This is a genomic window from Candidatus Pelagibacter sp. RS40 (assembly GCF_002101295.1).
Lineage (GTDB): Bacteria > Pseudomonadota > Alphaproteobacteria > Pelagibacterales > Pelagibacteraceae > Pelagibacter.
In genome coordinates this window covers 285,653-516,338 of sequence record NZ_CP020778.1, presented here as the reverse complement: position 1 = coordinate 516,338, position 230,686 = coordinate 285,653, and the positions used below count along the sequence as shown (strand labels likewise).

The window sequence follows — 230,686 nt, the reverse complement described above, 5'->3', positions numbered from 1 at the left end:
GGTTCCAATGTGGATGTTCCCAATGGCAATAGCGTGTGGAAATACTTTTATTTTAAAACCATCTGAAAAAGACCCATCTTGCTCACTCAAGCTTGCTGAACTATTTTCAGAAGCTGGTCTACCAGATGGAGTTTTAAACGTTGTTAATGGAGATAAAGAAGTTGTAGACGCAATATTAGAAAATAAAGATATAGCTGCAGTTAGTTTTGTAGGCTCAACACCTATAGCAAAATATATTTACGAAACAGCTGCAAAAAATGAAAAACGCGTTCAAGCTTTAGGTGGAGCTAAAAATCATTGTGTAGTAATGCCAGATTGTGACCTAGATCAAGCGGTAAATGGTTTAATGGGAGCAGCCTATGGTTCTGCTGGAGAAAGATGTATGGCACAATCAGTTGCTGTTGCAGTTGGAAATGTTGGAGATAAATTAGTTGAACAATTAGCAAAAAAAGTTGAAGCATTAAAAGTGGGACCAGGAATGGATAAATCTTCAGAAATGGGTCCATTAGTAACCAAAGAACATCTCGAAAAAGTTAAAGGATATGTTGATTTGGGAGTACAAGAAGGTGCAAAATTAGTTGTTGATGGAAGGGATATAAAATTACAAGGATATGAGGAAGGTTATTACATTGGTGGCTGTCTGTTTGATAATGTAAAAAAGGAAATGAGAATTTACAAAGAAGAAATTTTTGGACCTGTATTGTCAGTAGTAAGAGCAAAAGATTTTAATGAGGCTATAAATCTAATAAACGATCATGAGTTTGGAAACGGGACCAGTATTTATACAAGAGATGGAGATACAGGTAGGACTTTTGCAAATAAAATTAAAGTTGGAATGGTGGGAATTAATATTCCAATACCAGTTCCAGTAGCTTTTCATAGTTTTGGAGGGTGGAAACGTTCATTATTTGGAGATCAGCATATGCATGGTCCAGAGGGTGTTAGATTTTATACAAAATTAAAAACAATAACATCTAGATGGCCTTCAGGAATAAGAATGAATCCTGAATTTGTTATGCCAACAATGAAATAATATGACCAAAATATCATTAATAGGAGCAGGGCAAATTGGTGGAACTTTAGCTCATTTAATTGGTCTCAAAGAATTAGCCAATGAGGTTGTACTATTTGATGTGGCTAGTGGAATTGCAAAAGGAAAAGCACTTGATATCGCACAATCTTCATCAGTAGATGGATTTAATGTAAAATTTTCAGGAACAGATAATTATGAAGATATTAAAGATTCAGATGTAATTATTATTACTGCAGGCGTTCCTCGAAAACCAGGGATGAGTAGAGACGATCTTCTGGGAATTAATCTAAAAATAATAAAACAAGTTGCAGAAGGAATTAAAAAATATTCACCCAATGCTTTTGTAATATGCATTACTAATCCTTTGGATGTAATGGTTATGGCATTTCAAAAATACTCGGGATTACCAACAAACAAAGTTGTTGGTATGGCTGGTATTTTGGATAGTTCAAGATTTAAATTATTTTTGTCTTTAGATCTGAATGTTCCAGTTAAAGAAATTCATGCAATGGTAATGGGAGGTCATGGAGATACGATGGTCCCTTTACCAAGATTTACAAAAATCTCAGGAAAACCGCTTAATGAATTAGTTAAACAGGGAAAAATATCAGAGGAGAGACTAGAAAGTATTAATCAAAGGACTAGAGACGGTGGAGCTGAAATTGTAAAGTACCTAGAAAAGGGTTCTGCCTTTTATGCACCAGCTGCTTCTGGTGTTGAGATGGCAAAAGCATACATGAATAATGAGAATAAAGTTTTACCATGTGCTGCATATCTTGATGGAGAATATGGAGTGAACGGTATCTATGCAGGTGTACCAGTTGTAATTAATAATAAAGGAATAGACAAAATTGAAGTTATTGAGTTAGATCAAAAAGAAAAAGAACAATTTGATCACTCAATTGAGGCTGTAAAAAAACTATGGGATGCTGCATCTGCAATTGATCCAGATTTAAAGAAGTAGGTCATGAATATACATGAGCATCAGGCTAAAGAAGTTCTAAAGAAATACGGCGCAAATGTCCCAAACGGTTATTTTGCTCTCAACGTAAAAGATCTAGTTGAAAAAGCAAAAAATTTAAATACTGAAAAATATGTTTTAAAAGCACAAATCCATGCTGGGGGAAGAGGAAAAGGTGGAGGTGTAAAAATTATAGATAATTTAAAAGATTTAGAAAAAGAAGCATCAAAACTTTTAGGTAAAAATCTAGTCACTCATCAAACTGGACCTAGTGGAAGAGAAGTAAAGAGGTTATATGTTGAAGAGTCTTCTAATATTGAAAGAGAATTTTATTTATCATGTTTAGTTGATAGAGCAAGCTCAAAGATAGCATTTATATCCAGTGATCAAGGCGGAATGGATATAGAAAAAGTTGCTGCAGAAACACCCGAAAAAATTATTACTACTAAAATTGATTTAACAAATGAAATTTTAGCTGATGACTGTAAAAAAATTATAAATATTTTTGGTCTTAAAAATGAAGCTAAGATAGAAGCAATTCACCTAATTAAATCGATATATAAAATGTTTATAGATACGGATGCAAATTTAGTTGAAATCAATCCATTAATACTTACTAAAACTAATTCTGTTGTTTGTTTAGATGCAAAAATGAACTTTGATAGTAATGCACTATTTAGACAATCAGAAATTTTAAAGTTCAGAGACCTCAGTGAAGAAAATGAAACAGAAATAGAGGCAAGTAAACATGATCTTGCTTATATCAAACTAGATGGAAGTATAGGCTGCATGGTCAACGGAGCTGGTCTTGCTATGGCTACTATGGACATAATAAAACTCTATGGCGAAGAACCAGCGAATTTCTTAGACGTTGGAGGAGGGGCATCTAAAGAAAAAGTCTCAGCTGCATTTAAGTTAATTCTATCTGATGCTAATGTTAAAGGAATATTGATTAATATATTTGGAGGCATAATGAGATGTGATATTCTTGCTCAAGGGGTAGTTGATGCTGCTAAAGAAATAAATATTTCAGTTCCATTAGTAGTAAGATTAGCAGGTACAAATTTCAAAGAGGGAAAAGAAATTTTAAAAAAGTCAGGTTTAAAAATAATTCCAGCTGAAAATTTAGATGATGCTGCAAAAAAAATAGTAGAGGCGATAAGATAATTTGTGTCTATTTTAGTTAATAAAAATACAAAAGTTATTTGCCAAGGTTTTACTGGTGCTAATGGTACCTTTCACTCTGAACAAGCAATGAAATATGGAACAAATATAGTTGGAGGTGTTACTCCAAACAAAGGAGGTCAAACTCATCTTGAAAGACCTGTTTTCAATACTGTTAAAGAGGCAAAAGATAAAACAGGCGCTAATGCATCAATGATTTATGTGCCAGCAAAATTTGCTTCATCAGCAATTATAGAGGCAATTGATGCATCTATAGAATTAATTGTTTGTGTGACAGAGGGTATACCTGTCCTTGATATGTTAAGAGTAAAACAGCATTTAAATAAATCTAAATCAAGATTAATTGGACCTAACTGCCCAGGCATTATCACGCCAGATGAATGCAAAATAGGAATTATGCCGGGAAATATTCATAAAAAAGGATCAGTTGGTATAGTTTCGCGATCAGGAACATTAACTTATGAAGCTGTTGCTCAAACAACTGAAAATGGGTTAGGGCAAACTACCTGTATAGGTATTGGTGGGGATCCTATTAATGGAACAAATTTTATTGATTGCTTAGATCTTTTTTTGAATGATGAGGATACAAAATCAATCTTAATGATAGGTGAAATAGGAGGAACAGCAGAAGAAGAGGCCGCTGAGTTTGTAAAAAATCATAATATAAAAAAACCAATTGTTGGATTTGTAGCAGGATTAACAGCACCTCCTGGTAGAAGAATGGGGCATGCTGGTGCAATAATTTCAGGAGGCAAAGGTGGCGCAGAAGATAAAATAAAAAAAATGGAAGAATGTGGTATTACAATTGCAAAATCCCCTTCTGAGATAGGGAAAACTCTTTTTAATAAATTGTCTAGTTGATAATATTTTTTTAGTAATATAGCTTAACGATATAGACAAATGTCATCTTCAAAAAACTTAGAGTATAAAAAAACATCATTTCTGAATAAGACAAATAGTGCATTTATAGAGGAGATGTATGTAAGATTTTTAAACCAAGATCCAAATCTTGCAGATAGTTGGAAAGATTATTTTGAAGGTATTCAGGACGAAGCAGAAGTTATTTTAAATGATATTAATGGACCATCATGGAAACCTGAAGGGGTAAGAATAAATTCCAATAATATAGAAAAAATAATTGAAAAAAATGGCAATGCATCCAAAGATGTATCTGATAAATTTAATTTTCAAGTAGTTGCAAATTCCAACAAAGAATCCATAAGTGCTGTAGCACTTATAAGAGCTTATAGGCTAAGAGGACATCTACTTGCAAAGTTAGATCCTCTAGAAATGATGACGACAGAATATTTAGATGAGTTACATCCTGAATATTATGGTTTTGATAAGAAAAACTACGATAAAAAAATTGAACTTAATGGTGTAATAAACAGGGAGAAAGCAAGCATACGAGAGATACTTCAATTCTTAAAAAAAACTTATTGTGGCCCAGTTGGTTATGAGTACATGCATATCTCCAATCCAACTGAAAGAAAATGGTTTAGAGATAGAGTTGAAAAAGACGAGAATGCATTAAAATTTACTAACAATGGAAAAGATGCAATTTTAAATAAGCTTATTCAAGCTGAAGGTTTTGAAAAGTTTTTACATACAAAATACGTTGGAACCAAAAGATTTGGCTTAGATGGTGGGGAAAGTTTGATACCTGCGTTAGAGCAGATCATAAAAATTGGAGGACAGTTTAAAATTAAAGAAGTTAAAATAGGCATGTCTCATAGAGGACGATTAAACGTATTAGCAAACGTTTTACAAAAATCTTACAAAAGAATTTTTAATGAGTTTGCTGGAGAAATGAGTGGTAACACTAAAGATAGTGCTGGAGATGTGAAGTATCATTTGGGGGCTTCCTCAAATAGAGAATTTGATGGAAATTCGGTACATGTCAGTCTTACAGATAATCCATCTCATCTAGAGGCTGTAAATCCAGTTGTTTTAGGACAAACACGAGCAAAGCAATTTTTTCATGGCGATAAAGAAAGAAATAAAGTTATACCTATTCTTATCCATGGTGATGCTGCGTTTGCTGGCCAAGGAGTTGTATCTGAGTGTTTTGCAATGTCAGGGCTACCCGGTCACAACACTGGAGGAACAATTCATATAATTGTAAATAACCAAATAGGATTTACTACAAGCCCAAGATTTGCACGTTCATCACCATATCCATCTGATATTGGGAAAATGGTAGATGCACCAATAATTCATGTCAATGGAGATAATCCTGAAGCTGTAGTTTACGCGACAAGAGTAGCAACAGAGTTTAGATTAAAATTTAACAGAGATGTGGTTATTGATCTAATTTGTTATAGAAGATTTGGTCATAACGAAGGAGATGAGCCATCTTTTACCCAGCCTTTAATGTATAAGAAAATAAGATCACACCCGTCTACGGTAAATATTTATGGAGAAAAACTAGTAAATGAAAATCTTTTCTCTAAAGATCAACTTAATTTAAAAATTCAAGAGTTTAAGAATTTATTAGACGATCAATTTAAAACTGCGAAAGACTATAAACCGAAAATAGAATGGTTTGAGGGAACATGGTCTAGATACAAACCAGAAAAAGGAAAAGATAGACGAGGTGTTACAGGAGCTGACATTAAAATTTTAAAAGAAATTTCAAATAAAATTAATATTGTTCCACAAGAAAAAAATATTCATAAAACAATTATTAAAATTCTTGACTCCAGAAGACAAACAGTTGAGCAAGGTGTTGGAATTGACTGGGCTACAGCAGAGGCTTTAGCTTTTGGTTCTTTATTGGAGGAGGGATATCCAGTTAGATTGGTTGGCCAAGATTCAGGAAGAGGGACTTTTAGTCAAAGACATTCTGTTCTAAGAAATCAAATTGATAATTCCAGATATATTCCTTTGAACAATATATCAAAATATCAAAAAAATTTTGAAGTTGTTGATAGTTTTTTATCAGAACTCGCAGTCCTAGGATTTGAGTATGGATATAGTTTAGTTGAACCAAATACTCTTACTTTGTGGGAAGCACAGTTTGGAGATTTTGCTAATGGTGCCCAAGTAATTATTGACCAATTTATTGCATCTGGAGAAAGGAAATGGAATAGAGCCTCAGGATTAGTAATGCTGCTACCCCATGGATATGAAGGTCAAGGTCCAGAGCATTCTTCCGCAAGATTGGAGAGATATCTACAATTATGTGCAAATGATAATCTTCAAATTATGAATTGCACTACTCCAGCTAACTATTTTCATGCATTGAGAAGACAAATGCACAGAGACTTTAGAAAGCCTTTAATTATGATGACACCAAAGTCCTTACTAAGAAATAAATTATGTGTATCAAATATAGAGGATTTTAGTAAAGAAAATACATTTCACAGAGTACTCTGGGATCACGCTTTAGATCCTAAAGCTGAGGGTTTTTTAAAATTAAAAGATAAATCAAAGATAAGAAAAGTTATTATGTGTTCTGGTAAAGTATACTTTGATTTATTGGCAGCAAGAGAGAAACTAAAAGTTGATGACGTTGCATTGTATAGAATTGAACAATTATACCCATTTCCTGCAAAAGCTCTTGTAAAAGAACTTAGACCATTTGCAAATAATTCAAATTTTTTTTGGTGCCAAGAGGAACCAAAAAATATGGGTGCATGGTTCTCAGTAAGAGATTATATACAATGGACATTAGAAACTATTAAGGCTAAAAATAGTAAAATTTCTTATATAGGAAGAAATCCTGATGCTTCACCTGCAACAGGTTACGCAAAAAGACATCTTTCAGAACAACAAGAAATTATTAATAAAGTATTTGAATAAATGAGTGAAAAAATTCTAGTCCCTGTGCTTGGAGAGAGTATTACTGAGGCAACAGTATCCAAGTGGTTAAAGAAACAAGGCGACAGTGTCATTGCAGATGAAGCTGTAGTTGAACTTGAAACTGATAAAGTAAATTTAGAAGTACCAGCATCAACACATGGTGTTATTGCAGAGATTAATGCCAACGAAGGAGATACAGTTGAAGTAGGAGCAGTTTTAGGAGTGATTTCAGAGACTGCAAATAAAACAGAAAATAAACCTTCTAATCAAGTTATAGAAGATCAAAAAGACCAAGTAGAGGAGAACCCTAAAATATTTGAGACTAAAGTCGAACCAACATTAGAAACTGAAGAAAAAGACAATGTTATAAGCTTGGATGTAGAAAAAAAACAAAAAGTATTAGAAACTTCAGATGAAGAACAGCCATTTGTTTTAACAGATGAAGTATTAGAGCCAAATGCAGAAGAAACAAAAATAAATCCGATATTATCCCCCGCTGTAAGAAAAATGGTTGCAGAAAAAAAAATTGATTTAGAACAAGTAAAACCTACAGGAAAAGATGGCAGAATATTAAAAGGCGACTTAATTAGTATGATGGGTGCCAATCCTCAACCAAACCAAAGAAAAATTCAATTTGGTGAAGAGGAAAGAATTAAGATGTCTAGGTTAAGACAGACTATTGCAAAAAGACTAAAGGAAGCCCAGGAAAATGCAGCAATGTTAACCACTTTTAATGAGGTTGACATGTCAGGTATAATGTCGATGCGAAAAGAAAATCAAGAAGATTTTCAGGCAAGATATGGAATTAAACTTGGATTTATGTCCTTTTTTGTAAAAGCTTGCGTGGTTGGTTTAAAATTATTTCCAGCAATAAATGCAGAAATAGAGGGACAGGAAATAATATATAAAAATTACTATAATATTAGCTTTGCTGTTGGAACTGAAAAAGGTTTAGTAGTACCAGTTTTAAAAAATGCTGACGAAATGTCTTTTGCTGACATAGAGAAAGAAATTAAAAATCTGTCAGAAAAAGCAAAAAATAATTCTTTAGTTATTGAGGATTTACAAGGTGGTACATTTACAATCAGCAATGGGGGAGTGTATGGTTCAATGTTGTCTACCCCGATTTTAAATCCTCCTCAGTCAGGTGTATTAGGAATGCACAATATTGTTGAAAGACCTGTTGTTCAAGATAATGAAATTAAAGTAAAACCAATAATGTATCTTGCACTTTCATATGACCATAGGATTATAGATGGAAAAGACTCAGTTTCTTTTTTAAAAACAGTTAAAGAAAACCTTGAAGATCCAAGGAGATTATTTTTAAATATTTAAATGTCAGAAAAATTTGATGTAACAGTAATTGGTGGTGGCCCTGGTGGGTATGTCTGTGCAATAAGATTATCACAACTAGGTCTAAAAACTGCATGCATTGAATCCAGAGGATCGCTTGGTGGAACCTGCTTAAATGTAGGGTGTATTCCATCAAAAAGCTTATTGAACTTATCTGAAAATTTTCACAAGGCAAAAAATTTTGAAAAGATTGGTATCGAAATTGGTGAAATTAAATTGAACCTTGGAAAGATGATGAAAAATAAAGAAAAGGCTGTAACTGTTTTAACAAAGGGAATAGAATTTTTGTTCAAAAAAAATAAGGTTTCTTATTTCAAAGGCAAAGGATCATTTAAGAGCTCAAATGAAATAGTAGTTTCTGAGGATGGAGAAGAAACAGTTATTGAGACTGAAAAAGCAATAATTAGTACTGGTTCAGAGCCTGTATCAATACCTGGAATGGAATTTGATGAGGAAAAAATAATCTCGTCTACTGGAGCATTATCCTTGGAAAAATTACCAAAAAAAATGGTTGTAGTTGGTGGAGGATATATTGGTTTGGAAATGGGTTCAGTTTGGTCAAGACTTGGAACAGAAGTAGAAGTTGTTGAATTTCTAGATCATATTACACCTGGTATGGACCGTGAGATATCAACTGAATTCATGAAGATACTTAAAAAACAAGGAATAAAATTTAAATTAAATACCAAGGTTGAAAAAATTACAAAAAATGAAAATGGAGTTATCCTTGAAGTAATTGATAAAGAAAATAAGAAAAAAAATATAGAAGCTGATGTTGTCCTTATTTCAGTTGGAAGACGACCATACACGACCGGTTTAAAATTAGAAAATGTGGGAGTTAAAACTGACGAAAAAGGAAAGGTAAAAGTAGATAAAAATTTTGAAACAAATATTAAAAACATATTTGCTATTGGTGATGTTATTGATGGTCCTATGTTAGCTCACAAAGCAGAAGAGGAAGGAATTGCAGTTGCAGAATTTATTGCTGGTCAATCAGGACATGTAAATTACGAGATTATACCTGGTGTAATTTATACCTCTCCAGAAGTTGCTTCAGTAGGAAAAACTGAGGAACAATTAAATGAAAAAAAAATTAATTTTAAAGTTGGAAAATTTCCTTTTATGGCAAATTCAAGAGCAAAAGCAATAGATGAGCCTGAAGGTTTTGTTAAAATTCTTGCTGATGCAACTTCTGATAAAGTTTTAGGAGTACATATTATAGGCCCACACGCTGGAGAAATGATTGCTGAAATGGCTATTGCAATGGAGTTTGGTGCAAGTTCAGAGGACATAGCGAGAACTTGCCATGCGCACCCAACATTTTCAGAGGCAATAAAAGAAGCGGCTTTATCTGTAGAAAAAAGACAGATTCACTCTTAATATATTTCATAATATCAATTATGAAATATCCGATTTTATTACCTAATATTTTTGATTATCCATTTACTTATGAAAGTGAAAGCAAATTAAATATTGGTGACTATGTAAATGTACCTTTTGGCTCAAAAACGATAACAGGTGTTGTATGGGATAAATTTGAGGAAAATAATAATAAAAACTTTAAAATTAAATCAATTAAAGAAAAATTAAATATTCTATCCTTAAAAAAACAAACCATAAATTTTTTAAATTGGTTTTCATATTATAACCTTATTCCACTTGGTATGACGCTCAGGCTTCACTTTCTCAGTGGAAAAGCTATAGAAATGCAAAAAAAAGAAGAGTATCAAAAATATTCTAAAAAGTTCGGCAAACACCAATTTAATTTATCTAATGAGCAAATAAAAGCCTACAAAGAAATAATAAAAAAAGATGACAAATTTAGAGTACACTTACTACAAGGCACAACTGGCTCAGGGAAGACAATTGTTTACTTTAATTCAATAAAAAAAATTCTTGATCAGGGAAAACAATCTTTAATTTTATTACCAGAAATTGGTCTCACGGGAGAATTTGAAAAGAAATTTAAGAATTTTTTTGGTTTTGAGGCAGCTATTTGGCACTCAAAAATAACTCCAAAAATGAAAAAAATTATTTGGAGTGGATTAGCGTCGGGTGAAATTAAAGTGGTTATTGGTGCAAGATCATCCTTATTTTTACCTTTTAAAAACTTGGGATTAATTACCGTGGATGAAGAACATGATCAATCTTATAAACAAGATGAGGGTGTAATTTATAATGCAAGAGATATGGCGATTGCTCGTGCCAGTAATGAAAATATACCTATTAATTTAGTAACAGCTGTTCCATCTATAGAAACTTATGCAAATGTTAAAAATGAAAAATATTATCATTCAAGGTTGAAAAGAAGATATAAGGATGCAAAATTACCCAATCATCATATTATAGATCTCAACCAATACAAACTTGCAAAAAAGTCATTTATTTCATCGAAAACTTTAGAAAAAGTAAATGAACATCTTCTAAAAGGTGATCAAATACTTTTCTTTATTAATAGAAGAGGTTTTGCTCCGTATGTTTTATGTAAAAAATGTTTGAATGTATTTTCATGTCCAAATTGTTCAATCAATCTTGTTTATCATAAAAATAATAAAAAACTTCTCTGTCATTATTGTGGTTACAGTTCTAACTTGAATAGAAAATGTAAAAAACAAGATAACTGTGAATTTATTTTTAGTGGACCAGGTGTTGAAAAAATTGCCGAGGAGGTAGAAATATTATTTCCAAACAAAAAAATAAATATTTTTTCAAGTGATACAATGAATAAAGCTTCAGGAAAAAAAATTTTAGATAAAATTATTTCTGGAGAAATTAACATACTTATAGGGACCCAATTAATTTCAAAAGGTTTCCACTTTCCTAATCTAAATTGTATTATTGTATTAGATATTGATTTGACTTCACAAGGACACGATCTAAGAAGTGCAGAGAAAAATTTACAATTATATCATCAACTTTCTGGTCGAGCAGGTCGAGCAGGCAAGCCTGCAAATATTTATTTTCAAACCTTAAATATAAAAACTGAAGTAATTGATCAAATAACTCATCAAGATCCATTTAAGTTTTTAGATCATGAATTAGAACTTCGTAAACAAAACAACCTCCCACCTTTTGAAAGATTTGTCTCATTAATTTTAACCTCAGAAGATGAAAAATTATTATATGATGAAGCTTTAAAATTTAAGAATAAACTTGTCAGTAAAATTAGTGAAAAAATTCTTGGTCCTGTTAATGCGCCTGTGTTTAGAATTAAGAGAAAGTTTAGAAGCAGGCTCTTAATAAGAGCGAAGAAAAACAGCAACATTCAAAAAAAACTCAAAATGATCTTAAAAGAAATTAAATTTTCCAAAGGAATGAAACTAATAGTTGATGTTGACCCGGTAAGCTTCAATTAGTCCACTAAATACAGACATTTTTTAAAATCTGAGTCTTGAAGACTGATTATTGGTGTGTTAATTAAGCGAAATTTTTATAAAACATCTTCATATTTGAGAACTAAATTGACTAAAATTAATACTTCAGTGACATCAAATAATAGCTACTCTCAAGCTTTGTTTGAGTTAGCATCTGAAAACTATGTTCTTTTAGAAGTAGAAGAGCAAACATCAGCTTTATTGAAATTAATCAAAACAAGTTCGGATTTTAGAGATTTGATTAAAAATCCAACTACAAAAAGTGATGATCTAATTAAGATAATGGATGAGATTGCAAACCAAAATAATTTTAATGGATTGTTAAAAAGATTTATTAGTTTTTTAATAAAAAAGAGAAGATTCTTTTACGTTGAAAAAATATTTAACGATTATCTAGACGTATGTTCTAGATCAAGAGGAGAAATTAAAGCAGAACTTTTAGCTGCTAAAGAGTTAAATAAAAATGATATAGACAAAGTTAAAAACGAATTAGCTGAAAATTTTGGCTCAAATATAAAATTAAACTATAAACATGATCCAAGTTTAATTGGTGGATTGGTTATTAAAGTAGGTAGCACTATGGTTGATACCTCCATTAAAAATAAATTACATCAAATACAAAAGCAAATGATAGAGGCATAAATGGAAATAAATCCTTCAGAAGTAACTAAGATTTTAAAAGAACAAATTAAACAATTTGGAGACAAAGCCGAAGTTTCTGAAGTTGGACAAGTATTATCTGTAGGCGATGGTATTGCAAGAATTTACGGTCTAGATAATGTTCAAGCTGGAGAAATGGTTGAGTTTTCAGATGGATCAAAAGGTATGGCACTAAACCTTGAAAGCGAAAATGTGGGTGTTGTAATTTTTGGTGATGATAGAGCCGTTAAAGAAGGCGATACAGTTAAAAGAACAGGAGCTATTGTTGATACTCCAGTTGGAAAAGAACTTCTGGGAAGAGTCGTTGACGGTTTAGGAAATCCGATAGATGGCAAAGGTGCTCTAGATAAAGGTATTAAGAAAAGCAGGGTTGAGGTAAAAGCGCCTGGAATTATTCCAAGAAAATCTGTTAGTGAACCTATGCAAACAGGTTTAAAATCAATTGACAGTTTGGTTCCAATTGGAAGAGGTCAAAGAGAATTAATAATTGGGGACAGACAAACTGGAAAAACAGCGGTCGCAATTGATGCAATTATCAACCAAAAAAAAATTAATGAGTCTGGCGATGAAAAACAAAAACTTTATTGTATTTACGTTGCCATTGGTCAAAAAAGATCAACTGTAAGACAAATTGAAAAGACTTTAGAGGAAGCTGGAGCAATGGAGTATACAACTATTGTTGCTGCAACCGCTTCTGATGCTGCCCCTCTTCAATTTCTGGCACCATATACAGGATGTGCAATGGGAGAATACTTTAGAGATAATGGAATGCACGCATTAATTATTTATGATGACTTATCAAAACAAGCAGTTGCATATAGACAAATGTCTCTGTTGTTAAGAAGACCTCCAGGAAGAGAAGCTTACCCAGGTGATGTATTTTATTTACATAGTAGATTATTAGAGAGAGCCGCAAAACTAGGAGATGATCATGGTGGCGGATCATTGACAGCACTGCCAATAATTGAAACTCAGGGTGGAGACGTATCTGCTTTTATTCCAACAAATGTAATTTCAATTACAGATGGGCAAATTTTTCTTGAAACAGAACTATTCAATCAAGGAATTAGACCCGCAATAAACGTTGGTCTGTCAGTTTCAAGAGTAGGGTCTTCTGCTCAAACTAAAGCAATGAAAAAGGTTTCTGGATCAATGAAACTAGAGCTGGCTCAATACAGAGAGATGGCAGCTTTTGCACAGTTTGGTTCTGATTTAGATGCCGCTACTCAAAAACTTTTGAATAGAGGTTCAAAACTAACCGAACTTTTAAAACAGAAGCAGTATTCACCCATGACAGTTGCTGAGCAGGTTATATCAGTATTTTGTGGTGTAAAAGGACATTTAGATGAAATTGAACAAAAAGATATTGCAACATTTGAGACTAAAATTATTGAAAAATGTAGATCTGAAAAACCTGAAATAATTGATTCTATTAATTCTTCAGGAAAACTTGATGAAGATAATGAAAAAGTATTAACAGAATTAATCTCGGATTTAAAAAAAACTTTTAACTCATAAAAAATGGCAAGTTTAGACGATTTAAAGAAAAGAATATCTAGCGTTAAATCTACACAAAAGATAACTAAAGCAATGAAAATGGTTGCTGCAGCTAAGTTGAGAAGAGCGCAAGAAAGCGCTGAAAGAGGAAGACCTTACTCTGAGAAAATGAATAACATCATATTAAATCTGTCTAGCGGTGTTTCAGACAAGGAAAATGCACCAAAGTTATTATCTGGTACAGGCGATGATAAGGTTCATCTTTGTGTTGTATTAACAGCAGATAGAGGTCTTTGTGGTGGTTTTAATTCAAATATTATTAAAAAAGCAAAATCTTATTTTCAAAAAATTTCTGATTCAGGAAAAACATTAAAAATTATTACTGTTGGTTCTAAAGGATATGATCAATTAAAAAGACTATACCAGGATAAAATAATTGAAAATATTTCATTTAAAGAATCAAAAAATGCAAATTATTTTGATGCTGACAAAGTTGGAAAAATAATAATAGAAAAATTTGAGAATAACGAGTTTGATGTATGTACAATATTTTATAATCAATTTAAAAATGTAATTACTCAAATTCCTCAAGAGCAGCAAATAATTCCTTTAAAAACTGAAGAAAAAGACAACAAATCCTCGGAGGAGAACTATGAGTTTGAACCAGATGAAGATGAAATTTTAGGAAATTTACTTCCAAAAAATATTTCAACTCAAATTTTTAAAGCGATGTTAGAAAATTCAGCTAGCGAACAGGGTTCGAGAATGAGTGCAATGGACAATGCAACCCGAAACGCAGGTGAAATGGTTGATAAACTTACTATTGAATATAATAGAAGTCGTCAAGCAGCAATTACTAAAGAACTAATTGAAATCATATCAGGAGCAGAAAGTTTATAATTATGAGAAAAGGAAAAATTACACAAATTATCGGTGCGGTAGTCGACGTAAAATTTGAGGGAGAATTACCAGAAATATTAACAGCATTAGAATGTAATAATGGAGGAAACAGACTTGTATTAGAAGTTGCTCAGCACTTAGGCGAGTCTAGCGTAAGAACAATCGCAATGGATGCAACAGAGGGTTTAAAGAGAGGTGATGAAGTAACAGATACAGCTGCTCCAATTAAGGTTCCAGTTGGACCAGAAACTTTAGGCAGAATCATAAATGTAATTGGTGAGCCTATTGATGAAAGGGGCGAAATTAAACCAACAGATAATTGGCCTATTCATAGATCTGCACCTGAATTTAACGATCAATCAACTGAAACAGAAGTTTTAGTAACGGGAATTAAGGTTATCGATCTTTTAGCACCATATGCAAAGGGTGGAAAAATTGGTTTATTCGGTGGAGCTGGTGTTGGAAAAACAGTTCTTATTATGGAATTGATCAATAACGTTGCAAAAGCTCACGGAGGATTTTCTGTTTTTGCTGGCGTTGGTGAAAGAACTAGAGAGGGAAATGACCTTTATCATGAAATGATAGAGTCAGGCGTTATTAAAACAAACGAAGCAGGTTCAAAAGCAGCATTAGTTTACGGTCAAATGAATGAACCTCCTGGAGCAAGGGCAAGAGTAGCTCTGACAGGTTTAACTGTTGCTGAATATTTTAGAGATCAAGAGGGACAAGATGTTCTTTTTTTCGTTGATAATATTTTTAGATTTACTCAAGCAGGTTCAGAGGTATCAGCTTTGCTTGGTAGAATTCCATCAGCTGTTGGATATCAACCAACTCTAGCTACTGACATGGGTAACTTACAAGAAAGAATTACAACGACTAACAAAGGTTCAATTACCTCTGTACAAGCAATTTATGTTCCTGCAGATGATTTAACAGATCCAGCTCCAGCAACATCATTTGCTCACCTAGATGCAACGACTGTATTATCTAGACAAATTGCTGAAATAGGTATTTATCCAGCTGTGGATCCACTAGACTCAACGTCTAGAATTCTAGACCCTAGAATTGTTGGTGATGAACATTATAGAGTAGCGAGAGAAGTTCAAAAAGTATTACAAACTTACAAATCACTGCAAGATATTATTGCAATTTTAGGAATGGATGAACTATCTGAAGAGGATAAGTTAATTGTTGCTAGAGCAAGAAAAATTCAAAGATTTTTATCACAGCCCTTTTTTGTTGCAGAAGTATTTACAGGTTCTCCAGGTAAATTAGTAGACTTAGAGTCAACAATAAAAGGTTTTGATGCTATTTGTAAGGGAGAGTATGATCACTTGCCTGAAGCAGCATTTTATATGGTTGGGACAATAGAGGAAGCTATAGAAAAAGCTGAAAAAATGGCTAAGGATGCAGCAGCTTAATGAGTGAAGGTTTTAAGATTGATATTGTTAATCCTGAAAAATCTTTTCTTTCAAAAGAAAATGTTTCAGAAGTAGTTGTTCCTGCTTATGAGGGTGAAATGGGAATTTTAAAGGACCATATACCAATTATCTCATTTTTAAAGCCTGGTATCATAAAAGTTATTTCTAGCTCTGAGGAACATAATTTTTATGTTGAAGACGGTATTGTTGAATTTAAAGATAATACTTTATCTATTTTAACAAGCTCAATTTTTGACATTAAAAATGCGAATAAAAAACATGTTTCAGATGAAATCCAAGAAGCCGAAAAAGAGTTAAATAAAGATGATTTAAATGATCAAAAAAGATTTTTGTTAAATCATAAAGTCGAAATTTTAAAATCTATAAGTATTAATTAATAACCTTTTCAACTTCTTTCTGTATTTCTTGATAAACATGAAGTTTAAAATCTACAACTGTATCAGTAATCTTACTTAATTCTTCCCATTTCCAATCTAAAAATTCAGGATATTTTGTTTTAATATTTATTTCTTCATCATTTCCAATAAATTTTACAATAAACCATTTTTGTCTTTGACCTTTATATTTGCCCTTCCAAATTATTCCGAGCAAATTCTCAGGTAAATAATAGGTTGTAAAACCATCTATTTCTTTAATTAATTTCACAGATTTAATACTTGTCTCTTCTTCTAGTTCTCTTAAAGCTGCTTTTAGATTATCTTCACCTTTGTCGATACCACCCTGAGGCATTTGCCAAAAATTTTTTGGATTATCAATTCTTTTTGCTAAAAAAACTTTATTCTCTTTATTTAATACTACTATTCCCACTCCACTTCTAAGTGGCAACTTTTTAAATTTTTCTTGCATTTTAACCGTTAAGTAATTTTAACGCGTAATCGAGTTGGTTGTCGGTGTCAGTATTTATTCTAAAATCATCTGACCCTTCTGCAATTTCAATATCAGGTGTAACACCTACTTGAGAAATTGATTTTCCAGATGGTAAATAATATTTTGAAACAGTAAGCCTTATTGCTCCATCATTTTTCAAAGGAATAATAGATTGAACAGATCCCTTGCCATATGTGCTTTCACCCACTAATACTGCTCTTTTATGATCTTGAAGTGCGCCTGCAACTATTTCAGATGCGGATGCAGAGCCGTAGTTGATAAGCACAATCATAGTTTCTCCATTTAAAACGTCCCCTCTCTTTGCAAACCATTTTCTATTTTCGAATTTTCTTTTACTTTTGGTTGAAACTATTTCCCCATTTTCAAGAAAGAAATCGGAGATTTTTATAGCTTGAGAAAGTAATCCACCCGGATTATTTCTTAGATCTAAAATATAATTTTTAACTTTTCCATTTTTTTTAAACTCTTTTATTTTATCCTCTATCTGATCACTGCTATTTTCATTGAAAGATGTAAGCCTAATATATCCCGTTTTATCATCAATGATTTCAGATTTAACAGAAGCTACTTTTATAATGTCTCTTGTAATAACAAATGTTAGTGCCTTTTTCTCACCAACTCGTCTAACAGTTATTTCTATATCAGTTCCAACAGGACCTCTCATTAAATCTACAGCCTCCGTTAAAGATTTGCCTTGAACTTGTATATCATTGATTTTTACAATGTAATCGCCTGCTTTAATCCCAACTTTAGAAGCTGGGGAATTGTCTATTGGTGAAATCACTTTTACTACACCTGCCTCCATACCTACTTCGATACCCAAACCTCCAAATTCTCCACTTGTTTCGGTTTGCATATTTTCAAATGAGTCTGGAGACATATATGCCGAATAAGGATCTAGAGATTGTAATACACCATTTATAGCTGCATCCATTGCATCACCTTGATTTACATCCTCTACATATTCTTTATTAATTTTATCTAGTACTTCACTGAATAGATCTATTTTTTTATAAATATCATCTTCATTTGCAGATTTTGAAATTGTTGAAAAACTACAAATTAAAATAATTATTAGTAAATTTTTAATTTTAAATCTCATATAATTAATTTCTCTTTGGGTATTAATTCAGACCACATTTTTTCTAATTCATAAAATTTTCTTTTTTCAGGATTAAAAATATGAACAATTAAATCAATTCCATCAACTAACTTCCAATCATTACTTTCTTTACCTTCAATTTTACAATTTTGAATTCCACTTTTCTTAAATTTTTCAAAAACCTGCTCTGATAAAGCTTGAATATGTCTCGATGAAGTTCCACTAGCTATAATCATATAATCAGCCATTGATGATTTACCCTCAAGGTCAATGGAAACTATATCTGTTGCTTTATTAAAATCTAGTGTATCAATTATTTCTTTTTTTAGACTGGAGATTTTATCCATTAATTAAATTTAGAGTATCAAATTTTTCTTAATTGAGAAGATGAAATTTTGACTTTATTAAATTTAATAAATTCAACGCTTTTCCTGTTATATTTTTTATAAACGGGGGATTTAATGGCTTTGGTTTTATAACCATCTCTATCAAAAACTATTATTTTACATATCTTTAAAATTTCTTTGTAACTTTTCCACTTATGAAGATTAATCAAGTTATCTGCACCAATAATAAAATATAATTCATTGGATTTTTTTTTTAAAAATTTAATTAAATGAATAGTTTTATTAGATTTTATTTTTTTTTCAAAAAACTTAACTTCTATAAATTTATTCTTTAAATTTATTTTTCTAGCAAATGCTATTCTTTTATTTATATTAATTGAACTTTCATTTTTGAAAGGATTCTTGCTTGTTATTGCCCATATAATTTTGTCAAGTTTTAAAATTTTTTTTGCAACTTTACTAATTTTAATATGTCCGATGTGCGCGGGATCAAATGTTCCACCAAGAATGCCAATTCTTTTTTTACTTTCTAATTTGGCCTGAACCATATATTTCGTATTTGTAACTTACAAGTTGGTTTAGACCAACAGGCCCTCTTGGAGGCAATTTATTTGTTGAAATTCCAACTTCTCCACCAAATCCAAATTCACCCCCGTCTGCAAATTGTGTAGAAGTATTTTGAATTGCTATAGAGCTATTTACACTTTTAATAAAATATTTTGCTGTCCTGTTATTATTCGTAATAATAGCATCTGTATGCATAGTCCCATATTTGTTTATATGTCCAATAGCTTCTAAAATATTTTGAACAACTTTGACTGATATTTTTGATGATAAATGTTCAGTAGACCAAGTTTTATTATTTGCTATTAACGTTTTTCCAGAAAAATTTTTTTTTATAGTTTTATCACCATAAATCTTACAACCACTTTTTGTTAAGTCTTCTAATATTTCGTTGATATTTTTTAGTTTATTTTTGTGTATCAAGAGGGTTTCTGTGGCGCCACAAATACTTGTGTTTCTCATTTTTGCATTTTTAACAATTTTTTTTGCCATACTTAAATTTGCATCTTTATCTATGTAAGTATGACAAATACCTTCCAAATGACCTATTACTGCAACATTTGATAATTCTTGAACTTTCTTGACTAAATTTTTACCTCCCCTGGGTATTACTACATCGATATATTGACTCATTTTTGAGAGCATAAAATCCACAAGTTTCCTATCTTTCTTTTCGATAAATTGAACAAAATTTTTATCTATTTTGTGTTTAGTTAGACAAGTTCGAAAATAGTTAGCTAAAATTTTATTGGTAAAATAAGCTTCTGATCCCCCTCTTAAAATGACACAATTTCCAGATTTGAAACATAAAGTCGATACATCTGCAGTAACATTTGGTCTGCTCTCATAAATCACCCCAATAACTCCAATTGGTATGCTTACTTTTTTAATTTTTAACCCATTAGGTCTTGTCCACTTGCTCAATTCGTAATTGACTGGATCTTTTAGTTTTATAACAGTTTTAATTGCCTCTATTATTGAATTAAGTTTCTCATTGTTAAGCTCTAATCTATTAACTAAATTTTTTTTAAGACCTTTTTTCTTTGCGTATCTTATATCTTTTAAATTTTCTAGTAGAATTTTATTTTTATTTTTAAAAATTAGTTTTACAAAACTTTTAAGGACATTATTTTTAATTTTAGTATCTATAATTTTATGTGCTTTTTTTGAATTTTGTCCTAATTTTATTAAATATTTACTCATTATATTCTAACCATATCATCTTTATGAATAACTTCTGATTTTGAAACATATCCCAATAAACTTGAAATTGTGTTTGAATGTTGCCCCTTAATTTTACTTATTTCAGCCGATGTGAAGCTACTCAAGCCACGAGCAAATTCATTCATGTTTTTATCTAAAATTTTAATATGATCTCCTTTATTAAAATTTCCTCTAACGGTTTTAATACCAGCAGCCAACAAACTCTTGCCTTTTCTTAGGGCGTTTAAAGCACCATCATCAATTATTACATCTCCTTTTGGAGAAATAGAACTTATAATCCATTTTTTTCTAGCGTCTAATTTTGATATATTTGGCAAAAACCAAGTACAATTATTATCTGATAAAATTTTTTGAATAGGTCTATGAACTAAACCATTTGCAATTGCCATATGACATCCTGAAAGCTGGCAAACCTTTGCTGCATCAATCTTAGTCTTCATGCCGCCAGTTCCGTGCTCACTTATACTTTTCGTTGCAATTTTTTCAATCTTATCATCAATAGTGCTTATTTCTTTTATTAATATTGCTTCTTTATTTATTTTTGGATTTTTTGTGTATAATCCTTCAACATCAGATAATAAGATTAAACAATCAGCACCTGAAATTTGTGCAACTCTTGAAGCTAATCTGTCATTGTCACCATATTTAATCTCAGATGTTGCGATGCTATCATTCTCATTAACTATTGGGACAAAACCTAAATTAAATAGATTCTCAAATGTTCTTTTAGCATTAATTGCTCTTCTTCTTTTCTCAGTATCCTCAAGAGTTAACAATATTTGTGAAAGATTAATTTTTTTTGGACTGAAAAATTCTTTAAACAAATTCATTAATTCGATTTGTCCAATTGATGCCACAGCCTGACTTTTATCTAATTTTAGATTTTTTTTACTTAATTTAAGTTTTTTACAGCCAAGCGCTATAGCGCCTGAGCTAACAATAATTATGTTTTTTTTTAAATTTTTTAAATTTTTGATATCTTTTGCAAATTCACTTAACCATTTTACCCTTATTTTTTGATCTTTATCAATAAGAAGAGAAGAGCCAATTTTTACAACAACAGTCTTTGAGTCTTTAAGATACATAATTTATTAATTTAGCTTTGACTTTCATTAATGCGTCTTTTCTAAGTGTAGATAATAGTAATACATTTTTTTTTGTTTTTTTTTTAAAATTTTTTACTTTTTCATTTATTTCTATTTCATCCAATAAATCTATCTTGTTTAAAACTATTAATTCATCTTTTTTCAAGAGATCACTACTATACTCGCCCAATTCATTTCTTACTTGATTATATGATTCCTCAAGATTGTTTTCTGTAATGTCTATTAAATGTAATAGAGATTTACATCTTTCTATATGTTTTAAAAACTTAATACCTAAGCCAGTTCCTGTATGTGCTCCTTCTATTAGACCAGGTATATCTGCCAGTGTTATTTCTTTATCATCATAAATTGTGACACCTAAGTTTGGATTTAATGTGGTAAATTTGTAATTTGCTATTTTTGGGTTGGCACTTGTTATGGAGGCAAGTAGACTAGATTTACCAGCATTAGGAAGTCCTATAATTCCTATATCAGCAATAGTTTTGAGTTGAAGCCATATCCAAAATTCCTCTCCTTTAGATCCCTTAGTAAATTTTTTTGGAGCACGATTAGTTGAAGATTTGAATCTTGTATTCCCAAATCCTCCCTTTCCTCCTATAGCAACAACAAATTCTTCATTTTCATTTTTAAAATCATAGATTAAAGTTTTGTTATCTTCCTCAAATACTTGTGTACCGACAGGAACTTTTAGAAAAAGAACTTCACCACCTTTCCCTGTTTTGTTTTTTCCACTACCATCGCCACCTCTTTGTGCTTTAAAGTGTTGTTGATAACGAAAGTCTATAAGCGTGTTTAAGTTTCTTTCAGATGTAAGTACTACAGAACCGCCTTTACCACCGTCTCCACCATCAGGACCTCCAAACTCAACAAATTTTTCTCTTCTGAAACTAGGTGATCCCGATCCGCCATCGCCAGCTTTTACATATATCTTTACTTGATCTAAAAATTTCATGATACAACTATGTTAGGAGTTGTGAGATTTAATTGGGTTTTACAGATACGTAAGTTCTATCTGACTTACTTTTTTTAAATTCTACTTTACCTTTAACTACAGAAAAAATTGAGTGATCTTTTCCCATCCCTACATTTTCTCCAGGGAAAATTTTTGTTCCTCTTTGTCTTACTATTATATTTCCAGGAACAACAAACTGGCCACCATATTTTTTTACTCCGAGCCTACGTCCAGCACTATCTCTACCATTCCTTGACGATCCACCAGCTTTTTTTGTTGCCATAGTTTACCTATTTATTTGAAACTTCCTTAGTTTGAGTTTTTATTTCTTTTGAAGCTTCCTTTTTTATTTCCGCCTCTGAAATTATCTTTCCATCCTTAGCAAAAATTTTATTTATTCTAATTAAAGAAAACTGCTGTCTATGTCCATTTTTTCTTCTAGAGTTTTTTCTTCTTCTTTTTTTAAAAATTAATACCGTTCTATTTTTTCCATTTTTAATTAAGTCAGCTTCAACTTTAGCTCCTGAAATAGTTGGTTCTCCTAATTCAAGGTTTTTATCGTCTCCGTAAGCTAAAACTTCGTTAAATTCTAATTTAGTTTCAGGTTTCGAATCTTCTAATCTTTCAATCTTAATTATTTCGCCAGCTTGCACCTTATACTGTTTTCCACCTGTTTTTATTACTGCGAATGACATAGTTAGTCCTAATTTTTATAAACAGCAATATAGTCAGGGTCAAATCATAGTCAAGCTGAATAACTTAGAAATTATCCTTTAAATCTCTCAATTTTGAAAATGTTTCCAAATCTTCAGATTTTAAAAAAATGTTGCAATCTAGCTCGTCCTCAATTGTGGTTGGAATAGTTGGTAATCCTTTGTCTAATAAATTTTTTATTTTTTCAAATTTTTTGTTTAACTTCTCATTTTGTTGATCTTGAATTTTACAAAACTCTGCATTTTTCATTGTGTATTCATGTCCACAGAATATTTTTGTATCTTTAGGGAAATTTTTAAATATTTGAAGCGAGGAAAACATTTGTTCATATGTACCTTCAAATATTCTACCACATCCTAAAGAGAATAATGTATCTCCAGTGAATAATAATTTTTCTTTTTTAAAATAGAAACATATGTGCCCAGAAGTATGTCCTGGTATATGGAATACTTGAAAACTAAATTCATCTTTGCTCCAAATCTCTTTGTCCTTCAACTCTATATCCATTCCTGGTATTCTATGTTTATCTTCTACATATCCTATTACTTTGGCATTATATTTCTTTTTTAAATTTAAATTTCCTCCAATATGATCAAAATGATGATGCGTGTTTAATATAAACTTTAAATTAGCTTGATTACTTTCTATAGAAGCAATTACTGGTCCTTCTTCACTTGGGTCTACAACACATGCATTTTTTTTACTGTCTATAATTAAATAAGAATAATTATCTTCTAGACATTTTATAATCTCAACATTCATTTATTTCTCTATTAAAAAAATACCTAATTGCGATTCTAAATTTCTCCATGCTAAATTTTTAGAACTTAAATTTAGAGTTTTATCATTTTTTAATGCTAAAGATTTAAAAATTTTTATTTCTCTTTTTGAACAAAAATTGAAAAAATCCCTTAAAGTACACATATGCAAATTAGGTGTATTATACCATTCATTAGGAAGGTTTTCTGTAACTGGCATTGTGCCCTTGATTAATAAATTAAGACGAACTTTCCAGTAACCAAAGTTTGGTATAGTAACAATTGCTTTTTTACCAACTCTCAAAAGCTCGGAGATAACTTTTTCAGGATCTAAGAAAGCTTGAAGCGTCTGACTTAAAATAACAAAATCGAATGAATTATTTGGGAATTGTTGTAAGTCATTTTCTGCATTTCCTTCTATTACAGTCAAACCTTTTGATAGGCAATTTTGAACCCTATTTTTTGAAATTTCTAAACCACGTATTTTTGAAGTTTTATTATCCTTAAGAAACTTCATTAATTCTCCATCGCCGCATCCAACATCTAAAACTTTGGAATTTTGTAATATTAGCTCCGAAATAACTTTAAATTCTTTTTTCATTCACAGTTTTATAGTTTGTTTTTAAATAGTTCCCTAAAGTATCTAAAAAATCTGGTACATCTAAAAGAAAAGAGTCGTGTCCTTTGTCAGACTCTATTTCTACAAAACCAACATCTGCACCAATTGCGTTTAGCGCTATAACTATCTCTCTATTTTCAGCAGTTGGATATAGCCAATCTGAAGTGAATGAAATTACAAAAAATTTAGAAGTCGTATTACTGAAAGCAGCTGATAGATTGCCATTAAATTGTTTTGATAAATCGAAGTAATCCATTGCTCTAGTTATATATAAGTAACTATTTGCATCAAACCTATCTACAAAAACTGATCCTTGGTATCTAAGATAACTCTCAATTTGAAAATCTGCATCAAAACTAAATTTCAAATCATCTCTCTCTTGTAACTTTCTACCAAATTTTTCCTGGAGACCTTTTTTCGACAAATAAGTAATATGTGCTGCCATTCTAGCAACAGCCAAACCTTTATCAGGACTTGTTTTATTTTGTTCATACAAACCATTTTTCCAATTAGTATCAGCAAGTATTGCTTGTCTTCCAAGTTCGTTGAATGCAATATTTTGTGCAGAATGACTAGATGTACAGGCAATCGGTATTGCAATATGTGCTTTATCCGGAAAATTTGAAACAAATTGTAATACCTGCATACCACCCATGGACCCACCGATAACTGCAAATAATTTATCTATTTTAAAATGCTCTAGTAGATTGTATTGAGCATTAACCATATCATTAATTGTTATAACAGGAAAATTTGTCCCTATGGGTTTGCCTGTTTCTTCATCTATTGTGCTTGGACCATATGAACCCATACATCCTCCAATTACGTTGGCGCATATGACAAAAAATTTCTCTGTATCTATAGCTTTTCCTGATCCAAGTGCGTAACTCCACCAGCCATCTTTATTTGTAATAGGATTTTTTTCAGAAGCAAATTGATCACCTGTCAATGCATGAAATACTAAAATTGCATTATCTTTTTTTTCGTTAAGAGTCCCATATGTCTCATATGAAATTGGAAAATTTGAAATCTCTTTTCCACAATCTAATTTTTGTGGTTTTGTTATTACAATATTTTTTAACTGTTTTAACTTATTCATAATAAATTTAAGATTTAATGAATTGAGAGGTAAAAAAACTTGTTTAGCAGGTTTTTTATAGCGCTCGCAATTCAGTTTAAATCAGCGCAGAAAGCTTTTACAAGATAGGTATTTACATGTCAATTTTTTTGGAATTGATTGCTTCTTTTGTTTAAATATATAAATATTCACTTTAATAATTATCGATATGAATGCATCAAATTTTAGGAAAATAGATCTCGTCACCTACAAGCCAGGGAGGTCATTATTAAGCTCTAAAAAAAAAGTAATTAAACTGTCAGCAAATGAGTCAGCTTTCGGTGCAGGGGAAAGAGTTAAAAATATCTTAAAGAATAGAAAGAGCAATATTTCAAAATATCCTGATAGTAAGTTTAAAAAATTAATAGAAACTATTTCAAAGAAATTTAATTTAAATAAAGAAAAAATTATATGTGGAGCAGGATCAGATGAAATAATACAAATGATATGTACACTATTTCTTAATAAGGGTGATGAAGTAGTTGTCCCGCAGTACAGTTTTTTAATGTACAGAATTTATGCAAAAATTGTTGGTGCTAAAGTTAATTTTTCAAAAGAAGTAAATTTTAAAGTTTCTGTGGTCGAAATCTTGAAAAAAGTAGGTAAAAATACAAAAATAGTTTTTATAGCAAATCCAAATAATCCTACAGGTACCTATTTAACAAAAAAAGAATTATTAAAATTAAGAAAAAAATTAAATAAGAAAATATTACTGGTTGTCGATGATGCATACTTTGAATATATGATGAACAAAGATTACTCACCAGGCTTAAATATTTTTAAAAATTCTAGCAATGTTTTTATTTTAAGGACATTCTCAAAAATTCATGGCCTTGCAGCACTAAGAGTTGGTTGGGGGTATGGTGACAAAAAAATAATTAAAGAACTTTATAAAATTAAACCACCATTTAATGTTAATAAATTTGCTCAAGATTGTGCTGTTGAGGCTTTATATGACAACAAACATATAAAAAATTCTATAAAACATAATACTTATTGGTGTAAAAAAATTAAGAGTGAGTTACAAAAATATGACATCACCACGAATGAGGTTACAGCAAATTTCTTTTTACTAAACTTTAAAAACTGTAAATTCTCATCAGACTTTGTCTCAAGAAAACTTGAGAATAGAGGAATCATATTAAGAGAGATGTATGCATATGGAATAAAAAATTGTTTAAGATTAACAATAGGCAATGTTAAAGAGAATAAATTTTTCTTAAAACAGATGTCACTGATATTTAAAAATGTTTAAAAAATTATTGATTATAGGATGTGGATTAATTGGATCCTCTCTTTTGAGAGCATCTATAAATAAAAAAATTTCAAGGCAAATACTAGTTTTTGAAAAATCAAAAAGATATAAGAAGCAAATCAAGAGTATTAATTCAAAAATAATCATTCTTGATAGGCTTGATAAAAATATATCTGATGTTGATTTCGTAATATTAAGCACTCCCATGAGTGAATATAAAAAAATAATTCCTATGCTTAATAAATATATTAAATCTGACTGTATAATTACTGATATAGGATCAACTAAATTAAATGTTTTAAAAATCAAAAATAAAGAATTAAATAAATCATTAACATGGATTATGAGTCATCCTATTGCAGGTTCAGAAGTTAGTGGACCAACTCATGGTACAAAAAATTTATTTCTTAATAAATGGTGTATTGTTTTTGAAGATAAAAATAAAACAAAGCAAAAAAAATTATTAAAATTTTGGAAAAAAATTGGCTCAAAAACAATTATAATGAACGCGGATGAGCATGATAAAATTTTTTCTATTACCAGTCATTTGCCACACTTAATTTCCTATAATTTAATCAAAACAGCATTAGATTTTCAAAAGAAATACAAAAAAAATATTATTAAATTTAGCGCTGGAGGATTAAGAGATTTCTCAAGAACAGCAGCATCCAATGAAATTATGTGGAGAGATATATTCTTTAGTAATAAAAAGAATATGTTAAATGCAATTAATTTATTTATAAAAAATTTAAATCAATTTAAGAAAAATATAATTAATTCTGAAAATACAAAAATATTAAAAAAATTAAAAAACTCTAAAAAAGTCAGAAGTCAAATTATTGAACTTAAACAAGATGTTTCTAAGCCAAATTTTGGAAGAGAAGATAATTAAATTGAAAAAATTTTTTTAACTTTTAAACCAGCAGTTTTTTCAATAAGCTTAATTGTTTTATTTATTGGCATTATCAAAACTTTTTTTCTTGGTCCATAAGCGTGTATAAATTTTTTTGAATTTATACAAATTCCAACATGTCCCTTCCAAAAAACAATGTCACCTTTTTTAAATTTTTTTTTGGATTTAAATCCCTTTTTAAATTTAATCTGGTCAACAGTATCTCTTGGGAAAAATTTATTATTATAATTGTAAATTATTTGCACTAAACCAGAACAATCAATGCCTTTAAAAGTTTTACCTCCCCATTTATATTTTACATTTCTAAATAGGTTTACAATATATATAAAATTTTTAATCTTATGATTTATTGGTTTAACATCATCCTTTTTAATCCAAAAATTTTTCTTAAACATTAAATAGGATTTGTATTTGTTTAAAATTTGAACTTTACTTGCAAATGGTAAATCTTTACCTGTGTAAGTAAATTTATTTCCCTTAGACAATTTATATATTTTTGATTTTAGTACATAAATTTTATGTGAGGTTCGGTATTTATTAAAAAGTTTTAACTTTTTGATAAATCCAACATAATTATCAGTATCAATTTTAATTTTATAAAAGTTTCTAGATTTTTTTAAAATACTAAAGTTTTCGCCAAATAATATCTGTGTACTCACATTTGAATTAATATTTGGTCTTTCATAAATATTAGAAAATTCGGAATTGTAGATAAAATTATTTTTCACTGAGTTTTAATTTTTTTCTTATAAACCATAAGCAAACTAGTGACGGGATAACCATTAATGCCGTAATAATGAAAAAAATTCCCCAATCACCGTTTAACCAATCCACCAAAGATCCTGATGATGATGCTAGCAAAGTTCTACCTGCTGTTCCTATAGATGCAAGAAGCGCATATTGTGTAGCTGTATAGGTTCTATCTACAAGTAAAGATATGAATGCAACAAATGCTACAGTTGCGAATGCAGCTGCTATATCATCTAATATCACAGCTGCAGCGAATAATAATTCAGATTTTCCACTCCAAGCAAGTAGTGTAAACATTAAATTTGTTATAGCCATCAAACCTCCTGCTATAAACATTGTTTTGACTGTTCCAGATCTTATTGCAAACAGTCCACCCAACAATGTAAATACAACTGTTGTAATCCATCCAAGTGTTTTTGAATATATTGCAATATCTGATTTTGAAAAACCAAGCTCTTTATAAAAAACGATAGACATTCTACCTAAAAAAGCCTCCCCAATTTTAAACAAGAAAACAAATCCTAAAATTCCTATTGCTATTGAAAATCCGTTTTTCTTAAAAAAACTTATTACTGGACCTCCTATAGTGCCTGATAACCAAGATAAAATCTTTGTTAAAAAATTATTATTTCCAAGTTTATTTTTAATTATTTCATCTGTTTTTTTTTGAGATAAAATTCTTTCTGTATAACTATTTTCATGAACAAACATTAGGGCAATATTCATTAAAATTACTACCACACCCATAACTATAAAAGTTGCTTGCCAGTAATTATTAACTCCTATGTTTTCAAAATATTCTGCAGTGAACAAAGCTATAACTCCACCAAGCTTATAACCAGTCCACCAACCAACAACAGCCATAGCTGCCCCCGCTGCCATAGACTTAGTTTCATTTTCTCCTACTTGCTCAATTCTTAAGGCATCAACAGTTATATCTTGTGTGGATGAGGCAATAGCTATCACCAGACCAATAGATATTAGTAAAGCTAAGTTTTCAGATGGATTTATTAAACTCCATAGTATTAAAGAAATTAAAATTACCAATTGCATTAAAACTATCCAGCCACGTCTGTGACCAATTTTTTTTGTTAGAAAAGGAATTTGTATCCTGTCAATTAAAGGCGCCCATAAATAGTTGAATGCATACACTCCAAATATCAGACCTGCCCATCCTATTGTTGATCTACTTAACCCCTCTTCTTTTAGCCATAAAGATAAACTGCTTCCTATCAAAACCCATGGAAAACCACTGATTGCACCAAGGAGTAATATTCTTAACATTCGAATATCAAAATAATATTTAAATAAATTTGAAATTTTTTCCTCTTTTTTAATCATCAGTATTTTCTCCAAAAGGAGGGAATAAATAATACAAGCACCGCAAATAGTTCCAACCTTCCTAGTATCATTCCTATACTCAAGATCCATTTTGAAAAATTAGACAGGTAAGAAAAATTTCCATTTGGACCTATTATATCGCCTAATCCAGGTCCAACATTTGAGATAGATGTAGCAGCAGCAGATATAGCTGTAATGAAATCTAAACCATCTACAGATAGCAAAGCAGTAATAACAAAGAAAATTAATATATATAAGAATATGAAAGAAATAATTGATGCCATAAATTTTTCATCAACATTATTTTTATCGTATTTAATATTAAATATTCCTCTTGGATAAATAATTCTCTTTAATTGATTTGATATAAATTGATAAAGTATTTGAACCCTAAATATTTTAATACCGCAAGCAGTAGATCCAGCGCAACCACCTATAAACATTAATATTAAGAAATAAATAAGTGGAAACTGACCCCATTTACTAAAATCATTTGTTACATATCCAGTTCCAGTTAAAATTGAAACAACATTGAAAGACACTTCTCTGAAGTTTATTTCAAATATGCTCTGGTTTTTCACAGATAGGTAAAGAAAAATTATAAAAATAGAAAAAATTAAGATTTTTATGAAAGTTTTTATTTGGGTATCGCTAATAAATATTTTTTTATCACCTCCCAAATATTTAATATAAGCAATAAATGGTACACTTCCGAGAATTATAAAGATAATAGCTGTTAGTTCAATAAATCCACTGTCAAAATAACCGATAGATTCGTTGTAATTGGAAAATCCTCCAGTTGCTATCGTTGTCATTGAATGGACAATACTATCAAAAAAACTCATTCCAAAAATTTTATAGAAGAAAGCGCAGACTAAAGTTAATGATGAGTATATAGCAATTAATCTGATAGAAATTTCTTTAGACTTAGGTAATATTTTTTCTGGTGTATGGGTATTTGAAATAACAAATAATTGCATGCCTCCAATATTCATTATTGGCATTAAAGTAATTGCCATTACAATAATTCCAATTCCTCCCAACCATTGAAGCATTGCTCTCCATAATAAGATTGCTTTTGGTGTTTCATTGAGATTTGTCAGTATAGTTGAGCCAGTAGTTGTGATTCCTGACATACTTTCAAAAAATGCATTTGTGAATGAAAGACTTAAATCTGAGAAAACAAATGGTAAAGAGCCAAATATTGCAATACTTAACCATGATAGTGCCGTTAAAAGAAATGCTTGAGGTAAAGTTAATTTTTTTTCGTAATCTAAGTTAGATAAAAAAAATAGAACTCCAAAAATTATCGAAACTAAGCCAGATCCAATAAAACCAGAGTCTACTTGATTATAATAAAACTGCGCTATAATAGGCACAATCATAGATAATCCTAAAATAATTTGTAAAACACCGAGTATAAAAAAAACGGTTTTATAATTGGACATTTTGATTGGACATTATTTTATGGTAAATAAATTTCAACTCTATAAGAGTTATTAAATACGTTATTTTTGAGTATTTTGCATTTATATGATTGATAAAATAAATATTGATAAAACAAATGCATGGCCATTTGTAGAAGCAAAAAAAATCATAAGAGAGAGAAAGAAAAATATAGAGAGTAAAGGAAAAATAACTCTGCAAACGGGTTATGGCCCAAGCGGTTTACCTCATATTGGAACATTCGGTGAAGTTGCAAGAACATCAATGATAGTCAACGCCCTTAATCATTTAACTGACCTTCCTAAAGAGATAATTACTTTTTCAGATGACATGGATGGTTTGAGAAAAGTCCCAGAGAATGTACCAAACCAAGAAATTTTAAATGCTAACCTACATAAACCCTTAACAGTTGTTCCAGATCCCTTCGGTAAATTTAATAGTTTTGGAGAACATAATAATGAAATGTTAAAAGATTTTTTAAATAAGTTTGGGTTTAAATATTCTTTTAAAAGTTCAACTGAGCTTTATAAATCTGGAAACTTTAATGAAACCCTCAAATTAATATTAAGTAATTATAAAGGTATAATGAATATTATTTTACCAACTTTAGGTAAAGAGAGGCAGCAAACTTATTCACCTTTTTTGCCTATCTGCCCAAAATCAGGAGCTGTCTTAGAAATACCAATAAAAGAAATCGACGAGAGCAATTCTAAGGTTTTGTTTGATAACAATGGAACAGATTTAGAAAAGAGTATTTTAAATGGTGATTGTAAATTACAATGGAAGGTAGACTGGGCTATGAGATGGTATGCACTTGATGTTGATTTTGAGATGTATGGAAAAGATTTAATTGAGAGTGCAATCTTATCAACAAAAATTATAAGATTACTTGGTAAACCTAATCCTTCAGGTTTTGCATATGAATTATTTTTAGATGAAAAAGGAGAGAAAATCTCAAAATCAAAAGGAAATGGAGTAACTATAGATCAATGGTTAGAGTATGCTTCTCCTCAAAGTTTATCACTTTATATGTATCAAAACCCTAAAAGAGCGAAAAAACTTTATAGAGAAGTTGTTCCTAAAGCTATGGATGAATATTTAGAGTTTATAGAAAAAGGTAAAAATCAAAGTGATCTTGAAAAATTAATGAATCCAGTTTGGCATGTTCATAATGGAACAATTCCAAATGAAAAAATTATAATGTCATTTTCTATGTTGCTAAATTTGGTTGAAACAAGCAATGCAGATAATAAAAAACTACTTTGGAAATTTGTGAAAAAATACAAACAAGATATCAAAGAGGCTGAGCATCCAATTTTTGATAATTTAATCAATTATGCAATTAAATATTTTAATGATGTTATAAAAACTAAAAAAGTTTACAAAACACCAAATGAAAATGAAAAAGGTGCATTAAATGCATTAATAAAATCACTTGATAATTGTAATGATGATATGGCTCCTGAAGAACTTCAGACAAATATATTTACAGTTGGAAAAGAAAATGGTTACAAAGAAAACCTGAGAGATTGGTTTAAACTTATTTATGAAGTTGTTTTCGGTGATGAGAATGGACCTAGAATGGGTTTCTTTATTAGTTTTTTTGGAGTGCAAGAAACTAAACAACTTATCAAAAATAAATTAAATAATGTTTAATAAAATAAGACCTTTAATTTTCAAATTTAGTCCTGAAGTAGCACACTCTTTAGCAATTAAAACTCTTAAGCTAAACGCTTTGCCAAAAAAGAAAATTAAAAATAAAACTGTTTTAGAAACATCAATATTTAATAAAATTCTTGAAAACCCAATAGGAGTTGCAGCAGGTTTTGATAAAAATGCGGAGGTATATAATCCACTATTTAACCTAGGCTTTGGTTTTGTTGAGGTTGGCACTATTACACCTGAGCCACAGTATGGAAATCCAAAACCGAGAGTATTTAGACTGGAAGAGGATGAGGCTCTAATCAATAGACTAGGATTTAATAATTCAGGTTCAGAGGAAATTTATAAAAGAATTGAAAGCAATAAACCATACGGTTTGTTGGGAGTTAATATAGGCCCAAATAAAACAAGTGATAATAGAATTCAGGATTATGTAAAATGTTTTAGAAAATTTATTTCGGTTGCAGATTATATCACAATAAATATTTCTTCTCCTAATACAGAAAATTTAAGAAATTTTCATAATCAAGAGGAAATGAACAATTTATTATCTGAAATTCAAAAAGAAAAAAAGAAATTACAATCCAATTTACCTATAGCTGTAAAAATTTCACCAGATATAAATCTTAATTCAATTGATGAAATTTGTGAGTCATTGGTTAAACATTCTATAGAAAGTTTAATCATATCGAATACCTCTGAGAAAAATAGGGACAATCTTAAAAATATAAATAAACTAGAAAAGGGCGGGCTTTCTGGTGCCCCAATAGAAAATAAATCGAATGAACTAATTAATTTATTTTTTAACAACCTAAAAAATAAAATTAAAATTATAGGTGTTGGAGGAGTAAGTACTGGTAAGGGAGCTTACGAAAAAATAATTCGTGGAGCATCTTTAATTCAACTTTATACAGGCATGGTATATAGAGGACCAGATATAGCTAATAAAATAAGTCAAGAATTAATCGAAATACTCACAAAAGATGGCATTAAAAATATTTCAGAGATAGTGGGATCAAAAAATTGATATTGACGGATTAACTCATTAATCTTATACAAGCATAATTTTTATGACAAAAAAATGTGAACTCACAGGAAAAATGCCTCTTAAAGGTCACAACGTTAGCCATGCTAACAACAAGACTAAAAGAAGGTTTTTACCTAATTTAAAAAAGGTAAAATTTAAAAGTGAATTATTAAAAAAGTCTATGAAGCTCACTGTTTCTAATGCAGGTGTGAGATCAGTTGATAAGAAAGGTAGCTTTGATAACTTCTTAAAATCAGCAAAAGCAAGAGATTTATCTCTAAGGCTAAAAAAACTTAAAAAATCCTTACTCTCTAAAACTGCTTAATGAACAAGGTATTTTTAATACTCTCATTATTAATGGGAGTTGTAGTATTAGCATCCAATTATTTAGTTCAGTTTCCAATTAATTATTATGGACTTCAGGAAATCTTAACATACGGTGCTTTTAGTTATCCGATTGCATTTTTAATTACTGATTTAGCAAATAGATCTTTTGGAAAAATAATTGCTAGAAAAATTGTTTATATTGGATTTGTAATTGGAATTTTCTTTACACTTATATTCTCAACAAATTTTGAAGATTTAATATCAATTAGGATAGCAATAGGATCTGGTACTGCTTTTATGGTTGCTCAATTATTAGATGTGCAAATTTTTGATAAATTAAGACAAAAAAAATGGTTTATAGCACCTTTAGCCTCATCCTTCGTAGGCTCAATAGTAGACACATTCCTATTCTTTTCTATATCTTTTTATGGAACAGGTGTTCCATGGGTAACTCTCTCCCTAGGAGATTTAGCAGTTAAAATTCTAGTTGCTTTAATAATGTTAGTACCTTTTAGGATGATGTTAGGTATTTTAAAGCCAGCTTAATTAGAAATGAAATTTATAAGCTAAAATTTTATAAGCCAACTTTGCAACTAAAAAATTATAAGAATTAAATCCTTTTATTGGGGAAAGTTCATTAATATCTGCACCCACTATGTTAGAATTTTTAGCCGCAATCTTAATAATTTCTAAAGATTCATTCCAGAATAGTCCACCTGGTTCTGGAGTACCAGTAGCTGGCATAATACTACTATCAAAGCCATCTACATCAAAAGTTAGATAAACCGTTTTATTTTTAATCATTTTTTTAAAAGTATTCAAATTCCATTTTTTTTTATCTTTTGCCCAAAAAATATTAATTCTTTTTGAATTCTTTTTTAAGAAGGGTATTTCACCCTCTGATATATTTCTAATACCAAAAGATATTAAGGAAACATTTTTGTAATCTAAGCATCTCCTTATTGCAGAGGCGTGAGAATATCTTTCACCAAGGTAACTTTCTCTTAAGTCTGCATGTGCATCAAAATGTAAAAGACAAATATTCTTGAACTTTTTTGTAAATGGAATAATGCAACCTGGAGTTATTGAGTGTTCACCTCCAAGGACAAGAGGAAATTTTTTCTTATTTAAAATATTTTCATTTATAAAAGAAATTTTTTTTAAAGCCTTATTAATATTTTTATCAATTTTAAATGGTTTTAAAGTTTTGATACCAATTTTCTTATGAGGCTCATAATTTAGCTCTTCATCGTATAACTCAACTTGATGAGAAGCTTTTATAATTTCTTTTGGTCCATTTTTTGTTCCACCACCATAACTAACTGTTTTTTCAAGACCAAAAGGTACAACAACTACCTTCTCTTTAAATTTTGTTATATTATCAATGCCAAGGAAACCGTCCTTATTTTTCAAAAATTCTAATTCTTTAATCATTCTCATCTAATTAAATCTCTATTTTTCCTCTTAAAAAAGTAATCGCATCTCCTCCAATTGTAACCCTATCACCATTATAAGTACAATAAAGTTTACCACCCCTTTCTGAGATTTGATGGGCGGTCATTTCTTTTTTTTTTAAGCTTTTAAACCAGTAAGGAATGAGTTCGCAATGGGCCGAACCAGTCACTGGATCTTCTGGAATACCTAACTTAGGTGCAAAAACTCTTGATACGAAATCTACTTCATTTCCTGGTGCTGTTACTATTGTTATTGGATATTCTAGTTTGTTCAACTTATCAAAGCTTGGAGAAATATTTATTATATCCTCTTCACAATCATAGACAGCAATCGCATCTCTATGTTTATAAAGTTCTTTGGGTTTTTTACCAAGAGCTTTAGAAATTTCATCCATATTCTTTTCAATACTAGGATCTCTAGAGGGAAAGTCCATAAAGTATAAATTATCTTTATACGTCACAGTCAATGTATCTTTAATTTTTGTTTTAAATACTATTTTTTCTAAATTTATATCTAACTCTTTTAAAATTACGTGTGCAGTCGCAAGTGTTGGATGACCAGCTAGGTCTAATTCAGTTAAAGGCGTAAACCAACGTATATTAAATTCGTTTTTATTTTTTACAAAAAAAGCTGTTTCAGAGAGATTATTTTCTTGAGCAATTTTTTGCATTAAATTATCACTTATCCATTCTTGCAAAGGACATACTGCTGCCGGATTGCCCCCGAATACTTTAGATGTAAAAGCATCAACTTGATAGATTGGTATAATCATCCTTTAATTATATGATATTAAATTAAAATATTTTTGAGAAATTTTTTCTCTCTCTATTTTTCCACTCACCTTTATGGAAAGCATCACTTGCAATTAACGGCAAAACAGTTGTTGCTTCAGCAAAAACCATTTGTTCTTTTGTTACGTCAACTTTACCCCATGAACTTGCTTCTTTTAAAGTTGAACTGCTGCAAGCACCATCTCTAGAATCTGCAACTGTAATTTGCACAGCATATTTATGCATAGCCACATTTTTACCAAGCAGTTCAGCACATATGACCGTATCTTGAATAAAATTTTTTGGAACACCTCCACCAATCATAAATAAACCAGAACCTTCAGATCTAATTTTTATTTCTGTTAATTCTCTAAACTCTCTTATTGCATCAATAGTTATGTGATTCTTTGGATTTCTTTCTTGATGCATTACTAATCCAAAACCAGCGCTGGAGTCTGTAAAAGCAGGGCAAAAAATTGGTACATTATTGTCGTAAGCCATTTCTATTAACGACCCTTTTTTTTTAGAATTTGTTTTTAGATATTTTCCTATTTCCTGAATAAATTCTCTTGAAGTGTAACTACGAGGCTCTAAAGTATCTGCAATTTCTCCGATAATTTTATCACACATTTGAAGTTGATCTTCATCTATGTAGGTATCGTATATTCTATCAATATAATTTTCTCTAAGCTCCGTATCATCCTGAAATTGAGAACCTTGATAATGTTTAAAGCCCAAAGCCTCAAAAAAATCCATATCAATTATAGAAGCTCCAGTTGCAACTATTGCGTCCACCATATTGTATTTAACCAAATCTCTATACACATGCATACATCCTGCTGCAGAGGTAGATCCAGCTAAGGTTAAAAAAATTGTACAATCTTTATCTTTCAGCATTTCATTATAAATATCTGCTGCATTGGCAGTTTCTCTTGATACAAATGACATTTTTGACATCGAGGATATAATTTCTCTTGCATCGAACTTTGTGATGTCAATGTGCTCAACCTCCTTGCTCAAGAGGTCTTTTTTTCTATTATGTGATAAGTTTTTGTTTTCTGACATTATGCAACAAGAAACTCTTTCATAGTTTCTTTGTTATACATTGTCATAATTGGATCATCTTCTACTTCAAATATCTGATCAGAATAAAAACCATTAAATTGAGTTCTAAATGTTAAACCATATGCTCCGAGTTGACCTAACTCGATATAATCGTTTTCCTTAATATTGTTTGGCAATATGAAAGGACCTTTCATATAATCCATACTATCACATGTTGGACCATAAAAATCAAAAGAAGTTAACTTTTTTGATATTACTCTTCCATTTTTAATTACTCTTGATGGATAAACAATATTAGGTGTTCCTGCATCAAATAAAGTTCCATACGTTCCATCATTGATATACAATTTTTGTTTTTTTCTTAAGTTTACTCTTACAATTGTAGATCCACTTTCCGCAACAAGCGATCTACCAGGTTCACAAATTATTTCTGGCAGTTTTTGAAGTTTTAAATTTTTTAAACCTTTCTTTATTTCATCAAAATAAGATTGCATTGGCTGCGGTACAAGATCTGGATAAATTGTTGGAAATCCACCGCCGACGTTTATTATGTCAGGAACAATCTTTGTTCTTTTAATTATATTTCCTATTTCTGAAATTCCTTTTGCATACGAAATTGGATGCATGCATTGAGAGCCTACATGAAAACTTAAACCAAGTTTGTAAGCATATTGTTTACCAAGCCTTAAAAGACCTGCTGCTTCTGATGTTATAGCTCCAAATTTTTTGGATAAATCAATTTCAGCATGTTCATTTGAAACAGAAACTCTTACAAATAATCTTAAGTCTTTCGCGTGATTTGTGCTTTCAATAATTTTTATTAATTCATCTTTTGTATCTAATGCAAAAGTTTTTATATTGTACTTAAAATATGCTTCCTTTATATCCTCTCTACTTTTTACGGTATGCATGTAAGAACATTCAACTTCAGGATTTAAATTTTTTATTGTTTCGATCTCTTTAATTGATGCAACATCGTAGTGCTTTATTCCGCTATCTAATAATGTTTGCAAAACTACTGGATGTGGATTTGTTTTGACAGCGTAAAGGATTTTACCTGGAAATTTATTTTGAAAGAATTTAGAAGCTAATCTTATAGAATTTCTTCTTATACAATATACCGGTTCTGTTGGTTTCAGTTGGTTTACAAGCTCGTCAACTGACTTAAATTTTTGCATTTAAAGCTCCAAAAAAAAATTTAACAAAAAAAACTCGCATAACTGCTATGCAAGTTTATATAAAACGAGCATTTATGCTGAAAATGAGCCAATGTAAAGTAAAAATATATACTTGAAATAATTTAGAATGTTTCCATATAAGGCCCATGGCTGAAGCTGAGATAGTAAAAAAAATAGCAGAATTTGAGGATAAATCTCTATTAATTGTAGACGATGATAACCCATTCAGAGAAAGACTTGCAAGAGCAATGGAGAAGAAAGGTTTCTCCGTTTCACAAGCTGAAGGTGTAAAAATTGGAATAGAATCTGTAAAATCCAAAAAGCCAGCCTTTGCAGTTGTTGATTTAAGATTAAATGATGGGAATGGACTTGAAGTTGTAAAAGAAATTCAAAAAAATAATTCTGAGAGCAGAATAGTAATGCTAACTGGATACGGCAATATTCCAACTGCAGTTGCAGCTATTAAAGAAGGTGCAATTGATTATCTTGCAAAACCAGCTGATGCAGATGACGTTGAAAAGGCATTGCTTGCAGACCCTAACAAAAAAGCTGCTCCACCAGAAAATCCAATGTCAGCAGATAGAGTAAAATGGGAACATATCCACAGAGTTTTTGAGCTTTGTAATAGAAATGTTTCTGAAACTGCAAGAAGATTGAAAATGCACAGAAGAACTCTGCAAAGAATTCTCTCTAAAAGATCACCTAGATAAACCTTCTAAAATTTTTCAACTTATTAACAATCAAAGTAAGCAGAAGTATTTTAAGTGTTTCCGCATAAACAAATGGCAACAAGCCTAATTTAAATATTGGTTTATCCCATCCAATTAGGGTACCAAGCCACAATAAACCAAATAGATAAATAATTGAAATTGAAAATAAAATTTTAAAAAAATTAAAAATATAGTTTTTTGTATATTTCAAATATCCAGCAATGACTGCAGCAAAAATAAATCCAATTAGATAGCCCATTGTTGGACCCATAAAATATGATATACCAACTCCCTTCTCAGGAGAATTAGAGAATACAGGCAATCCAGAAATTCCCTCAATTAAATATAAACAAACTGCAACAGCACCAGCTTTATATCCAAATGTTATTCCTAACAATATTACGACAAAAGTCTGCATTGTCATTGGAACAGGATAAAATGGGATTTTAATTTTTGCCGATATAGTTAATAATATTGATCCAGCAAAAGCAATTATGATGTATTTAAGTACTTTGTTACTGTAAATATTTTTAGCTATTTCCATGCTTAATTGATACAATTATAATAACAATAAATCTACACTTTTGTTAACAAGTTATTTTAAAATTATTAACTTATATTAATTTAAGCTAAAATATTAAATGTCAAAAATTAAAAAAGACGATAACTTTTATTTAATTGATGGATCTGGATATATTTTCAGAGCTTATTATGCACTTCCACCGTTAACAAGAAAAAGTGATGGCTTGCCTGTTGGAGCTGTTAGTGGATTTTGCAACATGCTTTTTAAACTTTTAGAAGATGCTAAATCAAAAGATAATAAGGATAAGCCTAGCCATTTTGCAGTGATTTTTGACTCAGCAAGAAAAAATTTCAGAAATGAAATTTACTCTGAATATAAGGGAAACAGATCTGATGCTCCTGATGATTTAATCCCACAATTTGATTATATAAGAAAATCAGTGCTTGCTTTCAATCTCCCTTCTATTGAATTAATAAATTATGAAGCAGACGATTTGATCGCTACCTATGTAGAGCAAATTTTAGAAAAAGGTGCAAAAGCAACAATAGTTTCCTCTGATAAAGATTTAATGCAGCTTTATAGGAAAAATGTGAGAATTTATGACCCTATGAAGAATAAATTTATAAATGAGGAGGATGTTCAAAATAAATTTGGAGTTGAAGCTAGAAAGGTAATAGATGTTCAAGCTTTAGCTGGAGACAGTACTGATAATGTCCCAGGTGTACCAGGCATTGGAGTTAAAACCGCAGCTGAATTAATCAAAGAATATGGAAATTTAGAAAATTTACTAAAAAATGCAACCAAAATTAAACAGAATAAGAGAAGAGAAACATTAATTGAAAATAAAGATAAAGCAATAATTAGTAAGAAACTTGTAACATTAAAAAAGGATGTTCCAGTTAAAAATAAAATCGAGGAATTTAAATTAAAGGAAATTGATAAACAAAAACTTTATAATTTCTTAAGAGAAATGGAATTTAATAGACTATTAAGTTCTGCAATTTCAACTTACGGAGAAACTGATTTTTTAAAGAGCAAAAATAAAAATACTGATGAAAAAAATAATGCGAAAATTACAAAAGAAAACTATCATTTAATTAAAAATGAGGTGGAGCTACAAAAATGGTTAAAAGCTGCAGAGGATAAAGGGGAATTTGCTATTGATACAGAAACTAACTCATTAGATGCCCATCAAGCAAAACTTGTTGGAATTTCTATATCCCACACGATTGGTAAAGGCTGTTATATTCCGACAGGACATAAAAATTTCAAAAATTTGGATGAAAAAAAAATTTTAAAAATATTAAAACCTTATTTAGAGGACAAAAGTATTAAAAAGATCGGTCAAAATATTAAGTTTGATTATATTATTTTTAATAAAAGAGGAATAGATATTAATTCTTTAGAAGATACGATGTTGATGTCTTATGTTTTAGATGCAGGAAAAAATAGACACAACATGGATACACTGGCTGAAATTCATTTAGGACATAAAACAATTCAATTTAAAGATTTAGTAGGTACTGGAAAAAAACAAATAAATTTTTCAGAAGTAGATGTGAATATAGCCAAGGATTATGCAGCTGAGGATGCTGATATTACATATCGATTGTACAAAAACTTTTTAAAGTCTTTGAAAGAGGAAAATCTTTTAAATATTTATGAAATTTTTGAAAAACCATTAGTTAAAATTTTAGCTAAAATGGAAATAGAAGGTATTAAATTAGATGAAAAATCACTTAAAAACTTATCTTCGAAATTTGAAAAAAAAATAAAAAGCCTAGAACAGAAAATATTTAAGCTCTCTAAAAAAGAATTTAATATTGGTTCTACCAAGCAGCTTGGTGAAATAATGTATAATGACTTAAAAATTGCCTCATTAAAAAAAACAAAAAAAGGAAGTTTTGCAACTAGTGCTTCTGTTTTAGAAGATTTAGCTTTCAAGGGTTATGATTTTCCAAAATTAGTTCTTGAGTGGAGACAAACTAGCAAACTTAAAAATACTTATTCAGATACTCTTCCTGAACACATAAATAAAAATACAAAAAGAATTCATACATCTTTCCTTTTAGCTGCTACAACAACTGGAAGACTGGCATCAAGTGATCCAAATTTGCAAAACATCCCAATTAAAACTGAAGAAGGCAAAGATATAAGAAGAGCATTTATTGCTGAAAAAAACAAAAAACTTATTTCTGCAGATTATAATCAAATAGAAATGAGAATCTTAGCAGATCTAGCAGATGTGAAAGAGTTAAAAAAAGCATTTAATAATAATGATGATATTCACTCTCTTACAGCAAGCCAAGTATTTGGAACTGAAATTAACAAAGTTGACCCAGATATGAGAAGAAAAGCTAAAGCTATTAATTTTGGAATAATTTATGGAATATCGCAATATGGTCTTGCAAAACAAATTAACGTTTCAAACGTCGAGGCTGAGGAATTTCTTAACTCTTATTTTTTAAAATTCCCTGAGATAAAAGAATATATGTCTGAAACAATAAAGTTTTGTAGAAAAAGCGGATTTGTAAACAATATTTTTGGAAGAAAAACACACATTACCGGTATTAATGATAAAAACTTTAACGTAAGAAATTTTCAAGAAAGAGCAGCAATAAATGCGCCAATTCAGGGGTCAGCATCAGAAATAATGAGGATGGCAATGATTAGATTAGATGACGAGATTAGCGATAAAAAAAATAATAATCTAAAAATGCTTTTACAAATTCATGATGAGTTAATATTTGAAGTAGAGGAAAAAAATATTATTAATAGTTCAAAAATTATAAAAAAAATAATGACAAGTGTAAAAGATAGTAACCTGCACTCATTCTCAATACCTTTATTAGTAGACATAAATTCTGGTGATAATTGGGGACAATTACATTAGAAACATTTAATTGCCCAAATTTAAACATTTTAGTATTTTTATAAGTGAATAATGAAACAAACAATTGCACTAGTCGATGATGATAGAAATATCTTAACTACTTTAAGTATTGCACTTGAGAAAGAAGGATTTCAAATTCAAACATATTTAGATGGAGAAAGTGCTCTAATAGGTTTGTCAAGAACGCCACCTGATCTTGCAGTTATAGACATTAAAATGCCAAGAATGGATGGAGAAGAATTGTTAAAAAAATTAAGAAAAAAAACTTCAATGCCTGTAATTTTTTTAACTTCAAAGGATGAAGAAGTTGATGAATTGCTTGGATTAAAACTTGGGGCCGATGATTTCGTAAAAAAATCTGGTGGATTTTCTACGAAAATTCTTATTGAGAGAATTAGAGTACAACTTAGAAAAAAAGATAATAAAATTGAAGAAAATAAAAATATCATTTCTCACGGTAAATTAAAATTAGACCCCTCACAATTAGAGTGTGAGTGGGATGGAAAAGAACTACCAGATAAATTAACAACGACAGAATTTTTAATAGTTAAAGAACTGTCAAAAAGACCTGGTATAATCAAAGAAAGATCTCAATTAATGGATGTTGCATATAGAGAAGATACTGACATTGAAGATAGAACAATAGACAGCCATGTAAAAAGAATAAGAAAAAAATTTAAGAGGATAGATCCTGACTTTTCAGCGATTGAAACTAGATACGGAAGTGGATATCGTTGGAATGTTAAATAATGTTGAGTCGTTTTCTTAAAAATTTATCAATACTAAAAAAATTTCTATTTATTAATTTTTTGGTATTTTTGATTATTGGTTTACTAACATTAATTTACCTTAATAGAATTCAACCTACATTAATAAAAACTAAGACAGTAAATCATATTAATACACTAGACAATACAATTGAAAATTTGAATAGATTACAAGTTCAATTTAATGAGGAAGAGGTAAAAAGTTTTCTTTTTTCTACTAGGTTTTTGTTTCAAAGTTTAGATAGAGTTCAGTTTTTTGATCTCAATTTTAATCTAATTGGAGATACGGACACTCTTGATCTGGACCCGCGAGCTTTTTCCCAAAGATTAGATATAGTTGAAATGAATAACCTCAACGAAAACGAACAAAATAATAAACCAGAAAAAAAAGAGGAAAATTTAAAAAAAAAAGTTAAAATTTTGGAAAATTTAAACATTTATAAAAGTTCAAAAAATTATGGACAACCCTTTACATTTACTTCTGATAGTTACGATCAATTTTTGTTAACAACTTTGAAAAATGTCATAATAGATAATAGAGAAGTTGGTTTTATTGCAGTTACAGAAAACGCAAATGATGTAAAAGCTGTAATTAACGAACGTAAAGTGTTTATAGTTAGAACAGCAATTTTAGTTGGTATAGTAATTATAATTTTTTCATTTGTTATGAATAGATATTTTTTAAAGCCAATAAAAAATTTGGTTATTTATACAAATTTAATAAAAGAGAAAAGTAGTCAAGAAACAAACATAAAATCAATTCAGAATAGAAATGATGAAATTGGAACTTTATCAAAATCATTGGGAGAAATGACTGATGAATTACATCAAAGAATTACAACAGCAGAAAATTATTCAACAGACTTGTTGCATGAAATAAGAAATCCGCTAGCATCTTTAAAGAGTGCATCAGAAATTATATCTGAGACTGAGGATAAATCACAAAGACATAAGTTAGTAAAAATTGTTTCTCATGATGTTGAAAGAATTGAGAGATTAATTACAGATTATTCACAAATGTTGAGAGATGAGGCTGCAATTTCCTCCGAAAAGATGAAAAAAATCAACTTAGCTGAGGTAGTAAAATCAGTCGTTGATGATTTTAATAGCGTTTATGACACTAAAAAATCTATAGCAATTAATTTTAAGACAAATGGCCAAAATAATTATGAAATTCTTGCTATAGAAAATCGAATTGAACAAATTATAGCAAACTTATTAGAAAATTCGATTTCATTTAGTGAGAAAAATCAAGCAATAGATGTTGAGCTAGCAAAAAAAGAAGAGGATAAAATTACATTAATAGTTTCAGACGAAGGGGTTGGTTTTAATGAAAATGATACAAATAAAATTTTCAATAGATTTTATAGCAATAGACCTGAGAAATTTGGTGAGCATTCAGGTTTAGGACTAAATATAGTAAAAAATTTAGTAGAGATACATGGTGGCGAAATCACCGCATCTAATAATGAGGATAAAGGTGCCAGAATTGAAATAAATTTCCCAAAAGCTTAAATCTTTGTTGATTAATTTTGTTAAGTTGTTAAAAGCCTCTTCTTATGGAAGATTATAAAGTAAAAGATATATCTGAAGCAGAATTTGGTAGAAAAGAAATTTCATTAGCAGAAACAGAAATGCCAGGCTTAATGGCATTAAGAGCAGAGTATAAAGGTAAAGAACCTTTAAAAGGTGCAAAAATTGTTGGCTGTTTACATATGACAATCCAAACAGCAGTATTAATTGAAACACTAGTTGAGCTTGGAGCTGAAGTAAGATGGTCTTCGTGTAATATTTTTTCTACCCAAGATCACGCAGCTGCTGCAATTGCAAAAGCTGGAATACCTGTTTTTGCATGGAAAGGTGAAACAGAGGAAGAATATTGGTGGTGTGTAAAACAAACTATTGAAGGAAAAGAAGGTTGGAAACCAAATATGATACTTGATGATGGTGGAGATTTAACAGCCTTGATGCACAAAGATTACAAAGATTTATTAAAAGATATAAAAGGTTTGTCAGAAGAAACTACAACTGGAGTTTTAGCTTTGAAAAAAATGGAAAGCGAGGGAACTTTACTTGTACCTGCGATAAATGTAAACGACTCTGTTACAAAATCAAAATTTGATAACCTTTATGGTTGTAGAGAAAGTTTAGTTGATGGAATAAAAAGAGCAACTGACGTAATGATGTCAGGAAAAGTTGCTATCGTAGCAGGTTTTGGTGACGTTGGAAAAGGAAGTGCTGCATCGCTTCGTCAAAGTGGTGCAAGAGTTATGGTTACCGAAACTGATCCTATATGCGCACTTCAAGCTGCAATGGAAGGTTATGAAGTAGTATTAATGGATGATATGATCAAAGAAGCAGACATTGTTGTAACAGCTACTGGAAACAAAGATGTAGTTACAGCTGATCACATGAGAGATATGAAAGATAGAGCTATACTTTGCAATATTGGACACTTTGATAATGAAATTCAAGTTGAAGCACTAAAAAATTATAAGTGGGATGAAATCAAACCGCAAGTTCATGAAATTACTTTGCCTAGCAATAAAAGAATAATTTTACTTGCTGAAGGTAGACTGGTAAATCTTGGATGTGCAACAGGGCACCCTAGTTTTGTAATGAGTGCATCATTTACAAATCAAGTAACTGCTCAAATTGAACTTTGGAATAATTCAGATAAGTATGAAAAGAAAGTATATGTTTTACCAAAACATTTAGATGAAAAAGTTGCAAGACTTCACTTAGAAAAAGTTGGGGCTAAATTAACTAAGTTATCTGAAGATCAAGCTCAATATATTAGCGTAACTACAGAAGGACCATACAAGCCTGATGCGTATCGCTACTAAAAGTAGCAAGTTAAATATTTCTAAATTAGAAAATACCAAAAAAATCGCAGATATTTTTGCAAAAAATATTTTCAAGGGTAATGTTATTTTATTTTATGGAGAGGTTGGGGTAGGCAAAACAACCTTTATTAAATTCTTGGTAAATAGTCTTGAGAAAATAGACAAAAAAAATATTTCAGAAATAACAAGCCCCACTTTTAGTTTGATGAATCAATACAAATTAAACAAATTTGATATACATCATTACGACCTTTATAGACTTAAGAGTGAAAAGGATATTTTGAGTTTGAATATTTTTGAAGATATTTCTGATAAAATTGTATTAATTGAATGGCCAGAAATATTAGGTGAACATAAACCAAAAAACACAATTGATATAAATTTTGAGTATGGAGAAAATTTTAACTCAAGGTATTTAACAATATCAGCTTATGAAAAATTAAAAATATTTGATGAATTTAAATCATTATAAAAAATTATCAGGAGACGCATCCTTTAGATCCTTTTATCGCTCAAACAAATCAGTCATTGTTTATAGTAAAAAGGATCCAAAAATAAATCTATTAATATATGATGCAATCAATAAACTTCTTTTAAAAAATAAAATTAACGCTCCTAAATTACTAAAAGAAAATTATGATAAAAATTATATAGAGATAGAGGATTTAGGAGACGAAACAATTTTAAGTATATTAAAAAGAAAAAAAGCTAAAATTAAAATATATAAAAAAATTTTTTTATTACTTATTAGAATTCAAAAAATTAACAAAGAAAAAACTTTAACTTTTAAAAAAAGTTATTACCACTTACCAAAATATTCTGAGAAAAAATTAATTGATGAAGCAAACTTATTTACTCAGTGGTATCTACCAACAAAACTAACAAAAAACGAGATAAAAAAAGTAAAAAATAAACTAAATAAAATTTTTAAAAAATTGTTATCAAAGTTAAAAATTAAAAAAAAAGTTTTAGTGCACAGAGATTTTCATATTTCAAATATTATGTTTCATAAAAATAAGCTATTTTTAATTGATAGTCAGGATGCGGTATATGGAAATCCTGCTTATGATTTAGCATCTTTAATAGATGATGTAAGGTTTAAAACAACTCGAAATTTTAAAAATCACTTACTTCAAACATATTTTAAACTTGAAAAAAAAATTAAAATTGAAAAATTAAAAAATGATTTTGAAATATTATCTGTTTTAAGAAACTTGAAAATAATTGGTATTTTTACGAGACTATCATTAAGAGACAAAAAACATAAATACTTAAAATTGATACCCTATGCATGGAAATTAATTCAAGATAGATCAGAAGATATAAAATTTGAAGAGCTTAATATTTTATTAAATAATTACATCCCAGAAAAGAAAAGACTAAAATGAGGATATCAACAGGGTTAATTTTGTGTGCAGGTTTTGGTAAAAGAGTTGCTCCTTTAACAAATACTACTCCGAAACCCCTTCTCCAAATTAAAAATGGTACATTATTAGAAAACTCTATAAATTTTTTAAAGAAATGTGGAATAAAAAAAATTAAAATTAATACACATTATCTATCAGATGAAATCGAAAATTTTATTAAAAAAAAAAACTATAAAAATGAAGTAGAATTATTTTTTGAAAAAGAAATTTTAGATACAGGAGGAGGTATTAAAAATTTGGCAAATAATGATACTGATGAAAATTTTTTAATTATAAACCCAGATACAATCTGGAAGGATAATTATTTAATTGAAGTAGAAAAAATGAAAAAATTTTATTTTGATAAAAATTTAAGTAACATTTTGATGCTTGTTAATAAATCTAGAAGTTTTGATAAAAGGTTTAAAGGCGATTTTACTTTAAAAGATAATTTAGTATCTAAAGAGAATATAAACAACTATATTTTTACTGGGTGTCAAATTTTAAATAAAAATATTTTTACAAGTATTAATAAGGATAAGTTTTCAATTTCTGAAGTTTGGGACAAAGAAATTAATAATAAGCAGCTTTACGGCATCGAAAGTGTTAACGAATTTTTGCATGTTACAGATCTTGATATTTATAAAAAATTAAGTTCTTAAAATTTGATCAGGTTTTTCGCTCTACTTTTGTCTAGATAAATTGCATTAGTTAATTTTTTTTCATTATTAAATGTTATTTTCAAAGGATTGCCAGTTGGTATTTCTAGTTTAGTTACTTCATCATTATCTAGTTCAAATAAAAATTTGCACATTGATCTTATTGAATTTCCGTGGGCAGAAACAACAATATTATTATCCAATTTATTTTCGATTTGTGACTTATAATAAGGAATTACTCTTTCATAGGTATCCTTTAAAGACTCAGTATCAGGCACTTTTTCCCTTGGAATGTCTTTATAAGTTTCAATATTTAAAGGATGATAAGGGCTATTTTTACTCAAAGGTTGAGGTGGAGTATCCCAAGATCGTCTAAAAATGTGAACTTGCTCTTCTCCTAATTTTTTTTTCATTTCATCTTTATTTAAACCAGTTAAGGCTCCATAATGTCTTTCATTTAACTCCCAAGCTTTTATAATTTGATCGTCTTTTTCTCTGATTGTGTTTAAGATAAGCTTAAGAGTATCTATAGATCTCCTTTGATAGGAGCTAAAAAAGTAATCAATTTTAAAATTTAATTCTTTTATAAGTTCACCTGCTTTACATGCCTCAAGTTTGCCTTGTGGAGAGAGTTCGACATCAACCCATCCTGTAAACTTATTTTGTAAATTCCATTCACTTTGGCCGTGCCTAATTAATATTAGATGACTCATTTAAATATATTTAATATAGATTATTTCTAAATGTTAAAGACTTCTTTTCATGTAATAAATATTCTTTTAATAATATTTTATTTATATCCTGGCTCTATTTTAGGTTGCTATTTTTATAATGATTGTAACATCCAACCTGGTTTGACAAAAGATTTTATAATTTCATCTAATCATTTTTTTGTTTTCTTAATTTTTGGATTAATTGCATTTATTGCATTTTCAAAAGAAAAAAAAATTATAATGGTATACGTATTTTTTATTTCTATTTTTTTAGAAATAATGCATTTTTTTATTCCAATCAGAGCATTCGAAATAAAAGATTTATTCGGAAATCTTATTGGTGTAATAATATCTCTAATAATATTTAATTCATTTAATTTTTGGAGAAAAAAATATGGACTCTTTTGATGATAGAAAAAAAGGTTTTGAAAAAAAGTTTGCTCATGACGAAGAAAAAGAATTTAAAATAAGTGCGAGACGAAATAAGTATCTAGGAGAATGGGGATCAAAGATTATGGGATATAGCGAGGAGCAAACTAAAGAGTATATTCAATCAGTTATAAAAGCAGATTTTGCAGAAGCTGGTGACGAAGATGTATTTAGAAAAATTAAAAGCGATTTAGAAAGTTTTAATGTTTCAGACGACGAAATTCGTAGTAAAATGAATGAGATGAATGAAAAGGCTAAAGAAGACTTTAATTAAATTATTCATTACTTTTTTATTTTGTAGTAATTCTTTCTCAGATACAGAACAAATATCCTCAAAAAATGTTTTAGTAATAGATGGTGACACAATTATTTTAAATAAAAAAACAATCAGATTTTCAGGAATTGATGCTCCAGAAAGTTTTTTTAGAGGTAAGAAACAAACTTGTAAGCTTGAAACTCAAAAAATTTTTTGTGGTGAAATTTCAAAAAAAAAACTAACTCAAAAAATCGATAATCAAATTGTAAAATGTTTGATTGAGAAAAATAATGACAGATATAATAGAATTCTTGCAGAATGTTTTGTTAATAATGAAAGTTTATCGGCTTATATGGTGAAAAGTGGTTACGCATTTGATTATGTTAAATATTCCAAAAAAAAATACCAAGAATATGAAAATTTTGCAAAAAAAAATAAACTTGGATTATGGAAAACTAAATTTGAATATCCATGGGTATGGAGAAAAAAAAACAGATAATTTATAAACTAGTTAGTGATTCGATCAAAAAAATTAATAGTTTTAATTTCGTTTTTACTTATATCCGCATGCTCATCAGTACCAAAAAATACATCTGATGGTTGTTCAATTTTTTCTGAAAAATATTTTTGGTATAAACATGCAAAAAAAACAGAGAAGAAATGGGGTACCCCAGTTTATTTACAACTAGCAATCATTAAAATGGAATCTGATTTTGATTGGTTGGCAAAGCCACAAAGACAAAAAATTTTTAAGGTTATACCTTACAAACGTCCTTCAAGTTCTTTTGGATACTCACAAGCTGTCAAAGGAACGTGGAAACAATATAAAGAGGAGACTGGAAATAAATTTGCATCAAGGGCAAGATTTAAAGATAGTGTTGATTTTATTGGGTGGTATACAAACAAAACAAAATCTATACTTAAAATACCTTTAGATGATAGTTTCAGACAATATCTTGCTTATCACGAGGGATGGGGTGGATACAAAAATTACAAAAAAAATCAAAAGGTTATCATTTTAGCAAAAAAAGTAGAGAACAATTCAAATAGATATAAAAAACAACTTAATGAATGTAAAAATTCCTTATCAACTAAAAGATATATTATTTTTTAGTTTAATTGTTTTTTAAGCTCCAAATCTACAGCATCTATTCTTTTAGTATTTTTCGCAAGAGCCAAATACATTGTTGGAGTTATATACAATGTAAAAAATGTTGAAATTATCATTCCACCTAAAATTGTTGATCCGACAGCTAATCTTGATCCTTCACCTGCTCCAGGTCCAATGTTTCCAATAACCAAAGGTAACATTGCAATCATAGTACTTAAAGAAGTCATAATGATAGGTCTTATTCTAAGTTTACAAGCATCTTTAATTGCTGTTTCTATTTTTGCACCTGTTCTTCTTATTTGGTTAGCATAGTCAACAATTAAAATACTGTTTTTTGTAGATATACCAATTAAAATTACTAGAGCGATTTGTGAAAAAATATTTATTGAACTATTTAAAAATAAAATAAATATTAATCCTCCAAACACAGCAAGTGGAACTGTTAAAATTATGATGAATGGATGAATAAATGAATTGAATGTAGCAGCCATAACTAAATATGCAGTAATTAATGCTAAAGCAAAAATAATAAATATTTCATTGCTAGTTTCCTTCAATTCCTCTGATTTACCTTTCCAAGTAATTTGATTTTGTGGCGCTAAATTATTCATTGTATTTTCTAAGTAATTCATTGCCTCAGCTAGACTATAATTTTCGTCAATTGCTGCAGATATGGTAACAGCTCTTTGTCGATTATACCTTGGTAAAGTCTCTGCTGTACCTTTCTCCTCAAACTCAACTAAACTTGCTAAAGATACGAGTTTACCACTTGTTTCTGATCTAACATGTATTTTTGAAATTCCATCTTTATTTCTTCTATCTGCAAGATATTGTTGTAAAATAATAGGATATTCTCTTCCCATTCTATTAAATGATGTAACTCTTTTTCCACCGTAAAAAGTCTCCAAAGTTCTCCCTATTGTCTCCGTAGAAACACCTAAATCTTTTGCTCTATTTTTATTTGTAATTAACTTAACTTCAGGTTTATTTTTTGTGTAATCACTCTCAATTCTCGAAAGATTTCTATTTTTTCTAAGAGTTTGAATTACTTCATTTTGAATTTTCTCTAGCTCCTCATAACTAGTACCATAAATAACCATTTGAACTGGTTTGTTGTAATTAGATACTCTTATAGATTGCGGAGAAATTGGAAAAGCAAAAGCTTGTGGAACTGTAACTATCTTTCCAATAGCTTCTCTTAAAACTGTCTGACTTCCTTTTTTCCTATTTTTCCATTCATCTAGTAATGCTATTATAATGAAACTGTTGTATGTGGTTGCTGATTTACCAAATCCTGGAACACGCATAATTAATCTTTCATAAGGACTATCTTCAGCTTCAAGAAGTTTTAATAATCTACTTTCAATAATTTGTGCCTTATCTTGAGTGTATTCAAAAGAACTTCCCTCATCTGTTGAACCAATTATTAAATATGCACCTCGATCTTCAATAGGGATTAATTCCTTTTTGGTAAAATTGAAAAGGAAAATAGACCCTAAGACTACAAATATTATAAATCCTGATATTATCTTTTTTTTATTTAACCAATATCCCAAGGTTTCGATGTAACCTTCAGAGAAAGATTTAAATAAATTATTAAACTTTTTAACAAATAAACCTTTTTTTTCTTTTTTACTTAAAAATTTGCTACCTAACATCGGAGACAGGGTAAGAGCAACAAATGAGGAAACAACAATTGAAAAAGATAAAGCTATAGCAGTTTCTCTAAATAATGTACCTGAGATACCCTTTATAAAAATTAGAGGTAAAAATACCGCCACTAAAATTAATGTTGTTGCAATAATTGCAAAGGTAATTTGTTTTGATCCCTTATAAGCAGCAACTAAAGACGTTTCTCCTTTTTCAATACGAGTATAAATTGCATCAGTCATTATAACAGAGTCATCTGTTATAATTCCAATTGCTAGTATAAAACTTAGCAGCACGAAAATATTTATTGATAAATCAAAAATATATAAACCCAAAAAAGATCCAATTAAACTTACTGGAAGTGCAATTGCAGGCACAATGACAGCTTTTAAATTTCCTAAAAATAAATAAATGATTAATACAACTAATACAAAAGCAATTATTAAACTTTTATAAACTTCTTGAATAGCAGTTCCAACATAAGTTGCTCTATTAAATGCAATCTCAAGATTTAAACCATCTGGCAATAAGGGTTTTATTTCATTAATTTTTTTTTTAATTTGATTAGATAGTTCAACTGTAGAAGCACCGCTTCTAGCATAAATACCAATTCCTACAGTTTTTAAATTTTTTGCATTTTTTCTCTGAGCTTTAAACAGAGTTTTTTCTGAGACAGGTCCAAATTCTATATTTGCGACATCAGATAATAATATTGCTTTATCTTTAACTTTTTTAATTGGTAGTGATTTTATTGTTTCTATATTTGTATAAGATTTATCAATGTTTAAAGTTAAGTCTCTATTATCTGCTTCTAAAGTACCAGCAGGAAGATCAACATTCTCATTTCTTAAAGCTCTTTCAACTTCTTGAATAGTTAAATCGTTTGCAGCTAATTTAATTGGATCAATCCATACTCTAACACTTAATTCTCTTAGACCACCGACTAAAATTCTACCAACATTTGGTACACTTGAAAATGCATCCACAAGGTATCTTTCAGCGTAATCCCCAAGATCTAAATCGTTCCATGTAGGAGATGAAAGACTTAGCCACATAGTTGTAGTAAATCCTGCTGCTCTTTTTAAAATTTGAGGCGGACTAGACTCACTTGGTAAATTATCAACTACCCTTGATACTCTCTCTCTAATGTCGTTAGCGGCATTGTCTAAGTCTATATCGGTATTAAACTCAATATTAATTCTACTTCTGCCATTTAAGGAAGTGGAATCTATGTTCTTAATCCCTTCAGCACCCCCTATTACATCCTCAATTTTTTGTGTAATTTCCTCATCAATAATTTCAGTAGAAGCTGATTTATAATCTGTTTGAACTTGGACTACAGGTGGTTGAATTCCCTCAGGCAGTTCTCTTACTGGAAGTTCTGAGAAAACAAACATCCCAAAAATAACCAATACTAAGGACATCACCCATGCTACTACCGGTCTTTTAATACTTATTTCTGTAAGATTCATTATAAATGTTTATCTTAGCTTTTTTTCTCAGCTTCAGATTTTTTAAAAATATTTAACTTTTTAAGCCAATCAAATTTTCCTTTTGTCGCTTCACTTTTAGTAGCTTTCTCTTTTTTCCCCCATGTCGATGCTTTCTGTTTTTCACCTTTTTCAATTGGCTTTATTTCTAAATTTGGTCTGACTTTTTTTAATCCCTCAGCTACAATCTTGTCTCCAGAATTTATGCCGTCTTTAATTTCAATAAATCCTTTATAACGGTCACCTACATTAACTTTAGTTTTAATTGCTTTGTTTTCATTGTTTACTTTGTAAATAAATACATTGTCTCCCTCTACAATTGTGCTTGTATCAGGCGCACCCAAATTATTTCTTACATTGTATCTAATTGAGACTTCAAGAAAAGATCCAGGTAAAATTTCACCTTTTTGATTGTCTATTTTAATTCTAATTGGTAATGATCTTGTGTCCTCTGTAATTCTACTTGATATGGAATCTACTACTCCATCAAAATATTTTTTTGCAGAGCCGGAGTATTCAATTTTAACTGGCAATCCAACTTCAATAAAAGGAAAATAAATCTCTGGGATTTGAACGTCACAATATATTGTTGATGAGTCATCTAAATTAATTAAAAGTGATGATTTTGAAACTTCAACGTCCTCGGAGAACTCTTTTTTACCAATAATCCCATCAAATGGAGCAAAAATTTTCCTATTTTTTAATTCGACTATTACATCATCTTTTTTAACTTTTCGGTTAAATTCTATTGGTTTAATTATTTCAAATTTTTCTATTTTATATGCTTGAGTTTGAATAGGTACTGCTGTACCAAAAGTACTTATATTATTTTCAAAAATCCTTTCTTTAGCGTATGTTACTATTACTCCGGGAGGAGGCATTTTACTAAATTTTTTTTTGAAATGATTTCCAATCATTGTTCTTGCAATGATTACTCCTGCAATAATAAAAAAAAATATAAATATAACTGTTGTAATTTTAGATGATCTTTTCATTTATTTTTTATTCTATTTTTCCGTACTCTGCCCATGAACCATCGTAAATGGTAGGCACATATTTATTATCAACCAAAGAATATGCAAGTGCTAATATACAAGCTGAAACTCCTGAGCCACAAGAAAAAACTAACAATTTATTATTATCAGGATTTATTTGATTAAATATTTGTTTAATTTCTTCAATATTTTTAAATGTTTTGTCTGATCGTATAATATTGCTGAATGGCAAACAGTATGAGTTCGGTATCGATCCACTTCTAACATTTTTTCTAGGATCAGATACTTTTCCAAAAAATCTTTCTTCACTTCTCGCATCTAAAACTAAAAATTCATTTGTTCTAATATTTAAATCAATCTCAGATTTATTTTTTACCATATTTCTATTTTCAACAGCTTCATATTTCGTTTCTTTAAAGTTAACTTTTTCTTTTGATGTAGGTTTTTTCTCTTTTTTCCACTTACCTAGTCCTCCATCGAGAACACTTACATATTTGGGGTTATGACCGTAATAAATAAAATTGTACCAACATCTGCATGCACTTAACACATCAGAGTTATCGTAGATTATTATTTTATCTTCGTTTTCTATGCCAAGCTTTGAGATATTTTTTGCCCAAGCTTTAGCATCTGATAGCATATGAGGAAGATCAGTATTTTTTTCTGAAAACTTATCTAAATCAATAAAAATTGAATTCTCAATGTGTTCAATTTTATATTCTTCAAATCCGTCTCTATTTGTCGAGGGCAGATGCCATGAGGCATCTATTACTTTTACATGACTTAAATTTCCTATTAACCAGTCTGTGGAAACTAAATACATTAGAATTTTTTATCTAAATATTTCTGATGATATTCTTCTGCTGTACAGTAATTTTTTAAAAGTGATAGTTGTGTCACAACTTTTCCATTTAACTTTTTATTTTCAGCTTCAATCATTTTTTCAGCAGACATTTTTTGTTTTTCATTTAAATAAAAAATTTCACTTCTATATTGTGTACCAAAATCATAACCTTGAGAGTTAAGTGTAGTAGGATCATGAAATTTAAAAAAATATTTTAATATATCCTCGTAAGTTACAGTTTTTTCATCGTATTCAAGTTTAACAACTTCAGCATGGTTAGTTGTTCCGGTACAAACATCCTTATAAGTTGTGTTTTCAGTATTACCTCCACAATAACCAACTTCAGTTCTAATTATTCCATCTATCTTACTAAATTTTTGTTCAGGACCCCAAAAACATCCAAGTGCTAAAATTGCTATTTCCATTGATAATTAATGTATTTAATTTAAAGATAATAACATGCTCTCTAAAAATCAATTGGGATTTTTGTACATGTTTCTATCTGTGTGTGCATTTTCAGTAATGGATATAATTGTAAAATGGTCTCAACATTACCCTTTGGGTGAAGTTTTATTTTTTAGGGGATTTTTTGGCGTCATTTTTTATTTATTTATTATACCATCAGATAGACGAAAAAATTTTTATTACACTAAGAGAGCAGGGTTACATTTTTTAAGATGTGCTTTTGGATTAATTGCTTTGGTTGCAATATTTATAGCTTTAAGAAATTTGCCATTAGCGACAGTAGTAAGTATTTCATTTGCTGCACCTATATTCACAACTATATTTTCAATTTTTTTGTTGAGAGAAAAAGTTGGCATATTTAGATGGTTAGCTGTCATTATAGGTTTTGTCGGAATAATTATTATTACTGAGCCGGGTTTAAGTTCAGTGAACATATATTACATATACCCAATCATTTTTTGTTTGGGATTATCGTATGTAGCAATTGCTATTAGACAGTTGTCAAAAACAGAGCCAGTTTGGTTAATTTCTCTTTATTTTTCAGTTGCGATCACTTTATTAAGCTTATTTACAATTCCTTATGGGTGGATTATGCCAAGTCTATATGACCTTGCATTTTTATCTTTTATAGGTTTTTTTGGAGGTGTTGCAAATTTATGGTTAAGTCAGTCATATAAATATTCTGAGGTATCATTAGTTACTCCTCTTAAGTATTTAGCTTTAGTTTTTGCTATATTTTTTGGATATCTAATTTGGGGAGAGATACCAACAATAAAAACTTTGATGGGGGCAGGTTTGGTAATAATTTCATCATTAATTATTTTTAGAAGAGAGATATATCTCAAAAAACAGTTAACAGTTGCAAGACATGAGTAAACCACCATCATATTGGAATAAAGCGAGGAGATATTTATCATCAAAGGATAGGGTAATGAAAACTTTAATTGAAAAATATTCCGATGCCTCACTTACAACTAGAAAAAATATATTTCTTTCACTTTGTAAAAGTATTATTGGTCAACAGATTAGTGTAGCGGCTGCTAATTCCGTATTTTTAAAGTTTAAAAAAAAATGCAAGAATAAAATTTCTCCTAAAATAATTCAAAAATTAACCTTCACACAATTAAAAAGCTGTGGATTAAGTAGGCAAAAAGTAAAAGGAATTAAGTCGTTAGCTGAAAAAATGCTTAACAAAGAATTTAAACCTAATTTAATAAAAAATATGTCAGACGAGCAGGCCATTGAATATTTATCAGAATTGAGACAGATAGGCAGATGGTCTGCTGAGATGATACTTTTATTTACTTATAACAGGTCAAATATTTGGCCTGTTCAAGATATTGGTTTATTGAGAGCTATATCAAATAATTATAAAAAAAAATATTTGCCACCAAATAATTTTGTAGAAAAATTAAAAATTAGATTTTCCCCATATTGTTCAGTAGCAACATGGTATTTATGGAGATCTATAGATGATGAACCTATTCAGTACTAAATCCTTCTACAACTTGCATGTGTCGAACAGTTGTATCTTTAGCTAACGCCCAACCTTTTTGATATTCTTTTGAGTCATGACATTCAATTGCCTTTTGATAATTTGGGAATTCCCAAACAACTGTTCTTAAAAAATTATCTCCCTCAAAAGATTGACTCTTACCTCCTCTTACAAGAGGCACACCTCCATAACTTTTAATAATTGGTGTTGCTGCTTCGGCATATTTTTTCAAATTTTCTTGGTTTTCAATTTTCGTATATAAACTTATCCAATATCCTTTCATTATTTCTCCTTTTTAAATTTTTAAATTTATGATACCAGATTTTATGTCAGAAAAATTAATAATCAGTTTTGAAGAATACCTGGACACAGTAGAAAAACTTGCATTAGAAATAAATAATAATTTTAAACCAACTGTATTAGTTGGAATTATGAGGGGTGCTGCGCCTATAATTGATATTTTATCGAGGATTTTAAAGTTACCTACAGCTTATATAGTAATCCAAAGTTACTCTGGTGAAGGCATGGAAGATAAGCAAGGAGAATTAGTTTTTGCTAGAGATATAAGCTCTATAGCTAAAGAGGAAGACTTTAAAAAAGTTTTATTGGTTGATGACCTGTCTGACACGGGTCTTACATTAAATAAAAGCATAGAATGGTTGAAAAATTACCAACCAATTAAAAATCAAATTCAAGAAATTAAAACTGCTTGTTTATGGAAGAAAAAATCATCTAAATTTACACCAGATTTTTGTCCAATTAAGCTCGATAACGATCCATGGATAGTACAACCTACAGAGCATTACGAGGAAATGTCTATTAACGAAGTAATTGAAAAACAAAGTAGGGCTAGAGATTAACTCTAGCCCATTTAGATAATTATTTAAGCTACGACGAAACTAATTAAACTTAAAACCGCAATAACCCATATTGCAGGAGAAGTATCAGAAGCTTTTCCTGTAAATAATCTTATTAATGCATAAGATACAAATGCCAAGGCAATACCATTGCTGATGCTGTAAGTTAATGGCATCGTTATCATTGCAAGTATTGCTGGGGCTGATTCACCTATATCATTCCACTCAATATCTGTAATGTTTCTTACAAAAAGAACTGAAACAAATAATAGAGCAGCACCATCAATTTGTTTTGGTAAACTAGTTGCTAATGGTGCAAAAAATATGCAAGAAAGAAATAGAAGCCCAATTACTAAAGAAGTCATTCCTGTTTTCCCACCTGCTTTAACACCAGCACCAGACTCCACATAACTTGTTACAGTAGTGGTTCCCATCATTGCACCTGCAACAGTACTAATACTATCTGATAGCATAGCTTTATTTATATCTTGAACTTTACCTTTTTTATCAACTTTGCCAGCAACATTAGCAACCGAAGTTAATGTTCCTGCAGTATCGAAAAAATCGATAAAAAGTAACGTAAAGATTACCGTCGACATTCCTGCTGTCATAGCCGCAGATAAGTCAAATTCAAAAAGGTATGTCATAGGAGGTGGAGCACTTGCAATACCATTAAATTTTGCAAGACCAGTTGCCCATGAAATTATACTGAACGCTAAAATACCAATAATAATATTTCCTTTTACATTCATTTTTTCAAGCACCACAATTACAATAAAAGTTGCACAACCTAATAAAACTAATGGATTACTTAAATCTCCAAGTTTTACTAAAGTTACTGGATCGTCAACAACAACTTCCATAATTTGTAATCCAATGATCGCTAAAAATAATCCTATACCTGCTCCAATGCCTAACTTTAAGCTTCTTGGAATTGAGTTAATTAACCAAGCTCGAATTGGTGTAAGAGATATAATTAAAAACAATACACCTGCAACAAGTACAGCACCTAAAGCCTCTTGTGGCGTGTATCCCATTCCTGCACAAACTCCAAATGCAACAAAAGCATTAATTCCCATCCCTGGAGCTAATCCGATAGGCCATGTCTTTCCATAAAATGCCATTATAAAACATGCAAGAGCGGTTGCTAAAATTGTTGCCGTGTAAACTGCCCCAAAATCAAAAAATCCTTTTTCAGGTCCAGCAAACTCACCTGAAAGTATAAATGGATTTAAAAACATAATGTAAGCCATAGTTAAAAATGTTGTTACACCGGCTATGACTTCAGTACGAAAGTCTGTTTTATGTTTTTTATAATTAAAATAATTATCTAACATTCGTTCCTCCTAAAGAACTATCTTTATTATATTCTTAATTGAAATTCGCGATTTTAGATTGAATTATTAACATTTTTCAACTGTGGGGTTTAAATTTGCCTTATTTTGGTGGTTATAATTTATCATAACTTGTTTATGAAAATAAAATTTATTTTAATCTCTATGTTCTCTTTAATTCTCTTATCTGGTTGTCAAACAATCAAAAATAAATCTGATGAAGTTGCAGAAAAAGAGAATGAGAAATATGGACAATTCGTAGGCAAACAAGTTAGTGAATTAAAAATGGAACTTGGAGCACCTACAGAGGATTTTGTTAATGAACTTGGGAATGAAACTTTAGTTTATAAAACTAAAAAATATGGCTTACCTTGTGACAGAAAGTTCGAGATTAATTCTTCAGGTACAATTATAGGATTTAATTCAAGCGGTTGTTTTTAAACCTGTGGGGCTTAACCCCACAAGCAAGGTTTTACTTATTTGATTTCAATAAGTTTTCTTTTTTTATGCTCTGGTATTATTCTTTCACAAGCAATAGTTAAAAGACCGTCTTTTAGTTGAGCGCCATTTACTTTTACATCATCAGCAATTGTAAATGATCTCGCAAAATGTCTTTGAGATATGCCTTTGTGAATTATTTCACCATCATCGTTTTTATTTTCTGACTTATCAACTTGTTTTGTTCTAACAGTTAATAAATTATCTTCAAATTCAACTTCAACATCATTTTTACTGAAGCCAGCAAGCGCAACCTCTATAGAATATTTGTCTTGTCCAGTTCTTCTGATGTTGTATGGCGGATAGTTTGATTGCATGCTCAAACCTCCATTTCCAAGCATATTTTCGAATTGGTCAAACATATCGTCAAAACCAATTGAAAATGGCCTTAATGAATTGAAGATAGATAGATCCTTACTTGTCATAATTTCCTCCTTTGTTAAGCAAGTATATTTTTGCAAGCCCCATTAGGCGACCTACTTATTACATATAGGAATGAAGTTTATTTTTTCAAGATTGATTAAATTTTATCAGTAATTTTTAATATAAAAGAATAATCTAGTGCAATTTCTTCAATAGCACCATCTCTTCCAGACTTACCACCGTGTCCAGCATTCATTTCAGTTTTTAATAGCAGTAGATTATTATCTGTTTTGAGTTCTCTAAGCTTAGCAGTAAATTTTGCAGGTTCATCGAAGAGAACTCTGTTATCACTTAAACTTGTAGTAATTAATATATCCGGATAATCCATTTTTTTTATATTGTTATAAGGTGCATAAGAATAAATATAATCGAAATGTTCCTTGTTTTCTTTAGCATTTCCGAATTCATCAAATTCTCCTACAGTAAGAGGAAGTGAATGATCTAAATTAGTTGTTAATGAGTCAACAAATGGAACAGCCATAACAATGCCTTTAAATAATTCCGGATTTTTATTAACAACTGCCCCCATTAATAAACCACCTGCAGAACCACCCATTCCAATTATTTTTCCTTTAGATGTATATTTTTTTTCAATAAGAAATTTTGCAACTGCAATATAATCCTCAAAAGTATTTTTTTTATTAAGAAGTTTTCCCTCCTTCCACCATTTCATTCCTTTTTCCATTCCCCCTCTTATATGTGCAGTGACCCATATTATATCTCGATTAATTAAGCTTAATCTCGTTGAAGAAAAGTTTGGTGTCATTGAACTTCCATAGGACCCATAGCCATACAATAGTAAATTAGCTGAGCCATCGACTGGTGTACTTTTATGCCTAGTTATTGTTAATGGAATTAATCTATTGTCATGTGAAGAACACTCAAGCCGTTCCACTATGTAATCATCTGAATTGTGACCAGAGGGAATTTCCTGTTCTTTTAATAATTTTCTCTCTTTAGTCTTAAGATTATACAGATAAGTTCTTCCAGGTGTTTTTGGTGACGAATATGACAAGTGAACCTCATCAGTATTCTTATCTTTTTGAGCTAAAGAAATACCAGGAACAACAACTTTTTCATCAGAAAAAATAATCTCCTCCTCTTTGTTGGTTTTTGGGTCTCTAAGAATAAGTTTGCTCAATGCGTTTGAGGTTTCAGATCGTATTATCCAATTTTTTAAAAATACTAAACCACCTATCAAAACTTCGTTTCTTGCTGGTATAAAAACTTCCCAATTTTGATCTTCCAAACTTCTTGCTCTCTCAATTTTAAAATCTTCAGCATCTTTATTGGTATGTTTATAAAAATTCTCATCCCAAGAATTTACGGAATAGATTATTCCTCTTTCCCTTTTTTGAATAAGTTTTGGTTTTGGTTCCTGCTCGTCCACTGAAAAATAATATTGTTCTGATGTATTATGATCTGAAGAAGTAATAAAAAAAAATTTTTCATCTGAACTAATACCTAACCCTACTGTGAATGCTTCACTTTTTTCCTCAAAAATAAGCTCATCATCTAAAACACTGCTACCCAATTTATGTCTGAATATTTTTCTTGGTCTATGATGTTCATCAAGTTTTGAATAAAAAATGTACTTATCATCTAAACTGAAAGTGATGCTTCCACTTGTTTCCTGTATTTTTTCGGTGATTAATTTATTTGTTTCTATATCTCGTACATGAATTGTGTAATATTCAGATCCCTTCAAATCTAGAGAGTAAGCAAGGTATTTATCATTAAAACTAACTTCCAAATCTCCTAAACCAAAATATTCAGTATTTAATTTTTCTTTTTCCTTATCGCCATTCCAAATTTCCTCTACTTCATTGGTACTAATTTTTTTTCTTAATTTAATTGAATAATTCCCTTTTTCTGTTGTTTTGGTCCAATACTCATATCGAACATCTTTAAAAGGCAATGATTGATCCTCTAATTTTATTCTTCCTTTGATTTCATCAAATATTTTTTTTTGACTATCTTTAGTATTTTTCATTTGATATTCAAAATATGCATTTTCTTCCTCTAGATATTTTCTAACTTCAGGTAAAAGCTTTGAACTATCCTTGAGGACTTCTAAAATATTTTTTTGATGTATCCAGCTATAATTATCTTCCCAAGAGACATCGTGACAAGATTTTACTTCTAGTTTTTTTCGTAATTGTGGTATTTTCATTATGAAATTTATTACATGAATTATTTTATTTTAATACTTATTATTTTTATTGTTGTATATCTGTTCCTAAACTGGTTTGCCAAAACATCTTCAAAAAAAATTTCAAAGTATATAAGATTATTTATAATTTTTTTTTCAGTTCTTTTAGCATTTCTTATGTTTTATGCAGGAAGGTATATTTTCTCATTACCGTTTTTGTTGGCAATACTTCCATTAATCAAAACAAAAGCTGGTATTACTTTGCTTCAATTAATTAGGATCTGGGGACTTTTGCGTGTTTTAAAAAGCTCTGGAAGATTTAATTTTAATAATTTTAATCGAGCCAACAATACTCAAAATATGAAAATTGATGAGGCATTTAAAATTTTAAATCTTGATATGAATAAAAAATATTCAAAAGAAGAAGTAATGAAATCTTACAAGAGTATTATGAAAAAAATTCATCCAGATGTAAGTCCTGAACTTTCAAGATTGGCATCTATTGTAAACGAAGCTAAGGATGTTGTGATAAAAAGTATAGATATTTAATCTTTACTAAAAAAATATTATCTATTAATTTATTATAATGAGTAAGGTAAATGGTATATACGCTGCAACACTATCAGTATTAAATGATGACTTGTCCCTAAACATTAAAAAAACCATTAATCATGCAGAGAATGTAATGGAATTAGGGTGTCATGGTGTAGTTTTTTTTGGCAGCACAGGTCAGTCACAGCTAATTTCCTTATCAGATAAGATACAAATGATTAATAATTTACCTGGCAGTCAACATAAAGAAAAATTTATAATTGGCACTGGCTTAAATTCTCTAGGTGACACAATTAATTTGATGAGTATTTCGCTATCGAATAAATTAAACAAATTTTTAATAATGCCACCTGCTTATTACAAGTATCAGGACGATGATGTTATAAATTTTTACTCAAAGATTATTGAAGCTTTACCTGAAAGTGAAATCATACTTTATAATTTTGAAAAATTATCTGGTTATGTTTTTAGTTTAGAATGTATTGAAAAATTAGTCTCTAAATTTCCAAAACAAATTATTGGTGTAAAAGATAGTTCATATAACCTATATAAAAAACTAAAAATAGACAATTTTTCCATCATGCCTGGCTCCGAAATAAAACTGCTGGAGGGACTGTCTATTGGTTGTTCTGGAATTATTACAGCAACCGCAAATGTTACAGCTTCACTTGCAAGAAATGTTTATGATGATTTTATAAACAAAAGAGATCAGACACAAAATCAAAAATTATGTGAAGTAAGAAGTACGTTTGATAAATTTAATTTAATTTCAGGATTACATACCTTTTTAAAGAGCAAAGATAATAATTTTAAAAATTTATTACCACCCCTTCACTTACTACCTAAAGATCAAGAGAATGAATTAAAAACTTTATTAAAAAATTTAAATTTTGATATTGAAATACCAAGAGCTGCATAATGAATTTAGCTAATTTTTTAAATAAAATATTTACTCAGGATGGATTTATACTAATTGATTATAATTCAAAAAAATATCAAATAGGCAAACCTATTAAAGAAATACCTATAAACTTAAGAATATTAGATAAATCTTTACATTACAAATTAATGTTTTATCCAGATTTATATTTAGGAGAGGCTTATACAGACGGATCTTTGATAATAGAGAATGGAACACTAACAGAGTTTTTAGAAATAGCATTTAAAAATATAGGGAGAAGTGAAATAAGCACATATAGCAAGATACTTAAAAAAATTAGAGGAACCTATAGATACATTACTAATTATAATCAAATCACAAAATCAAAAAAAAATGTCAGTCACCATTATGATATATCTGAAAAACTTTATGATCTTTTTTTAGATGAAAAAAGACAATATTCATGTGCTTACTTCAAAGATGACAATAATACCTTAGATGAAGCTCAAAATAATAAAATTGATCATATAATAAAAAAATTAAACATAAAACCAAATCAAAAAGTATTGGATATAGGATCAGGCTGGGGCTCTCTTGCAATTGATATTGCAAAGAAAACAAGTGCTCATGTGGTTGGAATAACACTTTCAGAAAATCAGTTAGAATACAGTAAAAAAAAAGTTAACGAATTAAATTTAGGCAATCAAGTAGATTTTAAACTTATTGATTATAGAGAAATAAATGAAAAGTTTGATCGAATTGTAAGTGTTGGAATGTTTGAGCACGTAGGAAGGAAATATTATCAAAAGTTCTTTAATCAAGTTGCAAAATTACTTAATGAAGATGGAGCAGCTTTAATCCACACAATTGGTTCTGTAAACAGCCCAAGAGACCCACAGCCGTGGATAAATAAGTATATATTCCCAGGGGGTTATACTCCAAGTTTGAGTGAGGTTGCCAGCCCGATTGAAAATTCTGGTTTAATTATAACAGATTTAGAGGTTCTAAGAATGCATTACGCCCACACTCTCAGACATTGGAAAGAGAGATTTTTATTAAAAAAAGATCAAGTTTTAGAAATGTTTGATGAAAGGTTCATGAGGATGTGGGAATTTTATCTTGCAAGTTGTGAAATGGCTTTCAAATGGGGAGATCAGGTTGTATTTCAGTTACAATTAACAAAAAAATTAACTTCGGTTCCTAATACTAGAGACTATATTTATTAAATTATTACTGATAGATCTTAAAATTCACTTTGATGAAGAAAAAAAAAATTAAAAAAAAAAAATCAAAAAAAAATAAAGTCATTAAATCAAAAAAAAGAATTAAATCATTTAAAAATAATAAAAAAATAAAAAAAAAATCAAACAAAACTAAAACTAAAAAAACTAAAAAAACTAAAAAAATTAAAAAAAGAAAAATTAAATACGCAAAAAATATAATTTCTACACCAAAAAAAAGTGAGAGTTTAATTCTTAAAACCATAAGAGTCCAAGAAACCTTAAAATCAAAATTTACATTTAAGTTTAATATAAATCTTTTAGCTATTGACAAAGCAATTGCTAAATTTTTTCAAAAAATTGATCAAAAAATAGTTGAGTACAGGGAAATAAAAGCAGAGGAGAAAAGAAGAATTAAATTAGAAAAATTAGAAATAGCTCAAAAACAAAAGCTACTTTTACAAAAACAAAAAAAGGAAGACGAGGAAAATAAATTAAAGCTGAAACAAAAAGAACTAAGAGAGGAAGAAAGATTAGAAAAAGAGAGAGCAAAAGATATAAAAATCTTTTTAAGAAAAGAGCAAGCATTAATAAGAAAAGAACAAGCAGAAAGACAGAAAAAATTCTTACAAGAAATTAAATTAGAACGACAAATAGAAAAGTTCAGAATTAGAGAAATTAAAGAACTTGAAAAATTAGAAAAAATCGCGCTTAAGGAAAAGAGAGATGATTATTCAGGTTTACAAGAAAGAATAGAAAAACTTAAAAACAAATACCAACAACTAAGGGATCAAAAAATTAGAGAAAGAGTTGAGGCTCTAGGCGTTGAAATCCAAGAAGGAGATGATAGAGAAACACTTTTAAAAAAGGAAAGAGAATACAATATTGCCAGACAAAAAATTGAACTGGCCCTTGAAAGTTTTTATAGAAGTGCAAATAGTTTAGTTTTTCAACTTAACAAAAGATATATTACTAAACATATGTCCATACTTAGATGTATAGATAGAAGATTTGAAACAGGAGAAATATTTATTAAATGGGATGAAACAATTGATGATGAATGGTTAATTCTAATTTATATTAAAGATAATTCTCCAGATAAAGGAATTATAATTGAGGATAAATCGAATGAAGAAAAAAATCTTTCTTATGAATACAAACCTAGTGAAATTTTTAAAGCATCAGACATGATGGTAGACTCTTTAACACAACTAATTGCAAGAAAAAGATCTAAGAAAAACTAAACTTGTAATTCTTTTATCAATTTTTTAATTAATTCAATGCTTTCACCACTTTTAATCAGTGGGTAAATTGATCTTGCTTTTTCTAAGTCAGTAATAGCTTTTTCATACTCTTTTAATGATAAATAAATCTGAGCTCTACCTGATAGTGCTCCAAAATGTCTTGGCTCTAGACTTAAAACCTGTTCAATATCTTTTAAAGAAGCATCATAATTTCCCATTAAAAATAGCAAAGTCGCTCTTTTATTCCAAGCTTCAGCCCAGTTGGGATCGTCATTTATCACATCACTAAATAACTTTAGTGCTAGACGGTATTGATTGTTATTCATTGAAAATGTGCCATTTTCAAGCTTGTCAGTTAAATATTTACTTTTTGGGTGAGTAACCCAACTCCTCCAAATATTTTTTTCAATATACTCTGCAGCATAAATATTTTCAGCCTTCCGCAACTCATCGAAAAGATTATTTAAATCTTTCGCATTTAATTTAAAAAAAGATATGCAAAGAATTAAAATAATAAAAGAAATTTTTTTAATCACCAACATAAACTGAAATACCTCTCGAATTAATATCAACATCAAATTTTTTGTGTAGTGGTGGGAAAGCTCTCTGAGAGCAATCTAAACGATCGCAAGTTCTACATGATACACCAACTGGAATTTCGGATTTTTTATCATTTAAATCTAAATTTTCTGTATAAATAAAATCTTTAGCATATTTAGCTTCACACCCTAAACCAATAGAAAGCATACTTTTCTTCTGGCCATATCTTCCAATTCCTTTTTCTACGGTACGTGCAATACAAACATATTTTTCTCCATTAGTCATTTTACTCACAGCAGCTTGAATTACCCCAGGCCTTGAAAAAGCTGAATAAACATTCCAACGAGGACAAGCGCCACCATATCTTGGTATTTCAATACCAGATAATGAAAATCTTTTTGAAATATTACCAGCAACATCCACTCTTAAAAAATGAAACGGTACCCCAGGTTTTTTTGGATCATTTAAACAAGTAACTCTATGTGTAACTTGCTCAAATGAGGTTGCAAATGTATTTTGTAAAAGTTCTAAATCGTATTTTAGTTTTTTACACTCTGAGTGAAATAAATTGTAAGGCATTAAAATTGCTGCACCACAATAATTTAATAGAGCAACTTTTGATAATTTTTTCGATTCTTCAGATGGAAAATTAAATGTTTCTAAATACGAGTTAATTAAATCTTCTGCTCCCTCTTGTGCAATTTGTGCAGCTGCATGAAGCTTTTTTGTTTCTAAAGATAAGTAATCTGACAAATAAAGCTCTTTATTTTTTTTATTATAGATTTTAGAAAATGGTTTACCTTCATCTGGAATAATATCCTTTACTGTGATACCGTACTCTGTTTTCAAAAATTCACATAAAGCAATATATCTTGTTCTATTATTTTGTTTTATTTTTTCGAATATTTCATTTGCAAAATTTTCAAGCTTAGAAAAATAGTTTTTGTTTTCTTGAAGAAAATCAGAGATTACCTCACCAGGAAAAGAATTTTTTCTGTTATCAACTATTTTACCTGAAAGCTTTTCTATTTTGTTTACAAGTTCGTGATCCTTTTTTTTTAAAATATCACCAAGTCTAATCAAAGCTTTTCCAATTTTCGGATTACTACTAGCTAGATCTTTAACTTCTGGACCTAATATATCTAAGTCTTCAAAAAGTTGATCATCCAAAAGTTCAGATATTGTATTGATCATATTAACATCTGATTTAGAGGTCAGATCAGAGATATTAATTTTTAATTCATCACATATTTTAATTAATAGATCGCCATCAATTTTTCTTTTTCCACCTTCAATTAACGCTAAATAGCTAGGTGAGATATTTAATTGGTTGGCAAGTTTATTAGCTTGTAAACCAATTTGTCTTCTAAAAGCTTTGATTTTTGGCCCTAATTTAAAATCTAATTGACTCATTTACTATTTGTAAATTTTGTAAATTTATTTTTACAAAAAATTTCCTTTATTTACCTTATTATATAACGTTTTTTATGGAATTTGTAAATATTGTAAATTATAAGATTTACATGGATAAAGACAAAATTAAAAACAACGAAATTGAAGCACAAATTATCAGTAAAGAAGATTTAGACCAACACAACAGCCGGGGAGTTTATATGAGAGACGACCATTGTGATTGGGGTTCAAGTGGATTAGATCAGTTAATAAAGCCTCTTAACGAAAACAATTAGATCTTTTTACTTTTATTCAATTTCAAAAATAAAAAACCTTTACAGAACAGGAAAAAATGAGCGCAGAAAATGTTTCTTACGATTTAAAAAGATTTGCAGGCATTAAAAGAGATTATACTCCAGAAGAAGTAGAAAGATTAAAAGGATCGCTCAAAATTGAATACTCTCTCTGTAAAAACCAGTCACAAAAACTCTGGAAATTACTTAATACTGAAAAATATGTAAATACATTAGGCTCGCTATCAGGAAATCAGGCCGTTCAGCATGCAAAGGCAGGATTAAAAGCAATTTACTTAAGTGGATGGCAGGTTGCAGCAGACGCAAATAGCGCTGGAGAGATGTATCCAGACCAATCTCTTTATCCCTATGATAGTGCACCAAAACTTGTTGAAGCAATGAATAACTCATTGATCAGAGCTGATCAAATTCAGCATATGGAGTTGTCAGACGGAGATATGAAAAAAGAAAATTCTATTGATTATATGTTGCCAATAATTGCTGATGGAGAAGCAGGATTTGGCGGTCCATTAAACGTATTTGAATTAACAAAAAAATTCATTAAGGCAGGTGCGGCTGGTGTTCATTTTGAAGATCAGCTAGCTAGTGAAAAAAAATGTGGTCATATGGGTGGTAAAGTTTTAGTTCCAACTGGCACAATGGTTAGAAACCTGAAAGCAGCGAGGTTGGCAGCTGATATTGCTGATGTTCCTCTCATTATACTTGCAAGAACAGATGCCAATGCTGCTAAATTAATTACAAATGATTTTGATGAAAATGATAAACCATTTTTAACAGGCGAGAGATCACCTGAAGGTTTTTATTACGTAAAGGATGGAATTGAGCAAGCTATTTCTAGAGGTCTAGCTTATGCGCCATATGCAGATCTTATTTGGTGTGAAACAGCAACGCCAAATTTAAAAGAAGCAAAAAAATTTGCTGACGCTATTCACGAAAAATTTCCAGGTAAATTATTAGCCTACAACTGTTCACCATCATTTAATTGGAAAAAACATTTGTCAGATGATGAAATTGCATCTTTCCAACAAGAAATTGGAAAAATGGGTTATAAATTTCAATTCATAACTTTAGCAGGTTTTCATACTCAGAATATTGCAATATTTGAGCTTGCAGAAAAATATAAATCAAAAGGGATGAGCGCTTATTCCGAAATTCAAGAGCATGAGTTTGCTAGAGAAAAAGATGGTTATACTAGCGTTAAACATCAAAGAGAAGTAGGAACATCATATTTTGATGCAGTATCTAACACAATAAGTTCTGGAAAAAGCTCAACAACAGCAATGGAAGGCTCAACAGAATCTGAGCAGTTTTAGAAATTAGTTTTTTAATTTTTGAACTTGGTCCCAAGCAGAATTTATAGATCTCATTTTCTTTTTACTTTCTTCTATAACTTCAGGAGGAACACCTTTGCTTAAAAGCAAATCAGGATGGTGTTCTTTACTTAGTTTAATATATCTTTTTCTTATTTCCGTTAGGCTATCATCAGGATTACTTTCAAGCACTATATAAGGGTTTAGCTTATCAGATGACTTTCTGCTTTCCTTCAAACTATTAAATTGACTTTCACTGAGGCCAAATATTCTTGCAATATCTTCTATCATAACCAACTCGGCTTGACTTATGTTACCGTCAGCTTCAGCTATGTAGAATAAAATATTTATAACCTCTTCAAGTACGTTTAAATTTCCTCTATAAATTTGAGCAATTTGTTCTGCATATGGCTTATACCCAGTAGATTCATTTTTTGCTTTATTAAAAATTTTTCCAACGTGATCTATTTCATTTTCAGGAATTTTAAGTTTATCTTTAACTGCAATTAACTCTTCTTTACTAACTTGTCCATCTGCCTTACTTAATTTTGCAGAGAGAACAATCAAAGACAGTGCAAAGATTTGTTGTGGTTGTGCAAAAGAATTATTTACTGAGCCTTTTGCTCTAGATATCTTTCCACCGATCAAGGAACCTAACAGCATACCAAAAGGTCCTCCTAGTGAAAAACCAATCATTCCACCTATTAAACTTCCCCAAATAGACATAAATATTTTAAAATTATATAATAAATTTTAAAATGTTAACAACTTCTTTGATCTTATTTATACTTTTTTTACTATTCAGTTGGGTAGCTTCATGGATTAGATACTTTAACAAATTAGATAAAAGATTTGGCGAGTCCATTTGGAGATATAGTTATGACCATCATGTGTTAGGCGAGAGGGATATTTCAATTTTAGATGATAGGGAGTTTGTTCTATTGAGACGGAAAAGAAACAGTGTAATTACAACTATGTACTTTATTGTTTTTTTAGCATTTATCTTTTTTATGTCATTAATGGGCGACATACTTATAAAAATAACTGGTTAGTTTTTTAGTTGTTTTCTATTTTTTAAATATAAGAAAAAAGCAACAATTTCATAACCTATATAAAAAAAATGGTAAACAATTGGTAATTTAAAAAATTTGTATAAAATTTTGTATTTTGGGATTTCTTTCCAGACTAATAAGAAAGCATCAACGCCAACATAAATTCTTCCTTCTTTTTCTACATGTAACCTTCTTAAAAGCTCTTTATCAGATTTATTTGTTTCATCTTCTGCTTCTTTATTTTTAGTTATATCTATCCAGTTTAACTCACTAATATTTTCTTTTTTATAAAGGTTAATTTCTGCTCTACAAATACTACAAGAATTATTAAAATAAACTTTCATCAATTAAATTTATAATGATTTTTTTAATTTTTCTTAATGTGATAAAACGACTGTTGAAATATTAATTATGGCAACTACATTAACTCAATGTCAAATTTCTTCAAAAATAGCGATTTAGATAACACTAAAGCAGAGAGTATAGTATCAGATACACTAAATAATTGTGATGACGGGGAGTTATACCTAGAAAATTCGAAATCAGAATCAATCTTATTAGACGATAACAAAATTAAAAATTCAAGCTATAGCTCTGACTTAGGCTATGGTTTTAGGGCAATTACAGGAGAAGTTGTAGCTTATTCTCATTCTAATGATATTTCAAAAGACTCTATTTTAAAATCAAGTGAAAATCTTAAAGATACACTTAAATCGAAAAAGGGTACCTACAATCATGAAATTCTCAAATCAAATAAAAAATATTATGAAGATCTAAATCCAATTGAGGAAAAATCACAAAATTCAAAAATAAAAATTTTAAATGAGGTAAATAATTACATTAGATCCAAAGGCGATATTGTTAGCCAAGTAACAGCCAGCTTTTTAGGCGAACACAAGGAAATCGAAATTATACGATCAAATTCTGAGGTTTTAAAAGATGTAAGACCGTTGGTTAGATTTAATGTTTCAGTCGTATTAGAAAAAAATGGAAAAAAAGAAACTGGTGTTTATGGCATAGGTGGAAGACAGTCCTATGATGAATATTTAAAAAATGAAAATTGGAAACATGTTTGTGACGAAGCTTTTAGAATTGCTGATGTAAATCTTAAAAGCAAACCAGCTCCTGCTGGAGAAATGAAAGTCGTTTTAGGACCAGGTTGGCCAGCGATACTAATTCATGAAGCAATTGGACATGGTTTAGAGGGAGATTTTAACAGAAAGAAAACTTCAGCATTTCATAATTTGATGGGCCAAAGAGTTGCTAGTGAGGGAGTAACAATAGTAGATGATGGTACTTTAAATCTTCGAAGAGGAAGTCTAACCATTGATGATGAAGGCACACCAACAGAGAATACTGTGTTAATTGAAAACGGAATACTTAAAAACTTTATGCAAGATAGGCTTAATGCAAGACTTATGAATACGAAATCTACAGGTAGTGGTCGAAGAGAAAGTTATAAACATGTCGTATTACCAAGAATGAGAAATACAATGATGTTAAGTGGAAAATATTCACAAGATGAAATGATAAGATCAGTTGATAAAGGTATATTTGCAGTGAGTTTTGGAGGAGGACAAGTCGATATTACCTCAGGAAAATTTGTTTTTAATTGCACTGAAGCTTATGAAATTAATAATGGAAAAATAGGCTCTCCAATCAAAGGCGCTACATTAATTGGTGACGGTCCATCAATTTTAAAAGAAGTTTCAATGGTTGGGAACGATATGAAACTAGATCCTGGAATTGGCACATGTGGAAAAGCTGGACAAGGTGTTCCTGTAGGAGTCGCTCAACCATCTATTTTAATAAATAAAATGACAGTCGGTGGAACACAACTTTAACAAATGGTCAAAGATCAAGAGTATTTAAATAATATTGCAAGTCAAACAATTGAGTATTCAAAAAAGCTCGGTGCCACAGATGTAAATGTTGAAGTTGTTCATTCCATCTCAGAAACAGTAAATTTAAGAAATAAACAATTAGATGAATCAAACAGATCTGATAGTTTTGCTATAGGCATTACGACTTATATAGACAAAAAAAAATCAACTATCTCATCCTCAAATTTATCAAAAGATAATATTAAAATACTTACAGAAAGATGCATTGAGACAGCAAAAATAACTCCTGATGACGAATTTAATTCATTACCTGACAAGGAATTAATGGCAAAAAATTTTGAAAGTTTGGATCTTTATGATGAATTTCATGTTCCAAATAATAAAAAAATAGACATTTTAAAAGAAGCCGAGGAAGCTGCATCTAAAGAAACTAAAATTATTAACACTGAAACAGACTTTACTGAAAATAAGTCAAATTTTGTTTTAGCCAATAGCAATGGTTTTATAAATGGATATAAAACTTCAAACTTTAATATTAGTTGTGTAGCGGTTGCTAAAAAAGATAGCCAAATGGAGAGAGATTATGACTTTACTACTAAAAGACATTTTTCTGATTTAATTAACCCTAAAAATATAGGTGAATGTGCTGCAGCAAATACGATAAAAAAATTAGATCCTAAGAAAATAAAAAGTGAGAAAATAGGTATTGTATTTGATAAAAAAATTTCGAAAGGTATTTTGAATGTTTTATCAAGCGCAATATCTGCAGGGGCTATTTCAAGAGGAACCTCATTTTTAAAGAATAAAATTGGTGAAGAAATTTTTCCTAAATCTCTAAATGTTATAGATGATCCAAAAATAAAAAAAGGACTTGGCTCTAAAAATTTCGATAGCGAAGGAGTAGAAACTAACAATCTTAAATTAATCGAAAACGGTGTATTAAAAAGTTATTTAGTAGATACTTATTACGGAAAAAAATTAAATTTGAAATCAAATGGTAGATGCGGTGGTACAAGTAACTTATATTTTGAAAATGGGAGTATGCCTCTTGAAACACTACTTAAATCTAGTAAAAAAAATTTATACATTACAGAAACAATTGGACATGGCACAAACCTTGTAACTGGAGATTATTCTGTTGGAGCAAATGGTTTTATGGTTGAAAATGGTGAATTTATATATCCTGTAAGTGAAATTACAATTGCAGGAAATTTTAAGGACATATTTAAAAATATTACTTTGGCTAATGATCTAGAATTTAAATACTCTACTAATGCACCAACTCTTTTAGTTGAGGGTATGATTGTAGCTGGAAGGTGAAAAGTATTTGCGTAATTGGTAGTGGGATTTCTGGTTCAACAATTGCTAATTTGTTATCTAAAAAATATAAAGTCGATGTTTATGAAAAAGCAAAAGGAATTGGCGGCAGAAGCTCTCATAGAAGGTATCTAAACAAATTAGGTTTTGATCACGGGCTACAATATATCTCTCCAAAAACGAGCAAATTTAAAAAATTTTGTTCTGGATTACAAAAAAAAAGAGTTTTAAAAAAATGGCAGGGTCCACATAATTTTGATCACAGTAAAGTTTTAGAGAATAAAAAACATACCAAACTTATTGGAGTAAAAGGAAATAATGCAATATCAAAATATTTATTAAAAAATATAAATTGTATTTTTGGATATGAGCTATCTAAAATTGAGAGGATAAGAAAAAATTGGAAATTAAGTTTTTTAAATGGTGATGTTAAATATTATGAAATATTAATAATATCAATTCCTTTTGCACAATCAAAAAAACTATTAAAAAAATTTCTTCCTAATTTTTTCAAGAATAAAAAAGTAAAAATGGAGGCAAATATCACAGTTATGACTGTAACAAATAAAATTAAAAATAATTTTTCAAGTTTCTTATTTAATGATGAAGTAATAGGGTGGGCAGCTAAAGAAAATAGCAAAAAAAGGTTTAAGTACAAATACGATCTTTGGACAATTCAAAGCACATTTAAATGGGCTAATAGAAATATTTTAAATTATAGAAATAATAAAAAAAATTTTACGAATTTTTTGATCAATAGATTTAAAAAACTATCCAAGATAAATATCAATAAAATATATTTCTCAAATATCCATGGTTGGAAATATTCTGCAAACAAAAAAAACTTAAATATTCAATCTTTATGGAGTAAATCATTAAAAGTTGGGATTTGTGGTGATTGGTTCGGTGGCCCTCGTTATGAAAATGGATGGATAAGCGCCAGTGATTTATATAAAAAAATTACTAATTAACTTTTTTTAGTCTGTACTCCCAAGTACCTAATCTTTTATATCGAATTTTAACTATCATTGCTCTTTTTTTATCGTACCAAATTTCAAAATCTAGTCTCTTATCTTTTGGAAGACTTTCATCAGTAGATTTAAGTCTAAATTTTTCAACATTAATTTCATTTTCATAAAGTCTAATTTTTTCCTTTTTTAGAAATTCTACTGATTGTTTTTTGATACTCCCAGAAAGTGGACTAATTTGAGTGTCTGATTGTAACAATCTATGATTCCACCAATTACCAATTATATTCTCTAAATTTCCAGTTCCTTTATACGAAGATCCATTAATTTTAAAATTTCTATTTTCTTCATCGAAGAACACTTCCACAAATTTTTTTTTATCATTTTGTACTGTATCTGATTTAAAATAAATTAGTTGATCATTTTCGTAAATTTCCAAACCTTCACTAATAACTGAGAAAACTGTTATACCCATGAGTTTAACTTCAAAGTTTGTGGTATTTGTTACTTCAAATTTTTTTTGAGTTTTATTAAAAAAAAATTTACTAAACCCTATATATTTATTGTCTTTAAATATTTCCATTTCAATCGATTTAATATTTTTATAATGATCAGTGTGAGCATACGCATTTATTTTAAATAAGATTCCTAAAGCAATGAAAAAAGTTAAAATGATTTTATTCATAAAATTTATTAAATTATTTTAATAGAAATTAATATTTAACTAAAGTGAGAAGATATTAGAAGAGAATATAGATAAACTTATTTTCTGTTGTTTATACATAAATTCTGTTATGCAATAAGATCTTTGATTGATAATGTTTTTAACTATTAAAAAAATTCCAATAAAAACCTGGAGCTCAGAAAAACCTTTAAATTTTAAACCCAAATTTTCAACATTTTTTTTTCTTTGTTTGGGATTAGTTTTGTTTGGTTTAGGAGAAGGTCTTTTAGTTTTATCAACAACTGGTAATTCACCGTGGTCAGTATTTGCTGAAGGAATATCCAAAAAAACGGACATATCGATTGGTGTAGCTACATTTATTGTTAGTGTGAGTGTCTTATTTTTGTGGATTTTTCTAAAACAAAAGCCAGGAATAGGAACAGTTATGAATATTATCATTATTGCTGGAATGATTGATGTAACTTTATATTTGTTTGATCCACCAACAAATTTTTTTTCTAAATATTTATTATCAATTGTTTCTGTATTGTTAGTTGGATTAGGTAGTGGAATATATTTGGTTGCTAACTTAGGACCAGGACCTAGAGACGGTTTGATGACTGGATTGACAAAAATTACAAATTTACCAATTGCCTTTGTGAGAGCTTGTCTAGAAATTTCAGTTGTCTTAATTGGATGGTATTTAGGTGGAACTGTTGGTGTTGGAACATTAATATTTGCATTTGGGATAGGCCCTGCAGTTGCCTTTGGTTTATTCTTTGTTAATAAAATTAGTTAGCTAAAGAGGCTGCTTTTTCAATTCTTTTTCTCTCGTGAGGATCTAGGATTGATTTTCTCAATCTACATGATTTAGGAGTTATCTCTAAAGCCTCATCAGTGTTCAACATGCTTAACTGCTCAGCAATTGACATTTTTCTCACTGGAGTAAGGACAACATTTTCATCTGTTCCTTGTGTTCTCATATTTGTTAATTTTTTTCCCTTCATGACATTAATTATCATATCTCCAGGTTTTGGAGCTAAACCAACTATCATACCTGAATAAACAGGATCATTATGAGTTACGAACATCTCACCTCTTGCCTGTAGATTAAATATTGCAAAGGCAACAGCTTTACCTTGTTCCATAGAGATTAAAGCACCATTTCTTCTACCTTCCATCTCTCCTTCAAATTTACTATATGAGTGAAAAATTCTATTTATTACGCCTGTGCCTTTTGTAAGAGTTAAAAATCTACTTGTATAACCCATCAGACCTCGAGTAGGTGCATGGAAAATAAGTCTCTTTTTATTTTTGCCTGTATCCTTAAGATCTATCAACTTTCCTTTTCTTCTATTCATAGAGTCAATGATTTTTGATGAATATTCCTCGTCTAAATCTACGGTTATTTCTTCAAAAGGTTCTAATTTATTTCCATCATCATCTTTTTTGAATAAAACTCTTGGTGGGCTAACGGTTAGTTCAAATCCTTCTCTTCGCATTTGTGTAAGAAGAATTTCTAACATTAATTCACCACGTCCACTAATTTCAAATGCATCTTTGTTTTCATTTTCGGAAAATGTAATTCCAACATTATTTTGAGCCTCAACCATCAATCTTTCTCTGATCTGAGTGCTTGTTAATTTTTTACCTTCGGTACCTGCGAGTGGCGAACTATTTACAGTAATCTTTATTGACATTGTTGGTGGATCTATTGGAGTAGCTTGAATTGGATTATCTACATCTAGATCACAAATAGTATCCGCAACATTTGCTTTTTCTAGACCAGCTACAACGACTATATCTCCAGCTTCACCTATATCTATCGGAACTTTTTTTGTACCTTCATATCTAAATATTTTAGTTAATCTTCCCTCATCAACTTTTTCACCATCTAAATTTATTGCTTTAATTTGTTGATTTGCTTTTGCTGTACCTTGAGATATTCTTCCAACTAAACTTCTACCTAAGAAACTATCAGCATAAAGTAAGGTAGACAGCATCGCGAAAGGTTTTGTCTTATCAAATTTTGCTGGTTGCACATGTTCAATTACTAAATCTAATAATGGATGCAAGTTTTCCCTAGGACCATCAATTTCTTTACTAGCCCAACCCGATCTACCACTAGCATATATAACTGGAAAATCTAATTGTTCTTCATTTGCATCTAAACTTACAAATAAGTCAAAAGTTTCATCTAATACTTCATTTGCTCTTTGATCTGGCTTATCTAATTTATTTATTACCACTATTGGTTTTAGCCCTTGCTTAAGTGCTTTTGCTAAAACAAATTTAGTTTGAGGCATCACACCCTCAGCCGAGTCAATTAATAGCAAAGCTCCATCCGCCATACTTAAAACTCTCTCTACTTCTGCTGCAAAATCTCTGTGTCCAGGAGTGTCAATTATGTTTATTCTTGAATTATTCCAATTAATGGATGCTGGTTTGGCTAAAATTGTAATTCCTCTCTCTTTTTCAAGTTCACCGGAATCCATTAATCTTTCATCTACAACTTCATTTTCTCTAAAAGATCCGCTTTGTTTCATCAGATTGTCGATTAAGGTTGTTTTACCGTGATCGACGTGAGCGATAATGGTTATGTTTCTAATTTCAGTTGTCATTTGAGCGCCGTTATATATAAAAAATATTTTTTTAAAACATCTAAAAACACAATATTACAAAGCATTTTTTCTCAATTACTAAGTGATGGATACAACTTGAGTATAAATATAGATTCGTAGCATGTGGTTAATTAGAAAAAGACTACATAAATTTGTTAGATTAAGTTTTCATCCACCATGAAGTGGATAAAAAAAAGGCCATCACAAGGACGGCCTTTTTAAATTTTGTTTTAAGCAAATAGGATAATTACATACCCATTCCACCCATACCGCCCATACCGCCCATTCCTCCAGGAGGCATACCAGCAGCAGAAGCATCTTTCTCTTCTGGTTTATCAGCAACCATTGCTTCAGTTGTAACCAATAATCCAGATATAGAAGCTGCGTCTTGTAAAGCTGTTCTTACTACTTTAACAGGATCAATTATTCCCTCTTTAAACATATCCACGTATGATTCAGATTGAGCATCATAACCATTTGAAGATTTGTTAGTCTCAAGCAGTTTTCCAACTACTACAGAACCATCAACACCTGCATTTTTAGTGATTTGTCTGATTGGAGCTTGTAAAGCACTTTTTACAATTTCAACACCAGCTTTCTGGTCATCACCCTTAACTTTAACTTTATCAAGGTCTTGAGATGCATAAAGTAATGCACATCCACCACCAACTACTATACCTTCTTCTACAGCAGCTCTTGTTGCATTAAGTGCATCTTCCACTCTGTCTTTTCTTTCTTTAACTTCAACTTCAGTTGCACCACCAACTTTGATCACTGCAACTCCACCTGCTAACTTAGCTAATCTTTCTTGAAGTTTTTCTCTATCATAATCAGAAGTTGTTTCCTCAACTTGTTGTTTGATTTGAGCACATCTTGCCTCGATATCGGATTTTTTACCTGCTCCACTTACAATAGTACTATTCTCTTTATCCACTTTTACTCTTTTAGCAGATCCAAGATCATTTAATTTTACGTTTTCAAGTTTAATTCCAAGATCCTCAGAAATAACTTGTCCACCTGTTAGAATAGCAATATCTTCAAGCATTGCTTTTCTTCTATCTCCAAAACCTGGAGCTTTAACAGCCACAACTTTTAAACCACCTCTCAATTTGTTAACTACTAAAGTTGCCAAGGCTTCACCCTCAACATCTTCAGAAATTATCATTAGCGGTCTTCCAGCTTGAACTACAGCTTCTAAAAGCGGAACCATTGGTTGTAAGTTGGTTAATTTTTTTTCATGCAAAAGAATTAAAGGGTTTTCCAATTCTGTTGTCATTTTATCACCATTTGTAATAAAATAAGGTGATAGATATCCTCTGTCAAACTGCATACCTTCAACAACATCTAATTCAGTGTCTATACCTTTTGCTTCCTCGACGGTGATTACACCTTCATTACCAACTTTCTGCATTGCTTTTGAAATCATGTTTCCGATTTCTTTGTCGCCATTTGCAGAAATTGTTCCTACCTGTGCAATCTCATCACTATCTTTAACTTTTTTTGCTGATGATATTAATTTTTCTTTAACAGAATCTACAGCAGCATCGATACCTCTTTTTACGTCCATTGGGTTCATGCCCGCAGTTACGTATTTACAACCTTCTTTAACAATCGCCTGTGCTAGAATTGTTGCAGTCGTTGTACCATCTCCCGCTTCATCATTTGTTTTGCTCGCAACCTCTTTAACCATTTGAGCACCCATGTTCTCAAACTTGTCCTCAAGCTCAATTTCTTTTGCAACTGATACACCATCTTTAGTAGTTCTTGGAGCACCATAAGATTTGTCTATAACAACATTTCTTCCTTTTGGTCCAAGAGTAACTTTCACAGTATTTGCAAGTATATCAACTCCTCTAAGCATTGCTGTTCTTGCTTCTGAGTCGAATTTAACTATTTTTGCCATTATAAACTCTCCTTAATTAATTATTATTTTCCTGATGAAATACCCATAATGTCAGATTCTTTCATTATGCTGTATTCTTTACCATCTATTTTGACTTCAGTTCCAGACCACTTTCCAAAAAGAACTTTGTCGCCAACTTTAACATCCATAGGGATTATTTTTCCATCCTCTGTTTTAGCACCACCACCAACTGCAACTACTTTACCCTCTTGCGGTTTTTCTTGGGCTGTGTCAGGGATAATTATTCCACCAGCAGTTTTTTCGCTGCTATCTAATACTTCGATTAACACTCTATCGTGTAACGGTTTGAACTTCATATAAACTCCTTTAAATTAGCATTCATATAGAGGTCAATAATGAGTATTTCAAGATCCCTGGAGAAATTTATGGAACCAAAAAAGCAAAGAATTAATTAGATTTTTAGGCTATATCTCAATCATGATAACAAACCTTGATACAGAAGGGCTTAGTAAAATCGCATTTGATTACGATCTTTTTTATATCGATATATGGGGAGTGATACATAATGGTTTGAAGCTTAATTTTTCAGCCGTAGAAACCTTGAGACATCTAAAAGAAAATAAAAAAGAATATGTGCTTTTAACAAACGCACCAAGACCTAATGAACCTGTAATAAAATTTTTAAAAAAAATGGGTCTAAAAGAAAATTTTGAAAATGTTTTCACTTCAGGTGAAGCCGCTTTAAAATATTTAAAAAGCGATCTTAAAAACAAAAAATTTTTCCACATAGGACCCCCAAGAGATTATGATTTATTTTCATCTTTTAAAAATTTAAAAGAAACAAATATAGATTTAGCAGATTATATTCTTTGCACAGGTTTATTTGATAATTATAACAAAGATTTAGATTATTATAAAATACTTCTCAAAGAACATTTAAAAAAAAAGATGATATGTACAAACCCAGATTTAATAGTCGATAAGGGAAATGTAAGAGAATATTGTGCAGGATCGGTAGCAAAAGTTTTTGAAAATTTAAAAGGAGAAGTTATATATTTTGGCAAACCATACCCCCCTGTTTATGAGTTATCTGCCGAAACTGGAGATAAAAAAGTTCTATGTATAGGTGATAATCTTAACACAGATATTAAAGGTGCCAATGTTCAAAATTTTGATGCTTTGCTAATTACAGGGGGCATTCATAGAAATGAAATTTCTGATAACAAAATAGAAAATTTAGCTAAATCTTACAATGTTAAAATTAATTATATTCAAACAGAACTAAAATGGTGAGAGTAAAAATATATAAAAATTTTAATGTTAGAAAACAACATCAAAACGCAATTATATTAATTGGTAACTTTGATGGACTGCACTTAGGTCATCAAAAATTATTTAATGAAGCTCTGAGGTATAAAAAAAAATTTAAACTAAATCTTGGAGTAGTTACTTTTGATCCTATTCCAAAGATGTTTTTTAATAAAGAAATAAAAAATTATAGGATTTCAAATTTTAACCAAAAGATAACATACTTTGATAAATATAAAGTTGATTTTATAATTAACAAAAAATTTGATAAAACATTTTCAAAAATAGAATGTAATTCTTTCATAGAAAAATATTTATACAAAAAGTTAAAATCAAAGTTTCTCTTTGTAAGCAATAATTTTAAATTTGGATATAAACGTAAGGGTGATGTTATTCTTTTAAAAAAATTTCAAAAAAAGTTTAAATATAATCTTATTAAACCAAAACCTTTAATTAAAAAAAATAAAATTGTTTCATCAACATTGATTAGAAATTATTTAGAAAGTGGAAAAATAGAAATAGCAAACAAATTTTTATCAAGAAAATGGTCTGTAGAAGGAAAAGTTGAAAAAGGCAGAATGCTTGGAAGAAAAATAGGTTTTCCGACGTGTAACATTGATATTAAAAATTACGTGATTGCTAAACCTGGAGTTTACTCTGTAAATGTGAAAATAGACAAAATCAAAAAAATTTTTAAAGGGATCGCAAATCTTGGTTTTCGACCAACTTTTAATCAAAAAAAAATATTGTTAGAGGTAAATTTATTTAATTTTTCTGGAAATCTTTATAATAAAAAACTATCAGTAGATTTTAAAAAATTTATAAGAGGTGAAAAAAAATTTAAAAATATAGACCAACTAAAGAAACAGATTAATAAAGATATTTTATCTGCAAAAAAATAATATCCTATGAGCAAAGAACATATAAATCTACCAAAAACGGCTTTTTCAATGAAAGCCAACTTACCAGTAAGAGAACCCGGTATTTTAGATTACTGGCAAAAGATTGGCTTGTACAAGAAATTAAGACAAAAAAGCAAAGGTAAAGAAAAATTTGTTCTTCATGATGGACCTCCTTACGCAAACGGAAATATTCATATGGGAACAGCTTTGAATAAAATTCTAAAAGATATAATCACAAAGTTTCATCAGATGGATGGCAAAGACTCTGTATATGTTCCAGGTTGGGATTGTCATGGATTGCCAATAGAATGGAAAATTGAGGAACAATATAAAAAAAATAAAAAAAACAAAAACGATGTTCCAATTATTGAATTTAGGAAAGAGTGTAGAGATTTTGCAACCAAATGGATAGGAATTCATAAAGATCAATTTCAAAGGCTTGGTGTAATTGGCGATTGGGAAAACTATTATTCTACTATGAGCTTTGATGCCGAAGCTCAAATAGTAAGAGAACTTGGAAAATTTTTAAAAGAAGGGAGCTTATATAGGGGATACAAACCAGTTCTTTGGTCTACAGTAGAAAAAACTGCTCTTGCAGATGCTGAAGTTGAATATATGGACCATGTGTCCGATACAATTTACGTAGAATTTCCAGTTGTTAAAACAAATTTTAAAGAGATAGAAAAATCAAATGTTGTTATATGGACAACCACACCTTGGACCATACCTGCAAACAAAGCTTTAGCTTACAATCAAAGTTTAATTTATCTATTATTGGAGATTGATAACGAAAAAAAAATTATAATTGCAAAAGATCTTTTAGAGTCCTTCAAAAAAGACACTAATATTGAAAACACAAAAATTATTAAAGAATTTTCTGGAAAGGAATTCAAAGGTACAATTTGTAGTCATCCATTTTATTCGATTGGGTATGATTATGAAATTCCCATGTTAGAGGCGAGATTTGTAACGACTGAACAAGGAACTGGAATTGTACATTGTGCACCAAGTCATGGTCCAGATGATTTTAATTTATGCCTAAATAATAATATTAAAGCTGTTGAAACAGTTGATGATGATGGGAGATATACAAAAAATATTTTGCATTTTGAAGGGCTACATATTTTTAAAGCTAATAGTGTCATTATAGAAAAATTAAAAGAACATAAAAAACTTATTGCAAATGGTAAATTAAATCACTCGTATCCACATTCATGGAGATCAAAAGCTCCATTAGTTCACCGTGCTACCCCACAATGGTTTATATCGATGGAAAGTCATGAATTAAGATCAAAAGCATTGAAAGCATTGGATGAAACAACTTTTTATCCAAGTAAAGGAAAAGAAAGAATTAAGTCAATGATAGAAACCAGACCTGATTGGTGTGTTTCAAGACAAAGAGTTTGGGGAGTGCCTTTACCAATTTTTATATCAAAGAAAGATGGCAAGGTCTTAATTGATGATGATGTTTTTGAAAATATTGCACAGATTTACGAAAAGGAAGGTTCGGATTGTTGGTTTTCAGATGATTATCAAAAATTATTGGGAAACAAGTATAAAGCTGAAGATTTTAATAAACTAAGTGACATTGTTGAAGTATGGTTTGACAGTGGGTCTACTCACTCTTTTGTTCTTGAGAAAAGAGCCGACCTTAAATGGCCAGCATCTATGTATCTAGAAGGATCTGATCAACATCGAGGATGGTTTCATTCATCACTATTAGAATCTTGTGGCACGAGAGGCAAAGCTCCTTTTGAAAGCATTTTATCCCATGGATTTGTAGTAGACGGAAAAGGTCTAAAAATGTCTAAATCGCAAGGAAATGTTATAGCTCCTGAAGATATTTTAAAAAAATATGGGGCAGATATTTTAAGAATTTGGGTTGCTTCATCTAATTACGCAGAAGATCTAAGAATAGATTATTCAATTTTAGATCAACATGCAGAGTCATACCGTAAAATAAGAAATACTTTTAGATTTTTACTTGGAAATATAAATGATGAATATGAAGAATACGATTTTAGTAATTTAGAAATTGTTAATTTACCAGATCTAGAAAAGTATATGCTTCATCGTTTAGCTAAAGTGAACCAAAGTTTTCATAAAAATTTTCAGTCATACAACTTTCATCAACTTTACAAAGAATTATTAAATTTTTGTACAGTTGAGTTATCAGCATTTTATTTCGATATCAGGAAGGATTTATTGTACTGTGACCCAATTAACTCTGATAAAAGATCTGACTGTATCAAAGTTCTGAATATTATTCTGCAGTGCTTGTTAAAGTGGTTTGCTCCTATATTATCTTTTACAACAGAGGAAATTTTCAAACTTTTAAATCAAAATAGCGACAAGCAAAGTATACACTTAGAAAATTTTATCAAAATTCCATCAAATTGGTTTAATGAAAATATCGAACATAAATGGGATAATATTAAAAAAATTAGAGATGAAGCTAATATTAGTATCGAAACAAAAAGAGCTAGCAAGGAAATAGGCTCCAGTCTAGAGGCAAAAATTTTAATAAAATTAAATAAAGATTTATACAATATAACGAAAAATGAGAATTTTTCCGAAATTTGTATTACTTCAGAAAGTAAAATAGTTGAAGATCAGAATACTGACAGGGAAGTTGAAGTGGTTACAGAAAAAGCCGAAGGAAGTAAATGTTCTTTATGCTGGAAAATAAAATCAAAAAAATGTGAGAGAATTAATTGTCAAATCTCCTAAATGAATAATTCATTAGTAAAAAAATTATTAATATATGTTTTAATAGTTTTAGTAATTTTTGCTTTAGATAGGTTTAGTAAACTTTTTATACTAAATATCTTGGAGGACAAAGATAAAGTAGACATTTATATTAACTCCTTTCTAAGCTTATATTTAGTTTGGAATAAAGGAATTGGATTTGGTTTATTTTCATTTGATGATGCTACAGCATATAATTTAATAACCTTAATAATATTATTCATTAACGTAATTATAGTTTATCTGATTTTTGTAGAAGAAGGTTTGAAGATTTATTTTTTACTTACTATATTAGGTGGATCATTAGGCAATTTTTTTGATAGATTATATTATAAAGCAGTGCCCGATTTTATTGATATAAACTACAACGGTTATCATTGGTTCATTTTTAATGTTGCAGATATCTTTATTACGCTAGGAATCATTTGTCTTATTTTGGCTGAATTGTTAAATTATAAATCATCAAATGAAAAAAAATAAAAATCTATCAGTTATATTGATTTTATTTAGTCTATTTTTATATTCATGCCAAACTGCAACGGAAGCATTACAAGGAAAAAAAAGATCGGATCAAAGTGATGAATTTTTAGTTGAAAAAAAGAATCCATTAGCAATGCCACCTGATTTTGACAAACTTCCAACACCAGGTAATCAAGAGGTGTCCACTGAGATGTTTAGTGATAACAATGAGGTTAAAGATTTATTAAATATAGATGAGAGTAAAAACCAAAATGTTCAAAATGATGGGAATTCTACAGATATTGAAAGCTCTATTTTAGAGAAAATTCAATAATAATGTTTACAAAAAATATAAATTTTTCAAATTTTAAATTTAAGTCAAACCTCAGTAAGAAAAAAAATTTACTTAAAAAGATAAATAATAAAAATATTTTTATAGAATTCCCTTTATTGAAATCTCTAACTAAAGAATATCAAATGGGATACGATAGGAGTTTAATAAAATCACTAAAAAATTATAAAAAAATTAATTTAATTGGTATGGGAGGTTCAATTTTAGGTACCCAGGCAATTTACGATTTTTTTAAACAAAGAATAAAAAAAAATTTTAATTTTTTCGATAATCTTCAGGCAAAAAAATTTGTTTCTTCAAATGAAAAAAAAATTAATATTTTAGTCTCTAAATCGGGCAATACGCTGGAGACAATCTCAAATTTTAATATTTTGAAGCAAAAGGAGAAAAAAAATAAAAATATTTTTATCACTGAAAAAAAAATAAGTTTTTTAACAACTCTCGCAAAGAAATTAAAAATCGAAGTTATTGAGCATAAAAATTTTATTGGAGGAAGATATTCTGTGCTTTCCGAGGTTGGAATGTTACCAGCAGAATTGATGGGGTTAAATGAAAAAAAATTTAAAAACTTTAATCAATTAATTAAAAATAAAAATTTTGTTAATTCATTAATAGAAAATGTTTTAGCAATAAACCATTTTGTTTTTAACAAAAAAACTAACTCTATCATTTTAAATTATGATGAAAAATCAGATAGTTTTTTTAGATGGTATCAACAATTGACAGCAGAAAGCTTAGGAAAGAAGGGAAAAGGTATTTTACCATTAATTTCAACAATGCCAAAAGATAATCATAGTCTTCTTCAACTTTATTTAGATGGACCAAAAAATAATTTTTTTACTTTTTTTAGCGTAAGTGAAAAAAATTCTCCTAAAATAAACAATTCAAATTTGAACAGTAACTTTAGTCATCTTAAAAACAAAAACTTATACAAAATTTTGGTATCGCAAAAAAAAGCAACCGAAAATGTTTTCAATAAAAAAAAAATTCCTTTCAGGTCATTTAATGTTCATAATAGAAATGAAGAAACAATGGGTGAGCTTTTTAGTTTTTTTATTTTAGAAACTATTCTTTTAGGCCAGTTAATGAAAGTAAATCCTTTTGATCAACCCTCTGTTGAATTAATTAAAAAAGAAACTGTAAAAATATTAAGATAATTTTCCAAAAATTATTTTAGAAATACCATAATTCTTTTCTCTTTGAATTAAAAAGTTTTCAGAAAATCTATCAATGGTTTTTTTATTTCTGTGCAATATTAATAGTGTACTTTTATTAGCTAATTTTTTCTTTTTGATTTTATCAATTATAGTTTCAATATTTTTATCCTTGAATGGTGGGTCTAAAAAAATTATGTCAAATTTATTATCAAATATATTTTCCTCATTGAATTTATAAGAGTCACTTTGATAGACACTCGCTTTTTTTAATAGTTTAAATTTTTCTAAGTTCTTTTTTAAAAGCATATTTGACTGATGATAGTTTTCAAAAAATACAACTTTTTCAGCACCTCTTGACAAACATTCAATACCAAAGGATCCAGTGCCAGCAAATAAATCTAAAATTTTGGCTCCTTTTAAATTTATAGTTTCATTATTTGAGTGTTCAATTATGTTAAAAATAGACTCTCTAACTCTATCTTTTAATGGTCTAGTAGATTTATCGGTAGGCGCTAAAATTTTCTGTCCCTTAAGATAGCCTCCAATTACACGCATCTAATCTATAGCCTTGAAACCAATGTCTTTTCTAAAAAATCCACCACCCCAATTTAAATCCTTAATTTTATCAATTGCTGATTTTCTAGCCTCTAAATAACTCTCTGAAATACTTACAAAATTTAATACCCTTCCACCATTAGCGAATATTTTGTCATTTTTAGAAATTGTTCCTGCGTGGAAAATGAAATTATTTTTGTTATTTTTAATTTTATTAAGATTTTTTATTTCAACGTTTTTTTCGTAACTTTCTGGATAACCCTTTGAACATAAAACAATAGATAAACTTTTTTTATCTGACCAATCTACGTTGGATTGATTTAATTTTTGTTCACAACAAGCATTAATTATATCTAAAAAATCTGATTTTAGTAATGGAAGAATAGTTTGACACTCTGGATCACCCATACGCACATTGTACTCAATTAAAAATGGCTCATTATTTTTAATCATTAAACCTGCATAAAGAAATCCAATATACTCCTCTCCAAAATCTCTTATAGCTTTAAAAGTAGGCTCAATAATTTTATCAATAATTTTTTTTTCTAAATCTTTATTTATTAAAGCTGATGGAGAATAAGCACCCATGCCTCCAGTATTTTTTCCTGTATCATCTTCACCAACTCTTTTATGATCTTGCGCGGTGTTAAATTGTTTGAAACTTTTTCCATCTGAAATGACAAAAAAACTCATTTCTTCACCTTCAAGAAATTCCTCAATTACAATTTGATCAGCTTTTCCAAATTTTCCATCAAATATTTCTTTCACTGCTTCATTAGATTTTTCAAGATTTTCACAAATATAAACTCCTTTTCCTGCTGCAAGCCCATCTGCTTTAATGACTATTGGAAATTTAACTTGGTTTAAATATTTAATAGATTCCTTCAAATTTTTTAAAATATTAAATTTTGCTGTAGGTATATTATATTTTTTACAAACATTTTTAGTAAACGTTTTTGATCCTTCAAATTGAGATAGTACTTTATTTGGTCCAAAAACTTTTATTTTTTTTTCTTGCAAAAAATCAGCTATACCATCTACCAAAGGTTTTTCTGGACCAACAACTACTAATTCAATTTTATTTTTCAAAATAAAATCATAAATGCTTTCAAAGTTGTCTAGATTTAAATTAACATTTTCAGCCAAATGACATGTGCCAGCATTTCCTGGAATACAATAAATTTTAGTGGTTTTTTTTGACAATGACATTTGATTTACCAACGCGTGCTCTCTTCCACCACTTCCGAGAATTGCAATTTTCATATAGATATTTATATATCTCAATAATGCAAAATAAGTTAGCTAAATTAAAATACCTTCCTAATAATTTTGAGATTATTGAGGAAGGCGACCATGTAATATGTTCTATATCTGGAAAGAAAATTCTTTTAGAAAATTTGACTTATTGGAATGTTGAAGAACAAGAGGCATATTTTTCTTATAAAGAGGCCGCAGTTAAAAGAGATAGGTTAAAAAAATCTTAATTTACTTTTTCCATCTGTCGTGGGTCCAAATCCATTGAAGAGGATTCTTTACTATCATTTGCTCGAGCACAGTATTTAAAAACTGTGTAATTTCCTCAATAGTTTTACTTTCACCTACTTTAATAGGTTTGGAAACGTACATTTTAAAATGAAATTTGCTTCTTCTCTCTATGTAGATTGGAACTAGATCACATTTATATTTTTTAACCAATTGCGCTGGTATAGTAGTTGTGGTCGCTAAGCTACCAAAAAAATTAACTTTAGATCCTTCTCGAACCCTTTGGTCAATCATTAATGCAATAGACGACCCTTTCTTTAGATTTTCAATTATTTCCCTTGTTCCTGAACGCCCTTTTTTAATTTGTTTTTTACAAATATATTTAATTCGAATTTTTTCCATAGTTTTATTAAGGAAAATATTATTTAACGGTCGATAAATAGCAGATACATCAATCCCATATTTTTCAATCATCATAGCCATCAATTCAAAATTATTAAAATGTCCAGATATGAAAACTACTTTTTTGTTTTTTGATTTAATTTCATCGAGGTACTGTTTTCCTTCTACTTGAATATACTTTTCAAGTTTACCATTTCTAAAGTTTTTAATAAAAGGATATTCGGCAAAAATTCTTCCATAATTTCCAAATATTTCATCCGTAGATTGTTCATGAGTTTTTTTTAATGAGATATTGGATTTTTTTAAATTATCTATAACTATACTTTTAGATCTAAATAATGGTCCAAATGTTTTTCCAATAAAAAATCCAAAGTTTGAAGCCAATTTGTATCCTAAGATTTTAAATATGATCAACAATAAAGAAACTAAAACAAATTCAAAAAAATAAATAACGGTTTTCATAAGTTTTTGTTTAAAAAACTCTCAAATTTTTCCTGATTTGAGATTTTTAGATCAACTTTAATAAATTTTATATTTTTTTTTTTAGAATTATCTAGTCTTAAATAATCTTTTTCAGAAGTAACTATTTCCAATCTTTTTTCTTTTGCAAGACTTTTAATTTCATTAATGTCTTTATTAGAAAAATTATAATGATCAGGAAAAAATTTTTTTTCTTTAATTTTAAATTTGTATTTGATTAAAGTTTTTTCAAATTCTTCAGGATTACCTAGACCACAAAAAATTAGATAATTTTTTTTTAAATTAAATGATTTTAAATTGGTTGGTTTATAGTTTGCATAGAAAATTTTAATATTTTTATTAATTTTTTTAATTTTATTTTGAAATTTAATATTTTTTTTCTCTCCATTCAAAAATACAGCATCATAATTTCGTATTTCAAATAAGCTCTCTCGCAAAGGTCCTGCAGGTATTAAAAAACCATTTCCAATGGTATGAGTACTATTAAAACAAGCAATTGATAAATCGTAATTAATCTTCTTTTCTTGCAATCCATCATCACAAATTGCTATGTCAAAATTTTTATTTTCGGCAGTTTTAATAGCTATATCTCTATTTTTAAAACATAATAAATTTCCATTTTTTTTTAAAATTTTTTGTTCGTCTTTTTGATCGACGTAGTTTTTTTTTATAATTGTGGTTTTATATTTTTTTTTTAAAATACTATTTATTTTAATAACCAACGGAGTTTTGCCTGTCCCACCTAAATATATATTACCAACACATATAGTTTTAACTTTAAATTTCACCTTTGGTGATAATTTTTTCAAATAATTAAATAAAAACGTAAAGAAAGTTAATGGAAGAAGAATAATTGAAATTAAATTAACAGTATCAAGATAAATTGGTCTCTTAATTTTCATTATATAAATTTATCTATTTCATAAATATTATTTTTAAGAACTCTTTTACCCATTTCGTCTATTTTTTTTAATATTTTTCTTGAATGATTGTAATTAATTTTTTTTTTAATTAATTCACAAACATTATTTAAACTTTTTACTTTGCTTGCAATTTTAAGATTTAATAATAAGTCATATACCTCTTTAAAATTATGAACAAATGGCCCAAAAATAATATAATTTTTTCCCCTTACAGGCTCTAAAGGATTTTGGCCTCCATGATTAATTAATGATCCTCCAACAAAACATAAATTAGATATTTCATAAAATTTACGAGCTTCTCCATATGTATCAGCAATATATACATCTGTGGATTTACTTATTTTATTTCTAGACGATCTTGTAATTACATTTAATTGTTTGCTTTCTAACAGTCTAACTATTCTATCAGTTCTATAGACATGTCTTGGAATTATAACTGTAAGCAAATTATTAATACTTTTTTTCACTTTTTTATGAGCCTCAGAAATTAAATCTTCTTCATTGTCATGAGTACTTGCGCAACAAAAAATTTTTCTATCTCTAATTATCTTTTTTACATCAGAATTTACCTTCGTTTTTTTTTCTCCAAAGTATTTTAGGTTTCCTGCAATTTTTATATTTTTTACTCCAAGTTTACTCAAATAAAGTTTTGACTCTTTATTTTGTGGAAGTGCCAAAGTAATACTACTAAAGATTTTTTTTGCGAAATTTGGAAATCTTAACCATCTTTTATAACTTTTTGATGTGATTCTTCCATTAATTAAAACTATGGGTATATCTTTTCTTTTTAGATTTTTAATCATGTTTGGCCATATTTCTGAGTCTATAAAAATTGCCACTTTTGGTTTCCAAAATTCTAAAAATTTATTTGTCAAATAATTTTCATCTATTGGAAAATATACATGTTCGGTTTTTCTAAATTTTATTTTTTTAACAACTGATGCAGAACTTGTAGTGGTAGATGTGAGTAAAATTTTTTGAACTTTATTATTTTTTTCTAAAATTTTAATTATAGGAAGAATACTCATAATTTCCCCAACACTTGCTCCATGAAACCAAATCGTTTGGTTTTTATTATATTTTTTATAGATACAAAATTTTTCTAGAAATCTGTTAAAATCCTCTTTTCCGATTATAATTCTTACAGCAAATATTATTGGTGAAAATAATAAAAAAGTTATTGCTAAAATTTCGTAAAAAAAAAACATTAGTTTTCTTTAATTTGTCGATTATAAAAATTTTGATAAATCTCAGAATGTTTCAGTAAATCATTATGTTTACCTTGATCTATAACTTTTCCTTTATCAAGAACATAAATAATATTTGAATTTAGAATTGTTGAAAGCCTATGGGCAATTACAATAGTTGTCTTATTTGAAATTAATTTTTCCACAGCCTTTTGAATTTTTTCTTCAGTTTCAGAGTCTAATGAAGATGTTGCTTCATCTAAAAGAATAATTTTGCTATTTTTTAAAAAAGCTCTTGCAATTGAAAGTCTTTGTTTTTCACCACCGGATAATTTAATTCCATTTTCACCAATTTTGGTCTCAAATTTATTTTCGAGTTTGTTTATAAAGTCAGTGCACATTGCCATATCTGCTGCTTTAAATATTTCATCATTTGAAGCATCAGGTTTTGCGTATTTGATATTATTTAAAACTGTATCGTCAAATAAAGTGGTGTTTTGATCGACAATTGAAATTTCTTTTCTAAGAGAAGAAAGTTTTACCTCTTTTATGTTTTGACCATCTACCTCGACTTTTCCAGATGTAGGATCGTATATTCTTGGTATTAGGCTTAATAAAGTAGACTTTCCAGAACCACTATGACCAACAAGTGCTGTCATTTTGTTTCCAGCAATATTTATATTTATATCTTTCAGTACACGGTTATCTAAATTGCTTTCATAATTAAAATTTACATTACTAAAATTAATTGAGCCCTCATTTAATTTCAGCTCTCCTAAACTTTCATTAAATGAAATATTATTTTTAGTATCTATTATTGGTATAATTCTTTTACCAGCAGATAAACCTTGAAAAATTCCTACATTAATAGTCGCTAAAGATTTTACAGGTTGATAAGCTAACATCATTGCCGCGAGAAAAGAAAAAAAATTATTAATATTAAGTTGTCCATTCATAATAAGTTTTCCGGAGTAGAAGATTAAAATTGCTATCATTATACCAGTTAGTATTTCCATTATTGGAGTAGCTCTTATAAATACAGTTGCTATTTTGATAGATTTCTTCTTAAGATCATCAACAAATTTTTCAGACCTCTTATTTTCAAAATTTTCTCTTTGAAAAATTTTTATAACTTTATGATTTTTAAATAAGTCAATTAAGTATTTATTTAAGTCACCTGATTTTTCTTGTGCTTCTGTTGCAACTTTTCCCATTCGTCTCCCAAGTTTTTTTGCTGTAATCGAAGCAATTGGAATCATTATTATAGCTATTAGTGACAATCTCCAGTTCTGTAGAAACATTACTGTTAATAGACCAATAAGAGTTAAACCATCTTTAAAAAAACTCAAAAATGAATTGCTCAACATTCCAGTAATTTGATTTACATCAAAATTTAAATTTGAAATATATTTTCCAGAATGTTTATTCTCTATTTGTTGAGTATCTGCTTTAATAAAGGATGAAAGCATATCAATTTGAATTTTTTTCTTAACTTCTTCAGCAACATTTATCATTATTACTTTTGCCATATACAATGAAATTCCTTTAGTAGAAAAAGCTAAAACAATTAAAATAGGAATTACAAATATTAAAGTTTGATCCTGATTAATAAAAATTTTCTCTATTGCAGGATCTAAAAGCCAAGCAGTTGCAGATGTACTTCCTGCAACCAAGATAGAGAAAAATACAGCTAACAAAATTTTAATAATAAAAATTTTCGTATAGTCGTTATATAATCTTTTTAAGATCTCTAAATTAGTCATGAATTAGAAAAGTTTACCAATTAAAATATTTATAAATATTAACAAACCTAAAAAATTATTACTTTTAAATTTAAGCAAACAGTCTAATGGTTCTTTTACATTAAGTTTGTATATTTGAAAAAAAATCAAATGCCCAATAGGTAAAAATAAAAATAAAAAATAAAAATAATTAAAATTCATTAAAGTGCCAACTAAGATTAGAGCTCCAATAAAGATCAAATAACAAAAAGAAATAAATTTCTTTGGATCATTTTTAAATTTAATTGAAGTAGATTTAACTCCTATAATTTCATCATCTTTTATATCTTGGTATCCATAAATAGTGTCGTATCCCAGTGTCCAAAATATGGCTCCAAAATAGAAAATAATTGGAAGTATTGAGATTTCGTTAGTGACCGAGATCCATGCCAATACAAGACCATAATTGAAAGTAATTCCAAGAAACAATTGTGGCCAATATGTAAATCTTTTCATTAGAGGATAAGAGAATGCAAGTGGCATCGATAATAGTGCCATCCAAATTGTAAAAAAATTAAAATTAATTAAAACTAAAAAAGCAATCCCACACAGTATAAATGAATAAAAACTTGCTAGTTTTATAGATACTTTTCCTGAAGCAACGGGTCTATTTTTTGTTCTTTCAACAAGTTTATCAAAATTTTTATCCGTTATATCATTTACTATACAGCCAGCCGATCTCATTAACACAGCACCAAGAAAGAAAAGTAGGATATAAAAAAAATATGTTTCAAGCTCACTAGTAAATTCATAGGCAATTGTAAGACCCCAAATACAAGGCCAAAAAAGAAGCATGTAACCTATGGGTTTATTCAATCTTGTAAGTTCAATAAATAATTTAACGTTTAACATTAATTTACTTGTAAATAACAAAGGCTAGTTTCATAATCAATTCGATTCGAATGAATATAGATTATACAGTTACGGCTTTAATGTTTCCTGCAATTCCTCTTTTAATGGGGGTTTACAGTAACAGATTTCATACTTTAAGCAGATTAATTAGAGAACTTCATGACGAACATGTATATGAAAAACATATTCCCGCAGAATGGAAAAAACAATTTATTAACTTGAGTAGAAGAATTTCAATTTTAAGGTGGACTATAATGTTTGCTGCCTTTGGATTTTTATTTAATATGCTTACAGTTTTTGCTCTTTATTTAAATGAATTATTCTTAGCGAGAGTAATTTTTGGTTCGTGCTGTTTATCAATGATCATATCAATTATTTTCTTTATAAGAGAAATTCAAATATCCACAAATGCACTCAATTTACACATGTCCGACATGGATGTAAAAATAGATTAATTTGGTAAAATTATTGCAGGACCAAGTAATTTTCTTCCCTCAAGATCTTCATGAGCTTTTCTAACTTCATCTAAAGAATACTTTTTTGAAATTTCAACTTTAAATTTACCTTCAGATATTGCTTCAAAAACTTTTTCAGCCGCTTCTTCAAGCTCTTTTCTTATGATCGTGTAATGAGCGATTGAAGGTCTAGTAAAAAAAAGACCTTTTGCATTTATATGTTTTTTTATATCTAATTTATGAACGTAACCAGATGCATTTCCAAAAGCAACCATCATCCCTCTTACTTTTAAAACTTCTATTGAACCTTCAAATGTTTTTGCTCCCACTCCATCATAAACTACATCAAGTCCATTTTTTCCTACAATTTTTTCAACTTCCTCAACAAAGTTTTTTTCATTATAATTTATAACATGGTGGCATCCATTCTTTTTCGCTATTTCTATTTTTTCATCTGAACCGACCGTCCCTATTATTTCAGCACCAAGTGCATTGGCCCACGGGCAGAAAATTTGACCAAGCGCTCCTGCAGCTGCATGATATAAAATTTTATCTCCTTTTTTAACTTGATAAGTTCTGTGCAATAAATACTCGGCTGTTATACCTTTTAAAGTAATACACGATGCAACTTCATCAGATATATTATTTGGAACCTTTACTAACTTATCCTCAGGTATTATTTGTTTTTCAGAATAAGTTCCAATTGGCATGGAAGCACGAGTTACTCTATCTCCAACTTTAAATAATTTGACTTCAGAACCTACTTCTTCGATAATACTACAAGCTTCAAGTCCAATACCACTTGGCAGTGGGATGGGATAAAGACCTGAACGGTGGTATGTATCAATATAATTTATACCTATAGATAAATTTTTAACTAGCACTTCATTCTGGCCAGGTTTTCCAATATCAACGTTCTTTATTTCCAATACCTCAGGTCCACCAAATTCTTTTATTTCAATTTTTTTCATTGTTTTACAAAATTTCCATTATGGTAATCGTCAATAGCTTGAAGTATTTCCTGTTTTGTATTCATTACAAATGGTCCACCTCTTGCAATTTGTTCACCAATTGGTTTTCCAGATATTAATAAAAATTTAGCCTTAGTCAAAGCAGTTACTTTTAATATTTCACCATTAGTTAAAAGTATCAAAGTAGAGTCTTTGACTTTATCATGTTTTTTTTCTCCGATTTTTATTTCACCCTCAATTAAATAAATAAAGCTATTGTGAGAGGAGGGTATCTCAAAATTAAATTCCTTATCTTCTTTAAGTTCAACATCAAAATAAACAGGTTCTACATTATGCTTTTTAATTGGTCCTTCTGCTTTTTGAAATTTTCCAGCAATAACTTTTATTTGCTTATCGCTATCTTTATGTACACTCATTTTGTCAGCATCAATATAATGATATTCAGGTTTATCCATTTTCATACTCGCTGGCATGTTTATCCATAATTGAAAACCATGAAGTTTGCCCTCTTTCATTGCTGGCATTTCTGAATGAATAATACCACTTCCTGTTTTCATCCACTGAACATCTCCTGCTGTCATTCTACCTTGTCCACCAGTACTATCTTTATGTTCAAAGTCTCCCGCTAACATATAAGTTACTGTTTCTATCCCTCTATGAGGATGGGGTGGAAAGCCTGCAATATAATCTTCACTATTTTCTGATCCAAACTCATCCAACATTAAAAATGGATCAAAATAATTTGGCTCAACTCCAATACTTCTTTTTAATTTTACACCAGCACCATCTGATGCTGATATGGGTTCAATAACTTTTTCAACTTCTATTGATTTCATTCGATCGATATATACTTTAACTATATAATTTCAAGTAACTCACTTAAATCGTGAATTTCATCTAATGGTTGATAGTCAAGATTATCAAATATATTTTTATTCCTGTTTACCCAAATAGAATTATATCCATAATTTCCACCCCCAGAAACATCCCATGTATTTGCACTTAAAAATAAAATTTCGTCCTTTTTAATGTTGTATTTATTTACAGGTAATTCATAAACTTTTGAGTCCGGTTTAAAAATTCCCACTTCTTCAATTGAAAAAATATCATCAAATATATTTTCTAAGTTATTATTTTTGACCAGATTTCCTAACAAGCTAGGAGTACCGTTGGAAAGAATTGCTAACTTAAAATCTTTCTTTTTTAACTTATTTAAAGTTTCTTTAACTTCAGAAAAAGGTGAGAGCACTTTGTACAAATCTAATAAATCATTTCTCATGGAGTTATCAATTTTAAAAAATTTCATCGATTTGTCTAAACTGTCTTCAGTAATTTTCCAAAAATCTTTATGTCTATTCATTAAACTCCTTAGCCAAGTATATTCTAATTGTGTGGTTCTCCAATAATTTGCGAAATCTTCCCACTTATCACCTATTTTTCCTTTACATTTTTCTGCAGCAGAATTGACGTCAAATAAAGTTCCATAAGCATCAAATATTATTGCTTTAATATTTTTCATAATTTAATTTAAATATAATGAGCAATATTAGGTTATTTTATCCAGAAAGTTTATCAATTAATTTAGAAGGAAAATTGAATAAAGAACAATCTCATTATTTAACTAAAGTGATGAGAATTCCTATTGGTGGTAATTTTTCTTTATTTAATAAGTTTGGTGAATGGCAAACAATAATTAAAAAAGTTTCAAAAAATGATTTAAATTTTAAAGTTACTAAGCAACTTAGACATGAAGAAAATGAAACTGATCTTTGGTTAGCTTTTTCTCCTATTAGATCAAATTTTTTTAATTTCATGATTCAAAAAGCAACAGAATTAGGTGTAACAAAATTCATTCCATTAATTACAGAAAGGACTGTTGTAAGAAACATAAATTATGAAAGACTAATAAAAATTGTTACAGAAGCCTCAGAACAATGTAATAGATTAAGTATTCCTGAAATAGATAAAATACAAAAATTAGATGAGTTTTTTAAAAATAATAAAGATTTGAATCTTATATTTGGAGATTTAAATTCAGATAATAAAAAATTAAAAATAAATAACAAAAAACTTTTATGTATTTTAATTGGCCCCGAAGGCGATTACACTGAGGTCGAGAGAGAAAAGATTCTTAAATATTGTGGAACACAATCAATAAAATTGGGTAATAACATTCTTCGAACTGAAACTGCAGTTATATCCGCTTTATCTGTGATCAATTTTCTAAAAAATTGATAAATTGTCGCGAAATCTCTAGTGTTTTTTTGTATTTTTGGCTTTATAAACTTTTGAAAATGAAAAAATTCATAATAACCTTATTAACCACATTAATTTCATTGCCTGCTTTTGCCAATCAACCGGAGAAGTGGCAATTGAGTTTTCAAGAGCCTGCATCTCAGACAATGAGAGATATTGTGTGGTTCCACGACTATATGTTGCTTCCAATTATTGTTGCAATAAGTGCGTTTGTGTTGTTTTTGATGTTATATGTGATGGTGAGATTTAGAGAGTCTAGAAATCCTAATCCGTCAAAAAGAACTCATAATGTTGCAGTGGAAATAATTTGGACATTGGTTCCATGTTTAATTCTAATAGTAATGGCTGTTCCATCATTTAAGGTTTTGTATTCTCAAGATACAATTCCAAAAGCGGATGTAACTATTAAAGCAATTGGATATCAGTGGTACTGGGGGTATGAATATCCGGATGAAAATATAATTTTTGATTCATACATGATTGAAGAAGAGGATTTAAAAGAGGGTCAACCAAGACTACTAGCAGTTGATAACGTTGTAGTGGTGCCAGTAAATAAAGTTGTAAAAGTATTAATTACAGCAAATGATGTACTACATGCATGGGCATTACCTTCATTTGGAGTTAAAAGAGATGCAATGCCAGGAAGAATTAATGAAACATGGTTTAAAGCAGAAAAAGTTGGAACATACTATGGTCAATGTTCAGAATTATGTGGAATAAAGCATGCATTTATGCCAATTGAAGTAAGAGTAGTTTCTGATGAGGACTATCAAGCATGGTTGTCAGATGCAAAAATAAAGTTTGCAAAAGACGAAAGTTTAATTAATAAAAATTTAATAGCGAGTAATTAAATAATGAGTACAGCAACATTACACGGTCACGACCACCATACACCAACTGGATGGAAAAGATGGGCATATTCTACAAACCATAAAGATATAGGAACAATGTATTTAATCTTTGCAATTATTGCAGGGGTAATCGGAACTGCATTTTCAGTTTTAATGAGAATAGAGTTAATGCATCCAGGTGATGGAATTTTAGGTGGTAACTATCACTTATATAATGTCCTAGTTACAGGACATGGTTTGATAATGATTTTCTTCATGGTGATGCCAGCAATGATCGGTGGTTTTGGTAATTGGTTTGTACCAATAATGATTGGTGCACCTGATATGGCATTCCCTAGAATGAATAATATTTCTTTTTGGTTGCTACCTGTGGCTTTTATTTTACTTCTAGCTTCAATATTTGTTGATGGACCTCCAGGGGCACAAGGTGTTGGAGGAGGTTGGACTATATATCCACCGTTATCTTCAAAAGCAGGTCAACCAGGTCCAGCAATGGATTTGGCAATTTTAAGTTTACATGTTGCGGGCGCGTCATCTATTTTAGGTGCAGTAAATTTCATAACTACAATTTTAAACATGAGAACGCCAGGTATGACATTGCATAAAATGCCATTATTTGCTTGGTCTATTCTTGTTACTGCTTTTTTACTTTTGTTATCTTTACCAGTTTTAGCTGGAGCAATAACAATGTTATTAACAGACAGAAATTTTGGAACAGCATTCTTTGAGGCTCAATCAGGTGGTGACCCAACTTTGTTTCAACACTTATTTTGGTTTTTTGGACATCCTGAAGTCTATATTTTAATTCTACCAGGTTTTGGAATGATAAGTCATATCGTTTCTACTTTTTCCAAAAAACCTGTGTTTGGATATTTAGGTATGGCATATGCGATGGTTGCAATAGGAATTGTTGGATTTGTGGTATGGGCACATCATATGTACACAGTGGGTCTTGATACTGATACCAAAGCATACTTTTTAGCTGCGACCATGATAATAGCCGTCCCAACCGGAATTAAAATTTTTTCTTGGATCGCAACTATGTGGGGTGGATCAATATCATTTAAAACCCCAATGGTTTGGGCACTTGGTTTCATATTTTTATTTACAGTCGGTGGAGTAACAGGAGTTGTTTTAGCAAACGCTGGAGTTGATACAGCATTACATGACACATATTATGTTGTTGCTCACTTCCACTATGTTCTATCGCTTGGAGCTGTTTTTGCAATCTTTGCAGGTTTTTATTATTGGTTTGGAAAAATGTCAGGTTATGAGTATTCAGAGTGGATGGGACAACTTCATTTTTGGCTTACATTTATTGGTGTAAATATAGTATTTTTCCCACAACACTTTTTAGGTTTAGCGGGTATGCCGAGAAGATATGCAGATTATCCGGATGCATTTGCTGACTGGAATTATATTTCATCCATAGGGTCATATATATCGATTGTAGGATTGGCAGTATTTTTTGCAAATTTAATTTACGCATTTGCTAAAAAGAAAAAAGCAGCTCAGAATCCATGGGGCGAAGGGGCAACTACCTTAGAATGGACAGTTCCATCACCGCCTAATTTTCATACTTTTGATGAGCTTCCTAAATTCGAAAACGTCGAGGGTGCAGAAAAATCTAGTAGTTAGATTCTAGTAAAAATATATAATATTAAAATGCAGTCTACTATCTTAAGAGAAAAAAGATCTAATACAGATCTTGGAATTATCTCAGAGCTAATAAAGCTCATGAAGCCAAGAGTAATGTCTTTAGTAATATTTACTTGCGCAGTTGGTTTGCTCACGGCTCCAAATTCCATACCTTTCACTCAGGCAGCTATTGGTATACTCATAGTGGCCATTGGGGCAGGCGCAGCAGGTGCATTGAACATGTGGTACGAGGCTGATCTTGATAAATTGATGACTAGGACATGTTTAAGACCAATTCCACGAGGTAAACTTAATAGAGCTCAGGCTTTATACTTTGGAACAATATTATCTATTATTTCTGTCTTTAGCTTATATTATTTTGCTAATGCTATTTCAGCTTTCTTATTGTTTTTTACTATTTTCTTTTATTTGTTTATTTACACAATTTGGTTAAAAAGAAGAACTCCCCAAAATATAGTAATTGGAGGAGCTGCAGGTGCGTTACCACCTGTTATTGGCTGGACCATAGCAACAAACTCTTTATCAATTGAACCTTTAGTTTTTTTTCTAATAATTTTTGTTTGGACACCATCTCATTTTTGGGCCCTAAGCCTTTATAAGGCTAAAGACTACAAAAAGGCGAAAATTCCAATGTTGCCAATTACTAATGGGATTGAAAACACAAAAAAGAATATATTTATATATTCATTGCTAATGTTACCAACATTGGTTTTCCCATATGCGATTGGATTTACATCAGAATTATTTCTTACACTTGGATTGACCTTGACTATTTATTATAATTATCTTTGTTTTAAACTTTATAATTATAAAAAAAATAAATTTGAGATCAAAATTGCAAAACAAATTTTTGCTTACTCAATATTTTACTTATTCTTAATTTTTGTGTTATTTTTAATTGATAAACTTATTTAATGATAAGAGACGAAAAAACAAAAAAGAAAAATTTATGGACCGCGCTAGGTCTTGTAATTTTTATAGTGATTTTGTTTGTTTTTACTTTGTATAATGTCGGTGTCTTTGAGAGGTCAATATGATTAAAAAAAATACATTAACACCTCTTTTGTTAGCTGGAATATTCGTTTTTATGTTAGGATTATCATTTGCTGCAGTACCACTTTATGATTTGTTTTGTAGGGTAACAGGATTTGGAGGCACTACCCAAATCTCTAAAGAGGCACCAAATATAGTATTAGATAAAATAGTAAATGTAAGGCTTGATACAAACGTGAATTCTCAGTTAGATTGGGATTTTGCAGTTAATGAAAAAACTTTGGATGTAAAACCAGGCAAAGTTTATAAAATCAAATTTAATGTTGAAAATTTGGGTGATCAACCTTCATCTGCAGTTGCAAGTTACAATGTTTCCCCTTCGTCTTTTGGCCAGTATTTTAACAAATTAGGCTGCTTTTGTTTTGAAAAACAGACACTTAAACCAGGAGAAAAAGCATCTTATGATTTAGTATTTTATCTAGACCCTGAATTAGTAAACGACCCAAAAACTAAAAATATAGAGGATGTTACTATGTCCTATACTTTTTTCTCCTCTGACTACTATAAAGTTGAGAAAAACGAGAGTTAAAAATGTCCTCAGCTCAAAAGCATGATTACCATTTAGTTGATCCTAGTCCGTGGCCGATTGCTACTTCTTTCGCTACATTAATTACTGCACTAGGAACAGTTTATTATTTGCATGCTCAAGCAATGTGGGCAATGTTGCTTGGATTTGCTCTGCTAATTTATTGTGCATTTATGTGGTTCCGAGATGTTGTTATTGAGGCCGAGCACCAAGGCCATCACACCCCAGTTGTACAACTCCATCATAGATATGGAATGACTTTATTCATTGCCTCTGAGGTAATGTTTTTTGTTGCCTGGTTCTGGGCTTACTTTGATGCAAGTTTATTTCCAAATGAATTTACTGGTAATGTTTGGCCACCAAAAGATATCGAAACATTTGATCCATGGGATATTCCTCTTATAAATACTCTAGTTCTTCTTTTATCAGGTACAACAGTTACATGGGCTCATCACTCTTTACTAGAAGGTGATAGAAAAGGATTTATTAATGGTCTGATTTGTACAGTTGCTCTAGGAGCATTCTTCACTCTTTTACAAATATATGAATATCAACATGCTTCATTTAGTTTTTCAGGTCATATTTATGGAGCAACTTTTTACATGGCTACAGGCTTTCATGGTTTTCATGTGGTTGTTGGAACAATCTTCCTAGCAGTGTGTCTATGGAGGGGAAAACTGGGTCATTTTACAAAAGAACATCACTTTGGTTTTGAGGCAGCAGCGTGGTATTGGCACTTTGTCGATGTGGTATGGTTATTTTTATTTGCAGCCATATACATTTGGGGAAGTTAAAATAATTTGAAAAACAAGTTATCGTTTTCATTATTTGTATATTTTTTTATTTTAGTTTTTTTAGCCCTAGGTACTTGGCAAATTATAAGGTTAAACTGGAAACTTGAATTAATAAACTCAATTGAACAATCTTTAAAAAGTGAACCAATAGAATTTAACGGTAGTAATCCAACTAATTTTAAAAAAATTAAATTTGAAGGAATATTAGATAATTCAAAAATCATTTACTTGTATAGTTTAAGTGAAAAAGGAGAGCCAGGTTTTGATATTGTCAATCCAATAAGTATCAATAATAAAAGTTATTTGATTAATCGTGGATGGATTCCTAGAGACTTTAAATCAAAAAAATACTTTTCAGATGAAAGCAAGTTCGAGGGGATTTTGAAACTGAAAAGTAAATTTAATTATTTTAAGCCAGATAATGATATAAATAAGAACTATTGGTTTACATTAAAAGATGAGGATTTATTAAATTATACTGGTAAACAATTTTCTCCATTCATTATAAACAATATCAGTAAGCAAGAAGGAATTTATCCAAAGCCAAAACAAGTGGGAGCCAATATTTCCAACAACCATTTAAAATACGCGTTAACTTGGTTTTCATTAGCTGTTTCTATATTTTTAATATATTTATATTTCAGAAAAAAAAATTACTGATGGAATATATTAGTACCAGAAATAATTCAGACCATTTCTCATTTAAAAACGTTTTTCTTAAAGGTCTAGCAGATGATGGCGGTCTATTTGTGCCAAAATCAATTAAACCATTTAGCAAGGAAGATTTAATCAAACTTAGCAGCCTTAAATACAATGAATTAGCAGCTGAAATTATTTTCCCATTTATTGGAAATTTTATGACGAAAAAAGAATTATCTTCCTTGATATCCAAATCTTACTCACATTTTAGATGTGAAGATGTTGTAAAAATCTCTGATTTAGGAAAATTTAAAATTTTGGAATTGTTTCATGGTCCAACACTCGCTTTCAAGGATATTGCGATGCAATTGATAGGTAATTTCTACCAATATCACTTAGAAAGTGCAGAGAAAAAAATTAATATTATTGTAGCAACTTCAGGAGATACAGGGGCTGCAGCTATTGATGCATTGAAAGGCAAAAGTAATCTAAATGTTTTTGTATTACATCCTCATAATAAAATTTCACCAGTTCAGAGACGATTGATGACAATTCATGAAGAGAAAAATGTTTTTAATATCGCAATTGAGGGTAACTTTGATGATTGTCAAAATTTAGTAAAATCCATGTTCAATGATCAAAATTTTTCAAATAAGATCAACATGTCAGGAGTAAACTCAATTAATTGGTCAAGAATAATTGCTCAAGCCGTTTATTACTTTTATGCATATTTTAAAATAGGTAATGGACAACCTTTATCATTTTCTGTTCCAACAGGTAATTTTGGAGATATTTATGCTGGTTACTTAGCAAAAAAACTTGGCCTACCTATCGACAAACTTATAGTAGCAACAAATAAAAACGACATTCTTCATAGAGCAATTTCTGGAGGTGATTATACTCAAAAGAAAGTTGAAGAAACAAATACTCCTAGTATGGATATCCAGATAGCAAGTAACTTTGAAAGACTCTTATATGATGTGAAAGATTGTAATTCAGAATTTACAAAAGATGTTATGAGTAAAATAAAAAATAATGAATATAAAATTGATAATAATGACTTAGAGAAGATTAAAAGAAATTTTATTTCTGAAATGTTAGATGAAAATGAGACTGTTGAAATGATAAAAGATATCCATGAAAAATATCAAATAGTAGTTGATCCTCACACTGCAATTGGAATTGGAGCTGCAAAAAAACTAGAATTAGAAAAAAACTGTGTTGTATTGTCAACAGCTCACCCATGTAAATTTCCAAAAGCAATAGAGGATGCAATCTCAAAAACTGAAAAACTGCCAGAAAGCCTAAGATATGTTTATGATAGAGAGGAAAAATTTGATGTCTTATCAAATGATTTAGAAAAAGTTAAAAATTATGTAATAAATTCAATATGAAAATTAAAATAAAAGATCATATTCCTGACACTGAAATTTTCCATCTAGTAGAGGGTGAGCCAAGAATAAGCAAAATTAAAGAAATTCTTGGCACAGGCAAAATTATTCTATTTGGGCTGCCTGGTGCTTTTACTTCAACCTGTTCCAAATTTCACCTTCCAGGTTATGTGGCGAATGCAGATAAATTAAAACAGAAAGGAATACAAAATATATTTTGTATATCTGTTAATGATCCATACGTTATGGATGCTTGGGGAAAAGCACATAACATTGAAAATAAAATAATAATGCTATCCGATCCTTATTTATCATTTACAAAGGCAATCGGTGCAGAGGTTGATAGAAATTCTAGAGGTATGGGAATAAGATCAAATCGATATTCTATGGTAATTGAGAAGTTGGAAGTATCAAATATTCAAGTTGAAAAAGAGACTAAAGAATGTGGTTTATCTTCAGCAGAGGGTATACTAGATATTTTATAATCTTAAATTTTTTTAAAAATTTCAATTAATACTTGATACTAACTTGCTAAAATAATTGCTATTATGTTACATTTAAAATACTTAATTTTCTATGAAATTAATAAAAATCTTGCTTCTTTCTCTTCTATTTAATTTAAAATTGTTATCAGCTCAATCATCTGATCTTGGAACTATTCACTCTTATGGACTAAGCTTTACCGGAAGCTATGAATATGAGGAGCCAGATTTAATGCATCTACGATCTGGTTTAGCTGCTAAGGGGGATAAACTTCAGAATTTAGGTTTTTTGTATAATTTCAAAAAATCAAGACTAAACAATGAGTATTTAAATGAATTTGAGTTTGATATTAGCTATCAGCTCATGAATCAATCATATTGGAGTAATGGCACCGGAACATTAGATGACAACAAAGTAAGAATATTCAACTCTAGAATTTTATATGGATCACAATATTCAAAAAAGTTAATGCTTAAAAGTGGTATAGGTTTCAGAAGGTTATATCATTATTGGCAAAACAGAAATACTACAACTGGACATTACGGCTATGATAGAGAGCAAGATTATGTATTTATACCATTTATAGCTGAATTAGATGCACCAATTCCTGAGCTAAAACTAAAAGGAAAACTTAAATTAGAATTTGATCACATTTTTTCAGGAAAAAATACTTCTTATCTGGCTTATTTAGGAGGTTCAAATAAAGATTTAGTTTTTACAAACAATGATGGATACATATGGAAAGTATCTTATGAAACAAAATATAAAGATTTTATACTAGAACCGTATTATGAATTCATGAGTGTTGAAGATAGTACTTTAGATTCAGGATCTTATGAGCCGTCAAATACTACAAAAGAATTTGGTCTAAAACTAAGTAAACTATTTTCAGGAAAAAGAGAAATAGTGGATAACTTTAAAACTTCATTTGAAAACGATGAATACTATTTTGGAATAAAAACATTACATTCGAAAGTAGAAAGTGGATTTTATAATCCAACAGGCAATGCATCTATAGATGAAAAAGACTTTGGATATGCAATTGTAAGCGGAACAAGTTTAATCAAAGATTATAATAATAAACCAATAGACCTAAATTTAGAATTTTCTTTCAATCAATTTGGGGAGTCCGCAACAGTATGTGATAATGGAGATACTTTAACAACTGATGGTCGATATTTAAGTGGAAACTATTCCAGCGGGACGGTACTAACATGTAATTCAGATAATAATCTTTTGGTTATAGATAGTTACTCAACATCTGTTGGATTAAATAGTAAATATTTTATACAAAAAAATGGTATTTTTTTATCTGCAACGCTTGGAATTCATAAGTGGGATCAAAGTGAAACGGATTTTATCCCAGGTAATAATTTTAATACGACAGATTATTCAGGAATTGATAATTTTTATTCAATAGGTTTTGGGATGGATCAAAATAATTTATCTTTTGGTATTGAACGCTCAAAACATGATATGTACTATGATGCAACATCAAAATCTTTTTACGCAAGATATAACTTTTAAAAAATTAATTTTTATATAAAAATCTAGTCTTCACTTAATTTATTTCATTTATAAACTGAAGTTCGTGCCAACAAATCTACCTCGTTATTTAGTAAATCCGTAGAATGTGCCTTAACCCAATTCCATTTAATTTCAAAGGAGTTCGATAGATTATCTAATTCAGTCCAAAGTTCTTTGTTTTTTACATCTTTTTTATTAGCTGTTTTCCAACCATTTTTTTTCCAATTATGTATCCATTCAGTAATTCCTGATTTTACATATTTAGAGTCTGTAAATATTTGAACTTTGCTACCTTTTGCAATTTTTTTTAAAGCTTTAATTGGAGCAAGTAATTCCATTTGGTTGTTTGTTGTATCTTTTTTACTACCTTTAATTCTAGTTTTATTTCCATTTTCAATTATTATCGCAGCCCAACCACCATTCCCTGGGTTTCCAATACAAGAACCATCTGTATAGATTTTTATCATTAGCAATAATCTTTAAATGAATTTAAATTTTTATGAAAATCAAGTTTTTGAATATATTCTTTTGGATCTTTGATTTTAATAATTGCTGTTTTGGGTGTGTTTAGATAATCATAAGATCTTGTTAGTAAGTACCTTAGAGCCGAGCCCTTACAAAGGGTATTAAAACTATTTTTCTCTAATTTTGTTAATTTTCTGACCGATTGATATCCTTTCAATAAATTTGAAGATTTATTCTTAATCATAATAAATTTATTATTTTTTTTATTGAAGCATAAAGCATTCACACATATCGCAAGATCATATGCATAATAATCATTAGAAGAAAAATAAAAATCAATAAAACCATGAAAGCGACCTTTATAAAAAAATATATTATCTATAAATAAGTCTCCATGAATAATTCCTGTTGGAAGTTTTTTTGGCCAAAGTTTTTTAATTTGAATATAATCTATTTTCATATTTTCAGTTAAATCCTTAAATTTTTTATTTATTTTTCTACTGATTTTTTTCAAAAGAGGTCCCCATGAATTAACCGAAAGTGAATTTTTTCGAAATATTCTTAATTTTTTAGATGAGTTGTGTAATCTTGCAATATTTTTTCCTATGACAAAGCATTCTTTAGAATTTAAATTGTTCTTATCTTTTCCTTCTAAGAAAGTTACCAAACATGCATTTTTACCTTTTAACTTAAATAAATATTTACCCTTTTTATTTTCAACTGGTTTTGGACACTTTATTTTAGATTGTGCAAGACCCGACATAAGTTTCATAAAAAAAGGTAGATCTGTTGAGTCAACTCTCTTCTCAAAAATAGTTAATATAAACTTTCTTTTTTTTGATTTGATAAGATAATTTGTATTCTCAATACCTTTTTTAATACCACTATAATTTAATATTTTTCCAATACTAAAATTTTTTTCAATTAGATTTATTTCATCTAAACCTATTTTTGTGAAGACTGCCATTAGTTTAATTTTCCGGGAACTTTAAATGTAATATTTTCTCTTGTGATTTCTACTTCTTCTATATCAATAGTAAATTGTTTTTTTAGCTCCTCAATAAATTCGGTAACCAGAATTTCAGGTGCTGATGCGCCCGATGAAATTCCTATTGTTTTACAATTTTTTATTTGACTGAAAGGAATTTCGCTTTCAGAATGTATTAATTCTGCTGATTTTGAACCATTTTTTTTTGCAACTTCAACTAATCTGACTGAATTGGATGAGTTACGGCTACCAATTACAAAAAACATCTCACATTTTGAGGCAATTTTTTTTACTGCTTCTTGTCGATTTGTTGTTGCATAACAAATGTCCTCCTTTTTAGGCTCATAAATATCTGGAAATTTAGATTTTAGGACCTCAATTATCTCTTTAGTATCATCTACAGAAAGAGTTGTTTGAGTAATATAAGCCAGTTTTTTGTTAGAAATATTAATATAATTATGAGCATCTTCAGCGCTCTCAATTAAGTCTATTGATCCTTTAGGTAATTGACCCATAGTACCAATGACTTCAGGATGATTTTTATGGCCAATAAGGAGAATGTGCATTCCTTGTTTCTTAATATTTTCAGCTTCTCGGTGAACTTTTGAAACTAGAGGACATGTAGCATCTACATAAGTCATTTTTAAATTTGATGCATTTTCTGATACTGATTTTGGAACTCCATGAGCAGAGAAAATAACTGGTCTAGTTTTATCTTCAATCTCATCAAGCTCCTCCACAAAAATTGCGCCTATTTTCTTTAAACTTTCTACAACATGTTTGTTATGAACTATCTCATGCCTGACATAAACTGGAGAACCATATTTATTTAAACTTTTCTTAACAATTTCAATTGCTCTATCTACACCAGCGCAAAAACCTCTAGGTGCTGCTAAAAAAACTTTAATTTTATCATTTTTCATTTTTCTCAATTAAGTATTCAAGCAATATATGTGGAAATGTTAATGAGGCCAATCCAATAAATATTACCATATTCACACTTTCATTTAGTTTAAACTCATGATTTAAAAAATTTAAAGCAACTATAAAAATAATTCCAGTTATAAAAGTAAGCGGAAGCGCTTTTTTAATAAATAGAAAAATTCCTTTTTTAAAATTCTTATTTAGTTCAAATATCAATTTAATGGAATGTCTAAATGAATGTAGAAAGCAGAAATAAATTGTAAATGCCAGCAAAGGGTTTAAAAAAATATTTAACGTAATTATTGAAAAAAAATCCATTAATAAAACAGACTTTTCATCATAATTTTTATTAAAAGATAATATTAAATTTGATATAAATGATAGAAGAAGTAAAATTACTAAAAACTCAGTTTTAACTAGCAAAGTATTAGATAAATCAAAATTTATAGAATTAAATATTTCTAAAGTTTTATTTTGATTAAAGAGTAATGGTGAAACTATTATAATTGATCCTTTAAAAGTTTTTAATAAAAAACTTTGTTTTTGATTTTTACTTATAAATTCTGAGTCTTCCTTACCAAAATGGTAAGATGCAATTATCAAAAATAATAGCAATAAACTTTGTGGAAATAGTATCCACAACAAAATAATGCCTAAACCAATCAAAATATATACCAAATAAAAGTAAGAAATATTTTTAATTTTTAGAATTTTAATTAATTTTCTTCCTTTAATATTATCCAAAGCGCCATGTGAAACACCCAAGATTAAAATTAAAAAAAAACATATTAAAATAAATGAATTTGATCTCAAGTAGTCAAAAGAGGATAAAAAAATGCACGATATAAAAAAAATCAAAGAGTGATTATAATTAATTTTTTTAATCATTTTTGTTGGAATATAGCTTTTAAAAAAACTATTTTGGGCATTTTTAATATAATTGATAAATCTTCACCCAAATGACTTTTGTTGGATAAAAAATTTATAATTGCCTCTGATTTTGAGTTGAACATTTTATAAAATACATTAGGCATTATTTTTGGACTTTTTTTTAAAACTCTTAAGAAAATTTTATCTAAAAACTCATATTTTGTGCCTATTTTGAAAGCTTTATTAGATCTAAATTTTTCTATGTTTTTTGCTAAATATTTTGATTGTTCCTGAATGTTTAAAAATGTATATCCCGTACTTAGCCTAGTCATGCCACCTGCAGTCCCAATATTTACTAAATTTTGGTTATTTATATTAGAAGTTCTAAATAAAGGGATTTTACCAACTTCTTTGTACTTAATCCTATAATTTTTAAGATTAAGATGATTTTTGATATAATCTAAAAGTTGTTGGTCGTATTCTTCTTCCTCTTGATTGTTCATTGTTGATAACCATGTGGTTTCAACTAGAGCTTTATTTTTTGAAAATGGAAGAGTATAAAAAAAATGAACACTGTCCTTTTGATCACAATCAAAATCCATAAGATTCATAATTTCTTCATCAAAAAATTCTTTATCGGTTTCAATTTCATATCCACAAAAGTGTTGCCAAAGCTTATCATCAGTTTTACTAATCTCTGGAACGCTATTAAAAACTATAGAAGAATTTATGTTAATCTCGTTTTTGCTTTTAAAAAAATAAATATTTTTGTTTTGTTTAAGTTTATTTAAAATTTTATCATAGAACAAACCACTATCTATTGATTGATATGGATATTTATTACAATCCTTATATAAAGTTCCATCTTTAGAATTAATTGAAAACTGTTTCCAACTTTTTATCACACAATCTTCAAAATCATGTTGATTTACTCTCCAAAAAGACCAAGTTTTGTCTCTAAAATATCTATCTCTATTATCAATTATAGCTAAAGATCTACCTTTTAATTTTGAATTAATTTCTAATTGATAGGCTAAAGATAATCCACTACACCCCCCTCCAATAATTACAATATCAAAATCTTTCATTTAAATTAATCTCTTCCATGATAATTTTGTGCTTATTTTGAGTATAACCTGTTTCTTGATTAGTCATTAAGCTCAGCTTAATCATATCCAATAAAGATATTAAAGTTTGTATAATTTTACCAAAATTATTTACAAATATTTTCCCAGAATTTTTATACTCTTCAAAATTACTTTTTTTTTTAATTTGAAATCCTATTTCTCTATACACTCTTCTTGCGACACAAATTGAAAATCTTAAACGAAAAGGAATATCTTTTATGTAATAAAAACAACTTCTGTAAAAAGTTTCAGCAAGTTCTAAAGTATCTTTGATCTCTTTGATATCAGACTTTATATAATATCTATTAAGATTTTTATCTTCAATCACATCTCTAGATATATTTGTTAATTGCATAGCTATCCCTAAATCGATTGCGGCTTTAAAGGCACTCTCTTTTTTAACATTAAGAATTTTTGCCATCATTAATCCAACAGTTCCAGCAACTCTATATGAATATATCAATAATTCTTTTTCAGACTTCAATTCTACTTTTTCCTCTAAATCACTTTCAACACCATCAAATAAATCAAAAATAATATTTGTAGAAATATTTGTATCAGCAACTAATTTCCACATTTTTTCAATTATTGGATTTGAGAAATTTTTTGATTTAAAGTCATTTTTAAATTCTTTGAATTTTAATTTCTTAGTTTCTAATTCTCCAGTTTCATCTGCAATATTATCTAAATATCTACAAAAAGTGTATAAATCAGAGCACTTTTGATAAGTCTCTTTATTTAGAAAAAACCCTGCCCAACTAAATGATTTTGCATAAATCGATAAATAGTTTTGTTTATTCATTAGAGTATCTTGTCTAGTACCTTCGCTGAAGACAAAACTCCTGGTACACCTGCGCCAGGATGCGTCCCTGCACCAACAAAGTATAGACCATCAAATATCTCAGATTTATTATGAAATCTGAAATATGCTGACTGTGTAAATTTTGGTTGTATTGAGAAGCCAGAGCCAAATTTTGTATTTAATTCTTTTTCAAAATAATCAGGAGTTAAATAGAAGTCCTCTACAATGTTTTTTCTAAGATCTGGCATTAAATTTTGCATTTTATCGATGACCAGATTTTTCATTTCCTCACCTTTCTCACTCCAATTAATGCCAGACTGATTATTAGGCACAGGGACCAAAACATAAAAACAATCATGACCTTTTGGTGCCATCGCCTCGTCGGTAGCAGTAGGTCTATGTAGGTAATAGCTTATATCTTTATTCAATATTTTATTATTAAATATGTCATTTAAATGTTCCTCGTATTTTTCTCCAAATTTTATAGTGTGATGCTCAATATTTTCATATTTCTTTTTTGTACCAAAGTAATACACGAATAAACCCATAGAGTATTGCATACGTTTCATCTTATACTTAAAAAATTTACTTAATTTTTCATTCATTAGACTTGAATAAACTGCTGGAGGATCTGCATTACAAATAACATTATTTGCATCTAATTCACTTCCATCATCAAGCTTTACAGACTTAATTTTTTTATTTTTTGTAATTACTTCTACAACTTCTTTTCCTTTTATAATTTTAATTTTTTCTTCGATCATAAGCTTTTCTAAACCACTTACTATTTGACCTGTGCCACCCATGGAGTAGTGAATTCCCCATTTTTTTTCTAAATATAATATCAATCCATAAATTGACGTCGTGGTGAAAGGATTTCCTCCTACCAATAAAGGATGCATGCTCAATAATCTTCTCAACTTATCATTTTTAACATAAGAAGATACCAAGCTATAAACTGATTTATAGCTTTTTAGTTTAAGCAATGATGGTATTTGTTTAAACATAAATAAAGGTTTATCAAATGGGACATCTGATAATTCAGTAAATCCTTTATCAAATATTTTTTTTGTAAAATTTACTAAGTTTTTATATCCAATAAAATCTTCTTTACTTATTTTCTCAATTTGAACTTTCATTTTCTCATCATCACCTGAGTAATCAAATTCACTACCATCTTCAAAAACAAATCTGTACCAAACATTTAAAGGCTTTAATTCAATGTAGCTTTTTGAAGTCTTATTAAATAATTCAAAAAGTTCCTCAATTAAATAAGGGGCTGTAATAACTGTTGGACCAGCATCAAACGTAAATCCATTTTTTTTAAATACTCGCGCTCTTCCACCCAAATCATTATGCTTTTCAATTAAAGTTACATTATGATTTTTTGCTCTCAATCTTAGCGCTGAAGCTATACCCCCAAAACCAGATCCAATTACTATTGAATTCATCTCTTAAATTTATCTTATTTTTGAAAAAAAACGAACTTTACAATATCGGTTACGAATTAACCTTTTTTAATTCAATTTTGGTTTCCTCAAGATTTTTTTCAAATAGTATATCTAACTTTGATTTATCTACCGAGGTTGATATTGTTTTTTTAACTGCTTCGATTGCAATCTTTATGGATGTATCTTTGACATCTTTAATTGCAGCATCTTTCATTTGAGATATTTTTATATTAGCTAAATTTTTCTTTATTTCCGCTGATTTTGAGAATTTTTCACTCATATCTTTTATAAGCTTTTCTGCTTCAATGTTTGCTTGGTTAATAATTTTTTTCTTTTCCTGTTCTGCAGAATTTAATTTGCTTTGTGCATCATCTAATAATTTTTTTGACTCAGATCTTAATTTTTCACTCTCATCAATTTCGTTTTTAATGTCAACGATCATCTTCGTTAGCAAACTATTCACATTTTGAGGAACTTTTAAATAAATTAAGCCTACAAAAAATATTACAAATGAAACAGCTACCCAAAAAGTTGCATCAAACATTTTTTCTATTCTCCTTAGAATTATTTGTTAGATCATTTACAATTGATGAAATGTTTTCTTTGTTGATCTCTTCTCCAATGAGTTGTTTTATCAAACCCGAAGAAGTTTCTGTGGCTATTTTTTTTATATTCTCTGCCGAACTTTTATTTAAATTTTGAATTTCTTTTTCGGCAATTTCTATTTCTTCCTCTAAATTCGTCTCTAATTCAGATCTTTTTTTATCTATATCATCCAGTATTTTTTGACGAGCCTCATTAAACAAATTTTTTGCCTCTAGTTTGCTATTTAAAATAATTTTATCAAATTCTTTTATTTTATCTTCACTTTCCTCTCTTTGTTTTTCAGCAATCTCTATATTCTCCAAAATTTGTGACCTTCTACTTTCTAAATTATCACTTATTTTTGGCAGTATTATCTTCGACAAAATAATATACAAAGCACCAAATGTTATAACTAACCAAACAATTTGAGATATCCAAAACTCTGGATTTAATTGTGGCATACCTCCGCTTTCAGCACTCTGTACTTTTGTAATTAGTACAAAGCTAAAAAGAAATTTAATAATTATTTTTTTTAGCATTAATTAAAATGCGAATAAAATAATCAGTGCAACTACTAGACCAAATAATCCAGTTGCTTCGGCTAATGCGAAACCTAAAAGCAAATTTGGAAATTGCTTTTGAGCCGCAGATGGATTTCTCATCGCACCTGATAGGTAGTTTCCAAAAATTATTCCTATACCTACTCCAGCGCCCGCAAGAGCTATTGCCGCAAGTCCTGCTCCAATCATTTTTGCTGCTTCTAATTCCATTATATCCTCCTTATAAGTTGTTAATGGTGTAAATTTAATGCATCATTTAAATAGATGCACGTTAATATTGCAAAAACATAAGCTTGAAGAAAAGCAACTAGTATCTCCAAACCTGTTAGCGCAACTGAAAAACTTAATGGTAGCCATCCTCCTACTATTCCAAGACTAACAACAAATCCTCCAAATACTTTCATCATGGTATGACCAGCCATCATATTTGCAAATAATCTCACTGACAAACTAATCGGCCTACTTAGATAAGAAATAATTTCTATTATAACAATCAATGGTAAGAGAACCATTGGAACTCCACTTGGCACAAATAATTTTAAGTAACCAAGGCCGTGTTTAATAAATCCAATAATTGTAACTCCAATAAATATAAAAGCTGCAAGCACAAAAGTAACAATTATGTGACTTGTAACCGTAAATGAATAAGGGATCATCCCAAACATATTGCAAAAGAGGACAAACATAAAAAGTGAAAATATAAATGAGAAATATGGTTTTGCTTTTGTTCCAGCTGTGTCACTGATCATTTTTGATACAAATGAATAACTTAATTCGGCAAGCAATTGCAATTTATCTGGTATTAGTGATTTTTTTTTAGCTCCTAAGTTTAAAACAATCAAAATAGCTATAGTACTAATAACCATAAATAAACTTGCGTTAGTAAATGAAATATCAACGTTACCTAATTTTATTTCTGGACCAATCCGATAAACATTGAATTGGTTCATTGGGTTTGCTGCCATCTGTAATCTATTTTTGCATTTTTTTTGCGGTTTTAACCACGTTCATAATTCCTGCAGCCACCCCTACAAAAAAAAATATTAAAATTAACCATGGCTTAGTACCAAACCAATTGTCTAAAATAAACCCAATAATTGTCCCAACAGCTACTGCAGACACCAATTCTGTGCTCATTTTGAACGCTGTTCCCATGTTAGAGCTAGATTTTGGATTTTTTTGATCCTTGTGAACTTCTGCTTTATTTTTTGCAATTTTTAAGCGAGATTTGAATTCATCTTCTGACATTTGTCTTAAGCAACCATGCTCTCAGCTTTTTGAAGATCAACAGCAACAAGTTGGCTTATTCCTTTTTCTGGCATTGTAACTCCGTAAAGTCTGTCCATCTTTGACATTGTTAAAGCATGGTGGGTAACAATTATAAATCTTGTAGATGTTATTTTAGTTAATTCAGTTAACAAATTACAAAATCTTGTAACGTTAGCATCGTCAAGAGGCGCATCAACTTCATCCAATACACATATTGGTGAGGGGTTCGTTAAGAATACTGCAAAAATTAAAGACAGGGCTGTTAAAGCCTGTTCTCCTCCTGACAACAAAGTAATTGATTGAAGTCTTTTGCCAGGTGGACTAACTAACATTTCTAGTCCAGCATCTAATGGATCATCAGAGTCAACAAGTTCAAGTTTTGCATTTCCACCATTAAATAATTTAGTATATACTTCATTAAACTTTCTATTAACTTTCTCAAAAGCCTCAAGCAATCTTTCTCTTCCTTTTTGATTAAGCTCAGAAATACTTTCTTTTAGTTTAATAATAGCGGTTACAAGATCTTGTCTGTCTTTTTCCATTTTTTTAATTTCTACTTCATATTTTGAAGTTTCTTCGTCAGCTCTTAAATTTACCGATCCTAATTTTTCCCTTTGTCTTTTTTTCTCATCAAGCAACTCTTCTTGTGTAACCACATCAGGAAATTCAACTTCTTTTTCTAAATTTGAAAATTCTAACAATTTTTCTTCACTTAGATTTAATTCTGCACTTACTCTTTCTAGCAAATCACTTCTTCTCTTACTCAAACCATCTATAGTAGCACCTGAACTAGCTTTTCTCTCTCTGATCTCAATAGAATTTTCTTTTGTATCTTTTAATTCATTACTTAATTTTAATATTTTATCATCTATCTCTACAATGATAGTCTCATTTTCATTTTGTTCCTTTTCTGAAATTCTTAAACTCTCAGAAATCTGTCCTTTTTTCTCTGCTTGCAGTTGGGGCTGTTTTTCAAGATCATTCAATTTTAATGTTTGTTTATTTTTTCTATCGTTTAACTCCCTCACCATTTTTTCAGAATTAGTTAATAGATTTTTCCAACTTTCAATTTCTAAATCTATCTTTTGAATTCTTTCATTTCTTTTAACAGACTCTTTTTTAATATTTTGGTTATTGCTATAAATATCAGCGTATTTTTCTTGAAGTTTTTTAATTATTTCATTTGTCTCGTTCAATACAGTGATTTTATCACCTTCCTCTGCATCTTTAATTTTTATATTTAAATAAGATAAGTTCTCCTTACATTCATCCAAAACTTTCAAGGCAGCTGAATTATTTTGTTCATTTATTAAATTTTTTGCAGCTGTTATCTGATCAATAATTTTATTTATTTGTTCAATATTCTTCTTTAAATTTTCTGAACTAAATGTATCTAAAATTCTATCTACTTTATCTTGTTCTCTTTTCAAATTTTCTTTTGCAACATCTAGATCTTGATTAGATAATTTTTCAGTTTCATAATATTTAGAATCTATTTCTATTAACTCGCCTTTTTCCTCTTTAAGTCTTTTTTCATTTGAGTTTGCATCAATTACAATACTTTTTTCCCTATCAATATCTTCATCAATCATTCTTAGTGAATTTTTTATAGACTTAATCTCCTCTTCAATTCTCTCATTTTCTTCATCAAGACTTTTTAATTCTAGATTAAGTCTCTGAATTTTAGATAGATTTTCAATGTTTCTCTCTCTAATTGGTGTTACCTTGTTAGTTTCATCTGTAATTCTTTTTTCCAAATTCTCTAATTGTGAATTAAACTCTTTAACTTGATCTTCCGCCTCAGTATTTATCTCATTTTCTAGTTTTATTTCATGATCAATATCTTTAAGTTTTAAATAATATAGACCTGCCTCAACTTTTTTAATTTCCTCAGATACTGATTTATATTTTGCAGCCTCTTCTGCTTGCTTTTGCAAATTTGCAAGTTGTCTTTCTTGTTGTCTTCTCAATTCGTCTGCTCTTTTTAAGTTATTCTCTGCTGCACTTAATCTAAGTTCTGCCTCGTGCCTTCTAACGTGTAAACCTGCAATTCCTGCTGCTTCCTCTAGTATTGCTCTTCTGTCAGCAGGTTTTGCTGTTACCAAAGCTCCAATTCTACCTTGGCTAATCAAAGATGGTGAATGTGCTCCAGTAGATAAATCTGCAAAAAACATTTGCGCATCTTTTGCTCTAACTTCCTTATTGTTTATGTAAAATTTCGATCCTTTATCTTTTTCAATTTTTCTTTTGATTTCTATTTCGTCAAGATCGTTGTACTGTATTGGTCCGTCTTTATTTTCATTACTTAAAGCAATAGATACTTCGGCAATATTTTTTGACGGTTTATTTGATGTTCCAGAGAATATTACATCTTCCATCCCAGAGCCTCTCATACTTTTTGCTGATGTTTCTCCCATACACCATCTTAAAGACTCAACAATATTTGATTTCCCGCAACCATTTGGACCAACAATACCTGTCAAACCTTCTTCAATAAGAAAGTTGGTTTTTTCTGCGAATGATTTAAATCCAGTAAGCTGGATTTTTTTAAATTCCATTCGCTAACTTATATCAGTTTTTCTATGTATTTTTTTAATTTTTTATAGTCTGTTGGATTATCAAACTTTTTGCCATTAATTATTAGAGTAGGGGTTGCTTTAACTTTATATTTTTTTACACCATTGATTCGGTCTTCGAGTATATGATCTTCTACAGATTTATCAGCTAAACAACTCTCAATATCTATTTTGAAACTAGAATTTTCTATAAGCTCTTTTATGTTTTTGTTTGCATCATCAATTGAACCACCTCTTACCCATTCACTTTGCTTCTCATAGAGATAGTGTAAGACTTCAGAATTGCCGTCGTTTTTACAATGAGCAATTTTTGCTGCATTAAATGCTGCGATATCTAAAGGAAAATTTTTATATTCAATTGAAACAAAACCTTTATCAATAAACTCTTTCTTTAATTCTGGATAAATTTTCTTATGGAAGTTTGCACAAAAACCGCAGGTTAAAGATTCAAATACTACTAACTTGACTTTTGCATCAATATTTCCATCAATTATTGGTCTTACATCAGAACTTGAGATATTAGGGAATAAAAAGAAGGATAATAAAAAGGTTAATAAAATTTTTTTCATTTTTTTTTGTATAAATTGCTTAACTCTATTAAAGAATTTCTAACTTTTTCATTTCTAATATTACTTATGTCTTTTATGTGTTTGTTTTTTGTCGCATAATCAGGGCTTTTTTTGAGCTTTTTTTCCAAAAATCCATCAAATGTATTTAGTTTTATAGTTTGAACAACTTCATATCCGAAGAATGCATTCATTTTTTTTATAATTTCATTTTTAGAATATTCTAAATTCACTTCAGACCCTCTTTTAACCATTATAGTCAAACAACTATTTTTTACCTTATTAGATCCCTTAAATGATTTTGGATAACATTCTTTGAATAATTCTTTACCAACTATATATTTCCAATTATCAAGAGTTTTATTATAAACATCCCCTTTTTTATTAAGTATTCTTTTTGCCTCTTTGGGCAAAGTATCCTTAAAAGATCTTAAACCTTGAATGGATTTATATCTCTGCTTAGTATTGTATTTAATATTCATATGACAAATCAAAACATACCAAAAAAAATTCTATATTGGTACGATAATAATAAAAGAACCCTACCTTGGAGAAAAAAAGTTTCGAAAAAAAAACAAGACTACTTTACTCTTGTAAGTGAATTTATGCTTCAACAAACACAGGTTAAAACTGTTATTCCTTATTTTGAAAAGTTTATAAAAGAATTTCCAAATTTAAAATTATTGGCTAAATCAAGTGACCACAAAATTTTAAAAAACTGGGAAGGACTTGGGTATTATTCTAGAGCGAGAAATTTAAAAAAAACTGCAATAAAACTATTAAAGGACTATAAAGGTGAATTACCAGAAGATATTGAAACACTTAAATCTCTCCCAGGAATTGGTGAGTATACTTCGAGATCAATTTTAGCAATTGCACATAATAAGCCTTATATTCCAATGGATGGAAACGTTGAAAGAATACTAAAAAGAGTTTTTTTACTTAAAACTGATTATGAAATATCCAAAGAAAACTTAAATAAAAAAAAATCCTTTTTTGGATTTTCAAAAAGATCAAGTGATTATGCACAAGCAATCATGGAGATAGGAGCATTAATTTGTAAGCCTTCATTGCCATATTGCTTTCGCTGTCCACTTACACAAAATTGTAAATCTTATAAGAAAAAAGATTTTTTAATCAAATCAAAAAATAAGTTTAACAAAATAAAATACTTTGAAGCAAATGTGAATAAATATAAAAATAATTATTTATTAATAAAAAATAAAAAATTCAATTTTTTAAAAAATTTGATTATTTTTCCAATGATAGAAATAGATGAGAATAAATTTGAAAATTCAACTCAAAAAAAAATAAATGTAAAAATGTCAAATATGGATATGAAAATAATTATTAATAAAAATATTAAAGTTAAAAAAACAAATAACAGTATAATGTTGAACAAAGAAAATATTAAAAATTATATTTTACCTTCATTTACAAAAAAAATATTAAATTCAGTATCATGATAAAATGAAAAGTATTGCAATAGTTGGATCTGGAATTTCTGGTCTTTTTCTCGCAAACCTTTTAGAAAAAAATACCTCTTTTTCTTATAAAATTTTTGAAAAAAAACCCTCATTAGATTTAAGCGATGGTTATGGGATACAGTTATCAGTAAACAGCATTAATCTTCTAAATAAAATTGGATTTCAAACAATGAATGCGAGCGAAGTATTTTTTCCAAAAAAAGTAAATTTTTTTGATGCAAAAGTGTTGGAAAAGATATGTGATATTGACTTATCTCAATTTAACTTTGAGAATAACAGATATACAACATTAAAAAGATCAAAATTAATAGAATTTTTGTTAAGTAATATCCCAAAAGATAAAATAATTTTTAACTCTGATCTCATTAATATTGAGGAATATGAGAAATTAAAATTATCTTTCAGCGATAATACCAAAGAGGAATTTGATTACATAGTTGCAGCTGATGGAGTTTATTCAAGAACAAAAGAAATTTTATTTAAAAAGGAGGGTACACCAAAGTATTTTAATTCAATTGCACTTAGAGGGAATATTCAGAACTTCGAAAATTCAGATATTTCACTATATTTAGGGTCAAATTTTCACTTTGTAATCTATCCTATCAATCAAAATAACGAATTTAATTTTATATCTATAGTAAGAAAAAAATTAGTAGGATCTGAGATTACAAATAGAAGTCTATTTAAAGATAAAATTTTTATAAATAACTTAATGAGCCAGATTTCCTCAAAATCAGATTTAAATTTATCTGAGTTGGTAAATGAAATTAAATGCTTTCCAATTTTTGTGAGTAAAAAAATTAAAATACCCAATAATAAAAATATATTTTTAATGGGTGATGCGTTCTTTTCATTTCCACCCTCTTTTGCGCAAGGAGCATCACAATCAATTGAATCTGCAAATGATCTTTTCAATGATCTAAATAATAATTTATCAAATTATTATAAAAAAAGAGTTTTAAAGACGAAACAGATAAATTCTAGATCTTCCATAAATCACCATGCATTCCATATTGCAAATCCTATAAATGTTTTTTTTAGAAATATTTTTCTTAAATATCTTTCTAAAAATAAAAGTTTTTTAGAAAATTATTTGGGTAAAATTTATAAGAATTAAGCTCTTGGCCGTAGACGTTGTCTAAGTTCATCAATAGGCTTTAAACTATTTCCTACTTGATAATGCCAATAGGTCCAACCATTGCAGCTTTCTGCGCCTAATATCTGAGCAGCTACTTTGTGAATAGATCCCTCGTTCTCTTTATGTTTAATACTTCCATCAACCATAACTTTTGCAAATACTTTCTTTTTTTGGTCGTAAATTTCTGTACCAGGCTTTATAACACCTAATTCAATTAATGAACCAAAAGGCACTCTCGGCTTTGATTTATTATTCCGGAGTGTATCCAAATATTCATCCATAATAATTTTAGTATTTTTTATCCGTTTGTTCGCAGCTTCAAAATATTTTTTTTCTTTTTCTATTCCAAAATAAGATCGTCCTAATTTTTTTGAAACCACAGCAGTTGTACCTGATCCTAAAAAAGGATCTAAAATAAAATCATTTTTATTTGTAGAGGCTAATACTACCCTATGTAGTAAAGCTTCTGGTTTTTGGGTTGAATGTACTTTCGTTCCATTATCTTTTAATCTTTCTTTACCGTTACATATTGGTAAATTCCATGTGGATCGCATTTGTAGATCATCGTTAAATGACTTCATTGATTGATAATTAAAAGTATATTTTGACTTTTTACTTTTTGATGCCCAAATCAATGTTTCGTGAGCATTAGTAAACCTGGTACCTCGAAAATTTGGCATAGGGTTATTTTTACTCCAGATTACATCGTTTAAAATCCAGAAACCAAGATCCTGAATTATTTTTCCTACTCTAAAAATATTATGATAACTGCCTATGACCCAAATAGACCCATCTTTTTTTAATACTCTATTTGATTGTTTTAGCCATTCGTATGTAAACTCATCATAGGATTTAAAACTTTCAAATTGATCCCATTTATCATCCACTGCATTCACTCTAGATCTGTCTGGTCTAATTAAACTGTTTTGTAATTGTAAATTATAAGGTGGATCTGCAAAAATTAGATCAAATGTTTCATCAGGAATTTTTTTTAATTCTTTTAGACTGTCCCCATTTATAATTTTGTTCTGTAAATTTTTAACTATCATTTTTAAAAAAGTAATTAGACTCCAGGGTAGATTCCGCGTCAACCAGAGATTGAAAAAAATAGACTCTACTTGTTGTAAGTTTTACTTATGACTCAATATGTTGTGTATAGGCCTAAAGTTTTTTCGATGATGCTTCGTTATACCAAATTTCTTAATGGCTTTTAGATGTTCTTTAGTTCCATATCCTGCATTTTTATCCCAAGCATATTCTTTAAATTTTTTGGACATATTTGTAATTAGCCGATCTCTTGCAACCTTAGCAATTATAGATGCTGCCGATATTTCGGATATTTTTTGATCTCCCCTAATTACAGACTTAAGTTTGTAACCCTTCATTTCTGGCGATTTATTTCCATCAATTAATGTTGATGTAGGTTTTATTTTAAGTTTTTTAATCGATCTTTTCATGGCCAATAAAGATGCATTTAGAATATTTAATTTTTCAATCTCTTTTAAAGAGGCAAATCCAACGCTCCAGATAGAGTTTTTTTTAATATATTTTTCTAAAATATTTCTTTTTTCTTTTGAAAGTTTTTTAGAATCTTTAATCTTACTTTTATCTATATTTTTTTTAAATATTACTGCAGCAGCACATACTGGACCAACTAAACTTCCTCTTCCAACTTCATCAACTCCAGCTACCTTTTTCATTATTTAAAAAAAAAATGATAAATAATTAATCCAATAAATAAACCCTTGAAGAAAGATATCAAAACCAAACTATAATCTGAAAGATTAAATTTTTTTTTATAAAAATTTAAGTACTTTTTGTGTAGTCCTATCATAAATTTATAAGTTTATTTCTAATTCATCAATTTTTTTTCTTATTTCTTTAAGATCTGCCCAAGAGTATTTTTTTTGCTCTGGTTGCCTTAAAAGATACGCTGGATGAAATGTTATCATTGTTAAGTAGCTTTTATTGTTTATAATCACATCTTTCCAATTTCCTCTTTCTTTTGAAATTTTAATTTTTGATCCAAATAACGACTCCATTGCAGTGCTACCCATTAAAATTAAAATCTTTGGATTTATTATTGATATATGTTTTCTTAAATATTCTGAGTATCGTGTTATTTCAGCAGGCTCCGGTTTTCTATTATTAGGAGGTCTATAATTTACAACATTAGTAATATAAATATCTTGTCTATTTATATTTATTGCTTTTAACATTTTATTTAATAATAAGCCTGCATCTCCCACAAAAGGTTTGCCGACCTCATCCTCTTTTTGACCTGGTCCTTCTCCAACAATCATTATTTTGCTATTGGAATTTCCATCACTGAATACAAGTTTTTTAGCACTTTCCTTTAGCTCACAATTTTTGATATTTTGTAAATCATTTTTTAGTTTTGCTAAAAGAGAAATCTTATCTTCTACTTCTGGTTTAGTTTTAAATCTATTTATCGGTTTATCGCTAAAGATGAATTCTATTTCGTTGGGATCATTGAATTCATTTAAAATGTCATTTTGATTTTTTTCCTCTAAAGTCATAAATTAAATAATGTTCTTAAAAATTTTTTATATTATTTTTGCTCTTTTATACCAAACTGTAGGTTATACTAAAACAAGTGATAAAAATGATTTTAATTATAAGTACCTTTCAAGCTATTTTTCTGCGCTAATTTCATTTGATAATCAAAAAAATAATAAAGCCTTAGAATTTTTTGAATCTTCAAAATATCTCAAAAAAAAACATAACAACTATTTAAAAGAATACGTATATTCTCTTGTTCTAGATGGCCAAATTAAAAAGGCTGTAAATCAAATAAAATCATCGCGTAACACGAAGAATTCAAATTTTTTTGAAGGTAAGCTTTTAATAGTCTTAGATTTGATGAATAAGAAAAAATATGTACAAGCTTCAAAAGTTATTAAGACTTTTAATTTATCTAACGAAAATACCTACGAGTTTATAATTATTAAAACTTTAGAAAGCTTCAATAATTTATTTAAAAATAAAAAATTACAGTATTCAACAAGTGATTTTGGAAAGTTAAGTTTGATTGTGAATGCTTTTCAAAATTGCTATCTGAATTCTAACAAAACAGATAGTCATTTCTTAAACTTAATTAATTCTGCTGAAGGAGATTACTCAAGATATTTATTTTTTTACTTATCAAATGTAATTGTAAATAAAGACTATAAAACTGCAAAACAAATATCAAAAACAATTGAACCTTTTTCGAGTACCTTATTAATATCCCAATCAAAAAAATGGATAGATAATGAAAATTATAAAAAATTTAAAAAACATTTTTCATGTCAAAATGAAAATGATCTTTTATCTGAATTTTTTTTCCTGATATCTAACTTATATTCATCACAAAATATTATTGAAACATCGAATTTTTATTTAAGTGTATCTAATTACCTAAACCCGAAATTTTATTTTAATTTATCTCTATTGGCAGAAAATTATTATGATAACAACAATTTTGATATTTCGAGGGAAATATTAGAAAAATTCAGTTCAGAGGATGAAATTTATTTTTGGTACAAAATAAAAAAAATTGCTCAGATTATTTCTGAAGAGGAAAATGATGATAAATCTTTAAAGTATATTGAAGATAATATTTCTGATTTAAAACAAAAATCACCAAAAATTCTTTTTGACTTAGCAAACATATATAAAAATTTTGAAAATTATAAAATAGCTATAGATTACTATACGCAAGTTTTAAATCAGATTGATAAAAATTCAAATATGTATGCGGATGTTTTATATAGAAGAGGAGGAACTTATGAGAGATTAAAAAATTATTCAAAAGCAGACAAAGATTTGTTGATGTCTTTAAATATTCGACCTGATCATGCTTACACGCTTAATTACCTTTCGTATAGTTGGCTTGAAAGAAATATTAAAATAGAAAAAGCTATGAAAATGCTAATGAGAGCCTACGAGTTAAGAGAGAACGACCCATATATAACAGATTCAGTTGGATGGGGATATTATTTGATTGGTGATTTTATAAACGCAGAAAAATACTTAAGAAAAGCTGTTGAATTAATGCCAGATGACCCAATTGTTAATGATCACTATGGAGATGTTTTATGGCAACTAGATAGAAAATTACAAGCAAAGTATTTTTGGGAACACGTATTAGAACTTGAAGATACAGAAGAAGAAATGAAAAAAGATATTGAGAATAAACTTATTGATGGTCCCCGTAAAATATAATCGATGAGATTTGACAAAATCCGATCCTACGCAAAAATAAATATTTCTTTAGGTGTATTAAAAAAATTAAAAACCAAACATCATAAAATTGAGAGCTTAGTGAGCTTAATTGATTTATATGATCAAATTCACATAAAAAAAATTAAAGGCAATGGTCACAAAATATTATTTGATGGAGAATTTTCTAATGGAATAAATAAAAAAAATACTGTTTCAAACCTTATTCAAATATTAGATCAAAAAAAACTTTTAAATAATGAAAAGTATTTAATTAAAATTAGAAAAAATATACCTCTTAAATCTGGTTTAGGGGGTGGCTCAATGAATGCAGCAAGTATCTTAAAATATTTGATTAAAAAAAATAATATAAAACTTAAGCGTAATGATATTTTTAAAATCAGCTCAAAGATAGGTTCAGATACTATTTTAGGCTTAAACAAGAGTTCAATTATTTCAAAAGAATTGAGAATAAAATACGCTAAACTTAAATCGCCACTTCATTTAATAATAATTAAACCAGATTTTGGTTGTTCTACAAAAGATATATATTCAAAGGTTAAAAATTTTTCCAGAACTAAGTTAAAATTAAAAAGTAAAAAATTTTTGTCACTCAAATTCTTATCAAAACTAACAAATGATCTAGAAAATCCAGCATTTCAAAAATATCCAAAACTAAAAAATATAAAATTATTTGTTGAAAAATTAGATAATGTTTTATTTACCAGAATGTCTGGGTCAGGATCTTCAATTGTCTTATACTTAGCTACAAAAAATAATGCAAAAAAAGCTCAAAAAATATTAAAAAAAAAATATAAAAACTATTGGTGTATTTTATCTAAAACTATATAAAGCTTTTTTTTTGTGTTATACGAAAAGAATTTTGGGGTGTAGCCAAGTGGTAAGGCAGCGGTTTTTGGTACCGCCATTCCTAGGTTCGAATCCTAGCACCCCAGCCAAATATGAACAATATATTTACTAAATTTTTTAATTTTAAAAAAAAATTAAATCAAAAAGAAATCTTATTTCAAAATATTAAAAATACATCAGATGTAAAATCTATTTTTAATGCAATTTCTAGTCACAATGAATGGAGCGATATAAGATATGTTGGTGGATGCGTAAGAAAAATTTTAAATAACGAAAATTACGATGACATAGATTTAGCAACAAATCTTAATCCAGATCAAGTAAAAGAATGTTTGACAATAAATAAAATCGAGTTTTTTGAAACTGGGATAAAACATGGAACAATAACTGCAAGAATAGGTAATCAAAATTTTGAGATAACCTCTTTAAGGAATGATATTAAAACAGATGGAAGACATGCTGAAGTAATTTTTACAAAAGACTGGAAAGAGGATTCGATCAGAAGGGACTTCACTATAAACTCAATATATGCCGATATTGATGGAAATTTATTTGATCCAAATAATGGAGTAGAAGATCTGCAAAATGGAACAGTAAGATTTATTGGAAATTCTTATGAAAGAATTCAAGAGGATTATCTAAGAATCTTGAGGTATATAAGATTTTTTCTTTTGTATAGTAAGAAAGATCACAGCAGTGAAATCAAAAAGACCATAAAACAAAATATTAGCGGTGTTTCCAATCTATCTAAGGAAAGATTATTAGATGAATTAAATAAAATATTTAAATCAAGGGCTTTATTTAAATTAGTTAAGGATAATTTTTCATATGAGATTATTTCACTTATTTTTCCTCAATTGGTTAATCTAAAAATATTAAAAAAATTAGAAAAGAAAAAAGAGGAAATACTAATAAATAAAAGTTTCGATTTTTTATTAGCTCTATTAATTATAGACGAGACAGATAATGCAGATTATTTTCTTTACAAATTCAATCTATCTAATGACGCTAAAAATAGAATAAAATTCCTTAAATCTAATTTTGAGTATTATAAAGAAAAAGATTTTTTTTCAAAAAAAAAACTTGAGAAAATCTTTTATTATAACAATAAATCAAGTGTAATTGATTTAATTGACTTTGAGTTAATTAAAACAAATACAATGAAAAAAAAATTAATTGAGCTTAAAAATTATTTTCAGAAAAAAGAAAAACCAGTTTTTCCAATAAAAGCAAAAAGTATAATGGAAAAATTTGATATAAAAGAGGGTCGTGAATTAGGGCAAAAACTCAAAAATTTGGAAAATATTTGGGTAAACAATTCATTTAGTATTACAGATAAAGAAATTGAAAAAACTTTTTCTAATTAAATATATTTTACATCAATAATTTCAAAGTTTTTTACTCCTGCTGGCGTATTTACTTCCACAAGATCTCCTTTGTTTTTACCAATTAAACCTTTTCCTATGGGAGATTTAAAATAAAGTAACTTTTGTTTTAAATCGGCCTCGTCTTTACCAACAATTTTGTAATTTATTTTTTCATTTGTATCTAAATTTTGTAGAAAAACAGATGAACCAAAAATTACTTTCCCATCATTAGAAATCTTTGTTACATCAATTACGTTAGCTCTTGCTATAATATCCTCAACTTCTTGAATTCTTCCCTCATTATGAGACTGCTGTTCTTTTGCAGCATGATATTCTGCATTTTCTTTTAAATCTCCATGAGACCTTGCCTCTGCAATTGCCGCAACTATTTCTGGTCTCTTTTTTTCTTTAAGAAATATTAATTCCTGTTTTAGTTTTTCTAAACCATTAACAGTGATAGGTTCTTTTTCCATTTTTTATTTCCATTTAGCAATTGGTGGTAGAGACATTAATATACCCTCAACATTTCCACCTGTTTGTAGTCCAAATTTTGTTCCTCTATCATATAATAAATTGAACTCAACATATCTACCTCTCTTCAAATATTGAATTTCCTTTTCTTTGTTAGTCCATTTTTTTTTTGATTTTTTTAATATTATCTCTCTAAAAATATTCTTAAAACATAATCCTACTTCTCTTACAAAAGCAAAATCTTTCTCCCAATTTTCCTTTTTATAATCAAAAAATATTCCACCAATGCCTCTTGGTTCATTTCTGTGTGGTAGATAAAAATATCTATCACACCATTTTTTATATTTTGAATAATAATTTTTATTATGTTTATTACATGCTTTTTTTAATTCAGAGTGAAACCACTTTTCTAAATTTTTATCTTTTAAACATGGTGTTACATCCATACCACCACCAAACCAACCATGAGAAGTAAATATGTATCTTGTATTAAAATGCATTGCAGGAACATTTGGATTTTTCATGTGCATTACAACAGAAATACCAGATGCCCAAAAATTTGGTTTTTTATCTGTTCCAGGAACTTTATTTCTAAATTCTTTTGAGAATTTTCCATAAACTTCTGAGAAGTTTACACCAACTTTTTCAAAAATTTTGCCATTTTCAAATATTCTAAATTGACCTCCTCCTTCGTTCGATTTTTTTCCTCTTTCCCAGTTTGTTATTTTAAATATATTTTTTTTACCCTCTAATTCTTCAATATCTTTACACAAAACCTCTTGAATAGTTTTAAACCAGTTTCGGGCTAATTTTTTTTTTATTTCATTATCCATTTTGTTTGCCTTAAATTTTCAGAAAGGGTTATAGCAACCGATACAGCTAGGTTTAAAGACCTTTTTTCCTTTATCATTGGTATTTTAATTTTATTTTTGATTTTTTTGTGAATTGAATCTGGCACTCCAGCACTTTCTCTACCAAAAAGCACTGTATCATTTTTTTTAAATTTGAAAACATCAAGACCTGTCTTAGCTTTGGTTGTCATGAGAATAATTCTTTCACCTTTCTTTTTTGCAAAAAAATCCTCAGAGTCTTTATAAAAAGTAATCATTTTTTCATCTAAATAATCCATAACTACTCTCTTAAATCGTTTATCATTAAAGAGAAAACCACAAGGTTCAATTATTTCAAGATGCGCCCCAAGACATGAGCATGTTCTAATAATCGAAGCAGTATTTTGAGGTATATCAGGCTCGTAAAGAGCAATTTTAGGTCCAGAAAATAACCGTTTATGTGTCATTGTTACCATAGAAAAATATCTTTTTTCTTATAAGAAATCATATATTACCAAAGTATTAAATTAATAAAGATGTCGGACAAAAACGATAAAAAAAAGACAGAACGAAGAGATTTCCTTTTTACAGCAACAGCAGCAGCAGGAGCTGTGGGAGTTGGAGCAGCAATTTGGCCAGTAGTAGACCAAATGAACCCGGATGCATCAGTAAAAGCTCTTGCAAGTACAGAGGTTGACATTAGCTCTGTTCAACCGGGACAATCTCTTACAGTGCTTTGGAGAGGAAAACCAGTTTTTATTAAAAGAAGAACAGATCAAGAAATTCAGAAAGCTAGAGAAGTAAGTTTAGGAGATTTAAAACATCCAGAAAAAGATGAAGATAGAGTTAAAAAGCCAGAGTGGCTTGTAATGCTTGGAGTGTGTACCCATTTAGGTTGTGTACCTCTTACAGATAAAGGAGACTATGACGGATGGTTTTGCCCATGTCATGGATCTCATTATGATACTTCTGGAAGAATTAGAAAGGGACCTGCACCAACTAACATGGAAGTTCCAAAATATGAATTTGTAAATAATAACACTATTAAGATTGGATAATAAAATATATGAGTGATCACGAATACACGCCTAGTTCAAAATTTGGAAAATGGTTTAATGATAGACTGCCTTTATTATCGCTTGTAAATCATTTAACTGATTATCCAACACCAAAAAACTTAAATTATTGGTGGACATTTGGTGGAATATTAACATTTTGTTTAATAACTCAAATAGTAACTGGATTAGTTTTAGCTATGCACTACATCGCACATGTAGATCATGCATTTAGTAGTGTTGAACATATTATGAGAGATGTGAACTATGGATGGTTGTTAAGATATGTGCATGCAAACGGTGCATCAATGTTTTTCTTAGCAGTTTACATCCACATATTTAGAGCTTTATTTTATGGATCGTATAAAGCTCCAAGAGAAATTATTTGGATTATTGGAATAATTATTTATCTATTAATGATGGCTGCAGCTTTCATGGGTTATGTACTACCTTGGGGACAGATGAGTTTTTGGGGAGCAACTGTAATTACAAACTTATTTAGTGCAATTCCACTTGTCGGTGAAAGTATAACAACATGGTTGTGGGGAGGATATTCTGTTGATAATCCTACTTTAACAAGATTTTTCACTCTTCACTATTTACTACCTTTTTTAATTTTAGGGTTAGTAGTTTTACACATTTGGGCGCTGCATGTACCAGGTAATAATAATCCTGTTGGAATTGATATTAAAAAACCATCAAAAGATACAGTTCCATTTCATCCATACATAGTTATTAAAGATGCATTTGCTCTATTAATGTTTTTAATATTATTTGCTATGTTTGTTTTCTATTCACCCAATGTTTTAGGACACGCAGATAATTACATTGAGGCAAATCCTTTAGTTACCCCTGCACACATTGTTCCAGAGTGGTATCTTTTACCTTTCTATGCAATTTTACGTTCTGTTCCTGACAAGTTGATGGGAGTTATAGCAATGTTATCAGCTATTTTAATTTTAGCAGCTTTACCTTGGTTAGATACATCAAAAATAAGATCTGCTGTTTTTAGACCACTATATAAACAATTTTACTGGATACTAGTTGCCGATGTTTTAATTCTTGGCTATGTGGGAGCAATGCCTGCAGAAGGCCTATATTTATTAATTGCTAGAATAGGAACAATTTATTATTTTGCTCATTTTTTAATTATTCTCCCAGTATTAGGCCTTAAGGAAAAAACACTACCTTTGCCATTAAGTATTACAGAGCCAGTTTTGGGAGGCTCACCAAATCTTGCGGCCGCCAGAGATAAAGTAGAGAAAATCAGTTAAGTGAGAAATATAATTAAATTTTTAATAATATTATTTTTTGTCTTAAATTCGAAATCCTTTGCTGCAGAAAATACAGCAAAATTTTTGGAGACAGACTGGACATTCAAAGGTCTTTTTGGAAAATTTGATAGAGCATCATTACAAAGAGGATATCAAGTATACACAGAGGTTTGCGCTTCATGTCATTCAATGAAATATTTAAGCTATAGAAATCTATCTGAGAAGGGTGGACCAGAATTTTCTGAGGCTGAAGCAAAAGCTATAGCAGCGAGTTTTGAGGTAACAGACGGTCCAGATAGCACTGGAGAAATGTTCACAAGACCAGCAAAATTGTCGGATAAATTTGTAATGCCATATGCAAATGATGAGGAAGCAAAATCTGCAAATGGTGGAGCTTATCCACCTGATATGTCTGTTCTTGTTAAAGCAAGAAAGGGTGGAGCAGATTATGTGTATTCTTTATTACTTGGATATGAGGACCCACCTTCTGGCATAAAATTAGATGATGGTGTTTATTATAATAAATACATGTATGGAAACAAAATAAAAATGCCTAATCCATTGTCGGATGATCTAGTAGAGTATTCTGACGGTACAAAAGCAACGCAAGAGCAAATGGCTAAAGATGTAGTAAATTTTTTAATGTGGTCAGCTGAGCCTCACCTAGAAACAAGACATAAAACTGGATTTAGGGTTATTTCCTATTTAATTATTCTTACTGTTTTAGTTTATTTTAGTATGAAAAAAATATGGTCACGTGTTGAATCTAAAGTTTAGTACATCGCCATCTTTTACAATATAATCTTTACCCTCTAATCGCATTTTTCCATTTTCCTTAGATTTTACCCAACCTTCATTTTTGATGAAATCATCGTACGATATAGTTTCAGCTCTTATGAATCCTTTTTCAAAATCAGTGTGAATTTCTCCTGCCGCCTTAGGTGCTGTACAATTTTTTGTTATAGTCCATGCTCGAGATTCTTCTGGACCAGATGTAAAAAAGGTCTCTAAAGATAGCAAATTGTAACCTTTCTTAACCAAATTATTTAGACCAGTTTCTTTAATATTAAGCATTTCCATAAAATTTTTCTTTTCATTTTTATCAACTAAATCATTAATTTGATTTTCTATATCAGCAGATATTATTAACGTATTATCTTCACCAAAAGTTTCTATGAATTCCTTTGTGTAATTATTTCCTTTTTCGATACTATCTTCATCAACATTGCACACATAAAGCTTTGGTTTAGTCGATAATAAACCACATATTTTTATATCTTTTTTTTCAAATTCATTATCAAGTTGTTCCAATTTCTCATCGTTATTTATTAATAACATTGCTCTTTCTAAGATTTTAATGTGATTCTCTTCAATGTTTTTTCTATTTTTTTTATCCAATCTCTTTTGAATAGATTCTAAATCTGCAAGTTTCATTTCGGTTTCTATAATTTCCAAATCTCTTACTGGGTTTACATCAGGGTTGACATTTTGAATATCATCTGAATCAAAACATCTAATCATGTGGATTATTGCATCTACTTCTCTTATATGGGATAGAAATTTATTACCCAAACCTTCTCCTTTCGACGCACCTTTGACTAAACCTGCAATATCAACAAATGATATGGTTGTGTAAATTTTTTTTTTGGATTTTGAAATATTTACTAAATTATCTAATCTCTCGTCAGGAACTGGAACTAAACCGATGTTAGGGTCGATTGTACAAAAAGGAAAGTTAGCCGCCTGTGCTTTGCTAGAGTTGGTTAGTGCATTAAATAGAGTAGACTTACCCACGTTAGGTAATCCAACTATACCACATTTAAAACCCATTAAATTAATTATTGTTTACAGTACTAGAAAATAAATCCAATTTTTTATCAATTAAAATAGATAAAGACTCAATTATATTTGATGTAATTTTCTCTAAGTGTTCTTGTTCATCATCTGTAAAATCATTTAAAACAAAGTCAGATACCGAAATCTTTTTATCTGGTTTTCCAATTCCAATTCTCACTCTAGAGTAATCTTTACCTATGAATTTATCGATTGATGCTATTCCATTGTGACCTGCGCTTGACCCACCAAACTTTGCTTTTATTTTTCCAAATTCAACATCCAAATCATCATGAAAAACAATAACGTCCTCTGCATCCATTTTGAAGTATTCCAATAATTCTCGTATGCAAATTCCAGAATTATTCATAAAAGTTAAAGGTTTTATGGCATAAACTTTTTGTTCACCAATGTTACCAGTAGTAAGCAAGCCTTTAAATTTTGGTTTTTGTTTTGAAAGGCCAAATTTTTGATTTATTGCATCTACGACTTTAAATCCAATATTGTGTCTATTATTATTTGAATTTGGGGTAGGGTTACCTAGGCCGACTAGTAACAGCATAATTTTTTAGATATATTTCACTATTAAGATTATTTTTTCTCAGCAGCTGGTTTAGCTTCTTCTTTTGTTTTATCTTCTCCTTCAGCTGGTTTATCACCCTCAGTTTTAGTTTCACCTTCCGCACTAGCTTCCTCTGTAGCTTCGACAGGTTTTTCAGGTTCTTTAACCACCGTTGGAGCAGCAACAGTTGCAATTACAAAATCTCTTCCTTGTATAGTTGGGGTTACATTTTCTGGTAATTTGATAAACGAAATTTTAATACTAGCCCCAATTTCTAATCCTTCAAGATCTACTACTAATTCGGTTGGAATGTTTTCAGTTGGACATCTTAGTTCTACTTTACGTCTCACAATATTTAAAACCCCACCTCTTTTTAATCCTGGAGAAAGTTCATGGTTAATAAATCTTACTGGTATTTCTAAAATAATTTTTGCGCCCTTTACAATTCTTAAAAAGTCAACATGAATAGGTTCATCTGTAACAGTATCAAAAGTAATCTCTCTTGGTAAAACTTTTTGCTCATTACCATCTATATTCATTGAAATTACATTTGATAAAAAGTTTTCTTTATTAATTAAACTAGTCACTTCTTTTTTAGAGAGAGAAATTTTTTCATTTGGATTTTCTCCACCATAAATGATACCAGGGACTTGTCCATTCTGTCTTAGAAGATTAACTTGACCTTTAGACTTTGTGTTTCTTATTGTTGCTTGAATTGTACTCATAAAACCTTGGCGTTTTAACTTATGAAATATAGATTTACAAGTAAATTATTTGAATAAATCTGATACAGAAGTTGAGTTAGATATTCTTTTGATTGCCTCACCAACTAAATTTGAGATAGTTAATACTTCAATATTCTTGATATTTTTTACTTTTGCTGCGTTATCAATGGTATCTGTTATAACTAAATTTTTAATATTTGATTTTTTTATTTTATTTTCAGCTCCTCCACTTAAAACGCCATGGGTCACATAAACATGAACATCTTTTGCTCCTCTTTTTTTTAAAGCAGCAGCTGCATTTACTATTGTGCCACCTGAATCGATGATGTCATCTACAATTATGCAAGTTTTTCCTCTTACATCTCCTATAATGTTCATCACTTGTGATTGACCTGCTTTTGGTCTTCTCTTATCAACAATTGCAAGTCCCACATTAAGAAGTTTTCCTAGTGCTCTAGCTCTTTCTGTACCACCAACATCTGGAGCTATACAAATCAAATTTTTAGTTTTTATTTTTTTTCTTACATGTCTTCCAAAAATAGGCGTTGCAAATAAGTTATCAACTGGAATATCAAAGAAACCTTGAATTTGACCTGCATGTAAGTCTACAGTCACAACTCTATCGGCACCCGCTTTGGCAATTAAATTGGAGACTAACTTTGCAGAAATAGATGTACGTGGCACTACTTTTCTATCTTGTCTGGCATATCCAAAATATGGAATTACAGCAGTTATATTTTTAGCTGATGATCTTTTTAATGCATCTATGCATAGCAATAACTCCATTAGGTTATCATTAGCAGGCGATGATACTGACTGAATTACAAAGATACTATTTCCTCTAATGTTTTCATTTATTTCAATATAAATTTCACCATCTGAAAATTTTCTTATACTTGAATTAACTAATCTGTTTTTCAAAAATTTGGATATTTTTTGACTAAGATTTTTATTACTGTTACCTGTGAGAAGTTTCATCTTGGAGATTTAGCTATTTAATCATAATTACTGATATATTTCTACCATAATCATTTAATTTTTCATTAATTGATCTTCTAGAACTGAAAAACTTATTTTTTTTGGGGTAAGTATCTTTATTAATTATTTCAATTTTTTTGACGTTATATTTTTTTAATTGTGATTTTAAGTATGAGTTAAGACTAAAAAAAATTTTATCATTATAAAATTTAAAGTGCTTTTTATTTTGAATAGATTCTTTAACAAATTTATTTAAGAAATCGTCTCTCACCTCATAATTTTCTATCGATATGCAGGGACCAACAACAGCTATTAAATCTCTCATTTTTGATCCTTTTTCTCTCAATTTTTTTAAAGTATTTTTGATAATATTTTTATAAGCACCTTTCCAACCTGCGTGTAATGCAGCTATATTTTGCATTTTAGGATCAAAAATTAAAACTGGTGCACAATCTGCTGTTAAAATTCCTAATGCTAAATTTTTCTTATTTGTAACTAAACTATCACCAACAAATCTATTTGTTGTGTTCTTATTTACAAACTTTACTCTATTACTGTGAATTTGGTTTAACAAAACTAGATTATTGTTAGCTACTTTTATTCTTTTTGAAACTTTCTTTAAGTTTAGTAAAACTCTTCTTTTTTTATCTTTTGACCCAATACCGCAATTTAAACTTTTATAAATACCATTTGAATAACCTCCCTCAGAATTAAAAAATCCATGAGATATATTTTTAAAATTTGATAGCAATCTTGATTTAATCATTTAAATCCCATACTAAACTTATTCTTTTTGTTAGTAGCAAACATAACCTTAAACAATTTTCCCATTTGTTTATCATCGACTAATCTTTGTATCCTATAATATAAATCTGATTTTTTACTAAAACTTAAACTTTTACTAATCATCTCGGCTCTCTCAAATATTCCCATATTAGTCAAGAATTCACCTTGGGTTGTAATTTTTACTTTATCTAAATTTTTTTTTAATTTTTTTACATAAAAGCTAAAGTTTAATAAATGCGTAATATCAGAATCGTAAATATTGTTTAAAAAATCTACTTTTTTATGATTTTTAACGCATTGAATAGTGTCTGACATTTTTTTTTCAAGGTATCCATAATCTATTATTAATATACCTCCATTATTTTTTTTAATTATTGATGAAATTTTGCTTATTTTTTTAATTGATTTTGGTGAAACCTCGATAAAATTTTGATTTTTTTTTATTTTCTCACCTAATATCTTTTCAATTTGAGCTAATTTCTTTTTTTTATTTTTAAAAAAATATTTATTTTTTTTTTTTGTAATATATTTTTCAAACCATTCATTATTTTCCTTTATAAAATGTTTTACTGGAAGAGAGTCAAAAAATTCATTAGCTAAAAAAATTGATGGATTTTTTTTAATATCATTAAGATTATCAATCCATTTAATTTTATTTAAACTATTTCTTTTTTTTTGTATTTTTATTAATTCTGGACTAATTTCCAAAATGTAAAAAATGCAGCATTGTTTGAACAGCTTAAAGCTGCTAATTGATTTATTTATTTGATACATCATTTCACCTGTTCCTGCGCCTAGTTCAATTATATTTAAGTTTTTTGGTTTCCCCAACTTTTCCCAAAATCCAACTAGCCAAATTGCAATCATTTCAGAAAAATGAACGGATATTTGTGGTGAAGTAATGAAATCACCATTTTCACCTATAGGATTCTTATTTATGTAGTATCCTTTTTTTTTGTCGTATAAAGAATGTTCAATAAATTTATCTAGAGGAATTGCTTTTTCCATAAGTAAGATAATATAAATATATTCCGGCCAATAAAGTGAATACACTTATTAATTGACCCATAGTGAAGCTCATTATTACAAAACCTAATTGGGCATCAGGTTCTCTCGAAAATTCAATAACAAATCTAAATATTGAGTATAGTATTAAAAATAAGGCTGAAATTAAACCAGTTTGCGGAGATAGCCTTTTGTATAAATAATTTAATACAATAAATAAAACCAAACCTTCAAATATTGCCTCATAGATTTGAGATGGATGTCGGTTTAAGTCATCTACTTTGATAAACTTTACTGACCAAGACAACTCGGTTTCTCTTCCATAAAGTTCTGAATTTATAAAATTTGCAACTCTACCCAAAAAAATACCTACTGGCGCTGTCACAGCTACCAAATCTAAAAAATAAAATGGGTTGATATTTTTATTTTTGGAAAAAAATATTGTTGCAAATATAATTCCAATTAATGCTCCATGGAAAGACATTCCACCACTCCATATCATGATTATTTCAACAGGATTATTAAAATAATAATTAAAATTATAAAAAAATACGTATCCCAATCTACCACCAACTAGAATTCCAATAATTAAGTAACTAATATAGTCACTAAATAAATCTTTAATCTTAGGGTCTTGAATTAAAATTTTGTTACAATAAATCCAACCAAAAATAATCCCAAATACATATGACAATGAGTACCATCTAATCTCAAAAGAAAATACTTGAAAAGCAACTGGATCAAAATTATTGATAAACATTATTAACTATAAATAATATAAATTTAGTATTTAATTATTATGTCAAAATCAAGATTTGTATTTGATAAATTTGCAAAGGTATTAGAACAAGGGCTAGTAAGTTACAAAGACCTAAGTGATGAGGTGATAAATGTTTTAAAATCTAAAAGAGATGAAATAATATTTAGGATGAAGCTTGCAAGTAAAGAGGAAATTGAAATCTTAAATAAGAGAATTGCAATACTTGAAAAAAAAATTGAACAAACAAAAAAAGTTAAAAAATCAAAAAGTCCTAAAAAGGTAAAGAAATAGAAACTTCTAAACCTCCAAATTTAGATTTACTAAATTTAATATCTCCACCATGAGATCTACAAATATCGGATGCTATTGACAAACCTAGTCCTACACTAGATTTACTTTCAGATCTGCTTTTATCAACTTTATAAAATGGTTTAATTATATTTTCATGCTCTTTTTCTGGCACACCTGGACCGTCATCTGACACTATTATTTTTAGATTTTCTTTTTGTTTATTCATATTTATTTCAACTTTTTTTGCATACTTAAGAGAATTTTCTATTAAATTATTTATACATCTTGCAATAAGATTTTTTCTTCCATTAAAGTAGATTTCTTCCTTAAAATTTTGAATTATGTTTGGGTTGTTATAATTATTTATTAATTTTAAAATAAGTTCTGAAATATCAAAAGTCTCAGTTTTATCCTTTGCACCAGTGCTTGCAAATTGTAAATACTCATTAAGCATTTTTTCCATATCATCTACATCAGATGATAATTTCTTAGATAAATTTTTATCTTTTATCATTGCAAGTTGAAGCTTAATTCTTGTTAAAGGAGTTCTTAAATCGTGACTTATGCCTGAAAGCATTTCAGATCTTTGATTTAAATGACGAATAATCCTTTTTCTCATTTTATCAAATTCTTGGCCAGCTTTTCTGATTTCTAAAGCACCAGATGGTCTAAATTCGTCTAGATCTTCCCCTCTACCAAATTTCTCTGAGGCTTCTGCTAATTTGATTATTGGTCTAGTTTGATTTTTTAAAAATATAATAGCAATAGCAATCATTAAAAACGCAGGAAGAGTTATCCATAACCCAAATAATCTTGCTGAACTTGTAGTCAATCTACTTCTTGGAACATAAAACTGAAAATATCCGTCTATGTGTTGAATTTTTATATCAACTAAATCTTTGTAGTTGGTAGTGTCGAACCAGTAAACAAAATGTTTACTTTTTAACTCTCTTCTTAGTGATCTATCAAGAGGACTGAACCATCGCTCAGGTATATCGCCAGGTATTACCTTTCCTTCTTTATGTTGTATTTCAATTTCAAGATTACTTTTAAATAAATTAATTATGTAATCTTTATCTTGCTGGTCATTATCATAAGCATCTATAAACGTTTTTATTTCTGCAATAAGACCTCTTGTCATTCCTACGTTCGTTTTTATCCATAAGCTGTCAAAAAAAACTAAAGATATTGTAATTTGTAATACTACTATGGGTACAGCTACAATTAATAAACCTCTATAAAATAATCTTTTTGGAAGTAAATTTTTTATGTAATTACTCAATCCATAAAACATATCCTTCTCCTCTGATTGTTTGAAGATATTTAGGACTTTTTGGGTTTTCCTCGACCTTTTTTCTCAATCTTGTAATAATAACATCAATTGATCTTTCTTTATCTAAATCTATCAGTTTTCCTATTTCTTCTCTTTTAAATATTTTACCAGGTGAGTTGATCATTTTTTCTAATATAATTTTTTCAGTGCTATTAATTTTTAGATTTTGACTTCCTCTATAGATGAACAACTTATTAAGATCTATTTTAATACTTCCAAATTCTATCACTCTTTTGTGATTGTCTTTTTTAGTCTTGCTTAAGATATTATTAATTCTTAAGACTAGTTCTTTTGGCTCAAATGGTTTTGGTAAATAATCGTCAGCACCAACTTCAAGACCCTCAACTCTTTCAGATGCTTCTCCTTTAGCAGTTAAAAGTATTATAGGTGTATTTAATTTTGCCTTATTTTCATTAGTAAACTCTAAGCCACTTTTACCTGGCATCATTATGTCTAACACTATTAAATCAAATTTTATTATTTTGACTTTTTCTAAAGCATCCTCAGCACTCTTAGCTGTTGAAACTAAAAAATTATTTTGATCTAAATATTGTTTGACCAGATCTCTGATACCATCATCATCATCTACAACTAATATATGTGCATTAAAATTTTTCATTAATAATTTTCTTTAAAACGTTATCGAAACTTACCACTTCATTTGAAGCAGAATTGAGAAAAGCTTTGTATAACCTTCTTTTTTGTATGCTAAAAATCTCATCAAATAATTTCATTCCATTTTCAGTTAAATACACGTGTTTTATTCTAGTATCTTTCTCGTCCTTTTTGTAATTAATAGCCTTTAGTTTAATTAGATCTTTTAAAACTCTATTTAAACTTTGTTTTGTTACTTTTAATTTTTTTAAAAGTTCTGAAATAGTTATACCTTCGTATAAAGAAATTAGATGAATAACTTTATTATGTGCAACTCCAATAGAGTATTTATCCAGTACTTTTTTGGCGTCTGATACAGTCTCTCTATATCCCATAAATATTTTTTCAATGTATTGTTTGAGCTCATGATCTTTAAGATATAAAAGTTTTTTCATATTGGTAAGTTATATTGACATATCATATATACAAATATATTTTTAAAAAATATTTTTTTAATGATACCTTACGATAAACGCTCTGGAAAAATCTGGTATAATAATGAACTTGTAGATTGGCAAGATGTAAAGGTTCATGTTTTAAGTCATGGATTGCATTATGGTAGTTGTGTATTCGAGGGAGAGAGAGTTTATGATGGAAGTATTTTTAAGTTAGAGGAACATACCGATAGATTTTTTTACTCAGCTGAGAGATTGGGTTTTAAAATTCCATATTCAAAAGAAGAAATTAATTTAGCAAGCAATAAAATAATTTCAGCTCAAAATGTTCAAAATGGTTACGTAAGACCTGTTGCTTGGAGAGGTAGTGAAATGATGGCTATCTCGGCGCAACAAACTAAAATTCATGTTGCTATAGCTACATGGGAGTGGGGTTCCTATTTTGATCCAAATTTAAAAATAAAGGGAATTAAATTAAACATATCTAATTGGAGAAGACCTGCCCCTAACACAATACCATGGGATACAAAAGCATCAGGTCTATATATGATTTGCACATTGTCAAAGCACGAGGCAGAAGCACAAGGTTACACAGATTCTCTTATGTTAGATCATGAGGGAAACATTGCAGAGGCCACAGGAGCAAACGTTTTTTTTAAAGATAAAAATAATGATTTGCATACTCCAATTCCAGACTCATTTTTGGATGGAATTACAAGAAGGACTGTAATTGAGATCGCAAAATCTAAAAATTTAAAAGTAAATGAGAGAAAAATTAAACCCGATGAGATGTCAAATTTCGTAGGTTGTTTTCTAACGGGAACTGCCGCAGAAGTTACACCTGTGTCTCAAATAGCACAGCATAACTTTAAAGTTTGTGACACAATTTTAGATCTTTCTGATAGCTATCAAAAAGTAGTAAGAAATAAGAAAGCTGCTTAATCTTTGCTATCCTCAGAGATAGCATGATCTATACCTTTTCTTAGATAATCGTAACCAGTATATAAAGTAAGAAAAGCTGAAAGCCATAAAAGAATAATCCCAATTGTTTGCGCGTTATAATCCTGAAAGTTTAAAATTTTATTTCCAGTATCACCTAGTAAAAGTAAAGATATTGAAAACATTTGTAAAAAAGTTTTTAGTTTAGCTAAATTTGAAACTGGCAATTTAATTTTGCCTTTAGCTAGAAATTCTCTTAATCCAGATATTAGCACTTCTCTTGTTAATATTATAATTGCTGCGATTACTTCATAATTTTTTATAGTCTGATCCATGACTAAAAGTAATAAGGCAGTAGCTACTATGATTTTATCTGCAATAGGATCAAGAAGTTCTCCAAGCTTAGACTCTTCCTTATACATTCTTGCTAATAAACCATCTAAAAAATCTGTGAATGAAGCAATTACAAAAAGTGCAAATGGCAAAATATCTCCATAAAGTCCTGGCAAATAGAAAGTAAAAACAAATATAGGAACAATTATTATTCGTCCAATTGTTAGATAATTAGGAAATTTAAATCTCATTCGTGAAAGAAGTTATATATTTTTTTTGCTACCTTTTCCTCAACTCCTTCAACAGATTTTATTTCATCTAAACTGGCGGATTCAACAGCCCTTGCAGATCCAAAATGATTTAAAAGTGACCTTTTTCTTACAGCACCAATCCCCTCTATTTGATCAAGCAAGGATTTGCTTATTCCTTTTTTCCTTTTTGCTCTGTGAGCACTTATGGCAAATCTATGACTTTCATCTCTTATTCTCTGAAGAAAAAACAAAGTTGGGTCATTCTTTTCAAATTTAAATTCTTTTCCGTTGTGAAAAAAAGTTTCATCACCACTATTTCTCTGTTTACCTTTAGCAATAGCTACAATTGGAATTTCATGTAGACCTAGTTCATTCATGGTTTCTCTTGCCACAGAATATTGACCTTTACCCCCATCAATTAAAACTAAATCGGGGAAAGTTAGGTAGTTATCTTTCTCTTGAACAGCCCTCTTAAATCTTCTGTTAAGGACTTCTTTCATCATTCCATAATCATCTTGAGAATTTTTTTGTATCTTTATATTAAATTTTCTGTACCTTTTTTTAATAAAGCCTTCATCACCGTATGTAATTAAGGCACCAACACTATTTGTTCCTTGAATGTGACTATTATCATATACCTCCACTAAATTTATATTAGTCTCAAGATTGAATTTTTTCGATACTGCATCAAAAAGATCTCTATTGTTTTGACTTTCATAAAGTTTTCTATTCAAACTTTCTTTAGCATTACTTATTGCCTGATTTATTACTTTTAATTTAATGCCTTTTTTTGCAACAGTAATTGTAATTTGCTTACCCTCTTTTTGAGTAAGTGTTTTTTCAATGAGTTCTTTTTCTTTAATTTCATTTGATAAAATTATTGATGATGGCACACTTTTATTTTCATAAAATTGAGAAATAAAAGAATTAATTATATCATTTAAATTTTCGTCTGGATCATGCTTTGGAAAAAATGCTTGATTACCCCAATTTTGTTTTGACCTGTAGAAAAAAACTTGAATACAGGTTTTTCCAGATTCTTTGTATCCAGCGATTACATCCGCTTCGACTAAATTTGCTTCATTAATTCTTTGAGACGATTGGATTATATTTAATGATTTAATTCGATCTCTTAATATTGCTGCTTTCTCAAAATCTAGGTCCTCACTAGCTCTTTCCATTTGATTAGACAAACTTTTTTGTATTTTTCTTGATTTACCTGATACGAACTCAATTGCATCGTCTACGGTCTGCTTATAATCTCCTTCTTCTACGTAACCAACACACGGGCCGGAGCATCTTTTAATTTGATAAAGTATGCAAGGTCTCTCTCTTTTTTTGAAAACAGTATCATCACAAATTCTTAGATGAAATATTTTTTGAATCATTTTTATAGTCCAATTTGCAGATCCAGCAGATGCAAATGGTCCAAAGTAAAATCCATCTTTACTTTTTTTTCCTCGGTGTCTTTTAATTTGTGGCCATTTATCCTTGTTACCTATAAAAATAAAAGGAAACGATTTATCATCTCTTAATAAAATATTAAATTTTGGTTTGAATTTTTTAATTAAATTTGCCTCTAAAAGCAAAGCTTCACTCTCATTTGAAGTAGTTGTGATTTCTAGCCTTTTTGTTTGAGAGAGCATCCTCTCTGTTCTAATGATATGATTTTTTTCTGAAACATAACTTTTCAATCTGTTGGGAAGGTTTTTTGCTTTACCAACATAAAGGATGTCACCTTTAGAATTTAACATTCGATAAACACCTGGCAGCTTAGGAACTAAGGGTAATTCTTTTTTTATTACTTCTTTGCCTATATCAGAGCTGATCATGGCTTCTTTTTTTAGAAATTTGGATCCCAACTGAGCTGCAATCCTTCATTATTTCTAACTTTTCAATTTGAAGAGCAATTTTATCTATTCTCTTATCTTTGAATAGCTCATCAAAAACATCTTCTGCCAATGTTTCAAGAAAATTGTAATGTTTATTTTTTACTAATTTTTTTATTAATCTGACTATCTTGGCATAATTAACTATAGATTTAATATCTTTGTCGTTCGAGGGTTGTTTATCTTGATAATTTACCTCTAAATTAAATTTTACTTTTTGGGGTTTTTCCTTTTCAAAATCAAAATATCCAAGTTTTAATCCTAGCACTAATTCCTTAATTAAAACTTTTTTTTCGTAATTAAATAAGCTTTTAGTTTTATTTATCTTAATGACCTTTAGATTATTTTTTTTCATTAATTTAAATTTTTTATTCCTTTCCACCCATTATGTCAGGTGTCTGCCAGTTTAAACTTTGACCACTGTCAATAGAAATTACTTGTCCTGTAATAGATCTATTTTTAATAAAAAAGTCAACAGCACTACATATTTGCTCAACATCTACTTTCCTTTTAAGAGGTGTCGCCATGTATTGCTTTTTAAAATGTTTTTCAGATTGTCTTTTATTTTTTAAAGTTGGACCTGGTGCAATACCATTTACTCTAATATTTGGTGCAAGACTCATAGCACTTGTTTTGGTAAGGGTATAAAGTCCTGTCTTACTTATAGTATAAGAGAAAAAAAATGGAGTTAGCTTAAAAACTCTTTGATCAATAATGTTAATTATGTTGTTATTTTTACCTTTTATATTTCTTGCAAACGCTTTTGATAAAAGTGCGGGCGTTCTTAAATTAGTTCTTAGATGTTTTCCCCAACTATCAGTTGTAAAATTTTCAATTTTATCATTTTCGAATAGTGAAGCATTGTTAATAAGGCAGTCAAAGAATTTTAATTTAGATTTAGCAAATTTTATTATTTTATTTACGTCATTTTCTTTACTTAGATCACCTCTTACCAAAAAAACTTTTGAACCCTTTATTTGTAATTCTTTTTTTAGGTTTTCCGCCTTTGATTTTGATTTGTTGTAATGAATTAAAATTTCTATTCCTTTACCAGATAATTTTTTTGCAATGGCTGCCCCAATTCTTGTGGCTCCACCAGTGATTATGATCTTACGTGCTTCCATTTTTTATCTCTTTTTTTAGTAACTTTTGTACCTGGCATTCCCATAGTGGATCTACCTTTTGGATATAGCTTATTTTTAACATCGTACTGTCTAATCTTAGGATTTAAAGTTATTTCAAGTTCAGTGCTCTCAAGTTTCCTTATTTCATCCCTAATTTTAGCCGCTTCCTCAAATTCTAAATTCGATGCTGCATCCTTCATTTTTTTATCTAAAGCTTTAAGATGTTTTTTAAGATTTCCCCCAATATTTGATCCTTCACTTATTTTTACGTAATCTTTTTCATAGACACTTTCTAAAATATCACTGATTTCTTTTTTAACTGATTTCGCATCAATTTTATTTTTCTTATTATAATCAATTTGAATTTGCCTTCTTCTTTCTGTTTCTTTGATTGCTTTTTTTATACTTTTTGTCTCCTTATCTGCATATAAAATTACTTTACCTTCTACATTCCTTGCGGCTCTTCCTATAGTTTGAATTAGAGAGGTCTCTGATCTTAAAAAACCTTCCTTGTCAGCATCTAAAATACCTACTAATGCACATTCAGGAATATCTAAACCTTCTCTCAATAAATTTATACCGACCAAAACATCAAATACACCCATTCTAAGATCTCGCATAATTTCTATTCTTTCCAGTGTGTCTATATCGGAATGCAGATATCTTACTTTTACTCCATTTTCGTGTAAATATTCTGTTAAGTCTTCTGCCATTTTTTTTGTAAGAGTTGTGACCAAAACTCTAAAATTATTTTCAATAACCTTTTTGCATTCATGCATTAAGTCATCGACCTGATTTTTAGCAGGCCTTATTTCTACTTCAGGATCTATTAATCCCGTAGGTCTTATCACTTGATCTATGAATTGACCTTTAGTTTGCTCTAGTTCCCATGGTCCTGGAGTTGCAGATACAAATACTGTTTGGGTTCTCATTAAATCCCATTCTTCAAATTTAAGTGGTCTATTATCCATGCATGATGGAAGTCTAAAACCATATTCAGCCAAAGTGCTTTTCCTTGATCTATCCCCCTTAAACATCCCATTTAGTTGAGGAACAGTAACATGAGACTCGTCAACAAAAACTAAAGTGTTATCTGGAAAATACTCAAAAAGTGTTGGTGGGGGTTCCCCAGGCCTTCTTCCAGATAAAAATCTTGAGTAGTTTTCAATTCCTGCGCAAGATCCGGTAGCCTCAATCATTTCAAGATCAAATTTTGTTCTTTCCTCCAACCTTTGTGCCTCAAGCAATTTATTTTCTGCTTTGTGTTTTTTTAGAGTAATTTCTAATTCTTTCCTGATATTTATAACCGCTTGTTCTATAGTTGGTTTTGGAGTTATGTAATGACTGTTTGCGTAAACTTTTACTAGATTTAGTTCTCTTACAGTATCCCCAGTTAAAGGATCAAATTCTTCTATTTGCTCTAGTTTATCTCCAAATAAACTTAATCTCCAAGCTCTATCCTCTAAATGTGAGGGAAAAATCTCTAAATTCTCACCTCTAGCTCTAAAAGTTCCTCTAAAAAAATTCTGATCATTTCTTTTATATTGTAAAGCAACTAAAGATTTTATGATTTGCTCTCTATTGTATTCATAATTTTTTTGAAGTGTTAAAGTCATTTTACTATATGCCTCAACAGAACCAAGTCCGTATATACATGACACACTTGCAACAATTAAAACATCGTCTCTTTCTAACAACGATCTTGTTGCAGAGTGCCTCATTCTATCTATTTGTTCATTGATGGATGCTTCTTTTTCAATGTATGTGTCTGATCTTGGAACATAAGCTTCTGGTGTGTAGTAATCATAATATGAAACAAAATATTCAACGGCATTGTTAGGAAAAAAAGTTTTCATCTCTCCATAAAGTTGAGCTGCTAATGTTTTGTTTGGTGCGAGGATTAATGCAGGTCTATTTGTTTCTTCGATAACTTTTGCCATAGTAAAAGTTTTTCCTGAGCCAGTAACACCAAGCAATACTTGGTTAAATTCGTTTTTTTTTGCACCTTTAACTAATCTTTTAATCGCCTCAGGCTGATCTCCTGCAGGTTTAAATTCAGACTTAATTTTGAATTTTTTTCCACCTTCAAGTTTTCCACTTATTTCAGGATTTTTGCTCTGAATATCTGTAATTAAATCTTGATAAGTATTTTGCATATATTAAACAGCGTATTAAAATAATATAATATTTCAATGAGCATTATATCAGACAGTCTTAAAAGAATTAAACCATCACCCACGCTTGCAGTAACTCAAAAAGCTAGAGAATTGAAAGCAGCTGGCAAAGATGTAATTGCTCTTGGAGCGGGAGAACCCGATTTTGATACTCCAGATAACGTAAAGGATGCTGCTATTAAAGCAATAAAAGATGGTGACACAAAATATACTGCTGTTGATGGAACACCAGCATTAAAAAAAGCTATTTCAGAAAAGTTTAAGAGAGAAAATAATATAAACTATAATACTGATGAAATTACAGTAGGTGCTGGTGGCAAGCATGTAATTTATAATTTAATGATGGCAACATTAAATAAGGATGATGAGGTTATAATTCCAGCGCCCTATTGGGTGTCCTATCCTGATATAGTATTATTGGCTGGAGCAAATCCTGTTGTAATTGAATGCTCAGAGGATCAAGGATTTAAACTTACAGCTAAAGATTTAGAAAGCGCAATAACCAATAACACTAAGTGGTTAATTTTAAATTCACCTTCAAATCCAACAGGCGCTTGCTATTCAGAACAAGAGATAAAAAATTTAGCAATGGTTTTAAAAAGAAATCCTCACGTAAATATTTTAAGTGATGATATCTATGAACATGTAGTCTATGAAGATTTCAAATTTTTTACAATGGCACAGATACCCGAATTAAAAAATAAAGTTGTTACAATGAATGGCGTTAGTAAATCTTATGCGATGACAGGGTGGAGAATTGGATATGCTGGAGGTTCAAAAGAATTGATAAAAGCTATTGCAAAAATTCAATCTCAATCTACAACAAATCCATCTTCTATAAGTCAAGCGGCGGCAGTAGAAGCTTTGAATGGTAATCAAGATTTTATATCAATTAGATCTAAGGCTTTTCAAGAAAGAAGAGATTTTGTAGTGAATTCATTAAACGAAATTAATGGAATTAGCTGCATTAAACCTGATGGAGCATTTTATGTTTTCCCAAATTGCAAGGCACTTTTAGGAAAAAAGGATAAATTAGGGAAAAAATTAGAAAATGATACTGATTTTGTTCAGTCTTTGTTGGAAAATAATAATGTAGCTGTTGTTCAAGGATCGGCATTTGGTCTAGATGGTTTTTTTAGAATTTCTTATGCTACATCAATGAAGAATTTAGAAACTGCAATGAAAAGACTTAAAGAATTTTGTGAGAGTTTAAGTTAAATTTTTTCTAATTAACTATGAGATAAATGTTTTTCAGCCTCTAAAGCAGCCATACATCCCATTCCAGCCGCTGTTACCGCTTGTCTAAATGTTTTATCTTTAACATCTCCAGCCGCATAAACTCCAGGAATATTTGTTGAAGTTGAGTCGGCTTTTGTTATCAAATAACCCTCTTTATCCATTTCTAGTTGATCTTTGAATAATTCTGTAGCAGGATCATGACCGATAGCAATAAATAGACCATCAATCTTTAATTCTTTAATATCATTCGATTTTACATTTTTTATTTTAAGACCGGTTACATTTTTTGGCTCTTTATCACCTAACACTTCCTCTACAACAGAATCCCAAATAATTTCAATTTTTTTGTTTTCCATTAATTTTTTCTGAAGCATTTTTTCTGCTCTTAAAGAGTCTCGTCTATGAATTAATTTAACCTTAGATGCAAATTTCGTTAAAAACATTGCCTCTTCTACTGCTGCATTGCCCCCACCAACAACTGCCACTGTTTTATCTTTGAAAAAAAATCCATCACATGTCGCACAAGCTGAAACACCAAAACCTCTGAAATTTTGCTCGGAGTCTAATTGTAACCATCTTGCTTGAGCGCCTGTTGATATAATTATAGAGTCAGCAGTATAAGTTTGTCCACTATCTCCAATTGCTACAAATGGTGTTTTTTTGAGATCAACAGATTTTATATGATCTTGAATCATCTCTGTCCCAACAGCTTCAGCTTGTCCACGCATTTGGTCCATCAACCAAGGGCCTTGAATTACATCTTTAAAACCTGGATAATTTTCAACATCAGTTGTAGTTGTTAATTGTCCACCTGGCTGAATTCCATGAACTAATATTGGGTTAAGCATTGCTCTTGCAGCATAAACTGCTGCAGTATATCCGGCAGGGCCAGATCCAATTATTAACACTTTTGTGTGTTTAGTTGGATTTTCACTCATATGGAAGCTATATAATAATAAATGTCGAAATTAAAAGGTTTATTGTTGACAGAAGGTATGCATGGAATGATAAGCCAGGTTGAAGGTTTGGCCAAAGCCCTAAATATTAATTTTACTCACCGAAAAGTTGAACTTAAAAGTTTTTGGAAATTTATTCCACCAAGTCTTACTCCAAAGTCAAATATTTCTTTTAGAGAATTTGAAATACCTGACTTTGATTTAATTATTTCCTGTGGAAGAAAAAGTGTAATTCCGTCAATTTATTTGAAGCAAAAATCAAGAAAACAAATTTATAACATTCACATCCAGGACCCTAAAATAAACTTTAAATTATTTGATTTTATTATTGCACCTGAGCATGATGAAATTAGTGGTTCAAACGTCATCTCTACAAAAGGAGCAATACACTATTTAAATAAATCCGAAATTGTATCTAATTCTGAATATCTTAAATCATTAATCAAAACAGACAAAAGAAAAATCTTTTCATTAATTTTAGGTGGTCCTACAAAATATTATGAATATTCAAAAGAAAATATTGAAAAAATATTTAATAAGTTGAGTAATTTGATTCAAAAAGAGGACTTCCAATTAGTGGTGATACCCTCTATGAGAACACCAAAAAACACAATACAGTCTGCTAAAGAATTTTTTGGTGAAAATCATACTGTAATAGAGCAAGTAGATAAAAAAGCATATTTGTCAGCCTTAGCATTATCTGAATTTATTGTTGTTACATGCGATTCTAGCTCAATGATTTCCGAGGCAGCTCTTACTGGTAAACCAATATATGTGGCCAATATTTTACCAAAAAGAAAAGATAAAAGATTTCAAAAATTCAGAAAATTATTTAAAGATTTAAACATTATTAAAAATTTAGATGATAATCATGAAAATTGGAGTTATGAAACATTAGATGAAACAAACAGAGTTGCTAAAATAATAAAAGAAAGATTAAATATTTAATGTCATTTTTAAATTCTGTAATAAATAATTCAAAAAAATTTGATGATCCTTTTCAACATTGGGAATTAGATAAACCTTTAACAGAGGAACAAATTAAAGAGATAATTACAGCTGATATAGACGACCCCACAAAACACAGTTTAAATTATGATGGTACAAGAGCCATCGATGGTGGAGAAGGAATATTTAGAGAGGGAATTTCAAATGGGGGCAAGGCACTCAAATTCAGATGTTTTGTAACTAAAGAAAATTCACAACAATTTCCATTTTTAACAAAGTTGATAGAAGAGCTTAGATCAAAAGATACACATAAAATGATTTCAGATTTGATAAACAAAGATTTATCTAATTCTTACGTTAGAGTAGAAGTGATTTGTGATAGAAAAGGTTTTTGGCTAAAGCCTCATTGCGATATTAAAGAGAAACAAATGTCATGTTTATTATTTGTGAACAAATTTAATGAAAGCGAAGATTTGGGCACAGATTTTTATGATGAAAAATTAAACAAAATAAAAACACTTCCATACAAAGATAATTATGGATATTTTTTTTCAAGTGGACCAAATACTTGGCATGGAATGGAAAAGAAAGAGATAGTAAAAGAGAGAAGGTGTTTACAAGTTAATTATGTAAGTTTCAAGACAGATTGGAAAGTCTTTTAGTTTGCTGACATCAATAATCTATATAACGAAGCAAAAATACCATGACCTGATAGCTCTATCAGTAATATAATTGCTCCAAAAAAAATTATTCTTTTGTTCACTTTAATAAAAGTACCATTATTAATAAAAACCAAAAAAAAGCGTAATAATAATATATATATTTTTTTGCAAACATTTTCGGCACACTTAATTGTTCATCTTTAATTTTTTTTTTTTTATTTTTTGGCATCTTGGAGAGATTTAACAGTTAATTTCTTTGTTTTAAGTGACCTAATCGCCTCAATAAAAGCATATGCTGTTGACATATTAGTACAGTAAGGAATTTTGTTTGCCAAAGTCCCTCTTCTTAATGCTCTTGCATCACTAATTCTATGTTCACTATTTCCACCACCGGTATTAATGACTAACGATATTTTATTTGAATTTAAAATGTCAACAATATGAGGTTTGCCACTGCTAACTTTGTTTATTTTTTTACACTTCATTCCATTTTGCTCCAGAACTTTTGCAGTTCCTTTTGTTGCAGAAAGCGTAAATCCAAGTTTTGTTAATCTTTGAGCTAAACCAACCACTTCCTGTTTGTGCGAATCTTTTACTGATAAAAAAGCCAAACCTTTGATTGGCAAAGAGTTAGATGCAGCAATTTGACTTTTTGCAATTGCAATACCAAAATCATCATCAAACCCCATTACTTCACCAGTCGATTTCATTTCAGGTCCAAGTAAAAGATCACTATCAGGAAATTTATTGAATGGAAAAACCGCTTCTTTAACTGCAAATCTTTTATTTGTTTTATATTTTAATTTATACTTAGAAAGTTTCTCTCCAGCCATAACTCTTGAAGCAATTTTTGCTAAAGGAATTCTGTTTGCTTTAGATACAAACGGTACCGTTCTGCTGGCTCTAGGATTTACCTCAATTACAAAAATCTCATCCTTTTTGATTGCGAATTGAATATTTAATAAACCCTTCACTTTCAAGGCCAATGCTAGCTTTCTAGTTTGAATTTTTATTTCTTTTAAAATATTTTCTTTAATTGAAACAGGCGGTAGACAACACGCAGAGTCCCCCGAATGTATACCTGCTTCCTCAATATGTTGCATAATACCAGCCACATAAACATCTTTGCCGTCTGAAATTGCATCCACATCAACTTCCATCGCATTATTGATAAATTTATCAATTAATATTGGATTTTGCTCTGAAGCTTTAAATGCATCATTTATAAACTTTGTTAATTGGCTCTTATCATGAATAATTTCCATAGCTCTACCTCCCAACACATAGGAAGGTCTTACCACTACTGGCAGCCCAATTTTTTCTGACAATTTAATTGCTTGATTAAAGTTGTATGCAATTCCACTTTCTGCTTGTTTTAGTTTAAGTCTTATTAGCAAATCTCTAAATCTGTCTCTATCTTCTGCAAGATCAATCGAGGAATATTGTGTTCCTAAAATAGGTAATTTGTTATCGTGCAAAAATTTAGCAAGTTTTATTGGGGTTTGTCCACCAAATTGAGCAATTACTCCCAGCAAAGAACCATTTGATTTCTCTTTTAAAATTATATTTTGTACATACTCCTCAACTAATGGTTCAAAATATAATCTATCACTAGTATCATAATCTGTAGATACTGTCTCTGGATTACAATTTACCATTATTGTTTCAAATCCTGCTTCTTTAAGAGAAAAACTTGCCTGACAGCAGCAATAGTCAAATTCAATTCCTTGTCCTATTCTATTAGGACCACCACCTAAAATTATAATTTTCTTTTTACTCGATGGATCAGATTCACATTCTGTTTTAATTGAAAAATTCCTTTGATATGTAGAATACATATATGGTGTAAAAGATTTAAATTCAGCTGCGCAAGTATCTACTTTTTTATAAACTGGAAATACTTTTAAAGCTGTTCTTTTAGATCTGATTATATTTTCTTTTATTTTTGTAAGGTTTGATAATTTTTTGTCAGAAAAACCAATTGATTTTATTCTATTAAACTCATGGTAAGATTTTGGAATACCCTTTTTTATTATATTATTTTCTTCATCTATAATTTCTTTAATTTGATTTAGGAACCAAGGATCAACCTTTGATAGTCTGTAAATTTTATCTAAAGATATTTTCTTTCTAAATGCGTCTGCTATTAAAAGTAATTTGTTTGGAATATTAATTTTTAATTGTTTTAAAATCTCACTCTTTGAATACCCAAATATATCATCTAGACCAGATAAGCCCGTTTCAAGAGAAACCAATGCTTTTTGAAAGGACTCTTTAAAATTTCTTCCAATCGCCATTGCTTCACCCACCGATCTCATTGAGGTGCCTAATAGTGCTTTAGTGTCTGCAAATTTTTCAAATGTAAATCTTGGTATTTTTGTCACCACATAATCAATTGTTGGCTCAAAAGAAGCTGGTGTTACTTTTGTTATCTCATTTTGAAGTTCATCTAACGTATATCCAACAGCCAATTTTGCAGCTACTTTTGCAATCGGGAACCCAGTTGCTTTTGAGGCAAGAGCAGATGACCTTGAGACTCTTGGATTCATTTCAATGATAACCATTCTTCCATCTTTAGGATTGATCGCAAACTGAACGTTCGATCCACCGGTTTCAACACCAATTTTTCTCAAACATGCTATAGAAGCATTTCTCATTACTTGATATTCTTTATCAGTAAGTGTCAATGCTGGTGCGATTGTAACAGAGTCACCTGTATGAATTCCCATTGGATCAACATTTTCAATAGAGCAAATGATTATGCAGTTATCATTTTTGTCTCTTACGACCTCCATCTCAAATTCTTTCCAACCATCTAAACACTCCTCAACTAGAACTTGGTTCTGTGGAGATTCGTGCATTCCTTCTTTTACAATTTTGAAAAAATCTTTTTTAGTTCTTGCTATACCCCCACCTAAACCTCCTAGTGTGAATGATGGTCTTATTATTGCAGGGAGACCGATTTTAGATAAACACTTTTTTGCATTACCAAAATTATTTAAAACTTCGGATTTAGGTAAATCGATACCTATGTCAGACATATTCTTTCTGAACTTCTTTCTATCCTCTGCATTTTCAATTGCCATTGAGTTTGCACCTATAAGTTCAATTTTATATTTTTTTAATAGACCACTCTTTTCTGCTTTAATCGCAAGGTTAAGGGCAGTCTGACCACCCATGGTTGGCAATATTGCTTGGGGCTTTTCTTTCTTAATAACTTCTTCTAGTATTTCTATAGAAATTGGCTCAATATAAGTTTTGTCAGCCACTTCTGGATCAGTCATTATTGTGGCTGGATTTGAATTTATTAAAACTACTTTAAAACCTTCATCTTTGAGAGCTTTACATGCTTGTGTACCTGAGTAATCAAATTCGCAGGCTTGACCTATTATAATTGGACCAGCTCCTATAACTAAAATTTTTTTAATGTCTTTTCTTTTTGGCATATTTTTTTACTTCTTTAATAAAATCACTAAAAAGGTAATGACTATCTTGTGGTCCAGGATTAGATTCTGGATGATATTGAACAGAAAAAACTGGTTTATTTTTTAATTTTATACCCTCTATACTATTGTCAAATAAGGATGTGTGAGTAACAATTATATTTTTATTTAAACTTTCTCTAACAACTTCAAAGCCATGGTTTTGACTTGTTATTTCCACTTTTTGTGAAAATTGATTTTTAACGGGATGATTTGCTCCTCTATGACCCAGTTTCATTTTTTTTGTCTTACCATTCAAAGATAAAGCTAATATTTGATGACCTAAACAAATACCAAATATTGGGATGTTTGATTTAATTAATTTTTTAATAATAGGAATTGCATATTTTCCTGTTGCCGCAGGATCCCCAGGACCGTTTGAAAGAAAAATTCCATGAGGCTTTAATCTTAATATTTTGTTTGCTGCTGTTTTACAATTAACTACTTTTACTTCACAATTATAATTAGAAAAATATCTTAAAATATTTTTTTTTATTCCATAATCAATTGCAATTATTTTAAAAAGTTTTTTTTTATTTTTTAAGTATCCATATTTTTTATTCCATGTTTTTAAACCTTTCCAAATATACGATTTTTGAGTTGTAACAACTTCGGCAAGATCCATTCCATTCAAACCAGGCCATTTTATAGAGGTTCTAATTAATTTATTTATATTAAATTTACCTGTTTTATTATTTGAAATTGTTCCTTTGGGAGCGCCTTTATCTCTAATATAATTAGTCAAACTTCTAGTATCTAAACCAGTAATTCCAACAATTTTATTTTTTTTTAGCCAATTATTTAAATCGAGCAGAGATCTATAATTTGATGGATTACTTATCTCTGAGTTAAAAATAACTCCTCTAGTCCAAATTTTTTCAGACTCTAGATCCTCATTATTAGTCCCAACATTGCCGATATGTGGAAAAGTAAAGTTTATAATTTGACCCGCATAAGATGGATCGGAAATAATTTCCTGGTAACCAGTTAACGATGTATTAAAACAAACTTCTCCAGTTACCTCACCTTGATAACCCAATCCTATTCCTCTAAAAATTGTCTTATTTTCAAGAACTAAAATAGCTGGAGTAAATTGAGATTTAATTGATAAATTTTTTTTACGTTTTAGATACAATTACAACTCTTAAGTTAAAGGTTAATATTATAAAACCTCTTTTTCCTCAACCTCTCTAATATATTTACGTAAAAAAACAATTTATCTTTTGAAGAAATTCATCTATCGAGTAAATTACTTATATGAGCTTAAGAGAAAAAATTGAATCAGATTATAAAAATGCTTTAAAATCTAAAGATAAAAATAAAATATCAACTTATAGGTTAATTTTATCCGGTATAAAAGACCTGGATATAAATAATAGGTCAGGACCAAATAAAAAAGATACAGACGACGAAGATATTAAAAAACTTTTAAAAAAAATGATTAAGCAAAGATCCGAATCTATAGAGGTTTATAAAAAAAATAATAGAAATGATCTCTTAGAAATTGAAGAGAATGAAGTGAATGTTTTATCCGAATATTTACCCAAACAAATGTCTGAGGAGGAGACAATAAGTATTTGCAAAAAAATTATTGAAAAAACAGGGGCTAACTCAATTAAAGAAATGGGTAAAGTTATGGGGAAATTAAAACAAAATTATTCTGATACCATAGATTTTTCAAAAGCTGGGGCTTTAATTAAAGATCTTCTTACCAATAAATGAAATATCCAAAAGAATACTTAGATGAAATAAAGACAAGGCTTAAAGTTTCAACTGTAGTCTCAAAATCAGTTAATTTAAAAAAAAGAGGAAAAGAATATGTAGGGCTTTCACCATTCAAAAATGAAAAAACTCCATCTTTCACAGTTAATGATGAGAAAGGATTTTATCATTGCTTCAGCACAAGTGAGCATGGCAATATATTTGATTTTATAATGAAAACTCAAAATCTTAAATTTGGTGAAGCCGTGAAAACCCTTGCTAACTTTGCAGGCATGCAACCATATACCTTTTCTAAACAAGATGAAGAGAGAGAAAAAAATTGGAAAGAATATAAAAGTATTTTTGCAAGATATGTTGAAAAATATCACGATGAACTTTTTAAAAATCCAAGCGCCGAATCAGCAAAGAATTATATGAAAAGCAGAAATTTAACAGCTGAGGAAGTTAAAAAATTTAAAATTGGTTTTGTCACAAATAATCAAAACACTTTTGAGGAATATTCAAAAAATTTTGACAAAAAAATTTTAAAAGAAACTGGATTATTTTATTTTGACGATAAAAAAAATAAATTTAAAGAGAGATTTAATGATCGGGTTATTTTTCCAATAAATAATATATCGGGAGATCCAATTGGATTAGGTGGCAGAACTATCAAATCCTCATCTTATCTTGCAAAATATATCAATTCACCAGAAACACCTTTTTTCAAAAAAGGCTCAAATTTATATAATTTAGATAGAGCTAGAAAACTTTCTAATAAAGAAGATTTTATTTATTTAGTTGAGGGATATATGGATGTTATTGGCTTAAGCAAAGCAGGAATTGAAAATTCAGTAGCAAATCTCGGGACAGCTTTAACGACAAAACAAATTTTAATTCTCAATCAATTTTTTGATCATATTATTATTTGTTTCGATGGAGATGAGAGCGGATATAAAGCAGCCTTAAGAGCAGCAGAAAGTTCTATAGTTGAACTTAAACCTGAAAAAAAAATATCATTTCTATTTCTACCTGAAAATGAAGATCCAGACAGTTATGCCAATAAATATGGTAAAGAACATTTTATAAATTACTCCAAAAATAACACTTTATTGATACATGATTTTATTTTTGAACATTATTTTAAACAGGTAGATGGAAACCCTTCATCTTATGCTATTTTTGAAAAAAAACTGAGATTAATTTCATCAAATATAAAAGATGAATTCATAAGAAAATATGTTTTAGAATTTTTTTTAGACAAAGTAAGTCAGCTTACACCCAATATTAACAATACTTACAAAAAAAGTTTTGTAAAAAAAGCAAAATCTCTTCAGTCAACACAAAATTATTATAATGAGACTAAAACTTTAAAGCCGGTCGAGTTGAAAGAGTTTTCTTTACTTTATATAATTTTAAAAAAACCAAACTTGATTAAAAAAAATTCTTATTTAATTAATGATGTAAAAATATTTACAAATGAGAATAATTTAATTTTTAAAGAATTAATCAATCAAACAAATAACTTTGAATCTTCTGACATCTCAAACTTAAAAATTGATGAAACGTTAATAAATAGAATTTATAAGTATGCATCTGTTAAGCATATTCTTGATAAAAATTTTGATGACGATCAAAAAATAATCGAAATTTTCAATGAAATAATTCGAGACCTGAAAAATTATGAATTAGAGTTAAGGATCGCAGACCTAGAATCGAAATTTTCAAAGGATCTAAGTGAAACAACTTTCAACGAGCTAAAAGAGTTGAAAAAACAGCAAAAAACTAACTAAATACTGAAAAAATCGCATAGATTTTTTCTAAATCTGCATTATATAGGTCTTCCTAACTATAAATTGTGGAACGGATAATTACTAAATCATTTGCTAGACTAATGGGTCGAGGGATCCATAGAGGCTTCATTACTCACGAAGAATTAAATAAATCTTTAGGAAAAAGAAATCTTTCCAATGAAAATTTAGAACAGGCTTTTATTCATATTTTAAATGAAAGCATCGTTTTAGTTGAAAAAAAATCAGATTATAAAGTTCTCAAAAAGAAAGACTCTTCCTCTAAAGAAGAGGGAAAAACAATTGAGAAAAGTGATGATCCTATAAGAATGTATCTTAGAGAGATGGGAGGTGTAGAACTCTTATCTAGAGAGGGTGAGATAGCAATAGCGAAGAGAATTGAAGCTGGAAAAGATGTAATGCTTAATGCGTTATCACAAAGTCCAATTACAGCTCAACAATTTTTTGAGTGGAACACAAAATTACAGAATGATGAAATCTTAGTTAGAGAAATTATAGATATAGATACTAATTATATGGAGGATGAAGACACAGGTCAGAGTGCAAAACAAAAAAAGTCTGATACAGACAATGAAGAAGGAGAGGAACAGAATACAAGTTCAAATGATGATGATGAATTCAACCCTACTTTGGCTGCTATGGAAACTGAAATTAAACCAAAAGTATTGCAAACTGTCCATAATTTAACCAAAGAATATAATAAGCTTATAAAATATCAAAAAGAAAAACTTGAGTGTGTTTTAAACTCACAAGCTTTTTCAACTTCGAAAGAAAAAAATTATAAAAAAATTGTTGATGATATTTTAGAGAATATAAAATCACTTCAATTATCACCGTCAGTTTTAGAAGAATTAGTTCAGAAACATTATTCAGAAAATAAAAAAATCATTTCCCTTGAAGGGAATCTTTTGAGACTTGCAATTGATGCTAAAATTAGCAGGGATGAATTTATAAAATTTTACATTGGGAACGAGATAAACCCAAATCTTAAAAGCTTCTTAGATACAAACGAAGTATGGAAAAAATTCTTCCAAAAAAATAAAGATGAATTTAAAAATATTAGAGAAAGACTTATTGAAATAAGCCACAAGCTTGGAATTTCTGTTACAGATTTTAAAAAATTAGTCAGTAGAGTACAAAAGGGTGAAAAAGAGTCAAGAATTGCCAAAAAAGAGATGGTTGAAGCTAACTTAAGATTAGTTATTTCAATTGCTAAGAAATATACCAATAGAGGTTTGCAGTTTTTAGACCTTATTCAAGAGGGAAATATAGGCTTGATGAAAGCAGTAGATAAATTTGAATATAGAAGAGGTTATAAGTTTTCAACCTATGCAACTTGGTGGATAAGACAAGCAATTACAAGATCAATTGCAGACCAAGCAAGAACAATAAGAATCCCAGTTCATATGATTGAAACAATAAATAAAATAGTAAGAACTCAGAGATTAATTTTAAGCGAATTTGGAAGAGAGGCAACTCCTGAAGAATTAGCCAAAAAGTTAAGAATGCCCTTAGAAAAAGTTAGAAAAGTTCTAAAAATTTCAAAAGAACCAGTATCATTAGAAAAACCAGTTGGGGACGAAGAGGATAGTAGTTTAGGAGACTTTATTGAAGACACAAAAGCACTGGCCCCATTAGAACAAGCAATTAAATCTAACCTAAGCGAAGCAACTACTAAAATTTTATCAACCTTGACACCGAGAGAAGAGAGAGTTTTAAGAATGAGATTTGGTGTTGGAATGAATACTGATCATACTTTGGAAGAGGTTGGATTGCAGTTTTCAGTCACAAGAGAAAGAATTAGACAGATTGAGGCAAAAGCACTAAGAAAGTTGAAACACCCGAGTAGATCTAAACAATTAAAAAGTTTTTTAGAAAGCTAATTGGGCCGTTAGCTCAATAGTAGAGTACTGCATTGACATTGCAGGGGTAGTTGGAGCGTAACCAACACGGCCCACCATTTTTCGCTATCTTGAATTGATAACTTTATAAAAATAGTATAATTAGTCTTTTCAATTAAAGGGCCTGTAGCTCAGTTGGTTAGAGCAGTACACTCATAATTTAAGTCTCAAAAAAATATCTCAAATAAGTATTGAAAATCAACCTCCATTAGAGAAAATTTTTTTCAATTAAAATTTACCAACTATTTACCAACGAAAACAATTATCCACACAAATTAAATGCTTTATATTTTGGAAATTTTTTTGTGAGATGTATAAGACTTTATGCTTTCAGTTAATGATTTTTTTTCAGGTTGTGGTGGTCTTTCACAAGGCTTTAAAGAAGCAGGATTTAAGATCCAAGTCGCTGTAGACAATCAAGAAGCATTTTTAAAAACTTTTTCACATAACTTTAAAGATTCTCAAACAAGAAATTTAGACTTAGGTGATAGCAATATTCTTAAAGATATTCCTAAGTCAGATATAGTTGTTGCTGGTCCTCCTTGCCAAGGATTTTCTCTTACTGGACCTAGAAATATTGATGATCCAAGAAATAAATTATATTTATCAGTTTTTGAAACTTTAAAATTAACAAATCCAAAAGCTTTTGTAGTTGAGAATGTAAGGGGTTTAAAAACCATGTGGGAAGGAAATGTTTTTAAGGAGATAATTAAAAAATTTGAAAGTGCAGGATATATAGTTACCGAAAGTTTATTAAATTCAGCTGATTATGGAGTTCCACAAATTAGACATAGAGTGTTTATTGTAGGTATAAAAAAAGAAATTAATAAAAAATTTGAATTTCCTAAACCAGAATTTGATAAAGATGATTATATCACATGTGGTGAGGCTATAGGTAATCTACCAAGTCTTGAGAATGGAGAATTAAAAAGTAATGATTATAACGAAAAACCAATAACAAACTATCAAAGGTATGTAATGGATAGTAATAAAATTTATAACCATGAAGCTACATTGCATAAGCAATTTGTAAAAGACACAATAGCTTTAGTCCCAGAAGGTGGTAATTATAAAGATCTACCAAAAGGAGTAGGTGATAGTAGAAAGTTTAATGAGGCTTGGACCAGATATCACAGTAAAAAACCCTCAAGAACAATAGATACAGGTCACAGAAATCATTTTCATTACAAATGGAATAGAGTGCCAACAATAAGAGAAAATGCTAGACTTCAATCTTTTAAAGATAGTTTTGAATTTTTAGGAACAAAAACTTCTCAAAATGTTCAGGTAGGAAATGCTGTGCCACCTTTATTAGCATTTAAAATTGCGAAAGAACTTAAGAAATTTCTTTAATGAGTATTAAATTTATAGATTTATTTTCAGGTTGTGGTGGTTTAACGGAGGCCTTTTTAAACAATAAAAAATTCTCTCCAATAAAAATTATTGATAATGATAAATTTTGCTACGACACTACAATTCATAGACTTAAAAAACTTAAGTTTAAAAATCCTGAAAAAATTGCGCAACTAAAGGATATTTCAAGCAATAAAACAATTAATGATTTCAAAAACATTAAGTCAGATATTGTGATTGGAGGGCCTCCATGTCAGGCTTATTCAGTTGCAGGCAGAATTAGAGATAAGCATGGTATGAAAAAAGATTATAGAAATTACCTTTTTGAGTCATTTCTCAAGATTATTAATTACAGCCAACCGAAGTTCTTTGTAATGGAGAATGTTCCAGGAATGCTGAGTGCAAAACCAGGAAATATCAAAGTTACAGTTAGAATTAAAAAAGAAACTGATAAAATCAAATATTATATCCCTGAAAATTTATCTGAATGTGTATTTGATTTATCTAAATACGGCGTACCTCAGAAAAGGAAAAGAGTGATTATATTTGGAGTAAGTAAAAAATTAAAAAACTTCAAATCAATATCAAAGAAATTTTACGAAACATTAAGATCCCAAGAACTAAAAAAAATAATTACTGTAAAACAAGCTATTGGAGATTTGGATAAATTTTATCCTTTAAACAAAATTATAAAGATTAAAGGAAGAAAATTATCCCACAAATCAAATTCAAATAAACCAGATCATTACCCAAGATTTCATAATGAGAGAGATATAAAGATTTTTAAACTTTTAGCTGAAGATATAGAGAAAAAGAAATTCAAGTATAAAACAGTAAAAGAATTACAAAAACTTTATACAAAAATTGTTGGAAAAAAATCTAATATTCATAAATATTATGTGCTTAGAAAAGACGAGCCTAGTAATCTTATACCTTCACATTTATATAAAGATGGCTTGAGACATATTCATTACGATTCTAAACAAGCACGATCAATTACGGTAAGAGAAGCAGCAAGGCTTCAATCTTTTCCCGACAATTTTAAATTTGTTGGACCAATGACTGAACAATATAAAATGATTGGTAATGCAGTTCCGCCTAAATTTTCTGATTATTTATCTAAAGTGATTTTAAAATTATCTCTTAAATATTGAGATAGTCCAATTGGCTTATCTACGCCTAATGGTTTTAATCTTCCAAAAACGAATTTTCTATGGACTTCTAAATATCTTTGATCTGGCTGATATATCTCATCTTCAGGTATAAATATTTTTTTTCCGTGGTATTTACCTATAGGCTTATCTTTTAGAGTTTCATGGACTAATATTTTGTAATCATTATCAATAGTAAACTGACCTATATCAAACGCCCAATGAAGATCTAAACTTAGCAATATTCCGTTACTTGGTCTAAGAGGTCCGAACCATGAGTCTGGCCACAAATGTGCAGCCTGCACATTCATGTAAGATTTTTCATTATTCTCATTATCTACGGTGAGATCTATTTTATCTCCTAAGACACAACACTTAAAATTGTAAGCTATTCTAACATATTCCTTAAATTCATTTTGTGTATTACAGATCGTCTCAGGATTTTTGTATTTGATTTTGGCCTTTTTTGAAAAAACAAAATTTTCAAGTTCTATATCGGATGTATTTATAAAGTTAAGTTCCTCGAAAGTTCCATGATATGTTCTGCGATTTTTAATTACCCTATGCTCTTTTGAAGTAAGTTTTTCTAATTCATTATACTCAGAATTTAATGGAGAAAATCGAAAAATTTTATAATAATTATCTATCTCCTCATTTGATTTAATTTGATATCTAAAAAAAACAGCATAATCACCTGGCCTGAAATGATCATGAGAGGGAAAGGAATCTTTATTTAAATAAAATCTTAAATCTGATCCTAAGTGTTTACTTTGATTGAATTTTTTACCCTTGTGCCAATTAAAATAACAATAAGTTACTTTTCTAGATGTATCGTCAATTACTCCAATTAATCTGGATCTATCATCTACATCTAGATCAAATGGAGGAAAAAAATCTCTAAATTTTTTTGAGAAGAGTATGTATCTCCCTCTTTGCTTACCGCCTTTTCCTTCAGTATAGCTTAATTCTTGATGGCCAAGTTTCCTTACATAGAAATTCATTTTACAATATTAATTATCAAAGATCTTCATTATGCCAGGTAAAAAGATCCGCTTCAAAAGGAAAATCAAAAAAATAGGAAAGTATAGGATAAGAGCACATTAAACGGTAAAGTTAAGTGGTTTAAAAAAAATTAAAATAGAATTGAAAAAATTAAATTTAAGTTTATATTAGTCAAAGGTAATTAGTGATTATGTATACAGGTTATATATATACTTTCATTCAGCTACCTCTTAACCACTGAGTATATATACAACCTGTATAATAAATTATATCGCATACCTACCAACGCTGATCACGACTTTTTAGTGTAGGTGACAAATCTTAGCTATTAGCTAACGTTGGGTTCGGAATAGATATGATTCTCACTTAAGTTTACCTTAATTAATAACGTTTAAGAATTTAAATGCTATCGTTTATGCGTTTGGTTCAGAAAGAGGTAAAATGAGTAAAAAACTCAAACAATCAAATGACAATCAAAGTCATGACAATTTAATACAATTACTATCCATTCAAACTCCTGATGAAAGGCAGAAGCTCTTACAAAATATAGATGGCATACTTTGTAATATATTGGATCTTGAGCCAAATGACCTGCCTTGGTTAAATCCTAATAAACATGAGGAGAAATGGGAAAAATTGATGAAAAACTTAAGATTAATAATAGGAAAAATTGAATACGAAAGTATGCAAAAAGAAAGGACGGTTCATTAATGAAAAATTTTTTAAGGAATAAAATGAAAGATAGGCTGTCCTACTGCAAAGATTGGAAAAATTCAGTTGATTTATATATTGCAAATAAACAAATAACTAAAAAAGCAGATAAAGAATATTATAAGTCAAAACCTATACTTAAATTAGTTTTAGATATTTATTTTTTGCCTTACAATTTACTCAGATTATTTAGGTATTTAAGAATGGTTCATGAGTACAAAAAAAATCAGGTCGAAATAAAAGTACTATCTAAAGAACTAGGAGACTATGAAGATTTTAAATAATAAAATTTTTACGTCACCAAGTGATTTAAATAACTTTGTTAGCTGCAAGTATCTCATTAAAAATGAAATCAAATTTTTAAATAAGGAAATTCAAAGAAATCAGGAAAGTATAGACAAAAAGCTTTGGAAAGAATTTGGTCTTAAGCATGAAAACAAACATTTCAAATTACTTAAGGAAGAATACAAAAATGTCATATCGATTAAGCAGGATTTGAAAGAAGAAGAAAGATTCAAACAAACTGTGAAGGCAATTAAGGAAGGATTTGATTTAATTTATCATGCCTATTTTATTGATGATAACTTTAGAGGGGAAGCGGACTTTCTTATAAAAAACGATACCAAATCAAACATAGGTAATTTTAGTTACGAGGTATACGATACAAAAGTTAGTAGAAAGCCAAGACCTAGACATATTTATCAGATAACAGCCTACTCTTCTATGCTCAGCAAAATACAAGGAATTCTTCCCGAGGCAATGTATTTAATTGATGGTTCAGATATAATCCATAAATATAAAACCAAAGAATTTTTAGATTTTTATTTGTTTACAAAAAACAATTTTGAAATTTATTTAAAAAACATTTCTAAAGAAAATATTTATCCTGAAAAAAATTCTAATTGTGCAGTATGTGATTATACAGAAGTATGTGAAAATATTTGGGAGAGGGATAATTATATTAACCAAGTTGCAAAAATTAACAAATCTCAAATCGAAAAATTAAAAAAAGTTGGAATAACTACAGTTAAACAGCTAGCAGAAGCAAATATAGATAAATTAAAAGTTAAAATCAATAAACAGGCTTTAAAGGATAGAATTTCACAAGCTCAACTCCAAGAGGAGAAAAGAGAAACAGGTCAAAGCAAATACATTATTTTGGACTCTGATAAAGGAAAAGGATTTTATAAGTTACCTGAACCAGATGACGGTGATCTATTTTTTGATATTGAAGGTTTTCCTCAGGAAGATGGACGCGGGTTCGAATATCTACATGGTATTTATTTTAAAAATAAAAATGATTATGAGTTTAAATTCTTCTGGGCAAAAGATTTTAAAAAGAAATATGAAAAAGAAAACTTTGTTGAATTAATAGAATTTCTCAAGAATCATTTTAAAAAGTATCCAAAAGCCCATCTTTATCACTACAACTCTTATGAAAAACGTTCATTAAGACAACTCGCAAGTCTTTATTCATCTGATTTTCCAGAGGGAAGTAATTTTGTGGACACGCTTCTGAGAGCAGAGAAGTTTGTAGATCTATTTTTAATAATTAATCAATGCGCAAGAACCTCAGAAAAAGATATGTCTCTTAAATCTATTGAAGGAGTTTTATATAATTTTCAAAGAAAAGGAGATGTTAAAAAAGCTGAAGACAGTGTAAAACTTTATGATTACTGGTTAACTTCTAAAAATGAAGACACAAAGAAAGATATAATTGAGTACAATAAAGAAGACTGTGTATCAACTTATCAATTAAGAGAGTTTTTAATTAAAAATAAACCAGATACAATTGAATGGTACTCTATTACTCCAGAGGATGAGAAAAAATCATACGATAAAAAACCTTGGGAGGAGGCTGAAGTAGAATTACTCGAAGCACTAGATAAAAAAGAAATAGCAAAAAATCCTTTAACTCAAACAATTAGGAATCTTGTTGGCTTTCATAGAAGAGAGCAGAAACCGGAATGGTGGGAAATGTTTGATAGAATGGAAAAAACACATGATGAGTTAGAAGAAGATGCTGAGTGCATTGGACAATGCATTCTTCAATCTCCTAAGCCTGAAAAAGTAGATAAAAGTTTTATTTTTACATACCAGTTTAACGATCAAGATTATAAACTAAAAAAAGATTCGAGCGTCTATGATGCTCATATGAATACCTCAATTGGAAAAATTGAAGAAATAATTGAGCAATCACCTAATAAGAATATTGTCAAAATTAAGCTTTCAGAAAAAAAATATAATTCTATGGGTGAAATGCCAAGTGTAGTCTCACTTTCTAGAAGGGGAGCCCCTAATATTGCAGTGCTCGAGCAAGCTTTAAATCGATTTGTTGAAGATTACATAAACAAAAAAGGTTCAAACTATAAATCTATAATTGACCTACTGAACAGAGGAAACCCTGATCTAAAAGATATTAAATCTGGAGATCCATTAATTAATGAAAGTGAAAATATTACTAGTGAGTCTGTAAAAATAATTAAACAAATGAAAAATACTTGTTTAAGTATTCAAGGACCTCCGGGAACAGGTAAAACTTATAACAGCGCTAAGATAATCATAGAGCTGATGAAAGATGGAAAAAAAGTTGGTGTCTCTAGTAACTCACATGAAGCAATAAAAAATCTTTTATTTGAAATTGAAAGGCAGGCAAAAGCTGAAAGCTTTAAATTCAAAGGAATTAAAAAGAGTAGTAATACCAATTTATTTGAAGGAGAATTCATCATCGATGTAATTAAAGATAAGTTAATAGATATAAAAGATTTTTCTTTATTTGCTGGGACAGCTTGGTTTTTTTCAAATATGAGAATGGATCAAACTTTAGATTATCTTTTTATAGATGAGGCTGGACAAGTTTCTTTGGCAAATACAATCTCTATGGCTACTAGTGCTAAAAATTTAGTGCTTATTGGTGACCAGATGCAGCTATCCCAACCAATTAGAGGAACGCATGAGGGATATGCCAAACTAAGTGCGCTTGATTATATTTTGGAAAATAGAGATACAATTCCACCAGAACAAGGGATATTTTTAAGAGAAACAAGACGATTAAATAAACAAATATGCAAATATATATCTGATAGCTTTTATGACTCTAGGCTAATTCCTCATAAAATTACAGAAAGTAGATCAGTAAATCTAGGTCTTAAAAATATTGAGGATGAAGGAATATTTTTTATCCCGACTGATCACTTTGGAAACTCTCAAAGGTCAGATGAGGAAGCTGAGATTGTGCATAATTATTACTCAAAAATAATAAAAAAAGATTTTGAAGATGAGAATGGAAAAGGAAAAATTGATATTGAAAATATTATGGTTGTTGCACCTTTTAATGTTCAAACAAATAATATTAAACAAAAATTATTAAAAAAACATTCTGAGGATACAAGAATTGGTACGATAGATTTATTTCAAGGGCAAGAAGCAAAAGTAGTCTTTATATCAATGACTAGTTCGGATGCAGAAAATCTTCCAAGACACAAAGATTTTTTCTTTAATAGAAATAGGCTTAATGTTGCAATCTCCAGAGCTCAAAATGTTGCTATCATTCTTTTCAATCCTAATCTTTTATTAGCATCTGCCAACAGTATACATGAAATGAGGTTAATGAATAACTTTTGTAAGCTTCTTATGTTTGAGGTTAAGAAATGAAAAAGTTTTTTTTAATAGTATTGCTATCTATATTCACGATTAATTTCTCTTATGCGGATAGCCATTGTAATATCGAAAGAAAGGAATGGATATCGTATCTTAAAAAAGAGTTAGCAAAAGATATTCAAGATGTAATCTATTCAAAAAATGAATGCTATATCAATGTGGTGGCTTATGAGGGCAAGACAATGGAAGAACATCGTTTTATTAATTCTGCAAAAAATAGAGAGAATTTTATTAATCCAAATTTTGAAAATAGTTTTAACGAATTATTTGGAGATCTTTTTAAAGAAATAGAAACACCACCAATAAATTGGGTTCCAAAAAATTTTAGAGATGAAAAAAAATTATAACAGAAATCCTAAAGGTTTGAACCAATGGGTGCTGAGAAGTAATGAAGAAATTCAAAAGATAATTGATAAACATCCTACATGGACTAAGAAAGATTTTCGTGGTGAGGGTAAATTAAATCCAAAAAAACAAAATGCTTTGTTAAGTAGAAAAGAAACAGAAAGAACAGGGTTAAAGTTCGGTCATTATGGAAAAAGGAAAATATCTATTAAAGAAATTTATAAACACTCAACGGGAGAAAGTATTAAAGAATTTGAGAATAAACAAATAGATGAAGATACTTTTAGAAATAGAGCTAGAACTAAAAAACAACGAGATCTGAGTACTAATTAATGAAATTTAGAGAATTTTTAGACACTCAACTTAAGAAAGGAAATACAAGTTGGGAAAGTAGAAGTGAAATTATTCGTGCATCTGGAAGCCCCCAAAGCGGCCATACAGTAAAAGTTTTAAAAGAGTATGGGGATAAATTTCAGTTTGGATCAGTCACCGAGATTAAAAATAAAGAAATTAAAAAGTACTTTGCAAAACAACCTAAGGATAGCTTTATAAGCGTGGAAGGTGCAGCTAAACAAATACAGAAAGAATTGCCTAAAGGAATTATAATTGGTGAAACTATAATCTACAGTCGCTTAGAGGATCCAAGTTTTAATGTTAATAATTTAAAACCCCAAACACTTGATAATCAGGTATCTAAAACAGCTCCATATGATGTTAAAATTTCCAAAGAATTTAGAAAAAAATTAAAACAACTAAGGGAGCCTGGTGTTTATTTATATATTGAGGTTACACAGAGAGGTGGAAATACTCTAAGACTTAAAACCGGGGGAGAATTATTTAAAACTTCTGATAGCTCCTATCCTCCAAACGATGATAGTTTAAAGTTAATAAAAAAAGTCATAGAAGAAAATAGAAAGTAGAGTGTAAAAATTAGTAATTTATTATGAAAAAACTTAGAGATCCATATCCAATAACAGATGTTTATTTATTGGAAATGAATGCTGTTGATGCAGCAACTGTTACAGTTGGTGATTTATGTGAAAGATTAAGTAATGATTTCGACACAGGTATAGACTCCCCTAGCGTCAAAGAGGTTACTGAACACTTCAAAAATATTGATGCATCAAAGTATAACTCTATTTCATATGGTAATGGAGCTGATGGAGGATACTCCGTATACGTAGGCGTAGACTCTAAAAATAGAGTAAAAAAAATATTTGCCGAAGCCACAGTATCAGAATATCGAGATCATCCTGAAGACAGACAAAGTTATTGCTCCTTTTGGTGGGATAAAGAAGATTTTAATGATCAGTTTTTTAACAAAGTTCCTGAAAATAGAATTAAATTATTTGATTTAAATTCAAAATCTGGTCTTATTGCTGTTGGTGACCATGCAGGGCCATTAAGATCTTTGTTAGGACGGAACGATGATGGTTTTGATATCGATAGCAACTCAGAACTAAAAGAGCACATTGATTTAAATTATTTTAAAAAAAATGGAATTTTTCAAAATACAACACCAATACTTATAGTTAAATTCTCATATGGACTTATCACAAAGGCTCAGCCCTCAAGCTTTGGTTCTTCAGTTATACACAAAAAATTAGAACCTCATCAGGAACCTATAAATTATACGTTTACTGAATTTTTTAGTAATTTATTGGATGAGGGTTGTTACCCAACTAAATATATTTTTGAAGACTATTTATTAAAGATAAATACTGATGAGTACAATGAAGATGCAAATATGTACTCAAATTTCAATTATATTATCAACAAAAACGTAAAATTATCTGGTGAGTATATCTCTAATAGACTTCCAAAAGCTATACAAATACTAAAAAAACAAACTAAAATTTTGTTTAAAGAAAATTTTAAAAAAGCTTTTGAAATAAGAAAAAAACTATTTGAAGATTTCATTATAGGAATAATTAAAGATATTGAACCTCAAGAATTAGATTTACCCACGTTTGGTAAAAAAAAGCAAAAAAAGAAGCTTAGTGAAAAAAAACTTGAAATATCTCATACAGAGGGTGTAGCCGAATTATTTGATGGATATAATTTTAGAGAGGATATTAGTTTTTCACTTTCCAGAATTATTTTTCCAGTAAACAAAGGTCAGTATCCAGTTTATTTACATTGTTATAAAGACAAAGAGTTTGATGACGGGGAAGGGGGAGAATTTGCATATGTAAAAATTGTGGTTGAAGGCATTAAGGGTTGTTATTTAAATAAAAGCAAAAAAGGTAAATTAATAGTAAATAAGGTAAATAAGGAAAGTCCATATTTAAGAAATGCGATTAAAAAAAAGCTTAAATATGCTCAGGTAGATAAAATTGATTTAAGAGATTCAAAAAGTTTAAACGAAATTGAAAAACTAAAAGATATTGAGCATTTAGTATTGGCAAATATGAATTATATAAAAGATTGGTCACCTTTATCAAAATTAAAGAAATTGAAACATTTACATTTGGATACCTGTATCATTGATTGGAATACAGCTAGCTCTTTTTTTAAAGCAATATACAAACTCCCAAATTTAGAAAAATTATCAACGGATATTCACACTTGGTTGAGAGAACCATTTGGTGAATTTCCTAAAAATATTTATCCAAAAAAGCTTAAGGATTTTGAGGTGATTGTACCTAAAGATTTAAAAAATGAAAAACCAACAGATGAATATTCAGATCACAAAGGATATGCTGCTAATGATCATGAGCAGTATTATATGGCACGAATATTACAAGTACACAATTTACCAAACTTTGGAAAAATTAAATCATTAGAAAAACTCAGATATTATAACTATTTTTCAGTAGATCACAAAGAGGGGAATGCAATTAACATTCTTTGTTCAGAGTACTTAGATTTAAGCAGTTTAAAAAACCTAAATAATCTTAAAGATGTTTGGATTTATGGTTATGATTTTAAGAAAAGTAACGAACTTAGAAATACAAAATTTATAGATGCAGCAAAAAAAATTTTAAAATATCGAAAAGTAAAAATTAATGGAATTTCTGAAAAAACTTTTAAAAGTTTATAAAAATTTTTTACCAACGGACTTACCAACGAATGCAAATTTTATGTCTAAAATTCTAGAAAAGTACAATCTATGATTTGTAAAGTAAACTTGTATGAATTTTAAAATTGTTGTATTACCTTATTTAATTTCAAGGGCCTGTAGCTCAGTTGGTTAGAGCAGTACACTCATAATGTATTGGTCCCAGGTTCGAGTCCTGGCGGGCCCACCAAATAAGTTAACTATATTTAAATCTAAATATATTTATGCTTCTTAAACAAAATAATTCTAAAAAAAAAATTTGTATATTAGAAAAAATATGGACAATTCTGATTTGAACTATACTAAATTATTCTATAATACAAAATTAAACTTAAATGTTAGAGTAAGATTATGCATTAAATACTTAATTTTTAGTTTCAAAGTCTTTCGCATAAATAACAAATATTTAGTATTCAAAGATTTATTCAAAGTTTTTTACATTTAATAAGCCGTGTCTATTGTGTCGAAAAAAAATTATTCTTTTTTAGAAATTTAAAAGCCTCTTTAGCAAAGATTTCTGTCATTTGTTCTCCAGGATGACGATCTCCTGGATTTGCCCACAAAAGGCGATAAGGTATATGAGATGTTTTTCTAACTACCTCAGGATAAGTATTAATAAAATCTATCTTATGTTTTTCAAGAATGGGTATAATTTTTGAGTTTACAAACTTAAAATGTTTATCATAATTGCTTGGTGTCAGAATGAATACAAATGGAACTTTATTTTTTTCTAAATAAATTTTAAAATCAATAATTAATTTTTCGTATAACTCTAAATTTTCTTTTGTGTACAATCTTTTAATATGGTCTTCACAATTAGCTATATAATTAAGTCTAACTAAATGTTGGTCAATAAATAATACTGTATAAAATTTGCTTGCTCTTTTCCAAAAATTACTAATTTGAAAAGCTTTAGATTTACATTTTGGAAATTTCATCAACTCTTCTGGATCGTTATCAACAAAACCAATTATTAAAAAATCAGGTTTGTATTGAAGCCCATGTTTCTTAAAAAAAAAGAACTGATCTTTAGAACTCCATCCCCCAACCCCCCAAGCAAGTGTCTCTACAGAATGCTCCACATTTATCAATTTATTTAGTTTATGGGGCCAAGATTGCTTATATGGAAGTCCCTCTCCAAAAACAAATGAATCACCGAGAACAATAATTCTTTTTTTAGTACTTTTTTGTTTCTTAGGAATGTCATCATTAAAAAAAAAATAACCATTTTTTTCATTATTTTTTGCTCTTTTATAAAGTTCATTCTCTATTGAATGACGTATTTTAAGTGAATCTGGTGATACCCAAATTGTAGAGTATCGCTCAAAATAACCAGACCTTAGCAATATCTCAAGAAAAAAAAATACAAATAGAAAGCTAGAAATTGTCAGTATTACTGATGATAAAATTTTTCTCAAAATATATAATTATTACTTTCAATATTTATATAATTTAATTAAATTCTTTTTTTATTTTACGCAACCATTAAGTAAAATAATATATTTGATAGTGTTTGTATTTTTCGGCTTTAATTTAAAATTCAATTTTTAAAATATAAATTATTAAAATATCTAATTTTATGGATTTGAAATCGTTAACTAACTAGTACGCTCTCAATCCTTTAAATAAAGATGATATTTACATCTAATTTATAATCATAACTTTAATAAGATTTTGTAAAAAATCCCTCTAATTTAATTATCCAAGTTTTGACCACCTTCTCCAAAAATATATGTGATACAACTTTAGGTTTAAAAAATCTGTCTTTGATAATTTTTTTTAAATTTATTATCTTAAAAATAATTATGAACATAAAAATTAAGGTGTTTCCTAAATATGCTTATCTAGCATCTTCAAGTATTGCATTTCTTTTTTTTTGCAACTTTGCATACAAAGCTACAATTGCTTATTTAATTCATAAAGAACTTTTTGGAGATGGAATTGATGTATTAGTATCCCTAAGAGCGGCACTTGCTGGAATAATGTTTTTATTAATTATTCTTTTTTTTCAGTTTATAAAAATAAAAGATCTCCAAAGTCAGCGGACAATATTGAGAGGAATATTTATTGGATGGTCAAGTTTATTTATTATATTAGTAATTTTGAATTCGAACTTAATTCACTTTATTGTTTTGAGTGGAGTAGCTGCTTTAATAAACCTAATATCGTTGTTTAGCCTTGAAGATTTAATTAAAGATGAGAGAAATACTCTAACAGATAAAGAAATATATCTATTACAAAAGCTTGCAAATAAAAAATAATTATTTGATTATAAATTCCTCTAAAACCTTAAATAAAGAATTAATATCTCCATTATTATTTTGAATTACTGAATTAAATTCTTCTTTTTGAGTTCTTGCCAAACTTAGTCCCTCTACCATTAAATCCCTGATTAAAGGTTTTTCTGGATTTTTTGTATAAATTCTCCAATCAATTTTTACTTCTGGCCTTCCTTTGCTTGCCTCAAGTATACTATTTACTATTGTATATTTATCACTTACTTTTTTTTCTGAGACTACATTTATTTTTGGATCAGTATAATCTACCAATCGACTTGAGAAACTCTTTAGAAAGTAGCTTTTAAATAATTTTTGATATTTTGACTTTTCTTCCTCTGAAATTGTCTTTCTATACTTGCCAAGTGTGTACATACCTATTCCATTAATATCTACGCTTTTTTCTGCAATATCGTTTAGTTTTATTATTTTAGATTCAACTGGATCATCACTAGATAATATCATTGAAGCTTGATCAACAATTTCCTTAATTAAATCACTCGGATTTTTGGCATATGTGGGCTTTGATATAATCAAACAAATTAAGATTATAAATATTATTCTAAGAGAATTCATTTAATTTTACTGGGCGTCAACTTCTTCCCAATCATCATCACTCAATGTTTCAGTAATTTCATCAAGATTTTGTATTTTTTTTCGTCTATCTTGTAAGTATAAACTTCTTACAGAGGAATAAAGATCTAATGAAGTTCTCTCTAAACTATCAAAAGACTCTAAATTTTTGGCTCTAAAGTCAACACCACTCATAACTCTGCTTAAATAATAATCTGCTTCATTAAAATATTGAGTATCATTAGCTATTGTAACGTTGTACCACGCATCACCTCCCATTATGTTAGCAACCGAACCTAATGAGTCTCTTACAGTTGTCGGACCCAATACCGGCAAAACAAAATAACATCCTTCACCTACACCCCATGTGCCAAGAGTTTGACCATAATCTTCTTTTTCTCTTTTTTCTAAACCGTAGTAGGATGCAACATCAAACAAACCACCAATTCCTAATGTCGTATTAATAACAAACCTTAATGTATTAACTCCTGCATCTTTAATTTGACCTTGCAAAATATTATTTGGAATTGTTACTACATTTCCTAAATTGCCTAGAGCATTGCTTGCTCCAGATCTTACAGGCTGAGGGAGCTTCCTATATCCAGTTGCCAACGGTTTAAAAATTACTTTGTCTAAACCTTGGTTGAATGCAAAAATTCCACGATTAACTTTTTCGAAACAATCATTAATTTCTCCAGAACTAGATTTATTTTCTATTTCAAGACTTCCATCAGAACCAGCATTAGCAATTGAAAACAACATATTACTCACAAATATTAATATTATGATTTTAAAGTGCTTTCTCATAAAACGATTTATATTATAACTTCAAATTATATAAAGATTAAATTGTTTAAATTTATGCCAAATATTGTTGAAAAAATGACTATAAACTATTCTCCAAACTTTGATTTAAAGAGAAGAAAAAAATCAAAAATTAAATATTTAATATTTCATTACACTGGAATGAGGAGGGATAAATTTGCAATTGAAAGACTAACTGACATAAACTCAAAGGTGAGCTGTCATTATTATATCGATCAAAAAGGTCGAATTATTCAAATGGTGCCAGATTTATACGTTGCTTGGCATGCGGGTAAATCATTTTGGAAAAACGACAAAAAGTTAAATAAAAGTTCTATTGGTATAGAAATTTCAAATCCAGGCCACGATTATAAGTACAAAAAATTTAGTAAAAAACAAATTGAAAGCTTAATTAAATTATCGAAAAAATTAATTAAAGATTATTCAATAAAAAATAAAAATATTCTAGGACATTCTGATGTAGCTCCATTGAGAAAAAAAGATCCAGGTGAATATTTTCCTTGGCATTTTTTATATAAAAAAAATATTGGTGTTTGGCACAAATATAAAAAAAATAAAGAAGATCAATTTAAGATAATAAAATCTAAAATATTGGAAAAAAATTTTTTTTCAAATTTGAAAAAATTTGGATATTCAATTTTATTTGAAAATTATTCAGAAAAAAAAAAATTGATAAAAGTATTTCAAATGAGGTTTAGACCTGAAAGGGTAAGTGGTATTTTAGATCTTGAAACTTTTAATATATCAAAAACCCTTAAATAGCTTATATTTAAAATTATTGAAAAATTTATAAAAATTCATATTTTCCAGTTGCCAGATAAATGACTTATCACTTTAAAAAATTAAAGAGGAAAGTCCGGGCTCTACAAAGACACAGTGCCAGTTAACGACTGGCGGGGGAGACCTTAGGGATAGTGCCACAGAAAATAAACCGCCTTATCAAGGCAAGGGTGAAAAGGTGTGGTAAGAGCACACCGGCTAAGTTGGTAACAGCTAGCGCATGGAAAACCCCACTGAGAGCAAGACTGAGTAGAGATGACATTGTTAGAAATAACTAAAAGTAGTCTTTGGCTAGTCATCAGGGTTAGTTGCTTGAGCTTTAAAGTGATTTAAAGCCTAGATAAATGATAAGTTTAAACGACAGAACCCGGCTTATAGTTTATCTGGCATTAAAAATTTAATCAAAAAATAAAGCTTATTAAAGACTTGTAAGTAGAATTTCCGCGCAGGATTTTCTATTGAAAATAGTAGTAAAAACCCATAATATCCCATATATTCCCAAATATGGAATTATTAAAATTATATAAAAATGTTTCTTTCTACTTACGAAAACAAAATAGACAAAAAAGGGAGGGTTTCTGTGCCTGCTCCCTTTAGATCATATTTGTCAAATCTTGGGTATAATGGAATAGTTTGTTTCCCATCTTTTAATCACTCATCGATCGAAGCTTGGCCACAAGATAGAATAGAAAAAATATCAAATGCAATAGATTCTTTAGATCCATTTGAAGAAAAAAAGGATTATTTTGCAACATCAATTTTATCAGAAAGTATAAATCTACAATTTGATAGTGAGGGTCGTATTGCACTAACAAAAAAATTATTAAAATATTCGAAAATTAGAAACAGCATACTTTTCGTTGGTCAGGGAAAAACATTTCAAATATGGGAACCAACTTCTTTTGAAAAATTTAGGGTCAATGCTAGAAAAAAATCAAACATAAATAGAAACAGCCTTAAATGGGAAAAAAAACTTAATAACTAAAAGGGGGATAAATGACAATAAATTTTAAAACACCAGACATTAAAGAGCTAAAACCAAGAATATTAGTTCTTGGAGTTGGAGGAGCTGGAGGAAATGCAATTAACGGGATGATTGAATCTGGTCTCCAAGGTGTTGAATTTATTGCTGTTAATACAGATGCACAGGATTTAAGACTAAGTAAAGCTCAAGCAAAAATACAAATGGGTTTAAACCTTACAAAAGGTTTAGGGGCAGGCGCAAAGTTAGATATAGGTGAAGCATCAGCTGATGAGTCCTTAAATGAAATCATAAATGTATTGCAAGGTTCAAACATGGTTTTCATAACTGCAGGAATGGGTGGTGGTACTGGAACTGGAGCCGCACATGTAATTGCAAGAGCTGCAAAAGAATTGAACATTTTAACGGTAGGTGTAGTTACTCTTCCATTTTTATATGAAGGTCCATCAAGAATGAGAAAAGCTCAACAAGGATTAGAGGAGCTAAGAAAACATGTTGATACAATAATTGTAGTTCCAAACCAAAACTTGTTTAAAATTGCAAGCGAGCAAACTACTTTCGAAGAGTCTTTTGAATTATCGAATGATGTTTTGTTACATGGGGTTCAAAGTATTACAGATTTAATGGTCAGACCGGGTTTAATAAATTTAGACTTTGCAGATGTTGAGACAGTTATGAGTTCAATGGGTAAAGCAATGATGGGTACTGGTCAAGCAGAAGGCGAAGGTAGAGCAGTAAAAGCTGCTGAAATGGCAATTAATAATCCCCTAATTGATGATTACACACTAAAAGGTGCAAAAGGCTTGCTTGTTAACATAACCGGAGGAAAAGATTTAAAACTGTTTGAAGTAGACGAAGCTGTAAACAAAGTAAGAGCTGAAGTTGATCCAGAGGCGGAACTTATTATTGGAGCGATTACAGATGAAAATTTAGATGGACTAATGAGAGTATCAATTGTTGCAACATCACTTGATGGTCAACAACCAGAACCGAAATCAGTTATCAACATGGTACACAGAATACAAAATAGAAATCCTGGTTATACAGATTTTTCTAATACAGGTTCATCTCAATCGTTTACATTTTCAAATCCAACTAATTCAATAATAACTAATGGAGCGAATGCACTTAAAATTGAAGAAGAGATAAAAAGTGAAAATTTAGATGTTAGTTCAAATGAGTTGGATACTTATCAAGATAATTCAAGTGAAAAAGAGACTTTTCAAAGTCAAGAAGTAAAAAACAGCTCAAATACAGTGGAAAATGATTTTTCATCAAATGGTCTTGAGAATTTTAAATTTAATGAGGAAAAAACTCCTGAACTTTTTAACTCAGATAGTGAGGCGATGAATGAAGAAAGTTCAATAAAATCAGAAGAAGATCAAATTTCTGAAGAAGATGATCTAGAAATACCAGCATTTTTGAGAAGACAAAAAAATTAATGTTCTTCAAAAAAATAAATGAATGCCACCATAAATCTGGAAAAAAATCATTTTCCAGTTCTGCTAAATGAATTAATTAGCATTATTTCCCCTCTTTATGGTGGCACATTTATAGATTGCACCTTAGGTCAAGGTGGATATTCAAAAGAAATATTAAAAGCAAAATCAAATAAAGTAATTGCTCTGGATAGAGATCCAGACGTTTTGCAGATTGCCAAAAAAATAGAAAAACAAAATAAAAATCGATTTAATTTTTTTAATAGTAAATTTTCTGAAATCGATAAATTAAATATTAAAGATAATGATCTTAAAGCTGTGATATTTGATTTAGGTTACTCCTTAAATCAGATTTTAGATTTTAAAAAAGGATTATCGTTTCAAAGCACTGGAAAATTAGATATGAGATTGGGTTTAAATCAGTTTTCATGTGATGATGTAATTTCAAATATCTCTGAAAAGAGTTTAAATAAAATTTTTAAAATATTTGGTGAGGAAAAAAACTCAAAATTAATTGCAAGAAGAATAATTCAAAATAGAAATAAAAATAAACTTAAGACTGAAGATTTAGTCAATATTGTTGCTGAAATTAAAAAGTATAAGTTTTTTAAAACAAATCCATCAACAAAAATTTTTCAAGCTTTACGAATTTATATTAATAAAGAGATAAGTGAATTGATTAATGGATTAATATATTCATTCAAGATTCTACCAGTTGGAGGTATGATTGTTGTAGTAACTTTCCACTCAATAGAAGATAAAATTGTAAAATTTTTTTTTAAAAATTATTCTGACAAAAAGAATTCCTCACGATATACACCAAATGTAATAAAAAATAATTGTTTAAAATTGAGAAATAAAAAACCAATTGTTCCAAGTAACCACGAAATCAAGATTAATCCTGCATCAAGATCAGCAAAACTTAGATATGCTATTAAAACTGATGAAAATGATAATTTTAATGAATTGCATGAAAAATTTAATTACTTAATTGAGACTGAGAATTTAAGTTATAATTCATGAGAAAATTAATTTTTTTAATCCCTGTTATTTTTTTAATATTGGCAACAACTTTAACTAAAAACTCAACAAAGCAACTAGATAAAAAAATATTTGAAACAAAAGAAAATATAAGAGCCTTAGAAAATCGGCTAGAGCTGGTACTTTTAGATTATAATTTTCTCACTTCTCCAAAAAAATTAATGGAATATCAAACAAAATTTTTTGAAAATAACCTTATTCAATTAAAAATTAGCAACATTAAAAATTTAGAAGATTTAAATAATAAGATAATAAACAATGAGTGAATTTAAGTTTGTTGAAAAGAAATCAAATTTAAAAATCTCCTTTGAGAGAATTGCTTTTATTTTTTTTATTTTTTTTGTTATTTCTTTGTTGTTTTCAGCTAAAATTTTATTTCTCAGTTATAATGATCTGCCTGAACAAAAAATTATAAAAAAAAAAGAAAATTTCAGATCTAGTATTATTGACAGAGAAGGTGATATTTTAGCTAAATCAGTAAGAATAACTAACTTAGGAATAGATCCAAAGTTAGTTGTCGACAAAAAAAAACTATTATTATCTCTAAAATTATTATTTCCTAATAAAAACTTCAAAGATCAAATAAATGGAAAAAAATTTTTTTATGTAAAAAAAAAAATATCACCAGAAAAATTAGAAGCAGTTTTAAAATTAGGAGAAAAGGCATTTAGATTAGAAGAAAAAATTGCAAGAGTGTATCCAAACGGAGAATTATTTAGCCATATTATTGGTCAAATAGATAATGATAATAATGGTATATCTGGATTAGAAAAAAGTTTTGATTATGAGTTAAGGTCTTCAAAAGAGGCTTTAAAACTTACTGTTGATAAAGAACTGCAATACTTAATTAGAGAAGAGCTGGCAAAGGCTGAAGATATTTTCAAAAACGTTGGAAGTGCAGCAATATTAATGAATATTCATAATGGAGAAATACTATCAATGATTTCTCTTCCAGATTTTGATTTAAACAAAAGAAAAAATCTTAAGGATTTAAAATATATAAATAGAGCAACTAAGGGAGTTTATGAACTTGGATCAGTTTTTAAAACATTCACTTTAGCTGCTGGAATAAATTATGATGTAGTTAGCCCAGAAACAGAATTTACCAATCTAAAAAAAAAAATTACTTGTAATAAAAATTCTATAGAGGAGTATGACAATAAAATTCCTTCAAATTTAACCGCAGAACAAATTTTAATAAGATCTGGAAATATAGGATCTGTTCGTATCGCCCAAAAGGTAGGAATAGATAATTTTGAGGATTTTTTAGTAAAAATTGGAATATTAAACCAACTTACATTTGATACGGATGAAATTGGAACTACACAAATTGGAAAATGGGGCAAATGTAAACTTGCTACAGTTGCATTTGGACATGGTATAGCTACTACACTTTTACAACTCACAAAAGGTTACTCTATTGTTACTAATGGTGGATACGAAATAAACCCAACATTGATTAAAAAAAAATATGAAAACGATAAAGTAAGATTAATCAATCAAGATGTTTCAAATCTTATTAATCCAATATTGAGAAAAATAGTATCAACAAAAGAGGGAACGGCTGGATTTGCAAATGTAGCTGGGTTTGAAGTTGGAGGAAAAACAGGTACTGCTGATCAACCAGCAGATGGGGAATATTCAAAAAAAAAAATAAATACTTTTGCTTCTGTTTTCCCTGCCTCAGATCCAAAGTTTGCTTTAGTGGTAATGTTAGATGAACCAAAACCAAATAAAGAGTTTGTTTATAATTATAGAGATGGAAGACAACCTTATAAAGGAAATTGGAGAAACACCGCTGGGTGGACTACCGTTTGGGTTACAGGTCAAATAATTGATAAAATTGGGCCAATTTTAGCCACAAAATATTAAGAGCGTAAATGATGTTACTTAAAGATTATCTTCCAAATATAAATAAAAAATTTAAAAATTTAAATTTCTCAGGCTTAGCATTTAATTCGAAAGAGGTAAAAAAAAATTACATATTTATTGCAATTAAAGGAGATAGGTTTGATGGAAACAATTATATAAATGATGCAATCAAAAATGGCGCAAAAATTATTATTTCTTCAAAATTTAAAGATCAAATTAAAAATAATATTATTTATTTAAAACAAAATAATCCAAGACAAATATTATCTAATTTGTCTTCACAAATTTTTAAAAAAAAACCACAAAATCTAATTGCTGTTACAGGTACTAATGGAAAAACTTCAATTGCAAATTTTTATTATCAAATTTTAAAAAAAAACAAAAAAAAGGTAGCATCTTTCGGTACCCTTGGAATTAGCGGAAAAAAAAAAATTGAAAACACATCCAATACTACTTTTGATCCAATAAAAATTGGAAAAAATTTAAATTATTTTGAAAAAAAAAAAATTAATAATGTGATATTAGAAGCATCAAGTCATGGGCTAAAACAACATCGGCTTGATGGATTAAAATTTGACGTTGGAATATTTACAAATCTAAGCAGAGATCATTTAGATTATCACAAAACCTTAAAAGATTATTTAAATGCAAAATTAATTTTGTTTAAGAAATTGATGAAAAAAGGATCTGTTGCTATTTTTGATGAAGACACAAAATGTGCAGAAATTTTAAAAAATATTTGTGAAAAAAATAAAATTAAAAAATTTACAATTGGAGAATTAAATGGCGACTTATTAATTGAAAAATATTCTATAGTTGATAACAAACAAGAAATAACATTTTCATTTAATAAAAAAAAATATAATTTAAAAACTCAATTGATTGGCAAGATCCAAATTAAAAATCTTTTAATGTCAATTCTAGCCGCACATAAAAGTAATATAAAATTAGATAATATTCTTAAATCAGTAGAAAATATTAAAGCTGTACCAGGTCGTTTTGAAGAAATTGGGAATTGTAAAAATAATTCAATAGCTATTTTAGATTATGCTCACACACCTGATGCACTGAAGACCTGTGTTTTAAACATTAAAGAGCAGTTTAAACATCGAAAAGTAAATTTAGTTTTTGGTTGCGGGGGAGATAGGGATAAACCAAAGAGATCAATTATGGGCAAAATTGCTAATGATTTATGTGATAAAATATATTTAACTGACGACAATCCTAGAACAGAAAGTCCAAAAAAAATAAGAAACAGTATCAAAGCCAAGATCTTAAAATCAAAATTAGTTGAAATTCCTTCAAGAAAAAAAGCAATTGAAAAGGCAATAAAAGATTTAAGATCTGATGAGATATTGATAGTGGCAGGAAAAGGTCACGAAAATTACCAAGAATACAAAACTAAGAAATTTTTTTCAGATAAAGATTGTATGATTGATGCTATTCATAAAAAAAATAAAAAATTATCTAAGAATTTAAAGGTAAATATCATTAATGAATACTTAAATGTAAAAATTAACAATAACTTTTTAATTAATAAAGCATCTATTAATTCAAAAGATATAAAAAAAAATAATATTTTTTTTGGTATTAAAGGAAAGAATATTGATGGAAACAAGTTTGCCGATGAAGCTCTTAAGAAAAAAGCATCTATTTGTATATTAGATAAAAATTATTCAAAAAAAAATCCAAGAAAAATATTTGTAAAAGATACACTTAATACTTTCTCAAATTTATCATGTATAATACGTAAATCATTAGGAACACCCATTGTCGCAATTACAGGATCTGCTGGTAAAACTTCTTTAAAAGAACTAATTGGTCAGAGTCTTAATACTTTAATACCAACTTCATATTCAAAAAAATCATTCAACAATCAATATGGAGTTCCATTGTCGTTATTTAATATTGATATGAAGCATAAAATTGGAGTATTTGAAATTGGAATGGATAAGAAAGGTGAAATTCAAAAGTTGTCTAATTTAATCCGACCAGATATTGGAGTAATAACAAATATATCTTATGCTCATATTAAAAACTTTAATTCAATTAAGGGAATTGCAGAGGCAAAAGCTGAAATTATAAAAAATATCACTAGTGGAGGCAGGATTATCTTAAATGCAGATGATGTTTTTTATAATTTTTTTAAAGAGAGGGCATTAAATAGAGGATTAAAGATAATTTCCTTTAGTATTAAAAATAAATCAGATTTTCAATTTATAGATAATAAAAAAAATAGAATAAAAAAAATTCTCGAAATAAAATCAAATAATAAAAAATACAAATTTAAAATAAATAAAGATTTATATAATTATAAGCTTAATTTAGCAGCAGCCGTTGCAGTAATTTCGAATTTCTTAAAAATCGATAAATTGAATAAAAATATATTCAAGGATTACATTCATCCATCAGGCAGAGGAAACTTAAAAAAAATTAAAATTAAAAAAAAGACAGTCCAATTAATTGATGAAAGCTATAATTCAAACCCATTATCACTGAAATTTTCTATTGAAAAATTTGATAAAATTAAAACACGAAATGCTAAATATTTACTGCTCGGAGATATGTTAGAGCTTGGTAAATTTTCAAAAAAATTGCACTCCGATATTGCAAATAATATTAATAAAACTCAAATATCCAAAGTATATGTTTATGGCAAAGATATCATTTATACTTTCAACAAATTAAGAACACAAAAGAAAGGCAAAATCTTTAAATCTAATAGTGAAATATTGAGATTTATAAATAATGAAATTAATAATAATGATTATCTTATGGTGAAAGGATCAAATTCGACTGGATTAAACGAAATAATAAAAAAATTAAATTAATTTATGCTTTATATTTTATTTTCAAATTTAGTTGATACTTTTAGTTTTTTTAATGTCTTTAAATATCTGACTGTCCGAACAGGATTATCAATGTTTACAGCAATGATAGTCGTATTTATAACTGGTGGACCATTTATAAGATATTTCTCATCAAAAAAAATACACAATCCAATCCGAGATGATGGACCAGATGAACATATAGTAAAAAAAATTGGAACACCTACAATGGGAGGGTTATTAATATTGATTGGTGTTTTTTCGGGTGTCTTTTTGTGGGGAGATTTATCAAATCCTTATAATTGGTTTCTTATTTATATTGCTGGTACTTTTGGACTGTTAGGTGCCTATGATGATTACAAAAAAATAAAATTTAACAATTCAAATGGCGTTTCTTCTAAATTTAAAATTTCAATTCAGATATTTTTAGCAATTGTTGGGATATTAATTTTATATTATTCAGGTGTATCAGATGAAATAGAAAATCTATATTTTCCATTTTTAAAAAATTTAGTTATTAATTTAGGTTGGTTTTTTATACCTTTTTATATTTTTGTACTTGTAGGCTCATCTAATGCTGTGAACTTGACCGATGGTTTAGATGGCTTAGCAACAGTTCCAGTGATACTTGTAGCTTCATGCTTTGCATTGATAAGCTATGTTTCTGGAAATATGGTTTTTTCAGGTTATTTGCAAATTCCTTACATAGAGGGTGTTGGAGAGGCCTCAATATTTTGCGGCGCTATAATAGGGGCGTGCCTTGGTTTTCTTTGGTTTAATGCACCACCTGCAAAAATTTTTATGGGTGATACTGGGTCACTTTCTTTAGGCGGATCATTAGGAGCAGTTGGGATTATAACTAAACATGAAATTGTTTTAGCAATTACGGGTGGTTTGTTTGTTTTGGAGGCTATATCTGTAATTGTTCAGGTTATTTCATTTAAATTGACTGGAAAAAGAATTTTTAGAATGGCTCCAATACATCATCATTTTGAGAAAAAAGGATGGCCAGAGTCAACTGTTGTAATTAGATTTTGGATTATATCTATAATTTTAGCATTAATAGGAATTGCAACTCTAAAATTGAGATAATGAAATTAAAAGAAAATTTTTTTTATAAAAAAAAAATTTTAATTTATGGATTAGGAAAATCTGGAAGTGCTTGTTTTGAATTTTTAAATAGAAATAATGACATATTAGTTTTTGATGATAATTTTTCTATAAAAAATAAAAAATATAGTAATTACTTTTTTTCTCCAGATAGAATAAAAAAAATAAACTTTGATTTTATTTTTTTAAGCCCTGGAATTGATATTAATAACTGTATTTTATCTAAGTTTTTAAAAAAAAATAAAATTAAAATAATTAGTGAGCTAGATATTTTTTATAAAACATATCCAAATTTAAATAAAATTACAATTACAGGAACAAATGGAAAATCAACTACATCTAAATTAATTTATGAAGTTTTAAAATACCATAAAAAAGATGTTAGATTGGTTGGTAATATTGGAAACCCAATTTTAAAAGAAAAAAATATAAAAAAAAATACTATTTTTGTTATTGAGGCATCATCCTATCAAATCGACTACAGCAAATATTTTGAAACTAATATAGCTCTAATTTTGAATATAGCCCCCGACCATTTAGAGAGGCATAAAACTTTTCAAAATTACGTAAACGCTAAATTAAAATTAATTAAAAAACAGAAAAAGAAATCAATAGCGCTAATCGAAAAAAATAACGTGCTAATTAGAGATATTTTAAAATCGCAAAAGTTTAAATCTAAAATAAAAAATGTAGACTTTAAAGAATATGATAGTTTTTTCAAAAAAATAAAAAATAATTATTTTAAAAATTTATCAAACATAAAAAATCTTTCATTTGTATTAGCGCTTTCTAATATCTTAAAACTCGATAATTCCAAAATTTTAAAGGTAGTAAACAACTTCAAAGGATTAAATTATAGACAACAGATTGTTTATAATAAAAAAAAAATTTTGATAATTAATGACTCAAAATCAACATCATTTTCATCAACAGTGCCATTGTTACAATCATACGAAAATATCTATTGGATTTTAGGTGGTTTAGCAAAGAAGGGTGATAAACTAAATTTAAATAAAAAATATTTTAAGAAAATAAAAGCTTATATCTATGGAACTAACAAAGCATTTTTTTTAAATGTACTAAAAAATAAATGCAGATCACATTCATCAAAAAATCTAAAGAATATTCTTTCTAAATTATTTTTAGATATTAAAAAAAATAAAAATGGAAAAAAAACTATTTTATTTAGCCCTGCAGCAGCTTCATTTGATCAGTTTAAAAATTTTGAAGAAAGAGGAAGATATTTTAATCAACTGCTTAAAAAATATATAAATGCATAGATTTTTTGAAAATTTTTATGATTGGTGGAAGAATATAGATAAATTTATCCTTTTTCTTATTTCAGTTTTATTTTTTCTAGGTCTTTTCTTCTCTTTAGTATCGACATCTTTAATTGCTTCTGACAAACTTGATACGAACTCATATTACTTTTTTGTTAAACACTTAATTTTTATTGGGCTTGGAGCCTTAATACTGTTTTTCCTCTCAATTTTGAAAGAAGATATCTTAATCAAAATCTCACTAGCTTTTTTTTTTATCACACTAGTTTTTCTTTTGATAACTCCATTTGTAGGCATAGAGGTAAAAGGCTCAAAAAGATGGCTTGATTTGTGGATTTTACCACGTTTTCAACCTATAGAATTGCTGAAGCCATACTTTATTGTATTTATCTCAATCTTGCTCTGTTTAAATAAAAATATTTTTTACAAATATTTATTAAGCGGCATTGTTCTTTTGCCAGTTATACTTCTTTTAATCTCACAGCCCGATCTTGGCCAGACGTTATTAATTACAATGGTATGGTTAACACTAATATTCGTTTCAGGAATAAACATATATTTATTCTTTTTGTTTTTTATTTTTACAATATCAATATCAACATATTTAATATTTTTTGTATCAAAGTTTGAATACATAAAAATAAGACTTCTTTCTTTTTTGAATACTAGTAGTGGAAATAATTACCAAGCGGATCGAGCAAGTGATGCAATTTCTGGTGGAGGATTTTTTGGTAGAGGGATCGGTGAAGGAACATTAAATTCAAAAGTTCCTGAAGCGCACACAGATTATATAATCTCTGTTATATCAGAAGAGTTTGGAGCTATTATTGTAATTTTGATAATGATTTTATATTTAGTCTTCTCTTATAATGTGATCAAAAAAATTAATAATACTATTTCAGAAAAAAATAAATTAATCTTAATTGGATGTGTAACATTGATATTGTTACAAACATTTGTACATGTTGGAGTAAATATTAGATTGTTGCCTACTACTGGTATGACCCTGCCATTTTTAAGTTATGGTGGCTCATCTATAATTAGTACAGCTTTAGTTTCAGGTATAATACTTAACTTAACAAAAAGAAGATTGTCAGAGGTATGAAAAAAATTTTAATCGTAACTGGTGGCTCAGGTGGCCATGTAATACCCGCCCTTACAATTTTTGATCATTTAAAAAATAATTTTGATGTTCGTATAGCCACAGATGAAAGGGGTACTAAATTTATAAATAAACAAGATTACGAATATAATTTAATAAAAGTACCAAACTTATTTAGTAATATTTGGTCTCTACCATTTAAATTATTTAAATTTATATATGTAATATTCGAATCATATAATTACTTAAAAAAAAATAATATAAGCAAAATTATAAGTACAGGTGGGTATATGTCCTTTCCATTTTGTTTTGCATCTTTATTTTTAAATTGTGAGATTGTTTTATTTGAACCAAATAGTGTGATTGGACGGTCAAATAAATATATGATTAAAATTGCAAAAAAGATTTTATGTTACAATAAAAACTTGAAATTATTTCCCAATAAATATTTTGGTAAAATTGCATTGATTGCTCCAATTTTGAGAAAAGAAATTTATGAAGCAGAAAAAAATCCTCAACATTTACAAAAAAAAGTTATTAAAATTTTAATAGTTGGAGGGAGTCAAGGATCTATTTTTTTTGATAAACAAATAACAAAATACATTTTGGAGTTATCAAAAGAACTTAACATTGCAGTTAAGCAACAAGTTTTAAATATAAATGAAAGAAAAAGAATTAATGGTTATTATCAAAAATCTAATTTTAAATATGAATTATTTGATTTTGATGAAAATCTTCATACAAAAATTAATGATATAGATATCGCAATTACAAGATCAGGCGCCTCTGCAATTGCAGAATTAGCACATTTAAACATACCTTTTTTAGCAATACCTTTCCCATTTGCTAAAGATAATCATCAATTTTATAACGCCAAGGTATACGAGGAAAATAATTGTTGTTGGTTAATAAAACAAAACGATCTTAACAGCATGAATTTTATAAATTTATTTAAAGATAAGAAAGATCATGAAGAAAAAAAAAATAATTTATCAAAAATTACTAACCAAAACAGCTGGAATAATGTAAATAAAAAATTGATAGACCTTATCAATGAAAATTAATTTAGGAAAAAGAGAGCTAATTCATTTTATTGGAATAGGCGGAATAGGTATGAGTGGCTTGGCTTTAATAATGAACGGTCTTGGTTTCAGAGTTCAAGGTAGCGATATTTCAGAAAATAAAAATATTGATAGATTAAAACAAAAAAAAATACCAATCTTCCTAAATCATAATAAAAAAAATTTAAAAAATAGTACTGTTCTTGTAATTTCAACAGCAATAAAAAAGAATAATCCTGAATTAGTTCAAGCAAAAAAATTAAAGTTACCAATATATACAAGAGGAGAAATGCTTGGTCATATTGTTTCTTTAATGAAAAATATTGTAGTCACAGGATCCCATGGAAAAACAACTACAACATCATTACTGTCTAGTATATTTGGAAGCGCCAAATTGGATCCAACCATAATTAATGGAGGAGTTTTAAATTCATTTGGTAACTCAGCTAAACTTGGAAAAAGTAATTGGTGCTTAATTGAGTCTGATGAGTCTGATGGAAGCTTTTTAAAAATACCTTTTACATATTCCATAATTACAAATATTGATGCCGAACATCTGGATTTTTATAAATCTCTTGAAAATTTGAAAAAAAATTTTTCAAGCTTTATAGAAAAAACTCCCTCATTAGGGAAAACCTTTATATGTATTGATGATAAAAATATTAAAGAAGTAATCAAAAAGACAAACAACAAAAATTTTTATACATATGGATTATCAAAGGATGCAAACTTTAATATAACAAATACTTTGCAAAAAGAAAAATACTCTGAATTTAATTTAAAAATAAAAATACCTGGCAGTAAAAAAGAAATAAAAAAAATAAAGATACCATTGATTGGTATGCATAATATCAAAAACGCAGCTTCATGTGCAGCTGTCGCTTTTTTAATTGGGATAAATGATAAGACTATCAAAGAAGGTCTAAAAAATTTTAAAGGTGTGCAAAGAAGATTTAATTTTCTTTTTAAAAAAAATGATGCATTATTTTTTGATGACTATGCTCACCATCCAACAGAAATATCTTCTGTACTCGAGGGAGTAAAAGAAGTTTATAAGAAAAGGGAAATTATATGCATATTTCAGCCACACAGAATATCTAGAGTAAAAAACCTCAAATTTGAATTTTCTAGATCCTTTAAAAAAGCAGATACCGTAATTCTTTGCCCAATATATAAAGCAAGTGAAAATATTAAACTCGGTTTTGCATATGAAAAATTTGCAAAATTAATAATTAAAAATTCAAATATTAATCTTATTAAAATTGAGAATGAAGATAGTCTAAAAAAATTAATTAAACAAACGGGCTATGGTGAAAAAATTTATATAGGAATGGGCGCTGGAAGCATTTCTAATTGGATGAGGAATTTATAAAAACAAATTAATGCAAATTGATGACCTAAAAAAACTGCCAATTAATGATGATGAGCTTTATTTTGATTATGATTTAAAAAAATTGAATTGGTTTAATATTGGAGGAAAAACAAAAGTTTTTTTTAAGGCAAAATCTTTAACTGGATTAGTAAATTTTTTAAAGACCTTCAAAAAAAGAGGAAAAATATTCGTTTTAGGGGCAGGCTCAAACGTATTGATTTCAGATGATGATTTTAATGGAGTGGTCATTAAGCTCGGTAAAAATTTTCAAAATCTCTCAATTTTGAACGAAAACTTAGTGATAGCTGGATGCGGAATATCTCAAAAAAGATTATCTGAATTTTCTAAAGAAAATAGTTTAACAGGAATGGAATTCATGTCCTGTATCCCTGGTTCAGTTGGAGGTGGAATTAGAATGAACTCTGGATGTTTTGATAATGAATTCAAAGATGTATTAGTTTCTGTTCAATGTATTGATTTTGATGGATCAGTAAAAATGATAAATAAAAATGATATCAAATTTAAGTATAGAGGTTCTGATTTATCAAAAGATCTAATTTTTCTAAGCGCGACGTTTGAAGGAAAAAAAACTGAGCAAAATAAAATTTTACAAACTATGGAGCAAATGAAAAATAGTAAAGAAAAAGCTCAACCTACTAAAATTAAAACTGGAGGAAGCACATTCAAAAATCCCATAGATCAAACTTCAAAAAAAGTTTGGGAGTTAATAAATGAGTCAGTACCAAATTCTTTGAGTTTTGGAGATGCAAGTATATCAGAAAAACATATGAATTTTTTTGTAAATAAGAAAGATGCAAGCTTTAAAGATATGAAAAAATTAATTTATACAGTTCAAGAAAAAGTTCAGAAAAAAACTGGCATTAACATTAATCCAGAAATAATTATTGTAGAATGAAGAAAAAAATTTTAATTATTGCAGGTGGTTATTCAAATGAAAGAGAAATAAGTCTAAAAACTGCAAGAAGTGTTTACTTAGAATTAAAAAAAAATAAAAAATACATAATAGATGTCGTGGAACCTGACGGAAATTTTGTAAAAAAAATAAATACTTTTAAACCTGATATAGCTTTTAATTTACTTCACGGAAGATACGGAGAGGATGGTTATATACAGGCTATACTAGAGTCACAAAAAATTAAATATACTCACTCTGGTGTTTTATCTTCATCTCTAGCTATAGACAAAGAAATTTCAAAAGAAATATATATTAAAAATAACATCCTTACTCCTGAGTATATTAAATTTAAATTTAGAAATTTTAATGAGAAAAAAATTATTCAAGAAGTTCAAAAAAAACTCAAATTTCCTGTTGTAATTAAACCAATTAACGAAGGATCAAGTGTAAGTGTTTATATATGTAAAAAAAATAATTTCTTAAGTAATTTGAAAAAATTGAGACATTATGATGAAATATTAATTGAAAAATTTATTCCAGGTAGAGAAATACAGGTAGCTATTCTTGGAAATGAAAAATTAGGTGCAATTGAACTCAAGCCAAAGAGAATGTTTTATGATTATGAGGCAAAATATAATCCAAACGCTAAAACAGAACATATTATACCTGTAAATATAAGTAAAAAAAATTATGATAAAGTTACATCTATCGCATTGAAGGCACATAAATTGCTAAAATGTAGAGGAGTAACCAGGTCAGATTTTAGATTTAATAGAAATAAATTTTACCTCCTGGAGACTAATACTCAACCAGGAATGACATCTTTATCATTGGTTCCAGAAATAGCTAAATATAGAAATATATCTTTTGCACAATTAATAAATAAAATTTTATTAGATGCTTCTATCAATAAATAAAAAAAAAATTTATTTTTATTTATTTATATTCGTATTTCTAAATACAATTTTTAATTTTAAGCAAATGAGTAAATTTTCAAATATATTTAAATTAAATGAAATCAGTATAAATGGATTAAATTTAGATGAGGAGTATTCATTAAGAAGCGATTTAGAATTATTTAAAAATCAAAATATTTTTTTACTTAACAACAATCAAATGTATTCGATTTTAGATAATATAAAACATATAGAAACTTTTAAAATAAAGAAAATTTTTCCATCAGAGTTAAATATAGATATCAAAAAAACAAGTTATGTAGGCAAAACTATGAAAAATGGCAGAGTGTATCTTATTGGAAATAACAAAAAATTTATTGAACAAAAAAAAATTAATATTCAACCAAATGTTCCTTTTGTATTTGGTAATTTTTCGATCGAAGAATTGTTAATTTTACAAAATAACTTACGAAGTAATAGTTTCAACTTAGATGAAATTAAAAATTATTATTATTTTAAAAGTAGTCGATGGGATTTAAATAAAGAAGATAATATAACAATTAAATTACCATTTTCTAATTATGAGCAATCTTTAAAACAATATAAAATTTTAGAGGATGAAGGCAAAATCTATAAAAATAGTATTGTTGATTTGAGAGTTCCTAAAAAAATTATTATCAGTTATAAATGAAGTAAACATGTATACAGTAATTGATCTTGGCTCTTCAAAAGTAAAAATTATAACATTTGATCAAAAAAAAAAAATAATTTCTCATTTATCAGAAAAAATCGATAATAATGAAAAATTTGAAGAAATCACAAGTATTATAAAAAAATTAATAAAGAATTCAGAAAAAGAAATTTCCAGTCATATAGAAGATATTAATTTATTGTTTGATGACTCTAATTTTTTCACAATAGATATATCAATAAAAAAAAGAATTGATCACATTAAATTACCAAATGACCTTAAGACTGAAGCTTGTCGAGAATGTATCCAAATTATAAATAGCTACTATAAAGATCTTAAAATAATTCAATTTTTTACAAGCTGTATTAAAGTAGATAAAATAGAATTAAAAAAAATACCAAATGATCTTAAAGATCATTCAGATATTATTTTTGAATTCAAATTTTTGTGTATATCTATTGAAAATTATTCTCATTTAAAAAATATTTTTTCTAAAAATAATTTAGAAATTAAAAATACTTTTTGTTCTAGTGTTGTAAGGTCTTTCAATTATATAAATAATTTTAAAAATGAAAAATATATCGCATTTTTAGATATTGGTTTTTTAAGAAGCTCTCTAATTCTATTTAGAGATGGCAGTTTACGCTTATTTAAAAATATACCTATAGGTGGGCAAAGTATTACAAAAGATATTTCTTATATAATGAAAATCGATCTAAAAGACTCTGAGGAGATTAAACATCTTTTTAATAAATCAGAAACAGAATTCTCTTATGCTAATGAAATTAAACAAAAGGAAGACAATTTAACAAAAAAATTAATTACAAAAAAAATATCAATAGATTTATTAAAAAAAGTTATTTTAGCCCGTGTTGAAGAAATTTTTAATTTGTTGTTTGAAGATGTTAAAATTTCAGAAACTATAGATAAAGATGAGATTTTGTTAGTTTTGATAGGCGGTGGAGCTAAGTTGTTTGATAAAAATTCTTTTAACTTTGAAAGTTCTAACAATTTCAAAGACATAATTTTTTATGACGAAACAGATAAAGAGATTTGCAAATCAGGTTTGGAGTATGCTTTAAAATACAACCTAGAAAAGGAAAATTTCATTAAAAATAATAAAAACAAAGGAATTTTTGAGAGATTTTTTAATCTTTTTCAAAAAATATAGTTGTATTTTGTTGTAATAATACTTGTATGTCTAATTAATCAACCATTTATTATAAGTCTTGAGTGTCTTTATTAACTCAAAAAACTTTAAGCAAAAAATTCTCAGTCAGTGGAATAGGTGTTCATACTGGTGCTGAAGTTAACATGAATGTTTTACCTGCTTCAGCAAATACAGGTATAGTTTTCAAGAGGATTGACTTAAAAAATAACAACTTAATTATACCCAATTACAATAATGTAATGGATGCAACACTGTGCACTGCGGTATCAAACCAATATGATGTAAAAGTTTCTACTATTGAGCATTTGATGGGAGCATTTTATGGTTTGGGAGTTGATAATGCTATTGTTGAATTAGATTCACAAGAGCTTCCTATAATCGACGGCTCAGCAAAAAAATTTGTAGAATTAATTTTGAAAGCCGGTTTTAGAAATTATGATGATCCCATCAAGTTAATAAAAATTGAAAATAAAGTAGAGCTTAGAGAGGGAAACAAATCAATTTCAATTGATAAATCAAATGTTACTTCAGAAATTGATTTTGAAATAAAATATGAAAATCCAACTATACAAACTCAAAGAAATAAAGTCAGTCTATTTGAGGATGATCTTAATGATATTTTTAACTCAAGAACTTTTTGTCTTTATGAAGATTTAAAAAAATTAGAAGAACTTGGGCTAGGTAAAGGTGGCAGCTTAGATAATGCAGTTGTTGTAAAAGATAATACTATTTTAAATAAAGAAGGACTTAGAAATAATTTAGAGTTCGTTAATCATAAAATTCTTGATTGTATGGGTGATCTTTATTTGTCTGGTTATAGAATAATTGGATCGGTAAAATGTTCTCAAGGAGGACATAGCTTAACAAATAAACTATTGAGAAAATTATTCGCAGATAAAAAAAATTATTCTTTGATTGAAATTAAGGGAAAAAACCTTCCACATTCGTTTGCAAACAGAAGTCAATTGAGATCTATTGCTTAATAATTAGAAATTTTCATAAATTCTGCTAAATTTTTGAATGAATTTATTTTATAAAATTGTAATTTTAATATTTTTTCTAAACCTTAATTCTTGCACCAAAAAAGATGAAAAAATTTCAATAGTAGAGGAAAAGAGTTTAGAGACGCAAATGATCGATGCTTATAACGAAGGTCTCGAAGAGTTGGAAAAAAATGATGTAATTTTTGCTGCTAAGAAATTTAATGAAGCTGAAATCATTTACCCACAATCAATCTGGGCTCCAAGAGCAGCATTAATGGCTGCTTATGCTTATTTTTCCCAACTTTATTATGATGATACAATAATAGAATTAGAAAAATTTTTACGAAAATACAAAAATCACCCTAGAAGAGATTATGCTTACTATCTGCTAGCTTTAAGTCATTACAATCTAATAGTTGATGAAACTAAGGATTTAGAGGAAATACTTAAAGCCAAAGAATATTTTAAAATTATTATTAAAGATTATCCAAATACAGAGTTTGCAGTTGATGCAGAATTTAAACTTGAACTTATACAAGAAATACTTGCCTCAAAAGAAATGTACCTTGCAAGATATTATGTAGACAGGGAAAAATGGATACCTGCAATAAATAGATTTAAAACAGTAGTTAATGAATATGAAACAACTATATACGTCGAGGAAGCTCTTCATAGATTAGTAGAGTTACATTACAGATTGGGTTTAGTTGGTGAATCAAAAAAATATGCTTATTTATTGGGGTATAATTACCAATCAAGTGAATGGTATGAGGAAAGTTATAAGATTTTTAACAAGAATTATATTAATACAGCAAAAAAAGAAAATTTAGAAAAAGAACAATCAATATTGCATAAATTAAAAGATCTACTTAAATAAGTTGATCAGATGAATAAGGAAATTGAAAAAATATATAAAAGAAAGATAAAAGAATTCCAAAAACATAACAAATTATATTATGACAAAAGTGCACCAGCTATTTCTGATAAAGAATTTGATGAGCTTAAAGCCAATATAATAAATTTAGAGAAAAAATATTCTTTTCTCAGAAGTGTAAAATCTCCATCTTACTCTGTAGGTTTTAAACCGTCTAAAAATTTTGAGAAGTTTAAGCATAAAGTACAGATGTTATCTTTATCCAACGCATTTGATAAAGAAGATCTAATTAATTTTGAAAAAAAAATCCTAAATTATTTAAATGAAAAAATTGCATTAGAATATAGTGTTGAGCCAAAAATTGATGGTATTTCTGCATCTTTGACTTATTTAAATGGCAATTTAACTTATGGCGTTTCTCGTGGTGATGGAAGTGAAGGTGAGCTTATAACAAACAACTTAAAAACCATCAAAGATATCCCACATAAAATTTTAGATAAAAATATTCCTAAGGAAATAGAAATAAGAGGGGAAGTTTTTATTGAAAAAAAAGATTTTGAGAAAATAAAGGATAACTTTGCAAATCCTCGAAACGCAGCATCAGGATCACTTAGACAAAAAGATCCTAAAGAAACATCCAAGATTCCACTTAAATTTATTGCGTATACATTTGGATTTATTAGTGAAAATAAATTTAAAAATCAGTCTGATTTTTTGAACAAGCTAAAGTCCTGGGGATTTTTAACAAGTGATTATAACAAAGTAATAAAAACTACCGATGAGCTATTTATATTTCACGAGCAATTTGAAAAGAAAAGATTTGATTTAAATTATGATATTGATGGATTGGTTTATAAAGTAAATAGTTTACAATTACAAAAAAGATTAGGATTTACCTCAAATGCCCCTAGATGGGCAATAGCACATAAATTCTCTGCAGATCACGCATATTCTGAAATTTTGAACATCGATATCCAAGTTGGACGAACAGGAGCTTTAACACCTGTCGCAAAAGTCAAACCGGTAAATATTGGAGGTGTAGTGGTATCAAATGCAACCTTACACAATGAAGATGAAATTATAAGAAAAGATATAAGAATTGGTGACACAGTAAAAATTGAAAGAGCAGGAGATGTTATCCCTCATGTTTTAGAAGTTGATCTTAAAAAAAGAAAAAAAACACAAAATAAATTTATATTCCCAACAATATGTCCTTCTTGTGGATCTAAGACAGAAAAAGAATTTAATAAAATTACCAAAAAATTCGATGCAGTTAGAAGATGTACTAATGATGGATACACTTGCAATAAAATTGCAATAGAAAAAATTAAACATTTCATATCAAAAGATGCAATAAATATTGACGGGCTAGGTAAAAAAGTAATTGAAAAATTTTGGGACTTAAAATTTATAAAATTACCTCAAGATATCTATAATTTAGATTACCAGAAAATTTCCTCTCTTGATGGATGGGGATCACAATCAGCTTCAAATCTTAAATTTTCAATTGAAAATTCAAAAAAAGTTACCTTAGATAAATTTATTTTTTCATTAGGAATAAGACATATTGGAATAGAAAATGCTAAAATAATCGCTGATTTTACAAAAAATATTAAAAGTTTTTTAAATTTTTTAAAAAAAGATAAAATTAAAGAACTAATTAACATTGATGGAATAGGAGAAACTCAAGTTAAATCTTTAGAAAAATTCTTTCAAAATAAAACAAATATTAAAGTTGTAGAAAAATTAAGTGAGATACTGAGCGTTAAAGATAGAGAAGTTAAAAGTAAAGGGAAATTAAAAAATGTTTCTTTCATGTTTACTGGCAAACTTCAAAACATTAGTCGAGCAGAGGCTAAAAGTTTAATTGAGGAAAATGCTGGTAGTATTGTTAGCAGTGTAACAAAGAAATTAGACTACTTAGTGACCGGTGAAAAACCAACTAATAGAAAAGTGGAGCAGGCTAAAAATTTGGGAATTAAAATACTTACCCAAAAGGAGTGGTCTGATTTATTCAATTAGTTTTGCAAGCCACTTTCTCTCTTTGTTATTGAGATATGCTGATAATTTTGAGTAAGTTTCCAAGTGGTAAGAAAAAATATAATCTTTTTCAATTTTTGTTAGCATATTTTCATCTATTAAATCTTTTTCAAGAGGAGCAAAAGTTAAGTTTTTGAAACAAAGATTTTTATTATTTCCATCTATATAGACTAAATTTTCAATTCTTATTCCAAACTTGTTTTCCAAATAAATACCTGGCTCATTGCTAACAATCATACCTTTTTTGAGTTTTATAAAATTGTTTTTAGCTATACTTTGTGGACCTTCATGGACATTCATAAAAAACCCAACTCCGTGCCCAGTTCCATGTCTATAGTCTAAATTTATAGAGTTAATACTTTTTCTAGCTAGTTTATCTATATTATTTCCATTTTTTAATTTATCTATTTTTGATATTGCAACTGCTATGTGACCTTTCAAAACCCTTGTGTAAAGCTCTTTAGTTTTCTTACTAGGATCACTAAAAGAAATTGTTCTTGTAATATCAGTTGTACCCCATTTGTATTGCCCACCTGAATCTACTAATAAAAGATGATCTTTATTAAGTTTACGATTTGATTTTATATTGGATCTATAGTGAATTATTGCACCGTTTGGTCCTGACCCTGCAATTGTACTAAAGCTTGGAAATAAATAATTTTTGCTCTTCTTTCTAAAACTTTCCAATTTTTTTTCAACTTTAATCTCATCCAATTTTTTAACATTTGAATTTTTTATCCAGAATAAAAATTTTGTAACTGCAACACCATCTTTAATATGTGCTTCAATCATATTTTTAATTTCAATCTTATTTTTAATTGATTTTAAATCATAAATTGGATCAACTCTTTTTCTAATTAAGAACCTTGAATTAATTAATTTTTCATTAAAAACCGAACAGGTTTTGCTGTCTATGCAAAATGATTTTCCTTTTAAAGAGCTAAGTATTTTAAAGAAATTTTCTTTTTCATAAAAAGAAATTTTATTTTTTAAAAATTCTTTTTTTATATTTTTTAATTTTTTAATATTTCCAAATAGTATTATGTTTTTATTGCTAGTTAATATAGCTTGAAAATTAGCTATCGGAGAGTTTGGCAAATCTTTACCTCTAATGTTAAGTAACCAGCAAACATTTTCTCCTGAACTGATAAATAAATTATCTAACTTTTCACTTTCAACAATTTTATTCAATCTATTAATTTTACTTTTTGAACTTTCCCCAACAACTGAAGTATTTATATGATAAATTAGATTATCTTTATTAACAATCTCAGCTTTAGTTCTGAATAGATTAGATTCTACTGGAAATAGATTACAAGAATTATTAAAATATCTTTTTAAAGTATCTGTTGTAAATAACTTTGGGTCAAAACCAATATTAAGTCGAGCATCTTTTTTTAATATGTCTTTTGGCCATTCGTAAGGTATCTCATGAATTTTAAATTTTTTTCCTGACTGTTTTTTAGCTTGTATTGTGTATCTGCCATCAACAAATAAATGATTTGAGTTTTTTAAAATTAATATAAAGCCTGCAGATCCAGAAAAATTTGCAACAATTTCAAGTTTATTTATTTTTGAATATTCTGTAAAAAACTCATCGTTTTTTGGTACTATGTATCCATCTAGATTATTAAGATTAATTAGATTTTTAATTTTATTTATCATTTAATTTTTTTTGATATCTCAGCCATCCAGGACTTCTAATTGGTTCATCGAATTCAATGTCCTGGTTAAATTCAAAATCTTCCTCGCTTTCATCAATAAAATTGTTATTTTTTTTTAAATTTTCATCTGGCAATTCATCAATAAACCTAGATGACATGCTATCAATCCAATCACCTTGATAAAATCTATTCATAGAAAAAGATATTTTCGCTATTTTTTTTGCTCTGGTTATACCCACATAAGCCAGTCTTCTTTCCTCTTCTAAACCATTCTCACCTTTCTCCTCTATGCTTTTTTGATGAGGAAACAGACCTTCCTCCCATCCTGGCAAAAATACAACGTCAAATTCTAAACCTTTTGAAGCGTGCATGGTCATAAGGTTTACTTTCTCAGTTTCCCAATCTTGATCCAAAGACGTTGCAAGGGCAACATGTTCTAAGAAACTTTCAAGATTATCAAATTCTTTCATAGCACTTAATAATTCCTTTATATTTTCTAATCTATTTTCATTTTCCAAGTCTTTTTTGTTTTTTAGCATTTCACTGTATCCAGATTCATCCAAAACAAGTTGCAAAAGTTTATTATGATTTATTTTATTTTTTAAATCTCCTCTCCATTTTTGCAAAAGATTTAACAATAAATTTAATCCTAATTTAGTTTTTGGTTTAATTTTGTTTTCTTCAATAAGTTTTCTTGCTGCATTTTCCAACGAAGTTTTATTTACTTTTGAGTACTCATTAATTATTTTGATAGTTGTATCTCCAATTGACCTCTTGGGAACATTAATTATTCGTTCAAAAGATAAGTCATCAAAAGGTTGGTGAATAACCTTTAAATATGCAACACAATCTTTAATTTCAGCTCTTTCATAAAATTTAATACCTCCTACAATTCTGTAAGGAAGTCCTATTTTTAAAAATCTTTCTTCAAATTCTCTAGTTTGGAATATAGCTCTAACTAAAATTGCTACTTCGTTAAGAGAATAATTTTTTTTAATTCTCTCAATTTCTGCACCAACTTCAGTTGCCTCATCTTTAACATTTCTAAAACAACTTAAACTTACCAACTCTCCATCATCATGATTAGTGAACAAAGTTTTTCCTACTCGATTTTGATTATTTTCAATTAATTTAGACGCAACACTCAAAATATTTTGTGTTGATCTATAATTCTTTTCCAAACGAATAACCTTTGTATTTTCATAAACTTTATCAAATTCTAGAAAGTTTTTTATTTCCGCACCTCTCCAACTGTAAATTGATTGGTCATCATCACCAACACAACAAATATTTTTATTATGACCTGATAAATATCTTAACCATTCACTTTGAATAAAATTAGTATCTTGATATTCATCAACTAAAATATATTTAAATTTCTTAGAATATAATTCAGCAATATCAGTATATTTTTCAAATATTTTTACTGTATGCAAAATCAAATCACTAAAATCTGCTGAATTTAGATTTACCAATTTTTCTTGGTAAATTTTGTAAATACTTAAAAAGTTTTTTTCTAAAGGATCTTTTCTTTTCAGAATAACATCTTGAGGATAAAAACCTTTATTTTTCCATTTATCAATAATTGCAAGAATATACTTTGGTGATATTTTTTTTATATCTACATTCTCTGCTTTACATATATTTTTAATAAGTCTTACTTGATCATCTTGGTCTATAATTGTAAAATTACTTTTGAGTCCAACAGCATCAGCGTGTTTTCTAAGAAGTTTTGCACTAATTGAATGAAATGTTCCAAGCCACGGTAATCCCGTAGCATCTTTCCTGAGCAATTTAGACACTCTTAATTGCATTTCTTTTGCAGCTTTATTTGTAAAGGTGACAGCTAAAATTTGGTTTGGAAATGCTTTATTTTTTTTTATTATATGTGCAATTCTTGAGGTAAGAACTTTAGTTTTACCTGATCCTGCACCGGCTACTATCAAAAGAGGACCATCTAAACACTCTACAGCTTTTCTCTGATTTTCATTTAAATTTTTTAAATATTCTGAATTTAACATCTAATTTTTTATAGTATAAGCCATATTAAATTTTATGAGGAAAAGAAAAAAAATAGACTCTCCCACAATTATTTTGTCATCAATTATTGTAGTTTTTACAATAATTATATTTTTATCATTACCAGTTTTTTTTAATTATAAAAGTATACAAAATGAAATAGAAAATAAATTTTTTTCAGATTTTAAGATTAGTCTAAAAATTTTAGATAATATTTCTTTCAGGGTACTTCCAAGACCGCATTTATTAATTAAAAAAGCGAATCTCGACTTTAATTTAGAAGATGAAAAATCTGCAATTACAGAGGTAGAAAACCTAAAACTTTTTATACCAAGTAATAAGATTTATTCAAAAAAAAATATGATTATTACTGATATAAAGTTTCAAAATATTAATTTAAATCTTAAAATAAGTGATATTAATGATATTAGAAATCATCTCTATTATAAAATTAATAAACCAATAAATATTTCTAAAATAAAATTATTTTTAAATGATAATAAAAATAATGTAATCTTAATTGCGCCAATTAAAAAAGTTAATTACCAGATAAACGAAAATTTTACAACAAAGGAGCTTCAATTAAAAGGATCTATATTTGATATTGAATTTAAATCTAATTGGAAAAGAAACTATAACGAACCCAAATCATCATTAAATGAATTAAATTTTAAAAACCCAAACATATATATAAAAAATTTATTTAAATATGAAAATAAAAAAGAGTTTAAAGGCAGTAGTTCAATTGATTTTTTGAATGAAAATATCTCATTAAATTATAATTATAAAGATTCTATAATTGAAATTAACTCACCGGAAAAAAAAAATAATCAAAAAATTAAATTCAACTCAATAATAGAACTCAACCCATTTTATTTTGATGGAGAAATAATATTTGAAGAAAAAAAAATAAGTTTTATGACTGATTACATATTAAATTCAATTTCTAATGCTGATAAAAAATTGTTAGAAAATTTAAATGGAGAATTGAAACTATCATTATCAAATTTAGATAGTAAAATATTAAGCAATGGAAAAATTTCACTACTTATCAATGAAGGGCAAATTAAACCCCTAAACTCGTTTTTTGAGATGGATAAAATAGGCATAATTAAATCTTCTTATAATTATCTAATTAAAGAAGGTGAGCTTTTTTTTGAGACTAGCAATATTCTTAGTATTAATAACCACAAAGAATTAGCTCGAAAATTTCAACTTAATTTTAAAAAAATTAAAAATATTGAAAAAGTATATTTTGATTTTATTAGAAATATAGATACAGGGGATATGTTTTTATCAAATATATTTATTAATGATAAAAACTCTCAAAATCTATTAGAGGAGATAATTAAAACTAACAATATGTTAGTTCTCAAATCTACTCTGAGAGATATTTTAAACTAACTTGGTTTGGTCATTATAAAAGGATTTACAATATGATCATACTCCTTTTCATTAATAAGTCCTGTTTTTAAAGTCTCGTATTTAAGTTTTGTTCTATTCTTTAAAGCTTTTTTTGCAATTTTAGCAGCATTATCATAACCAATCTTTGGGGCGAGTGCTGTTACAAGCATTAAAGAATTTTCTAAGTGTTCTTTAATCTTTAATTTATCCGCTTTAATTCCATTCACACAAAACAAACTAAAGTTTTTTACGCTGTCTGCAATAATATCAATAGACTGAAGAATATTGTGTGCAATTAAAGGTTTAAAAACGTTTAGTTCAAAATGTCCATGAGAACCAGCAACTGTAATTCCTGTATGATTTCCAATTACTTTAGCACATACCATTGTTACAGCTTCGCATTGTGTAGGATTTACTTTGCCAGGCATAATTGATGAGCCAGGTTCATTTTCTGGCAAAATTAATTCACCATAACCTGCTCTTGGTCCTGAACCTAAAAATCTTATGTCGTTGGAAATTTTCATCAAAGCAACAGCACAGGTATTTAAAGATCCTGAAAAATTAACTATTGCATCATGTGCAGCAAGTTCAGAGAATTTATTTGGTGCAGTTTTAAACTTGATCTTACAAAATCTTCCTATCTCTTTAACTATTTTTTTATCAAAATTTTTTTTTGTATTTATTCCTGTTCCTACTGCAGTGCCACCTTGCGCTAAAAAAAGAATGTCATTAAGACAATATTTTATTCTATCCAAACTCTTTTTTATTTGCTGATGGTATCCAGAAAATTCTTGGCCTAGAGTAAGTGGCGTTGCATCTTGTAGATGTGTTCTTCCAATTTTAACAATTTTCTTAAATTCAACAGACTTTCTCCTTAAAGAATTTTCTAAAATTTTTAAGTTTGGAATTAACTTTCCAATTGTTTCTTTTGCTATTGAAATATGCATAGCAGTAGGAAAAACATCATTTGTAGATTGAGATTTATTTACATGATCATTTGGGTGAACAGGTTTTTTTGATCCTTTTTTACCTTTAAGAATTTGGATTGCTCTATTAGCAATAACTTCATTTACATTCATATTTGTTTGAGTTCCAGATCCTGTTTGCCAAACTTTTAAGGGGAAATTTTGATCTAACTTTCCAGCAATAACCTCATTTGAAGCTTTAATTATTGCACTAGCTACTTTACTTGATATCGATTTATCTTTTTTATGAACTATTGCAGCAGATCTTTTAATTATTGCTATTGATTTAATTATAGATAGATCAACTAGTATTTTTCCAATATTAAAATATTTATTTGATCTTTGGGTAGATGCTCCCCAATACTTATCATCAGGCACACTTATAGATCCAATGCTATCGTATTCTTTTCTAGTTTTCATTTAATTGATTAAAGTTTCAAATTATTTATATACTAGAATTTAATAATCTTACAGGAGTAAAATGACTAACTTTCAAAAGGTAAAAACATTTATGCAAACATTTGGCCAAGAAGTAAAATCAAAACCTTCTTTTAGTTCAGAAAAAATAAATGATTTAAGATATAATTTAATTAAAGAGGAACTAGATGAATTAAAGCAAGCAATGGACGATAAGGATCTATTAGAAGTTGCTGATGCTCTTACTGATATACTTTATGTGACTTATGGGGCAGGCATAGCTTTTGGGATTGATTTAGATAAATGTTTTGAAGAAGTCCAAAACTCTAATATGAGCAAATTAGGAGTTGATGGAAAACCAATTTATAATGAAGCCGGAAAAGTAATGAAGGGACCTAATTATTTTAAACCAGATTTGTCAAAATTTGTTAAATAATACTTAACCATTGGGGTTTTTTAAATAGGACTTTAGCATTTTCGCAGTTAAGCTCCTTATCAAATTCAAATTCTTTTTCTTTTATTTTAATTAGTGCAAAAGGTTTACTATTATTAATTAAAACTTTTCCAATTTCAGTATTATTTACTTTAAGGATTTCATTATCTATATTTCCTTCTAAAAGTGTAAGAGGAAGTATTCTTTTACTCAATTTATTTTTATGTTTAATTCTAGCTGTATTCTCCTGTCCAACATAACAACCTTTCTTAAAATCTATTCCTCTTAATTCCTCAAAATTACATTCAATACCAAATAATTTATTTTGTAGCTTTTTTGTATCTATTTGAGGAACTCCTAGAGAATGACTTAAGTCATAATATTCTTCAACATTTGATGATTGTAAATTTAATTTTTTCAAAGAAAGATATAACTTTTCAAGATTAATAATTAGTCTAGCGCCCAATTCATTATGCCTTGGATCTAATAATATAGTGTCCTCTCTAAATTTAGTTGTATATCCATTTTGATCTTTAGAGTTTCCTAGTTCTAGAAATTTATCTTTATGAAGTGCTGCAACAACAAATTCATTACTAAGATTCAAAATATCAACTTTAGATCTTAATTTATATATCGTTAATTGCTTATATAGTTCATCTATAATTTTTTTTTCACAATCTAAAAAATAACCTGACTTATGCTTTACAACTATAAAGTCATATAAGTATTTTCCTTGAGGACTTAACAAACCAGCAAAACACGAATTATTTTCTGATACTGCATCAATATCATTCGTGATAATGTTTTGAAGAAATTCTTTTACATCATATCCGCTTACATAAAGTAAACCTCTATCTTCTAAAATATACACATTATTTTTTTTCATAATTGAATGATCTAATATATTAATATAATAACTTTTGTGAAAAATGTTAGATTTAATCATAAAAAATGGATCCTGCTATATAGATGGAAATCTTACTAAAACAGATATTGGTGTATCAAACAGTAAAATTTCTCATATTGGAAATCTTGAACATGAAAAAAGTAAGGATATTTATGATGCAAACAATCTAACTGTTTTACCTGGATGTTTAGATACACAAGTTCATTTTAGAGAGCCAGGATCTACAGATACTGAAGATCTTCATTCAGGAAGTAGAGCGGCAATTGTTGGAGGCATCACAGGTGTATTTGAAATGCCAAATACAAATCCACCAACTTCAAATAAGAAAGAATTTCAAAGAAAACTGGATCTTGCAAAAAATAAAATGTACTGCAACTATGCTTTTTATTTTGGTGCAACAGCTGATAACGCTGATGATTTAGCAAGTTTAAAAACATTAGAAGGGTGCTGTGGGATAAAATTATTTGCAGGATCTTCGACTGGAAACTTATTAGTTGCCGAGGAAGATGACATTGACAAGGTTTTTCAAAATAGTTCTAAAGTTGTTGCAGTGCATTCTGAAGATGAAGCAATATTAAATACAAATAAAAAACTTATTAAAAATGGAGATGTTCATACACATCCAGTATGGAGAAGTGTTGAGTGTGCTTTATCTTCAACAAGAAGAATTGTAAGAATTGCTGAAAGATATGATAAAAAAGCACACATCCTTCATATAACAACTAAAGAGGAAGTAGATTTTTTATCTCAACACAAAGGCAATATTACATTTGAAATAACACCCCAACATTTAACACTGTATGCCCCTGATTGTTATGACAAACTTGGTACTTATGCTCAAATGAATCCTCCTTTAAGAGATAAATCACATTACGACAGATTGTGGTATGGGGTTAGAAACAATTTTAATGACACCATTGGATCCGACCATGCTCCACATCTAAAAACAAATAAAGATAAAGAATATCCAAATTCACCATCAGGAATGCCAGGTGTACAAACATTGTTACCTGTAATGCTAAATCATGTAAATGATGGAAAATTAACCTTAAACCAACTTATGAATCTTTTGTGTGAAAACCCAGTTAAAATTTTTGGAATTCAAAATAAAGGCTTTATCAGAAAAGATTATGACGCAGATTTTACAATTGTTGATATGAACAAAATAATTGAGATACAAAATGAAAAAATTGAAAGTAAGTGTGGTTGGTCACCATTTAATGGATACAAATTTAAAGGAACACCTGTCGCAACAATTATTAATGGAAAAATTAAAATGAAAGATGGCAATATAATTGGTGATCCTGAGGGAGTTCCTTTAAAATTTGAGTAAAAGTGAAACGATTTCTTAAAATAGTCTTTCTTTTATTTTTAACACTTTTTTCAATAGCTGGAGTAAGCGATAAGCAAAGAACCATAATCGATAATCAAATTTTTTTAATAAAAGAAGGAATGATTTCAAAAGAACAAGTTTTCAAAAAAGCAAAAAAGTTTGATGATACCGGAGTTTTTGGAATTGGATCAGATGAAATGACGGAAGAGGAATTTGAAGAATATTTGAAATTAAAATATTTTTCAATTCATGATTAATTTAGTAATCCATTTCTATTACTGTAGAAATATAATTTGATTGATTATCATCATAATTTATTACTATTAATATTTGATTTGCAACGTAACCTCCAACGCAAACTGCGCCCTTTTCACAATTTTTTTTATTGCCTTCAACAGCACCTGCTTTTTGAATATCATAAATATTTTTCCAATCATTTATATTATTAAAATGACTTATTATTGATTTAGCTAAATTTTTTGTTGTAGTATTAGTTGGATTTAAAACTCTTATACATTGATCGAATGTAGTACTGTTGTTTAAATAAAGCTCTTGCCCAATATTGCATTTTTGAAATTCAGACATTAAAAATTTCACAGCTAATTTTTGTCTACTTAATAAGGAATTTTTTTTTGCTCCAGATGTATATCCATTATAAGCAACAACTCCTACAGCCGCTAATATTCCAATAATTGCAACAACAACTAATAATTCAATTAATGTAAAACCTTTATTTTTCATAATATTGAAATTAAATTGTTTTAGCTGAGTATATATTTACTAGTGTAACACCTATCACAATTAAAAACATACCAAGTATTGCCTGCCAACTTAATGTTTGTTTAAAAAAAATATATCCTAATACTGCTATTGTGAAAATTCCTAAACCGCTCCATGTCCCATAAACTATTGCAATTGGCAATTTATCCATAACAAAAGTAAGCAAATAAAAAGCTGATAAATAGAAAATTGCCAAAAAGACTGTTGGAGTTATCTTGGTAAAGTTTTGAGTAACAGGCAGCAACATTGTTCCACAGACTTCACAAATAATAGCTCCCACCAAAAAAAGATATGTTTTGATCACTAATTCAAAATTTTATTTTCTATTAAACTTTCCTTAATCTCATCTAGAATTGCTGGATCATCAATAGTTGCTGGCATTTTATAATCTTCCTTATCAGCAATTTTTCTCATGGTGCCTCTTAAAACCTTACCAGACCTTGTTTTTGGTAATCTTTTTACAACTATAGCAATTTTAAACGCAGCAACTGGGCCAACCTTATCTCTTACTAATTGAATACATTCTTTTGAAATAGTCTCATTATCTTTTGTAACTCCAGCTTTCAAAGCAATTAATCCTACTGGTAATTGACCTTTAAGCTGATCTTTAATTCCTATCACTGCGCATTCAGCAACAGATTGATGTTCAGATAAAACTTCCTCTATTGCACCTGTTGATAGTCTATGGCCTGCAACATTAATAATGTCGTCAGTCCTAGACATAATCCAAATATATCCATCGTCATCAATATGACCAGCGTCATAAGTTTGATAGTAACCTTTATAATTACTCATATAATTTTCTTCATATCTTTTATCAGCATTCCATAAAGTTGGAAAAGTTCCTGGAGGAAGTGGAAGTTTAACTACAATGTCTCCCATTTCATTTGGTTTTGCAATTGTCTGATCAGGTTTTATAATTTTTACATCATACCCAGGTACCGCTTTACAAGCTGAACCATATTTAGTTTTTTGCATTTCAATTCCTGTACAATTTGAACTAATTGCCCAACTAGTTTCAGTTTGCCACCAATGATCAATTACTGGAACATTTAATAAATTCTCCGCCCATTTAATCGTATCTGGATCTGCTCTTTCTCCTGCAAGGAAAAGCGACTCGAAAGAGCTTAAATCATATTTTGAAAAAAACTTTCCATCTGGATCTTCTTTTTTAATCGCTCTAAATGCAGTTGGAGCTGTAAATAAAGATTTAATTTTGTGTTCAGAAATCACCCTCCAAAAAACACCTGCATCTGGAGTGCCAACGGGTTTACCTTCAAACAATACAGTGGTGCATCCTTTAAAAAGTGGCGCATATACAATATATGAATGACCAACAATCCAACCAATATCACTTGCTGACCACCAAACATCATCTTCATTGATGTTATAAATATTTTTCATTGTCCATTTTAAAGCAACGATGTGCCCACCAATATCCCTAACTATTCCTTTTGGAACACCAGTTGTGCCAGATGTATATAAAATATAAGCATACTCATTTGCACCCATCTCAACACAATCTTTATCTTTTGCATTTGATAATGCCTCATCCCAACTAATCTCCAAAGGTGAGTTTAGTTTTACTTCGTGATCTTTTCTTTGAAATAAAATTAGTTTTTTAATTTTATGTTTTGATAGTTTTAAAGCTTCATCAACTAATGGTCTGTACTCTACAGTTCTTCCAGGTTCAAAACCACAAGATGCAGTAATTAATAAATTTGCCTGACTATCATCAATTCTACTAGCAAGCTCGTTTGAGGCAAATCCACCAAAAACAACTGAATGAATAGCGCCAATTCTTCCACAAGCCAGCATAGCAATTACAGCTTCTGGTATCATTGGCATGTAAATTATAACTCTGTCTCCTTTTTTAACTCCTTGACTGTCTAGAGCGCCCGCAAATTTTGATACTTTGTCCTTAAGTTGGTTATAGGTGAACTTTGCTTTGTTGCCAGTTATTGGGCTATCATAAATTAATGCTGTCTTTTCTCCTTTTCCATTATCAATGTGAAGATCAAGTGCATTGTAGCAGGTATTTGTTGTGCCATCCTCAAACCATTTATAGAAAGGCGGCTTAGATTTGTTTAAAATTTTTGTTGGTTTTTTGAACCAAAACACATCATCAGCAACTTCACCCCAAAATTCCTCAGGATTTTCTATAGATTGATTATAAATTGCGCTTAAATCTTTTTTCACTGTGATTTGTTTAGATGTGTCATTTTATTGATATTTTACGCGTTTGGTTGTATTTAATTTTAAAAAGTAAGTAAAATCAATACTTTTTAGAGGTCAAAAAGTCTTCTATTAACCCCCTATATTTGCTATGTAGCCCTAACTTTGGAAAGACTTTCGAGTCGGACCGTAGTTTAAATTTAAACTAAAAAAAAACTAACTGAGAGGGAGTTTTTTATGAAAAAACTTAAATTGTTTGCTCTTGCAACTGTAGCTTTCTTAGGCTTTTCAGGTGCAGCAAACGCAGAAACAGTCCTTCTAGCATCTGATGACTTCGTTGGGATATCTTTTTGGATAATCGCAATGGGTATGGCAGCTGCAACTGTATTCTTCTTTATGGAAAGAGGAACAGTGCATCCTGGCTGGAAAACGTCAGTAACTGTAGCTGGACTAGTAACTGGTGTAGCATTCGTGCATTACATGTACATGAGAGAAGTATGGGTAATGACTGGAGACTCACCAACTGTGTACAGATATATTGACTGGTTAATTACTGTACCGTTACAGATGATAGAATTTTACTTAATTCTAGCAGCAGTAAGAAAAATCCCAGGAGCTATCTTCTGGAGATTGCTAATTGGTTCACTAGTTATGTTAATTGGTGGATACATGGGAGAAGCAGGTTACATCAATGCAATGCTTGGTTTCATTATCGGTATGGCTGGATGGATCTACATCTTATATGAAGTATTCTCAGGTGAGGCTGGTAAATTAGCAGCTAAGTCTGGTAATAAGCCATTAGCTACTGCATGGGGTGCTATGAGAATGATCGTAACAGTAGGTTGGGCAATTTACCCACTAGGATATGTTTTTGGATATCTAGTAGGTGGAGTTGACGCTAACTCACTAAACGTGATTTACAACTTAGCTGACTTCATAAACAAAATTGCATTTGGACTAGTAATCTGGTCTGCTGCAGTTTCACAAAGTGGAGCTAGAGCAAAATAATAGCTTAAAGCTTTAAAAATATTGGGGCGAGTGTGTTTCACACACTTGCCCTTTTTTTTTGCATAATTATATAAAAGATATGGCAAAAGTCACATACATAGAGCATGGTGGTCAAAAACACGAAATAGACGTTGCAAACGGTTTGACAGTAATGGAAGGCGCTGTTCAAAATGATATTCCAGGAATTGATGCAGACTGCGGTGGGAGTATGGCTTGTGCAACTTGTCATGTTTATGTGAAAGAAGATTGGTTTCCAAAATTACCAAATAAAGAAACTGGTGAAGATGATATGTTAGACCAAGCATATGAACCAAAAGCAAATAGTAGATTGAGCTGTCAAATAACAGTTTCAGATGAATTAAATGGCTTGGTAATACATTTACCGGAGAAACAAGTTTAATGATTAAAACTGATGCATTAATAATTGGAGCTGGACCCACAGGTCTTTTTTGTGCACATCAATTAGGTATCATTGGATTAAAATGTGAGATAGTTGATAACTTAGATAAAATTGGTGGACAATGTATAGAACTTTATCCAGATAAACCAATTTATGATATTCCCGCAATCCCAGAATGTACTGGCGAAGAGCTAACAAATAATTTAATCGAGCAAATAAAACCATTTAATATTAACTTTCACTTAAGTGACAGAGTTCAAGAAATTAAAAAAGAAAAAGAGAATTGGAGAGTTAAAACGTTAAATGGAAAAGAATTTTTAACACCAAATATTGTAATTGCAGGTGGAGTAGGTTCATTCGAACCAAGAAAATTTCCAACAAAAAGTGCAGATAAATTTGATGGAAAAACTGTTCTCTATTCAATTAAAGATAAAACAATTTTCAAAGACAAATCCGTTGTAATTTTTGGTGGAGGCGACAGTGCTTTAGATTGGGCACTTGAATTATCAAAATCATCAAAAGTTACTTTAATTCATAGAAGAGATGAATTTAGAGGAGCTCAATCAAGTGTTGATAAAATTAAAGAATTACAAAAAAATAATAAATTGGAAATTTTTACCAAATACTCCATAAAAGATGTCAAAGGAAATGGAAAGCTAGAGTCTGTTGAAATTAAAGATGATGATGGAAATTCAAAATTGATATCTGCTGATTATGTATTAGGTTTTTTTGGTTTAATAATGCAGCTTGGACCAATTTTAGATTGGGGTTTAAATATTGATAAAAAAACTATTCCTGTAAACACTGAGACATTTGAAACAAATAAACAAGGAATATTTGCAATAGGAGATATCTGTACGTATCCAGGAAAATTAAAATTAATTCTTTCAGGTTTTCATGAAGGAGCCTTGGCAGCAAGAGGATGTTTTAAATATGCTAGACCAGATGAAAAGTTACGTTTTGAATTCACCACAACTTCTAAAGCAGTTCAAAATAGACTTGGTCTAAAAAATGATTGATCTCTTCTCATCTGATACACCTAACGGAAAAAAGATAAGCATTATGCTTGAGGAAATAGGTTTTGAATATGTAGTTAAAAAAATGGATTTATCTAAAGGAGATCAATTCAAAGAAGATTTTAAAAAAATAAGCCCTTTTTCAAAAATACCAGCCATCATTGATCATTCAAACAATAAAGAAAGCGTGTTCGAGTCTGGTGCTATTTTAATTTACCTTGCTGAAAAGAGTGGAAAATTTTATGAAAAAGAAAATAAACTTAAAATTGATCAATGGCTTATGGCTCAAATGGGGTCAATCGGTCCTTTTATTGGCCAATATCACTTCTTTTATAAATTTAATAAAGGATTAAGTGAAGTTGGTGAAAAGAGATATTTTGAAATGACCAAAAAAGTATATGAAGTGTTAGAAAATCATTTATCAAAAAATAATTATCTTGCAGGAGAAAATTATTCTATAGCTGATATTGCAACTTGGCCATGGATAGCAAGACATCAATGGCATGACATAGGTTTAAAAAATTATGATAATCTTTGTGATTGGTATATTCGTATTGCCGATCGACCAGCGGTAGTTAAAGGTTATAAATTTTTAGATAAAAATTCTGAAATACCTAAGCCTTAATCGTCAGCATAAACTTTTTCATCTTTTTCATGCTTTTCCTGTGCAGCTATGCATAAAGTTGCAACTGGTCTTGCCATTAATCTTTTTAAACCAATTGGCTCTCCTGTATCTTCGCAAAAGCCATATGTTCCATCTTGTATTTTTTTAAGAGCTCCATCAATTTTTGTTATAAGTTTGATCTGTCTATTAATTGCTCTCATTTCTACGTTTTTTTCTGTATAGGAGCTTGCCTGATCAACAATATCTGCTGATGCACTGTTATCATCCATAGATGCTTGTGCAATTGCCTCATTATTTGATCTTTTTAGATCTTTTTTCCATTCATTTAATTTTAATTTAAAATACGCTAAATGCTTAGCACACATATATTTTTCAGTTTCTTTTGGAACGTAAGTTTTAGAGATCTTTACCATACTTAGTTTTTTGAATTTCGTGAATATATTCATGAATATTGGGGTGTCAAGGAAGGTTTAATTGTATAGATTGTAAAAAATGGCTTTAAATAAAAAGAATTTAAATAATTTATTTTACATATTTATTACATCTCATCTAATAATTTGGACACTCATTCCAACGTTTACAAATCATAATCTCCCATTAGATACTATTGAACATTTGGCGTGGGGAAGTAATTTAGATTGGGGTTTTGATAAACATCCACCTTTAGTTGCAGTATTTCTTGAATTTTTTTATCAAATGTTTGGTCCACAAGATTGGACATATTATTTTTTAAGTCAAATTTTTGTAATTATAAGTTTTTTTATAATTTATAAATTTTCTATTGAAATATTTGATAATAAAATTTTAGGTTTATTTTCTGTTTTAATAATAGAGTCGATTTACTTTTACAATTTTACCACCCCAGAATTTAATGTAAATGTTTGTCAATTACCGTTTTGGTCATTGACTGTTTATTATTCTTGGAAAATATACAAAAATAATAAAATAAATTTTATTGATTGCCTTTTGGTTGGATTGTTTGCTGGTTTTGGATTTCTTTCAAAATACCTTTTTATTTATCTGTTAATTTCAATAGATCTTCTGTTTATTTATTTAATATTTATTAAAAAACAAAGAAAGTTTGATTTCAAATACCTGATTACTTTTGAGGCATTTATAATTATTCTAATTCCGCACCTAATTTGGTTATTTAATAATGACTATGTTACTATAAAATATGGTTTATCCAGAACAGGCGTTGAAGAAGCTAGCTTTATGGATCATTTAAAATATCCAATTATTTTTGTAGTTAAGCAGGTAGCGATTTTAATACCATTTTTTGTCTTATTATGGACTTTAGTAAAAAAAATTAAATTAAAACTAAATTTTAAAGATAAGAAGCTTATTTTTTTATTAGCAATAAATTTAATTCCAATTTTTTTAATGATAGTTTCATCTTTGATTTTAGGATCCAAAATAAGAACAATGTGGATGACCCCTTTTTATTTATTTTGGGGTGTTTTGTTTATTTATATTTTTCAATCTCAAATAAATTTTAAAAAGATTAATATTTTTTTAATATCATTTTTATTTCTATTTTTTCTATCTCCAGCTTTATATGGATATGTTTCTTTATCAAAAGATAATAAAAGGACGGATTATCCAGGTAAAGAAATTGCAGAATTAGTAGAGAGAAGATGGGAAAAAAACTTTGTGAATGAAATCAAATATGTAGTTGGAGATGAATGGCACGCAGGAAACTTATCTTATCATATTTCCACAAGACCTATCTGGTATGAAACAATTAAAGGAAAAACTCATGAACTCGATCCGGATGGTGGTATAATTTATACTGGTAATGCAGATATTTTAAAAGAAATTTGTCCGGGTGATTTTGGTAAAATTAAAAAACAAGGTTTTTGTATGATCGGTGTGAAAAATAGATGACAAAAATTTATATTTTAATTCCAATATATAATGATTGGGAGTCTGTTTCTGAACTTATTAAAGAAATAAATTTTTGTATCAAAGATATTGAAGCAGAGTTTTCAACAATAGTTATTAATGATGCATCAAGTAATCAGCAAAATATAAATTTAGAAAATATAGATAGTTTTAAAAATATTAAAATCATTAATATGAAAGAGAATAGAGGGCACGCAAGATGCATTGCAACTGGTTTAAAATATATTCATGAGAAACAAGAATATGACTATATTATTCCAATGGATGGTGATGGTGAAGACAGACCTGAAGAAATAATAGAGTTCACAAACCAAATTAAAAATTTTACCAACAAACCTATAGTAGGAAAAAGGGTAAAGAGAACAGAAAAATTAATATTTAAAATTTGTTACGAATTACATAAACTTATTACTTTCACTTTTACTGGAAAGTCAATTAAGTTTGGAAATTTCACATGTCTTCCAAAATCAACAGTCGAAAAAATGATAAATGAAAAAGCAACCTGGAACAGTTTTTCTGGATCATTAACTAAACTTGAAAAAGATTTGATAGAAATTCCCTCAATAAGAGGTGAAAGATATTTTGGACCATCAAAAATGAGTTTTTTTAATTTAATAAAACACTCTCTTTCAATAATTAGCGTATTCAGAAGAACAGTTTTAATTCGATCTGCCTTATTTATTGTTGTTTACATACTTTTAATTAAGAGCAATGCCTCAATTTTAACCTCAATGCCACTTTTGCTGTTACTATTTATGATCTATTCAATCTCTAGCTTAGCTTTAAGAGAAAATATGGACGAATTTGATCAGGCTCTATCGAATATTGATAATATTGATACTAAATAAAAAATATTTATCCCTAATTTTTATATGATAGTGCCATTAGCATTTATATCCTTATTTTTGGTAAGGAATAAAAATCAGCAGTATCTATTTTAGAAGAATATTGTCTTCTCATATTCCATTTTTTATGAACACCAGCACTTGCAAGACTTAGAGTTGCTCTACCATATCTATAATTTGTATTATCCATAGATCGCATTAAACTATTAATCTTTTCATCCTTTTCAGATGAGAACAAATTCTTCTTACCATCTGCATTTGACAATCCTGTAAGCATTACACCTGCTTTTTGATAACGATAACCGTTTTTAAATATACTTTCTAAGCTTGCAACAGCAGTTTTAACTGTTTCAATACTATTGTTTGTTGCAATTGGGAAATCAACCGTCTTTGAGTTTGAATAATATCCAAAGTTTCTTTGAAAAGGACTAGTTCTAACAAATACTGTAATTGCTTTTGCAACTAAAGACTCTGATCTAATTTTTTCAGATGCGTTTAAACAATAATTTGCAACAGCTTCTTTTAATTCTTGAAAAGTCTCAATTCTTTTTCCAAAAGATCTTGATACAACACAACTTTTTCTTTTAGTTTGAGTAATCTCAATATCAATACAGGGAACTCCTCTAAGCTCCATTGCAGTTCTTGAGCTTAAAACATTTGAGCTTTTTTTTATCCATGTATTTGATTTATTTTTGAGTTGTTTTGCATTGTAAATTCCATTTTTTTGATAAAATTTTGTGAGTTGTCTACCAACACCCCAAACATCATTAATTTCAACTTTCTCTAAGATTGGATCTAGATTTTCAATACCTATTAAGCTTGTAACACCTGACTGTTTTTTTTTTGCAATATGATTTGCAACTTTACTCAAGGTTTTTGTTTTAGCAATTCCAATACTGGTTGGAATTCCAGTCCATTTTAAAACTGTTTGTCTGATTTCTCTTCCTACACTTTCAACCTCTGTATCTGTATAATTTGATAAATCCATGAATGCCTCATCAATTGAATAAACTTCAATATCAGAATTAAACCTTTTAAGGGTTCTCATTACCCTTCTAGATAAATCTCCGTATAATGAATAATTTGATGAAAATACTTCTACTTTATTTTTCAAAATAATATCTCTTGCTTTAAAATAAGGTTCACCCATTTTAATCCCTAAAGCTTTTGCTTCGTTAGATCTTGAAATAATACAACCATCATTGTTGGATAAAACAACAACAGGTTTTTTTCTAATTCTTGGATTAAATAATCTTTCACAAGATACATAGAAAGAATTACAATCAACTAATGCTATTTTTTTAGAATACTGAGTGGATGACATAAGTTACTACTCCCCATATAAAAACATCTTGTTCTTCATTAATTAAAATTCTGTCCGTAAATTCTTTAGATCCAGATGTTAGAAATTTTTTATCTCTCTCTTGAACTAAAGTTTTAACAACAAGTTCGTCATGAACATTTGCAATAACAGTTGAAAAGTTTTTTGGTGTTAAGCTTTTATCAACAACTAATAAATCTCCATCGTTTATCCCAACGTCCACCATAGATTTTCCCTGAACTCTAATGATGAAAGTTGCTGGAACATTTTTGATCAAATGCACATTTAAATCGATATCTTCCTCGATATAGTCTGTTGCAGGCGATGGAAAACCCGCGCCAGCCTTATGTAAATAGTAGGGTACAGTTAGCTTCATAAATGTTCTTATTTTGTTCTAATTAATACATAAGTTTCAGAATAGTGTCAAATAGGTTGTATTTTGAGTCTGTAAGTGAATCAAAAGTGAATCAAAACGAGAACATTCAAACTAGATTTTGTATGGTTGTGGAAAACTTTAACAACAAGTAGTTTATTAAAAACAAAATGGAAAGTTTTAAAACATTAAAAGGCAGTTGTGGTTGTGGGAAAGTAACATATCAAATCAAAGATAAACCTCTCATAACGCAAGCTTGTCACTGTAAAGATTGTAAAAAATCAACAGGATCATCATTTGTAATTCACACAATGGTATTTGAAGATGACTTTAGTGTTGATGGCAATGTTTCATCTACGGAACTGCCTACAGGGAGTGGTAAAGGAATGAGAGCTTACTTTTGTGTAATTTGTGGTGTTTATGTTTACTGTCAATACAATATTTCATCTGGTAAGGGTGGAAGGATTGCTGTTAGAACAGCTACTTTAGAAAACCCCATTACTCCTGATGCACATATTTTTGTTAAGGACAAAGACCCTTGGATTGATATAGTTAATAAAAATATTTGTCATGATGAAATATATGACAGGGATAAAACTTGGTCTGAGGAAAGTTTAAAAAGATTAAATGAAAAAATGAATTAATAAAAATGTTGTCTTTAAAAAAATTAACATGTCATTGTGGAGCAGTAGAAATACAGGTCAATCTTAATGATGACATTGATAAACTTAAAAGATGCAATTGTTCAATGTGTAAAAGAAAAGGAACTATGGTTGCTACGATTGAAAAAAAAGATTTAAAAGTTATTAAAGGAGAGAATAAAATTAAAGTTTATCAATTCAATACTAAAGTTGCTAAGCACCATTTTTGCTCAGAATGTGGAATTCAAACACATAATCAAAGAAGAAGTGATCCTAATACTTATGGTATAAATATGGGTTGTATAGACGATATAGATGTGAATGAATTATTTAAATTTAAAACATTTATTAATGACGGTCAAAATCATATAAAGGATAGGAAATAAAATGAAAAAATTAATATGTCATTGTGGTGAGGTTGAACTTGAAATTAAAGAATCTGAAGGAGCACTTAATAAATTTTTAAGATGTAATTGTACACTGTGTAAAAAAAAGGGATATATAATGACCTTTGCTCCTATTACAGACGTAAAAATTAAGAAAGGTGAAGATAAACTTAAACTTTACCAATATCACACCAAAGTAGCAGAGCATTATTTTTGCTCAGAATGTGGAATTTATACACATCATAAAATGAGAAGTAGACCAGATACATTTGGATTAAATGTGGGATGCATCGATGATATTGATCAGTTTAAATTAGAAAATGTCGGTTTGAATGATGGTCAAAATCATCCAATGGACCAAAAAAAATAAATTCAATGAACACTGCAAGTGAATGTTTTGATAAGGTAAAAATTGATTGTTTTAAATTTATAAAATCTCAAGAAACATCGAAAGAAAAATTTAAAGGAAAAGAAAAGATGTTAAAATCTTTTTTAATTCCTGCTTGTTTTTGGATATCATCAAAATCTAAAAGCAAACATCCTTTTTTTTTAGGGTTAGTAGGCGGCCAAGGAACTGGCAAAACAACAACAAGTTCAATATTAGAAATAATATTAAAAAAATACTTTAAATTGAATGTCTTTAAGATCTCAATCGATGATTTTTATAAAACAAGAAAAGAAAGATTAAACCTTTCAAAAAAAATTCATCCTTTATTGATGACAAGAGGTGTTCCAGGCACCCATGATATAAATATTATGTTAGATTTTTTTAAAAAATCAAAAAGTAGAAATTTTAAGCCTTTTAAGTTACCAAAATTCAATAAAGCCATTGATGACAGATGTAAAAAAAATCAATGGTACACTTTAAAAAAAAGACCAGATGTAATTATATTTGAGGGTTGGTGCGTTGGTGCGAAAGCAGAGAAAAATAGTACCTTAAAAAAAAGTATAAATTCTATGGAAAAATCAAAAGATACCAAGTTGATATGGAGAAAATATGTAAATAATGAATTGAAATCAAAATATAAAAAATTATATGACCAATTGGATTGTTTAATATATTTAAAAGCTCAAAGTTTTTCCTTGCTTCAAAAATGGAGACTGATCCAAGAAAAAAAATTATGGTTAAAGAATAAGAGTAAGAAAACTAAAAATAAAATTATGACAAAAGAGGATGTGCTAAGTTTTATGCAAACTTATCAAAGAGTAACCCAAAATATGTTTAAATTTGCTCCAAAATATGCATCAATCATTTTTAATTTAAATAGTGATCATCAAATAAAATCTGCAATATACAAAAAATAAATGAAAAAAATTATTCTATCATTTTTATTATCTACTTTATTTTTTAATAATGGAAATGCTATAAGTTTATATCAGGCTCTAAATGATACTTATAAAAATAATACACAACTAAATGCCGAAAGAGAAAATATAAATGCTGCTGAAGAAGATATTAATATATCTAAGGCAGATTATATGCCTTCACTTTCTTTAAGTGGATCAAAAAGTTTTGAAAATACAAATGAGTTAACAACTCAAGGTGGAACAGATACAAGTATTGATGATGTAAACCCACTTAGTTCCTCAATTAAATTGGAACAAAAATTGTTCGATCAAGGAAGGGATTTTACTCATCAGAAAAATATTATTGGACTTGAACTTGCAAAAGCAAGACTGGTTAAAAAAGAACAAGATATTTTATATAGTGCTATAGATGCATTTACTGGATTAATTCTTGCAAGGGAAAAACTTAATATTAATAGAAGAAATTTAAATTTACTTATAAGACAAGTAGAAACTGACAAAGTAAGACTGGATAGAGGACAAATTACAATTACGGATTTATCACAGTCAGAATCTTCATTAGCAGGAGCTCAAGCACAATTCACACAATCAAAAAGCGATCTTTTAATCAGTAAACTAAACTATGAAAATATTATTGGAAATATTGATGACCCAAGTAAATTAAAAAAATCTTCAAATTCAATTGTTAAAATTCCTGAAAATTTATCAAAAGCAGTTTCACTTTCTAAAGAAAATAATCCAGATATAAAAATTGCAGAGCTAGAATTAATTCAATCAGAAAAAGATATAGAAATTTCAAAATCAGATTTAAGTCCAACAGCAAGTTTATCTTTAGAGAGATCTTATAATTATGATCTTAGTACTACTTATGATGAAAGAGAAAAGGACGTTTTAAAAGCAACTGTTAATTGGCCGTTTTATTCAGGTGGAAAAAAACGTTCTAAAGTTAAAAAAGATTCAAATTTAAATTATAGAAAAAGATTATTACTAGAAGACACAATTAAAACTAATGAAACGAATGTTGCAAGTGCATGGTCAAGTCTAGAGGCCTCTAAAGGATTTTTAAATTCTGTTCGAGCACAAGTAAGAGCAGCTAATATAGCATTTGAAGGTATCTCTGCTGAATATGAGAGAGGCTCTAGAACAACATTAGATGTAATCCAGTCTAATTCGCTACTTCTATCTGCCCAAATATCTTTAGCTAACTCAGAGAGAAATTATCTTCTATCTCAATATAGCCTTCTTAAAGCTGCAGGGCTTTTAAACAAAGAGTATTTAAACCTTAAATAATCAGCCTTTTTAAAGAATTATAATTTATATATTGCGAATGAGAACAAAATGTGTACATTTATTTCATGATTCGACTGTTAAAAAACGTAAAAAAAGAGGCAAAAAATGACGAAAAATAACCTAAAAGTGGTGAAATCCACAAAAGATAAAGAATTGGAAAATAAAGAGAAAAATAAAGCATTAGACGCAGCAATTAGCCAAATTACAGATAACTTCGGAAAAGGTTCTGTAATGAGACTTGGCGAACAAAAAGCTATGGATGTTGAGTCAATTTCAACAGGGTCTTTAAGCTTAGATCTTGCACTTGGAATTGGTGGACTTCCAAAAGGAAGAATTATTGAAATTTATGGACCAGAGTCTTCTGGAAAAACAACATTAGCATTACAAGTAGTTGCTGAAGCACAAAAAGCTGGTGGTATTTGTGGATTTGTAGATGCAGAGCATGCACTAGACCCAGTTTATGCAAAGAAACTAGGTGTAAACACAGAGGAATTATTAATTTCTCAACCTGATACTGGCGAACAAGCTTTAGAAATTACTGACACATTAATTAAATCTGGCTCAATGTCAGTTCTTGTTGTCGACTCTGTTGCAGCATTAACTCCAAGAGCAGAAATAGAAGGAGATATGGGTGATACTCATGTTGGTCTTCAAGCAAGATTAATGTCTCAAGCATTGAGAAAATTAACTGGTTCAATTTCTAGAACTAACACAATGGTTATATTTATTAACCAAATTAGAATGAAAATAGGTGTTATGTTTGGAAGCCCAGAAACTACATCAGGTGGTAATTCTTTAAAATTCTATTCATCAGTTAGAATGGATATTAGAAGAATTGGAGCTATCAAAGATAAAGATAATATCATTGGAAATACAACAAGAGTTAAAGTGGTTAAGAATAAAGTTGCACCACCTTTTAAAGTTGTTGAGTTTGATTTGATGTATGGAAAAGGAATTAGTAAAGTAGGGGAACTAATCGATCTAGGTGCCAAGGCAGATATCGTTGAGAAGTCTGGCGCCTGGTACGCTTACAAAGGTGAAAAGATTGGTCAAGGTAGAGAAAACGCAAAAGTTTATCTTGAACAAAATCCAACAGCTGCTGCTGAAATTGAAATGGCAATTAGAGAAAAAGCTGGTGTTATTTCAAAGAAAATCGAAGGCAATCCTTTGAACGACGATAAAGTAGAGGCAGAAACAAAAGAAGAAGTTCCTACTAAAAAAAATTAGCAGAATAACTTTTAGTTATTAAAAAGGCGCTTGAAAGAGCGCCTTTTTTCCCTTCCAAGGTGTAGACAACATTCAAAAATGCTGTATTTTAAAAAATATGGCAAAAACCTTAAATGAGATCAGAACTACTTTCCTAGATTATTTTGAGAAAAATGATCACAGGATAGTTGAGTCTTCAAACTTAGTACCAAACAATGATCCTACTTTGATGTTTGCAAACTCAGGAATGGTTCAGTTTAAAAATGTTTTCACAGGTTTAGAAAGAAGAGATTATCAAAGGGCAACTACCTCTCAGAAATGTGTGAGAGCAGGTGGTAAACATAATGATTTAGAAAATGTTGGTTACACGCCAAGACACCACACATTTTTCGAAATGCTTGGTAATTTTTCTTTTGGAGACTATTTTAAAGAAAAAGCAATTGAACTTGCATGGAACTTAATCACTAAAGATTTTGGATTAGATAAAGATAGACTTTATGTAACTGTTTTTCATGAAGATGATGAAGCCTTTAATTTTTGGAAGAAAATCGCGGGTTTTAGCGACGATAAAATAATAAGGATTGCAACATCAGATAACTTTTGGTCGATGGGAGAAACTGGCCCATGCGGCCCTTGCTCTGAAATTTTTTATGATCATGGGGATCATTTATATGGTGGCCTTCCCGGAACTAAAGAAGAGGATGGGGATAGATTTATTGAAATTTGGAACTTAGTCTTTATGCAGTTTGAACAAGTTTCAAAAGATAAACGAATTAATTTACCAAAACCATCTGTTGATACAGGAATGGGATTAGAGAGGATAGCAGCTTTACTTCAAGGCACACATGATAATTATGAAACAGATCATTTTAAAAAATTAATAAATTCAACCTCAGAAGCTGTAAAAGTAAAACCGAACGAAAATAATTTATCAAGCTTTAGAGTTATTGCAGACCACCTAAGAGCAAGTTCTTTTTTAATTGCAGAAGGCGTACTTCCATCAAACGAAGGAAGAGGATATGTCCTAAGAAGAATTATGAGAAGAGGTATGAGACATTCTCATTTACTCGGATCAAAAGAACCAATTTTTTATAATATTTTTAAAACTTTGATGGATGAGATGAAAGGAAATTATCCTGAAATTGAAAGAGCAGAGTCTTTAATTCGTGAAACATTAAAGATGGAGGAAGAAAAATTTTTAGTACTTCTTGATAGGGGAATAAAAATTTTAAATGAGGAAATTTCAAAAATTGACAAAGTTTTACCTGGTGAAGTTGCTTTCAAATTATATGACACTTATGGTTTCCCATTAGATTTAACCCAAGATATTTTAAAAAGTAAATCTTTAACAATTGATAACGATAAATTTAATACTTTAATGCAAGAAAGTAGAGAGCTTGCAAAAAAAAATTGGAAAGGTTCCGGAGATAGTGCTGTTGATGATATTTGGTTTGGAATAAGAGAAAAGTTAGGCGCAACAGAATTTTTAGGTTATGAAACAAATCAAGCTGAAGGAGTAGTGCTTTCATTATTAAAAGATAATAAAGAAGTAGATCAGATTAACTCTGGTGATGAGGCAATGATTATTATCAATCAAACTCCTTTTTACGGAGAGTCGGGTGGACAAGTTGGTGACAAAGGAGAAATTATTTCAGGTGAATTTGTTTTTGAAGTTGAAGATGTACAAAAAAAACTTGGAGATTTATTTGTTCACTATGGAAAAGTTAAAAAAGGATCAATTAAAAATAATGAAAATGTGGAGATGAAAATAGATATTGAAAGGCGAGATAATGTAAGAGCGTATCATTCAGCAACACATTTATTGCACGAGTCTTTAAGAAGAGTTTTAGGCACACATGTTACTCAAAAAGGCTCATTAGTTGAGCCTGACAGATTAAGGTTTGATTTTAGCCATATGAAACCAATTTCTAGCGACGAAATAGAGAAGATAGAAACATACGTAAATTCAATGGTTAGTAATAAATCTGAGGTTAAAACAAGGATAATGACACCTAAAGAAGCAGTAAATAATGGAGCATTAGCTTTGTTTGGTGAAAAATATGGTGATGAAGTGAGAGTTTTATCAATGGGAAGTGAAAAAGATAAATATTTTTCAACAGAGTTATGTGGTGGAACTCATGTAAGAAATACTGGGGATATAGGAAAATTCAAAATTGTGAGCCAATCCTCAATTGCAGCAGGTGTAAGAAGAGTTGAGGCTTTAAGAGACAAACAACTAGATGATTATTTAAAAAATAAAGAAAAATTATCTGATTTATCAGCTCAAAAGGATGAACAAACTATAAAAGAGATTTCAGAAAAAATCATTAAAGCAGGAGGAAAACCAGATTTAAGTAATAAAGATCAAAAAGGTTTAATAAAAGATCTTTCCAAACAACTTGAACTATTAAGTGTTAAATCAATTTTGGAAGACAAAAACAAAAATGTAATTAATGATGAGACTATAAATGGAATAAAAATAAGATTACAAAAGGTTGATGGATTGCCACCAAAAGATTTGAGAAAATTGGTGGATAATGGAAAAAAAGAATTAGCAGAAGGTATTGTAATCGTATTTGCTAACAAGGATGACAAAGTAGGTTTAGCAGTTGGCATCACAGATAATCTGATTGAAAAATATGACGCGGTAAAATTTGCAAAATTAGGTTCTGAAATAATTGGTGGCAAAGGTGGTGGGGGTAGAAAAGATTTCGCTCAAGCTGGCGGTACTGATCCAGGTAAAATTGATGAAGCTATAAGTAAACTAAAAGAGATAATTTAATTTTTTTCAATAAACTCAATTATTTTTTCACTAGTTAACTTATCTATAGAAGTATTATTTAAACTACAGTCATAGATAAAACTATTGTCATTCAAAGGTTGAAATTTTTTTGATGAATTATTGAAGAAAATATAATTTTTATTATCTGAAAAAGAAAGCATATGTGAAATACCATTATCAATAGTTATATTAAATTTAGTTAATGATCCAAGAGCTGTAACAAGCATTGGTTTTTTAAATTCTGCACTCGATTGATCTTCTGGAAAATAAGCTTTTTTTACTTTTTGCTTTATTTTTGCGATTAATTCCTGAAATTTGTTCTCAATAAAAAAAGTAGGAATAAATTTATCTGAAAAATAATTAGCAACCTTAATAATTTCTTCATAATTTATTTCTTTAATTCGTGTTGGATGACCTGCTGTAATTGAAAAGCCAACATAATTTTCATTAGGTATTAATTTTTTTGCTTCGTTAATAAAATTGTTTGGGATTGAAATCTTATAATTTGGTTTTATGTTTAATTTTTTAATTTTATTAAAATAATCAATTATTCTATTTGCAAAAATTTCTCTCTTTCTCATAAATGTAATAGGCTTGCTCATCAAATAGTTTAAGCATGGAGAAACATAATATTTATGAGGTATTTTTCTATAAATTAAAGTATTTTTAAATCTTGTCTGGTTATCAATTATTAAGTCAAATTCATCAAATTCAAAATTTTTAATAACGTCTTTAGATACTTTTATATGATGATCTCGAAACCCAAAGTGTTCTGGAAAATTTTTAACAGTAATTAAATTATCAGGCCTATATTCCTGAAGTTTTGTATCAAACCAAAAATTTCCTAAATCAGTTGAAAAATAATACAGGTTTTTAGGCTTAAGGTTGTCATTTATATAATTGAGCGTTGGTACGGAAGTGAGCGCATCGCCTATACCTCCCCCAGTGTTAATAAAAAGAATATTATTTAAATTATCCAATTAATTTAGTTTTTTTTCTAAATTTGATTTTATTACTTCTAAAAACTGATTTGTAGTTAAGTATTTATTTGCTGGACCGATCAATATGGCCAAATCTTTAGTCATATGACCTTGTTCTACAGCATCAATACATACAGTCTCTAAACTTTGAGCAAATTTAATAAGCTCTTCATTGTTATCTAATTTTCCTCTATGCGCCAGTCCTCTAGTCCATGCAAAAATCGAGGCAATTGGATTTGTTGAAGTTTCTTTTCCTTGCTGATGCATTCTAAAATGACGAGTAACTGTTCCGTGGGCAGCTTCTGCTTCCATAGTTTTTCCATCAGGTGCTAACAGTACACTTGTCATAAGTCCTAGAGAACCATATCCTTGTGCCACAGTATCAGATTGAACATCACCATCATAATTTTTACAAGCCCAAATGTATTTACCACTCCATTTCATCGCACAAGCAACCATGTCATCGATTAATCTATGTTCATAAATAATATGGTTTTTTTCAAACTCAGATTTAAACTCATGCTCGTAAACTTTCTGAAAAATATCTTTAAATCTTCCATCATATTTTTTTAAAATTGTATTTTTCGTTGATAGATAAACAGGCCATTTTTTAATTAATCCATAATTGAAACAAGACCTTGCGAAATCTTCTATCGATTTATCTAAATTATACATTGAAAGTGCAATTCCTGGACCTGGGAAATTGAATACTTCATATTTTTTTTCATCACTACCATCCTCAGCAGTCCATTTGACTTCAAGCTTACCTTTGCCAGGTACTACAAAATCTGTTGCCCTATATTGATCCCCGAAAGCATGTCTGCCTATTATTAATGGATCAGTCCAAGATGGAACTAGCTTTGGAATATTTTTACAAATAATTGGTTCTCTAAAAACTGTTCCTCCAATAATATTTCTTATAGTCCCATTTGGAGATCTCCACATTTTTTTGAGACTAAATTCTTTAACTCTTGCTTCATCTGGAGTTATTGTTGCACACTTTATTCCAACACCATTTTTTTTAATTGCATTTGCACAATCAATAGTAATTTGATCATCCGTATCATCTCTACTTTTCATACCAAGGTCGTAATATTCAATTCCCAAATCAAGATATGGGAGAATTAATTTATTCTTGATAAACTCCCAGATCACTCTGGTCATTTCATCACCATCCAATTCAACAACTGGATTTTTTACCTTAATTTTACTCATTTTTTTGATGTATCTTATTAATTGAATTTCTGCATTTTATATACATATTAATCAAAATTTATCAATTAATCGAGTTAGCTATGTTTGAGAAAATATTCCCAAAAATTCATAACGAAGGTTACAAATTTATTGTAATTTTCGTCTTTGCAACAATAGTATTGTATTTCATTCATGGATTTTTAGGTTTTGTTGGTTTAGTTCTATCTATCTGGTGTTATTATTTTTTTAGAGATCCAGAGAGAATTTCAATCGGAGATGAAGATTATCTTACAAGTCCAGCTGACGGAGTTGTTCTTCAAGTTTTTGAGACTAATGGTCCAAAAGAACTTGGTTTAGAAGATAGAAAATTTACCAAAGTTAGCATATTTATGAATGTATTTGACTGTCATGTTAATAGAATTCCTTGTTCAGGAAAAATTACAGAAATTTTGTATAAACCTGGAAAATTTATTAATGCGTCTTTAGATAAAGCAAGCGAAGACAATGAGAGAAATTACTACAAATTAAACAATACATTTGGTGAAGATATTATTGTAGTTCAAATTGCAGGTTTAGTTGCAAGAAGAATTGTAACAGAAACATCAGTAGATCAAGATCTCAAACAGGGTGATAGAATAGGAATGATTAGATTTGGAAGTAGAGCTGATTTATATTTTGAAAATTATAAACCTTTAGTCAAGGTCGATCAAAAAATGATAGCAGGTGAAACTTTAATAGCCAAAAGGTAAGATGGAACAATCAAAAGAAAATTTAAAGTTAGTATCAAATAAAAATTCGAGAATAATTTTACCTAACATTTTAACATTATTTGGTGTTTGTATTGGTTTAAGCTCAATTAAATTTGCTTTTGATGGGAATTTTGAACTAGCAATTATAGCTGTAATTGTTGCAGGTATTATTGATGGCTTAGATGGCAGAATTGCAAGATTGATAAAGGCTACATCAAAAGTTGGAAAAGAGCTTGATAGTTTGACTGATGTAATAAGCTTTGGTGTTGCACCTGCTTTTATAATGTATTTTTGGTCATTAGTTGAAATTGGTAGATTGGGTTGGTTGGTTGCATTAATTTATGTTGTCTGTGTAGCATTAAGGTTAGCAAGATTTAATGTTTCATCCAGTGAAGAACCATCATGGAAAGATAATTTTTTTGTTGGCATACCATCTCCTGCAGGTGGAATTTTAGTTTTAATGCCCTTAATTTATAGTTTAAGTGAATTTCAAATATTTAATCCTAACTACCAAATTTTAGTACCATCTCTATTTATTATAATTTCAATTTTACTCATTAGTAAAATTCCAACTTACTCGTTGAAAAAAATTGTAGTTCCTAGGAATACTACAATTTTTCTTTTATTTTCTGTTATACTATTTTTTGGTCTTTTGTTTATTTATACTTTCAATACAATTGTAATTGCAGGAACAGTTTATTTATTACTTGTCCCAGTAAGTGCGTTTCATTTCTACTCAATTTTAAAAAGCAAGAAAATTGAAGAAATTGATGATATTGAACATCATGAAGATGTTTTGTAATAAAAATTAATTGAAAAAAAATAAAATCTCAAAAAATTGGATAAATAAGCAAAAAAGAGACATTTACGTAAGACAATCAAAACTAGAAGGTTATCGTTCTAGGGCAGTTTATAAACTTCAAGAGATACAAACAAAGTTTAAAGTAATTAATAATGGCATGTCTATAGTTGATCTAGGAGCTGCTCCTGGAAGTTGGAGTGAGTTTATTTCCAGAAAATTCAAAAATATAAAGCTTGTCGCAATTGATCTTAAAGAATTAGACAAAATTGAAAACGTTACTCATATAAAAGGTGATTTTACAGATAAGATTACTCAAAAAAAAATTGAAAAAAATTTTGATGAAAAAATCGACTTAGTTGTCTCTGATATGGCGGTAAATACCACCGGCAATAAAAATGTAGACTCACTTGTTACAGGGGAGTTAAGCATTGAGGCCATGAATTTTTCACTTA

General features: G+C 28.9%; 231 protein-coding genes, 3 tRNA genes and 1 other RNA gene (2 of these 235 cut by a window edge). 133 read left to right on the top strand and 102 right to left on the bottom strand.

The window, feature by feature from the left end; genetic code table 11:
* From B8063_RS02745 to atpC, 13 genes are all read left to right on the top strand, one after another.
* Window positions 1-1,033, top strand: the 3' portion of a protein-coding gene (locus B8063_RS02745) for a CoA-acylating methylmalonate-semialdehyde dehydrogenase (RefSeq protein WP_085069236.1). The gene continues 461 nt to the left of window position 1, outside the view; the window shows 1,033 of its 1,494 coding nt (coding positions 462-1,494); the start codon falls outside the window, past its left edge; it ends in the stop codon at window positions 1,031-1,033.
* A gap of 1 nt (window position 1,034) precedes the next feature.
* Entirely contained in the window at window positions 1,035-1,997 is a 963-nt protein-coding gene (gene mdh / locus B8063_RS02740) for a malate dehydrogenase (RefSeq protein WP_085069234.1), read from the top strand.
* Between the two features lie 3 nt (window positions 1,998-2,000).
* Window positions 2,001-3,161, top strand: coding sequence for an ADP-forming succinate--CoA ligase subunit beta (gene sucC, locus B8063_RS02735; protein WP_085069232.1), 1,161 nt, complete (start codon window positions 2,001-2,003; stop codon window positions 3,159-3,161).
* Between the two features lie 3 nt (window positions 3,162-3,164).
* Window positions 3,165-4,040 carry a succinate--CoA ligase subunit alpha gene (gene sucD / locus B8063_RS02730; protein WP_085069230.1) on the top strand — a complete coding sequence of 292 codons (876 nt, stop codon included), beginning with the start codon at window positions 3,165-3,167 and terminating at the stop codon, window positions 4,038-4,040.
* A 39-nt stretch (window positions 4,041-4,079) separates the two neighbouring features.
* Window positions 4,080-6,983, top strand: a complete 2,904-nt coding sequence (locus B8063_RS02725) for a 2-oxoglutarate dehydrogenase E1 component (RefSeq protein WP_085069228.1) — start codon at window positions 4,080-4,082, stop codon at window positions 6,981-6,983.
* Entirely contained in the window at window positions 6,984-8,318 is a 1,335-nt protein-coding gene (gene odhB, locus B8063_RS02720) for a 2-oxoglutarate dehydrogenase complex dihydrolipoyllysine-residue succinyltransferase (RefSeq protein WP_085069226.1), read from the top strand.
* A complete protein-coding gene (gene lpdA / locus B8063_RS02715) occupies window positions 8,319-9,716 on the top strand; it encodes a dihydrolipoyl dehydrogenase (RefSeq protein ID WP_085069224.1) in 1,398 nt (465 codons plus the stop codon). It abuts the gene before it with no gap.
* 20 nt (window positions 9,717-9,736) lie between these two features.
* Window positions 9,737-11,692 (top strand): replication restart helicase PriA, encoded by a 1,956-nt coding sequence (priA, locus tag B8063_RS02710; RefSeq protein WP_085069222.1) that lies wholly within the window; start codon window positions 9,737-9,739, stop codon window positions 11,690-11,692.
* Between the two features lie 105 nt (window positions 11,693-11,797).
* On the top strand, window positions 11,798-12,352 hold the full coding sequence (gene atpH / locus B8063_RS02705) for an ATP synthase F1 subunit delta (RefSeq protein ID WP_085070861.1): 555 nt from the start codon (window positions 11,798-11,800) through the stop codon (window positions 12,350-12,352).
* Window positions 12,353-13,888, top strand: coding sequence for a F0F1 ATP synthase subunit alpha (gene atpA / locus B8063_RS02700; RefSeq protein WP_085069220.1), 1,536 nt, complete (start codon window positions 12,353-12,355; stop codon window positions 13,886-13,888).
* Between the two features lie 3 nt (window positions 13,889-13,891).
* Window positions 13,892-14,767, top strand: coding sequence for a F0F1 ATP synthase subunit gamma (locus tag B8063_RS02695; protein ID WP_085069217.1), 876 nt, complete (start codon window positions 13,892-13,894; stop codon window positions 14,765-14,767).
* A gap of 2 nt (window positions 14,768-14,769) precedes the next feature.
* On the top strand, window positions 14,770-16,188 hold the full coding sequence (gene atpD / locus B8063_RS02690) for a F0F1 ATP synthase subunit beta (RefSeq protein WP_085069215.1): 1,419 nt from the start codon (window positions 14,770-14,772) through the stop codon (window positions 16,186-16,188).
* A complete protein-coding gene (atpC, locus tag B8063_RS02685; protein ID WP_085069213.1) occupies window positions 16,188-16,586 on the top strand; it encodes an ATP synthase F1 subunit epsilon in 399 nt (132 codons plus the stop codon). Before atpD ends, atpC begins: the two co-directional genes overlap by 1 nt.
* Here the strand turns inward: atpC and B8063_RS02680 are convergent.
* From B8063_RS02680 to metX, 12 genes are all read right to left on the bottom strand, one after another.
* Window positions 16,579-17,055: an RNA pyrophosphohydrolase gene (locus B8063_RS02680; RefSeq protein ID WP_085069211.1), complete on the bottom strand. Its 477-nt coding sequence runs from the start codon at window positions 17,053-17,055 to the stop codon at window positions 16,579-16,581. The two genes, atpC and B8063_RS02680, sit on opposite strands and share 8 nt — an antisense overlap.
* A 1-nt stretch (window position 17,056) precedes the next feature.
* Complete coding sequence (locus B8063_RS02675; protein ID WP_085069209.1) at window positions 17,057-18,199, bottom strand: S41 family peptidase; 1,143 nt, start codon at window positions 18,197-18,199, stop codon at window positions 17,057-17,059.
* The gene (gene rsfS / locus B8063_RS02670; protein ID WP_085069207.1) at window positions 18,196-18,546 is read right to left on the bottom strand and encodes a ribosome silencing factor; all 351 of its coding nucleotides are present in this window, start codon (window positions 18,544-18,546) and stop codon (window positions 18,196-18,198) included. The genes B8063_RS02675 and rsfS overlap by 4 nt, the downstream gene beginning before the upstream one ends.
* A 17-nt stretch (window positions 18,547-18,563) precedes the next feature.
* Window positions 18,564-19,094 carry a nicotinate (nicotinamide) nucleotide adenylyltransferase gene (gene nadD / locus B8063_RS02665; RefSeq protein WP_085069204.1) on the bottom strand — a complete coding sequence of 177 codons (531 nt, stop codon included), beginning with the start codon at window positions 19,092-19,094 and terminating at the stop codon, window positions 18,564-18,566.
* Window positions 19,069-20,313, bottom strand: a complete 1,245-nt coding sequence (locus B8063_RS02660) for a glutamate-5-semialdehyde dehydrogenase (protein ID WP_085069202.1) — start codon at window positions 20,311-20,313, stop codon at window positions 19,069-19,071. The genes nadD and B8063_RS02660 overlap by 26 nt, the downstream gene beginning before the upstream one ends.
* The gene (proB, locus tag B8063_RS02655; protein ID WP_085069200.1) at window positions 20,313-21,419 is read right to left on the bottom strand and encodes a glutamate 5-kinase; all 1,107 of its coding nucleotides are present in this window, start codon (window positions 21,417-21,419) and stop codon (window positions 20,313-20,315) included. Before proB ends, B8063_RS02660 begins: the two co-directional genes overlap by 1 nt.
* Window positions 21,409-22,392, bottom strand: a complete 984-nt coding sequence (cgtA, locus tag B8063_RS02650; RefSeq protein ID WP_085069198.1) for an Obg family GTPase CgtA — start codon at window positions 22,390-22,392, stop codon at window positions 21,409-21,411. Before cgtA ends, proB begins: the two co-directional genes overlap by 11 nt.
* Window positions 22,393-22,420: 28 nt before the next feature.
* The gene (gene rpmA / locus B8063_RS02645; RefSeq protein WP_085069196.1) at window positions 22,421-22,675 is read right to left on the bottom strand and encodes a 50S ribosomal protein L27; all 255 of its coding nucleotides are present in this window, start codon (window positions 22,673-22,675) and stop codon (window positions 22,421-22,423) included.
* 7 nt (window positions 22,676-22,682) lie between these two features.
* Window positions 22,683-23,087 (bottom strand): 50S ribosomal protein L21, encoded by a 405-nt coding sequence (gene rplU / locus B8063_RS02640; protein WP_085069187.1) that lies wholly within the window; start codon window positions 23,085-23,087, stop codon window positions 22,683-22,685.
* A 64-nt stretch (window positions 23,088-23,151) separates the two neighbouring features.
* Complete coding sequence (gene gloB, locus B8063_RS02635; protein ID WP_085069184.1) at window positions 23,152-23,868, bottom strand: hydroxyacylglutathione hydrolase; 717 nt, start codon at window positions 23,866-23,868, stop codon at window positions 23,152-23,154.
* Window positions 23,869-24,465, bottom strand: coding sequence for a methionine biosynthesis protein MetW (gene metW / locus B8063_RS02630; RefSeq protein WP_085069182.1), 597 nt, complete (start codon window positions 24,463-24,465; stop codon window positions 23,869-23,871).
* Window positions 24,449-25,582: a homoserine O-acetyltransferase MetX gene (gene metX / locus B8063_RS02625; protein ID WP_085069178.1), complete on the bottom strand. Its 1,134-nt coding sequence runs from the start codon at window positions 25,580-25,582 to the stop codon at window positions 24,449-24,451. Before metX ends, metW begins: the two co-directional genes overlap by 17 nt.
* 187 nt (window positions 25,583-25,769) lie before the next feature.
* On the opposite strand from metX, the gene hisC reads away from it, so the two are divergent.
* Entirely contained in the window at window positions 25,770-26,855 is a 1,086-nt protein-coding gene (hisC, locus tag B8063_RS02620) for a histidinol-phosphate transaminase (RefSeq protein ID WP_085069176.1), read from the top strand.
* Window positions 26,848-27,747, top strand: a complete 900-nt coding sequence (locus B8063_RS02615) for a prephenate dehydrogenase (RefSeq protein WP_085069174.1) — start codon at window positions 26,848-26,850, stop codon at window positions 27,745-27,747. Before hisC ends, B8063_RS02615 begins: the two co-directional genes overlap by 8 nt.
* Here B8063_RS02615 and B8063_RS02610 read toward each other — a convergent pair.
* From B8063_RS02610 to B8063_RS02600, 3 genes are read right to left on the bottom strand one after another with little or no spacing between them, the layout of a single operon-like run.
* The gene (locus tag B8063_RS02610) at window positions 27,744-28,496 is read right to left on the bottom strand and encodes a C40 family peptidase (RefSeq protein WP_085069171.1); all 753 of its coding nucleotides are present in this window, start codon (window positions 28,494-28,496) and stop codon (window positions 27,744-27,746) included. The genes B8063_RS02615 and B8063_RS02610 overlap by 4 nt on opposite strands.
* Window positions 28,486-29,859: an AmpG family muropeptide MFS transporter gene (locus tag B8063_RS02605; protein ID WP_085069169.1), complete on the bottom strand. Its 1,374-nt coding sequence runs from the start codon at window positions 29,857-29,859 to the stop codon at window positions 28,486-28,488. The genes B8063_RS02610 and B8063_RS02605 overlap by 11 nt, the downstream gene beginning before the upstream one ends.
* Window positions 29,859-31,307 (bottom strand): TrkH family potassium uptake protein, encoded by a 1,449-nt coding sequence (locus B8063_RS02600; RefSeq protein ID WP_085069167.1) that lies wholly within the window; start codon window positions 31,305-31,307, stop codon window positions 29,859-29,861. The genes B8063_RS02605 and B8063_RS02600 overlap by 1 nt, the downstream gene beginning before the upstream one ends.
* Before the next feature lie 85 nt (window positions 31,308-31,392).
* Here B8063_RS02600 and B8063_RS02595 point away from each other — a divergent pair, with 85 nt between their 5' ends.
* From B8063_RS02595 to B8063_RS02580, 4 genes are read left to right on the top strand one after another with little or no spacing between them, the layout of a single operon-like run.
* Window positions 31,393-32,961 (top strand): lysine--tRNA ligase, encoded by a 1,569-nt coding sequence (locus tag B8063_RS02595; protein WP_085069165.1) that lies wholly within the window; start codon window positions 31,393-31,395, stop codon window positions 32,959-32,961.
* Window positions 32,954-33,994: a quinone-dependent dihydroorotate dehydrogenase gene (locus B8063_RS02590; RefSeq protein ID WP_085069163.1), complete on the top strand. Its 1,041-nt coding sequence runs from the start codon at window positions 32,954-32,956 to the stop codon at window positions 33,992-33,994. Before B8063_RS02595 ends, B8063_RS02590 begins: the two co-directional genes overlap by 8 nt.
* Window positions 33,995-34,037: 43 nt before the next feature.
* The gene (gene rpmB / locus B8063_RS02585) at window positions 34,038-34,319 is read left to right on the top strand and encodes a 50S ribosomal protein L28 (RefSeq protein WP_085069161.1); all 282 of its coding nucleotides are present in this window, start codon (window positions 34,038-34,040) and stop codon (window positions 34,317-34,319) included.
* Window positions 34,319-34,867: a queuosine precursor transporter gene (locus tag B8063_RS02580; protein WP_085069159.1), complete on the top strand. Its 549-nt coding sequence runs from the start codon at window positions 34,319-34,321 to the stop codon at window positions 34,865-34,867. Before rpmB ends, B8063_RS02580 begins: the two co-directional genes overlap by 1 nt.
* Here the strand turns inward: B8063_RS02580 and speB are convergent, their stop codons facing one another.
* Genes speB through B8063_RS02560 form a run of 4 tightly spaced genes read right to left on the bottom strand, consistent with a single transcriptional unit; the run spans window position 34,868 to window position 38,789 of the window.
* Complete coding sequence (speB, locus tag B8063_RS02575; protein WP_085070859.1) at window positions 34,868-35,755, bottom strand: agmatinase; 888 nt, start codon at window positions 35,753-35,755, stop codon at window positions 34,868-34,870.
* A 10-nt stretch (window positions 35,756-35,765) separates the two neighbouring features.
* On the bottom strand, window positions 35,766-36,548 hold the full coding sequence (locus B8063_RS02570) for a PhzF family phenazine biosynthesis protein (protein ID WP_085069156.1): 783 nt from the start codon (window positions 36,546-36,548) through the stop codon (window positions 35,766-35,768).
* Window positions 36,549-36,570: 22 nt separating this feature from the next.
* The gene (locus B8063_RS02565) at window positions 36,571-37,611 is read right to left on the bottom strand and encodes a 1,9-bis(guanidino)-5-aza-nonane synthase (protein ID WP_085069154.1); all 1,041 of its coding nucleotides are present in this window, start codon (window positions 37,609-37,611) and stop codon (window positions 36,571-36,573) included.
* The gene (locus B8063_RS02560) at window positions 37,611-38,789 is read right to left on the bottom strand and encodes a type III PLP-dependent enzyme (RefSeq protein WP_085069152.1); all 1,179 of its coding nucleotides are present in this window, start codon (window positions 38,787-38,789) and stop codon (window positions 37,611-37,613) included. The genes B8063_RS02565 and B8063_RS02560 overlap by 1 nt, the downstream gene beginning before the upstream one ends.
* Before the next feature lie 146 nt (window positions 38,790-38,935).
* On the opposite strand from B8063_RS02560, the gene B8063_RS02555 reads away from it, so the two are divergent.
* On the top strand, window positions 38,936-39,499 hold the full coding sequence (locus B8063_RS02555) for an ActR/PrrA/RegA family redox response regulator transcription factor (RefSeq protein WP_085069150.1): 564 nt from the start codon (window positions 38,936-38,938) through the stop codon (window positions 39,497-39,499).
* Here B8063_RS02555 and B8063_RS02550 read toward each other — a convergent pair.
* Complete coding sequence (locus B8063_RS02550) at window positions 39,492-40,043, bottom strand: biotin transporter BioY (RefSeq protein WP_085069148.1); 552 nt, start codon at window positions 40,041-40,043, stop codon at window positions 39,492-39,494. The genes B8063_RS02555 and B8063_RS02550 overlap by 8 nt on opposite strands.
* A 97-nt stretch (window positions 40,044-40,140) precedes the next feature.
* Here B8063_RS02550 and polA point away from each other — a divergent pair, with 97 nt between their 5' ends.
* The 7 genes from polA to B8063_RS02515 are packed head-to-tail and all read left to right on the top strand — an operon-like array spanning window position 40,141 to window position 48,596.
* Complete coding sequence (gene polA / locus B8063_RS02545; protein ID WP_085069146.1) at window positions 40,141-42,915, top strand: DNA polymerase I; 2,775 nt, start codon at window positions 40,141-40,143, stop codon at window positions 42,913-42,915.
* A 51-nt stretch (window positions 42,916-42,966) separates the two neighbouring features.
* Entirely contained in the window at window positions 42,967-43,665 is a 699-nt protein-coding gene (locus B8063_RS02540; protein ID WP_085069144.1) for a response regulator transcription factor, read from the top strand.
* Complete coding sequence (locus B8063_RS02535) at window positions 43,665-45,197, top strand: HAMP domain-containing sensor histidine kinase (protein WP_085069142.1); 1,533 nt, start codon at window positions 43,665-43,667, stop codon at window positions 45,195-45,197. The genes B8063_RS02540 and B8063_RS02535 overlap by 1 nt, the downstream gene beginning before the upstream one ends.
* A gap of 44 nt (window positions 45,198-45,241) precedes the next feature.
* The gene (gene ahcY, locus B8063_RS02530) at window positions 45,242-46,528 is read left to right on the top strand and encodes an adenosylhomocysteinase (protein WP_085069140.1); all 1,287 of its coding nucleotides are present in this window, start codon (window positions 45,242-45,244) and stop codon (window positions 46,526-46,528) included.
* Window positions 46,512-47,000 (top strand): tRNA (adenosine(37)-N6)-threonylcarbamoyltransferase complex ATPase subunit type 1 TsaE, encoded by a 489-nt coding sequence (gene tsaE, locus B8063_RS02525; protein ID WP_085069138.1) that lies wholly within the window; start codon window positions 46,512-46,514, stop codon window positions 46,998-47,000. The genes ahcY and tsaE overlap by 17 nt, the downstream gene beginning before the upstream one ends.
* Entirely contained in the window at window positions 46,981-47,916 is a 936-nt protein-coding gene (locus B8063_RS02520) for a phosphotransferase (RefSeq protein WP_085069136.1), read from the top strand. Before tsaE ends, B8063_RS02520 begins: the two co-directional genes overlap by 20 nt.
* Entirely contained in the window at window positions 47,913-48,596 is a 684-nt protein-coding gene (locus B8063_RS02515) for a sugar phosphate nucleotidyltransferase (RefSeq protein WP_085069134.1), read from the top strand. The genes B8063_RS02520 and B8063_RS02515 overlap by 4 nt, the downstream gene beginning before the upstream one ends.
* Here the strand turns inward: B8063_RS02515 and B8063_RS02510 are convergent.
* Window positions 48,593-49,306 (bottom strand): 2,3-bisphosphoglycerate-dependent phosphoglycerate mutase, encoded by a 714-nt coding sequence (locus B8063_RS02510; protein WP_085069132.1) that lies wholly within the window; start codon window positions 49,304-49,306, stop codon window positions 48,593-48,595. The genes B8063_RS02515 and B8063_RS02510 overlap by 4 nt on opposite strands.
* 30 nt (window positions 49,307-49,336) lie before the next feature.
* On the opposite strand from B8063_RS02510, the gene B8063_RS02505 reads away from it, so the two are divergent.
* From B8063_RS02505 to B8063_RS02490, 4 genes are read left to right on the top strand one after another with little or no spacing between them, the layout of a single operon-like run.
* Window positions 49,337-49,714 (top strand): VanZ family protein, encoded by a 378-nt coding sequence (locus tag B8063_RS02505; RefSeq protein ID WP_085069130.1) that lies wholly within the window; start codon window positions 49,337-49,339, stop codon window positions 49,712-49,714.
* The gene (locus B8063_RS02500) at window positions 49,701-50,009 is read left to right on the top strand and encodes a DUF1476 domain-containing protein (RefSeq protein WP_085069128.1); all 309 of its coding nucleotides are present in this window, start codon (window positions 49,701-49,703) and stop codon (window positions 50,007-50,009) included. The genes B8063_RS02505 and B8063_RS02500 overlap by 14 nt, the downstream gene beginning before the upstream one ends.
* The gene (locus B8063_RS02495) at window positions 49,981-50,490 is read left to right on the top strand and encodes a thermonuclease family protein (RefSeq protein WP_085069126.1); all 510 of its coding nucleotides are present in this window, start codon (window positions 49,981-49,983) and stop codon (window positions 50,488-50,490) included. Before B8063_RS02500 ends, B8063_RS02495 begins: the two co-directional genes overlap by 29 nt.
* Window positions 50,491-50,505: 15 nt before the next feature.
* Complete coding sequence (locus B8063_RS02490; RefSeq protein WP_085069124.1) at window positions 50,506-51,105, top strand: transglycosylase SLT domain-containing protein; 600 nt, start codon at window positions 50,506-50,508, stop codon at window positions 51,103-51,105.
* On the opposite strand, the gene B8063_RS02485 is transcribed toward B8063_RS02490, so the two are convergent.
* Genes B8063_RS02485 through msrA form a run of 4 tightly spaced genes read right to left on the bottom strand, consistent with a single transcriptional unit; the run spans window position 51,102 to window position 56,506 of the window.
* Window positions 51,102-54,224, bottom strand: coding sequence for an efflux RND transporter permease subunit (locus B8063_RS02485; RefSeq protein ID WP_085069122.1), 3,123 nt, complete (start codon window positions 54,222-54,224; stop codon window positions 51,102-51,104). The two genes, B8063_RS02490 and B8063_RS02485, sit on opposite strands and share 4 nt — an antisense overlap.
* 14 nt (window positions 54,225-54,238) lie before the next feature.
* Window positions 54,239-55,237: an efflux RND transporter periplasmic adaptor subunit gene (locus B8063_RS02480; RefSeq protein ID WP_085069120.1), complete on the bottom strand. Its 999-nt coding sequence runs from the start codon at window positions 55,235-55,237 to the stop codon at window positions 54,239-54,241.
* A 7-nt stretch (window positions 55,238-55,244) separates the two neighbouring features.
* The gene (locus B8063_RS02475) at window positions 55,245-56,060 is read right to left on the bottom strand and encodes a sulfurtransferase (protein WP_085069118.1); all 816 of its coding nucleotides are present in this window, start codon (window positions 56,058-56,060) and stop codon (window positions 55,245-55,247) included.
* On the bottom strand, window positions 56,060-56,506 hold the full coding sequence (msrA, locus tag B8063_RS02470; RefSeq protein WP_085069116.1) for a peptide-methionine (S)-S-oxide reductase MsrA: 447 nt from the start codon (window positions 56,504-56,506) through the stop codon (window positions 56,060-56,062). Before msrA ends, B8063_RS02475 begins: the two co-directional genes overlap by 1 nt.
* A gap of 34 nt (window positions 56,507-56,540) precedes the next feature.
* Between msrA and B8063_RS02465 the strand changes: the two genes are divergently transcribed.
* Together B8063_RS02465 and B8063_RS02460 are read left to right on the top strand one after the other, a co-directional pair.
* A complete protein-coding gene (locus B8063_RS02465; RefSeq protein ID WP_085069114.1) occupies window positions 56,541-57,422 on the top strand; it encodes a DMT family transporter in 882 nt (293 codons plus the stop codon).
* On the top strand, window positions 57,415-58,041 hold the full coding sequence (locus tag B8063_RS02460) for a DNA-3-methyladenine glycosylase family protein (RefSeq protein WP_085069112.1): 627 nt from the start codon (window positions 57,415-57,417) through the stop codon (window positions 58,039-58,041). Before B8063_RS02465 ends, B8063_RS02460 begins: the two co-directional genes overlap by 8 nt.
* Here the strand turns inward: B8063_RS02460 and B8063_RS02455 are convergent.
* Window positions 58,028-58,324, bottom strand: coding sequence for a DUF1330 domain-containing protein (locus B8063_RS02455; RefSeq protein ID WP_085069110.1), 297 nt, complete (start codon window positions 58,322-58,324; stop codon window positions 58,028-58,030). The genes B8063_RS02460 and B8063_RS02455 overlap by 14 nt on opposite strands.
* A 28-nt stretch (window positions 58,325-58,352) precedes the next feature.
* Here B8063_RS02455 and B8063_RS02450 point away from each other — a divergent pair, with 28 nt between their 5' ends.
* A complete protein-coding gene (locus B8063_RS02450) occupies window positions 58,353-58,901 on the top strand; it encodes a phosphoribosyltransferase (protein ID WP_085069108.1) in 549 nt (182 codons plus the stop codon).
* Window positions 58,902-58,924: 23 nt separating this feature from the next.
* Here B8063_RS02450 and B8063_RS02445 read toward each other — a convergent pair whose 3' ends face one another.
* Window positions 58,925-60,235, bottom strand: coding sequence for an NCS2 family permease (locus tag B8063_RS02445; RefSeq protein ID WP_085069106.1), 1,311 nt, complete (start codon window positions 60,233-60,235; stop codon window positions 58,925-58,927).
* 135 nt (window positions 60,236-60,370) lie between these two features.
* Between B8063_RS02445 and B8063_RS02440 the strand changes: the two genes are divergently transcribed.
* A complete protein-coding gene (locus B8063_RS02440) occupies window positions 60,371-60,673 on the top strand; it encodes a hypothetical protein (protein ID WP_085069104.1) in 303 nt (100 codons plus the stop codon).
* A gap of 35 nt (window positions 60,674-60,708) precedes the next feature.
* Here B8063_RS02440 and B8063_RS02435 read toward each other — a convergent pair whose 3' ends face one another.
* Window positions 60,709-61,155, bottom strand: a complete 447-nt coding sequence (locus B8063_RS02435) for an Hsp20 family protein (RefSeq protein WP_085069102.1) — start codon at window positions 61,153-61,155, stop codon at window positions 60,709-60,711.
* Between the two features lie 95 nt (window positions 61,156-61,250).
* On the bottom strand, window positions 61,251-63,326 hold the full coding sequence (locus B8063_RS02430) for a S9 family peptidase (RefSeq protein ID WP_085069100.1): 2,076 nt from the start codon (window positions 63,324-63,326) through the stop codon (window positions 61,251-61,253).
* A gap of 15 nt (window positions 63,327-63,341) precedes the next feature.
* Between B8063_RS02430 and B8063_RS02425 the strand changes: the two genes are divergently transcribed.
* The 4 genes from B8063_RS02425 to B8063_RS02410 are packed head-to-tail and all read left to right on the top strand — an operon-like array spanning window position 63,342 to window position 67,201.
* On the top strand, window positions 63,342-63,854 hold the full coding sequence (locus B8063_RS02425; protein WP_085070857.1) for a hypothetical protein: 513 nt from the start codon (window positions 63,342-63,344) through the stop codon (window positions 63,852-63,854).
* A 37-nt stretch (window positions 63,855-63,891) separates the two neighbouring features.
* Window positions 63,892-64,776 (top strand): dihydrodipicolinate synthase family protein, encoded by an 885-nt coding sequence (locus B8063_RS02420; RefSeq protein ID WP_085069097.1) that lies wholly within the window; start codon window positions 63,892-63,894, stop codon window positions 64,774-64,776.
* A complete protein-coding gene (locus tag B8063_RS02415; RefSeq protein ID WP_085069095.1) occupies window positions 64,776-65,963 on the top strand; it encodes an SAM-dependent methyltransferase in 1,188 nt (395 codons plus the stop codon). The genes B8063_RS02420 and B8063_RS02415 overlap by 1 nt, the downstream gene beginning before the upstream one ends.
* 32 nt (window positions 65,964-65,995) lie before the next feature.
* Complete coding sequence (locus B8063_RS02410) at window positions 65,996-67,201, top strand: hypothetical protein (RefSeq protein WP_085069093.1); 1,206 nt, start codon at window positions 65,996-65,998, stop codon at window positions 67,199-67,201.
* Here the strand turns inward: B8063_RS02410 and B8063_RS02405 are convergent.
* Window positions 67,198-67,743, bottom strand: a complete 546-nt coding sequence (locus tag B8063_RS02405; RefSeq protein ID WP_198150967.1) for a tetratricopeptide repeat protein — start codon at window positions 67,741-67,743, stop codon at window positions 67,198-67,200. The genes B8063_RS02410 and B8063_RS02405 overlap by 4 nt on opposite strands.
* Window positions 67,730-69,154 (bottom strand): helix-turn-helix domain-containing protein, encoded by a 1,425-nt coding sequence (locus B8063_RS02400; RefSeq protein WP_085069089.1) that lies wholly within the window; start codon window positions 69,152-69,154, stop codon window positions 67,730-67,732. The genes B8063_RS02405 and B8063_RS02400 overlap by 14 nt, the downstream gene beginning before the upstream one ends.
* Before the next feature lie 74 nt (window positions 69,155-69,228).
* Here B8063_RS02400 and B8063_RS02395 point away from each other — a divergent pair, with 74 nt between their 5' ends.
* Window positions 69,229-69,429: a hypothetical protein gene (locus tag B8063_RS02395; protein WP_085069087.1), complete on the top strand. Its 201-nt coding sequence runs from the start codon at window positions 69,229-69,231 to the stop codon at window positions 69,427-69,429.
* Between the two features lie 56 nt (window positions 69,430-69,485).
* Entirely contained in the window at window positions 69,486-70,760 is a 1,275-nt protein-coding gene (gene aceA / locus B8063_RS02390) for an isocitrate lyase (protein ID WP_085069085.1), read from the top strand.
* A gap of 3 nt (window positions 70,761-70,763) precedes the next feature.
* Here the strand turns inward: aceA and B8063_RS02385 are convergent, their stop codons facing one another.
* Window positions 70,764-71,483 carry a TerB family tellurite resistance protein gene (locus B8063_RS02385; protein WP_085069083.1) on the bottom strand — a complete coding sequence of 240 codons (720 nt, stop codon included), beginning with the start codon at window positions 71,481-71,483 and terminating at the stop codon, window positions 70,764-70,766.
* A 32-nt stretch (window positions 71,484-71,515) separates the two neighbouring features.
* Between B8063_RS02385 and B8063_RS02380 the strand changes: the two genes are divergently transcribed.
* Entirely contained in the window at window positions 71,516-71,809 is a 294-nt protein-coding gene (locus B8063_RS02380) for a hypothetical protein (protein WP_075521711.1), read from the top strand.
* On the opposite strand, the gene B8063_RS02375 is transcribed toward B8063_RS02380, so the two are convergent.
* A complete protein-coding gene (locus B8063_RS02375) occupies window positions 71,806-72,153 on the bottom strand; it encodes a thiol-disulfide oxidoreductase DCC family protein (protein ID WP_075521710.1) in 348 nt (115 codons plus the stop codon). The two genes, B8063_RS02380 and B8063_RS02375, sit on opposite strands and share 4 nt — an antisense overlap.
* Window positions 72,154-72,240: 87 nt before the next feature.
* Here B8063_RS02375 and B8063_RS02370 point away from each other — a divergent pair, with 87 nt between their 5' ends.
* The 3 genes from B8063_RS02370 to B8063_RS02360 are packed head-to-tail and all read left to right on the top strand — an operon-like array spanning window position 72,241 to window position 75,941.
* Window positions 72,241-73,653, top strand: coding sequence for a metallopeptidase TldD-related protein (locus B8063_RS02370; protein WP_085069081.1), 1,413 nt, complete (start codon window positions 72,241-72,243; stop codon window positions 73,651-73,653).
* A gap of 3 nt (window positions 73,654-73,656) precedes the next feature.
* Complete coding sequence (locus B8063_RS02365; protein WP_085069079.1) at window positions 73,657-74,973, top strand: TldD/PmbA family protein; 1,317 nt, start codon at window positions 73,657-73,659, stop codon at window positions 74,971-74,973.
* The gene (locus tag B8063_RS02360) at window positions 74,970-75,941 is read left to right on the top strand and encodes an NAD(P)-binding protein (RefSeq protein ID WP_085069077.1); all 972 of its coding nucleotides are present in this window, start codon (window positions 74,970-74,972) and stop codon (window positions 75,939-75,941) included. Before B8063_RS02365 ends, B8063_RS02360 begins: the two co-directional genes overlap by 4 nt.
* Here the strand turns inward: B8063_RS02360 and B8063_RS02355 are convergent.
* Window positions 75,934-76,623, bottom strand: a complete 690-nt coding sequence (locus B8063_RS02355; protein WP_085069075.1) for a DUF6134 family protein — start codon at window positions 76,621-76,623, stop codon at window positions 75,934-75,936. The genes B8063_RS02360 and B8063_RS02355 overlap by 8 nt on opposite strands.
* A gap of 133 nt (window positions 76,624-76,756) precedes the next feature.
* On the opposite strand from B8063_RS02355, the gene yczE reads away from it, so the two are divergent.
* Entirely contained in the window at window positions 76,757-77,401 is a 645-nt protein-coding gene (yczE, locus tag B8063_RS02350) for a membrane protein YczE (RefSeq protein ID WP_085069073.1), read from the top strand.
* On the opposite strand, the gene typA is transcribed toward yczE, so the two are convergent.
* The 3 genes from typA to groES form a co-directional block, all read right to left on the bottom strand.
* Entirely contained in the window at window positions 77,394-79,223 is a 1,830-nt protein-coding gene (gene typA, locus B8063_RS02345) for a translational GTPase TypA (RefSeq protein ID WP_085069071.1), read from the bottom strand. The genes yczE and typA overlap by 8 nt on opposite strands.
* 247 nt (window positions 79,224-79,470) lie before the next feature.
* Window positions 79,471-81,126 (bottom strand): chaperonin GroEL, encoded by a 1,656-nt coding sequence (gene groL / locus B8063_RS02340; protein WP_075521703.1) that lies wholly within the window; start codon window positions 81,124-81,126, stop codon window positions 79,471-79,473.
* Between the two features lie 23 nt (window positions 81,127-81,149).
* A complete protein-coding gene (groES, locus tag B8063_RS02335; RefSeq protein ID WP_075521702.1) occupies window positions 81,150-81,443 on the bottom strand; it encodes a co-chaperone GroES in 294 nt (97 codons plus the stop codon).
* 121 nt (window positions 81,444-81,564) lie between these two features.
* Between groES and B8063_RS02330 the strand changes: the two genes are divergently transcribed.
* The 6 genes from B8063_RS02330 to B8063_RS02305 are packed head-to-tail and all read left to right on the top strand — an operon-like array spanning window position 81,565 to window position 88,013.
* Window positions 81,565-82,380: a TIGR01459 family HAD-type hydrolase gene (locus tag B8063_RS02330; RefSeq protein ID WP_085069069.1), complete on the top strand. Its 816-nt coding sequence runs from the start codon at window positions 81,565-81,567 to the stop codon at window positions 82,378-82,380.
* Window positions 82,374-83,297, top strand: a complete 924-nt coding sequence (locus tag B8063_RS02325; protein WP_085069067.1) for a bifunctional riboflavin kinase/FAD synthetase — start codon at window positions 82,374-82,376, stop codon at window positions 83,295-83,297. Before B8063_RS02330 ends, B8063_RS02325 begins: the two co-directional genes overlap by 7 nt.
* A gap of 6 nt (window positions 83,298-83,303) precedes the next feature.
* Complete coding sequence (gene ileS / locus B8063_RS02320; protein WP_085069065.1) at window positions 83,304-86,027, top strand: isoleucine--tRNA ligase; 2,724 nt, start codon at window positions 83,304-83,306, stop codon at window positions 86,025-86,027.
* Window positions 86,028-86,525 carry a signal peptidase II gene (lspA, locus tag B8063_RS02315; protein ID WP_075521698.1) on the top strand — a complete coding sequence of 166 codons (498 nt, stop codon included), beginning with the start codon at window positions 86,028-86,030 and terminating at the stop codon, window positions 86,523-86,525.
* Window positions 86,512-86,838 (top strand): DUF3035 domain-containing protein, encoded by a 327-nt coding sequence (locus B8063_RS02310; RefSeq protein WP_085069063.1) that lies wholly within the window; start codon window positions 86,512-86,514, stop codon window positions 86,836-86,838. The genes lspA and B8063_RS02310 overlap by 14 nt, the downstream gene beginning before the upstream one ends.
* 2 nt (window positions 86,839-86,840) lie before the next feature.
* Entirely contained in the window at window positions 86,841-88,013 is a 1,173-nt protein-coding gene (locus tag B8063_RS02305) for a glucose-6-phosphate isomerase (protein WP_157101710.1), read from the top strand.
* Here the strand turns inward: B8063_RS02305 and rsmD are convergent.
* Together rsmD and purD are read right to left on the bottom strand one after the other, a co-directional pair.
* The gene (rsmD, locus tag B8063_RS02300) at window positions 88,005-88,568 is read right to left on the bottom strand and encodes a 16S rRNA (guanine(966)-N(2))-methyltransferase RsmD (RefSeq protein WP_075521696.1); all 564 of its coding nucleotides are present in this window, start codon (window positions 88,566-88,568) and stop codon (window positions 88,005-88,007) included. The two genes, B8063_RS02305 and rsmD, sit on opposite strands and share 9 nt — an antisense overlap.
* Window positions 88,569-89,831 (bottom strand): phosphoribosylamine--glycine ligase, encoded by a 1,263-nt coding sequence (gene purD, locus B8063_RS02295; protein ID WP_085069061.1) that lies wholly within the window; start codon window positions 89,829-89,831, stop codon window positions 88,569-88,571.
* 23 nt (window positions 89,832-89,854) lie between these two features.
* Here purD and B8063_RS02290 point away from each other — a divergent pair, with 23 nt between their 5' ends.
* Window positions 89,855-90,052, top strand: coding sequence for a DUF2093 domain-containing protein (locus tag B8063_RS02290; protein ID WP_075521694.1), 198 nt, complete (start codon window positions 89,855-89,857; stop codon window positions 90,050-90,052).
* 1 nt (window position 90,053) lies between these two features.
* Here the strand turns inward: B8063_RS02290 and B8063_RS02285 are convergent, their stop codons facing one another.
* The 5 genes from B8063_RS02285 to ubiA are packed head-to-tail and all read right to left on the bottom strand — an operon-like array spanning window position 90,054 to window position 95,675.
* Window positions 90,054-90,914: a lysophospholipid acyltransferase family protein gene (locus B8063_RS02285; protein ID WP_085069059.1), complete on the bottom strand. Its 861-nt coding sequence runs from the start codon at window positions 90,912-90,914 to the stop codon at window positions 90,054-90,056.
* Complete coding sequence (gene lpxK / locus B8063_RS02280) at window positions 90,911-91,834, bottom strand: tetraacyldisaccharide 4'-kinase (RefSeq protein WP_085069057.1); 924 nt, start codon at window positions 91,832-91,834, stop codon at window positions 90,911-90,913. Before lpxK ends, B8063_RS02285 begins: the two co-directional genes overlap by 4 nt.
* A complete protein-coding gene (locus B8063_RS02275) occupies window positions 91,834-93,063 on the bottom strand; it encodes a 3-deoxy-D-manno-octulosonic acid transferase (RefSeq protein ID WP_085069055.1) in 1,230 nt (409 codons plus the stop codon). The genes lpxK and B8063_RS02275 overlap by 1 nt, the downstream gene beginning before the upstream one ends.
* Window positions 93,063-94,805 carry an ABC transporter ATP-binding protein gene (locus B8063_RS02270; RefSeq protein ID WP_085069053.1) on the bottom strand — a complete coding sequence of 581 codons (1,743 nt, stop codon included), beginning with the start codon at window positions 94,803-94,805 and terminating at the stop codon, window positions 93,063-93,065. Before B8063_RS02270 ends, B8063_RS02275 begins: the two co-directional genes overlap by 1 nt.
* Before the next feature lie 3 nt (window positions 94,806-94,808).
* Window positions 94,809-95,675, bottom strand: a complete 867-nt coding sequence (gene ubiA, locus B8063_RS02265) for a 4-hydroxybenzoate octaprenyltransferase (RefSeq protein WP_085069052.1) — start codon at window positions 95,673-95,675, stop codon at window positions 94,809-94,811.
* Between the two features lie 50 nt (window positions 95,676-95,725).
* Between ubiA and B8063_RS02260 the strand changes: the two genes are divergently transcribed.
* On the top strand, window positions 95,726-96,130 hold the full coding sequence (locus tag B8063_RS02260) for a DUF2721 domain-containing protein (protein ID WP_075521688.1): 405 nt from the start codon (window positions 95,726-95,728) through the stop codon (window positions 96,128-96,130).
* Here B8063_RS02260 and B8063_RS02255 read toward each other — a convergent pair.
* The 3 genes from B8063_RS02255 to B8063_RS02245 are packed head-to-tail and all read right to left on the bottom strand — an operon-like array spanning window position 96,127 to window position 98,620.
* Entirely contained in the window at window positions 96,127-97,101 is a 975-nt protein-coding gene (locus B8063_RS02255; RefSeq protein WP_085069050.1) for a quinone oxidoreductase family protein, read from the bottom strand. The genes B8063_RS02260 and B8063_RS02255 overlap by 4 nt on opposite strands.
* Entirely contained in the window at window positions 97,098-97,937 is an 840-nt protein-coding gene (locus B8063_RS02250) for a pirin family protein (protein ID WP_085069048.1), read from the bottom strand. The genes B8063_RS02255 and B8063_RS02250 overlap by 4 nt, the downstream gene beginning before the upstream one ends.
* Window positions 97,938-97,957: 20 nt before the next feature.
* Entirely contained in the window at window positions 97,958-98,620 is a 663-nt protein-coding gene (locus B8063_RS02245) for a haloacid dehalogenase type II (protein WP_085069046.1), read from the bottom strand.
* A 17-nt stretch (window positions 98,621-98,637) separates the two neighbouring features.
* On the opposite strand from B8063_RS02245, the gene B8063_RS02240 reads away from it, so the two are divergent.
* The 10 genes from B8063_RS02240 to B8063_RS02190 all read left to right on the top strand — a co-directional run bounded on the left by B8063_RS02240 (window position 98,638) and on the right by B8063_RS02190 (window position 108,280).
* On the top strand, window positions 98,638-99,336 hold the full coding sequence (locus tag B8063_RS02240; RefSeq protein ID WP_085069044.1) for an RsmE family RNA methyltransferase: 699 nt from the start codon (window positions 98,638-98,640) through the stop codon (window positions 99,334-99,336).
* 59 nt (window positions 99,337-99,395) lie between these two features.
* A complete protein-coding gene (gene coxB, locus B8063_RS02235) occupies window positions 99,396-100,208 on the top strand; it encodes a cytochrome c oxidase subunit II (RefSeq protein ID WP_085069042.1) in 813 nt (270 codons plus the stop codon).
* 3 nt (window positions 100,209-100,211) lie between these two features.
* A complete protein-coding gene (gene ctaD, locus B8063_RS02230; RefSeq protein ID WP_085069040.1) occupies window positions 100,212-101,846 on the top strand; it encodes a cytochrome c oxidase subunit I in 1,635 nt (544 codons plus the stop codon).
* Between the two features lie 27 nt (window positions 101,847-101,873).
* Entirely contained in the window at window positions 101,874-102,782 is a 909-nt protein-coding gene (cyoE, locus tag B8063_RS02225) for a heme o synthase (RefSeq protein WP_085069038.1), read from the top strand.
* Between the two features lie 118 nt (window positions 102,783-102,900).
* On the top strand, window positions 102,901-103,449 hold the full coding sequence (locus B8063_RS02215; protein WP_232311412.1) for a cytochrome c oxidase assembly protein: 549 nt from the start codon (window positions 102,901-102,903) through the stop codon (window positions 103,447-103,449).
* A gap of 2 nt (window positions 103,450-103,451) precedes the next feature.
* Entirely contained in the window at window positions 103,452-104,240 is a 789-nt protein-coding gene (locus tag B8063_RS02210) for a cytochrome c oxidase subunit 3 (protein WP_085069036.1), read from the top strand.
* Between the two features lie 6 nt (window positions 104,241-104,246).
* Window positions 104,247-104,900, top strand: coding sequence for an SURF1 family protein (locus B8063_RS02205; RefSeq protein ID WP_085069034.1), 654 nt, complete (start codon window positions 104,247-104,249; stop codon window positions 104,898-104,900).
* Window positions 104,900-106,273 carry a threonine synthase gene (gene thrC / locus B8063_RS02200; protein WP_085069032.1) on the top strand — a complete coding sequence of 458 codons (1,374 nt, stop codon included), beginning with the start codon at window positions 104,900-104,902 and terminating at the stop codon, window positions 106,271-106,273. The genes B8063_RS02205 and thrC overlap by 1 nt, the downstream gene beginning before the upstream one ends.
* Window positions 106,270-106,755 carry a peroxiredoxin gene (locus tag B8063_RS02195; protein ID WP_085069030.1) on the top strand — a complete coding sequence of 162 codons (486 nt, stop codon included), beginning with the start codon at window positions 106,270-106,272 and terminating at the stop codon, window positions 106,753-106,755. Before thrC ends, B8063_RS02195 begins: the two co-directional genes overlap by 4 nt.
* A gap of 91 nt (window positions 106,756-106,846) precedes the next feature.
* The gene (locus B8063_RS02190) at window positions 106,847-108,280 is read left to right on the top strand and encodes a hypothetical protein (protein WP_085069028.1); all 1,434 of its coding nucleotides are present in this window, start codon (window positions 106,847-106,849) and stop codon (window positions 108,278-108,280) included.
* A 44-nt stretch (window positions 108,281-108,324) separates the two neighbouring features.
* Here the strand turns inward: B8063_RS02190 and rnhA are convergent, their stop codons facing one another.
* From rnhA to B8063_RS02115, 15 genes are all read right to left on the bottom strand, one after another.
* Complete coding sequence (gene rnhA / locus B8063_RS02185) at window positions 108,325-108,747, bottom strand: ribonuclease HI (protein ID WP_085069026.1); 423 nt, start codon at window positions 108,745-108,747, stop codon at window positions 108,325-108,327.
* Entirely contained in the window at window positions 108,747-109,712 is a 966-nt protein-coding gene (locus tag B8063_RS02180; RefSeq protein WP_085069024.1) for a homoserine kinase, read from the bottom strand. The genes rnhA and B8063_RS02180 overlap by 1 nt, the downstream gene beginning before the upstream one ends.
* Window positions 109,712-110,656, bottom strand: coding sequence for a 4-hydroxy-3-methylbut-2-enyl diphosphate reductase (gene ispH, locus B8063_RS02175; RefSeq protein WP_085069022.1), 945 nt, complete (start codon window positions 110,654-110,656; stop codon window positions 109,712-109,714). Before ispH ends, B8063_RS02180 begins: the two co-directional genes overlap by 1 nt.
* Complete coding sequence (locus B8063_RS02170) at window positions 110,646-111,401, bottom strand: Brp/Blh family beta-carotene 15,15'-dioxygenase (protein ID WP_232311411.1); 756 nt, start codon at window positions 111,399-111,401, stop codon at window positions 110,646-110,648. The genes ispH and B8063_RS02170 overlap by 11 nt, the downstream gene beginning before the upstream one ends.
* 140 nt (window positions 111,402-111,541) lie before the next feature.
* Window positions 111,542-112,615, bottom strand: a complete 1,074-nt coding sequence (locus B8063_RS02165) for a lycopene cyclase family protein (RefSeq protein WP_085069018.1) — start codon at window positions 112,613-112,615, stop codon at window positions 111,542-111,544.
* Entirely contained in the window at window positions 112,602-113,456 is an 855-nt protein-coding gene (locus B8063_RS02160) for a phytoene/squalene synthase family protein (protein ID WP_085069016.1), read from the bottom strand. The genes B8063_RS02165 and B8063_RS02160 overlap by 14 nt, the downstream gene beginning before the upstream one ends.
* Window positions 113,456-114,907: a phytoene desaturase family protein gene (gene crtI / locus B8063_RS02155; protein ID WP_085069014.1), complete on the bottom strand. Its 1,452-nt coding sequence runs from the start codon at window positions 114,905-114,907 to the stop codon at window positions 113,456-113,458. The genes B8063_RS02160 and crtI overlap by 1 nt, the downstream gene beginning before the upstream one ends.
* Before the next feature lie 49 nt (window positions 114,908-114,956).
* Complete coding sequence (locus B8063_RS02150; protein WP_085069012.1) at window positions 114,957-115,451, bottom strand: F0F1 ATP synthase subunit B family protein; 495 nt, start codon at window positions 115,449-115,451, stop codon at window positions 114,957-114,959.
* Window positions 115,444-116,031, bottom strand: coding sequence for a F0F1 ATP synthase subunit B family protein (locus B8063_RS02145; RefSeq protein WP_085069010.1), 588 nt, complete (start codon window positions 116,029-116,031; stop codon window positions 115,444-115,446). Before B8063_RS02145 ends, B8063_RS02150 begins: the two co-directional genes overlap by 8 nt.
* A gap of 3 nt (window positions 116,032-116,034) precedes the next feature.
* On the bottom strand, window positions 116,035-116,262 hold the full coding sequence (locus tag B8063_RS02140) for a F0F1 ATP synthase subunit C (RefSeq protein WP_006997791.1): 228 nt from the start codon (window positions 116,260-116,262) through the stop codon (window positions 116,035-116,037).
* Between the two features lie 20 nt (window positions 116,263-116,282).
* Window positions 116,283-117,017, bottom strand: a complete 735-nt coding sequence (locus tag B8063_RS02135; RefSeq protein ID WP_085069008.1) for a F0F1 ATP synthase subunit A — start codon at window positions 117,015-117,017, stop codon at window positions 116,283-116,285.
* 7 nt (window positions 117,018-117,024) lie between these two features.
* Entirely contained in the window at window positions 117,025-117,300 is a 276-nt protein-coding gene (locus B8063_RS02130) for an AtpZ/AtpI family protein (protein WP_075521665.1), read from the bottom strand.
* Window positions 117,301-117,305: 5 nt separating this feature from the next.
* Window positions 117,306-119,879, bottom strand: a complete 2,574-nt coding sequence (locus B8063_RS02125; protein ID WP_085069006.1) for a chromosome segregation SMC family protein — start codon at window positions 119,877-119,879, stop codon at window positions 117,306-117,308.
* Window positions 119,880-119,887: 8 nt separating this feature from the next.
* Window positions 119,888-120,466, bottom strand: a complete 579-nt coding sequence (locus B8063_RS02120; protein WP_085069004.1) for a thioredoxin domain-containing protein — start codon at window positions 120,464-120,466, stop codon at window positions 119,888-119,890.
* Window positions 120,463-120,945 carry a DUF721 domain-containing protein gene (locus B8063_RS02115; RefSeq protein ID WP_085069000.1) on the bottom strand — a complete coding sequence of 161 codons (483 nt, stop codon included), beginning with the start codon at window positions 120,943-120,945 and terminating at the stop codon, window positions 120,463-120,465. Before B8063_RS02115 ends, B8063_RS02120 begins: the two co-directional genes overlap by 4 nt.
* Here B8063_RS02115 and B8063_RS02110 point away from each other — a divergent pair, their 5' ends adjacent.
* Together B8063_RS02110 and B8063_RS02105 are read left to right on the top strand one after the other, a co-directional pair.
* Window positions 120,946-121,929: an A/G-specific adenine glycosylase gene (locus B8063_RS02110; RefSeq protein WP_085068998.1), complete on the top strand. Its 984-nt coding sequence runs from the start codon at window positions 120,946-120,948 to the stop codon at window positions 121,927-121,929.
* A 4-nt stretch (window positions 121,930-121,933) separates the two neighbouring features.
* On the top strand, window positions 121,934-123,067 hold the full coding sequence (locus B8063_RS02105; protein WP_085068996.1) for an FAD-dependent monooxygenase: 1,134 nt from the start codon (window positions 121,934-121,936) through the stop codon (window positions 123,065-123,067).
* Here the strand turns inward: B8063_RS02105 and B8063_RS02100 are convergent.
* From B8063_RS02100 to B8063_RS02090, 3 genes are all read right to left on the bottom strand, one after another.
* Window positions 123,064-124,137: a site-specific DNA-methyltransferase gene (locus tag B8063_RS02100; RefSeq protein ID WP_075521659.1), complete on the bottom strand. Its 1,074-nt coding sequence runs from the start codon at window positions 124,135-124,137 to the stop codon at window positions 123,064-123,066. The genes B8063_RS02105 and B8063_RS02100 overlap by 4 nt on opposite strands.
* Before the next feature lie 81 nt (window positions 124,138-124,218).
* Window positions 124,219-124,788, bottom strand: a complete 570-nt coding sequence (locus B8063_RS02095) for a ribonuclease HII (protein WP_075521658.1) — start codon at window positions 124,786-124,788, stop codon at window positions 124,219-124,221.
* Window positions 124,789-124,926: 138 nt separating this feature from the next.
* A complete protein-coding gene (locus tag B8063_RS02090; protein ID WP_085068994.1) occupies window positions 124,927-125,628 on the bottom strand; it encodes a uracil-DNA glycosylase in 702 nt (233 codons plus the stop codon).
* A gap of 10 nt (window positions 125,629-125,638) precedes the next feature.
* On the opposite strand from B8063_RS02090, the gene B8063_RS02085 reads away from it, so the two are divergent.
* From B8063_RS02085 to B8063_RS02070, 4 genes are all read left to right on the top strand, one after another.
* Complete coding sequence (locus B8063_RS02085; protein ID WP_085068992.1) at window positions 125,639-127,315, top strand: tetratricopeptide repeat protein; 1,677 nt, start codon at window positions 125,639-125,641, stop codon at window positions 127,313-127,315.
* Window positions 127,316-127,318: 3 nt separating this feature from the next.
* Complete coding sequence (locus B8063_RS02080; RefSeq protein WP_085068990.1) at window positions 127,319-128,164, top strand: 4-(cytidine 5'-diphospho)-2-C-methyl-D-erythritol kinase; 846 nt, start codon at window positions 127,319-127,321, stop codon at window positions 128,162-128,164.
* A 32-nt stretch (window positions 128,165-128,196) separates the two neighbouring features.
* A tRNA-Gln gene (locus B8063_RS02075) sits at window positions 128,197-128,271 on the top strand.
* A gap of 3 nt (window positions 128,272-128,274) precedes the next feature.
* The gene (locus B8063_RS02070) at window positions 128,275-129,549 is read left to right on the top strand and encodes a CCA tRNA nucleotidyltransferase (RefSeq protein WP_085068988.1); all 1,275 of its coding nucleotides are present in this window, start codon (window positions 128,275-128,277) and stop codon (window positions 129,547-129,549) included.
* Here the strand turns inward: B8063_RS02070 and greA are convergent.
* From greA to B8063_RS02055, 3 genes are read right to left on the bottom strand one after another with little or no spacing between them, the layout of a single operon-like run.
* The gene (greA, locus tag B8063_RS02065; RefSeq protein ID WP_085068986.1) at window positions 129,546-130,022 is read right to left on the bottom strand and encodes a transcription elongation factor GreA; all 477 of its coding nucleotides are present in this window, start codon (window positions 130,020-130,022) and stop codon (window positions 129,546-129,548) included. The two genes, B8063_RS02070 and greA, sit on opposite strands and share 4 nt — an antisense overlap.
* A gap of 3 nt (window positions 130,023-130,025) precedes the next feature.
* Window positions 130,026-130,853, bottom strand: coding sequence for an oxygen-dependent coproporphyrinogen oxidase (gene hemF / locus B8063_RS02060; RefSeq protein WP_085068983.1), 828 nt, complete (start codon window positions 130,851-130,853; stop codon window positions 130,026-130,028).
* Window positions 130,838-131,317 carry a TrmH family RNA methyltransferase gene (locus tag B8063_RS02055; protein WP_085068981.1) on the bottom strand — a complete coding sequence of 160 codons (480 nt, stop codon included), beginning with the start codon at window positions 131,315-131,317 and terminating at the stop codon, window positions 130,838-130,840. The genes hemF and B8063_RS02055 overlap by 16 nt, the downstream gene beginning before the upstream one ends.
* A gap of 69 nt (window positions 131,318-131,386) precedes the next feature.
* On the opposite strand from B8063_RS02055, the gene petA reads away from it, so the two are divergent.
* From petA to B8063_RS02040, 3 genes are read left to right on the top strand one after another with little or no spacing between them, the layout of a single operon-like run.
* Window positions 131,387-131,908 (top strand): ubiquinol-cytochrome c reductase iron-sulfur subunit, encoded by a 522-nt coding sequence (gene petA / locus B8063_RS02050; RefSeq protein WP_075521651.1) that lies wholly within the window; start codon window positions 131,387-131,389, stop codon window positions 131,906-131,908.
* Between the two features lie 8 nt (window positions 131,909-131,916).
* Entirely contained in the window at window positions 131,917-133,179 is a 1,263-nt protein-coding gene (locus tag B8063_RS02045; RefSeq protein WP_085068979.1) for a cytochrome b, read from the top strand.
* Window positions 133,180-133,203: 24 nt separating this feature from the next.
* Window positions 133,204-133,956, top strand: coding sequence for a cytochrome c1 (locus B8063_RS02040; RefSeq protein ID WP_306452543.1), 753 nt, complete (start codon window positions 133,204-133,206; stop codon window positions 133,954-133,956).
* Here B8063_RS02040 and ychF read toward each other — a convergent pair.
* Genes ychF through lgt form a run of 7 tightly spaced genes read right to left on the bottom strand, consistent with a single transcriptional unit; the run spans window position 133,933 to window position 139,828 of the window.
* Window positions 133,933-135,009 (bottom strand): redox-regulated ATPase YchF, encoded by a 1,077-nt coding sequence (gene ychF / locus B8063_RS02035; RefSeq protein ID WP_085068977.1) that lies wholly within the window; start codon window positions 135,007-135,009, stop codon window positions 133,933-133,935. The genes B8063_RS02040 and ychF overlap by 24 nt on opposite strands.
* A 4-nt stretch (window positions 135,010-135,013) precedes the next feature.
* Window positions 135,014-135,574 (bottom strand): aminoacyl-tRNA hydrolase, encoded by a 561-nt coding sequence (pth, locus tag B8063_RS02030; RefSeq protein ID WP_075521647.1) that lies wholly within the window; start codon window positions 135,572-135,574, stop codon window positions 135,014-135,016.
* Window positions 135,575-135,603: 29 nt separating this feature from the next.
* Entirely contained in the window at window positions 135,604-136,299 is a 696-nt protein-coding gene (locus B8063_RS02025; RefSeq protein ID WP_085068975.1) for a 50S ribosomal protein L25/general stress protein Ctc, read from the bottom strand.
* A 45-nt stretch (window positions 136,300-136,344) separates the two neighbouring features.
* Window positions 136,345-137,277, bottom strand: a complete 933-nt coding sequence (locus tag B8063_RS02020) for a ribose-phosphate pyrophosphokinase (protein WP_085068973.1) — start codon at window positions 137,275-137,277, stop codon at window positions 136,345-136,347.
* 13 nt (window positions 137,278-137,290) lie between these two features.
* Window positions 137,291-138,043: a peptidoglycan editing factor PgeF gene (gene pgeF, locus B8063_RS02015; protein WP_085068971.1), complete on the bottom strand. Its 753-nt coding sequence runs from the start codon at window positions 138,041-138,043 to the stop codon at window positions 137,291-137,293.
* A complete protein-coding gene (locus tag B8063_RS02010) occupies window positions 138,040-139,071 on the bottom strand; it encodes an SAM-dependent methyltransferase (protein WP_085068969.1) in 1,032 nt (343 codons plus the stop codon). The genes pgeF and B8063_RS02010 overlap by 4 nt, the downstream gene beginning before the upstream one ends.
* Window positions 139,046-139,828: a prolipoprotein diacylglyceryl transferase gene (lgt, locus tag B8063_RS02005; RefSeq protein WP_085068967.1), complete on the bottom strand. Its 783-nt coding sequence runs from the start codon at window positions 139,826-139,828 to the stop codon at window positions 139,046-139,048. The genes B8063_RS02010 and lgt overlap by 26 nt, the downstream gene beginning before the upstream one ends.
* 39 nt (window positions 139,829-139,867) lie before the next feature.
* Between lgt and B8063_RS02000 the strand changes: the two genes are divergently transcribed.
* The gene (locus tag B8063_RS02000) at window positions 139,868-140,119 is read left to right on the top strand and encodes a hypothetical protein (RefSeq protein ID WP_085068965.1); all 252 of its coding nucleotides are present in this window, start codon (window positions 139,868-139,870) and stop codon (window positions 140,117-140,119) included.
* On the opposite strand, the gene B8063_RS01995 is transcribed toward B8063_RS02000, so the two are convergent.
* From B8063_RS01995 to B8063_RS01985, 3 genes are read right to left on the bottom strand one after another with little or no spacing between them, the layout of a single operon-like run.
* Window positions 140,100-141,413: an ATP-binding protein gene (locus B8063_RS01995; RefSeq protein ID WP_085068963.1), complete on the bottom strand. Its 1,314-nt coding sequence runs from the start codon at window positions 141,411-141,413 to the stop codon at window positions 140,100-140,102. The genes B8063_RS02000 and B8063_RS01995 overlap by 20 nt on opposite strands.
* Window positions 141,394-142,071 carry a response regulator gene (locus B8063_RS01990; RefSeq protein ID WP_085068961.1) on the bottom strand — a complete coding sequence of 226 codons (678 nt, stop codon included), beginning with the start codon at window positions 142,069-142,071 and terminating at the stop codon, window positions 141,394-141,396. Before B8063_RS01990 ends, B8063_RS01995 begins: the two co-directional genes overlap by 20 nt.
* Window positions 142,058-142,501: a MarR family winged helix-turn-helix transcriptional regulator gene (locus B8063_RS01985; RefSeq protein WP_085068959.1), complete on the bottom strand. Its 444-nt coding sequence runs from the start codon at window positions 142,499-142,501 to the stop codon at window positions 142,058-142,060. The genes B8063_RS01990 and B8063_RS01985 overlap by 14 nt, the downstream gene beginning before the upstream one ends.
* Window positions 142,502-142,561: 60 nt before the next feature.
* Between B8063_RS01985 and B8063_RS01980 the strand changes: the two genes are divergently transcribed.
* Window positions 142,562-143,443: a branched-chain amino acid aminotransferase gene (locus tag B8063_RS01980; protein ID WP_085068953.1), complete on the top strand. Its 882-nt coding sequence runs from the start codon at window positions 142,562-142,564 to the stop codon at window positions 143,441-143,443.
* On the opposite strand, the gene pgsA is transcribed toward B8063_RS01980, so the two are convergent.
* From pgsA to uvrB, 5 genes are read right to left on the bottom strand one after another with little or no spacing between them, the layout of a single operon-like run.
* Window positions 143,440-144,024 carry a CDP-diacylglycerol--glycerol-3-phosphate 3-phosphatidyltransferase gene (gene pgsA, locus B8063_RS01975; protein WP_085068951.1) on the bottom strand — a complete coding sequence of 195 codons (585 nt, stop codon included), beginning with the start codon at window positions 144,022-144,024 and terminating at the stop codon, window positions 143,440-143,442. The two genes, B8063_RS01980 and pgsA, sit on opposite strands and share 4 nt — an antisense overlap.
* Window positions 144,021-145,856, bottom strand: a complete 1,836-nt coding sequence (gene uvrC / locus B8063_RS01970) for an excinuclease ABC subunit UvrC (protein WP_085068949.1) — start codon at window positions 145,854-145,856, stop codon at window positions 144,021-144,023. The genes pgsA and uvrC overlap by 4 nt, the downstream gene beginning before the upstream one ends.
* Window positions 145,843-146,268: a dihydroneopterin aldolase gene (locus tag B8063_RS01965; protein WP_085070851.1), complete on the bottom strand. Its 426-nt coding sequence runs from the start codon at window positions 146,266-146,268 to the stop codon at window positions 145,843-145,845. Before B8063_RS01965 ends, uvrC begins: the two co-directional genes overlap by 14 nt.
* Window positions 146,269-146,281: 13 nt before the next feature.
* Window positions 146,282-147,037: an SDR family oxidoreductase gene (locus B8063_RS01960; RefSeq protein ID WP_085070849.1), complete on the bottom strand. Its 756-nt coding sequence runs from the start codon at window positions 147,035-147,037 to the stop codon at window positions 146,282-146,284.
* Entirely contained in the window at window positions 147,016-149,193 is a 2,178-nt protein-coding gene (gene uvrB / locus B8063_RS01955) for an excinuclease ABC subunit UvrB (RefSeq protein ID WP_085068947.1), read from the bottom strand. Before uvrB ends, B8063_RS01960 begins: the two co-directional genes overlap by 22 nt.
* A 36-nt stretch (window positions 149,194-149,229) precedes the next feature.
* On the opposite strand from uvrB, the gene B8063_RS01950 reads away from it, so the two are divergent.
* Complete coding sequence (locus B8063_RS01950; protein WP_085068945.1) at window positions 149,230-150,429, top strand: pyridoxal phosphate-dependent aminotransferase; 1,200 nt, start codon at window positions 149,230-149,232, stop codon at window positions 150,427-150,429.
* A gap of 11 nt (window positions 150,430-150,440) precedes the next feature.
* On the opposite strand, the gene trxB is transcribed toward B8063_RS01950, so the two are convergent.
* Window positions 150,441-151,388 carry a thioredoxin-disulfide reductase gene (gene trxB, locus B8063_RS01945; RefSeq protein WP_085068943.1) on the bottom strand — a complete coding sequence of 316 codons (948 nt, stop codon included), beginning with the start codon at window positions 151,386-151,388 and terminating at the stop codon, window positions 150,441-150,443.
* Between the two features lie 21 nt (window positions 151,389-151,409).
* On the opposite strand from trxB, the gene B8063_RS01940 reads away from it, so the two are divergent.
* Complete coding sequence (locus tag B8063_RS01940) at window positions 151,410-152,354, top strand: mitochondrial fission ELM1 family protein (protein WP_085068942.1); 945 nt, start codon at window positions 151,410-151,412, stop codon at window positions 152,352-152,354.
* Window positions 152,354-153,016 carry a hypothetical protein gene (locus tag B8063_RS01935; protein ID WP_085068940.1) on the top strand — a complete coding sequence of 221 codons (663 nt, stop codon included), beginning with the start codon at window positions 152,354-152,356 and terminating at the stop codon, window positions 153,014-153,016. Before B8063_RS01940 ends, B8063_RS01935 begins: the two co-directional genes overlap by 1 nt.
* Before the next feature lie 215 nt (window positions 153,017-153,231).
* Here B8063_RS01935 and carB read toward each other — a convergent pair whose 3' ends face one another.
* Together carB and carA are read right to left on the bottom strand one after the other, a co-directional pair.
* On the bottom strand, window positions 153,232-156,462 hold the full coding sequence (gene carB, locus B8063_RS01930; protein WP_085068938.1) for a carbamoyl-phosphate synthase large subunit: 3,231 nt from the start codon (window positions 156,460-156,462) through the stop codon (window positions 153,232-153,234).
* Window positions 156,440-157,633, bottom strand: a complete 1,194-nt coding sequence (gene carA, locus B8063_RS01925; protein ID WP_085068936.1) for a glutamine-hydrolyzing carbamoyl-phosphate synthase small subunit — start codon at window positions 157,631-157,633, stop codon at window positions 156,440-156,442. The genes carB and carA overlap by 23 nt, the downstream gene beginning before the upstream one ends.
* A 122-nt stretch (window positions 157,634-157,755) precedes the next feature.
* Between carA and B8063_RS01920 the strand changes: the two genes are divergently transcribed.
* From B8063_RS01920 to B8063_RS01895, 6 genes are all read left to right on the top strand, one after another.
* On the top strand, window positions 157,756-158,220 hold the full coding sequence (locus B8063_RS01920) for a GatB/YqeY domain-containing protein (protein WP_085068934.1): 465 nt from the start codon (window positions 157,756-157,758) through the stop codon (window positions 158,218-158,220).
* On the top strand, window positions 158,217-159,992 hold the full coding sequence (dnaG, locus tag B8063_RS01915; RefSeq protein WP_085068932.1) for a DNA primase: 1,776 nt from the start codon (window positions 158,217-158,219) through the stop codon (window positions 159,990-159,992). The genes B8063_RS01920 and dnaG overlap by 4 nt, the downstream gene beginning before the upstream one ends.
* Before the next feature lie 65 nt (window positions 159,993-160,057).
* Entirely contained in the window at window positions 160,058-161,893 is a 1,836-nt protein-coding gene (gene rpoD / locus B8063_RS01910; protein WP_085068930.1) for an RNA polymerase sigma factor RpoD, read from the top strand.
* A 2-nt stretch (window positions 161,894-161,895) separates the two neighbouring features.
* Window positions 161,896-161,970: transfer RNA gene (locus B8063_RS01905), tRNA-Val, on the top strand.
* Window positions 161,971-162,235: 265 nt separating this feature from the next.
* Window positions 162,236-163,264 carry a DNA cytosine methyltransferase gene (locus B8063_RS01900; RefSeq protein WP_085068928.1) on the top strand — a complete coding sequence of 343 codons (1,029 nt, stop codon included), beginning with the start codon at window positions 162,236-162,238 and terminating at the stop codon, window positions 163,262-163,264.
* Window positions 163,264-164,418: a DNA cytosine methyltransferase gene (locus B8063_RS01895; protein WP_085068926.1), complete on the top strand. Its 1,155-nt coding sequence runs from the start codon at window positions 163,264-163,266 to the stop codon at window positions 164,416-164,418. Before B8063_RS01900 ends, B8063_RS01895 begins: the two co-directional genes overlap by 1 nt.
* Here B8063_RS01895 and B8063_RS01890 read toward each other — a convergent pair.
* On the bottom strand, window positions 164,376-165,416 hold the full coding sequence (locus tag B8063_RS01890; protein ID WP_085068924.1) for an HNH endonuclease: 1,041 nt from the start codon (window positions 165,414-165,416) through the stop codon (window positions 164,376-164,378). The two genes, B8063_RS01895 and B8063_RS01890, sit on opposite strands and share 43 nt — an antisense overlap.
* A 442-nt stretch (window positions 165,417-165,858) precedes the next feature.
* On the opposite strand from B8063_RS01890, the gene B8063_RS01885 reads away from it, so the two are divergent.
* The 8 genes from B8063_RS01885 (at window position 165,859) to B8063_RS01850 (ending at window position 173,384) form a co-directional block, all read left to right on the top strand.
* Entirely contained in the window at window positions 165,859-166,128 is a 270-nt protein-coding gene (locus B8063_RS01885) for a hypothetical protein (RefSeq protein ID WP_085068922.1), read from the top strand.
* Window positions 166,128-166,412, top strand: a complete 285-nt coding sequence (locus B8063_RS01880; protein ID WP_085068920.1) for a hypothetical protein — start codon at window positions 166,128-166,130, stop codon at window positions 166,410-166,412. The genes B8063_RS01885 and B8063_RS01880 overlap by 1 nt, the downstream gene beginning before the upstream one ends.
* Window positions 166,396-169,782, top strand: coding sequence for a TM0106 family RecB-like putative nuclease (locus B8063_RS01875; protein ID WP_085068918.1), 3,387 nt, complete (start codon window positions 166,396-166,398; stop codon window positions 169,780-169,782). Before B8063_RS01880 ends, B8063_RS01875 begins: the two co-directional genes overlap by 17 nt.
* The gene (locus B8063_RS01870; RefSeq protein WP_085068916.1) at window positions 169,779-170,135 is read left to right on the top strand and encodes a hypothetical protein; all 357 of its coding nucleotides are present in this window, start codon (window positions 169,779-169,781) and stop codon (window positions 170,133-170,135) included. The genes B8063_RS01875 and B8063_RS01870 overlap by 4 nt, the downstream gene beginning before the upstream one ends.
* Window positions 170,119-170,466: a hypothetical protein gene (locus B8063_RS01865; protein ID WP_085068914.1), complete on the top strand. Its 348-nt coding sequence runs from the start codon at window positions 170,119-170,121 to the stop codon at window positions 170,464-170,466. The genes B8063_RS01870 and B8063_RS01865 overlap by 17 nt, the downstream gene beginning before the upstream one ends.
* Window positions 170,466-171,053, top strand: a complete 588-nt coding sequence (locus B8063_RS01860) for a hypothetical protein (protein WP_085068912.1) — start codon at window positions 170,466-170,468, stop codon at window positions 171,051-171,053. The genes B8063_RS01865 and B8063_RS01860 overlap by 1 nt, the downstream gene beginning before the upstream one ends.
* A gap of 23 nt (window positions 171,054-171,076) precedes the next feature.
* Complete coding sequence (locus B8063_RS01855; RefSeq protein WP_085068910.1) at window positions 171,077-173,176, top strand: hypothetical protein; 2,100 nt, start codon at window positions 171,077-171,079, stop codon at window positions 173,174-173,176.
* Between the two features lie 131 nt (window positions 173,177-173,307).
* A tRNA-Ile gene (locus B8063_RS01850) sits at window positions 173,308-173,384 on the top strand.
* Between the two features lie 265 nt (window positions 173,385-173,649).
* On the opposite strand, the gene B8063_RS01845 is transcribed toward B8063_RS01850, so the two are convergent.
* Window positions 173,650-174,612: an SGNH/GDSL hydrolase family protein gene (locus B8063_RS01845; RefSeq protein WP_085068908.1), complete on the bottom strand. Its 963-nt coding sequence runs from the start codon at window positions 174,610-174,612 to the stop codon at window positions 173,650-173,652.
* Window positions 174,613-174,999: 387 nt separating this feature from the next.
* On the opposite strand from B8063_RS01845, the gene B8063_RS01840 reads away from it, so the two are divergent.
* Entirely contained in the window at window positions 175,000-175,455 is a 456-nt protein-coding gene (locus B8063_RS01840; RefSeq protein WP_085068906.1) for a hypothetical protein, read from the top strand.
* On the opposite strand, the gene B8063_RS01835 is transcribed toward B8063_RS01840, so the two are convergent.
* Together B8063_RS01835 and B8063_RS01830 are read right to left on the bottom strand one after the other, a co-directional pair.
* Window positions 175,456-176,046 carry an MlaC/ttg2D family ABC transporter substrate-binding protein gene (locus B8063_RS01835; protein ID WP_085068904.1) on the bottom strand — a complete coding sequence of 197 codons (591 nt, stop codon included), beginning with the start codon at window positions 176,044-176,046 and terminating at the stop codon, window positions 175,456-175,458.
* Between the two features lie 6 nt (window positions 176,047-176,052).
* Window positions 176,053-176,805 (bottom strand): MlaA family lipoprotein, encoded by a 753-nt coding sequence (locus tag B8063_RS01830; protein WP_232311410.1) that lies wholly within the window; start codon window positions 176,803-176,805, stop codon window positions 176,053-176,055.
* A gap of 99 nt (window positions 176,806-176,904) precedes the next feature.
* On the opposite strand from B8063_RS01830, the gene B8063_RS01825 reads away from it, so the two are divergent.
* The 20 genes from B8063_RS01825 (at window position 176,905) to ligA (ending at window position 199,288) form a co-directional block, all read left to right on the top strand.
* Window positions 176,905-177,630: an N-acetylmuramoyl-L-alanine amidase gene (locus tag B8063_RS01825; protein WP_085068900.1), complete on the top strand. Its 726-nt coding sequence runs from the start codon at window positions 176,905-176,907 to the stop codon at window positions 177,628-177,630.
* Window positions 177,631-177,681: 51 nt separating this feature from the next.
* An RNA gene (rnpB, locus tag B8063_RS01820) (RNase P RNA component class A) lies at window positions 177,682-178,039 on the top strand.
* 138 nt (window positions 178,040-178,177) lie between these two features.
* On the top strand, window positions 178,178-178,633 hold the full coding sequence (gene mraZ / locus B8063_RS01815) for a division/cell wall cluster transcriptional repressor MraZ (RefSeq protein ID WP_085068898.1): 456 nt from the start codon (window positions 178,178-178,180) through the stop codon (window positions 178,631-178,633).
* 11 nt (window positions 178,634-178,644) lie between these two features.
* Window positions 178,645-180,072, top strand: coding sequence for a cell division protein FtsZ (gene ftsZ, locus B8063_RS01810; RefSeq protein WP_085068896.1), 1,428 nt, complete (start codon window positions 178,645-178,647; stop codon window positions 180,070-180,072).
* A gap of 18 nt (window positions 180,073-180,090) precedes the next feature.
* The gene (rsmH, locus tag B8063_RS01805) at window positions 180,091-181,092 is read left to right on the top strand and encodes a 16S rRNA (cytosine(1402)-N(4))-methyltransferase RsmH (protein WP_085068894.1); all 1,002 of its coding nucleotides are present in this window, start codon (window positions 180,091-180,093) and stop codon (window positions 181,090-181,092) included.
* Entirely contained in the window at window positions 181,089-181,376 is a 288-nt protein-coding gene (locus B8063_RS07150) for a hypothetical protein (RefSeq protein ID WP_075521415.1), read from the top strand. The genes rsmH and B8063_RS07150 overlap by 4 nt, the downstream gene beginning before the upstream one ends.
* On the top strand, window positions 181,369-182,982 hold the full coding sequence (locus B8063_RS01800; RefSeq protein WP_157101709.1) for a peptidoglycan D,D-transpeptidase FtsI family protein: 1,614 nt from the start codon (window positions 181,369-181,371) through the stop codon (window positions 182,980-182,982). The genes B8063_RS07150 and B8063_RS01800 overlap by 8 nt, the downstream gene beginning before the upstream one ends.
* Before the next feature lie 8 nt (window positions 182,983-182,990).
* Window positions 182,991-185,813, top strand: coding sequence for a UDP-N-acetylmuramoyl-L-alanyl-D-glutamate--2,6-diaminopimelate ligase (locus B8063_RS01795; protein WP_232311409.1), 2,823 nt, complete (start codon window positions 182,991-182,993; stop codon window positions 185,811-185,813).
* 3 nt (window positions 185,814-185,816) lie between these two features.
* Window positions 185,817-186,902, top strand: a complete 1,086-nt coding sequence (mraY, locus tag B8063_RS01790) for a phospho-N-acetylmuramoyl-pentapeptide-transferase (RefSeq protein ID WP_085068892.1) — start codon at window positions 185,817-185,819, stop codon at window positions 186,900-186,902.
* The gene (murD, locus tag B8063_RS01785) at window positions 186,902-188,200 is read left to right on the top strand and encodes a UDP-N-acetylmuramoyl-L-alanine--D-glutamate ligase (protein WP_232311408.1); all 1,299 of its coding nucleotides are present in this window, start codon (window positions 186,902-186,904) and stop codon (window positions 188,198-188,200) included. The genes mraY and murD overlap by 1 nt, the downstream gene beginning before the upstream one ends.
* On the top strand, window positions 188,193-189,305 hold the full coding sequence (locus B8063_RS01780; protein ID WP_085068890.1) for an FtsW/RodA/SpoVE family cell cycle protein: 1,113 nt from the start codon (window positions 188,193-188,195) through the stop codon (window positions 189,303-189,305). The genes murD and B8063_RS01780 overlap by 8 nt, the downstream gene beginning before the upstream one ends.
* Window positions 189,302-190,366 carry a UDP-N-acetylglucosamine--N-acetylmuramyl-(pentapeptide) pyrophosphoryl-undecaprenol N-acetylglucosamine transferase gene (locus B8063_RS01775; protein WP_085068888.1) on the top strand — a complete coding sequence of 355 codons (1,065 nt, stop codon included), beginning with the start codon at window positions 189,302-189,304 and terminating at the stop codon, window positions 190,364-190,366. The genes B8063_RS01780 and B8063_RS01775 overlap by 4 nt, the downstream gene beginning before the upstream one ends.
* The gene (gene murC, locus B8063_RS01770; RefSeq protein WP_085068886.1) at window positions 190,356-191,735 is read left to right on the top strand and encodes a UDP-N-acetylmuramate--L-alanine ligase; all 1,380 of its coding nucleotides are present in this window, start codon (window positions 190,356-190,358) and stop codon (window positions 191,733-191,735) included. Before B8063_RS01775 ends, murC begins: the two co-directional genes overlap by 11 nt.
* Window positions 191,736-191,745: 10 nt before the next feature.
* Window positions 191,746-192,651, top strand: a complete 906-nt coding sequence (gene murB / locus B8063_RS01765; protein WP_085068884.1) for a UDP-N-acetylmuramate dehydrogenase — start codon at window positions 191,746-191,748, stop codon at window positions 192,649-192,651.
* A complete protein-coding gene (locus B8063_RS01760) occupies window positions 192,648-193,568 on the top strand; it encodes a D-alanine--D-alanine ligase (RefSeq protein ID WP_085068881.1) in 921 nt (306 codons plus the stop codon). The genes murB and B8063_RS01760 overlap by 4 nt, the downstream gene beginning before the upstream one ends.
* Before the next feature lie 64 nt (window positions 193,569-193,632).
* Window positions 193,633-194,238 (top strand): cell division protein FtsQ/DivIB, encoded by a 606-nt coding sequence (locus B8063_RS01755; RefSeq protein ID WP_198150966.1) that lies wholly within the window; start codon window positions 193,633-193,635, stop codon window positions 194,236-194,238.
* A 7-nt stretch (window positions 194,239-194,245) separates the two neighbouring features.
* Window positions 194,246-195,409 carry a cell division FtsA domain-containing protein gene (locus B8063_RS01750; protein WP_085068877.1) on the top strand — a complete coding sequence of 388 codons (1,164 nt, stop codon included), beginning with the start codon at window positions 194,246-194,248 and terminating at the stop codon, window positions 195,407-195,409.
* Between the two features lie 62 nt (window positions 195,410-195,471).
* A complete protein-coding gene (gene lpxC / locus B8063_RS01745; RefSeq protein ID WP_085068875.1) occupies window positions 195,472-196,392 on the top strand; it encodes a UDP-3-O-acyl-N-acetylglucosamine deacetylase in 921 nt (306 codons plus the stop codon).
* A 37-nt stretch (window positions 196,393-196,429) separates the two neighbouring features.
* Window positions 196,430-197,269, top strand: a complete 840-nt coding sequence (locus B8063_RS01740; RefSeq protein WP_085068873.1) for an outer membrane protein assembly factor BamD — start codon at window positions 196,430-196,432, stop codon at window positions 197,267-197,269.
* A gap of 9 nt (window positions 197,270-197,278) precedes the next feature.
* Entirely contained in the window at window positions 197,279-199,288 is a 2,010-nt protein-coding gene (gene ligA / locus B8063_RS01735; RefSeq protein ID WP_085068871.1) for an NAD-dependent DNA ligase LigA, read from the top strand.
* Here the strand turns inward: ligA and B8063_RS01730 are convergent.
* Entirely contained in the window at window positions 199,277-200,971 is a 1,695-nt protein-coding gene (locus B8063_RS01730) for an aminopeptidase P family protein (RefSeq protein ID WP_085068869.1), read from the bottom strand. The genes ligA and B8063_RS01730 overlap by 12 nt on opposite strands.
* A complete protein-coding gene (locus B8063_RS01725) occupies window positions 200,961-202,991 on the bottom strand; it encodes an ATP-dependent helicase (protein ID WP_085068868.1) in 2,031 nt (676 codons plus the stop codon). The genes B8063_RS01730 and B8063_RS01725 overlap by 11 nt, the downstream gene beginning before the upstream one ends.
* A 34-nt stretch (window positions 202,992-203,025) precedes the next feature.
* Between B8063_RS01725 and B8063_RS01720 the strand changes: the two genes are divergently transcribed.
* On the top strand, window positions 203,026-204,393 hold the full coding sequence (locus B8063_RS01720) for a hypothetical protein (RefSeq protein WP_085068866.1): 1,368 nt from the start codon (window positions 203,026-203,028) through the stop codon (window positions 204,391-204,393).
* Here the strand turns inward: B8063_RS01720 and fumC are convergent.
* Window positions 204,390-205,778: a class II fumarate hydratase gene (fumC, locus tag B8063_RS01715; RefSeq protein ID WP_085068864.1), complete on the bottom strand. Its 1,389-nt coding sequence runs from the start codon at window positions 205,776-205,778 to the stop codon at window positions 204,390-204,392. The genes B8063_RS01720 and fumC overlap by 4 nt on opposite strands.
* Before the next feature lie 61 nt (window positions 205,779-205,839).
* Between fumC and B8063_RS01710 the strand changes: the two genes are divergently transcribed.
* A complete protein-coding gene (locus B8063_RS01710) occupies window positions 205,840-206,211 on the top strand; it encodes a nucleoside triphosphate pyrophosphohydrolase family protein (RefSeq protein WP_085068862.1) in 372 nt (123 codons plus the stop codon).
* Here the strand turns inward: B8063_RS01710 and ygfZ are convergent.
* Complete coding sequence (gene ygfZ, locus B8063_RS01705) at window positions 206,204-207,094, bottom strand: CAF17-like 4Fe-4S cluster assembly/insertion protein YgfZ (RefSeq protein WP_085070843.1); 891 nt, start codon at window positions 207,092-207,094, stop codon at window positions 206,204-206,206. The two genes, B8063_RS01710 and ygfZ, sit on opposite strands and share 8 nt — an antisense overlap.
* A gap of 43 nt (window positions 207,095-207,137) precedes the next feature.
* On the opposite strand from ygfZ, the gene B8063_RS01700 reads away from it, so the two are divergent.
* On the top strand, window positions 207,138-208,448 hold the full coding sequence (locus B8063_RS01700; RefSeq protein ID WP_085068860.1) for a dihydroorotase: 1,311 nt from the start codon (window positions 207,138-207,140) through the stop codon (window positions 208,446-208,448).
* Between the two features lie 2 nt (window positions 208,449-208,450).
* On the top strand, window positions 208,451-208,705 hold the full coding sequence (locus B8063_RS01695) for a hypothetical protein (protein ID WP_085068858.1): 255 nt from the start codon (window positions 208,451-208,453) through the stop codon (window positions 208,703-208,705).
* Between the two features lies 1 nt (window position 208,706).
* Here B8063_RS01695 and B8063_RS01690 read toward each other — a convergent pair whose 3' ends face one another.
* Genes B8063_RS01690 through B8063_RS01680 form a run of 3 tightly spaced genes read right to left on the bottom strand, consistent with a single transcriptional unit; the run spans window position 208,707 to window position 211,427 of the window.
* Window positions 208,707-209,189, bottom strand: coding sequence for a type II secretion system protein (locus tag B8063_RS01690; protein WP_082256615.1), 483 nt, complete (start codon window positions 209,187-209,189; stop codon window positions 208,707-208,709).
* 10 nt (window positions 209,190-209,199) lie between these two features.
* Window positions 209,200-209,532, bottom strand: a complete 333-nt coding sequence (locus B8063_RS01685) for a DMT family transporter (protein WP_082256614.1) — start codon at window positions 209,530-209,532, stop codon at window positions 209,200-209,202.
* Window positions 209,532-211,427 (bottom strand): propionyl-CoA synthetase, encoded by a 1,896-nt coding sequence (locus B8063_RS01680; protein ID WP_085068856.1) that lies wholly within the window; start codon window positions 211,425-211,427, stop codon window positions 209,532-209,534. The genes B8063_RS01685 and B8063_RS01680 overlap by 1 nt, the downstream gene beginning before the upstream one ends.
* A gap of 213 nt (window positions 211,428-211,640) precedes the next feature.
* Between B8063_RS01680 and B8063_RS01675 the strand changes: the two genes are divergently transcribed.
* The 4 genes from B8063_RS01675 (at window position 211,641) to B8063_RS01660 (ending at window position 214,452) form a co-directional block, all read left to right on the top strand.
* Complete coding sequence (locus B8063_RS01675; RefSeq protein WP_085068854.1) at window positions 211,641-212,411, top strand: bacteriorhodopsin-like; 771 nt, start codon at window positions 211,641-211,643, stop codon at window positions 212,409-212,411.
* Window positions 212,412-212,490: 79 nt separating this feature from the next.
* Entirely contained in the window at window positions 212,491-212,811 is a 321-nt protein-coding gene (locus tag B8063_RS01670) for a 2Fe-2S iron-sulfur cluster-binding protein (protein ID WP_085068849.1), read from the top strand.
* Complete coding sequence (locus B8063_RS01665; RefSeq protein WP_085068847.1) at window positions 212,811-213,830, top strand: NAD(P)/FAD-dependent oxidoreductase; 1,020 nt, start codon at window positions 212,811-212,813, stop codon at window positions 213,828-213,830. The genes B8063_RS01670 and B8063_RS01665 overlap by 1 nt, the downstream gene beginning before the upstream one ends.
* Window positions 213,823-214,452 (top strand): glutathione S-transferase family protein, encoded by a 630-nt coding sequence (locus B8063_RS01660; protein WP_085068845.1) that lies wholly within the window; start codon window positions 213,823-213,825, stop codon window positions 214,450-214,452. The genes B8063_RS01665 and B8063_RS01660 overlap by 8 nt, the downstream gene beginning before the upstream one ends.
* Here B8063_RS01660 and dksA read toward each other — a convergent pair.
* Window positions 214,449-214,898 (bottom strand): RNA polymerase-binding protein DksA, encoded by a 450-nt coding sequence (gene dksA, locus B8063_RS01655; protein ID WP_085068843.1) that lies wholly within the window; start codon window positions 214,896-214,898, stop codon window positions 214,449-214,451. The genes B8063_RS01660 and dksA overlap by 4 nt on opposite strands.
* 46 nt (window positions 214,899-214,944) lie before the next feature.
* Here dksA and B8063_RS01650 point away from each other — a divergent pair, with 46 nt between their 5' ends.
* Together B8063_RS01650 and B8063_RS01645 are read left to right on the top strand one after the other, a co-directional pair.
* Complete coding sequence (locus tag B8063_RS01650; RefSeq protein ID WP_085068841.1) at window positions 214,945-216,339, top strand: glycosyltransferase family 39 protein; 1,395 nt, start codon at window positions 214,945-214,947, stop codon at window positions 216,337-216,339.
* Window positions 216,336-217,205, top strand: a complete 870-nt coding sequence (locus tag B8063_RS01645; RefSeq protein ID WP_085068839.1) for a glycosyltransferase family 2 protein — start codon at window positions 216,336-216,338, stop codon at window positions 217,203-217,205. Before B8063_RS01650 ends, B8063_RS01645 begins: the two co-directional genes overlap by 4 nt.
* A 43-nt stretch (window positions 217,206-217,248) precedes the next feature.
* Here the strand turns inward: B8063_RS01645 and B8063_RS01640 are convergent, their stop codons facing one another.
* Both B8063_RS01640 and B8063_RS01635 read right to left on the bottom strand, forming a co-directional pair.
* Window positions 217,249-218,526, bottom strand: a complete 1,278-nt coding sequence (locus B8063_RS01640) for a Y-family DNA polymerase (RefSeq protein WP_085068837.1) — start codon at window positions 218,524-218,526, stop codon at window positions 217,249-217,251.
* A complete protein-coding gene (locus tag B8063_RS01635; RefSeq protein ID WP_085068835.1) occupies window positions 218,504-218,899 on the bottom strand; it encodes a LexA family protein in 396 nt (131 codons plus the stop codon). The genes B8063_RS01640 and B8063_RS01635 overlap by 23 nt, the downstream gene beginning before the upstream one ends.
* Window positions 218,900-219,066: 167 nt before the next feature.
* Here B8063_RS01635 and B8063_RS01630 point away from each other — a divergent pair, with 167 nt between their 5' ends.
* The 7 genes from B8063_RS01630 to alaS all read left to right on the top strand — a co-directional run bounded on the left by B8063_RS01630 (window position 219,067) and on the right by alaS (window position 226,509).
* A complete protein-coding gene (locus tag B8063_RS01630) occupies window positions 219,067-219,540 on the top strand; it encodes a GFA family protein (protein ID WP_085068832.1) in 474 nt (157 codons plus the stop codon).
* A 5-nt stretch (window positions 219,541-219,545) separates the two neighbouring features.
* Entirely contained in the window at window positions 219,546-219,923 is a 378-nt protein-coding gene (locus B8063_RS01625; protein WP_085068830.1) for a GFA family protein, read from the top strand.
* Window position 219,924: 1 nt separating this feature from the next.
* Window positions 219,925-220,293: a GFA family protein gene (locus B8063_RS01620; protein ID WP_085068828.1), complete on the top strand. Its 369-nt coding sequence runs from the start codon at window positions 219,925-219,927 to the stop codon at window positions 220,291-220,293.
* 5 nt (window positions 220,294-220,298) lie between these two features.
* Window positions 220,299-221,228 carry a uridine kinase gene (locus B8063_RS01615; RefSeq protein WP_085068826.1) on the top strand — a complete coding sequence of 310 codons (930 nt, stop codon included), beginning with the start codon at window positions 220,299-220,301 and terminating at the stop codon, window positions 221,226-221,228.
* The gene (locus B8063_RS01610) at window positions 221,229-222,521 is read left to right on the top strand and encodes a TolC family outer membrane protein (protein WP_085068824.1); all 1,293 of its coding nucleotides are present in this window, start codon (window positions 221,229-221,231) and stop codon (window positions 222,519-222,521) included.
* A gap of 105 nt (window positions 222,522-222,626) precedes the next feature.
* Window positions 222,627-223,748 (top strand): recombinase RecA, encoded by a 1,122-nt coding sequence (gene recA / locus B8063_RS01605; RefSeq protein ID WP_085068822.1) that lies wholly within the window; start codon window positions 222,627-222,629, stop codon window positions 223,746-223,748.
* A 97-nt stretch (window positions 223,749-223,845) separates the two neighbouring features.
* A complete protein-coding gene (alaS, locus tag B8063_RS01600) occupies window positions 223,846-226,509 on the top strand; it encodes an alanine--tRNA ligase (protein ID WP_085068819.1) in 2,664 nt (887 codons plus the stop codon).
* On the opposite strand, the gene B8063_RS01595 is transcribed toward alaS, so the two are convergent.
* Complete coding sequence (locus B8063_RS01595; protein WP_085068817.1) at window positions 226,506-227,489, bottom strand: glycosyltransferase family 9 protein; 984 nt, start codon at window positions 227,487-227,489, stop codon at window positions 226,506-226,508. The two genes, alaS and B8063_RS01595, sit on opposite strands and share 4 nt — an antisense overlap.
* Window positions 227,490-228,704: an NADP-dependent isocitrate dehydrogenase gene (locus tag B8063_RS01590; RefSeq protein ID WP_085068815.1), complete on the bottom strand. Its 1,215-nt coding sequence runs from the start codon at window positions 228,702-228,704 to the stop codon at window positions 227,490-227,492.
* Between the two features lie 80 nt (window positions 228,705-228,784).
* On the opposite strand from B8063_RS01590, the gene B8063_RS01585 reads away from it, so the two are divergent.
* The 3 genes in view from B8063_RS01585 to B8063_RS01575 are tightly spaced (at most 10 nt apart) and all read left to right on the top strand, a layout consistent with a single transcriptional unit that may run on beyond the window.
* Window positions 228,785-229,432 carry a phosphatidylserine decarboxylase gene (locus tag B8063_RS01585; RefSeq protein WP_085068813.1) on the top strand — a complete coding sequence of 216 codons (648 nt, stop codon included), beginning with the start codon at window positions 228,785-228,787 and terminating at the stop codon, window positions 229,430-229,432.
* A 1-nt stretch (window position 229,433) separates the two neighbouring features.
* Window positions 229,434-230,234, top strand: a complete 801-nt coding sequence (gene pssA / locus B8063_RS01580) for a CDP-diacylglycerol--serine O-phosphatidyltransferase (RefSeq protein ID WP_085068811.1) — start codon at window positions 229,434-229,436, stop codon at window positions 230,232-230,234.
* Between the two features lie 10 nt (window positions 230,235-230,244).
* Window positions 230,245-230,686, top strand: the 5' portion of a protein-coding gene (locus B8063_RS01575) for an RlmE family RNA methyltransferase (RefSeq protein WP_085068809.1). Its footprint extends 170 nt past the window's final position; the window shows 442 of its 612 coding nt (coding positions 1-442); the start codon lies at window positions 230,245-230,247; its stop codon lies off the right edge, out of view.

Bases quoted from the DNA above. Each gene is read 5' to 3' on its own strand.
- mdh (WP_085069234.1), top strand. From the start codon at position 1,035: ATGACCAAAATATCATTAATAGGAGCAGGGCAAATTGGTGGAACTTTA.
- sucC (WP_085069232.1), top strand. From the start codon at position 2,001: ATGAATATACATGAGCATCAGGCTAAAGAAGTTCTAAAGAAATACGGC.
- B8063_RS02725 (WP_085069228.1), top strand. From the start codon at position 4,080: ATGTCATCTTCAAAAAACTTAGAGTATAAAAAAACATCATTTCTGAAT.
- odhB (WP_085069226.1), top strand. From the start codon at position 6,984: ATGAGTGAAAAAATTCTAGTCCCTGTGCTTGGAGAGAGTATTACTGAG.
- lpdA (WP_085069224.1), top strand. From the start codon at position 8,319: ATGTCAGAAAAATTTGATGTAACAGTAATTGGTGGTGGCCCTGGTGGG.
- priA (WP_085069222.1), top strand. From the start codon at position 9,737: ATGAAATATCCGATTTTATTACCTAATATTTTTGATTATCCATTTACT.
- atpA (WP_085069220.1), top strand. From the start codon at position 12,353: ATGGAAATAAATCCTTCAGAAGTAACTAAGATTTTAAAAGAACAAATT.
- B8063_RS02695 (WP_085069217.1), top strand. From the start codon at position 13,892: ATGGCAAGTTTAGACGATTTAAAGAAAAGAATATCTAGCGTTAAATCT.
- atpD (WP_085069215.1), top strand. From the start codon at position 14,770: ATGAGAAAAGGAAAAATTACACAAATTATCGGTGCGGTAGTCGACGTA.
- atpC (WP_085069213.1), top strand. From the start codon at position 16,188: ATGAGTGAAGGTTTTAAGATTGATATTGTTAATCCTGAAAAATCTTTT.
- B8063_RS02680 (WP_085069211.1), bottom strand. From the start codon at position 17,055: ATGCAAGAAAAATTTAAAAAGTTGCCACTTAGAAGTGGAGTGGGAATA.
- B8063_RS02675 (WP_085069209.1), bottom strand. From the start codon at position 18,199: ATGAGATTTAAAATTAAAAATTTACTAATAATTATTTTAATTTGTAGT.
- rsfS (WP_085069207.1), bottom strand. From the start codon at position 18,546: ATGGATAAAATCTCCAGTCTAAAAAAAGAAATAATTGATACACTAGAT.
- nadD (WP_085069204.1), bottom strand. From the start codon at position 19,094: ATGGTTCAGGCCAAATTAGAAAGTAAAAAAAGAATTGGCATTCTTGGT.
- B8063_RS02660 (WP_085069202.1), bottom strand. From the start codon at position 20,313: ATGAGTAAATATTTAATAAAATTAGGACAAAATTCAAAAAAAGCACAT.
- proB (WP_085069200.1), bottom strand. From the start codon at position 21,419: ATGTATCTTAAAGACTCAAAGACTGTTGTTGTAAAAATTGGCTCTTCT.
- cgtA (WP_085069198.1), bottom strand. From the start codon at position 22,392: ATGAAATTTTTAGATCAAGTAAAGATATATGTAAAAGCTGGCGATGGC.
- rpmA (WP_085069196.1), bottom strand. From the start codon at position 22,675: ATGGCAACAAAAAAAGCTGGTGGATCGTCAAGGAATGGTAGAGATAGT.
- rplU (WP_085069187.1), bottom strand. From the start codon at position 23,087: ATGTCATTCGCAGTAATAAAAACAGGTGGAAAACAGTATAAGGTGCAA.
- gloB (WP_085069184.1), bottom strand. From the start codon at position 23,868: ATGAATGTTGAGATTATAAAATGTCTAGAAGATAATTATTCTTATTTA.
- metW (WP_085069182.1), bottom strand. From the start codon at position 24,465: ATGAAAAAAGAATTTAAAGTTATTTCGGAGCTAATATTACAAAATTCC.
- metX (WP_085069178.1), bottom strand. From the start codon at position 25,582: ATGAATAAGTTAAAACAGTTAAAAAATATTGTAATAACAAAACCACAA.
- hisC (WP_085069176.1), top strand. From the start codon at position 25,770: ATGAATGCATCAAATTTTAGGAAAATAGATCTCGTCACCTACAAGCCA.
- B8063_RS02615 (WP_085069174.1), top strand. From the start codon at position 26,848: ATGTTTAAAAAATTATTGATTATAGGATGTGGATTAATTGGATCCTCT.
- B8063_RS02605 (WP_085069169.1), bottom strand. From the start codon at position 29,859: ATGATTAAAAAAGAGGAAAAAATTTCAAATTTATTTAAATATTATTTT.
- B8063_RS02600 (WP_085069167.1), bottom strand. From the start codon at position 31,307: ATGTCCAATTATAAAACCGTTTTTTTTATACTCGGTGTTTTACAAATT.
- B8063_RS02595 (WP_085069165.1), top strand. From the start codon at position 31,393: ATGATTGATAAAATAAATATTGATAAAACAAATGCATGGCCATTTGTA.
- B8063_RS02590 (WP_085069163.1), top strand. From the start codon at position 32,954: ATGTTTAATAAAATAAGACCTTTAATTTTCAAATTTAGTCCTGAAGTA.
- rpmB (WP_085069161.1), top strand. From the start codon at position 34,038: ATGACAAAAAAATGTGAACTCACAGGAAAAATGCCTCTTAAAGGTCAC.
- B8063_RS02580 (WP_085069159.1), top strand. From the start codon at position 34,319: ATGAACAAGGTATTTTTAATACTCTCATTATTAATGGGAGTTGTAGTA.
- speB (WP_085070859.1), bottom strand. From the start codon at position 35,755: ATGATTAAAGAATTAGAATTTTTGAAAAATAAGGACGGTTTCCTTGGC.
- B8063_RS02570 (WP_085069156.1), bottom strand. From the start codon at position 36,548: ATGATTATACCAATCTATCAAGTTGATGCTTTTACATCTAAAGTATTC.
- B8063_RS02565 (WP_085069154.1), bottom strand. From the start codon at position 37,611: ATGTCAGAAAACAAAAACTTATCACATAATAGAAAAAAAGACCTCTTG.
- B8063_RS02560 (WP_085069152.1), bottom strand. From the start codon at position 38,789: ATGCAAAAATTTAAGTCAGTTGACGAGCTTGTAAACCAACTGAAACCA.
- B8063_RS02555 (WP_085069150.1), top strand. From the start codon at position 38,936: ATGGCTGAAGCTGAGATAGTAAAAAAAATAGCAGAATTTGAGGATAAA.
- B8063_RS02550 (WP_085069148.1), bottom strand. From the start codon at position 40,043: ATGGAAATAGCTAAAAATATTTACAGTAACAAAGTACTTAAATACATC.
- polA (WP_085069146.1), top strand. From the start codon at position 40,141: ATGTCAAAAATTAAAAAAGACGATAACTTTTATTTAATTGATGGATCT.
- B8063_RS02540 (WP_085069144.1), top strand. From the start codon at position 42,967: ATGAAACAAACAATTGCACTAGTCGATGATGATAGAAATATCTTAACT.
- B8063_RS02535 (WP_085069142.1), top strand. From the start codon at position 43,665: ATGTTGAGTCGTTTTCTTAAAAATTTATCAATACTAAAAAAATTTCTA.
- ahcY (WP_085069140.1), top strand. From the start codon at position 45,242: ATGGAAGATTATAAAGTAAAAGATATATCTGAAGCAGAATTTGGTAGA.
- tsaE (WP_085069138.1), top strand. From the start codon at position 46,512: ATGCGTATCGCTACTAAAAGTAGCAAGTTAAATATTTCTAAATTAGAA.
- B8063_RS02520 (WP_085069136.1), top strand. From the start codon at position 46,981: ATGAATTTAAATCATTATAAAAAATTATCAGGAGACGCATCCTTTAGA.
- B8063_RS02515 (WP_085069134.1), top strand. From the start codon at position 47,913: ATGAGGATATCAACAGGGTTAATTTTGTGTGCAGGTTTTGGTAAAAGA.
- B8063_RS02510 (WP_085069132.1), bottom strand. From the start codon at position 49,306: ATGAGTCATCTAATATTAATTAGGCACGGCCAAAGTGAATGGAATTTA.
- B8063_RS02505 (WP_085069130.1), top strand. From the start codon at position 49,337: ATGTTAAAGACTTCTTTTCATGTAATAAATATTCTTTTAATAATATTT.
- B8063_RS02500 (WP_085069128.1), top strand. From the start codon at position 49,701: ATGGACTCTTTTGATGATAGAAAAAAAGGTTTTGAAAAAAAGTTTGCT.
- B8063_RS02495 (WP_085069126.1), top strand. From the start codon at position 49,981: ATGAAAAGGCTAAAGAAGACTTTAATTAAATTATTCATTACTTTTTTA.
- B8063_RS02485 (WP_085069122.1), bottom strand. From the start codon at position 54,224: ATGAATCTTACAGAAATAAGTATTAAAAGACCGGTAGTAGCATGGGTG.
- B8063_RS02480 (WP_085069120.1), bottom strand. From the start codon at position 55,237: ATGAAAAGATCATCTAAAATTACAACAGTTATATTTATATTTTTTTTT.
- B8063_RS02475 (WP_085069118.1), bottom strand. From the start codon at position 56,060: ATGTATTTAGTTTCCACAGACTGGTTAATAGGAAATTTAAGTCATGTA.
- msrA (WP_085069116.1), bottom strand. From the start codon at position 56,506: ATGGAAATAGCAATTTTAGCACTTGGATGTTTTTGGGGTCCTGAACAA.
- B8063_RS02465 (WP_085069114.1), top strand. From the start codon at position 56,541: ATGCTCTCTAAAAATCAATTGGGATTTTTGTACATGTTTCTATCTGTG.
- B8063_RS02460 (WP_085069112.1), top strand. From the start codon at position 57,415: ATGAGTAAACCACCATCATATTGGAATAAAGCGAGGAGATATTTATCA.
- B8063_RS02455 (WP_085069110.1), bottom strand. From the start codon at position 58,324: ATGAAAGGATATTGGATAAGTTTATATACGAAAATTGAAAACCAAGAA.
- B8063_RS02450 (WP_085069108.1), top strand. From the start codon at position 58,353: ATGATACCAGATTTTATGTCAGAAAAATTAATAATCAGTTTTGAAGAA.
- B8063_RS02445 (WP_085069106.1), bottom strand. From the start codon at position 60,235: ATGTTAGATAATTATTTTAATTATAAAAAACATAAAACAGACTTTCGT.
- B8063_RS02440 (WP_085069104.1), top strand. From the start codon at position 60,371: ATGAAAATAAAATTTATTTTAATCTCTATGTTCTCTTTAATTCTCTTA.
- B8063_RS02435 (WP_085069102.1), bottom strand. From the start codon at position 61,155: ATGACAAGTAAGGATCTATCTATCTTCAATTCATTAAGGCCATTTTCA.
- B8063_RS02430 (WP_085069100.1), bottom strand. From the start codon at position 63,326: ATGAAAATACCACAATTACGAAAAAAACTAGAAGTAAAATCTTGTCAC.
- B8063_RS02425 (WP_085070857.1), top strand. From the start codon at position 63,342: ATGAATTATTTTATTTTAATACTTATTATTTTTATTGTTGTATATCTG.
- B8063_RS02420 (WP_085069097.1), top strand. From the start codon at position 63,892: ATGAGTAAGGTAAATGGTATATACGCTGCAACACTATCAGTATTAAAT.
- B8063_RS02415 (WP_085069095.1), top strand. From the start codon at position 64,776: ATGAATTTAGCTAATTTTTTAAATAAAATATTTACTCAGGATGGATTT.
- B8063_RS02410 (WP_085069093.1), top strand. From the start codon at position 65,996: ATGAAGAAAAAAAAAATTAAAAAAAAAAAATCAAAAAAAAATAAAGTC.
- B8063_RS02405 (WP_198150967.1), bottom strand. From the start codon at position 67,743: ATGTTGGTGATTAAAAAAATTTCTTTTATTATTTTAATTCTTTGCATA.
- B8063_RS02400 (WP_085069089.1), bottom strand. From the start codon at position 69,154: ATGAGTCAATTAGATTTTAAATTAGGGCCAAAAATCAAAGCTTTTAGA.
- B8063_RS02395 (WP_085069087.1), top strand. From the start codon at position 69,229: ATGGAATTTGTAAATATTGTAAATTATAAGATTTACATGGATAAAGAC.
- aceA (WP_085069085.1), top strand. From the start codon at position 69,486: ATGAGCGCAGAAAATGTTTCTTACGATTTAAAAAGATTTGCAGGCATT.
- B8063_RS02385 (WP_085069083.1), bottom strand. From the start codon at position 71,483: ATGTCTATTTGGGGAAGTTTAATAGGTGGAATGATTGGTTTTTCACTA.
- B8063_RS02380 (WP_075521711.1), top strand. From the start codon at position 71,516: ATGTTAACAACTTCTTTGATCTTATTTATACTTTTTTTACTATTCAGT.
- B8063_RS02375 (WP_075521710.1), bottom strand. From the start codon at position 72,153: ATGAAAGTTTATTTTAATAATTCTTGTAGTATTTGTAGAGCAGAAATT.
- B8063_RS02370 (WP_085069081.1), top strand. From the start codon at position 72,241: ATGTCAAATTTCTTCAAAAATAGCGATTTAGATAACACTAAAGCAGAG.
- B8063_RS02365 (WP_085069079.1), top strand. From the start codon at position 73,657: ATGGTCAAAGATCAAGAGTATTTAAATAATATTGCAAGTCAAACAATT.
- B8063_RS02355 (WP_085069075.1), bottom strand. From the start codon at position 76,623: ATGAATAAAATCATTTTAACTTTTTTCATTGCTTTAGGAATCTTATTT.
- yczE (WP_085069073.1), top strand. From the start codon at position 76,757: ATGTTTTTAACTATTAAAAAAATTCCAATAAAAACCTGGAGCTCAGAA.
- typA (WP_085069071.1), bottom strand. From the start codon at position 79,223: ATGACAACTGAAATTAGAAACATAACCATTATCGCTCACGTCGATCAC.
- groL (WP_075521703.1), bottom strand. From the start codon at position 81,126: ATGGCAAAAATAGTTAAATTCGACTCAGAAGCAAGAACAGCAATGCTT.
- groES (WP_075521702.1), bottom strand. From the start codon at position 81,443: ATGAAGTTCAAACCGTTACACGATAGAGTGTTAATCGAAGTATTAGAT.
- B8063_RS02330 (WP_085069069.1), top strand. From the start codon at position 81,565: ATGATAACAAACCTTGATACAGAAGGGCTTAGTAAAATCGCATTTGAT.
- B8063_RS02325 (WP_085069067.1), top strand. From the start codon at position 82,374: ATGGTGAGAGTAAAAATATATAAAAATTTTAATGTTAGAAAACAACAT.
- ileS (WP_085069065.1), top strand. From the start codon at position 83,304: ATGAGCAAAGAACATATAAATCTACCAAAAACGGCTTTTTCAATGAAA.
- lspA (WP_075521698.1), top strand. From the start codon at position 86,028: ATGAATAATTCATTAGTAAAAAAATTATTAATATATGTTTTAATAGTT.
- B8063_RS02310 (WP_085069063.1), top strand. From the start codon at position 86,512: ATGAAAAAAAATAAAAATCTATCAGTTATATTGATTTTATTTAGTCTA.
- B8063_RS02305 (WP_157101710.1), top strand. From the start codon at position 86,841: ATGTTTACAAAAAATATAAATTTTTCAAATTTTAAATTTAAGTCAAAC.
- rsmD (WP_075521696.1), bottom strand. From the start codon at position 88,568: ATGCGTGTAATTGGAGGCTATCTTAAGGGACAGAAAATTTTAGCGCCT.
- purD (WP_085069061.1), bottom strand. From the start codon at position 89,831: ATGAAAATTGCAATTCTCGGAAGTGGTGGAAGAGAGCACGCGTTGGTA.
- B8063_RS02290 (WP_075521694.1), top strand. From the start codon at position 89,855: ATGCAAAATAAGTTAGCTAAATTAAAATACCTTCCTAATAATTTTGAG.
- B8063_RS02285 (WP_085069059.1), bottom strand. From the start codon at position 90,914: ATGAAAACCGTTATTTATTTTTTTGAATTTGTTTTAGTTTCTTTATTG.
- lpxK (WP_085069057.1), bottom strand. From the start codon at position 91,834: ATGAAAATTAAGAGACCAATTTATCTTGATACTGTTAATTTAATTTCA.
- B8063_RS02275 (WP_085069055.1), bottom strand. From the start codon at position 93,063: ATGTTTTTTTTTTACGAAATTTTAGCAATAACTTTTTTATTATTTTCA.
- B8063_RS02270 (WP_085069053.1), bottom strand. From the start codon at position 94,805: ATGACTAATTTAGAGATCTTAAAAAGATTATATAACGACTATACGAAA.
- ubiA (WP_085069052.1), bottom strand. From the start codon at position 95,675: ATGTTAAACGTTAAATTATTTATTGAACTTACAAGATTGAATAAACCC.
- B8063_RS02260 (WP_075521688.1), top strand. From the start codon at position 95,726: ATGAATATAGATTATACAGTTACGGCTTTAATGTTTCCTGCAATTCCT.
- B8063_RS02255 (WP_085069050.1), bottom strand. From the start codon at position 97,101: ATGAAAAAAATTGAAATAAAAGAATTTGGTGGACCTGAGGTATTGGAA.
- B8063_RS02250 (WP_085069048.1), bottom strand. From the start codon at position 97,937: ATGAAATCAATAGAAGTTGAAAAAGTTATTGAACCCATATCAGCATCA.
- B8063_RS02245 (WP_085069046.1), bottom strand. From the start codon at position 98,620: ATGAAAAATATTAAAGCAATAATATTTGATGCTTATGGAACTTTATTT.
- B8063_RS02240 (WP_085069044.1), top strand. From the start codon at position 98,638: ATGAGCAATATTAGGTTATTTTATCCAGAAAGTTTATCAATTAATTTA.
- coxB (WP_085069042.1), top strand. From the start codon at position 99,396: ATGAAAAAATTCATAATAACCTTATTAACCACATTAATTTCATTGCCT.
- ctaD (WP_085069040.1), top strand. From the start codon at position 100,212: ATGAGTACAGCAACATTACACGGTCACGACCACCATACACCAACTGGA.
- cyoE (WP_085069038.1), top strand. From the start codon at position 101,874: ATGCAGTCTACTATCTTAAGAGAAAAAAGATCTAATACAGATCTTGGA.
- B8063_RS02215 (WP_232311412.1), top strand. From the start codon at position 102,901: ATGATTAAAAAAAATACATTAACACCTCTTTTGTTAGCTGGAATATTC.
- B8063_RS02210 (WP_085069036.1), top strand. From the start codon at position 103,452: ATGTCCTCAGCTCAAAAGCATGATTACCATTTAGTTGATCCTAGTCCG.
- thrC (WP_085069032.1), top strand. From the start codon at position 104,900: ATGGAATATATTAGTACCAGAAATAATTCAGACCATTTCTCATTTAAA.
- B8063_RS02195 (WP_085069030.1), top strand. From the start codon at position 106,270: ATGAAAATTAAAATAAAAGATCATATTCCTGACACTGAAATTTTCCAT.
- B8063_RS02190 (WP_085069028.1), top strand. From the start codon at position 106,847: ATGAAATTAATAAAAATCTTGCTTCTTTCTCTTCTATTTAATTTAAAA.
- rnhA (WP_085069026.1), bottom strand. From the start codon at position 108,747: ATGATAAAAATCTATACAGATGGTTCTTGTATTGGAAACCCAGGGAAT.
- B8063_RS02180 (WP_085069024.1), bottom strand. From the start codon at position 109,712: ATGGCAGTCTTCACAAAAATAGGTTTAGATGAAATAAATCTAATTGAA.
- ispH (WP_085069022.1), bottom strand. From the start codon at position 110,656: ATGAAAAATGATAAAATTAAAGTTTTTTTAGCAGCACCTAGAGGTTTT.
- B8063_RS02165 (WP_085069018.1), bottom strand. From the start codon at position 112,615: ATGAAAGATTTTGATATTGTAATTATTGGAGGGGGGTGTAGTGGATTA.
- B8063_RS02160 (WP_085069016.1), bottom strand. From the start codon at position 113,456: ATGAATAAACAAAACTATTTATCGATTTATGCAAAATCATTTAGTTGG.
- crtI (WP_085069014.1), bottom strand. From the start codon at position 114,907: ATGAATTCAATAGTAATTGGATCTGGTTTTGGGGGTATAGCTTCAGCG.
- B8063_RS02150 (WP_085069012.1), bottom strand. From the start codon at position 115,451: ATGTTTGATGCAACTTTTTGGGTAGCTGTTTCATTTGTAATATTTTTT.
- B8063_RS02145 (WP_085069010.1), bottom strand. From the start codon at position 116,031: ATGCTAAAAAAAATAATTATTAAATTTCTTTTTAGCTTTGTACTAATT.
- B8063_RS02140 (WP_006997791.1), bottom strand. From the start codon at position 116,262: ATGGAATTAGAAGCAGCAAAAATGATTGGAGCAGGACTTGCGGCAATA.
- B8063_RS02135 (WP_085069008.1), bottom strand. From the start codon at position 117,017: ATGGCAGCAAACCCAATGAACCAATTCAATGTTTATCGGATTGGTCCA.
- B8063_RS02130 (WP_075521665.1), bottom strand. From the start codon at position 117,300: ATGTCAGAAGATGAATTCAAATCTCGCTTAAAAATTGCAAAAAATAAA.
- B8063_RS02125 (WP_085069006.1), bottom strand. From the start codon at position 119,879: ATGGAATTTAAAAAAATCCAGCTTACTGGATTTAAATCATTCGCAGAA.
- B8063_RS02120 (WP_085069004.1), bottom strand. From the start codon at position 120,466: ATGAAAAAAATTTTATTAACCTTTTTATTATCCTTCTTTTTATTCCCT.
- B8063_RS02115 (WP_085069000.1), bottom strand. From the start codon at position 120,945: ATGAATATTAAATACAATACTAAGCAGAGATATAAATCCATTCAAGGT.
- B8063_RS02110 (WP_085068998.1), top strand. From the start codon at position 120,946: ATGACAAATCAAAACATACCAAAAAAAATTCTATATTGGTACGATAAT.
- B8063_RS02105 (WP_085068996.1), top strand. From the start codon at position 121,934: ATGAAAAGTATTGCAATAGTTGGATCTGGAATTTCTGGTCTTTTTCTC.
- B8063_RS02100 (WP_075521659.1), bottom strand. From the start codon at position 124,137: ATGATAGTTAAAAATTTACAGAACAAAATTATAAATGGGGACAGTCTA.
- B8063_RS02095 (WP_075521658.1), bottom strand. From the start codon at position 124,788: ATGAAAAAGGTAGCTGGAGTTGATGAAGTTGGAAGAGGAAGTTTAGTT.
- B8063_RS02090 (WP_085068994.1), bottom strand. From the start codon at position 125,628: ATGACTTTAGAGGAAAAAAATCAAAATGACATTTTAAATGAATTCAAT.
- B8063_RS02085 (WP_085068992.1), top strand. From the start codon at position 125,639: ATGTTCTTAAAAATTTTTTATATTATTTTTGCTCTTTTATACCAAACT.
- B8063_RS02080 (WP_085068990.1), top strand. From the start codon at position 127,319: ATGAGATTTGACAAAATCCGATCCTACGCAAAAATAAATATTTCTTTA.
- B8063_RS02070 (WP_085068988.1), top strand. From the start codon at position 128,275: ATGAACAATATATTTACTAAATTTTTTAATTTTAAAAAAAAATTAAAT.
- greA (WP_085068986.1), bottom strand. From the start codon at position 130,022: ATGGAAAAAGAACCTATCACTGTTAATGGTTTAGAAAAACTAAAACAG.
- hemF (WP_085068983.1), bottom strand. From the start codon at position 130,853: ATGGATAATGAAATAAAAAAAAAATTAGCCCGAAACTGGTTTAAAACT.
- B8063_RS02055 (WP_085068981.1), bottom strand. From the start codon at position 131,317: ATGACACATAAACGGTTATTTTCTGGACCTAAAATTGCTCTTTACGAG.
- petA (WP_075521651.1), top strand. From the start codon at position 131,387: ATGTCGGACAAAAACGATAAAAAAAAGACAGAACGAAGAGATTTCCTT.
- B8063_RS02045 (WP_085068979.1), top strand. From the start codon at position 131,917: ATGAGTGATCACGAATACACGCCTAGTTCAAAATTTGGAAAATGGTTT.
- ychF (WP_085068977.1), bottom strand. From the start codon at position 135,009: ATGGGTTTTAAATGTGGTATAGTTGGATTACCTAACGTGGGTAAGTCT.
- pth (WP_075521647.1), bottom strand. From the start codon at position 135,574: ATGCTGTTACTAGTCGGCCTAGGTAACCCTACCCCAAATTCAAATAAT.
- B8063_RS02025 (WP_085068975.1), bottom strand. From the start codon at position 136,299: ATGAGTACAATTCAAGCAACAATAAGAAACACAAAGTCTAAAGGTCAA.
- B8063_RS02020 (WP_085068973.1), bottom strand. From the start codon at position 137,277: ATGAAACTTCTCACAGGTAACAGTAATAAAAATCTTAGTCAAAAAATA.
- pgeF (WP_085068971.1), bottom strand. From the start codon at position 138,043: ATGATTAAATCAAGATTGCTATCAAATTTTAAAAATATATCTCATGGA.
- B8063_RS02010 (WP_085068969.1), bottom strand. From the start codon at position 139,071: ATGGAAAAAGCAATTCCTCTAGATAAATTTATTGAACATTCTTTATAC.
- lgt (WP_085068967.1), bottom strand. From the start codon at position 139,828: ATGTTTATCAATAATTTTGATCCAGTTGCTTTTCAAGTATTTTCTTTT.
- B8063_RS02000 (WP_085068965.1), top strand. From the start codon at position 139,868: ATGTCAAAATCAAGATTTGTATTTGATAAATTTGCAAAGGTATTAGAA.
- B8063_RS01995 (WP_085068963.1), bottom strand. From the start codon at position 141,413: ATGTTTTATGGATTGAGTAATTACATAAAAAATTTACTTCCAAAAAGA.
- B8063_RS01990 (WP_085068961.1), bottom strand. From the start codon at position 142,071: ATGAAAAATTTTAATGCACATATATTAGTTGTAGATGATGATGATGGT.
- B8063_RS01985 (WP_085068959.1), bottom strand. From the start codon at position 142,501: ATGAAAAAACTTTTATATCTTAAAGATCATGAGCTCAAACAATACATT.
- B8063_RS01980 (WP_085068953.1), top strand. From the start codon at position 142,562: ATGATACCTTACGATAAACGCTCTGGAAAAATCTGGTATAATAATGAA.
- pgsA (WP_085068951.1), bottom strand. From the start codon at position 144,024: ATGAGATTTAAATTTCCTAATTATCTAACAATTGGACGAATAATAATT.
- uvrC (WP_085068949.1), bottom strand. From the start codon at position 145,856: ATGATCAGCTCTGATATAGGCAAAGAAGTAATAAAAAAAGAATTACCC.
- B8063_RS01965 (WP_085070851.1), bottom strand. From the start codon at position 146,268: ATGAAAAAAAATAATCTAAAGGTCATTAAGATAAATAAAACTAAAAGC.
- B8063_RS01960 (WP_085070849.1), bottom strand. From the start codon at position 147,037: ATGGAAGCACGTAAGATCATAATCACTGGTGGAGCCACAAGAATTGGG.
- uvrB (WP_085068947.1), bottom strand. From the start codon at position 149,193: ATGCAAAATACTTATCAAGATTTAATTACAGATATTCAGAGCAAAAAT.
- B8063_RS01950 (WP_085068945.1), top strand. From the start codon at position 149,230: ATGAGCATTATATCAGACAGTCTTAAAAGAATTAAACCATCACCCACG.
- trxB (WP_085068943.1), bottom strand. From the start codon at position 151,388: ATGAGTGAAAATCCAACTAAACACACAAAAGTGTTAATAATTGGATCT.
- B8063_RS01940 (WP_085068942.1), top strand. From the start codon at position 151,410: ATGTCGAAATTAAAAGGTTTATTGTTGACAGAAGGTATGCATGGAATG.
- B8063_RS01935 (WP_085068940.1), top strand. From the start codon at position 152,354: ATGTCATTTTTAAATTCTGTAATAAATAATTCAAAAAAATTTGATGAT.
- carB (WP_085068938.1), bottom strand. From the start codon at position 156,462: ATGCCAAAAAGAAAAGACATTAAAAAAATTTTAGTTATAGGAGCTGGT.
- B8063_RS01920 (WP_085068934.1), top strand. From the start codon at position 157,756: ATGAGCTTAAGAGAAAAAATTGAATCAGATTATAAAAATGCTTTAAAA.
- dnaG (WP_085068932.1), top strand. From the start codon at position 158,217: ATGAAATATCCAAAAGAATACTTAGATGAAATAAAGACAAGGCTTAAA.
- B8063_RS01900 (WP_085068928.1), top strand. From the start codon at position 162,236: ATGCTTTCAGTTAATGATTTTTTTTCAGGTTGTGGTGGTCTTTCACAA.
- B8063_RS01895 (WP_085068926.1), top strand. From the start codon at position 163,264: ATGAGTATTAAATTTATAGATTTATTTTCAGGTTGTGGTGGTTTAACG.
- B8063_RS01890 (WP_085068924.1), bottom strand. From the start codon at position 165,416: ATGAATTTCTATGTAAGGAAACTTGGCCATCAAGAATTAAGCTATACT.
- B8063_RS01885 (WP_085068922.1), top strand. From the start codon at position 165,859: ATGAGTAAAAAACTCAAACAATCAAATGACAATCAAAGTCATGACAAT.
- B8063_RS01880 (WP_085068920.1), top strand. From the start codon at position 166,128: ATGAAAAATTTTTTAAGGAATAAAATGAAAGATAGGCTGTCCTACTGC.
- B8063_RS01875 (WP_085068918.1), top strand. From the start codon at position 166,396: ATGAAGATTTTAAATAATAAAATTTTTACGTCACCAAGTGATTTAAAT.
- B8063_RS01870 (WP_085068916.1), top strand. From the start codon at position 169,779: ATGAAAAAGTTTTTTTTAATAGTATTGCTATCTATATTCACGATTAAT.
- B8063_RS01865 (WP_085068914.1), top strand. From the start codon at position 170,119: ATGAAAAAAAATTATAACAGAAATCCTAAAGGTTTGAACCAATGGGTG.
- B8063_RS01860 (WP_085068912.1), top strand. From the start codon at position 170,466: ATGAAATTTAGAGAATTTTTAGACACTCAACTTAAGAAAGGAAATACA.
- B8063_RS01855 (WP_085068910.1), top strand. From the start codon at position 171,077: ATGAAAAAACTTAGAGATCCATATCCAATAACAGATGTTTATTTATTG.
- B8063_RS01840 (WP_085068906.1), top strand. From the start codon at position 175,000: ATGAACATAAAAATTAAGGTGTTTCCTAAATATGCTTATCTAGCATCT.
- B8063_RS01835 (WP_085068904.1), bottom strand. From the start codon at position 176,046: ATGAATTCTCTTAGAATAATATTTATAATCTTAATTTGTTTGATTATA.
- B8063_RS01830 (WP_232311410.1), bottom strand. From the start codon at position 176,805: ATGTTGTTTTCAATTGCTAATGCTGGTTCTGATGGAAGTCTTGAAATA.
- B8063_RS01825 (WP_085068900.1), top strand. From the start codon at position 176,905: ATGCCAAATATTGTTGAAAAAATGACTATAAACTATTCTCCAAACTTT.
- mraZ (WP_085068898.1), top strand. From the start codon at position 178,178: ATGTTTCTTTCTACTTACGAAAACAAAATAGACAAAAAAGGGAGGGTT.
- ftsZ (WP_085068896.1), top strand. From the start codon at position 178,645: ATGACAATAAATTTTAAAACACCAGACATTAAAGAGCTAAAACCAAGA.
- rsmH (WP_085068894.1), top strand. From the start codon at position 180,091: ATGAATGCCACCATAAATCTGGAAAAAAATCATTTTCCAGTTCTGCTA.
- B8063_RS07150 (WP_075521415.1), top strand. From the start codon at position 181,089: ATGAGAAAATTAATTTTTTTAATCCCTGTTATTTTTTTAATATTGGCA.
- B8063_RS01800 (WP_157101709.1), top strand. From the start codon at position 181,369: ATGAGTGAATTTAAGTTTGTTGAAAAGAAATCAAATTTAAAAATCTCC.
- B8063_RS01795 (WP_232311409.1), top strand. From the start codon at position 182,991: ATGATGTTACTTAAAGATTATCTTCCAAATATAAATAAAAAATTTAAA.
- mraY (WP_085068892.1), top strand. From the start codon at position 185,817: ATGCTTTATATTTTATTTTCAAATTTAGTTGATACTTTTAGTTTTTTT.
- murD (WP_232311408.1), top strand. From the start codon at position 186,902: ATGAAATTAAAAGAAAATTTTTTTTATAAAAAAAAAATTTTAATTTAT.
- B8063_RS01780 (WP_085068890.1), top strand. From the start codon at position 188,193: ATGCATAGATTTTTTGAAAATTTTTATGATTGGTGGAAGAATATAGAT.
- B8063_RS01775 (WP_085068888.1), top strand. From the start codon at position 189,302: ATGAAAAAAATTTTAATCGTAACTGGTGGCTCAGGTGGCCATGTAATA.
- murC (WP_085068886.1), top strand. From the start codon at position 190,356: ATGAAAATTAATTTAGGAAAAAGAGAGCTAATTCATTTTATTGGAATA.
- murB (WP_085068884.1), top strand. From the start codon at position 191,746: ATGCAAATTGATGACCTAAAAAAACTGCCAATTAATGATGATGAGCTT.
- B8063_RS01760 (WP_085068881.1), top strand. From the start codon at position 192,648: ATGAAGAAAAAAATTTTAATTATTGCAGGTGGTTATTCAAATGAAAGA.
- B8063_RS01755 (WP_198150966.1), top strand. From the start codon at position 193,633: ATGAGTAAATTTTCAAATATATTTAAATTAAATGAAATCAGTATAAAT.
- B8063_RS01750 (WP_085068877.1), top strand. From the start codon at position 194,246: ATGTATACAGTAATTGATCTTGGCTCTTCAAAAGTAAAAATTATAACA.
- B8063_RS01740 (WP_085068873.1), top strand. From the start codon at position 196,430: ATGAATTTATTTTATAAAATTGTAATTTTAATATTTTTTCTAAACCTT.
- ligA (WP_085068871.1), top strand. From the start codon at position 197,279: ATGAATAAGGAAATTGAAAAAATATATAAAAGAAAGATAAAAGAATTC.
- B8063_RS01730 (WP_085068869.1), bottom strand. From the start codon at position 200,971: ATGATAAATAAAATTAAAAATCTAATTAATCTTAATAATCTAGATGGA.
- B8063_RS01725 (WP_085068868.1), bottom strand. From the start codon at position 202,991: ATGTTAAATTCAGAATATTTAAAAAATTTAAATGAAAATCAGAGAAAA.
- B8063_RS01720 (WP_085068866.1), top strand. From the start codon at position 203,026: ATGAGGAAAAGAAAAAAAATAGACTCTCCCACAATTATTTTGTCATCA.
- fumC (WP_085068864.1), bottom strand. From the start codon at position 205,778: ATGAAAACTAGAAAAGAATACGATAGCATTGGATCTATAAGTGTGCCT.
- B8063_RS01710 (WP_085068862.1), top strand. From the start codon at position 205,840: ATGACTAACTTTCAAAAGGTAAAAACATTTATGCAAACATTTGGCCAA.
- ygfZ (WP_085070843.1), bottom strand. From the start codon at position 207,094: ATGAAAAAAAATAATGTGTATATTTTAGAAGATAGAGGTTTACTTTAT.
- B8063_RS01700 (WP_085068860.1), top strand. From the start codon at position 207,138: ATGTTAGATTTAATCATAAAAAATGGATCCTGCTATATAGATGGAAAT.
- B8063_RS01690 (WP_082256615.1), bottom strand. From the start codon at position 209,189: ATGAAAAATAAAGGTTTTACATTAATTGAATTATTAGTTGTTGTTGCA.
- B8063_RS01675 (WP_085068854.1), top strand. From the start codon at position 211,641: ATGAAAAAACTTAAATTGTTTGCTCTTGCAACTGTAGCTTTCTTAGGC.
- B8063_RS01670 (WP_085068849.1), top strand. From the start codon at position 212,491: ATGGCAAAAGTCACATACATAGAGCATGGTGGTCAAAAACACGAAATA.
- B8063_RS01665 (WP_085068847.1), top strand. From the start codon at position 212,811: ATGATTAAAACTGATGCATTAATAATTGGAGCTGGACCCACAGGTCTT.
- B8063_RS01660 (WP_085068845.1), top strand. From the start codon at position 213,823: ATGATTGATCTCTTCTCATCTGATACACCTAACGGAAAAAAGATAAGC.
- dksA (WP_085068843.1), bottom strand. From the start codon at position 214,898: ATGAATATATTCACGAAATTCAAAAAACTAAGTATGGTAAAGATCTCT.
- B8063_RS01650 (WP_085068841.1), top strand. From the start codon at position 214,945: ATGGCTTTAAATAAAAAGAATTTAAATAATTTATTTTACATATTTATT.
- B8063_RS01645 (WP_085068839.1), top strand. From the start codon at position 216,336: ATGACAAAAATTTATATTTTAATTCCAATATATAATGATTGGGAGTCT.
- B8063_RS01640 (WP_085068837.1), bottom strand. From the start codon at position 218,526: ATGTCATCCACTCAGTATTCTAAAAAAATAGCATTAGTTGATTGTAAT.
- B8063_RS01635 (WP_085068835.1), bottom strand. From the start codon at position 218,899: ATGAAGCTAACTGTACCCTACTATTTACATAAGGCTGGCGCGGGTTTT.
- B8063_RS01630 (WP_085068832.1), top strand. From the start codon at position 219,067: ATGGAAAGTTTTAAAACATTAAAAGGCAGTTGTGGTTGTGGGAAAGTA.
- B8063_RS01625 (WP_085068830.1), top strand. From the start codon at position 219,546: ATGTTGTCTTTAAAAAAATTAACATGTCATTGTGGAGCAGTAGAAATA.
- B8063_RS01620 (WP_085068828.1), top strand. From the start codon at position 219,925: ATGAAAAAATTAATATGTCATTGTGGTGAGGTTGAACTTGAAATTAAA.
- B8063_RS01615 (WP_085068826.1), top strand. From the start codon at position 220,299: ATGAACACTGCAAGTGAATGTTTTGATAAGGTAAAAATTGATTGTTTT.
- B8063_RS01610 (WP_085068824.1), top strand. From the start codon at position 221,229: ATGAAAAAAATTATTCTATCATTTTTATTATCTACTTTATTTTTTAAT.
- recA (WP_085068822.1), top strand. From the start codon at position 222,627: ATGACGAAAAATAACCTAAAAGTGGTGAAATCCACAAAAGATAAAGAA.
- alaS (WP_085068819.1), top strand. From the start codon at position 223,846: ATGGCAAAAACCTTAAATGAGATCAGAACTACTTTCCTAGATTATTTT.
- B8063_RS01590 (WP_085068815.1), bottom strand. From the start codon at position 228,704: ATGAGTAAAATTAAGGTAAAAAATCCAGTTGTTGAATTGGATGGTGAT.
- B8063_RS01585 (WP_085068813.1), top strand. From the start codon at position 228,785: ATGTTTGAGAAAATATTCCCAAAAATTCATAACGAAGGTTACAAATTT.
- pssA (WP_085068811.1), top strand. From the start codon at position 229,434: ATGGAACAATCAAAAGAAAATTTAAAGTTAGTATCAAATAAAAATTCG.